At 74.9% G+C, this 227,739-nt stretch carries 182 protein-coding genes and 6 pseudogenes (2 of these 188 only partly in view); 82 read left to right on the forward strand and 106 right to left on the reverse strand.

Annotated features, from left to right (window positions below; genetic code table 11):
• The 3 genes from ACFY0X_RS14000 to ACFY0X_RS14010 form a co-directional block, all read left to right on the forward strand.
• On the forward strand, positions 1–1,876 hold the final stretch of the coding sequence (locus ACFY0X_RS14000) for a LodA/GoxA family CTQ-dependent oxidase (protein ID WP_387753498.1). Its footprint begins 2,411 nt before the window's first position; the window shows 1,876 of its 4,287 coding nt (coding positions 2,412–4,287); its start codon lies beyond the left edge, outside the window; its stop codon occupies positions 1,874–1,876.
• A 266-nt stretch (positions 1,877–2,142) separates the two neighbouring features.
• The gene (locus ACFY0X_RS14005; protein WP_387753501.1) at positions 2,143–2,775 is read left to right on the forward strand and encodes an HAD family hydrolase; all 633 of its coding nucleotides are present in this window, start codon (positions 2,143–2,145) and stop codon (positions 2,773–2,775) included.
• A gap of 275 nt (positions 2,776–3,050) precedes the next feature.
• On the forward strand, positions 3,051–4,787 hold the full coding sequence (locus ACFY0X_RS14010) for a hypothetical protein (protein WP_387753504.1): 1,737 nt from the start codon (positions 3,051–3,053) through the stop codon (positions 4,785–4,787).
• 9 nt (positions 4,788–4,796) lie between these two features.
• On the opposite strand, the gene ACFY0X_RS14015 is transcribed toward ACFY0X_RS14010, so the two are convergent.
• Positions 4,797–6,983 carry an SdrD B-like domain-containing protein gene (locus ACFY0X_RS14015; protein WP_387753506.1) on the reverse strand — a complete coding sequence of 729 codons (2,187 nt, stop codon included), beginning with the start codon at positions 6,981–6,983 and terminating at the stop codon, positions 4,797–4,799.
• Between the two features lie 453 nt (positions 6,984–7,436).
• Here ACFY0X_RS14015 and ACFY0X_RS14020 point away from each other — a divergent pair, with 453 nt between their 5' ends.
• Positions 7,437–8,426, forward strand: a complete 990-nt coding sequence (locus tag ACFY0X_RS14020) for a zinc metalloprotease (RefSeq protein ID WP_387753509.1) — start codon at positions 7,437–7,439, stop codon at positions 8,424–8,426.
• Between the two features lie 172 nt (positions 8,427–8,598).
• Here ACFY0X_RS14020 and ACFY0X_RS14025 read toward each other — a convergent pair whose 3' ends face one another.
• From ACFY0X_RS14025 to ACFY0X_RS14035, 3 genes are all read right to left on the reverse strand, one after another.
• Positions 8,599–9,465 (reverse strand): GNAT family N-acetyltransferase, encoded by an 867-nt coding sequence (locus tag ACFY0X_RS14025; RefSeq protein WP_387753512.1) that lies wholly within the window; start codon positions 9,463–9,465, stop codon positions 8,599–8,601.
• A gap of 128 nt (positions 9,466–9,593) precedes the next feature.
• Entirely contained in the window at positions 9,594–11,240 is a 1,647-nt protein-coding gene (locus ACFY0X_RS14030; protein WP_387753515.1) for an LCP family protein, read from the reverse strand.
• Positions 11,233–11,886, reverse strand: a complete 654-nt coding sequence (locus ACFY0X_RS14035; protein ID WP_387753517.1) for a DUF6542 domain-containing protein — start codon at positions 11,884–11,886, stop codon at positions 11,233–11,235. Before ACFY0X_RS14035 ends, ACFY0X_RS14030 begins: the two co-directional genes overlap by 8 nt.
• A gap of 190 nt (positions 11,887–12,076) precedes the next feature.
• On the opposite strand from ACFY0X_RS14035, the gene ACFY0X_RS14040 reads away from it, so the two are divergent.
• Complete coding sequence (locus ACFY0X_RS14040) at positions 12,077–12,283, forward strand: antitoxin (protein ID WP_387753520.1); 207 nt, start codon at positions 12,077–12,079, stop codon at positions 12,281–12,283.
• A 71-nt stretch (positions 12,284–12,354) separates the two neighbouring features.
• The gene (locus ACFY0X_RS14045; protein ID WP_387753522.1) at positions 12,355–13,062 is read left to right on the forward strand and encodes a lytic transglycosylase domain-containing protein; all 708 of its coding nucleotides are present in this window, start codon (positions 12,355–12,357) and stop codon (positions 13,060–13,062) included.
• Positions 13,063–13,075: 13 nt separating this feature from the next.
• On the opposite strand, the gene galE is transcribed toward ACFY0X_RS14045, so the two are convergent.
• The 5 genes from galE to ACFY0X_RS14070 form a co-directional block, all read right to left on the reverse strand.
• Positions 13,076–14,092: a UDP-glucose 4-epimerase GalE gene (galE, locus tag ACFY0X_RS14050; RefSeq protein WP_387753525.1), complete on the reverse strand. Its 1,017-nt coding sequence runs from the start codon at positions 14,090–14,092 to the stop codon at positions 13,076–13,078.
• A 129-nt stretch (positions 14,093–14,221) separates the two neighbouring features.
• Positions 14,222–14,908: a hypothetical protein gene (locus ACFY0X_RS14055; protein ID WP_387753527.1), complete on the reverse strand. Its 687-nt coding sequence runs from the start codon at positions 14,906–14,908 to the stop codon at positions 14,222–14,224.
• Positions 14,909–15,114: 206 nt separating this feature from the next.
• Positions 15,115–17,316, reverse strand: a complete 2,202-nt coding sequence (locus tag ACFY0X_RS14060) for an RICIN domain-containing protein (RefSeq protein WP_387753529.1) — start codon at positions 17,314–17,316, stop codon at positions 15,115–15,117.
• Positions 17,317–17,707: 391 nt separating this feature from the next.
• Positions 17,708–18,169 (reverse strand): hypothetical protein, encoded by a 462-nt coding sequence (locus ACFY0X_RS14065; protein ID WP_387753532.1) that lies wholly within the window; start codon positions 18,167–18,169, stop codon positions 17,708–17,710.
• A 52-nt stretch (positions 18,170–18,221) separates the two neighbouring features.
• The gene (locus tag ACFY0X_RS14070; protein ID WP_387753535.1) at positions 18,222–18,986 is read right to left on the reverse strand and encodes a sigma 54 modulation/S30EA ribosomal C-terminal domain-containing protein; all 765 of its coding nucleotides are present in this window, start codon (positions 18,984–18,986) and stop codon (positions 18,222–18,224) included.
• A gap of 342 nt (positions 18,987–19,328) precedes the next feature.
• On the opposite strand from ACFY0X_RS14070, the gene ACFY0X_RS14075 reads away from it, so the two are divergent.
• On the forward strand, positions 19,329–21,911 hold the full coding sequence (locus ACFY0X_RS14075) for a cytochrome P450 (RefSeq protein WP_387753538.1): 2,583 nt from the start codon (positions 19,329–19,331) through the stop codon (positions 21,909–21,911).
• Between the two features lie 31 nt (positions 21,912–21,942).
• Here ACFY0X_RS14075 and ACFY0X_RS14080 read toward each other — a convergent pair whose 3' ends face one another.
• The 5 genes from ACFY0X_RS14080 to ACFY0X_RS14100 all read right to left on the reverse strand — a co-directional run bounded on the left by ACFY0X_RS14080 (position 21,943) and on the right by ACFY0X_RS14100 (position 26,363).
• Entirely contained in the window at positions 21,943–22,089 is a 147-nt protein-coding gene (locus ACFY0X_RS14080) for a DUF6126 family protein (protein ID WP_387753541.1), read from the reverse strand.
• A gap of 43 nt (positions 22,090–22,132) precedes the next feature.
• A complete protein-coding gene (locus ACFY0X_RS14085) occupies positions 22,133–22,474 on the reverse strand; it encodes a helix-turn-helix transcriptional regulator (protein WP_049656769.1) in 342 nt (113 codons plus the stop codon).
• Between the two features lie 237 nt (positions 22,475–22,711).
• A complete protein-coding gene (locus ACFY0X_RS14090) occupies positions 22,712–23,170 on the reverse strand; it encodes a hypothetical protein (protein WP_387753544.1) in 459 nt (152 codons plus the stop codon).
• A gap of 299 nt (positions 23,171–23,469) precedes the next feature.
• Positions 23,470–24,690, reverse strand: coding sequence for a glycoside hydrolase family 3 N-terminal domain-containing protein (locus ACFY0X_RS14095; RefSeq protein ID WP_387753546.1), 1,221 nt, complete (start codon positions 24,688–24,690; stop codon positions 23,470–23,472).
• 104 nt (positions 24,691–24,794) lie between these two features.
• Positions 24,795–26,363, reverse strand: coding sequence for a PLP-dependent aminotransferase family protein (locus tag ACFY0X_RS14100; protein ID WP_387753548.1), 1,569 nt, complete (start codon positions 26,361–26,363; stop codon positions 24,795–24,797).
• Between the two features lie 29 nt (positions 26,364–26,392).
• Between ACFY0X_RS14100 and ACFY0X_RS14105 the strand changes: the two genes are divergently transcribed.
• On the forward strand, positions 26,393–27,247 hold the full coding sequence (locus ACFY0X_RS14105; RefSeq protein ID WP_387753551.1) for a methyltransferase domain-containing protein: 855 nt from the start codon (positions 26,393–26,395) through the stop codon (positions 27,245–27,247).
• Between the two features lie 138 nt (positions 27,248–27,385).
• On the opposite strand, the gene ACFY0X_RS14110 is transcribed toward ACFY0X_RS14105, so the two are convergent.
• Positions 27,386–27,883, reverse strand: coding sequence for a MarR family winged helix-turn-helix transcriptional regulator (locus ACFY0X_RS14110; protein WP_387753554.1), 498 nt, complete (start codon positions 27,881–27,883; stop codon positions 27,386–27,388).
• Between the two features lie 111 nt (positions 27,884–27,994).
• On the opposite strand from ACFY0X_RS14110, the gene ACFY0X_RS14115 reads away from it, so the two are divergent.
• The 3 genes from ACFY0X_RS14115 to ACFY0X_RS14125 all read left to right on the forward strand — a co-directional run bounded on the left by ACFY0X_RS14115 (position 27,995) and on the right by ACFY0X_RS14125 (position 31,325).
• Positions 27,995–28,954, forward strand: a complete 960-nt coding sequence (locus ACFY0X_RS14115; RefSeq protein ID WP_387753557.1) for an EamA family transporter — start codon at positions 27,995–27,997, stop codon at positions 28,952–28,954.
• A gap of 44 nt (positions 28,955–28,998) precedes the next feature.
• Positions 28,999–29,640 (forward strand): NAD(P)-dependent oxidoreductase, encoded by a 642-nt coding sequence (locus ACFY0X_RS14120; protein ID WP_387753560.1) that lies wholly within the window; start codon positions 28,999–29,001, stop codon positions 29,638–29,640.
• Positions 29,641–29,747: 107 nt separating this feature from the next.
• Entirely contained in the window at positions 29,748–31,325 is a 1,578-nt protein-coding gene (locus tag ACFY0X_RS14125; RefSeq protein ID WP_387753563.1) for an alpha/beta fold hydrolase, read from the forward strand.
• A 12-nt stretch (positions 31,326–31,337) separates the two neighbouring features.
• Here the strand turns inward: ACFY0X_RS14125 and ACFY0X_RS14130 are convergent, their stop codons facing one another.
• Entirely contained in the window at positions 31,338–31,643 is a 306-nt protein-coding gene (locus ACFY0X_RS14130; protein WP_387753566.1) for a hypothetical protein, read from the reverse strand.
• Positions 31,644–31,661: 18 nt separating this feature from the next.
• On the reverse strand, positions 31,662–32,072 hold the full coding sequence (locus ACFY0X_RS14135; RefSeq protein ID WP_387753569.1) for a hypothetical protein: 411 nt from the start codon (positions 32,070–32,072) through the stop codon (positions 31,662–31,664).
• 545 nt (positions 32,073–32,617) lie between these two features.
• On the opposite strand from ACFY0X_RS14135, the gene ACFY0X_RS14140 reads away from it, so the two are divergent.
• Complete coding sequence (locus ACFY0X_RS14140; protein WP_387753572.1) at positions 32,618–34,021, forward strand: lytic transglycosylase domain-containing protein; 1,404 nt, start codon at positions 32,618–32,620, stop codon at positions 34,019–34,021.
• 126 nt (positions 34,022–34,147) lie between these two features.
• On the opposite strand, the gene ACFY0X_RS14145 is transcribed toward ACFY0X_RS14140, so the two are convergent.
• Positions 34,148–34,600, reverse strand: coding sequence for a GbsR/MarR family transcriptional regulator (locus ACFY0X_RS14145; RefSeq protein ID WP_387754062.1), 453 nt, complete (start codon positions 34,598–34,600; stop codon positions 34,148–34,150).
• Positions 34,601–34,648: 48 nt separating this feature from the next.
• On the opposite strand from ACFY0X_RS14145, the pseudogene ACFY0X_RS14150 reads away from it, so the two are divergent.
• Both ACFY0X_RS14150 and ACFY0X_RS14155 read left to right on the forward strand, forming a co-directional pair.
• A pseudogene (locus ACFY0X_RS14150) lies at positions 34,649–35,314 on the forward strand (AAA family ATPase); the annotation flags it as partial.
• Positions 35,311–36,969: an ABC transporter permease gene (locus ACFY0X_RS14155; protein ID WP_387753575.1), complete on the forward strand. Its 1,659-nt coding sequence runs from the start codon at positions 35,311–35,313 to the stop codon at positions 36,967–36,969. The pseudogene ACFY0X_RS14150 and the gene ACFY0X_RS14155, both read left to right, overlap by 4 nt.
• A gap of 126 nt (positions 36,970–37,095) precedes the next feature.
• On the opposite strand, the gene ACFY0X_RS14160 is transcribed toward ACFY0X_RS14155, so the two are convergent.
• The gene (locus tag ACFY0X_RS14160; protein WP_387753578.1) at positions 37,096–37,683 is read right to left on the reverse strand and encodes a TerD family protein; all 588 of its coding nucleotides are present in this window, start codon (positions 37,681–37,683) and stop codon (positions 37,096–37,098) included.
• Between the two features lie 378 nt (positions 37,684–38,061).
• Here ACFY0X_RS14160 and ACFY0X_RS14165 point away from each other — a divergent pair, with 378 nt between their 5' ends.
• Positions 38,062–40,299 carry a hypothetical protein gene (locus tag ACFY0X_RS14165; protein WP_387753581.1) on the forward strand — a complete coding sequence of 746 codons (2,238 nt, stop codon included), beginning with the start codon at positions 38,062–38,064 and terminating at the stop codon, positions 40,297–40,299.
• Here ACFY0X_RS14165 and ACFY0X_RS14170 read toward each other — a convergent pair.
• Entirely contained in the window at positions 40,296–41,375 is a 1,080-nt protein-coding gene (locus ACFY0X_RS14170; protein ID WP_387753584.1) for a hypothetical protein, read from the reverse strand. The genes ACFY0X_RS14165 and ACFY0X_RS14170 overlap by 4 nt on opposite strands.
• A 102-nt stretch (positions 41,376–41,477) precedes the next feature.
• Entirely contained in the window at positions 41,478–42,143 is a 666-nt protein-coding gene (locus ACFY0X_RS14175) for a class I SAM-dependent methyltransferase (RefSeq protein WP_387753586.1), read from the reverse strand.
• Between the two features lie 284 nt (positions 42,144–42,427).
• Here ACFY0X_RS14175 and ACFY0X_RS14180 point away from each other — a divergent pair, with 284 nt between their 5' ends.
• Positions 42,428–44,752: a glycosyl hydrolase family 18 protein gene (locus tag ACFY0X_RS14180; RefSeq protein WP_387753589.1), complete on the forward strand. Its 2,325-nt coding sequence runs from the start codon at positions 42,428–42,430 to the stop codon at positions 44,750–44,752.
• A gap of 57 nt (positions 44,753–44,809) precedes the next feature.
• On the opposite strand, the gene yidD is transcribed toward ACFY0X_RS14180, so the two are convergent.
• Complete coding sequence (gene yidD, locus ACFY0X_RS14185) at positions 44,810–45,367, reverse strand: membrane protein insertion efficiency factor YidD (protein WP_387753592.1); 558 nt, start codon at positions 45,365–45,367, stop codon at positions 44,810–44,812.
• 170 nt (positions 45,368–45,537) lie between these two features.
• A complete protein-coding gene (locus tag ACFY0X_RS14190; protein WP_387753595.1) occupies positions 45,538–46,305 on the reverse strand; it encodes a hypothetical protein in 768 nt (255 codons plus the stop codon).
• A 213-nt stretch (positions 46,306–46,518) separates the two neighbouring features.
• Between ACFY0X_RS14190 and ACFY0X_RS14195 the strand changes: the two genes are divergently transcribed.
• A complete protein-coding gene (locus tag ACFY0X_RS14195) occupies positions 46,519–47,193 on the forward strand; it encodes a hypothetical protein (RefSeq protein ID WP_387753598.1) in 675 nt (224 codons plus the stop codon).
• Positions 47,194–48,220: 1,027 nt separating this feature from the next.
• Here the strand turns inward: ACFY0X_RS14195 and ACFY0X_RS14200 are convergent.
• The 4 genes from ACFY0X_RS14200 to ACFY0X_RS14215 form a co-directional block, all read right to left on the reverse strand.
• Complete coding sequence (locus tag ACFY0X_RS14200) at positions 48,221–49,627, reverse strand: family 2B encapsulin nanocompartment shell protein (protein ID WP_387753601.1); 1,407 nt, start codon at positions 49,625–49,627, stop codon at positions 48,221–48,223.
• A 545-nt stretch (positions 49,628–50,172) separates the two neighbouring features.
• On the reverse strand, positions 50,173–50,688 hold the full coding sequence (locus ACFY0X_RS14205) for a hypothetical protein (RefSeq protein WP_387753603.1): 516 nt from the start codon (positions 50,686–50,688) through the stop codon (positions 50,173–50,175).
• A 170-nt stretch (positions 50,689–50,858) separates the two neighbouring features.
• Positions 50,859–52,313 (reverse strand): PLP-dependent aminotransferase family protein, encoded by a 1,455-nt coding sequence (locus tag ACFY0X_RS14210; protein ID WP_387753606.1) that lies wholly within the window; start codon positions 52,311–52,313, stop codon positions 50,859–50,861.
• 134 nt (positions 52,314–52,447) lie between these two features.
• Positions 52,448–53,041 carry a universal stress protein gene (locus ACFY0X_RS14215; protein WP_387753608.1) on the reverse strand — a complete coding sequence of 198 codons (594 nt, stop codon included), beginning with the start codon at positions 53,039–53,041 and terminating at the stop codon, positions 52,448–52,450.
• A gap of 551 nt (positions 53,042–53,592) precedes the next feature.
• Here ACFY0X_RS14215 and ACFY0X_RS14220 point away from each other — a divergent pair.
• Positions 53,593–53,916, forward strand: a pseudogene (locus ACFY0X_RS14220) (transglycosylase family protein); the annotation flags it as partial.
• Positions 53,917–53,989: 73 nt separating this feature from the next.
• Here the strand turns inward: ACFY0X_RS14220 and ACFY0X_RS14225 are convergent.
• Positions 53,990–54,574 (reverse strand): pyridoxamine 5'-phosphate oxidase family protein, encoded by a 585-nt coding sequence (locus ACFY0X_RS14225; RefSeq protein ID WP_387753610.1) that lies wholly within the window; start codon positions 54,572–54,574, stop codon positions 53,990–53,992.
• A gap of 181 nt (positions 54,575–54,755) precedes the next feature.
• Positions 54,756–55,190, reverse strand: a complete 435-nt coding sequence (locus ACFY0X_RS14230; RefSeq protein WP_387753613.1) for a CBS domain-containing protein — start codon at positions 55,188–55,190, stop codon at positions 54,756–54,758.
• Positions 55,191–55,450: 260 nt separating this feature from the next.
• On the opposite strand from ACFY0X_RS14230, the pseudogene ligD reads away from it, so the two are divergent.
• Together ligD and ACFY0X_RS14240 are read left to right on the forward strand one after the other, a co-directional pair.
• Positions 55,451–56,320 (forward strand): annotated as a pseudogene (gene ligD / locus ACFY0X_RS14235) (non-homologous end-joining DNA ligase); the annotation flags it as partial.
• Positions 56,321–56,422: 102 nt separating this feature from the next.
• Positions 56,423–57,277 (forward strand): DNA ligase, encoded by an 855-nt coding sequence (locus tag ACFY0X_RS14240; protein WP_387754065.1) that lies wholly within the window; start codon positions 56,423–56,425, stop codon positions 57,275–57,277.
• A 35-nt stretch (positions 57,278–57,312) separates the two neighbouring features.
• On the opposite strand, the gene ACFY0X_RS14245 is transcribed toward ACFY0X_RS14240, so the two are convergent.
• From ACFY0X_RS14245 to ACFY0X_RS14275, 7 genes are all read right to left on the reverse strand, one after another.
• On the reverse strand, positions 57,313–57,897 hold the full coding sequence (locus ACFY0X_RS14245; protein ID WP_387753616.1) for a type 1 glutamine amidotransferase domain-containing protein: 585 nt from the start codon (positions 57,895–57,897) through the stop codon (positions 57,313–57,315).
• A gap of 11 nt (positions 57,898–57,908) precedes the next feature.
• The gene (locus tag ACFY0X_RS14250) at positions 57,909–58,205 is read right to left on the reverse strand and encodes a PRC-barrel domain containing protein (protein WP_387753618.1); all 297 of its coding nucleotides are present in this window, start codon (positions 58,203–58,205) and stop codon (positions 57,909–57,911) included.
• Between the two features lie 4 nt (positions 58,206–58,209).
• Positions 58,210–58,623, reverse strand: coding sequence for a DUF3040 domain-containing protein (locus ACFY0X_RS14255; protein WP_387754067.1), 414 nt, complete (start codon positions 58,621–58,623; stop codon positions 58,210–58,212).
• 65 nt (positions 58,624–58,688) lie between these two features.
• Complete coding sequence (locus ACFY0X_RS14260; RefSeq protein WP_387753621.1) at positions 58,689–59,135, reverse strand: HAD family hydrolase; 447 nt, start codon at positions 59,133–59,135, stop codon at positions 58,689–58,691.
• A 169-nt stretch (positions 59,136–59,304) separates the two neighbouring features.
• Positions 59,305–59,904, reverse strand: coding sequence for a GNAT family N-acetyltransferase (locus ACFY0X_RS14265; protein WP_387753624.1), 600 nt, complete (start codon positions 59,902–59,904; stop codon positions 59,305–59,307).
• A gap of 196 nt (positions 59,905–60,100) precedes the next feature.
• Positions 60,101–60,757 (reverse strand): TNT domain-containing protein, encoded by a 657-nt coding sequence (locus ACFY0X_RS14270; protein ID WP_387753627.1) that lies wholly within the window; start codon positions 60,755–60,757, stop codon positions 60,101–60,103.
• Between the two features lie 212 nt (positions 60,758–60,969).
• Complete coding sequence (locus tag ACFY0X_RS14275) at positions 60,970–62,313, reverse strand: geranylgeranyl reductase family protein (protein WP_387753629.1); 1,344 nt, start codon at positions 62,311–62,313, stop codon at positions 60,970–60,972.
• A gap of 433 nt (positions 62,314–62,746) precedes the next feature.
• Here ACFY0X_RS14275 and ACFY0X_RS14280 point away from each other — a divergent pair, with 433 nt between their 5' ends.
• The gene (locus ACFY0X_RS14280; protein WP_387753632.1) at positions 62,747–63,778 is read left to right on the forward strand and encodes an LPXTG cell wall anchor domain-containing protein; all 1,032 of its coding nucleotides are present in this window, start codon (positions 62,747–62,749) and stop codon (positions 63,776–63,778) included.
• Positions 63,779–64,136: 358 nt separating this feature from the next.
• On the opposite strand, the gene ACFY0X_RS14285 is transcribed toward ACFY0X_RS14280, so the two are convergent.
• The 3 genes from ACFY0X_RS14285 to ACFY0X_RS14295 all read right to left on the reverse strand — a co-directional run bounded on the left by ACFY0X_RS14285 (position 64,137) and on the right by ACFY0X_RS14295 (position 67,654).
• Positions 64,137–65,237 (reverse strand): calcium:proton antiporter, encoded by a 1,101-nt coding sequence (locus ACFY0X_RS14285; protein ID WP_387753634.1) that lies wholly within the window; start codon positions 65,235–65,237, stop codon positions 64,137–64,139.
• Positions 65,238–65,327: 90 nt separating this feature from the next.
• Positions 65,328–66,896 (reverse strand): serine/threonine-protein kinase, encoded by a 1,569-nt coding sequence (locus ACFY0X_RS14290; RefSeq protein WP_387753637.1) that lies wholly within the window; start codon positions 66,894–66,896, stop codon positions 65,328–65,330.
• Positions 66,893–67,654 (reverse strand): serine/threonine protein kinase, encoded by a 762-nt coding sequence (locus tag ACFY0X_RS14295; protein ID WP_387753640.1) that lies wholly within the window; start codon positions 67,652–67,654, stop codon positions 66,893–66,895. Before ACFY0X_RS14295 ends, ACFY0X_RS14290 begins: the two co-directional genes overlap by 4 nt.
• Before the next feature lie 375 nt (positions 67,655–68,029).
• On the opposite strand from ACFY0X_RS14295, the gene ACFY0X_RS14300 reads away from it, so the two are divergent.
• On the forward strand, positions 68,030–68,437 hold the full coding sequence (locus ACFY0X_RS14300) for a hypothetical protein (RefSeq protein ID WP_387753642.1): 408 nt from the start codon (positions 68,030–68,032) through the stop codon (positions 68,435–68,437).
• A 300-nt stretch (positions 68,438–68,737) separates the two neighbouring features.
• On the forward strand, positions 68,738–69,520 hold the full coding sequence (gene nagB / locus ACFY0X_RS14305) for a glucosamine-6-phosphate deaminase (RefSeq protein ID WP_387753645.1): 783 nt from the start codon (positions 68,738–68,740) through the stop codon (positions 69,518–69,520).
• A 169-nt stretch (positions 69,521–69,689) separates the two neighbouring features.
• On the opposite strand, the gene ACFY0X_RS14310 is transcribed toward nagB, so the two are convergent.
• Positions 69,690–71,339 carry a beta-propeller fold lactonase family protein gene (locus ACFY0X_RS14310; protein ID WP_387753647.1) on the reverse strand — a complete coding sequence of 550 codons (1,650 nt, stop codon included), beginning with the start codon at positions 71,337–71,339 and terminating at the stop codon, positions 69,690–69,692.
• Positions 71,340–71,647: 308 nt separating this feature from the next.
• Here ACFY0X_RS14310 and ACFY0X_RS14315 point away from each other — a divergent pair, with 308 nt between their 5' ends.
• The 5 genes from ACFY0X_RS14315 to ACFY0X_RS14335 all read left to right on the forward strand — a co-directional run bounded on the left by ACFY0X_RS14315 (position 71,648) and on the right by ACFY0X_RS14335 (position 76,539).
• On the forward strand, positions 71,648–72,145 hold the full coding sequence (locus ACFY0X_RS14315) for an RrF2 family transcriptional regulator (RefSeq protein ID WP_387753649.1): 498 nt from the start codon (positions 71,648–71,650) through the stop codon (positions 72,143–72,145).
• Between the two features lie 74 nt (positions 72,146–72,219).
• Positions 72,220–73,401, forward strand: a complete 1,182-nt coding sequence (locus ACFY0X_RS14320) for a globin domain-containing protein (RefSeq protein ID WP_387753651.1) — start codon at positions 72,220–72,222, stop codon at positions 73,399–73,401.
• A gap of 215 nt (positions 73,402–73,616) precedes the next feature.
• On the forward strand, positions 73,617–74,381 hold the full coding sequence (locus tag ACFY0X_RS14325; protein WP_387753654.1) for a (Fe-S)-binding protein: 765 nt from the start codon (positions 73,617–73,619) through the stop codon (positions 74,379–74,381).
• On the forward strand, positions 74,378–75,823 hold the full coding sequence (locus ACFY0X_RS14330; protein ID WP_387753657.1) for a lactate utilization protein B: 1,446 nt from the start codon (positions 74,378–74,380) through the stop codon (positions 75,821–75,823). The genes ACFY0X_RS14325 and ACFY0X_RS14330 overlap by 4 nt, the downstream gene beginning before the upstream one ends.
• Complete coding sequence (locus ACFY0X_RS14335; protein ID WP_387753660.1) at positions 75,820–76,539, forward strand: lactate utilization protein C; 720 nt, start codon at positions 75,820–75,822, stop codon at positions 76,537–76,539. The genes ACFY0X_RS14330 and ACFY0X_RS14335 overlap by 4 nt, the downstream gene beginning before the upstream one ends.
• Here the strand turns inward: ACFY0X_RS14335 and ddaH are convergent.
• On the reverse strand, positions 76,526–77,353 hold the full coding sequence (gene ddaH, locus ACFY0X_RS14340; protein WP_387753663.1) for a dimethylargininase: 828 nt from the start codon (positions 77,351–77,353) through the stop codon (positions 76,526–76,528). The genes ACFY0X_RS14335 and ddaH overlap by 14 nt on opposite strands.
• A 219-nt stretch (positions 77,354–77,572) precedes the next feature.
• Positions 77,573–78,466, reverse strand: a complete 894-nt coding sequence (locus ACFY0X_RS14345) for a 4Fe-4S domain-containing protein (protein ID WP_387753666.1) — start codon at positions 78,464–78,466, stop codon at positions 77,573–77,575.
• Positions 78,467–78,681: 215 nt separating this feature from the next.
• Here ACFY0X_RS14345 and ACFY0X_RS14350 point away from each other — a divergent pair, with 215 nt between their 5' ends.
• Entirely contained in the window at positions 78,682–79,464 is a 783-nt protein-coding gene (locus ACFY0X_RS14350; RefSeq protein WP_387753669.1) for an SGNH/GDSL hydrolase family protein, read from the forward strand.
• A gap of 7 nt (positions 79,465–79,471) precedes the next feature.
• On the opposite strand, the gene ACFY0X_RS14355 is transcribed toward ACFY0X_RS14350, so the two are convergent.
• Positions 79,472–79,915, reverse strand: a complete 444-nt coding sequence (locus ACFY0X_RS14355; protein ID WP_387753672.1) for a DUF2809 domain-containing protein — start codon at positions 79,913–79,915, stop codon at positions 79,472–79,474.
• Between the two features lie 137 nt (positions 79,916–80,052).
• Between ACFY0X_RS14355 and ACFY0X_RS14360 the strand changes: the two genes are divergently transcribed.
• A complete protein-coding gene (locus ACFY0X_RS14360) occupies positions 80,053–81,558 on the forward strand; it encodes a DUF2252 domain-containing protein (protein ID WP_387753674.1) in 1,506 nt (501 codons plus the stop codon).
• A 19-nt stretch (positions 81,559–81,577) separates the two neighbouring features.
• On the opposite strand, the gene ACFY0X_RS14365 is transcribed toward ACFY0X_RS14360, so the two are convergent.
• From ACFY0X_RS14365 to ACFY0X_RS14375, 3 genes are read right to left on the reverse strand one after another with little or no spacing between them, the layout of a single operon-like run.
• Entirely contained in the window at positions 81,578–82,273 is a 696-nt protein-coding gene (locus ACFY0X_RS14365) for an alpha/beta fold hydrolase (protein WP_387753677.1), read from the reverse strand.
• A gap of 28 nt (positions 82,274–82,301) precedes the next feature.
• Positions 82,302–83,837 carry an MFS transporter gene (locus tag ACFY0X_RS14370; RefSeq protein WP_387753680.1) on the reverse strand — a complete coding sequence of 512 codons (1,536 nt, stop codon included), beginning with the start codon at positions 83,835–83,837 and terminating at the stop codon, positions 82,302–82,304.
• Entirely contained in the window at positions 83,834–84,397 is a 564-nt protein-coding gene (locus ACFY0X_RS14375; RefSeq protein WP_387753682.1) for a helix-turn-helix domain-containing protein, read from the reverse strand. The genes ACFY0X_RS14370 and ACFY0X_RS14375 overlap by 4 nt, the downstream gene beginning before the upstream one ends.
• 250 nt (positions 84,398–84,647) lie before the next feature.
• Here ACFY0X_RS14375 and ACFY0X_RS14380 point away from each other — a divergent pair, with 250 nt between their 5' ends.
• On the forward strand, positions 84,648–85,913 hold the full coding sequence (locus ACFY0X_RS14380) for a DUF5685 family protein (protein ID WP_387753685.1): 1,266 nt from the start codon (positions 84,648–84,650) through the stop codon (positions 85,911–85,913).
• 4 nt (positions 85,914–85,917) lie between these two features.
• On the opposite strand, the gene ACFY0X_RS14385 is transcribed toward ACFY0X_RS14380, so the two are convergent.
• The 3 genes from ACFY0X_RS14385 to ACFY0X_RS14395 all read right to left on the reverse strand — a co-directional run bounded on the left by ACFY0X_RS14385 (position 85,918) and on the right by ACFY0X_RS14395 (position 87,130).
• Positions 85,918–86,133 (reverse strand): hypothetical protein, encoded by a 216-nt coding sequence (locus tag ACFY0X_RS14385; protein ID WP_387753687.1) that lies wholly within the window; start codon positions 86,131–86,133, stop codon positions 85,918–85,920.
• Positions 86,126–86,269 carry a hypothetical protein gene (locus ACFY0X_RS14390; protein WP_387753690.1) on the reverse strand — a complete coding sequence of 48 codons (144 nt, stop codon included), beginning with the start codon at positions 86,267–86,269 and terminating at the stop codon, positions 86,126–86,128. Before ACFY0X_RS14390 ends, ACFY0X_RS14385 begins: the two co-directional genes overlap by 8 nt.
• A gap of 297 nt (positions 86,270–86,566) precedes the next feature.
• Positions 86,567–87,130 carry a TetR/AcrR family transcriptional regulator gene (locus ACFY0X_RS14395; RefSeq protein WP_387753693.1) on the reverse strand — a complete coding sequence of 188 codons (564 nt, stop codon included), beginning with the start codon at positions 87,128–87,130 and terminating at the stop codon, positions 86,567–86,569.
• A gap of 100 nt (positions 87,131–87,230) precedes the next feature.
• Here ACFY0X_RS14395 and ACFY0X_RS14400 point away from each other — a divergent pair, with 100 nt between their 5' ends.
• Positions 87,231–87,713: a DUF1348 family protein gene (locus tag ACFY0X_RS14400; protein ID WP_387753696.1), complete on the forward strand. Its 483-nt coding sequence runs from the start codon at positions 87,231–87,233 to the stop codon at positions 87,711–87,713.
• Between the two features lie 145 nt (positions 87,714–87,858).
• Positions 87,859–89,082, forward strand: coding sequence for a trypsin-like serine peptidase (locus ACFY0X_RS14405; protein WP_387753698.1), 1,224 nt, complete (start codon positions 87,859–87,861; stop codon positions 89,080–89,082).
• A 518-nt stretch (positions 89,083–89,600) separates the two neighbouring features.
• On the opposite strand, the gene ACFY0X_RS14410 is transcribed toward ACFY0X_RS14405, so the two are convergent.
• Positions 89,601–90,212, reverse strand: coding sequence for a MarR family winged helix-turn-helix transcriptional regulator (locus ACFY0X_RS14410; RefSeq protein WP_387753701.1), 612 nt, complete (start codon positions 90,210–90,212; stop codon positions 89,601–89,603).
• Between the two features lie 85 nt (positions 90,213–90,297).
• On the opposite strand from ACFY0X_RS14410, the gene ACFY0X_RS14415 reads away from it, so the two are divergent.
• Entirely contained in the window at positions 90,298–91,671 is a 1,374-nt protein-coding gene (locus tag ACFY0X_RS14415) for an MFS transporter (protein WP_387753703.1), read from the forward strand.
• A gap of 10 nt (positions 91,672–91,681) precedes the next feature.
• Here ACFY0X_RS14415 and ACFY0X_RS14420 read toward each other — a convergent pair whose 3' ends face one another.
• On the reverse strand, positions 91,682–92,578 hold the full coding sequence (locus ACFY0X_RS14420; RefSeq protein WP_387753706.1) for an alkaline phosphatase family protein: 897 nt from the start codon (positions 92,576–92,578) through the stop codon (positions 91,682–91,684).
• Between the two features lie 352 nt (positions 92,579–92,930).
• On the opposite strand from ACFY0X_RS14420, the gene ACFY0X_RS14425 reads away from it, so the two are divergent.
• Positions 92,931–94,223 (forward strand): serine hydrolase domain-containing protein, encoded by a 1,293-nt coding sequence (locus ACFY0X_RS14425; protein WP_387753709.1) that lies wholly within the window; start codon positions 92,931–92,933, stop codon positions 94,221–94,223.
• 108 nt (positions 94,224–94,331) lie between these two features.
• Here the strand turns inward: ACFY0X_RS14425 and ACFY0X_RS14430 are convergent, their stop codons facing one another.
• Together ACFY0X_RS14430 and ACFY0X_RS14435 are read right to left on the reverse strand one after the other, a co-directional pair.
• Entirely contained in the window at positions 94,332–96,788 is a 2,457-nt protein-coding gene (locus tag ACFY0X_RS14430; RefSeq protein WP_387753712.1) for an ATP-binding protein, read from the reverse strand.
• A gap of 267 nt (positions 96,789–97,055) precedes the next feature.
• A complete protein-coding gene (locus tag ACFY0X_RS14435) occupies positions 97,056–99,695 on the reverse strand; it encodes a BTAD domain-containing putative transcriptional regulator (RefSeq protein WP_387753714.1) in 2,640 nt (879 codons plus the stop codon).
• 363 nt (positions 99,696–100,058) lie between these two features.
• On the opposite strand from ACFY0X_RS14435, the gene ACFY0X_RS14440 reads away from it, so the two are divergent.
• The gene (locus tag ACFY0X_RS14440) at positions 100,059–102,932 is read left to right on the forward strand and encodes a BTAD domain-containing putative transcriptional regulator (RefSeq protein WP_387753717.1); all 2,874 of its coding nucleotides are present in this window, start codon (positions 100,059–100,061) and stop codon (positions 102,930–102,932) included.
• Between the two features lie 145 nt (positions 102,933–103,077).
• On the opposite strand, the gene ACFY0X_RS14445 is transcribed toward ACFY0X_RS14440, so the two are convergent.
• Together ACFY0X_RS14445 and ACFY0X_RS14450 are read right to left on the reverse strand one after the other, a co-directional pair.
• Entirely contained in the window at positions 103,078–103,707 is a 630-nt protein-coding gene (locus ACFY0X_RS14445; protein WP_387754070.1) for a sigma-70 family RNA polymerase sigma factor, read from the reverse strand.
• Positions 103,708–104,000: 293 nt separating this feature from the next.
• Positions 104,001–104,378 (reverse strand): hypothetical protein, encoded by a 378-nt coding sequence (locus tag ACFY0X_RS14450; RefSeq protein ID WP_387753720.1) that lies wholly within the window; start codon positions 104,376–104,378, stop codon positions 104,001–104,003.
• A gap of 272 nt (positions 104,379–104,650) precedes the next feature.
• Here ACFY0X_RS14450 and ACFY0X_RS14455 point away from each other — a divergent pair, with 272 nt between their 5' ends.
• Positions 104,651–105,673: a hypothetical protein gene (locus ACFY0X_RS14455; protein ID WP_387753722.1), complete on the forward strand. Its 1,023-nt coding sequence runs from the start codon at positions 104,651–104,653 to the stop codon at positions 105,671–105,673.
• Positions 105,674–105,750: 77 nt separating this feature from the next.
• Here ACFY0X_RS14455 and ACFY0X_RS14460 read toward each other — a convergent pair whose 3' ends face one another.
• The gene (locus tag ACFY0X_RS14460) at positions 105,751–106,530 is read right to left on the reverse strand and encodes an NAD(P)H-dependent oxidoreductase (RefSeq protein ID WP_387753725.1); all 780 of its coding nucleotides are present in this window, start codon (positions 106,528–106,530) and stop codon (positions 105,751–105,753) included.
• A 167-nt stretch (positions 106,531–106,697) separates the two neighbouring features.
• Here ACFY0X_RS14460 and ACFY0X_RS14465 point away from each other — a divergent pair, with 167 nt between their 5' ends.
• Both ACFY0X_RS14465 and ACFY0X_RS14470 read left to right on the forward strand, forming a co-directional pair.
• Positions 106,698–107,588: a helix-turn-helix transcriptional regulator gene (locus ACFY0X_RS14465; RefSeq protein WP_387753727.1), complete on the forward strand. Its 891-nt coding sequence runs from the start codon at positions 106,698–106,700 to the stop codon at positions 107,586–107,588.
• Between the two features lie 135 nt (positions 107,589–107,723).
• Positions 107,724–109,250, forward strand: a complete 1,527-nt coding sequence (locus ACFY0X_RS14470; RefSeq protein WP_387753730.1) for a S8 family serine peptidase — start codon at positions 107,724–107,726, stop codon at positions 109,248–109,250.
• 387 nt (positions 109,251–109,637) lie between these two features.
• On the opposite strand, the gene ACFY0X_RS14475 is transcribed toward ACFY0X_RS14470, so the two are convergent.
• The 4 genes from ACFY0X_RS14475 to ACFY0X_RS14490 all read right to left on the reverse strand — a co-directional run bounded on the left by ACFY0X_RS14475 (position 109,638) and on the right by ACFY0X_RS14490 (position 112,440).
• Positions 109,638–110,120 (reverse strand): nitroreductase family deazaflavin-dependent oxidoreductase, encoded by a 483-nt coding sequence (locus ACFY0X_RS14475; RefSeq protein WP_387754073.1) that lies wholly within the window; start codon positions 110,118–110,120, stop codon positions 109,638–109,640.
• Between the two features lie 98 nt (positions 110,121–110,218).
• Positions 110,219–111,022 (reverse strand): GNAT family N-acetyltransferase, encoded by an 804-nt coding sequence (locus tag ACFY0X_RS14480; RefSeq protein WP_387753733.1) that lies wholly within the window; start codon positions 111,020–111,022, stop codon positions 110,219–110,221.
• Positions 111,023–111,172: 150 nt separating this feature from the next.
• Positions 111,173–111,700 (reverse strand): dihydrofolate reductase family protein, encoded by a 528-nt coding sequence (locus tag ACFY0X_RS14485; RefSeq protein WP_387753735.1) that lies wholly within the window; start codon positions 111,698–111,700, stop codon positions 111,173–111,175.
• 161 nt (positions 111,701–111,861) lie between these two features.
• On the reverse strand, positions 111,862–112,440 hold the full coding sequence (locus ACFY0X_RS14490; RefSeq protein ID WP_387753738.1) for a TetR/AcrR family transcriptional regulator: 579 nt from the start codon (positions 112,438–112,440) through the stop codon (positions 111,862–111,864).
• Between the two features lie 227 nt (positions 112,441–112,667).
• On the opposite strand from ACFY0X_RS14490, the gene ACFY0X_RS14495 reads away from it, so the two are divergent.
• On the forward strand, positions 112,668–113,759 hold the full coding sequence (locus ACFY0X_RS14495) for a vWA domain-containing protein (RefSeq protein ID WP_387753741.1): 1,092 nt from the start codon (positions 112,668–112,670) through the stop codon (positions 113,757–113,759).
• 39 nt (positions 113,760–113,798) lie between these two features.
• Here ACFY0X_RS14495 and ACFY0X_RS14500 read toward each other — a convergent pair whose 3' ends face one another.
• The gene (locus ACFY0X_RS14500; RefSeq protein WP_387753744.1) at positions 113,799–114,710 is read right to left on the reverse strand and encodes a S41 family peptidase; all 912 of its coding nucleotides are present in this window, start codon (positions 114,708–114,710) and stop codon (positions 113,799–113,801) included.
• A 57-nt stretch (positions 114,711–114,767) separates the two neighbouring features.
• Between ACFY0X_RS14500 and ACFY0X_RS14505 the strand changes: the two genes are divergently transcribed.
• Positions 114,768–115,274 carry an ArsR/SmtB family transcription factor gene (locus ACFY0X_RS14505; protein WP_387753747.1) on the forward strand — a complete coding sequence of 169 codons (507 nt, stop codon included), beginning with the start codon at positions 114,768–114,770 and terminating at the stop codon, positions 115,272–115,274.
• 112 nt (positions 115,275–115,386) lie between these two features.
• Here the strand turns inward: ACFY0X_RS14505 and ACFY0X_RS14510 are convergent, their stop codons facing one another.
• From ACFY0X_RS14510 to eccCa, 7 genes are all read right to left on the reverse strand, one after another.
• Complete coding sequence (locus ACFY0X_RS14510) at positions 115,387–116,733, reverse strand: S8 family serine peptidase (RefSeq protein ID WP_387753749.1); 1,347 nt, start codon at positions 116,731–116,733, stop codon at positions 115,387–115,389.
• Entirely contained in the window at positions 116,730–120,095 is a 3,366-nt protein-coding gene (locus ACFY0X_RS14515; protein ID WP_387753751.1) for a right-handed parallel beta-helix repeat-containing protein, read from the reverse strand. Before ACFY0X_RS14515 ends, ACFY0X_RS14510 begins: the two co-directional genes overlap by 4 nt.
• Positions 120,096–120,225: 130 nt before the next feature.
• Complete coding sequence (locus ACFY0X_RS14520; RefSeq protein ID WP_387753754.1) at positions 120,226–121,698, reverse strand: hypothetical protein; 1,473 nt, start codon at positions 121,696–121,698, stop codon at positions 120,226–120,228.
• A 79-nt stretch (positions 121,699–121,777) separates the two neighbouring features.
• Positions 121,778–122,215: a hypothetical protein gene (locus ACFY0X_RS14525; RefSeq protein ID WP_387753757.1), complete on the reverse strand. Its 438-nt coding sequence runs from the start codon at positions 122,213–122,215 to the stop codon at positions 121,778–121,780.
• Between the two features lie 172 nt (positions 122,216–122,387).
• A complete protein-coding gene (locus tag ACFY0X_RS14530) occupies positions 122,388–123,467 on the reverse strand; it encodes a hypothetical protein (RefSeq protein WP_387753760.1) in 1,080 nt (359 codons plus the stop codon).
• A 223-nt stretch (positions 123,468–123,690) separates the two neighbouring features.
• On the reverse strand, positions 123,691–126,099 hold the full coding sequence (locus ACFY0X_RS14535) for a hypothetical protein (RefSeq protein WP_387753762.1): 2,409 nt from the start codon (positions 126,097–126,099) through the stop codon (positions 123,691–123,693).
• Positions 126,099–130,061: a type VII secretion protein EccCa gene (gene eccCa / locus ACFY0X_RS14540; protein WP_387753764.1), complete on the reverse strand. Its 3,963-nt coding sequence runs from the start codon at positions 130,059–130,061 to the stop codon at positions 126,099–126,101. The genes ACFY0X_RS14535 and eccCa overlap by 1 nt, the downstream gene beginning before the upstream one ends.
• Positions 130,062–130,307: 246 nt before the next feature.
• On the opposite strand from eccCa, the gene eccD reads away from it, so the two are divergent.
• Positions 130,308–131,657: a type VII secretion integral membrane protein EccD gene (gene eccD / locus ACFY0X_RS14545; RefSeq protein ID WP_387753767.1), complete on the forward strand. Its 1,350-nt coding sequence runs from the start codon at positions 130,308–130,310 to the stop codon at positions 131,655–131,657.
• A 69-nt stretch (positions 131,658–131,726) separates the two neighbouring features.
• Here eccD and ACFY0X_RS14550 read toward each other — a convergent pair whose 3' ends face one another.
• The 8 genes from ACFY0X_RS14550 to eccB form a co-directional block, all read right to left on the reverse strand.
• Complete coding sequence (locus tag ACFY0X_RS14550; protein WP_387753770.1) at positions 131,727–148,958, reverse strand: hypothetical protein; 17,232 nt, start codon at positions 148,956–148,958, stop codon at positions 131,727–131,729.
• A 115-nt stretch (positions 148,959–149,073) separates the two neighbouring features.
• Positions 149,074–149,373: a hypothetical protein gene (locus ACFY0X_RS14555; protein ID WP_387753773.1), complete on the reverse strand. Its 300-nt coding sequence runs from the start codon at positions 149,371–149,373 to the stop codon at positions 149,074–149,076.
• Positions 149,366–149,815 (reverse strand): YbaB/EbfC family nucleoid-associated protein, encoded by a 450-nt coding sequence (locus tag ACFY0X_RS14560; RefSeq protein ID WP_387753776.1) that lies wholly within the window; start codon positions 149,813–149,815, stop codon positions 149,366–149,368. The genes ACFY0X_RS14555 and ACFY0X_RS14560 overlap by 8 nt, the downstream gene beginning before the upstream one ends.
• A gap of 177 nt (positions 149,816–149,992) precedes the next feature.
• Positions 149,993–152,365 (reverse strand): hypothetical protein, encoded by a 2,373-nt coding sequence (locus ACFY0X_RS14565; RefSeq protein WP_387753779.1) that lies wholly within the window; start codon positions 152,363–152,365, stop codon positions 149,993–149,995.
• Positions 152,366–152,465: 100 nt separating this feature from the next.
• Positions 152,466–152,831, reverse strand: coding sequence for a hypothetical protein (locus ACFY0X_RS14570; RefSeq protein WP_387753782.1), 366 nt, complete (start codon positions 152,829–152,831; stop codon positions 152,466–152,468).
• A 19-nt stretch (positions 152,832–152,850) separates the two neighbouring features.
• Positions 152,851–153,150 carry a WXG100 family type VII secretion target gene (locus tag ACFY0X_RS14575; protein WP_387753785.1) on the reverse strand — a complete coding sequence of 100 codons (300 nt, stop codon included), beginning with the start codon at positions 153,148–153,150 and terminating at the stop codon, positions 152,851–152,853.
• 32 nt (positions 153,151–153,182) lie between these two features.
• Positions 153,183–153,494 (reverse strand): hypothetical protein, encoded by a 312-nt coding sequence (locus ACFY0X_RS14580; protein ID WP_387753788.1) that lies wholly within the window; start codon positions 153,492–153,494, stop codon positions 153,183–153,185.
• A gap of 100 nt (positions 153,495–153,594) precedes the next feature.
• Positions 153,595–155,088: a type VII secretion protein EccB gene (gene eccB, locus ACFY0X_RS14585; RefSeq protein WP_387753791.1), complete on the reverse strand. Its 1,494-nt coding sequence runs from the start codon at positions 155,086–155,088 to the stop codon at positions 153,595–153,597.
• Here eccB and ACFY0X_RS14590 point away from each other — a divergent pair.
• The 6 genes from ACFY0X_RS14590 (at position 155,024) to ACFY0X_RS14615 (ending at position 161,095) form a co-directional block, all read left to right on the forward strand.
• Positions 155,024–155,491: a DUF6308 family protein gene (locus tag ACFY0X_RS14590; protein ID WP_387753794.1), complete on the forward strand. Its 468-nt coding sequence runs from the start codon at positions 155,024–155,026 to the stop codon at positions 155,489–155,491. The two genes, eccB and ACFY0X_RS14590, sit on opposite strands and share 65 nt — an antisense overlap.
• Positions 155,492–155,592: 101 nt before the next feature.
• Positions 155,593–157,125 carry a flavin monoamine oxidase family protein gene (locus ACFY0X_RS14595; RefSeq protein WP_387753796.1) on the forward strand — a complete coding sequence of 511 codons (1,533 nt, stop codon included), beginning with the start codon at positions 155,593–155,595 and terminating at the stop codon, positions 157,123–157,125.
• Positions 157,122–158,579, forward strand: coding sequence for a glutamate-cysteine ligase family protein (locus ACFY0X_RS14600; protein ID WP_387753798.1), 1,458 nt, complete (start codon positions 157,122–157,124; stop codon positions 158,577–158,579). Before ACFY0X_RS14595 ends, ACFY0X_RS14600 begins: the two co-directional genes overlap by 4 nt.
• A 151-nt stretch (positions 158,580–158,730) precedes the next feature.
• Positions 158,731–159,018: a hypothetical protein gene (locus ACFY0X_RS14605; protein WP_387753800.1), complete on the forward strand. Its 288-nt coding sequence runs from the start codon at positions 158,731–158,733 to the stop codon at positions 159,016–159,018.
• Positions 159,015–160,217: an MFS transporter gene (locus tag ACFY0X_RS14610; protein WP_387753802.1), complete on the forward strand. Its 1,203-nt coding sequence runs from the start codon at positions 159,015–159,017 to the stop codon at positions 160,215–160,217. The genes ACFY0X_RS14605 and ACFY0X_RS14610 overlap by 4 nt, the downstream gene beginning before the upstream one ends.
• 140 nt (positions 160,218–160,357) lie before the next feature.
• Positions 160,358–161,095: a methyltransferase domain-containing protein gene (locus ACFY0X_RS14615; protein ID WP_387753804.1), complete on the forward strand. Its 738-nt coding sequence runs from the start codon at positions 160,358–160,360 to the stop codon at positions 161,093–161,095.
• Positions 161,096–161,110: 15 nt separating this feature from the next.
• On the opposite strand, the gene ACFY0X_RS14620 is transcribed toward ACFY0X_RS14615, so the two are convergent.
• Entirely contained in the window at positions 161,111–162,505 is a 1,395-nt protein-coding gene (locus ACFY0X_RS14620; RefSeq protein WP_387753806.1) for an FAD-binding oxidoreductase, read from the reverse strand.
• 385 nt (positions 162,506–162,890) lie between these two features.
• On the opposite strand from ACFY0X_RS14620, the gene ACFY0X_RS14625 reads away from it, so the two are divergent.
• The 5 genes from ACFY0X_RS14625 to ACFY0X_RS14645 all read left to right on the forward strand — a co-directional run bounded on the left by ACFY0X_RS14625 (position 162,891) and on the right by ACFY0X_RS14645 (position 168,650).
• Positions 162,891–163,736: a ferritin-like domain-containing protein gene (locus ACFY0X_RS14625; RefSeq protein ID WP_387753808.1), complete on the forward strand. Its 846-nt coding sequence runs from the start codon at positions 162,891–162,893 to the stop codon at positions 163,734–163,736.
• Positions 163,737–163,900: 164 nt separating this feature from the next.
• Positions 163,901–165,808 carry a RiPP maturation radical SAM C-methyltransferase gene (locus tag ACFY0X_RS14630; RefSeq protein WP_387753810.1) on the forward strand — a complete coding sequence of 636 codons (1,908 nt, stop codon included), beginning with the start codon at positions 163,901–163,903 and terminating at the stop codon, positions 165,806–165,808.
• Entirely contained in the window at positions 165,808–166,443 is a 636-nt protein-coding gene (locus ACFY0X_RS14635) for a DUF5825 family protein (RefSeq protein WP_387753812.1), read from the forward strand. Before ACFY0X_RS14630 ends, ACFY0X_RS14635 begins: the two co-directional genes overlap by 1 nt.
• Positions 166,444–166,446: 3 nt before the next feature.
• The gene (locus tag ACFY0X_RS14640) at positions 166,447–167,772 is read left to right on the forward strand and encodes an MFS transporter (protein WP_387753815.1); all 1,326 of its coding nucleotides are present in this window, start codon (positions 166,447–166,449) and stop codon (positions 167,770–167,772) included.
• Between the two features lie 125 nt (positions 167,773–167,897).
• Positions 167,898–168,650, forward strand: a complete 753-nt coding sequence (locus tag ACFY0X_RS14645; RefSeq protein WP_387753817.1) for an SDR family oxidoreductase — start codon at positions 167,898–167,900, stop codon at positions 168,648–168,650.
• 43 nt (positions 168,651–168,693) lie between these two features.
• Here the strand turns inward: ACFY0X_RS14645 and ACFY0X_RS14650 are convergent, their stop codons facing one another.
• Genes ACFY0X_RS14650 through ACFY0X_RS14660 form a run of 3 tightly spaced genes read right to left on the reverse strand, consistent with a single transcriptional unit; the run spans position 168,694 to position 170,872 of the window.
• Entirely contained in the window at positions 168,694–169,095 is a 402-nt protein-coding gene (locus ACFY0X_RS14650; RefSeq protein WP_387753819.1) for a pyridoxamine 5'-phosphate oxidase family protein, read from the reverse strand.
• A 59-nt stretch (positions 169,096–169,154) separates the two neighbouring features.
• Entirely contained in the window at positions 169,155–169,790 is a 636-nt protein-coding gene (locus ACFY0X_RS14655; RefSeq protein WP_387753821.1) for an MBL fold metallo-hydrolase, read from the reverse strand.
• Complete coding sequence (locus ACFY0X_RS14660) at positions 169,787–170,872, reverse strand: S-(hydroxymethyl)mycothiol dehydrogenase (protein ID WP_387753823.1); 1,086 nt, start codon at positions 170,870–170,872, stop codon at positions 169,787–169,789. The genes ACFY0X_RS14655 and ACFY0X_RS14660 overlap by 4 nt, the downstream gene beginning before the upstream one ends.
• Before the next feature lie 518 nt (positions 170,873–171,390).
• Here ACFY0X_RS14660 and ACFY0X_RS14665 point away from each other — a divergent pair.
• The 3 genes from ACFY0X_RS14665 to ACFY0X_RS14675 all read left to right on the forward strand — a co-directional run bounded on the left by ACFY0X_RS14665 (position 171,391) and on the right by ACFY0X_RS14675 (position 174,259).
• Positions 171,391–172,605, forward strand: a complete 1,215-nt coding sequence (locus tag ACFY0X_RS14665) for a cytochrome P450 (RefSeq protein ID WP_387753825.1) — start codon at positions 171,391–171,393, stop codon at positions 172,603–172,605.
• Positions 172,602–172,859 carry a ferredoxin gene (locus ACFY0X_RS14670; RefSeq protein ID WP_387753827.1) on the forward strand — a complete coding sequence of 86 codons (258 nt, stop codon included), beginning with the start codon at positions 172,602–172,604 and terminating at the stop codon, positions 172,857–172,859. The genes ACFY0X_RS14665 and ACFY0X_RS14670 overlap by 4 nt, the downstream gene beginning before the upstream one ends.
• Positions 172,860–173,044: 185 nt before the next feature.
• Complete coding sequence (locus ACFY0X_RS14675) at positions 173,045–174,259, forward strand: MFS transporter (RefSeq protein WP_387753829.1); 1,215 nt, start codon at positions 173,045–173,047, stop codon at positions 174,257–174,259.
• 7 nt (positions 174,260–174,266) lie between these two features.
• On the opposite strand, the gene ACFY0X_RS14680 is transcribed toward ACFY0X_RS14675, so the two are convergent.
• The 3 genes from ACFY0X_RS14680 to ACFY0X_RS14690 form a co-directional block, all read right to left on the reverse strand.
• A complete protein-coding gene (locus ACFY0X_RS14680; protein WP_387753831.1) occupies positions 174,267–175,187 on the reverse strand; it encodes a LysR family transcriptional regulator in 921 nt (306 codons plus the stop codon).
• Positions 175,188–175,196: 9 nt separating this feature from the next.
• Positions 175,197–176,723: a phosphotransferase gene (locus tag ACFY0X_RS14685; RefSeq protein ID WP_387753833.1), complete on the reverse strand. Its 1,527-nt coding sequence runs from the start codon at positions 176,721–176,723 to the stop codon at positions 175,197–175,199.
• 66 nt (positions 176,724–176,789) lie between these two features.
• On the reverse strand, positions 176,790–177,647 hold the full coding sequence (locus tag ACFY0X_RS14690) for a PhzF family phenazine biosynthesis protein (RefSeq protein WP_387753835.1): 858 nt from the start codon (positions 177,645–177,647) through the stop codon (positions 176,790–176,792).
• A 164-nt stretch (positions 177,648–177,811) separates the two neighbouring features.
• Here ACFY0X_RS14690 and ACFY0X_RS14695 point away from each other — a divergent pair, with 164 nt between their 5' ends.
• The 5 genes and pseudogenes from ACFY0X_RS14695 to ACFY0X_RS14715 all read left to right on the forward strand — a co-directional run.
• Positions 177,812–178,399: a hypothetical protein gene (locus tag ACFY0X_RS14695; protein ID WP_387753837.1), complete on the forward strand. Its 588-nt coding sequence runs from the start codon at positions 177,812–177,814 to the stop codon at positions 178,397–178,399.
• 180 nt (positions 178,400–178,579) lie between these two features.
• Positions 178,580–179,383: an MBL fold metallo-hydrolase gene (locus ACFY0X_RS14700; protein ID WP_387753839.1), complete on the forward strand. Its 804-nt coding sequence runs from the start codon at positions 178,580–178,582 to the stop codon at positions 179,381–179,383.
• Between the two features lie 7 nt (positions 179,384–179,390).
• Positions 179,391–179,822 (forward strand): nuclear transport factor 2 family protein, encoded by a 432-nt coding sequence (locus ACFY0X_RS14705; protein WP_387753842.1) that lies wholly within the window; start codon positions 179,391–179,393, stop codon positions 179,820–179,822.
• Between the two features lie 187 nt (positions 179,823–180,009).
• Positions 180,010–181,275, forward strand: coding sequence for an NAD(P)/FAD-dependent oxidoreductase (locus ACFY0X_RS14710; protein WP_387753844.1), 1,266 nt, complete (start codon positions 180,010–180,012; stop codon positions 181,273–181,275).
• Between the two features lie 111 nt (positions 181,276–181,386).
• A pseudogene (locus tag ACFY0X_RS14715) lies at positions 181,387–182,229 on the forward strand (IS256 family transposase); the annotation flags it as partial.
• A 127-nt stretch (positions 182,230–182,356) separates the two neighbouring features.
• Here the strand turns inward: ACFY0X_RS14715 and ACFY0X_RS14720 are convergent.
• Entirely contained in the window at positions 182,357–183,718 is a 1,362-nt protein-coding gene (locus ACFY0X_RS14720) for a tetratricopeptide repeat protein (protein ID WP_387753847.1), read from the reverse strand.
• 127 nt (positions 183,719–183,845) lie between these two features.
• Between ACFY0X_RS14720 and ACFY0X_RS14725 the strand changes: the two genes are divergently transcribed.
• Genes ACFY0X_RS14725 through ACFY0X_RS14735 form a run of 3 tightly spaced genes read left to right on the forward strand, consistent with a single transcriptional unit; the run spans position 183,846 to position 187,153 of the window.
• The gene (locus tag ACFY0X_RS14725) at positions 183,846–184,919 is read left to right on the forward strand and encodes an NAD-dependent epimerase/dehydratase family protein (protein ID WP_387753849.1); all 1,074 of its coding nucleotides are present in this window, start codon (positions 183,846–183,848) and stop codon (positions 184,917–184,919) included.
• Between the two features lie 18 nt (positions 184,920–184,937).
• Complete coding sequence (locus ACFY0X_RS14730) at positions 184,938–185,993, forward strand: NAD-dependent epimerase/dehydratase family protein (RefSeq protein WP_387753851.1); 1,056 nt, start codon at positions 184,938–184,940, stop codon at positions 185,991–185,993.
• The gene (locus tag ACFY0X_RS14735) at positions 185,990–187,153 is read left to right on the forward strand and encodes a DegT/DnrJ/EryC1/StrS family aminotransferase (RefSeq protein ID WP_387753853.1); all 1,164 of its coding nucleotides are present in this window, start codon (positions 185,990–185,992) and stop codon (positions 187,151–187,153) included. Before ACFY0X_RS14730 ends, ACFY0X_RS14735 begins: the two co-directional genes overlap by 4 nt.
• Before the next feature lie 23 nt (positions 187,154–187,176).
• Here the strand turns inward: ACFY0X_RS14735 and ACFY0X_RS14740 are convergent, their stop codons facing one another.
• On the reverse strand, positions 187,177–188,055 hold the full coding sequence (locus tag ACFY0X_RS14740) for a glycosyltransferase family 2 protein (protein WP_387753855.1): 879 nt from the start codon (positions 188,053–188,055) through the stop codon (positions 187,177–187,179).
• 29 nt (positions 188,056–188,084) lie between these two features.
• Here ACFY0X_RS14740 and ACFY0X_RS14745 point away from each other — a divergent pair, with 29 nt between their 5' ends.
• Positions 188,085–188,855, forward strand: coding sequence for a hypothetical protein (locus ACFY0X_RS14745; protein WP_387753857.1), 771 nt, complete (start codon positions 188,085–188,087; stop codon positions 188,853–188,855).
• Positions 188,845–190,209 carry a hypothetical protein gene (locus ACFY0X_RS14750; RefSeq protein ID WP_387753859.1) on the forward strand — a complete coding sequence of 455 codons (1,365 nt, stop codon included), beginning with the start codon at positions 188,845–188,847 and terminating at the stop codon, positions 190,207–190,209. The genes ACFY0X_RS14745 and ACFY0X_RS14750 overlap by 11 nt, the downstream gene beginning before the upstream one ends.
• 159 nt (positions 190,210–190,368) lie before the next feature.
• Here the strand turns inward: ACFY0X_RS14750 and ACFY0X_RS14755 are convergent, their stop codons facing one another.
• Together ACFY0X_RS14755 and ACFY0X_RS14760 are read right to left on the reverse strand one after the other, a co-directional pair.
• Positions 190,369–190,536 (reverse strand): hypothetical protein, encoded by a 168-nt coding sequence (locus ACFY0X_RS14755; protein WP_387753861.1) that lies wholly within the window; start codon positions 190,534–190,536, stop codon positions 190,369–190,371.
• Positions 190,537–190,739: 203 nt separating this feature from the next.
• Positions 190,740–191,729, reverse strand: coding sequence for a right-handed parallel beta-helix repeat-containing protein (locus ACFY0X_RS14760; RefSeq protein ID WP_387753862.1), 990 nt, complete (start codon positions 191,727–191,729; stop codon positions 190,740–190,742).
• Between the two features lie 163 nt (positions 191,730–191,892).
• Here ACFY0X_RS14760 and ACFY0X_RS14765 point away from each other — a divergent pair, with 163 nt between their 5' ends.
• On the forward strand, positions 191,893–192,309 hold the full coding sequence (locus ACFY0X_RS14765; RefSeq protein WP_387753864.1) for a DUF3592 domain-containing protein: 417 nt from the start codon (positions 191,893–191,895) through the stop codon (positions 192,307–192,309).
• A gap of 84 nt (positions 192,310–192,393) precedes the next feature.
• On the opposite strand, the gene ACFY0X_RS14770 is transcribed toward ACFY0X_RS14765, so the two are convergent.
• Together ACFY0X_RS14770 and ACFY0X_RS14775 are read right to left on the reverse strand one after the other, a co-directional pair.
• Positions 192,394–193,314 carry a Clp protease N-terminal domain-containing protein gene (locus tag ACFY0X_RS14770; RefSeq protein WP_387753866.1) on the reverse strand — a complete coding sequence of 307 codons (921 nt, stop codon included), beginning with the start codon at positions 193,312–193,314 and terminating at the stop codon, positions 192,394–192,396.
• A gap of 207 nt (positions 193,315–193,521) precedes the next feature.
• Entirely contained in the window at positions 193,522–194,124 is a 603-nt protein-coding gene (locus ACFY0X_RS14775) for a GNAT family N-acetyltransferase (RefSeq protein WP_387753868.1), read from the reverse strand.
• 326 nt (positions 194,125–194,450) lie between these two features.
• On the opposite strand from ACFY0X_RS14775, the gene ACFY0X_RS14780 reads away from it, so the two are divergent.
• Both ACFY0X_RS14780 and ACFY0X_RS14785 read left to right on the forward strand, forming a co-directional pair.
• Entirely contained in the window at positions 194,451–194,819 is a 369-nt protein-coding gene (locus ACFY0X_RS14780; RefSeq protein WP_387753870.1) for an RNHCP domain-containing protein, read from the forward strand.
• A gap of 31 nt (positions 194,820–194,850) precedes the next feature.
• The gene (locus ACFY0X_RS14785; protein WP_387753872.1) at positions 194,851–195,279 is read left to right on the forward strand and encodes an RNHCP domain-containing protein; all 429 of its coding nucleotides are present in this window, start codon (positions 194,851–194,853) and stop codon (positions 195,277–195,279) included.
• A gap of 304 nt (positions 195,280–195,583) precedes the next feature.
• On the opposite strand, the gene ACFY0X_RS14790 is transcribed toward ACFY0X_RS14785, so the two are convergent.
• Positions 195,584–196,192 (reverse strand): universal stress protein, encoded by a 609-nt coding sequence (locus ACFY0X_RS14790; RefSeq protein ID WP_387753875.1) that lies wholly within the window; start codon positions 196,190–196,192, stop codon positions 195,584–195,586.
• A 272-nt stretch (positions 196,193–196,464) separates the two neighbouring features.
• On the opposite strand from ACFY0X_RS14790, the gene ACFY0X_RS14795 reads away from it, so the two are divergent.
• From ACFY0X_RS14795 to ACFY0X_RS14815, 5 genes are all read left to right on the forward strand, one after another.
• The gene (locus ACFY0X_RS14795; protein ID WP_387753878.1) at positions 196,465–198,255 is read left to right on the forward strand and encodes an oleate hydratase; all 1,791 of its coding nucleotides are present in this window, start codon (positions 196,465–196,467) and stop codon (positions 198,253–198,255) included.
• A 75-nt stretch (positions 198,256–198,330) separates the two neighbouring features.
• Positions 198,331–198,678 (forward strand): GntR family transcriptional regulator, encoded by a 348-nt coding sequence (locus ACFY0X_RS14800; RefSeq protein ID WP_387753880.1) that lies wholly within the window; start codon positions 198,331–198,333, stop codon positions 198,676–198,678.
• A complete protein-coding gene (locus tag ACFY0X_RS14805) occupies positions 198,675–199,685 on the forward strand; it encodes a DUF1648 domain-containing protein (protein ID WP_387753882.1) in 1,011 nt (336 codons plus the stop codon). The genes ACFY0X_RS14800 and ACFY0X_RS14805 overlap by 4 nt, the downstream gene beginning before the upstream one ends.
• A 373-nt stretch (positions 199,686–200,058) precedes the next feature.
• A complete protein-coding gene (locus ACFY0X_RS14810) occupies positions 200,059–200,808 on the forward strand; it encodes a hypothetical protein (RefSeq protein ID WP_387753884.1) in 750 nt (249 codons plus the stop codon).
• 114 nt (positions 200,809–200,922) lie between these two features.
• Positions 200,923–201,762 carry an SAM-dependent methyltransferase gene (locus ACFY0X_RS14815; RefSeq protein ID WP_387753886.1) on the forward strand — a complete coding sequence of 280 codons (840 nt, stop codon included), beginning with the start codon at positions 200,923–200,925 and terminating at the stop codon, positions 201,760–201,762.
• Positions 201,763–201,861: 99 nt separating this feature from the next.
• Here the strand turns inward: ACFY0X_RS14815 and ACFY0X_RS14820 are convergent.
• Positions 201,862–201,951, reverse strand: a pseudogene (locus ACFY0X_RS14820) (DNA-binding response regulator); the annotation flags it as partial.
• Between ACFY0X_RS14820 and ACFY0X_RS14825 the strand changes: the two are divergent.
• Positions 201,908–202,222, forward strand: a complete 315-nt coding sequence (locus ACFY0X_RS14825) for a hypothetical protein (RefSeq protein WP_387754089.1) — start codon at positions 201,908–201,910, stop codon at positions 202,220–202,222. The pseudogene ACFY0X_RS14820 and the gene ACFY0X_RS14825 sit on opposite strands and share 44 nt — an antisense overlap.
• A 13-nt stretch (positions 202,223–202,235) precedes the next feature.
• On the opposite strand, the gene ACFY0X_RS14830 is transcribed toward ACFY0X_RS14825, so the two are convergent.
• Together ACFY0X_RS14830 and ACFY0X_RS14835 are read right to left on the reverse strand one after the other, a co-directional pair.
• Positions 202,236–202,877, reverse strand: coding sequence for a maleylpyruvate isomerase N-terminal domain-containing protein (locus ACFY0X_RS14830; protein ID WP_387753888.1), 642 nt, complete (start codon positions 202,875–202,877; stop codon positions 202,236–202,238).
• Positions 202,874–204,379 carry an MFS transporter gene (locus ACFY0X_RS14835; protein ID WP_387753890.1) on the reverse strand — a complete coding sequence of 502 codons (1,506 nt, stop codon included), beginning with the start codon at positions 204,377–204,379 and terminating at the stop codon, positions 202,874–202,876. The genes ACFY0X_RS14830 and ACFY0X_RS14835 overlap by 4 nt, the downstream gene beginning before the upstream one ends.
• 185 nt (positions 204,380–204,564) lie before the next feature.
• On the opposite strand from ACFY0X_RS14835, the gene ACFY0X_RS14840 reads away from it, so the two are divergent.
• Positions 204,565–206,631 (forward strand): MDR family MFS transporter, encoded by a 2,067-nt coding sequence (locus tag ACFY0X_RS14840; RefSeq protein WP_387753892.1) that lies wholly within the window; start codon positions 204,565–204,567, stop codon positions 206,629–206,631.
• A gap of 364 nt (positions 206,632–206,995) precedes the next feature.
• On the opposite strand, the gene ACFY0X_RS14845 is transcribed toward ACFY0X_RS14840, so the two are convergent.
• Positions 206,996–208,243, reverse strand: coding sequence for an MFS transporter (locus ACFY0X_RS14845; protein WP_387753894.1), 1,248 nt, complete (start codon positions 208,241–208,243; stop codon positions 206,996–206,998).
• An 85-nt stretch (positions 208,244–208,328) separates the two neighbouring features.
• The gene (locus ACFY0X_RS14850; RefSeq protein WP_387753896.1) at positions 208,329–208,997 is read right to left on the reverse strand and encodes a GntR family transcriptional regulator; all 669 of its coding nucleotides are present in this window, start codon (positions 208,995–208,997) and stop codon (positions 208,329–208,331) included.
• Positions 208,998–209,101: 104 nt separating this feature from the next.
• Between ACFY0X_RS14850 and ACFY0X_RS14855 the strand changes: the two are divergent.
• From ACFY0X_RS14855 to ACFY0X_RS14865, 3 genes and pseudogenes are all read left to right on the forward strand, one after another.
• Positions 209,102–209,641 (forward strand): annotated as a pseudogene (locus tag ACFY0X_RS14855) (hypothetical protein); the annotation flags it as partial.
• Positions 209,642–209,738: 97 nt separating this feature from the next.
• Positions 209,739–210,590 (forward strand): diaminopimelate decarboxylase family protein, encoded by an 852-nt coding sequence (locus ACFY0X_RS14860; protein WP_387753898.1) that lies wholly within the window; start codon positions 209,739–209,741, stop codon positions 210,588–210,590.
• Between the two features lie 66 nt (positions 210,591–210,656).
• On the forward strand, positions 210,657–211,580 hold the full coding sequence (locus ACFY0X_RS14865; RefSeq protein WP_387753900.1) for a LysR family transcriptional regulator: 924 nt from the start codon (positions 210,657–210,659) through the stop codon (positions 211,578–211,580).
• A gap of 25 nt (positions 211,581–211,605) precedes the next feature.
• On the opposite strand, the gene ACFY0X_RS14870 is transcribed toward ACFY0X_RS14865, so the two are convergent.
• The 7 genes from ACFY0X_RS14870 to ACFY0X_RS14900 form a co-directional block, all read right to left on the reverse strand.
• Positions 211,606–212,547 (reverse strand): serine hydrolase, encoded by a 942-nt coding sequence (locus tag ACFY0X_RS14870; protein WP_387753902.1) that lies wholly within the window; start codon positions 212,545–212,547, stop codon positions 211,606–211,608.
• Entirely contained in the window at positions 212,544–214,190 is a 1,647-nt protein-coding gene (locus ACFY0X_RS14875; RefSeq protein ID WP_387753904.1) for an amidohydrolase family protein, read from the reverse strand. Before ACFY0X_RS14875 ends, ACFY0X_RS14870 begins: the two co-directional genes overlap by 4 nt.
• Positions 214,191–214,198: 8 nt before the next feature.
• Positions 214,199–214,999: an amino acid ABC transporter ATP-binding protein gene (locus ACFY0X_RS14880; protein ID WP_387753906.1), complete on the reverse strand. Its 801-nt coding sequence runs from the start codon at positions 214,997–214,999 to the stop codon at positions 214,199–214,201.
• Positions 214,996–216,003 carry an amino acid ABC transporter permease gene (locus ACFY0X_RS14885; protein ID WP_387753908.1) on the reverse strand — a complete coding sequence of 336 codons (1,008 nt, stop codon included), beginning with the start codon at positions 216,001–216,003 and terminating at the stop codon, positions 214,996–214,998. The genes ACFY0X_RS14880 and ACFY0X_RS14885 overlap by 4 nt, the downstream gene beginning before the upstream one ends.
• Before the next feature lie 31 nt (positions 216,004–216,034).
• Entirely contained in the window at positions 216,035–216,925 is an 891-nt protein-coding gene (locus ACFY0X_RS14890; protein ID WP_387753910.1) for an ABC transporter substrate-binding protein, read from the reverse strand.
• A 151-nt stretch (positions 216,926–217,076) separates the two neighbouring features.
• The gene (locus ACFY0X_RS14895) at positions 217,077–218,033 is read right to left on the reverse strand and encodes a hypothetical protein (protein WP_387753912.1); all 957 of its coding nucleotides are present in this window, start codon (positions 218,031–218,033) and stop codon (positions 217,077–217,079) included.
• A gap of 147 nt (positions 218,034–218,180) precedes the next feature.
• Positions 218,181–220,934: an SdrD B-like domain-containing protein gene (locus tag ACFY0X_RS14900; protein ID WP_387753915.1), complete on the reverse strand. Its 2,754-nt coding sequence runs from the start codon at positions 220,932–220,934 to the stop codon at positions 218,181–218,183.
• Between the two features lie 383 nt (positions 220,935–221,317).
• On the opposite strand from ACFY0X_RS14900, the gene ACFY0X_RS14905 reads away from it, so the two are divergent.
• On the forward strand, positions 221,318–222,286 hold the full coding sequence (locus ACFY0X_RS14905) for an NAD-dependent epimerase/dehydratase family protein (RefSeq protein WP_387753917.1): 969 nt from the start codon (positions 221,318–221,320) through the stop codon (positions 222,284–222,286).
• 141 nt (positions 222,287–222,427) lie between these two features.
• Here ACFY0X_RS14905 and ACFY0X_RS14910 read toward each other — a convergent pair whose 3' ends face one another.
• Positions 222,428–223,465: an aldo/keto reductase gene (locus tag ACFY0X_RS14910; RefSeq protein ID WP_387754075.1), complete on the reverse strand. Its 1,038-nt coding sequence runs from the start codon at positions 223,463–223,465 to the stop codon at positions 222,428–222,430.
• 135 nt (positions 223,466–223,600) lie between these two features.
• On the opposite strand from ACFY0X_RS14910, the gene ACFY0X_RS14915 reads away from it, so the two are divergent.
• The gene (locus tag ACFY0X_RS14915) at positions 223,601–224,320 is read left to right on the forward strand and encodes a TetR/AcrR family transcriptional regulator (protein ID WP_387753920.1); all 720 of its coding nucleotides are present in this window, start codon (positions 223,601–223,603) and stop codon (positions 224,318–224,320) included.
• Positions 224,321–224,391: 71 nt separating this feature from the next.
• Here the strand turns inward: ACFY0X_RS14915 and ACFY0X_RS14920 are convergent, their stop codons facing one another.
• From ACFY0X_RS14920 to ACFY0X_RS14930, 3 genes are all read right to left on the reverse strand, one after another.
• Positions 224,392–225,006 carry an SUKH-4 family immunity protein gene (locus ACFY0X_RS14920; RefSeq protein ID WP_387753923.1) on the reverse strand — a complete coding sequence of 205 codons (615 nt, stop codon included), beginning with the start codon at positions 225,004–225,006 and terminating at the stop codon, positions 224,392–224,394.
• Positions 225,007–225,135: 129 nt separating this feature from the next.
• Positions 225,136–226,242, reverse strand: a complete 1,107-nt coding sequence (locus ACFY0X_RS14925) for a TerD family protein (RefSeq protein WP_387753925.1) — start codon at positions 226,240–226,242, stop codon at positions 225,136–225,138.
• Between the two features lie 195 nt (positions 226,243–226,437).
• Complete coding sequence (locus ACFY0X_RS14930) at positions 226,438–227,631, reverse strand: cytochrome P450 (protein ID WP_387753927.1); 1,194 nt, start codon at positions 227,629–227,631, stop codon at positions 226,438–226,440.
• Positions 227,632–227,700: 69 nt separating this feature from the next.
• Here ACFY0X_RS14930 and ACFY0X_RS14935 point away from each other — a divergent pair, with 69 nt between their 5' ends.
• Positions 227,701–227,739, forward strand: the 5' portion of a protein-coding gene (locus ACFY0X_RS14935; RefSeq protein ID WP_387753930.1) for a pyroglutamyl peptidase. Its footprint extends 1,221 nt past the window's final position; the window shows 39 of its 1,260 coding nt (coding positions 1–39); it begins with the start codon at positions 227,701–227,703; the stop codon falls past the right edge of the window.

The following is a 227,739-nucleotide window of genomic DNA, read 5'->3' on the forward strand; positions in this document are numbered from 1 at the left end:
CCTGCGCGATCCGGCGCTGCCGCCCCCGCCCGCCTACGGCCCGACCCTCACCCCGCGGATCGCCCTCTCCTTCGACGGCCCGCTCTACGCCCAGCGGCCCGGCGACCTGACCAGGTGGATGGCCGTGCCCTGGCAGACCGACACCGCGAGCTGCCGGTCCGGCTACGAGTACCTCTCCCGGCTTCGGCACCTACGACCCGTACCTGCCCACCTTCTGGCCGGCCCGGGTGCCCAACCACGTGATCGCCGAGGAGGAGTACGCGATCGTCATGGACGCCTCCCGGCCGATCGGGGAACGCCTGGCCGCGTTCGGCAACCGGCGGGCCTGGCTCCGCTGGCTCCCCCCGGGCTACACCGACGCCATCAACGCCATGGTGACGGACTTCGGCCGGCTAGGCGTGGTCGAGCGCCGCCCCGGGCCCACCGACGACCCCCGCCTCCCGGCGGAGCTGCTCGTCGAGTCCGAGGTGACCTTCCCGCCGGAGCCCGCACCGCCGGCCCGGCGCAACCTGGTCACCCTGCACGTACCGCTCGGCGCCGACCCGGTGCTCGGCGGGGCCGCGACGGCCACCGCCGTCACCATGGCGGAGCTGCCCGACGAGGAGGTCTCGGCGGGCTACATCGACAAGGTCAAGCGTCTGCGGCGGGACCGGTGACGGACCGCCCGGGCCCGCCGGGGCCCGTCGACGCCGTCGTGGCGGGCGGCGGCCCGGCGGGCTCCGTCGCGGCCCTGGTCCTGGCCGCCGCCGGCCGGCGGGTCCTGCTCCTCGACCCCGGCGGGCGCCCCTCGCCGCCCGCCGGGCGCGGCGCGTTCAAGATCGGGGAGTCGCTGCCGCCCGCCGCCCGCCCGCTGCTGCGCGACCTCGGGCTGCTGGACGGCTTCCTGGCCGCCGGGCACCCCGCGTCCACGGGCACGTACGCCGCCTGGGGTTCGCCGGCGCTGCACGGCATCAGCCACGTGTTCGACCCGTACGGGCACGGCTGGCACCTCGACCGGCTCCGCTTCGACGCCTTCCTCCGGGACGCGGCCGTGGCGGCCGGCGCCGAGCTGCGGCGGGCCACCCTGCTCGCCTGGTCCGGCGGCCGACTGACCGTCCGTCAGTACGGCACCGGTGCGGACAGCCGTCGCGACGAGGGAAAGGACAGCGGGGCCGGCCGTGGGGCCGGCCCCGTGGCGGAGCTGCACACCCGCTGGACGGTCGACGCCACCGGGCGGAGCTGCGTCATCGGCCGCCGGCACGGCCGCCGCCACCGGCAGGACCGGCTCGTCGCCGTCTACGCCGTCCTCCCCGGCCGCCGCGCGGCCGGCGGCGCGGGCCCGGAGGACGCCGAGGCCCGCACGCTCGTCGAGGCGGCACCCGACGGCTGGTGGTACACCGCCCCGGTCCCGGCCGGACGCCTGGTCGCCCACCTGACCGACCCCGACCTCGCCGCCCCCGCCCTCCGCACCCCGCAGGGCTTCTGGCACGCCGCCACCCACACCGACCACGTCCGCCGGCGCCTGGACGGCTACGACCCCGCCGCAACCCCCTCGCCGCGCTGGGCACCCGCCCACGGCGTGCGGCTGGGCCCGGCCGCCGGCCCGGGCTGGGTGGCGGCCGGGGACGCCGCGCTCGCCTTCGACCCGCTCTCCTCACAGGGCATCCTCACCGCGCTGCACACCGGCGCCCGCGCCGGGCGGACCGTTGCCGCGTGCCTGGCCGCCCCGGCCCGCGCGGCGGCCGCCCTCGCCGACTACACGGCGTTCCTGGACGGCGTCGCGGACGCCTACCGGAGGAACCACGCGTACACGTACGACCAGGAGCGGCGCTGGCCGTCGAGCCCGTTCTGGCGACGCCGCCGAACGGGCGGGGCGCCTCTGCGCGGCGGTGCGTGACGCCCCCGGCGCGGCGCCCGCCTGACACCCGCGTGACGCCGTCCGGGCCGCGTCCGCCCGGCAGGGGCGGCCCGGACGGGGCACCGGCCGTCGGCGGCCGGGCGGGTGAACGGGGCCACGGTGCCCCCAGCTGGTTAAGTTCCCCCTTCGGTACGCGCCGGGGGCGACCCGGCTCCACCCGGTGACAGAGGGCACCCACCGGCGGCCCGGACCGCCTACGCTGCTGATGCCGGCCAACGGACGACCACCGCAAAGGAGTTCGCACTGTGACTGCCCTCCCCTACGACGCCGTGCTCTGTGACATCGATGGGGTGCTGCGGCATTGGCCCACTTCCGGACCCGGTGACCTTGACCATGTCCACGGACTCCCTGCGGGCACCTTCGCGGCAGCCGCCTTCGCACCGTCCCGCCTGCATCCCGCGATCACGGGGGAGGTCACCGACGAGGAATGGCGTTCGGCGGTGGCCACGGACCTCGCCGAGGCATGTGGATCGACGGACCGCGCCCGAAGCGTGGTCACCGCCTGGTCCGAACTCGTGCCGCGCGTCGATCAGGATGTCGTGTCGCTCCTCACCAGGGTCCGTGAAGTCGCCACGGTCGCCCTGGTCTCCAACGCGACCACACGGTTGGAGTCGGATCTCGCCCGGCAGGGCTTGGCCGACCTCGCCGATGCCGTGGTGAACAGTTCCCGCATCGGTGTGGCGAAGCCCGATCCGCGTGTCTACCTCATCGCCGCGGAGCGGGTGGGAGCCCCGGTCCACCGCTGCCTGTTCGTCGACGACACCGAGGCCAACGTCATCGCGGCCCGCGAGGTGGGGATGGCCGCCCTCCACTACCGCCGGATCGGAGATCTCCGGGATGCCCTGTCCGGGGTCGTGCCTCCGGGCCGTGCACGCTGACCACCGGGGAGCCCGGGCGATCGGGTGGCAGCGGCCCGCACCGTCAGTCCTTGTCCGGCAGTGCCGTTCCGTCCTGCGGGTACGGCCCCGTCCCGGTGCCCGGGGCGCAGATCGCGAAGGCCCTGAGGCCCTCGGGCCGGCTGCCCCGTCCCTCGTCCCGTGACCGGGGGGTCGACTCGCCGGTCGCGGTCGCCCATCCCGCTCCGGCGCACGTCTCCGCCTCCGCCGGATAGCGCGCCGGTACGGCTGTCACAGCGCGGACCTATGCTCTCGCCATGCCGGAATCCGCTGTCCCCGCGTCCCTGTCCCATGCCGATGCCGACGCCCGCCTGGGCGGCGCGTTGTCCGCCGTGTTCGAGGGTGCGGGAGCGTCGCCCGGCTACGGCGAGGTGCTGTTCATCGACGGCGACCTCACCCTCGACGGGGACTTCCTGACCGCCGTCGGCGAACTGCGCGGCGGGGACGCCGCGGGCGAGGTCGAGCTGGTCGTGGTCACCGGTGACCTGACGGTCAACGGGCCGATCGCGCTCTACGACGACCGGCCCGGGCTCTACGTCGGCGGTCGCACCGAGGCGGAGACCCTGGAGGGCGGCGAGGCGGAGATCCACATCCACGACGGCGCCTTCACCCACCTGGTCCACGGCTACTACAACCACGGCTCCCTGGTGGCCGGGACCGTCGAGACCCCCTGGGTGATCTACTCCGACCACCACATGGAGCTCTCCGCCCCCGGCGCACGCTGGGTGGACAACTACGGCGATGACGACGACGCCGACTTCGCCGTCGGGGACGGCATCGTGGAGGCGTTCGTGCCCGAGGTCGTCGACGCGGAGGACCACTGCCTGGACGTCGACGCGTTCCTGGACCGGCTGCGGGCCGGGCTCCCGGTCCTGCGGCCCGCAGCCCGGTCGGCGGCCGAGTCGGCCGGTGACGTCCTGTCCCGGGCCCTGGCCGACCGGGTGGAGCACCTCGACCTGACCGATCGCAAACTCCGGGCGTTCCCCGCCGAGGTGCTCCGGATGCCGTGGCTGCGCACCCTGATCCTGGACGGCAACCCGATCGGCGAGCTGCCCGAGGCGCTCGGGACGCTCACCCGGCTGGAGCACCTGTCGGTGCGCTTCTGCGGACTGACCGCCCTGCCGGAGTCGGTCGGCGACCTGGCCGCGCTCCGGGTGCTGTGCGTCGCCGGCAACCGGGACCCGGACGGGGTCACGGTCGAGTTCTCCCTGCCGGCCGCTGTCGGCCGGCTCACCGCCCTGGAGGAACTCGACATCTCCTACCTGTCCGTCACCACCGGTGACACGACGACCGAGTGGGACCTCCCCGAGATGACGCGGTTCGTCCTGCCGGACACCTTCGGCGGTCTGGTCGCGCTGCGGAAGCTGGTCGCCGACGTGACCGACGTCGTGTTCCCCGACTCCGCGCACGGCCTGACCGGCGTCGAGGAGGTGTCCATGACTCACGGCCGCCTGCGGACCTTCCCCGAGGTCGTCACCACCTTCCCGAACCTGCGGCGGCTCGACCTGGGCGACAACTTCTTCGACACCGTCCCCGACAGCCTGCTCCGGCTGACCCGGCTCGAAGAGCTCAACCTCGGCGGCAGCCTCGGCCTGGTGCGCGACCCGCTGCCGGACCTCGGCCGCCTGCCCGCCCTGCGGATCCTCGGCTTCAGCGGGCACACCAGCCGCTTCAGCACCCCCGAGCCGGGGCACGTCTTCCTGCGGGAGTTGTTCGCCATGGAGCTGACCGGGCTGGAGGAACTCCGGATCGACCGGTGGTGCAGGAACACCAAGCGCCACAAGCCCGGGCCCGAGCACTTCGCCGGGATCGGGACGTTCCGCCGGCTGCGGACCGTCGACCTGTCCTCCAACGAACTCAAGGACCTGCCGGCCGATTTCGACACGCTCCCCGACCTGGCGGTGGTCGACCTGCGGTACAACCGGCTTTCGCAGACGGTCCGCGACCGGATCACCGCCGCACACCCGGCCGCCCGGATCGACTTCCAGGGCTAGTGACCTGAGTCAGTGCCCGCACCCGCAGCGCCGGAACCCGAAGTCGAGGGTGTGGTCGTTCTCGCCCGGCCCGCCGGTGGTCAGTGCCCGCTCGGGGTACCGTCCGCCCGGCGGGGCGGCGCCGTCGGAGTCGATGAAGGGATCGTCACCGACGCCGCGCCTGGTGGGCACCCACCGGTGCAGCGGACCGCCCTCGGCGTAGTCGGACGGCTCGTCCAGCCGGATCGTGTACTCCGTGTGCGGCCTGAGGCCGCCGTCCACGTTCGAGTCGTCGAAGTAGTACTCGCCGCGCGCCGTCGTCCGCGCCGTCCCGACGAGCGTGCCCGCCCCGTCGTACAGGTGGACGGTCGCGCCCGGCACCGGTTGCCGGCCCGGCCGCTGGACGCCCGTGCGCCCGGGGTCGTACCAGACCCGGTTGCCGATCTGCAGCGGCGCCCGGTCGCAGAGCACCTCGAGGTCGCCCATCGAGGCGCCCTTGCCGAACGGCGCGGGGACGTCCGGCGGGTTGAGCCGCAGCCCGGACACCGGGTCCTGTCCGCCGTCCGCCCGCCGCAGGAACGACGTGCCGTAGCCGAACGCCGTGCTGTTCGGGTCGAAGCCGGAGATCCCGACGGTGGTCTCCACCTTGGACAGCGCCATCCCGGCGTAGGCCGCGTTGCGGTGGAAGCCCATCCGGCTGGTGTCGAAGAAGCGGTTCCCCCGGGGCGGGAGCCCGCAGCCGCCGTTGGTGTCCATCACGTAGCCGCCGTCCGCCGCCGGGCAGGCCTTGTTCAGGTCACCGCCCGACAGGACCTCGCCGACCGCGCCGCCCGCCGCCGCCTGGCCGGCCGCCCGGTCCGCGAGGCGGTCGCGGAAGGCCAGCAGCATCGAGCCGTCCGTCTCGAAGCCGACCTCGGCCAACTCCGGCTCCGGCTGGGCGCGGAAGCCGGCGCAGGCCTGCCCGTTCTGCACGACCGGGTAGGTGTCCGTCCACGGGAACCAGCCCGCGCCGTCGCACGGGCCCGCGCCGACCGTCGACCCGCGCGGGTAGTCCAGCGGCTGGTCCAGCACGGCCGGGCCGAACCGGCCGGTGGCCGGGTCGAAGGGCAGCACGACCGCCCGCAGGTCCGCCGCCCGGCCCGTCGACTCGCCCGAGCAGACACCGCCCAGGTAGCCGGTCCCGTCCTGGAGGCCCAGACCGAAGGGGCGCCAGTCCCCGGCCGAGGGGCAGCCCGGATCCGGGACGGGGTAGACGGCCTTCGGCGCCGGCGCGCTCGCCACCGTGGCGTCGTAGCGGTACAGCCGGCGGTCGTTGAGGTTGACGACGAACAGGTCCCGGCCGTCGTCCGTCACCTTCAGCCCGCCGAGGCTCTCCTTGCCCGGCACCGCCAGGAACGCCTCGTCCGCCCCCGGCCCGTGCGCCGTGCCTCCGGCGTCCGGGACGGTGGTGAAGAGCGTGGTCCTCCGCTGCGCCGGGTCGGTCAGGTAGATCCCGCCGGGGCCGCCCGGGCCGTAGGCCGTGGTGCGCTTGGCCGCCGCCGAGGAGAACACCCGCCGGTCGGTCCTGTTCCACGCGACGCCGAACAGCGTGCCGGTCTGCGCCGCGGTGGCGACGTCGGCGACGTCCACGTCCACGTCCGCCTGGCCGCGCGCACCGTACGGGAACGACACCAGCGTGCGCTGCCCACCACCCTGCCAGGCGGTGTTCTGACAGGTCGTCATCACGGGCGCGTTCTTCTGGCAGTAGTCGCCGGGGCTCCACAGCCCCGTGGTGTACGAGACGTCCGCGCCGTCGGAGAGGTCGACGAACTCCTCGTTCGAGCTCAACAGGCCGGGCCCGCCGGCCAGCCCCTGCCGCGAGGCGAAGGCGGGGAACAGCACGCCCGGCTTCGGGTTCACCACCCGCACCCGGTAGGCGCCGCCGTGCTCCCGGCTCCGCGGCGGCGGCGCGAGCGTCACCGTCCCGTCGGCCGCCGTGGTGCCCTCGACGCGGACCCGGCCCCCGCCGGTGAGCGTCACCTTCACCCCCGGCAGCCCCGGCTCCAGCCCGGGCGTCCACGCGCCCGAGGCGTCCACCGCCCGGACCACCCGCACCGTCACCGTCCCGTCCGCGCCCTGCGGGAACGCCTCCGGCGCCGACAGCAGCCCGCTGCCGGTCAGCACGACGCCGAGCACCGCGGCCCGCGCGACGCCCGTCCTTCGTCTTCTCGTCCCCACTGGGCCCCACTCTCGTGATCGACGGGCGGACGCCCGATCCGGACAGGACCCCCAGGAGAGCCGCAGCCGCTCGTCCACGCCCGCGCTTCCGGGCACGTTCACCGGTGTGTGTGACGGAGAACGGGCCGGTAATCGCAACAAGTTCGGATACGACCTCACAAGTGCGACCGCACCCGGGCGACCTCACGAGTCCACGGGCGGACCGGCCGGGCGGACGAGCCGGGCAGCGCGAGCGACGACTTTCGGACATTCCGAAGCCGGTACCGTGCGCAGGCATGACGGGAGATGCTCCATGTGCGGCCGGGTCGGGGCGCCAGAACTTCCGGATTATGTCCGATTTGCCGTCAGGACCTCCAGACCGGAACGAGTCTGACGCGTACACGCGCCTCTGCGTAGCCTTGGCCCGGCGGTCCCCCTCGGCCGCCGTCCCCCACGACTCCCCCAGGAGCGCAGATGCGTCGTTCCGTTCGCGTCCCCTCGCGTGCCGCCGGCAGACTCCTCAGTGCCGCGGCACTGGTCGCAACCCTCGGCCTCACCCAGTTCGCCGCCCCCTCCACGGCCACCACCGCCGCGGCCTCCACGGAGTGCGTCGAGGCGGCGGGCCACGACGACGCCGGGGCCCGCAAGCCCGCCGGCAGCCCCGGTGGCCAGGAGCCCAACGCCGTCACCGACGCGCAGGCCAAGGCGATGGACGCGGACCTCAAGGCCCGCGTCTCCCGGCTGGCGAACTCCGCCCAGGGCGGCAACCTCGCCCCCGGCACGCTGACGGCCACCACCATCCCGGTGTACGTGCACGTCGTCCACTCCGGGACCACCGGCAAGCTGACGGCCACCGACATCACCAAGCAGATAGCCGTCCTCAACGCGGCCTACAGCGGCCAGGGCGCGGGCAACACCCCCAGCCAGTTCCAGTTCCAGCTGGTCTCCACCGACTACACCGACAACGCGACCTGGTACAGCGGCGTCACGCCGGGCTCCACCGCCGAGAAGTCGATGAAGAGCACGCTGCGCAAGGGCGGTGCCAACGCCCTCAACCTCTACACCGCCAAGCTCGGGCAGTCGCTGCTCGGCTGGGCGACGTTCCCGAGCAGCTACCAGTCCAACCCCACCGACGACGGCGTGGTCATCCTCGACAGCTCGTTCCCCGGCGGCTCGTCCGCCAACTACAACGAGGGCGACACCGCCACCCACGAGGTCGGCCACTGGCTCGGCCTGTACCACACCTTCCAGGGCGGCTGCGGCGGCCAGGGCGACTACGTCTCCGACACCCCGGCCGAGAAGAGCGCCGCCTACCAGTGCCCGGCCGGCCGGGACACCTGCACCGCCACCGGAGTCGACCCGATCCACAACTTCATGGACTACACCTACGACTCCTGCATGACCCAGTTCACCCCGGGTCAGGTCGCCCGGATGTCCAGCGCCTGGGCCGCCTACCGGGCCTGACGACGGATCCGGTCCGGCGGTCCACACCGATCCGGCGACCGCCGCCCTGACACCGGCGGGTGCGTGGCGATGACGCCGCGCACCCGCCGGTCCTCCCGTTCCCGCCCAGGCCTCGACCGCGCCGGCGGCTCGCCCGGCACGAACGCACCGGGGTACCGCCGCCTGGACGTCGTCAGGCGGGTCGGCCGAGGTCCAGGCGCTCGGGCGACGGTTCGAACCCTGCCGCCCGGTAGGTGGCGACGGCGGCGGTGTTCGAACTCTGGGTGCAGACGAGCGCGCTCGACGCCCCCATGCCCCGAAGCGCGGCAGCGGCAGCGACGCAGATCGCGGCCCCGTGGCCGCGTCCGCGATGGTCGGCGTGGACGCCCACCGGCTCCAGCAGGCCCGGCCGACCGGGACCGGCCGACCAGACCGTCACTGCGGCCACCGCGTCGCCCCGGTCGTCGTAGCCGATCAGGCAGCGGGCGTCGGCGTAGACCGGTCCGGCGGCGAGGACGTGCCAGACCTCCTCGGTGAACCTCGGGCTGCCGAACGCCGAGCGGTGCACCGCGGTGCGCACCTCCGCCGTCTCGGGACCGGCCACCTCGATCCGCAGGCCGGAGCCCTCCACCGGCTCGGAGAGGTCGCGGCGCAACGGCGTCCACGGCTCGTCCGGCTGCCAGCCCGCCTCCGCGAGGACCTCACGGAGGCGTGCGCCGTCGGGGACCTCCAGGCCGACCTTCCCGGGCGGCAGGACCCCGCGCCCCGGATCATCGAGGTCCGCCGCCAACCGACGGGCCAGGTCCTCGTCCTGCCGCAGGTCCGGCGCGGTCGTCAGGCGCAGCACGTCGGGGCCGTCCAGGTATCCGACGGCGACGATCCGCCCGTCCGCGCTCCAGGTGCGGACGGCCGCGGCGAGCCTCTTCGCGCCCAGCGCCCAGGCCCAGCCGAGATCCCCCGGGTGGAGTTGCAGCGGCGTCCGGTCGTCCTGCCATGCGCGGAGCGCGTCCACGGCCCCGGTCAGCCCGTCGACGCCGGGTTCGTTCAAAACGATCGTCATGTCCCCGCATCCCATCCCATCGCGGCGACCGGCCGCATCCCGATTTCGCCCGGCCGCCGCGGTGACGGCTTCCGCCGGGGCTTGCGGCCGGCTCTCCGGTCCGGGGCCGACCGCCGCGCGCGGGCGGCTCAGTCCACGCAGGGGATCCCGCCGGCCTTCACGGCCGGCCCCTGCATCGGCAGTCCGGCCGCCGGGTCGGCGGACGGGTCGCCCACGGACGGCGCGGCCGACGACGCCGCCGACGACGCCGCCGACGGGACGGCCGTCGGGCTCGGGGGGCGGGAGACGGCCAGGGTGAGCCGGATGCGGCCGGCGGGTACGGCCGTCGAGAAGACGGCGTTCACCCCGTAGCGGGCGGCGAGCTGCTGCGCGTCCGCCCTGGCCCCGGATCCGTACGCCACCGTGGTGGCCCGGGTCCTGGCCGGGGCGTCGCCGATCCGGCCCGTCTGGTAGCCGAGTTCGGCCAGTGCCCTGGACTCGTCGGCCGCCGCCCCCGCGCCCGCGGCCGCGTTGACGTCGACCACCGCCGTCCTGGCCGCCGAGCTCGGGCCGGCGGTGGGCGACGGGGCCGGTTCGCCCGGCGCGTCCCCGGGCGTCGCGGCCGGTACGGGCGGCATCGGCTCGTGGTTGAAGAGCTGCCGGACGATCTTCCGGATCAGGTCCGGGTTGACGGTGTTGACCTCCTGCCCGCCGACGGTCTTGAAGCCGCTGATCGGCAGGGTGTTGAACTCCACGTTGCCGCCGGTCAGGTTGGGCGCCTGCTGGGCGAAGTCGAGGATGTTCCACTCGTTGTCGATGACCACGTCCTTCTTCACCACCGCGAACAGCTTCTGCATCTGCCCGAGGTCGTTCAGGATGCCCTGCTGCTTGAGCTTGTACTCGACGGAGGAGAGGAAGGCCTGCTGCCGGTGGGTGCGGTCGAGGTCGCCGTTGGCGAGGTGGTGGCGCTGGCGGACGAAGGAGAGCGCCTGCGCGGCGGTGAGGGAGCTGATCCCGGCCGGGAGCCTGAGGCCGGTGCCGCCGCCCTCGTGGGTGGCGGTCCGGGCGGTGATCGGGTCGTCCACCGGGTGGTTGAGGCAGACCTGGATCGGCTCGACGGCCTTGGCGATGTCGTAGAAGCCGATCAGGTTCACCTCCGCGAAGTGGTCGATCGGGACGTCCAGGAGGCTCTGCACGGTCTGGATGGTGGCCGAGCGGCCGGCCTCGCGGCTGTGCCGTTCCACCGCCGCCTTGGAGAGCCCCTTGCCCGCCAGCTTCTGTTCGGCGGCCTCCTTGGCGATGCCGTACGCCTCCTTGATCTTGTGCATCCTCCCGTCCGCGCCGACGGTCTGGACGTAGTCGTCGCGCGGGACGGAGAGCGCGGTGACCTTGCCGCCGTTGGCCGGGATGTGCAGCACGATCAGGGCGTTGGTGTTGTAGCCGCCGATCGCGCTGGAGCCGGCGTGGAGTTCGGCCTCCACGAACTGCTTGGGCAGGTCGTTGCCGTCCATGTCCTTGCGGCTGTCCAGGCCGATCAGCAGCAGGTTGACGGACTTGTCGAGGTGCGGCGGGGCGTTCTTCCTGGCCTCGCTCAGCGCGCTGGACTTGATCATGCCGTCGTCCAGGCTGCGGTACTCGTACCAGGTGAAGCCGCTGGCCCCGAGCACGGCGGCCGAGACGGTGCAGGCCAGGGTGCGCCCGGCGACGGTCAGCGGGTCGGTGCCGCGGCGCGGGGCACGGCCGCGTCGGCCGCGCTGACGGCGGCCGCGGGTACGGCCGCTGCCGCGCTCAGTCACGGCGGCCCCTCCCGGCCGGGGCCGCCGTCCTGCCGGTTCGTCGGCGCTCCGGCGCCGGTCGGCGGCGGGCCGGTACTGCGCGGACCGCGACCACCGCGAGCGCCACCGCCACGGCCGCGGCCATCACCGGGAACGCCCCGACCACCCAGCGCAGGGCGCCGGTGCCGAGGTTCTTCCCCTGGTAGTTCCCGGGGTGCGCCAGGTACTCGACGCCCGAGGCGGTGAGCAGCACCACGACCGGAGCGGCCGTCACCACCCACCACCGGCCGGCCCGGCCGCACAGCAGCGCCGCGGCCGCCGTCCCGAGCACCGAGCCCACCGTGAAGAGGAGTCCGACGCCCGGCCCGTCGAGTTCGTCCGCGACCGCCCCGAGCAGCGGCAGTCCGACCGCCGAGAGCGCGGTCGCCGCCCCGCCGCGCCGGCGCGCCTGCTGGCGACGGCGGGCGGCTCCGGGGCGCGGCGCCCGGGCCTGCCGGGGCGCGCCGGGGCCGACGGGAGCCCCGGGGGCACCGGCGAGGTTCACGGGGACACCGGCGGCCGGCCCGCGCACCACGCCGGCCGCCCACGGGAGCTGGACGGGCACGGCGCGGTCCTCGGTGCGCGGTCCCGCGTCCTGGTACGGAGTTCTCGCCCGCTGACCGGCCATGCGCACTTCCCTCGATCGGCCTCTACATCGCTGTAGAAGATGGGCTGGAGCATACAACCCATTTCAGCAAAGTCATCCGCTGTCACCCGGCAGCGACGAACCGCCCGGTGGGCCGTCGTTAGGATGGTTCGTGATCCCCCGCCCACGTCGGCACACCATCAGGAACGCATCAGAGGAGCAGAGCGTCACCATGTTTGAGAGTCTGAAGAACCTCGCGGACAAGGCCACCGACCTCGCCCGCGAGCACGGCGACGTGATCGGGCAGGGCCTGGACAAGGTCGGCGACGCGATCGACGGCCGCACGGACGGCAAGTACAGCGGGCAGATCGACACCGGCGTCGAGAAGGCGAAGGACTTCCTGCGCAACCTCGACGGCGACCGGAAGGCCGCCGAGTAACCTGCCGCAGGGCACGATCAGCCGCGCGGCGGTCGAACGAGCGCACGGGCGAACGGGGAGGGGCGGCAGCGGTGAGTGAGGACAAGAAGGGGTCCGGCCCGGGACGCTGGCTGGTGATCGGCGTCGTCGTGGTGGCCGGGCTGGGCCTGGTCCGCGGCAACGGCCACGACGACGCGGCCTCCGCCGGCCCCTCCCCGACCGCCACCGCCCCCTCCGGCCCCGGTTCGGGCGCCGCACCGTCGGCCGGCTCCTCCGCGACGCCGCCGAACGCGCCGAAGCCGTCGAAGCCCTCGGGCCGCTACGACCCGGCCGACTACGCGGCGCCGGTGCGCCAGTACGCCGCCGAGGCCGGGGTCAGCCCGCAACTGCTGATGGTGATCCTCTACAACGAGGCGTACAAGCCGCACGACCCCGAACTCGAACGCGCCTGGCAGCGCGGCAAGCCGGACGCCTCCTTCGGGATCGCCAACATGCACCGGGCGGCCTTCGAGGACACCAGGCCCGGCCGCCCCTTCGCCTCCCGGCAGTGGGAGGAGCTCCCGGACGACCGGAACCTGGCGATCCAGGCGGCCGCCTGGCACCTGCACGACCTCGCCGGGCAACTGCCCGCGCGCCCGGGCGTGCCGCTCAGCCGGGACGAACTGGTCGCCCTCGGCTACAACGCGGGCGCGGGCAACATGCTGGCCTTCGCCCGGGGCGTCAGGATCGGCTCCCAGGCGCAGTCCTACCTCGACCGGCTGCGCGACAACTGGTCGAAGTCCGGCGAGGCCGTCAAGTGACGCCGTCCGGCGGTCAGCTGACGCCGATCCGGGCGGACCAGACCCGCCGCCAGGCCAGCGCGTCGGCGACCCCCTCCGCGATGCCGCGCCGCGGCTGCCAGCCGAGCAGGTCCCGCGCGGTGTCCACGACGGCGTAGCAGCCGATCACGTCCCCGGGCCGCGGGCCGGCCTCCCGGACGTCCAGGCTGGTGCCGACGGCCTGTTCGAAGGCGGCGATCAGCTCCCGCACGGTGGTCCCGTCGCCGGTGCCGACGTTGATCACCCGGTAGCGGTCCGCCACGCCCGGGGCGATCACCTCGTCGAACCGCAGCAGCGCCGCGACGTGCGCCTCGGCGAGGTCCTGGACGTGGACGTAGTCGCGGATGCCGGAGCCGTCGCGGGTCGCCCAGTCGGTGCCGGTCACGGTGAACGGGGTGCGGGTGGTGTGCGCCTCGATCAGCTTGCCGAGCGCGTGGGTGGGGTGGAGGTCCTGGAGGCCGGTGCGCAGCTGCGGGTCGGCGCCGATCGGGTTGAAGTAGCGCAGGGCGATGACGCGCTGCCGCTCGGCGCCCTCGCCCCGGGTCCAGTCCTGGAGGACCTGCTCCATCATCTGCTTGGTGCGCGCGTACGGGCTGCCGGCATCGACCGGGCTGCTCTCGTCCACCCGGGCGTCGGGGGTGGGGGCGTAGATCGAGGCGGAGCTGCTGAAGACGACCCGGGTGCAGCCGTGGCGCTGGAGGGCGTCCAGGAGTTCGACGGTCTTGGCGACGTTCTCCCGGTAGTAGTACAGCGGCTTGGCCACCGACTCCGGTACGACGATCTTCGCGGCGCAGTGCACGGTGGCGTCGATGTCGGGGTGCTCGGCGAAGATCCGGGCGAGCAGGGCGGCGTCGGCGATGTCGCCCCGGTAGAAGATCCGGTCCGCGACGAACTCGGCGCGTCCCCGGGAGAGGTCGTCCAGCACGACCGGGGTGATCCCCCGGTCGAGCAGGGCGGAGGCCACGGTGCTGCCGATGAATCCCGCGCCACCGGTGATCAGGACCTTCTTCATGCGCGGATGCTCCCTCACGGTCGGCCGGGCGCCCGGTGGCGCCCGGTGACCGGAAGGGACGTCGGTTCGCACCCGGCCGGTTCCGCGCCAGGGGCGTGCGCGCGCACCCGGCGGGCGGTTCCGGGCGGCTCAGCCGCGGTGGCGGCGCAGCCAGAGGCCGGTGGCGACCAGGACGACGGCCGCCGCGGCGGTGCCGATGGCCGCCCAGGTGGTGGCGTCGGAGGTGGTCGCGCGGTCGCGGCCGGACGAGGCCGCCCGGGCGGCGACGGGGGCGGCGGTGGTCCCCGCCCCTCCGGCGGTATCCGTCCCTCCGGTCGTCCCCGCCCCGCCGGTGGTCGCCGCTCCGCCGGCGGGCTCCCGGAGCGGGGCGGGTGCCGCCTCGACGGGCCGCGGCGTCTCGGGCAGCGGCGAGGCCGCCGTCCCCTGGGGCACCGGGTCGTCGATCACGACGGTGTCGACGTCGAGCTCGCGCTCGCCGTGTCCGAGGGCGGGGAAGGCACAGTCCACGGTGACCCGCCAGTGCCCGACGGGCAGGATCTCCCGGGTGGTGTACGTCCCTGGCCGGCCGGGGACGGTGACCAGCCGCCAGGGGCCGACGGCGCGGCCGTCGGAGGCCGTCGCGGAGAGCGTGCCGGCGAACTCACCGGTCACCGGGTCGTGGTCGTTCTCCCAGGTGGCAACGGTGCTGACGCGGCCGTTCTGCTGCCCGGTGACGTCCAGGTGGACGCTGTCGCCGTGGGCGGCGGCGGGTGCGGCGGCGGCGAGCACGGCCGCGGCGGTGAGGGCGAGGGCGGTGAGGTGGGGGCGGGTTCGCATGCGGGAGGGTCCTCGGGGCAGGTGTGGGGGGCGGGGACGCCGGGAACGGCCGCCACCGGGTGGGCGGCGGCCGTTCCCGACGCGACGGACCTGGGGCCCACGGGGTCCTGGGGCCCGCGGGCGTCGGCGGCTCGGGTCGAAGGGTCGGCCGGCGTACGGGCCGACCGGTTTCACGGACTCACGGGAACAGCCTTACCCCGAACCGCTCACGAGGTCTTCGACAGCGACCAGTTCTGGTAAGGCGAGCCGTTCGGCTGCTGCAGCTCCAGCAGCCGGCCGCCGTAGTACCACCGCTCGCCGATCCCGAGCACCAGCGCTCCGCCGTCCGCGGTCAGGGTGAACCCGCCGCCCGCGGCGGTGAGTCGCCACTTCTGCGCGGCCGTGTCGGAGCACGGCTGCTGGGCGACGTACTGGCCCGGGACGGCCGCGCCGCCGGGCTGGAGGCACTTGTCGGAGCGCGCGGACCTGATCCGCACCGCGCCGTCGCCGGCGTCCTCGAAGCGCCACTTCTGGTTCGCGTAGCCGGTGCGCTGGTAGGCGATGGCCACCGTGCCGTCGTTCAGCGAGCTGCCCCACAGGTCGGCGGCCTGGCCGGTGAGGCCGTTGACCAGGGTGTAGCGCGCGTCCGGCTGCGGGCGCCCGGGGTCCGCGGCGGTGCGGAAGGTGGCGGGGGCGCCCGGACGGCCCACCGCCCCGGCGGCGTCGCGGACGGCGACGGCCACGGTGTACGAGGTGGCGGGCGCGAGGTGGACCAGGCGGACCACGGTGGCCCGGACGGTACCGATCACCTGGCCGTTCAGCAGGACGTCGTAGCCGGCGGCGGCGGGTGCGGCCGGCCAGCTCAGGACGACGGAATTCGGCGTGATCTGGCTGATGGCCACCTCGGGGCCGCCGTTCCCCCGGGTCGGGGTCGCGGTCGGCGACGGGGTGCCGGTCGGCGTGGCGGTCGGGGTGGCGGTGGGGCCGCCGGTGGGTGTCGGGGAGGCCGTCGGCGTGCGGGTCGGCGTGGCCGTTCCGCCCGGGGTGGGCGTCGGGCTCGGCCCGGTGCCGCCGCCGTTCCCGCCGCCGGCGATGAGGAAGCGATTGCTCGCGACGTTCCAGTGGGTCGCCAGGTAACTGCCGGGCGCGGGCGCGGTGTTGTAGTAGTCGTCGTGGCGGCAGTCCAGCCGTTCGTCCTGGGCGCGGTCCGGGCAGACGGTCCGCATCGACGGGTAGTTCGGGGCGTCCGAGTAGCACATGACGTCCCACTCGTCGGTGCAGTGCCCGGCCTTGCTGGAGTTGGGGGAGCTGTTGTTCACCGCGCCGAGGTTGTGCCCGAGCTCGTGCGCGGCGGTGCTGCCGCCCCAGCAGCCGGCGTCGGTCCGACCGTACGAGGGGCCGAAGTTGCTGAGGTTGTCCTGACCGGGGCGCTCGTCGCCGGCGAAGGTTCCGATGCCGCAGTACACCTTGGCGTCGGTGAACATCATGTACTTGCGGTCCTTGCGGTTGAACCCCTGCGCGGCCAGGGCGCGGTTGCCCGCGTTGAAGTCCTGGATCTCGGCGTCCGAGATCTGCACGTTCAACACCGAGGCGGTGCAGTCGGGTTCGGTGACGAAGCGGACGTGCCGCTCCCCGCCGGTCTCGGCGGCGCTGGCGTTGTAGATGACGTCGACGTCGGCGGCCCACTTCTTGAACGAGGACAGGTACCGGTCGTAGCGGTCGTTGCCGGGGCCGTGCACGTAGACCACCTGGACCCGGTTGCCGCCGCTGCCGTCCCCCTCGCAGACCAGCTTCGTCCCGGCGGGCGCGGCCGGTGCGGGGTCGGCGGCGGCACTGCCGGTGCCGTCCAGCAGGGCCCGCTGCGTGACGTCGAGGACGGGCGGGGCCCCCTTCAACAGGTCTGCGGCGGCGGGCGCCTGGGCACCGGCGGCGGGGGTGGGCGCGGGCGCCTGGCCGGCCGGGCCCGCGACCGGCGGGACGTCCTGGCGGATGTCCACGCCCTTGGGCGGCACGTCCGGCCCGTGGCTGCACTGGGTGCTGCCGGTGACCTCCAGGGTGCCGCCGCAGCGGTCGCTGCTCGGCAGGCTCAACCCCGCGTAGACCAGCCCGCGTTCGGGCTGGTCCTTGGGTATCGCCGTGAGCGGGGCGGCCTTCTCGTCCCGTTTCGGGGCGGGCGCCCGGGTGGCCCCCTCGGCGGTGCCGGTCTCCCCCGACCCGTCGTCCTCGACCAGCCCGGCCTGCGAGCCCGTACGGCCGGCGGCGGCGTCCGCGGCCGTGGCGGCGCCGTGCACGGCGGCCGGTTCCAGCGCGGTGCTGATGCCGAGCGTCCCCGCCACCAGCCCGGCCGCCACCGCCACGGCGACCAGGGCGCTCCTGCGGGTGAGCCTGCGGCTCCTGCGCCGCCGAAGCCCGCTGCTCCGGTGTCCCATCGCGTTCCTCTCCTCGTGCGACGGTCCGTGCCCCTGTGGTGCGGGGGGCTCGGACCTTCCGACACTCCGGAGAGCGGGAGGGGTGGCCGGGAATAACAGAAACCTCTTGCGGAATTCGCCGGACCGTTCGACCGGACAGGGGCGCGCCGAGGCCGGCGGAAGAGGGTTCCGGGCAGGGTGGAGCCGGGGAGCGCGATCGGGGGGTACGCGCTCCCCGGCAGGGGTGGTGGCGGCCACCCGGCCGGAGTCCCGGGGCAGGTGACTGCGTCGGCCGTGACGGAATGCTAGACCCGTCGACGGGCCCTGACCAGTGCCCTGACCAGGAGACTTTCCGCCCCGGACATGCCATACCCGACAGGCATATGACGGTCCGTCAGGTAACGCCCGAGGATCAGGCCGCGAGCTTCACCGGCTCCGCCGCGGCGGCCGCCGGGCGCTCCCCGGGCCTGATCACCGCCACCGCGCCCGCGCCACAGCCACCGTGCAACCGCGCCAGCCCGGCCGCCAGGGCGGCCCGGTCCCCGGCGAGCCAGAGCCGCAGGGCCGCCGAGAGCGCGGCACTGGCCGGCCCGGCCGCGGGACCGCCGGTCCGCACGAGCCGCTCACCGAGCAGCGGCAGCAGGTCCGCGACCGGAGCCGGCAGCCAGAGGGTGAGCGCGAATGGCGCCGGCCCGGCCAGCACCCGCAGCAGCGGCAGGACGCAGGCGTCGTCGTGCAGCGCGGGGATGACCTCCAGCAGCCCGTCCACCGCCACGTCGGAGACGTCGCCGCCGTGCCCGCGGGCGAGTTCGCGCAGCAGCGCGCGCTCGGCGGCGGTGATCCGGACGGTCAGCATGACCTCGTCGCAGTCCATGGTTCCGGCCCCTGTCGTGGAGAGTTCGTGGTGTGGTCGTCGCGCCGCGGTGTCAGTCCTGTGCCGAGGGGGTTCCTGCCCCGATCCGGCCGTCCGATACCGGCGCGATCAGGCCGTAGTGGCCGTCGAACCGGCGGTAGAGCACCCGCGCCCGGTGGTCGCCGGGGTCGGTCCAGCCGACGAACGGGCGGCCGGTGAGCCAGAGTCGGCGAGCCGCCTCGGCGAGGTCGAGCGGCGGCATCGCGCCGGTGCCCGCCGCGCACCGCTCCACCGTGCCGCCCGGGGAGCAGCGGTGGACCAGGCTGTCCCGCCCGGTCGCGGCGTCCGCGAAGAGGTGGAACCGCCGGTCGAGGGCGAACAGTTCGAACTCCGCCTGCTCGGGGGTGCGGCGGGCGGGCACCACCGCCTTGTGGCGGGCGATCCGCCGCTGGGCGAGCGGACGGTCGGCGAACTGCGGGCGGTAGGCGCTCTCGTACGAGGCGGCGAAGCCGATGTCGCCCTGCTCCCGCAGCCGGACGGCCCTCCCGGCCAGCGTGCCGAGGACCAGGTCGACGGACTCCCGGGCGGTGCCGGTGGCCAGCTGCACCCGGACCGGCCCGACCCCGGCCAGTTCGACGTCCGCCTGGGCCAGCGCGGGCCTGGCCACCGACCGGTTCCGCACGCGGGTCAGCCGCAGTCGCAGCGGGTGGGCGTCGGGGCCGAGCGCCGCGGCGGTGGCCAGCGCCCGGACCCGGGCGTACTCGGCGTCCTCCCGCGGCAGCTCGCCGCGGATCTCCACCCGGACGTCGAGGGCCGGCCGGTGGCGCAGACGGGTCATCAGGTTCCTCCTTCTCCGCCACCATGCTGTCCCTCGCACGCCCGTACGGCGAGGGTCCAAAGGCCCTGCCCCGCGGGCCGGTCGGGGACCACCCGGACGGACGCATCCACGCAGGTCAACACGGGGTTTCGAGCACGCACGAAAGGGTCGATCCACTCGGCCGTTGGAGTGATCCCCGCACGTTCGGCGCAACGCTCGGGGAACCGGCGCGTTTGCCAAACGTGCGCCCTCCCGCCGGGGGCGCGCGCGGGGCCCGCGCTGGGCGGTCCCCCCGTCTCCGGGCCGGGCCGCCGCTGCCACCCGGCATCGCCCGCGCCGGCCACTCTGGTGAGAGGTAGTGTCATGTCCCTGCTGACCGAAACCCGGAAGCTGATCGTCCCCCCGAGAACCGCACCCGGCCCGTCCCCGCTGGCCCGCGCCGCCGTCCCCCCGCTGGCCCCCGGAGCCCTGCCCGGCCTCGGGCACGCCGGTGCCCTGCTGCGCGACCCGCTCGGCTTCCTCGGTTCGCTCGGCCGTCACGGCGGGGTGGTCCGGATCCGGCTCGGACCGCGCACCGTCTGCGTGGTCACCGACGCCCGGCTGGTCCACACCCTGCTCGTCGCGCTGGCCCACGACTGCCCGCGCGGCGCCGTCCAGGACACGCTCCGGACGGCCTTCGGCGACGGCCTGCTGATGTCCGAGGGGCAGGCCCACCGCGACCGCCGCCGGATCATCCAGCCGGCCTTCGGCCCGGACCGGATGGGCGAGTACCTGGCCGTGATGCAGCAGGTCACCGAGGAGCGGGCCGCGCGGTGGCGTCCCGGCCAGGTCCTCGACGTGGCCAAGGAGATGAACCACCTGGCGCTGGAGATCGTGACCCGCTCGCTGTTCGACGCCCGGCTCAGCGAGGACGCCACCGTCGCCTTCCACCGGGCGCTGCCGGACCTGGTGAAGGGCCAGATCGTCCAGTCCCTCTACCCGAACCCGGCGCTCGCCCGGCTGCCGCTGCCCGTCAACCGGCGCTTCGACGACGCCGTGCGGGTGCTCAACCGGGTGGTCGACCAGGCCGTCAACGGCCGCGCCGCCACCGCGGGCGCCGGGGCCGGACGGCGCACCCTGCCCGCCCTGCTGCGCGCCGCCACCGACCCGGCCACCGGCTGCCCGCTCACCGAGGCCGACGTGCGGTCCGAGGCGATCACCATGTTCGGCGCGGGCACCGAGACCGTCTCCACCACGCTCACCTGGCTGCTGGACGAGCTGCTGCGCCACCCCGAGGCGGAGGCCCGGATCCTCGCCGAGCTGGACGAGCACCTGCCCGCGGGCAGCGTCCCCACCCCCGAGGCACTGGCCCGGCTCACCTACACCCGCAGCGTCACCCAGGAGGTGGTGCGGCTGCACGCGCCGAACGCCTTCCTGATGCGCACCGCCCAGGTGCCCGTCGAGCTCGGCCCGTACCGCGTCCCGGCCGGCACCGAGCTGCTGTACAGCCTCACCGCGCTGCACCGCGACCCGGTGCGCTACCCGGAGCCGATGAGCTTCCGGCCCGAGCGCTGGCAGGACGGCGGCGGAACCGGGCGGCCGTCCTTCCTGCCGTTCGGGGCGGGCAAGCACAAGTGCATCGGGGAGGCCTTCGCCTGGGCCGAGCTGACCGTCGCGGCCGCGGCGATCCTGCGCCGCTGGCGGCCGGTGGCGGTGCCGGGCGCCCGGGCCCGCGAGGTGGTGTGGACGACGGTCCAGGCGCAGGGCCTGCGGGTACGGCTCGCGCCGCGCGGCGCGCGCTCCCCGCGCGGGGGCTCCTCGGCCGCCTCCCCCGAGGGCGATTCCGCCTCCTCACCCGGGGGCGCGTCGCCCTCCTCTTCGCCCTCCCCGGCCGCCTCGCCCTCCCCGGCCGCCTCGCCCTCCCCGGCTTCTCCGCTCGCCTCGCCGTCCTCGTCCGGCACGCCGACACCGGGCCGGTGCCCGTTCACCGGCACCACCCCCGCGAGTGCTCCCGACGCCGCCACGGCCCCCACCGTGCCGGCGGGCCCCCGGCCGCACGACGAGCTGCGGCTCGCCGCCGACCGGCACGCCGACTGGGTGGTCCGCCGCGGCCTGCTCACCCCGTCGGAACTGCCCCGCTACCGCGCCTACGCGCTGCACGAGCTGATCGGCCACGCCTTCCCCCGCGCGCGGGGCGCCGAACTCGACCTCCTGGTGGACGTGCTGGGCTGGTTCACCATCCTGGACGACCGCTTCGACGGCCCGCCCGGCCGCCACCCCGGCGAGGCCCACGCCCTGGTCGACCCGCTGGTCGCGGTCCTCGACGGGTCCTCCGGCGGCAGCCGCTGCGAAAGTCGGCTCCTGCTCGCCTGGCGCGAGTTGTGGGACCGGCAGACCGCGTCGATGTCCGCCGAGTGGCGGGCCCGCGCGGCCCGGGAGTGGCGGGCCTGCCTGGCCACCTTCCCCGCCGAGGCCGACCACCGCGCCCGCGGCACCGTCCCCGCCCTCGGCCTCGACCTGACGGACACCATGCTGCTGCGCCGGCACGGCAGTTGTCTGTACCCGTTCATGAACATACTGGAACGGGTCCACGGCGCCGACGCCCCAGCCGCGCTGCACGCGGACCCCGCGCTGCACCGGCTGCGGGCCAACACCGCCGACGCCGCCACACTGATCAACGACCTCTACTCGCTGAAGCGCGAGGAACGGCAGGCCGGGGCCGCGTTCAACACCGTGCTCACCCTCCAGCGGGCCCACGGCTGCACCCGGCTGCGGGCGGTCCACGCGGTGCGCGCCCGGGTGGCGCGGCTGCGGCAGGAGAGCGAGGAACTGCGCCGCGAGCTGCTGCACCGCCACCCGGCCGGTCGCTGGTACCTGGACGGCACCCGGGAGCTGGTCGCCGGGGTGCAGGCCTGGACCAGCACCAGCGACCGCTACCTGGTGCCGGACGGCGAGCGGCGCCGGTGAGCGCGGCGGCGAGCGGCCCGCCCCCGGCCCGCTACTTCCGGCCGCCGAGCGCGAACAGCAGCAGCACGAAGCCGGCGAACAGGTGCGTGGCGAAGATGTAGATGCCCGCGCGGATCAGCATCGCCTTGCGGCGCCGCTTCTCCTCGTTCGTGCTGTCGTCGCCGGTGCTGTCGCTCATGGTGGTGCTTCTCCTCGGATCTGGCGGACGGGCCGGGCGCGGCTCAGCGGGGCCGACCGCCGGGGGCGCGCAGCTCGGTGAGCAGCGCGCCCTGGTCGGTGATCAGCTCGGTCAGGATCCGGCGGGCCGCGCGCAGCAGCTCGGCGACGTCCGGCGTGCTGAGCGCGTACACCACGGTGTTGCCCTCACGGGTCGCCGTGACCAGCTGGGTGCGGCGCAGCACCGCGAGCTGCTGGGAGAGGTTGGACGGCTCGACCTCGATCTCCGCCAGCAGCTCGCGCACCGGCCGGGGGCCGTCCTGGAGCAGCTCCAGGACGCGGATCCGGACGGGGTGGCCGAGAGTGCGGAAGAACTCCGCCTTGGCCTGGTACAGCGGTACCGGCATCGTCCGCGCTCTCCCTCGGTTCCGGCTCGGTGGTCGTCCGGCCGGGCGGGAATCGATGCCGCGACCGGTAGGCATCATCGCGACAGATGAAGATTTCTTCAAGTCGTCACAGTGCGTCGGCCCCCGGCCGGCTCCGGCCCGGCGGTCCGCCGTTCGGCCGCGGCCGCGCCGGGGCATGCGAACGCCGAGCCCGGGACGCTGCCAACTCCCGGGCTCGGCAGTCATGGTGACGAGACGTCAGCAGACTACAGGCACATTCACCGTGGCCGGCACCTGGCCGCTCCAGAAGCCCTCGACCTCGAAGGACACGTGCACGGTGGAGCCGCACGGCACGGCGGCCGAGATGCCGTCGACCCGCACGGTGGACACCTGGAACACGGTGCGGCCGTTCACGGTGCCGAGCGAAGCCCCGCCGGCCACGTCGGCCGACAGGTGGGTGACCAGCTCCTTCGGCGCCGGCGGCCACGGGCTGCCCGGGGACGGCGGGCCCGCCAGGCCGATCTTCCCGTAGATCGCGACGCTGTCACCGGTCACGTCGGCGCAGGCGTAGGTGGCCAGGCCGGCCTGGAGGCTGGAGCTGCCGCAGGTGGTGACGGTGGCGGTGGCGGCCGGAGCCGCGGCGAACGCGGGGACGGGGGCCGAGAGCAGGGCGGCGGCGCCGACGGTGCCGGCGGCGATCCGGGCGATCCGGTTCATGGGTTCCTCCTGGAGAGGGACGAGGACGGACTGTGACAGGTGGCGTGGCACATATGACATTTCATAGGTCCACGTCAGAAACTTTGCCATGCGATTCCTGTGCCATGGCCGCGATTACCCTTTAAATCGAACCCTCGGCCGAAATGCGACCTTCGATGGCGCAATCACCTTCCAGCAGTCGAACTGCCGTACCCGCTCAGGCGACGCCCGCCTTGAGCCCAGGTGAACCGCGTCCGAACCACCGCCGGGCGCGCTCCCCACTCAGCCGGTGACCGGCCCGAGCGGCACCGGGCCGCGGCTCAGCCCAGCGAGCCGCGCAGGGCGTCGACCCGGGCCACGGCCTCGGCGAACCCGTGCCGGTCCAGGCGGCCGTCGTCCAGGGCGTCGGCCAGCGCCTCGGTGGCCTCCTCGGCCTGCTGGGGGTCGCGGGCGGAGCAGAGCAGCAGGTCCATCCCGGCCCGGGCGGCGGCCAGCGCCCGGTCTCCGGTGCCGCCGTACGCGGCGAGCGCCTTGGCCTCCATGGCGTCGGTGACCGTCACGCCGCCGAAGCCGAGCCGGCCGCGCAGCTCACCCTGGATGATCGCGGGCGAGAACCCGGCCGGGCGGTCCGGGTCCAGCGCGGGGTAGACCGCCCACGAGGCCATCACCAGCCGCACGCCCGCCGCGATCGCCGCCCGGTACGGGCCCTCGCCCCGGGCACGCAGCTGCGACAGCGGGACGTCCAGGGTGACCGGGCGCTCGTCGGTGTTCCCGCCCCGGGGTGCGGCGCCGAGGCCCGGGAAGTGCTTGGCGGTCGCGGCCACGCCGAGACCCTGCTGGGTGGTGAGGAAGGCGGTGCCCAGCTCCGCCACCTCGGCCGGGTCCTGGCTGTAGGAGCGCTCGTAGTGGTCGATGAAGTTGTCCGGCTCGTCGTAGACGTCGAGCACCGGGGCGAGGTTGAGGTTCAGCCCGGCGTCGGCGAGCGTCCGGGCGGCGCCGGCCCCGGACGCGGCCGCCGTGCCGACCGGGTCCGCCGCCGAACCGGCGCGGCGGGCGGAGAGTTCGGGCGCGCCGGGCAGCCGGCGGATCCTGCCGCCCTCCTGGTCCGTCATCAGCAGCAGGGTGCGCGGGTGCGGCGCCTCGGCCGCGGCCTGCCTCAGGTCGGCGACCGCCTGGGCGAACTGCTCCGGACCGGTGACGTTCTCGCCGAAGAAGATCACCCCGGCGGCCCGCCCCTCCCGGAGCGTCCGGAGCACTCCGGCCGGCGGTGTCGGCCCGGAGTACGACAGCACGATCCGCCGCCCGGCGAGCTCCCGGGAGTCCTCCTGCTCCTGGCCGGCCATCGCCGCGCCCCTCCCGTTCGTCGCGCCCGGAACGTCCGGAGTGCCCGACGCACCCGGAGCCGCCGACGCACCCGGAGTGCCCGGGGCGCTCGAAGCGCCGTGCGGCGGGGCGGGCGAGCCGAGCGGAACCGGCCCGAGCGCGGCACCCATGACGGCCAGCAGCACCCCGAGCTGGGCGATACTTCGGAACGGGGCCATCACGCCTCCCGGCTCGGCATTTGACTTCGGCATGTCAACCTACCCGCGGGGGCGGCTCGGCACTCTCCCCCCACGCCGGTTTCATCCGATGTCCCGACGCCGCCTCACCGGGACGAGGACGCGCGGCGGACCAGCCGGCCCAGGACCGCCACCCCCTCGGTGATCTCGGCCACCGAGCCCGCCGCGTAGCCGAGCACCAGCCCGGGCGGGTACGGCAGCCGGGCGTGCCAGGACAGCGGCTGCACCTTCACCCCCTCCGCCAGTGCGGCGGCGGCCAGCCCGGTGTCGGTGCGGCCGGGTTCCTCCGGGAGCGTCAGCATCAGGTGGAGGCCCGCCGCCGCCCCGTGCACGGTGGCGTCCGGCAGGTGGGTGCGGATGGCGGCGATCATGGCGTCCCGGCGGCGGCGGTGGCGACGGCGCAGCAGCCGCAGGTGGCGGTCGAGGTCACCGGACTCCATCAGCCGGGCGAGGACCAGCTGGGGCAGCACCGGGTTGCCGAGGTCGGCGAAGCGCTTGGCGTCCAGGACGGCGTCCCGCAGCCGGGCCGGGACGAGCAGCCAGCCGGTGCGCAGCGCGGGGGCGAGCAGCTTGGAGACGCTGCCCGCGTAGCAGACCCGGTCCGGCAGGGCGGCGCGCAGGGCCGGGACGGGCGGACGGTCGTAGCGGTGCTCGGCGTCGTAGTCGTCCTCGACGACCAGGCCGCCCGCGCCCGCCCAGCGCAGCAGTTCGCGCCGCCGGTCGCCGCCGAGCACCACGCCGGTCGGGTACTGGTGGGCGGGGGTGAGCAGCACGGCCGGGGCGCCGGTGGCGCGCAGCGCGTCCACCCGGATGCCCTCGGCGTCGACCGGGACGGGCGGCGTGGCGGCGAGCCAGTGGGCGAGGTGCTGGCGGGCGCCGAGCGAGCCCGGGTCCTCGACCGCGACCTCGCGGATGCCCGCCCGTCCGAGGGCGCGGCCGAGCAGGGCGAGGGCCTGGGCCGTACCCGCGACGATCAGCACCTCGTCCGGATCGGCGCGGATGCCCCGGTTGCGGGCCAGCCAGTGGGCGACGGCCCGGCGCAGGGCCGGCGTGCCGCGCACGTCGCCGTAGCCGAGGTCGGACGCGGCGAGGCCGTCGAGGACGGCGCGTTCGGCGCGCAGCCAGGCGGCGCGGGGGAAGGCGGCGAGGTCGGGCACGCCGGGGGTGAGGTCGATCCGGGCGGGCGTGCCGCGCAGCAGGTCGAACACCTCGGGGTCGGGGTCGTCCCGGAACAGCGCGGGTGCCGGGCGAGGCGCTTCCCCGGCCGGCGCCTCCTCGGGGACGGCGGGGGCCGCGACCACGACCGTGCCGCCCCTCCCGCGGCCCGCCACCTGCCCCTCCTCGGCGAGGCGCTGGTAGGCGTCGGTCACCACCCCGCGGGAGACGCCGAGTTCGGCCGCCAGCACCCGACTGGCGGGCAGCCGGGCGCCGACCGGCAGCCGCCCGTCGACGACGGCCTCGCGCAGCCGGCGGGCGAGCCAGTCGGTGAGGCCGCCGGGCGGGGCGTCGGCGGTGTCGAGCTGGAGGAAGTCGGCGCCGCTCTCCGCGGGCCGCCCCTCGGGCCGTCCTTCGGACCGCGCTCCGGGCCGCTCCTCCGACTGCTCTTCGGACCGCTCTTTGGACCTGCCCGATGCCTCTGCTTTGGACCTGTTCACCGGACCATAGTGGCGGCGAGGGTGGGGTCATGACCACAGAGACGCCCACGAGCACCGAAGCGGCAGCGCCGATCCACCACGACGACTACGTCCACGGCTACTCGGACGCCGAGGCGCGACGCCTCGGCGACCAGGCCGACACCCTCGCCGAGCTGCTGCACGCGGGCACCGCGTACCCGGCGGGCAGCCGGGTGCTGGAGGCGGGCTGCGGGGTGGGGGCGCAGACCGTGCACCTGCTGGCCGCCAGCCCGGGCGTACGGCTGACGGCGGCGGACCTCTCGGCGGCGTCGCTGGACCAGGCCCGCGCCCGGGTGGCCGCGCAGGCGCCCGCCGCGGACGTCACCTGGCACCACGGCGACCTGCACCGACTGCCGTTCCCGGACGGCTCGTTCGACCACGTCTTCCTGTGCTTCGTCCTGGAGCACCTGCCCGACCCGGCGGCCGGGCTGGCGGCGCTGCGCCGGGTGCTGCGGCCTGGCGGGACGATCACGGTGATCGAGGGCGACCACGGCTCGGCGTTCTTCCACCCGGAGACCCCGGCGGCCCGCCGCGCCGTCGGCCACCTGGTCGGGCTGCAGGCCCGGGCGGGCGGGGACGGCCTGCTCGGCCGCCGCCTCCACCCGCTGCTCACGGAGGCCGGCTTCGCGCGGGTGGCGGTCCGCCCGCGCACGGTCTACGCCGACGACGCCCGCCCGGCCCTGGTGGAGGGCTTCACCCGGCGGACCTTCGTCGCGATGGTCGAGGCCGTCCGGGCGGACGCGCTGGCCGCCGGGCTGACCACCCCGGAGGACTTCGACCGGGGCATCGCGGAGCTGCGCCGGGCGGCCGAGCCGGGCGGGACGTTCCACTACACCTTCTTCAAGGCGGTGGCGGTCAGGCCCTGAGGCGCGGCCAGGACGGGCCGCGGTACCGGCGGGGCCCGTCCTGACCACGACGGGCCGCGGCAGCGGCGGGGCCCGCGGGCGGGGTGGTGGACGGGGGTCTCGACCGCGCCCGCGGGCCGCGCCGCCCGGCGGTCCGGACTACTCCGGGCCGTCCCCGAGGTCCGCCAGCAGGGTCCGCATCACCTCGACGAGCGCGGTCCGCTGCGCCTCGTCGAGGCCCGCCAGCATGCGGTGCTCGGTGGCGAGGTGGTCGGGCAGCGCCCGGTCGATCAGGGCGTGGCCCTCGGGGGTGAGGGCGACCTCGCGGCTGCGGCCGTCCTGGTCGCTGCGGGTGCGGGTGACCAGGCCGCGGGCCTCCAGCCGGTCCAGGCGCTGGGTGATGGCGCCGGAGGTGACCATCGCGGACCGCATCAGGCCGGTGGGGGTCAGCCGGTAGGGCGGGCCGCTGCGCCGGAGGGTGGCGAGGACGTCGAAGGAGGCGGCGTCCAGGCCGTGCTCGGCGAAGGTGCGGTTGAGCGCCGCGTCCACCAGCCGGTAGAGGCGTTTGAGCCGACCGAACACCTCCATCGGGTAGACGTCCAGGTCGGGGCGCTCGGCCCCCCACTGCGCGACGATGCGGTCCACGTGATCTGCCACGGGTTCAGGGTAGGCGATGCCGGACGAATCCCTTAGCGGTGAGGTAACTGTGGGCCACATCACTCGCTCGATCCGGTGAAGGATGCCTTAGCGCTGAGATACATTGCTTTAGTGCTAAGAAATCGCCTCGCCCTCGTCCTGCTGACGGCCCTCGCCCCGGCGGTCTGGGGCACGACCTACCTGGCCACCACCGAGCTGCTGCCGCCCGGCCGCCCGCTGCTCGCCGCCGTCATCCGCTGCCTGCCCGCCGGGCTGCTCCTGGTCGCGCTCACCCGCCGTCTGCCGCAGGGCAGTTGGTGGTGGCGTTCGCTGGTCCTCGGCGCGCTCAACATCGGGGTGTTCCAGGCGCTGCTCTTCATCGCCGCCTACCGTCTGCCCGGCGGCATCGCGGCCACCGTCGGCGCCGTCGGACCGCTGGTCACCGCCGGGCTCTCGGCCCTGGTGCTCGGCGACCGGCTCACCCTGCGCACCGTGCTGTCCGGCATCGCGGGCGTCGCGGGCGTCAGCCTGCTGGTGCTGCGGGCCAACGCCGAGCTGGACGCGGTCGGAGTGCTCGCCGCGCTCGGCGGCGCCGTGGTGATGGCCGCCGGCATCGTCCTCTCCAAGCGCTGGGTCTCCCCCGCGCCGATGCTCGCCACCACCGGCTGGCAGCTCACCGCCGGCGGACTGCTGCTGGTCCCGGTCACGCTGCTCGCCGAGGGCGCACCGCCGTCCCACTACACCCTCGCCAACGTGCTCGGCTACGCCTACCTCTGCCTGATCGGCGCGGCCGTCACCTACGCACTCTGGTTCCGGGGGCTGCGCGAGCTGCCGCCGACGTCGGTCTCCTTCCTCGCGCTGCTCAGCCCGGTGGTCGCCACCCTGCTCGGCTGGCTGGCGCTCGACCAGGACCTCAGCCCGCTCCAGGCGTTCGGCGCACTGGTCGTGCTCGGCTCGCTGGTCGCCGCCCAGACCCAGCGGCCGCGCACCGCAGCGGAGCCGGCGCCCGGAGCCACGCCGGCGCCGGAAGCCGGAGCGGCGCCCGAGGCCGATCCGGCGGCCACCCCGCGGTCCGTCCGCGAGAACGTCTGACCCCGTCCCACCCCACCGTTTCCACCACCTTCAGGGAGTACCCCATGCGCATCACCGTGTTCGGCGCCACCGGCAACGTCGGCAGCCGGGTCGTGGCCGAGGCCGTGGCCCGCGGACACCAGGTCACCGCCGTCGTCCGGGACCCGGCGAAGCCGCACGGCCTGCCGGCCACCGTCGCCCTGGTCGTCGGCGACGCCCGCGACCCCGAGGACGTCGCCCGGATCGCGGCCGGACAGGACGTGGTGGTCACCGCCACCCGTCCGGTGCCCGGCAGCGAGCACGAACTGGCCGTCGCGACCAAGGGCCTGCTCGCCGGGATCGCCGGCACCGGCGTGCGGCTGCTGGCCGTCGGCGGCGCGGGCAGCCTCCTCGTCCCGGGCGGCGACGGGACCGTCCTGGTCGACAGCCCCGGCTTCCCCGACGCGATCCGGCCGATCGCCCTGGCCTGCGGCGAGCAGCTCGACCACTACCGCGCCGCCGGCCCGGACGTCGACTGGACGTACCTGAGCCCGGCCGCGCTGCTGGAGCCGGGCGTGCGCACCGGCCGGTTCCGGACCGGCCGCGACGAGCTGCTGGTCGACGCCGAGGGCAACTCGGCGATCTCCATGGAGGACCTCGCCGTCGCGCTCCTCGACGAGATCGAGGAGCCCGCCCACCCCAGGGCCCGCTTCACCGTCGGTTACTGAGGGCGGGCCCTGGGGCCCCCGCCCCGGCGGGGGTGTACCCAGCACCACTCCGAAGACGGCAGTGGGCATGATCGATCACCGGGCCGGGCGCGGAGAGGATCGTCCCCGTGACCACGACCACGACCCCGGCGCGGGCCGCCGCGGCCCAGCCGGCCCCGGCCCACCGCACCTCGACCCGGCGCGCCGCCCTGGCCGTCGCCGCCGCCGTACTGGCCGGCCTGACCGCGCCCGCCGACGCCGCCACCGGCCGCGACCCGGGCGACGCCGAACCGGCGCCCGCCCGCTACACCCGCCAGATCCTGGACTGGCAGCCCTGCGCCCGGCGGCCTGCCCTGGACTGCGCCACCATGGCCGTCCCGCGCGACTGGCACCACCCGGGCGTCGGCGCGGACCTGACCATCGCCGTCTCCCGGCACCGCGCCACCGACCCGGCGCGGCGCAAGGGCATCCTGCTGATGGCGGCCGGCGGCCCCGGCGGCACCGGGCTGCTGCGCCCGGCCGATCTGGCCGCCGGCGCCCCGGCGGTCGCCGCCGCGTACGACATCGTCGGCTTCGACCAGCGCGGGGTCGGCGAGAGCACCAGGGCGGTCTGCCAGACCAAGGAGGAGTTCCGGGAGTTCCTGGCCGGCGACTACCGCGACCGGTCCCCCGCCGCGATCGACCGGGTGATCACCAACTCCAAGAAGCTGGCCGCGAGTTGCCGGGAGCGCACCGGCGACCTGCTGCCCCGCCTGACCACCGAGCAGACCGCCCACGACATCGACCTGTTCCGCGGCCTGCTCGGCGAGCGCAAACTCAGCTACTACGGCCCGTCCTACGCCTCGATGATCGGCGCCTACTACGGGACGCTCTTCCCCCACCGGGTCGAACGGATGGTGCTGGACAGCAACATCGGCTTCGACGGCACCTGGGAGAGGTACGAGCTGGGCCAGCCGATGAGCTTCCAGCGCCGCTTCGACGAGGACTTCGTGCCCTGGCTCGCGGCCCGGGACGCCACCTACCACTGGGGCGCCACGCCGGAGCAGGTGCGGGCGCACTGGGAGCGGCGGCGCGCCGCGCTGCACGACTCGCCCATCGTCGAGGGCGCGGTGACGATCGGCCCGAACCAGCTGGACAGCCTCGCCATGTCGGCGATCTACCGGGCGTCCAACTTCCCCGACCTGGCCCGGATCCTGGCCACCGTCGACGACTGGCAGGCCGCGGACCCGGCCACCCGCGCGGCGGCCGCGAAGGCCTTCGACGGCTACCTCAGCCCGGAGTTCCTCGCCGAGTACTTCGCGGTGACCTGCAACGACACCCCGTGGACCAGGGACCTGGACACCTGGATCGAGCGCGGCGCCGAGAACACCGCCCGCCGGCCGCTGGCCGGCGCCCGGACGCTCGCCTTCAGCGCGGTCTGCGCCGCCTGGCCGGCCGCCCCGGCGCCCAGGGTCGAGGTGACCGGCGCCCACCTGCCGACGACGCTGATGCTCAACTCGGTGCACGATCCGTCGACGTACTACGAGGCGGCGCTCGGCGCCCACCGCGCGCTGCGCGGCTCCCGGCTGGTCACCGTCACCGGCAACGGCGACCACGGCCAGTACCCGGGCCCCAACTCCTGCGTCACCGAGGTGGTCGAGCGCTACCTGCTGGCCGACCGGGCACCCGAGCGCGACCTCACCTGCCCCTCGCCGCAGGCGGATTGACCGCGGAGTCGGTCAACTCCGCCGCGCCCGCAGCCTGGCCCGGAGCCACGTTGCGGCGACGGCCAGCCCGGCGAAGCCGCCGACGGCGAGCTTGATCCCGGCCTTGGCGACGATCCAGCCGATCCACGGCACGGACCACCCCAGCCAGTGGAACACCGAGAGCAGCACCGCGGCGCCGAACGCCGCCGCGAGCACGGTGGCCAGGACGGCGGCGGCCCGCGGGAGCTCCCGCGGGCCGTCGGCCCGCTCCCCGCCGGCCGTGCCGTCCGGATCGGTGGTCGGACTGTTCACCATCTCGTTCGTACCCCCCTCAACCATGGGGGCGATGATACGACTTCAGCGCCAGGCGTGGTGGGTGTCGCCCAGGTGCTCGCCGGTGTCGCCGTCGGGGAAGCTGACGGCCATGGTGACGCGGTACTCGTGGACGTCCTCCCGGTGGCCCGGCACCCGTGCCCAGGCCAGCGAGTGCACCTCGGCCTCGGGGGCCTGCCGGCACCAGGCGGCGGCCTCCTCCAGGGCGCCGGCCGCCGACCGCGCGGTGCAGACCACGGCGGTGTACGCGGCGACCGCGACGTCCCCGCCGGAGCGGCAGGTGCGGGACACCGCCCGGACGGCCGCGGCGGCCTGGGTCAGGTCACGGGCCAGGTCGTCCACCACCCGAGGGGGAGCCGGCAGGACGACCGCTCCCTCGGCGACGGTCTCCGGCAGGTTCGCGCTCACGGTCCGGTCCTCCATCCGCATCGTCACGCGGCACAGCATGCCGGGCGGTGATTCCTGGCATGCCCATTTTCACCAGAACGTCACCCGTCCAGGGCGGACTCGGGGCGACCCCCTGGCGTCCGGACGCCCGTCCTGGTAGAGGGCGCCGGCCGGGCGCCCGGCGTTTCGGCAGGTCAGGAGGGTCGGCCACGGGCGGCGCCGGGGGCCCGGAACACCGCGCACGCACCACCCCCGCGCTCCGAACCGCCGGTCCGGCGCCGGGGAGCGCCCGTCCCACCGCAGTTGGCCTACCGGTCAACTTTCCGTACCGGAAAGGAAGTTGCGGCCGGGCACGGCCGACGAAGCGACAGACGGCCGAGGTCCCGGAACTCCGCGGACTCCGGCCGCACCCCCGCTGAAGTGCCGATTCAACCCCTCGGCGGGCTCCGGTCCACCTCCCGGTCACCCTGTCCCTGTCAGATCGTCGTGATACTAATCGTCCGGTGGTGGGCCCGGCCCTCGGTGGGACGGGCACGATGACGGCAGCTCAACCGTTCCGGGAGGGTCCGGGCGGCGACGGGGAGGGGTAGCGGATGACGGCGCGGATCGGCAAGGCCGGGGGCGGGCGCAGGCTCCGGATCGGCAAGCGGCTCACGGGAACCGCGGCGGCCTTCGCCGCGCTGGCCGCGCTGACCGGCTCTCAGGTGACGGGCATCGGGCTCGCCCCGGTCGCGGCCGCCGACGCCGGCCCGGCGAACGGCGCCGCGGGCCAGGGCGCCGGCCGCGCCCTGCCCACCGGCGGCCCCTCGACCGACCTCCCCGGCACCTTCGGCACCGGCGTCCCGGCCGACGGCGGCGGCACCGTCCACCTCCCGCAGCCGCCCGGCGCGCTGCCCGGCCTGCCCTCGGCCGGCCCGTTCGCGGCCACCGGGCCCGCGCTGCCCGCCACCGTGCTCGCCGCCTACCGGCAGGCGGAGGCCGCGCTGGCGCAGCGCTCGCCTGGCTGCCACCTGCCCTGGCAGCTGCTCGCCGCGATCGGCCAGGTCGAGTCCGGCCAGGCCAACGGCGGCCGGGTGGACGCGGCGGGCACGACGCTCACCCCGATCCTCGGCCCGGCCCTGGACGGCAACGGCTTCGCCGCGATATCCGACACCGACGGCGGCCGCTACGACGGCGACGCCCGCTGGGACCGCGCCGTCGGGCCGATGCAGTTCATCCCGTCCACCTGGGCCTCCTGGGGCGTGGACGCCAACGGCGACGGCAAGGCCGACCCGAACAACGTCTTCGACGCCACCGAGAGCGCCGGCCGCTACCTGTGCGCGGGCGGCCGCGACCTCGCCGACCCGGCCCAGCTCGACCGGGCGGTGCTCAGCTACAACAACTCGGGCGAGTACCTGCGGACGGTGCGCAACTGGATGGCGCACTTCGGCAGCGGCACGGTGACCACCGTCCCCAACCGTCCCGGCTCCCCGGTTCCGCCGGTCTCACCGGGCACGCCGTACCTCCCGGGCCCGTCGGCCGGCGGCTCGGGTGCGGGCACCGGTGGCACGCCCACCACGGAGCCGCAGCCGACCACCCCGGTCACCCCGGCTCCGGACCAGTCGCCGAGCGCCCGGCCGACGACGAGCCCGAGCCCCACCGCCACGCCCACGCCCGGCGGTTCGACCTCGCCGTCCGCGACGCCGACGACCACCCCGAGCGGCGGCACCTCCCCGACGGCGACCCCGACCGGCACGCCCACCGGCACGCCGACGGGCACCCCGACCGGTACGCCCACCGCCTGCCCGGACCCGACGGCCACGCCCACCGGCACGCCCACCCCGACGGGCACCCCGTCCCCGGCCGCCACGCCCACCGGCACCCCGACCGCGACGCCGCTCCCCGGCTGCCCCACCCCGACGGCCGGCGCCACCCCGACCGCCGCCACCACTCCGAGCGGCGCACCCGGGAGCACGCCAAGCGCCGCGTTCTCGCCGTCGGCCGCCCCGACGAAGTGAGCCCGGGGGCGCGGTTCCCGCTCCGGGAGCCGCGCCCCACCACCGTTCACGACTCCCGGCGCCGTCGGCCCGACCGCCCGGAGGCGTCGACGACGCGCGCGTTCCCGCCGCGCCGCCCGCGGGCGGCTACCGCGTCTGGGCCGCGCGGTGCTCGCGCCAGCGGCCCAGCATCCCGTGCAGCTCGTCGATCATGAACTCGAAGAAGTCGGCGCTCTCCGCCAGCCGCTCCCCCGCCACCGTCCCGGCGCCGACGGTGGCCTCGCCGTCCCGCAGCACCCGGATCCAGCGCAGCATGATCTCGTCGCGCCGGGTCAGCGACTCGAACCAGACGTCGTTGAGCACCCGGTAGCGGTCCCGCCGGGAGCCGGGCTCGCGCTCCTTGGCGACCAGACCGACCTGGATCAGGTACCGCATCGCACCGGAGACCGCGGCCGGGCTGATCCGCAGGCGCTCGGAGAGCTCGGCGGAGGTGAGCACCCCGCTCTCCTCCGCCATCAGGCAGGAGAAGATCCGGGACGGCATCCGCCCCATGCCCGCGACCACCAGCTCCGCCGCGAAGCGCTCGACGAAGTCCGACACCGCCTTGTCCTCGCGCTCCCGCTCCGGACCTTCCGCCGCCTTCGTCCCCTCTGGCCCAACCTCACCGGCGGCGAGGCCATCGACCTGCTCTCCCGGCTGCGCGGCCGGCTCGACCGCCGCCGCCGGGACGAGCTGATCGAGCGCTTCGACCTCGACCCGACCAAGAAGGGCCGCAGCTACTCCAAGGGCAACCGGCAGAAGGTCGCCATCGTCGCCGCGCTCGCCTCCGACGCCGAACTGCTGCTGCTCGACGAGCCGACCTCCGGCCTCGACCCGCTGATGGAGGTGGTCTTCCAGGACGTCGTGCGCCGGGCCAAGCACGAGGGCCGCACCGTCCTGCTCTCCAGCCACATCCTGGACGAGGTGGAGAAGCTGGGCGACCGCGTCAGCATCCTCCGGCACGGCCGGGTCGTGCAGAGCGGCACCCTCGGCGAGCTGCGCCACCTCACCCGCACCACCGTCGAGGCCCGGACCCTGCGCCCGGTCGCCGGACTGGACACGCTGCCCGGCGTGCACGGCCTGCACACCGAGGGCGACCTGGTCCGGTTCGCCGTGGACGGCGCCCAACTCGACGCCGCCGTCAGGGCGCTGAGCGCGGCCGGACTGCGCGGCCTGATCAGCCACCCGCCCACCCTGGAGGAGCTCATGCTGCGCCACTACGGCGACGGGTCGGCCGCCGACGGGCACCGCGCCGAGGACGAGGCCGCGCGATGACCGCCACCACCGCCGAGCCGGCCACCGGCCGCGCCGCCGCACCCCGCCGCCCGGCGGCCCGCACCACCCTGGCCGGCACCGCCGTGCTGCTCCGCTTCGCCCTGCGCCGCGACCGCCTCCGGCTGTCCGCCTGGGTGCTCGGCCTCTGGCTTGTCACCCTGGCCACCGCCGACAGCGTCCACACCGTGTACCCGACCGCCGCCGACCGCGCCTCGATCGCCCACGGCTCGGACAACCCGGCGATGCTCGCCATGAGCGGCCCGGCCCACTACCTGGCCGACTACACCTGGGGCGCCATGCTGGGCCACCGGCTGCTCGGCCTGCTGGCCGTGCTGACCGGGCTGCTGAGCGTCCTGACCGTCACCCGGCACACCCGGGGCGAGGAGGAGAGCGGACGCGCCGAACTGCTCCGGTCCGCCGCCGTCGGCCGGCACGCCCCGCTCGCCGCCGCCCTCGCCACCGCCGCCGTCGCCGACCTCGCACTCGGCCTGCTGCTCGCCGCCGGCCTGCCCGCACTCGGCATCCCCGGCCTCAGCGCCGCCGGATCGGCGCTGTACGGAGCCTCGGCCGCCCTCGCCGGGCTGCTGTTCGCCGCGGTGGCCGCCGTCACCGTCCAGCTCAGCGCGCACACCCGGGCCGCCTCCGGGCTGGCCCTCACCGTGCTCGGCGCCGCCTACGCGCTGCGCGCCGCCGGGGACGCCGGCTCCGGCGCCCTCTCCTGGGCCTCGCCGATCGGCTGGCTGCAGCGCGGCTACCCCTTCGTGGACGACCGCTGGTGGCCGCTGCTGCCCGCGCTCGCCCTGACCGCCGCGACCGGCGCCGCCGGGTTCGCGCTCAGCAACCGCCGGGACCACGGCGCCGGCCTGCGCGCCGCCCGCCCCGGCCCGGCCACCGGCGGCCCGGCCCTGGGCACCCCGTTCGGCCTCGCGCTGCGCCTGCACCGCGGCCTGCTCGGCGGTTTCGCGGCCGCCCTGCTGCTGGTCGGCGCCATGTACGGCTCACTGCTCGGCAGCGCCGACTCGATGCTCAAGGACGTCGACCGGATCCGGGAGGCGCTGGACCGGCTCGGCGGGCACACCCTCGCCGACTCCTACGCCGCGCTGACCATGCTGGTGGTCGCGGTGGTCGGCGGCGTCCACGCGGTGCTGGCCACGCTGCGCCCGCGCGCCGAGGAGAGCGCCGGACGGGCGGTGCCGGTACTGGCCACCGGCGTGTCGCGGTCCGCCTGGCTGGGCGGGCACCTGGCGGCGGCGCTGCTGGGATCCACCGCCGTGCTGCTCGCGGCGGGTGCGGGCTTCGGCCTGGCCGGCGCGCTGTCCAGCGGCGACGGGGGCGCGTTCCTCCGGCTGACCGGCGCGGCGCTGGCCTTCGCGCCCGCCCAGTGGGTGACGGTGGGTTTCGCCGCCGCGGTGTACGGCTGGCTGCCCCGGGCGGCGCCGCTGGCCTGGCTGGTGCCCGCGTACGCCTTCGTGATCGGCTACCTGGGCCCGCTGCTCGACCTCCCCGCGGGCCTGGAGCGACTCTCCCCGTACGGCCGGGTGCCCCGGCTCCCGGCGGCCGCGATGGACTGGACGCCGCTCGTGGTGCTCACCCTGGTCGCGGCCGCCCTGGTCGCCCTGGCCCTGGCCGGGTTCCGGCGCCGCGACATCGACTGACGGCGGTTCGCCGGGCGGCGTGCACCGGGCAGCGCGCACCGGGCGCCGGGCACCACGCGCCGGAACCCTCCGAAGCGCCTCGGCGGCGCCTCGGAGGGAAGGCCGGACGAAGGCCCGGACGGTGACTCAGAGGTGCTTGACCAGCTCCGGCATCAGGTCCTGGAAGGTCCGCCCACTGGCCGGCTGGCCGATCGCGGCCATCTGCCAACCGGTCGGCGTGCGCTGCACCTTGGCCATGATCTGGGCGGTGTACGGGCCGCCGCCGGTGAGCGTGTAGCGCGCCAGCTCGACGCCGGTGGTCTCGTCCACGAGCCGGCAGAAGGCCGCCTCGACCTCCTGGAAGGTCTGCCCGGTGAAGGAGTTGACGGTGAAGAGGATCTGGTCGACCTCGGCCGCGACGCTGGTCAGGTCGACCGTGATCGACTCGTCGTCGCTCGCGTCGCCCGAGCCCCCGACCAGGTTGTCCCCACTGTGCCGGACGGAACCGTCGTCGCTGTTGAGGTGCTGGAAGAAGACCACGTCCACCGGCCGCCCCTGGGCGAACAGCACCGCCGACGCGTCCAGGTCGATCTCCCGGCCGGCCGCGAGCAGCTTGGCCATGAAGCCCTTGCGCTCCACGGCCTTCCAGCCGAGACCCATCCGGACCAGGCTCAGCTGCCCACCTCCCGGCTTCTCCAGGCTGATCTTCTGTCCCTTGGCCAGTGAAACGCTCATCGCGTCCTCCTCGTTCTGCCACCGCCCGTGCCGCGAATCTACAGCACTGTAGAGAATTTATGATCATCGACGGCGTCCTGGGAGCACCTGTACCCCGAACTCCCCCGGCCCTCACCCCGACGACGGTCCGCACACTGAGGGAACCGGCGGTCCGGCGTCTGGCGTAGCCGTGGACCGCGACCGGACGACCGGGGCAGCGCACAGTCTAGGGTCGGCCCCAGGACGGCGCCCGGCGGAGCCGACGCGCCGCCCGCGCACCCGTCGCGGCGCTCAGGACCCGCCGCGTCCACGACCCGCAGTGCTCACGACTCGCAGTGCTCACGACCGTTCCCGGGCCACGCCGACCCGCGCCGGCCCGCTCACGCTGGGGGGACCACCATGCCCGAGCAGCACGAAGGAACCGAACGGCACGCAACACCGGAACGACCCGGGAGATCCCGCCTCGGCCGCCGCCGGCTGCTCCGGGCCGGCCTCGGCGCGGGCGGCGCCCTGGCCACCGTACGGCTGCTGCCCGGCGGCACCGCCCGGGCCGCCGCGACGCCGGACACCGACCACGGCACCGCGCAGTACGACGGCAGCCGGCCGGCCGCGCGGAACGCCGGCCTGCGCACCGGCACCGCCACCGCCGCGCAGGTCTGGCCGGACTGGGCCCGCTACGCCCGCATCGCCGACGGCACCTTCAACGAGCCCGCCGACATGCAGGGCTACATCGACGCCCTCAAGGCGCAGGAGGTGAGCGTCATCGAGCTGGACACCCTGCTCTCCGACTGGCTCACCGACGCCCAGTTCGCCGCCCACATGGCCGAGGTGAAGACGTTCACCGGCCTGGCCCACGCCGCCGGCCTCAAGGTCGTCATGTACTACCCGTCCCTGGAGCTGATCTCCCCCGGCGGCGAGAAGGGGCGTTCCTTCTACAAGAACGACCAGGGCAGGAACTGGGTCCAGCGCGACCTCGCCGGCAAGCCCAACGTGTTCTACGGCAGCGTGGTGGTCTGGGTCGACCCGGGGGACGAGAGCGTCTGGCTCAGCCCCAACTCGCCCTGGCGGGACTACTACCTCAAGCGGATCAAGGGCGTGGCCGCGACCGGCGTGGACGGCATCTGGCCGGACGTCCCGATCTACTTCGACGGTGTGCTCTCCTGGTGCGACGCCTCCACCTGGGGCGCGGCCGCGTTCAAGGCCGACACCGGCCTGGCCCTGCCCAAGGCCGCGGACTTCGCCGACCCGGTCTTCCGACGCTACGTGGAGTGGCGCCACCGCAACCTGCTCCGGTTCCAGTTGGACATCGCCGACGCGGGCCGCTCGGTCAACCCCGACCTGGTCACCTTCGTCGAGACCGTCTCGATGGACTACCGCTACGCCACCTCGATCGGCCTGGACGGCGGCTACCTGCGCCAGGCCCCCGGCGCCGTCGGCCAGGTCTGGGAGGTGGACATCCTCGGCAACTACGACGGCATGCGGCACGCCACCGCCTCCGACTGGGTCTGCCTGATCTCCATGTACAAGTACGCCCGCGCCGCCAGCGGCACCAAGCCGGCCTGGGCCTTCTCCTACGGCTGGCAGGCCGACGACGCCTCGCTGGTGATGTCCCAGCTGATCGCGGCCGGCTGCAACCCGTACGAGGTGAAGACCCCGTTCAAGAACGACACCGTGGACGCCGCGATGCGCACCCGGATGTACCGCTTCGTGCGCACCAACCAGGCGAAGCTCTACGACCCGGCCCCGATCGCGCAGGTCGGCGTCTACCACTCGGCGCCGTCCCGGGACTACGTGGCCCCGGGCGAGGGCAACGGGATGTACGTCAACGCCACGGCGCCGGCCGGGGTCACCGACTGGTGGGGCGGCGACGACCCGGAGATGAGCTGCGCCGCCCTCCCCTGGCTCGGCGAGTTCCGGGGCACCGTCAAGGCGCTGGTCTACGCCCACGTCCCGTTCGACACCGTGCCCAGTCCCGGCCTGACCGCCGAGGACCTGGCCCGCTTCAAGGTCCTGCTGCTGCCGAACCTCCAGGCGGTCTCGGACGCCGAGGCGGCGCTGCTGCGCGGCTTCGTCTCGGCCGGCGGGACGATCGTGATCACCGGCCCGGCACCCACCGCGCTGGACGAACTGGGCGGCCAGCGGGCCGAGTTCGCGCTCTCCGACGTGCTCGGCCTGCGCCGGGCCGACCCGCTGCCCGCCGGCAGGCAGAACTCCTACGGCAGCGGCAGCTGCTGGTACGTCAAGGGGCTGCCCGGGCTGAGCTACCTCACCAGGACCGACCAGGCCTCGGCGGACCAACTGCTCACCGCCGTCCGGCAGTCCGCCCCGCCCGCGGTCACCCTGACCGGGGACCGCCGGATCTTCCTGGACGCCCGGCGGCTCGGCGCCGACACCGTCGTCCACCTGGTGAACTTCACCAATTTCGGCGACACCCCGGCGGCGTTCCGCAGCACACCCGCCAACTGCACGCTCTCCTACGCCCTCCCGGCCGGCGCGGGTGTCACCGCCGTCACCGTCGCCGGCCCGGACGGCACCGACCCGGCGCCCAAGGCCGTCCCGTACACCGTCACCGCCGGGACGGTCAGCGTGCCGCTGACCGTCGCGCAGTACTCGGTGGTGACGATCACCGTCGGCTAACGGGTGCTCGGGGCCCGGACGAGCCAGAGGGCGGCGGGCCCGGCCTCGCCGCCCGGGGCGGACTCGAAGGCGATCCACCGCCCGTCCGGGGACCAGCTCGGTGCGCCGTCGTAGGCGGTGTCGTCCCGGGTCACCCGGACGGGAGTGCCGCCGACGGCGTCCACCGCGAAGACCTGGGCGTTCGGCAGGTCGCCCAGGGTGGAGGAGAACACCAGGAAGCGGCCGTCCGGGGACCAGCTGGGGTCGGTGTGCTCGCCCGGCGCGTCGACGACCCGGCGCAGCCCGCCGCCGTCCGCGTCCACCGTCCACAGCGACCAGTCCTCGCCGCCGGCGGTCCGCCGCTGGAAGACGATCCGGTCGCCCTTCGGGGACCAGTTCGGCTGCCGGTTGTCGCTGCCGGTGCCCCGGCCGTCCACCAGCAGGACGGGCGCGCCGCCCCCACGGCGGACCTTCCAGAGCGAGCCCTGCTCGCCCGCGTCGCCCCGCGCGGCGGGGTGCTCCGGCTCCCGGCTCCGCTGGAAGACGATCCACTCGCCGTCCGGGGAGAAGCTCGGCTCGCTGTAGCCGCTGCCGTCGGCGTGGCTGGTCACCCGCTCCGGGGCGCCGCCCGACCTCATCAGCCAGACCTCGTCGTGCCCGGACTCCCGGTCGGTGGCGAAGACGAAGGCGTCGGCGGCGGCGTTCCAGCTGGAGCCGGGGAGGTTGACGGCCGTCCGGTCGGGGTCCTCCAGCACCTTGCGCGGGGCACCGCCGTCCAGCGCCAGGACGCCGAGGGCGGCGGCGCCCTGGTTGTAGCCCCCGCCGAACTCGGTCAGCAGCACCGAGCGGCCGTCCGGGGCGAAGGCGGGGTTCTGCGCGCTGCGGCCACCGCCTGCGCGGTAGAGCAGCCGGGCGCCGTCGGCGCGGTGCTCGACACCGGCGGGGGCCTCGGTGACCGCTGGTGCGCCGGTGGTCGCCGGCGCACCGGTGGGGCCGGGCGCCGGCCCCTCCCGGCCGCCGGACCCGGAGTCCGAGCCGCCGCATCCGGCCAGCAGCACGACGGCGGCCACGACCGCCGCGAGTGCGCGAGTCCTCATGCCCACACGCTAGTTGACGCCACGTCAGCTGTCGTCCGCCGCCGGGCGGATCCGGCGCCGCCGTCCGGCAGGTGCCGCCGGACGGGCGGAGCGCCGGATCCGTCAGCCGGCGCTCCGCTCCAGCCGCACCAGCGCGTCCACCGCCACCCGGCCCCCCTGACCGCCCTGGTCGGCCTGGCCGCCCTCGTCGCGCCGGTGGCCGGGCTCGCCGCCGACCGTACGGTGCACCCGCTCGGCCCGGACGGTGCGCAGCCCGCGGTCGGCGAGGTCGGCCAGGACGTCGTCCGGGGTGAAGAGCACGGCCGGGTCCTGCGGGCCGCCGACGCCCTCGGTGAGGTTGCTCAGGTCGTGCCCGATGACCAGCAGGGTGCCGCCGGGGGCGAGCGCGTCGGCGGCGCGGCGCAGCGCCGCCCGGCGGTCCGCGGCGGGCAGGTGCAGGTAGGCGACCAGGACGAGGTCGTAGTCGCCGGCGGCGGCCTCCAGGGCGCGGGCGTCGCCGTGGCGCCAGGTGAGCCGGTCGGCGACCTCGTCGGGCAGTTCCGCGGTGAGCCGTTCGGCGCGTTCCAGGGCGACGGCGGAGAAGTCCAGTCCGGTGACCTCCCAGCCCTGGGCGGCCAGCCAGATGGCGTTGCGCCCCTCTCCGGCGGCCAGGTCGAGGGCGTGCCCGGGGGTGCGGCCGGTCAGTTCGCGGACCACCCACCGGTTGGGCGCGGAGCCCCACACCAGCTCGCTCGCGGCGTAGCGGTCGTCCCAGTCCTGGCTGTCCATCGCGCCTCCTCCGTTCGACGGCCTGCTCGTCCGGCCAACCTACCGGGCCGCCGCCGGCCCGGCCCGGAACGGTCCAGCGGGCGGACACCCTTGACGGCGAATATTGGTCCAGTCCAATCTGTTCAGTCGTGACGTGTCCGGGTCGACGGCCCGGCAGGTCCGCGCACCGTTCGTCAGCACGCGTCACCAGCCCGCGCGCCCCCACCGCGCCCGGGCCGGCTCCCCTCGGCCCGCCCCGGGCCACCGCACCGCCGGAACCCCCACACATCCGGAGGACCCACCGCATGCACGACCGTGTCCTGCCCGCACGGCCCGCTCACCCCTCCGGGGAGCGCGCCGGCCGCCGGGCCGCCCACCGCAGAAGGGCCACCGCCCTGGCCCTGGCCGCCACCCTGACCACCAGCGGCGCGGCCATCGCCCTGACCTTCGGCTCCGCCTCGGCCGCCCCGGTCGACCTGCTGGCCAACGGCGGCTTCGAGACCGGCACCCTGGCCGACTGGAGCTGCTCCAACGGCTCCGTCGTCACCACCCCGGTGCACGGCGGGAGCCGCGCCCTCAGCGGCGCCGCCTCGGCCGCCGACACCGCCCAGTGCCAGCAGACCGTCACCGTCCGGCCGAACACCACGTACACCCTGGCCGGCTGGGTCCAGGGCAGCTACGTCTACCTGGGCGCCACCGGCGGCGGGGTCAACTCCTCGGCCTGGACGCCGGGCGGGACCGGCTGGAACCAGCTGAGCACCACCTTCACCACGGGGGCCGCCACGACCTCCGTCACGGTCTTCACCCACGGCTGGTACGGCACCGGGACGTACTACGCGGACGACCTCACGCTGACCGGCCCGGGCGGCCCCACCTCGACCGCCAGCCCGACGGCCACCGCGAGCCCGACCGCCACGGCCAGCCCGACCGCGACCAGCAGCCCGACCGCCACCGGCAGCCCGACGGGCACCCCCACGACCACCACCCCGACCCCGACGGCCACCGCGACCGGCCCGGCCGGGGACGGCAAGGTCACCACCCCGACCGGCTTCGCGGTGACCAGGACGACGTCCGACGCGGTGGTGCTCACCTGGCAGCCGTCCACCCTCACCAGCGGTGACGGCCCGGTCGCCTACAAGGTGTGGTCCAACGGCCAGCTGGTCGCCACCTCGATGGGCACCTCGGTCGCGGTCAGCTCGCTGCTGCCGGGCAGGAGCTACACCTTCAGCGTCCAGGGCTACTCCGGCGGCCACGCCTCCGCCCAGTCCGCGCCGGTGAGCACCACCACCGCGGCCGCCCCCGCGCAACGGCCGATCCGCTCGGCGTACTTCGACCAGTGGGGCGTCTACGAGAACGCGTACCACGCGAAGAACGTCGACACCAGCGGTGCGGCGGGCAAGCTGGACGTCATCCACTACGCGTTCGCCAACATCGACCCCACCAGGTTCACCTGCTTCCAGGCGGTGAAGGCCTCCGACTCGTCCAACGAGTCCAACCCGAACGCCGGTGACGGCGCGGGCGACGCCTACGCCGACTACCAGGCCGACTACAACTCCGGCACCAGCGTGGACGGCACCGGCGACACCTGGGAGCAGCCGCTCAAGGGCAACTTCAACCAGCTGCGCCAGCTGAAGGCCAAGTACCCGAACCTGCGCTTCACCATCTCGATCGGCGGCTGGACGTACTCCAAGTACTTCTCCGACGCGGCGGCCACCGACAGCTCCCGGAAGGCCTTCGTCTCCTCCTGCGTCGACATGTTCCTCAAGGGGAACCTGCCGACCGGCGTGGCCGGTGACGCCTCCGGCGGTCCTGCCTCGGCGGCGGGCCTCTTCGACGGCATCGACCTCGACTGGGAGTACCCGGGCTCGGCCGGCGGCCACGCCGGCAACCACTACTCCGCGGCCGACAAGCAGAACTTCACCCTGCTGCTCAAGGAGTTCCGCACCCAGCTGGACGCCCTCGGCTCCGCCCAGGGCAAGCGCTACCTGCTGACCGCCGCGCTGCCCAGCGGCCAGGACAAGGTCGCCCAGCTGGAGACCGACAAGATCGGCGCCTACCTGGACTTCGCCGACGTGATGTCCTACGACATGCACGGCGCATGGGACGCCAAGGGCCCGACCAACCACCAGGACCCGCTGCACGACAGCCCGGCCGACCCGACCACGCCGATCACCCCGGGCACCCGCAAGTACAACGTGGACACCACGCTCGCCGCCTACACCACCGGCCTGCCCGAGTACGGCATCCCCGGCGGCTTCCCGGCGAACAAGATCGTGCTGGGCATCCCGTTCTACTGGCGCGGCTGGACCGGCGTCCCGGCCGGCTCCGACTACGGCCTGTACCAGAGCGCGACCGGCCCGACGGCAAAGAAGCCGCTGAGCCAGGAGGCCGGCCTGGCCGCCTGGAAGGAGCTCAACCCGACCGCGGCGCAGACCCACTGGGACCCGGTCACCGAGAGCAGCTGGGTCTACGACGGCACCAACTTCTGGACCGGTGACACCCCGCAGGCCGTCCAGGCGCGCGGCGCCTACGCCAAGAGCAAGGGCCTGGGCGGGCTGTTCGCCTTCTCCCTGGAGAACGACGACGCCTCCGGCACGATGCTCAACTCGATGGACAGCAGCCTGCGCTGACGCGCAGTCGAAGCGAGCGACGGCCCGCGCGGAACATCCGCGCGGGCCGACCTCGGCTCAGCGCGGCGGCACCGGGTCCGCCCCGCCCGCGCCCGGGCGGCAGCGCAGCAGCCGTCCGGCCGTCAGCCGCGCCCCGCGCAGCGCGCCGTGCCGGTGCAGCGCCTGCACCGCGTAGGTCGAGCAGGACGGCGTGTACGGGCAGCAGGCCGGACGGCGGGGGCTGACCTCGGTGCGGTAGTAGCGCACCGCGCCGTACAGCACCCCGGCCGCGAACCCGCGCGGGGCGGGGGCGGACGGGTCGGCCGTCCGGCCCCGGCGCGCGCCGGTGAGGGCGAAGCGGACGCCGGAGACCATCATCACGGGGATCAGGGCGATCATGCAGGGGTCGGCGATCTCGCAGCAGCCGTCGCCGCAGCAGTCGATCCCCTCGTTCCGAAGGCGCTTGCGCCGCTTGGCCTTGACGTGGTCCTCCTTGCGGTAGCGCTCCCGGTACTCCTCCCAGGCCCGGCGCTGCTTCTTCCGCCGGATCCGCTCCGAGGCGGGCAGCCACCACCAGGCGCGCTCAGGGCGGGCCGGCGGGAAGTGGGCGCCGAGATCCGGCGTCGGTTCGGACACTGCTGACGATCCCCTCGTTGGCTCCGCCGGGGACCGGCCCCCGACGATCCGGGCAAGATTATCCGAGGATCATCTGCCCGGACCGGTCCGGCGGGCCGGTGACTGAGCGGGCCAGCGGGCCGGCAGCACGGCGGGCCTGCAGCACCGCGGCCGCCGACCCGCCGACCCGCTCAGTCGCCGAGGTTGAGCGAGGGGAAGAGGTCCTCGAACGGCTGGGTGGTCACCGACACGCTCCGGGAGAACGGGTTGTCGAAGTCCCAGATCATGAACAACAGGAAGGCGATCAGCACGCTGAAGCAGAGCGCCAGGGTCAACTCCCGCGGCGTACGCCGGATCTGGAGCGCGAACAGCATGCCGACGGTCACCACCGCACCGCCGATCAGCCCGAGCCAGACCACCCCGGGCATCGTCGGCCCGGCGTTCTGTCCGCGCGAGTCGCGGGCCTCGGAGGTCTGGCCGATCCGGTCCATCACCGGCTGGTAGGACTGCGCCTCCAGGTCGGAGGCGGGCGGCCGGGTGGCGACGTCGTTCCGGAGCTTCTCGAGCAGCTGGTCGCCCTTCTCGGTGATCGCACCGTTCTTCTTCATGTAGTCCCACTCGGTGTTCACCACGTACGAGACGTAGGCGTCCACGTCGGCCCGGACCTGGTCCCGGAACTCCACCGGGTAGACCACCGCGCGGTCGCTCACCTCGCGCAGCGACTGCGCCTCGCGGAACAGGTCGTCCTGTGCGGCGCCGCGCGCCTCCCAGACACCCGCGATGGCGAGACCGAGGACGATCGCGTAGACCACCCCGATCATCATCGTGATGTACTCGATGACGTCCGGGGTCTCGTCGCTGCTCTCCTCGATCGGTCGGCGCTGCCTGAGCACCACCACCGCCACCACGACGGCACAGGCCGACGCCATGGCGATGATCAACGCCACCCACTCGGACATGGCAACTCCCTTCTCTGAATTGGCTCGTGACGGAACGTAAAGGGTCAAGGGGGCGAACCCCGGTCGGGTCGGTCCGGGCCGGCTCCGCCCGGCCCGCCGCCCGGGTCGGGCGGCGGGCCGTCAGGGGGCGGTCAGATCGGGCCCGAGCGGCCGCCGCGTCCCCGGCCACCACGGCCCGGTCGCAGAGCCGCCGCCGCGATCACGGCGGGGACCATGACCAGCAGCATCGTGGTGGTCATCGAGAGGCCCTGGTGGCGCCGGGCCATCGGCGCGGTCTTCGCCGCCGGGGCGTGGAACACCGGTCGCGCCGACGGGGTCGGCCACAGCGGGCTCGGACGCGCCGAACTGGGCAACGCCGCGGGGCTGGGGGCCGCCGGGCTGGGCGCGGCCGCACTCGGCGCGGCCGCACTCGGCGCCGCGGGGGCCGCGGGCGCGGGGACCGCCGGGGCCGGGACGGGTACAGCCGGTGCGGGGGCCGCCGGGGCCGCCGGTGCGGGCGCCGGAGCGGGCGCCGGCGGCGGTGCGGGGGCGGGCGACGCCGGGGGCGCGGGTGTCGCGGGCGCCGGGGTGGGGGCCGCGGTCGGGCTGGGGGACGGCACGGTCGGTGACGGCGTCGGGGTGGGCGTCGGAGTCGGGGTAGGGCTGGGCGTCGCAGGGAGGCTCGGCGTCGGCGTCAGTGTCGGTGTGGGGGTCGGAGTGGGCGTCGGCGTCGGCGTGGGCGTCGGCGTCGGCGTGGGAGTCGGGGTCGGCGTGGGAGTCGGGGTCGGCGTCGGCGTGGGAGTCGGAGTGGGCGTCAGTGTCGGCGTCGGGGTAGGCGTCGGCGTCGGGGTAGGCGTCGGCGTCGGTGTTGGCGTGGGAGTCGGGGTCGGCGTCGGTGTCGGCGTGTGAGTCGGAGTGGGCGTCGGCGTCGGGGTAGGCGACGGCGTGTGGGTGGGGGTGGGCTCCGGACTCGGACTCGGGCAGGGGTGGTGGTGATGATGATGGTGGTGCCAGCCGTGGCCGCCGTACCAGTCGTCGTCGTACCAGTCGTCGTCCTCGTCGCCCCCGCCGTGGCCCGGCCCGATCTGCCCGGGCCCGGTCTGCGCCGCGACCGGCTGCCCGGTCCCACCGCGCGGGCCCGCCGGACGCGACGGCCAGGAGAACGGCGGCGAGGGGACGGCGGGCGACGAGAAGGACGGCGAGTGGATCGGGGGCCCGGTGGGCTTCGGCGGCGGGGTCGGCTGCGAAGGCCCGGTCGGCTTCGGCGGCACAGTGGGCTTCGGAGGCCAGGTCGGCTTCGGGGTGGGCTTGGGCGTGGGGCAGGGGTGGTGCCCGTGCGGAGGCCGGGGCCCCGGGTGCCCCGGCCCGACGCTCGGCACCACGCCGACCCCGACCTGGACGTCCACGTCCACGTCCACGCCGACCGTCACCTGTCCGCCCGGCCGCACCGACATCGACATGTCGGTCTCGTTGCACACGCAGACGTCCACCACCGGGCCGTGCGGGCCGTGCGGGTACCCGCCGGCGTTCCCGGCGCCGGACGCGGTCGCCCCGCCGACCAGCGCGCAGAGAGCGACCACGCCGGCCGCCGCCCCGCCCAGCCGCGCCCGCCGCCCGGGCGCCGATCCCCCACCGCCGCCAGGCGGTATCCGGCGGATCTGCCGACGCTGGGGCATGGGCTCCACACACCTCTCGGGTCGTCCGGGGAGGACGGAACGGGCTCGGGCCGACCGGCCGCGAAGGAACGGATGGAAGGGGCGGAACAGGCAGAGCGGTCGAACTCGGTCGCAGCCGTGACAGAAGGCTCATCAGGCGCGACCAGAAGTGATCAGATACGGTCAGGCGGACGGCCCGCCCTCGGGGGCAGGCCGTCCGTCCTCAGGTCAAACGATCTTCGAGCCGACCGGTTACGGCTCGTGCTCGCCGTTCCGCGCGCTCAGTGGCGGGTGTGCGCGATCTCCACGTTCTCCAGCACGCCGACCGCGTCCGGCACCAGGATGGCGGCCGAGTAGTAGGCGCTGACCAGGTACGAGATGATCGCCTTCTCGTCGATGCCCATGAAGCGGACCGACAGCGACGGCTGGTACTCGTCCGGGATGCCGGTCTGGTGCAGGCCGATGACGCCCTGGTTGTCCTCGCCGGTACGGATCACCAGGATCGAGCTCGTGTTCTCCTTGGTGATCGGGATCTTGTTGCAGGGCAGGATCGGCACCCCGCGCCAGGCCGGCACCTGCTGCCCGCCGAGGTCGACGTGGGTGGGGTACAGTCCGCGGGCGTTCAGCTCCCGGCCGATCGCGGCGATGGTCCGCGGGTGGGCCAGCAGGTAGTCGGGGTCGCGGCGGCGGTTGAGCAGCTCGTCCAGGTCGTCCGGGGTGGGCGGGCCGGAGTGGGTCTGGATGCGCTGGTCGAAGTCGGCGTTGTTGAGCAGGCCGAACTCCGGGTTGTTGACCAGCTCGTGCTCCTGGCGCTCGCGCAGGGCCTCGATCGTCAGCCGCAGCTGGTGCTCGGTCTGGTTCATCGGCTGGTTGTACAGGTCCGCGACGCGGGTGTGGACCTTCAGGACGGTCTGCGCGACGCTCAGCTCGTACTCACGGGGCTTGAGCTCGTAGTCCACGAAGGCGCCGGGCAGCTCGTACTCGCCGTGGTGGCCGGCCGACATCGCGATCTCGGCCTCGCCGCGCTCGTTCTGCGCCTGGAGCGGCAGGGCCAGGAAGGCCTGGAGGTGCTCCTGGAGGCCGGGCGCGTTGTCCCGGATGGTGGCGAAGTCCGCCCGGCTCAGCGTCAGGGCGACACCGGCGGTGGCGGTCTTGGCCGTGAACTCCCAGACGGCGTCGGGGTTCAGCAGCGCGTCCTCGCCGAAGCGGTCGCCGTCGCCGGCCACGCCGACCACGGTCTCGTCGCCGTACTTGCCGGTGCCGATCTTGTTGACCTTGCCGTGGGCGATCAGGAAGATCCTGTCGGCGGCGTCGCCCTGGGTGGTGAGCACCTCGCCGGGGCCGAAGTCCCGCTGCTGGCAGCGGTCGGCCAGGGCGGCGAGGACGTCCTCGTCCTCGTAGCCCCGCAGCAGGGCCAGCTCGCCCAGCTCGGCCGGGATCACCCGCACCTGGGAGCCGGTCTTGATGAACTCCACCACCCCGTTGCCGACGGCGTAGGTGAGCCGGCGGTTGACGCGGTAGGCGCCACCGGCCGCCTGGACCCAGGGGAGCACCTTGAGCAGCCAGCGGGAGGTGATCTCCTGCATCTGCGGTGCGGACTTGGTCGTGGTGGCAAGGTTCCGGGCAGCAGCCGTCGCAAGGCTCTGCTGCTTGGCCTGCACTGCCTCCGGGCTCGTGTCCACGGTCATCGGCAGGGCTCTCCATTCCTGTGATCGGGTCACGCGTCCAGGGGCGTACCGGCCCGCCCTGGCGCATGGCATGGCGGACCGTCAGATCCGCGTGTCAGTGGGGGCGTTGGCGAATTTCGCGAAGTATCGGCCACCCTCTCGCGGCGGCCCATCCGGAACCCTAGATCACCAGGACCCGGCGGAGCCCGAACGAAGGCCCACTACCCCCCGATAGGGTGAATCTCGCCCGGTCCGCCCCCACGGCCCCGAGGACTCCGGGAACATCCGTTCGCCGCTGCGATCCCCGTACTGCCAACGGCCTTCCCGCCCCGACCGCCGCCCGGCCGGGCCGTTCCGGAGCCCGTCGCCCGGCGTCAACCCGGCACACCGCCCCGGCAGCGGCGCGGACCCCCGGGAAACGCGAACGGCCCGTCAGGTGCCGGCACGGGGGAAGCCGGCACCTGACGGGTGATCGGGGGGCGCGCAGTCGGGGCCCTGCGCCGGGGTGGTCCGCGCGCCCGCGGCGGTCCGGCGGTGGCACCGCCGGTGCCGCCGGTACCCAAGGGTCAGGCGCAGGCGACCTGGGTCCCGGGGATGTCGACGATGCCCGAGTCGTTGGACTCGCCGCCCTGGTACTCGTAGTACAGGTAGGAGTAGAAGTCGATCCGGACGTCCGGGCCGCAGGCCGAATCGGGGGCCACGGTGTACGTCACCGTGAAGGTGCTGCCGGCGCCCGGGGCGAGCGGCACGTTGTAGCGGGCGATGCCGCCGTGGACGTTGTCACTGCACCCGTTGGTCTGGGTGCCGCAGGCCGTCGCGGTGAACTTGAGACCGGCCTGCCGACCGGTGCCGTAGGTCTCCTGGACGCTCTGGTAGACGAACTGGATCGGGGTGTCGTGCGGGTTGGTGAGCGTCAGGGTGAGCGTGAACCCGCCGCCCCGGACGGTGGTCTGCCGGTCGGAGACGGCCGTGAGGGGCAGCCGGCCGTCGGCCCGGGCCGCGGGGGCGGCGGAGAGGAGCAGACCGGCCACGAGGGCCGGACACGCGGCGAGCGCGATGCGGCTCGGATGTGTTCTGCGCATGACCAAGGAGCGTAGGCCCCGCTTCCGCCAGGGTTCCGCTCCTCGGCTCCGGTCCGTACCGACGCAGGAGCGGCGAGCGGACACCGGGCACCACGCCGCCCGCGTTCCGCCCCCGCCGGTGCGCCCGGGGGCCTATGCTTCGCCGCCCTCCCGGAGCCCTGCCACCGACCTCACCCGCACGGCGGCAGGATGTCGCAGAGCGCGCCGATCGCCGCCGGGTAGGCATGGTCCGGCGGTGTGGCGTAGCCGACCACCAGGCCGTCGACGGCGGGCATCGCCTCCTCGCCCACCGCCGGGTGCCGGTAGTCCGCGAGCCCCTCGACGGCCAGGCCCCGGTAGGCGGCGGCCTTGAGCACCGAACGCTCGGTGCCCGGTTCCAGGCGCAGCACCGCGTGCAGCCCGGCCGCGATGCCGGACACCTCGACGTGCGGGGCGCGGGCGGCGAGCGCGGCCACCAGCTGGTCGCGGCGCTCCCGGTAGCGGCGGCGCATCCGGCGCACGTGGCGGTCGTAGCCGCCGGAGTCGATGAACTCGGCGAGGGTGAGCTGGTCCAGGGCGCTGGCCCAGCCCTCGCGTTCGCCCTTGGCGGCGAGCACCCGGTCCACCAGGTGGTCGGGCAGCACCATCCAGCCGAGCCGCAGCGCGGGGGTCAGGCTCTTGCTGACGCTGCCGAGGTAGACCACCCGTTCGGGGTCGAGCCCCTGGAGGGCGCCGACCGGCTGGCGGTCGTAGCGGAACTCCCCGTCGTAGTCGTCCTCCAGGACCAACCCGCCGCGCCCGCGCGCCCAGTCGACCACGGCGGCGCGGCGCCCCGGGTCGAGCGGGCCTCCGGTCGGGAACTGGTGGGCGGGGGTGAGCAGGGCCGTCCGGACGTCCGGGTGCCGCGCCAACTCGCCGGTGCGGGCGCCCCGTTCGTCGATCGGCAGCGGCACGGTGGTGACGCCCGCGGCGGCCAGCAGCCCGCGGTGGAACCCCAGCCCGTACGCCTCGACGGCCAGCGGGCCGTGCTCGGCGGACGGCAGGACGGGCGAGGCGCCGTCGAAGAGCAGCCGCAGCGCGTGGGCGAAGCCGGAGCAGACCACGATCCGGTCGGGGTCGGTGCGCACCCCGCGGGCGCGCGCGAGGTAGTCGGCGAGGACGGTGCGCAGTTCGCGCCGGCCCTGGGGGTCGCCCGGGCCGAAGGCCTCGTTGGGGGCGGCGGTGAGGGCCCGGCGGGCGGCGGCGAGCCAGCCGGTGCGCGGGAAGGAGGAGGCGTCGGGCTGGCCCTGGCGCAGGTCGTGGATGGGACCGGGGCGGCGGGAGGGCCGGCGGGCCCGGGCGCGCGGGACGGGTTCGGCGCGTTCGGCGACGGTGGTGCCGGAGCCCTGGCGGGCGGTGAGCCAGCCCTCGGCGACGAGTTCGGCGTAGGCCTCGGCGGCGGTGTTGCGGGCCAGGCCGAGGTCGGCGGCGAGGGCGCGGTAGGGGGGCAGCCGGGTGCCGGGGGCCAGTCTGCCGCTGCGGATCGCCTCGCGCAGCGCCGACATCAGCGCGGCGCGGCGGCCGCCGGTGGCGGGGAGGTCCAGGTGCAGGTCGTTGCCGGTCGGGTGGGCGGGCTCGGAGGGGTGCGTGCCCCGCGTGTCCGTCATGGTCACGCACCCTACCGGCCGCCGCCCCGGCCCCCTTCGGGTGGCCGCCCGAAGGGGGCCGCGGCCCACGGCTCACGGCTGCAGCGCCGCGGCCACCGCTACGGCTACGGCTACGGCTACGGCTACGGCTACGGCTACGGCACCACGGTGACCGGCCAGCGGCCGGCCTTCACCAGCCGGACCGCCACCGAACCGATCACCCGGTGCCCGGCCTGCTCGGAGGCGCCGACCACCACCGCGTCGGCGCGCAGCTCGTCCGCGAGCTTGGCGAGGCCGGTGTACGGGTCGCCGCGCCTGGTCAGGAAGCGCCACTCCACCTTCCACACCTCGCGCACCCGCTGCTCGGCCTCGCGCAGCGCGGCCAGCAGTTCCTCGGCGATCTCCTGGGTGGTCTCCTCCACCGCGGCCCCGGCCAGGGCGGTCGCCGCCCCGAGGATCGGCTGGATGTACGCCACGGCGAGGACGGCGCCCTGCCGGCGGGCCAGTCCGGCGGCGTAGGCGGTGGCGCGCCAGGAGGAGTCGGAGCCGTCCAGGCCGGCCAGGACCACGCTGGGGCCGTCGGTGCCCAGCTCGAAGCCGGCGGGCGCGGCCGCGGCCTCGTGGTCCTGGGCGCCGGTCGGCACCCCGGCCGCGGCCGCTCCTCCCCCACCGGTGCCCGCCGCCCCACCCGCACCGGCGGCCGCCTCTCCCGCGTCCGCCGTGTCCGCCGCATCGCTCTCGTTGCTCATGGGCCGAGGCTATGCCCGCCACCGGGAGTGACGGCAGGGGGCGCTCCGGGTGAGGGCTGTGGCGGGGGCCACCCGGGCCGACAGCCGGGGCGGCGGAATCGGCACCGGTGGCTGGCCGGTCGTCACGCACCGTCGACCGTGTGGGCGGCCTCACAGCGGTTTCCGGGCCCGTTCGGAGTGGCGCGGGCCACTTCCAGCGCCGATTTGATCTTGGAAAAGGTGGGAAATCGGGCTAAATCGCCCCATTTCCTTGATCTTTACGCCCGGTAACAGCCCTCTGACGTGGCTAAACCTTCGAATCCTTGAAACCGCCACGGCCACCCCCGTAACTTCGAACCCGTTGCACCGAGCGATCCGCTCCGGCCGGGCCAACCGCCCCCGGGCAGGACGGTGCAGGACCACGCGAGTGACGTGTCCCCGAAACCGACGGCCTTCCGAGGGCCTGGTTCCGCGCGCTCGTAAAGCCCTCCGAAAGGAAATCCATGACCTTCCGTAACGAGACCGCCGCTGCCACCACCACTGCCACCCCGAAGCGCCGCAACCGCGTCCGGATGGCTCTGATGGCCGGGGCGCTCACCGCCCTGCCGGTGGCCGGCCTCGTCACGGCCACCAGTGCCTCCGCCGCGCCGGCTTCGGTCTGGGACAAGGTCGCCGCCTGCGAGGCGACCGGCAACTGGGCCATCAACTCCGGCAACGGCTTCTACGGCGGCCTGCAGTTCACCTCCAGCACCTGGGCCGCCTTCGGTGGCACCGCGTACGCCCCGCAGGCCCACCAGGCCAGCAAGGCGCAGCAGATCGCCATCGGCGAGAAGGTGCTCGCCGCCCAGGGCCCCGGCGCCTGGCCGGTCTGCTCCGTCAAGGCCGGTCTGACCAAGTAGGACCGCGTGCCACGAGGCCGCCGCACCCCACCTCGGGGTGCGGCGGCCTCGTCGCGTTCCGCGCCCGGCCTCAGGACGGCCGGGGCGGCAGCGGCAGCGGGACGGCCGGCAGGCCGTCGAGGCTGGTGCCGACCAGCGGCTTGCGCTCGCAGTAGGCGCCGAACTCCTCCTCGTCCTTGCGGTCGAAGTACCGGGCGTGCAGGTCGCGGTCGCCGCGGTAGTCCATGAACGGCACCGCGTACCCGCAGGAGTCGCTCACCCGCTCGGCCCTGACCAGCACGATCGCCCGCAGGCCGGAGCCGTCCGCGGCCGGGTCGAAGCGGCCGAGCAGCCCGGCGAACCGCGGGTCGTCGCGGAACACCGGCTCGCCGCGCCCGTGCACCCGCACCACGGTCGGCGGGCCCTCGAAGGAGCACCACATCAGGGTGATCCGGCCGTTCTCCCGCAGGTGGGCGACGGTCTCGGCCTGCGAACCGCCGAAGTCCAGGTAGGCGAGGGTGAGTTCGTCGACCACCACGAGCGTCCCGGAGCGGCCCTTGGGGGAGAGGTTGACGTGTCCGTCGGCGGCCAGCGGAGCGGTGGCCACGAAGTAGACCGGCTGGCGCTCGATGAACCGGCGCAGCCGGCCGTCGATGCCCGCGTACTGCTGTCCCATGGGCCGAATTGTGCCCGCGTCCCGGCGGACGGGAAAGAAGGGTCCGAACCCTGGACGGCCCGGCCCGACCGCACGACTCCTGGACGGGCCGGGCCGCACGACGCACCCCCGGGCCCGGCCGGTACGGGGACCGGCCGGTCACGGGGGCGGGGCGGGGACGGCGCGCGCGGGCGCCGGCCGGTCACCGCATCATGTAGACGCTGTCCATGAACTCGATGATCTGCTGGTCGGTCAACCGCTGGCCGTCGCGGTGCCCCATCGCCAGGTCGGCCTCGCTGATCATGCCCACCAGCCGCTCCCCGTCGATCACCGGGATGCGCCGGATCTGGTGCTGCTCCATCTTGCGCAGCACGGTGTCCATGCTGTCCTCGGCGCGCACGCAGTGCAGGTGGCCGGAGAGCTCCATGGCCGTCATCCGGGCCGGGTCCTTGCCCTCCGCGATACATCGCAGCACGATGTCGCGGTCGGTGATGATGCCCTTCAGCTTCTGGTCGTCGCCGCAGATCGGCAGCGCGCCCACGTTCTTGTCGCGCATCATCTGCGCGGCCTCGGCCAGCGTCTGGTGGGCGCCGATGCACTGGGCGCCGGTGTGCATGATGTCTCGGGCAGTGGTCACGGGGACTCCTTCGTCGATGGTTCCCCCCGCCGGTCCCCCCGCGTCCCCCCGGCGGTGCTCCCGGGCTCCCGCCGTCCGAGCGGGAGCGCGGTGACCGCGCCATCACCATAAGCAACCCCGCCGCCGCACGCGACCCCTGGCCCGAGGCGGACGGGCCGGGGCGGCGAAGCCGGGGACATCCGGGGGCGGGGCGCGCAGGACGGCCGCAGAGTGGGAGGCAGGACGACCCGCGACGCACCCGGAGGCGGACCGTGCCGCAGATGACGGTGGACGGGCGCACCCTCGCGCTCTCCCACCTCGACAAGGTGTACTACCCGCGCACCGGCACCCCCAAGGGCGAGGTGCTGCGCTACTACGCCGCCGTGCACACCGCGCTGCTCCCGCACCTGCGCGACCGCCCGGTCTCCTTCCTGCGCTGCCCGGACGGGGTCGAGGCGGAGGTGTTCGTCGCCAAGAACCCGCCGCCCGGCACCCCGGACTGGGTGCGCACGGTCGACGTGCCGAGCAGCACCGGCGAGCTGCGCCAGGTGGTGCTGGAGGACGGCGCGGCCCTGCTGGCGGTCGCCAACCTGGGCTGCCTGGAGCTGCACGTCCCGCAGTGGCACGCGGCCGCGCCCGCCCTCGCCGACCGGCTGGTGCTGGACCTCGACCCCGGCGAGGGCGCCGACGTGCTGACCTGCCGTACGGTCGCGCTGCTGCTGCGCGAGCGGCTCGCCGCGGACGGCCTGGCGGCCTGGGTGAAGACGTCCGGCTCCAAGGGCCTGCACCTGCTGGTCCCGATCGAGCCCACGCCCAGCGCCCGGGTCTCCGCGTACGCGAAGGCGCTGGCCGCCGCCCTGGAGGCCGAGCACCCGGACCTGGTGGTGCACACCATGGCCAAGGCCCGCCGCCGGGGCCGGGTGCTGGTCGACTGGTCACAGAACAACGCCAAGAAGACAACCGCCGCCCCGTACACCCTGCGCGCCCGGCCGCTGCCGACCGTCTCCACCCCGCTGGAGTGGGCGGAGCTGGAACGGGCCGCCGCCGAGCGGGACCTGGTCTTCACCCTCGCCGAGGTGCCGGACCGGCTGGCCGCGCACGGCGACCTGCTCGCCCCGCTGCTGGAGCGGGAGCGGGCCCGGCCGCTGCCCGCCGCGCCCTCGGCGTCCGGACCGGCACCGGCACCGGAACAGCAGCCGCGGCCGCGCCGGGCGGAGTCGGCGCGCCAGGTGCTGCACCCGCCCGTCGAGGTGATGCGCCCGGCCGCCGTGACCGCCGTCCCGCCCGCCGACGGCCTGGGCGGCGGGGGCGTGCTGTACGAGCTGAAGCTGGACGGCTTCCGCTGCGTCGCCTTCGCCCGCGGCGAGGAGCCCGCCTACCTCCAGTCCCGCAGCGGCCGGGACCTCGCCCCCGAGTTCCCGGCGGTCGCCGCGGCCGTCGCCCGGCTGCCCGAGGGGCTGGTGCTGGACGCCGAGCTGGTCGCCTGGCGCGGCGGCCGGTTCGCCTTCGGCGAGCTGCTGCGCACCCGCCAGGTCCGCGCGGCCGCGCCCGAGGTGGCGCTCGGCCTGATCGCCTTCGACGTGCTGGCGCTGCCCGGCCGCGACGTGCGCCGGCTGCCGCTCACCGACCGGCGCCGGCTGCTGCTCGCCGCCCTCGCCGACGTCCCGCCGCCGGTCCAGCCGGTGATGGCCACCACGGACCGGGCGGAGGCGCTGGAGTGGATGGAGCGGCTCGCCGACACCGGTGTGGAGGGCCTGGTCTGCAAGGCCGCCGCCTCCCCCTACCGCCCCCGCGGCGCCGGCCGGGTCTGGGTCAAGTACCGCCGCAGCGACACCCTCGACGCCACCGTCCGCGCCGTCACCGGCCCGGCCGCCCACCCGCACGCGCTGGTCCTGCGGCTCGACGACGGCCGGGTGTTCCTGACCACCCCGCGGCTCACCCCGGTTCAGTCCCGCGAGGTCGCCGAGATCGTCCGCCCGCTGCTCGGCCCGCCCGCCACCGACCCCGACCACGGCCCGGTGCACCCGCTGACCTCTCCCGTGCGCGCCGAACTCACCCTCACGGGCCGGCCGCCCGCCGCCACCTTCGTCCGGCTCCGGGGGGACTGACAGAAGGACCGACGGGAGGGCCGACGCGCCCGCCGTCACCGCCGCCGCTTCGTCGCCGCGTGGGCGAACTCCGTCACGAAGGCGTCGTCGAACAGCGGCAGGTCGCCCGGCTTGCGACTGGTGACGAGCGGGCCGGGGCCGTCGTGGCAGACGTGCACCGGTTCGTCCACCCACTGCGCGCCGGCGTTGACCAGGTCGGTGCGCAGGCTGGGCCAGGAGGTGAGGGTGCGCCCGCGCACGGCGTCGGCCTCGATGAGCGTCCAGGCCGCGTGGCAGATCGCCGCGACCGGCCGGCCGGCGGCGCAGCAGGCGTGCACGAAGGCGACCGCCGGGCGGTCCAGCCGCAGCTGGTCGGGGTTGGCGACGCCGCCGGGCAGGACCAGCCCGTCGTAGTCGGCCGGGTCCGCCTCGGCGACCAGGACGTCCACGGCGAAGGTGTCGCCCGGGGCGAGGTGCCGGACGGCCCGGACCCGGCCCTCGGCGGTGGACAGCAGCCGCGGGGTGCCGCCGGACTCGGCGACCGCCTGCCAGGGGTCGGCCAGTTCGGCCTGCTCGACCCCGTACGGCGCGACCAGGAAGGCGATCGTCCGGCCGGTGAGCGTGGTGGCGGGCCAGCCCATGGTCCGGTCGCTCAGCGCGGGTGCGGGGCGGTCAGGTCGACGGCCGCGGGCGGAACGGAACTCAGCCTGGCGCGCGGGCAGTCGAGGTGGACGGCGTGGTCCAGGTGGTCGAGCCGGGCGATCAGCCCGGCCGGGACGGGCAGCCGGGTGCCCGGCACCCAGGGCCCGGCGTCGACGAGCAGGTGGTCCCCGGTGTCCTCCACGACCCGGCCGACCGGGCCGTCGGTGGCGTGCACCTCGTACCCGACCAACGCGAGGTCGGCGGCGGGGTGGGAGCCCGGGCGGTACTCCCACAGCTCGGTGGTCATCGCGTCACGCCTCCGGTCGGTCCCAGGGGCGCCGCTCGCGGCGCTCCCGGCGTTCCCGGGCCTGTGCCGGGTCCACGGGTCCGGGGCCGCCGTGGGCCGCCCTGCGGCGGCGCAGCAGCTCGGCGGTGGCGACCGCGGCCGCCACCGTGGCCACCCAGACCACGCCGAGCGCGACCAGCACGGAGGTGACCGGGGTCCGTACGCCCACGCCGAGACAGATCACCGTCATCACCAGGGCGGTGAGCACCACCCCCGCCGAGATCCTGCGGCCGACCGCGCGCAGCACGCCCCGGGCCCGGCTGGGCGGCTTGGCGCCCATCGTGCTCAACTTCCGGTCGAGCCGTGTGTCCTGGCGCAGATCGGACTCGATCTCCTCGAGGAGCCGCCGCTCCCATCCGCTCAACGCGGGGCCGTCCATCTCGGTCACCTCCGACACCTCCGGTGACGTGCTCGCACCCGGCGGTTGCCCGGTACGGGCGGGCGCTAACCGTTCGGGGCGCCGGCTGTTCCGGCGCCGACGGGCCCGAAGGCCCGGGGGCGGGCGAGCAGGCTGTCGTCCAGGACGCCCAACAGCGCGGCGGCGTCGCGGTGGACCTCGGCCGCGCCCGCCGCCCGCAGTTCCGGGCCGGTGTCCCGGCCCGCCGCCAGGGCGACGCAGGGCACTCCGGCCCGCCGCGCCGCCCGGACCTCGCGCACGCTCCCGGCGACGGCCACGGCATGCGAGGGCCTGCCGTCCACCAGGTCCAGCGCGGCCCGCACCGGATCGCCCCCGGGATCGGCCACGGTGAGGGCCGGCGCCCCCGCCGGCCCGGGGCCGGTCAGCACCACCGTCCACCCCCGGGCGGCGCACTCGCGCAGCAACTCGGTACCGCCGGGCAGTGCGGGCTGCCACCAGTCGGTACCGAAGAGGGCCGCCGAGATCACCGTCATGACCACCGATTCCGTTCGCGGGCGACACACCGGACGCTCCCTTCCAGGTTAGGTCGCTCCCCCGCCTCGCGCGCAGCCTGCGGCCCGCGGCCCCGTGGGTCCAGGAGCCCGCGCGTCCAGGAGCCCGCGCGTCCAGGGGCCCGTGCGTCCAGGGGCCGGGGGCGGGCCCTCAGTGCGGGAACGGGTCGGAGGCCAGCCGGGCGTGGAGGTGTTCGTCGACGTAGACGCCCCCGCCGTAGGTGTAGGAGCCGCGCAGGGTGCCCTCGTAGGGGAAGCCGGCCCGCTCGGCGACCCGGCAGGAGTCCTCGTTGGCGACGGCGTGGTAGAGCTCGACGCGGCGGACGTCGGCGTGCTCCACGGCCCAGCGGGTGACGGCGGTGGCGGCCCGGGAGGCCAGGCCCCGGCCGCGGGCGGCGGCGACCAGCCAGTAGCCGATCATGGCCACCCCGTCCTCCCGGTCGGTCCACCCCAGGTAGACGTTGCCGCACAGGCTGCCGTCGGCGGCGTCGAGGACGGCGAAGGAGGCCGCGGTGCCGGCGGCCCAGCGCTCCTCGCAGCGGTCCAGGTAGGTCTCGGGGATCACCGGGCCGGTGGCGCCGAGCGGGCTCCAGCGGGCGACGGCCGGGTCCTGCGAGGCGGCGACCAGGGCGGGCACGACGCCGCCGGGCACGTCGAGGCCACGGCCCCACGGGCGCAGCGTGGCATCGCCCAGGTCGAGGACGGTGGGGCGGAAGACGCGCCGGTCGGTGACGGGATCGCTGATGGTCATCCGGTCTTCCTATCCCCCGCCGCCCGGCGTCCGCCAGCGAATAATCCGTCGTCGGGGCGCCGCGGTTCGGCGTCCGGCGGTCCCGGCGCGACGTCCGGCGGTCCCGGCGCGACGTCCGGCGGTCCCGGCATGGCGGCGGCGCCCGGTGGCCGGTTCGCACCGCGCGCCGGACGCCGCCGTACGGGGGCGGAGCGGGTCAGATCCGGGCCAGGTAGCCGTTCTCCACCAGCCAGAGCACGTTCAGCCTGGCCGGGCCGCCGGGCAGCAGGGCGCCGTCGAGCTGGTACTGGAGGCCCCAGCCGGGTTGGTTGAACCACGGCGCGATCGGGCCGGCGTGCACCGTGAAGGCCTTGACCACCTTGTAGTCGTGGTAGTTGCAGGCGGCCGGCGGGTTGCCGTCCAGGCTCTGCGGCGGGATGGCGCGGTTGGCGTACGGCAGGCCCTCGGGGGCGAGGAAGGCGCCGTACTCGCTGCCGTAGCGGTCGATGTTCTGGTCGGGGTGGAGCGTGAGGTCGAACTCGATCGGGGTGCCGTCGGGCCGGATGACGTAGCCGTCGGCCGGCGGGTACGTCCAGCCGCCCTTGCCGCCGTTGCCGGCCGGGTCGTAGTACTCGGCGAGGAAGTCCTGGGCGCTCGCGCCGCCGGTGCGCTGGTAGCCGGCGAGCTGGCGGCCGACCGGTCCGGTGGTCGGGAGGTCGGCGGGGCCGAGGCGGGCGTCGTCGTCGCGGAAGGCGGCGGAGCACTGGTCGGAGGGGGTGGCCGCCGGGGCCGCTACGGCGGCGGGAGTGCTCACGGCGGTCAGGGCGGCGGCCGCGGCGAGCGGCGCTATGAGCAGGCGAAGGCGAAGGCGCACGGTGTCTCCGTCGAACGGGTCAGCGGTCGAGAAAGGAGCCGCGGAGGCGCGGTGTGCTCACCCTCCGTGGCTGGTTCGACACCAGGCAATCGGATCATCTGATCATTCGTCAACATGACCCGTACATCCGAGCGTTCGACCCCGCGGATTCGGCCGAACCCGGGACGCCGGGCCCGCCCACCCGCGAGGATGAGCGGTCCGGCGCCGCCGGGTCACCTCCCCGGGGCGACCCGCCCGAGCAGGTGGAGCAGCCGGTCGAGGGCGTCCTTGGAGTTCGGCTCGGTCAGGTTGACCATCAGCCGGAACGCCACCTTCAGCAGCGCCGGGTGGCCGAGCCCGGCGGCCCCGGCCGCGCCGAGCAGCTTCGGGCGGCCCAGCAGGTCGGCGGCCAGGCGGCCGAGGGCGAAGTAGCCCGCGTAGGCGGAGCGCAGCGCCTGCGGGTAGGCGCGCAGGGCGAGTTCGCGGCCGCGGTCGGTGCGGCGGGCGAGGGCCTGGACGATCGTCTCGGCGGCGTAGCGGCCGGACTCCATCGCGTAGGCGATGCCCTCGCCGGTGCCCGGGCTGACCGTGCCGCCCGCGTCGCCGACCAGCAGCAGGCCGTCGGCGTAGTGGGGTTGGCGGTTGAGGCCCATCGGCAGGGCGGCGCCGCGGATCGGCTCGGTGACCGCGTCGGGGCTGTAGCCGTACTCCGGCGGCAGGCCGTCGCACCAGTGGCGCAGCAGCTCGCGCCAGTCCACCTCGGTCTTGGCGGTGTCCAGGACCCCGAGTCCGACGTTGGCGGTGCCGTCGCCCATGCCGAACACCCAGGCGTAGCCGGGCAGCAGGCGCCGGGCCGGGTCCTTGGGGTCGCGCAGGTCGAGCCAGGCCTCCAGGTAGCGGTCGTCGTGCCGCGGGGTGGTGAAGTACGTCCGGTACGCGACGCCCATCGCGCGGTCGGTGCGGCGGTAGCGCTTCATCGCCACCGACAGCCGGGTGGAGTTGCCGTCGGCGGCGACCACGACCGGGGCCCGGTAGGCGACCGGCCGGCGTTCCTCGCCCAGCTTGGCGGTGACGCCGGTGATCCGGCCCGTCCGCTCGTCCAGCAACGGGCCCGTCACATTGGCGCGTTCGACGACCTTGGCACCGGAGGAGGCGGCCCTGCGGGCGAGCAGTTCGTCGAAGTCGGCGCGGCGCCGGACCAGTCCGTACCCGGGGTAGGCGGAGAGCTCGGGCCAGTCGAACTCGATCGAGCGGTGCCCGGAGATCAGCCGCAGGCCCCGGTTGTGCAGCCAGCCGGCCTCCTCGGAGACGTCGATGCCGAGGTCCGCGAGCTGTTTGACGACGCGCGGGGTGAGGCCGTCCCCGCAGACCTTCTCGCGCGGGAAGGCGGACTTCTCCAGCAGCAGCACGTCCAGTCCGGTCCGGGCCAGGTGGGCGGCGGCGGTGGAGCCGGCCGGGCCGGCGCCGACCACGATCACGTCGGCGCTCTCCGCGGCCCGGAGGGTCTCCCCGCCCCCGGCGGCCTCCTCGGGCCGGGCCGCCTGCTCGGGCCGGACGGTCTGCTCTGGACCGGGCATCGCACTCTCCCACGGGTCGGATCGGCTGTCCGCGCGACGGAAGCGTCGGACTGGGCGGTTCCGGACGGACGATAGAGAACCCCGGCACCCGCCCGCCGCCCCGACACGCAGGCCGCCGCCGCGAACCGGTCAATACCGGCCACCGCGGTGGTCCGGGTTCACCCGCCGGACCGCGTCCCGGAGTTGACCGGCCAACCGGCTCGAACGCACACGAAGCCCCGACAACCGGGTAATCAGATCGTTGTAATGAACTAGTCGGACCAATCGCCTGGAGCGATGCATTTCGGCCAAACCCACCTTGCGTCACGTTCCCGGCTGCGGGAACTTTTGTGCCCCTCCCGTCGCACGACACCGGCTCCCGCCGAACGGCCGACCAGAGGCTCCCTGCCGCCGCGCGGGCCCGTCCCGGCCTGCCGTACCCGATGGAAGTCAGATGCACCTCCGCTCCACCGCCGCGCGCTCCCTGGTGGCCGTCCCGACCGCCGCCGCGCTCATGCTGCTCGCCCCCGCCGCGCACGCCGCCGCGGGCGGCAAGGGCGGCGCCCCCGGCAACAACGGCACCGTCAAGATCCACGACGCCGGCACCGGCCAGGAGGACGTGCGCAACGAGCCCAAGGTCTGCACCTTCTACCTGGACTCCTTCGGCTTCGACGCCAACCAGGACGTCATCTGGGCGATCTCCACCGTCGGCCCCAAGGGCGAGACGCTCGCCGCCTTCGGCGACATCCCGGTCGACCCGCACGGCCACGTGCGCACCGAGGACATCCACCTACCGGACGGCCACTACAAGCTCTACTGGCAGTCGGTCGAGCTGGTGGACGGCAAGCTGCCGAAGGACGCCAAGCTCAACAACCCCAAGCACAAGGTCTTCAAGGTCGACTGCGGCGGCCAGAGCCCGACCCCGACCCCGACCGGCAAGCCCTCTCCGAGCGTGACGCCGACCCCGGTGAAGACGCCGCCGACCAGCCCGACCGCGGTGCCCTCGCACACCCCGTCGGTCCCGGCCACGACGCCCGCCACCACCCCGGCCACGACTCCGGCCTCGCCGAGCGGGAGCCCGAAGCCCACCGAGACGCCGAAGCCCCCGGTGACGCCGAGCGCCACCCCGACCACCCCGGCGGCGACCGCCCCGGTGACGCCTCCGGTCACCGAGAAGCCGACCGAGCAGCCCACCGGGAAGCCGACCACCACCGGCGCCCCGAGCCCGGCCCCGTCGGACGCGCCGACCGCCACCGTGCCGGTGCACGTCCCGACCACCGAGACCCCGGTCAACCCGGAGCAGCCGCTGGTCATGCCCGACAAGGTCAGCGTCCCCACCCCGATCCCGGGCGCCCCCTCGGACGGCAAGAAGCTGGCCACCACCGGTAGCGACGGCACCCTGCTCTACGCGGGCGCCGGCACCGTGCTGCTGCTGGGCGGCGCGGGCGCGGTGGTCTACGCCCGCCGTCGTCGCACCAGCTCCTGAGGTACCCGCCCGGGCGCGTCCCGGGCAGCGCGCCGCGACTGAGCCGCGACGCCACTGAGCCCCTGGTCCCGCGAGCAGCTGCGGGACCAGGGGCTCCCTGTCGTTCCACGGCGCGCACCCCCTCGGGGGTTCACCGGCGGTCGCGCCCGGCTCGACGAGGGGCCCTGGCCACGGGGGTGAGCCAGGGCCCTCATCCGGAACCACGGCCGCCGCCCCCTCCCGGGTTCACCGTCGGCCCCGTCGGACGCGTCGGCCCCACCGGCCCCGTCCGGCCCGGCCCCGGGTACGCCGGAAGCCCCTGGCCCGCACGGGGGGAACGGGCCAGGGGCTTCCACTCCCGACTACGGCCGGCGGGCCGTCACGGGTTCAGCGCCAGCACCACGTATCCCGCCAGCACCGCCAGGTGCACCGCCCCCTGCAGCGGGGTCGCCCGGCGCGGGATGACCGTGAGGGTGAGCAGCACGATCGTCAGGGTCAGCAGCACCATGTGCGCCGGGTCGAGGCCGAGGACGAGGGGGCCGGAGAGCCAGCTGGAGGCGATCGCGACCGCCGGGATGGTCAGGCCGATGCTGGCGAGCGCCGAGCCCAGGGCGAGGTTGAGGCTGGTCTGCACCCGGTTGCGGACGGCCGCGCGCAGCGCCGCGATGGTCTCCGGCAGCAGGACCATCATGGCGATCACCACGCCGACCACGGCGTGCGGGAGCCCGGCGTCGTCCACCGCCTTCTCGATGGTCGGCGACACGCCCTTGGCCAGGCCCACCACCGCCACCAGGGCGACGGCCAGCAGCAGCAGGCTGACCCCGGCGGCCCGGAGGGTGGGCGGGGAGGCGTGGTCCTCCTCGTCCAGCACCCGGCCCTCGGGGGTGACGGGCAGGAAGTAGTCCCGGTGCCGGACGGTCTGGGTGGCGACGAACAGCCCGTAGACCACCAGCGAGGCGGTGGCCGCGAAGGTGAGCTGGGTGGTCGAGAACTGCGGGCCGGGCGAGCTGGTGGTGAAGGTCGGCAGCACCAGGCTGAGGGTCGCCAGGGTGGCGATGCAGGCGAGCGCGGCGCCGGTGCCCTCGGCGTTGAAGACGGCGGTCCGGTACCTGACGGCGGCGACCAGGATGGACAGTCCGAGGATGCCGTTGCAGGTGATCATCACGGCGGCGAAGACGGTGTCCCGGGCCAGCGTGGAGGACTTGTCCCCGCCGTCGGCCATCAGCGTCACGATCAGCGCGACCTCGATCACGGTGACCGCCACCGCGAGGACCAGTGATCCGAAGGGCTCCCCCGACCAGTGCGCGATGACCTCGGCGTGGTGCACGGCGGACAGCACGGCGCCCACCAGGAAGCAGGCGACCACCGCCACCACCCAGCCGGGCAGGTTCTTGTGCCAGGTCAGGGCGAGGACGAGGAACGACACCACGGGGACGACGACGGTCCATCGCGCGGCAGCGGAGCGGAGCTTCGTGATCATGCCGCCGAGGATCCCAGACCGGAGGCCCGTCCTCCGGGTGCCCGCGCCGCGATTCGTGCCGTTGTGGCACAACTCATCCCGTTTCTCCGCTCACCCGCCGTAGTCGTGGAGGTACTGGAGCACCGTGTCGACATGTTTCCGAACGCGCTCCGGCACGCCTCCCTCGGCCGTCACGGTCTTGTCGCTGGTCCGGTACGCCGCCGCGACCAGGGCGGGCAGGTCGCGGGTGAAGCCGTGGCGCCTCAGCCGCTGGTCGAGCCAGCAGGCGTAGTTGCCCATCGCGGCGATCGCGTCGCCCGGGTCCCAGTACGACTTCGGGCCGGGGTGGGTCGCGGCCCTGCCCCAGGCCTCGAAGACGGACGGCGTCCACATGGCGATGCCGTACTCGCCGGTCTCCGGGCGGGCCGCGTTCGGGTCGAAGCCGCTCTCGGCCTTCAGCATGGCGGCCAGCAGCACCGGGGTGACCTCCGGCTCCGGGCAGCGCCGCGCCGCGGTCTCGATCATGCCCCGGTAGGCCGTAGGGACGTCCGAGCCGGCCGGGATCGCGCCGGGCGGCGGGGGCACCGCCCGGTGGGCGGCACCCGGCCCGCCGGGCTCCGGCCCGCCCGCCAGGGCGAGGACGGCCAGTCCGCAGGCGGCCAGGCCCGCCCCGGCCCGGACGGCGGCGCGGCGGCGGCGGGCGGGCCGGGCGACGGCCCGGGCCACCAGCACGGCCGGCTCGGTCCGGGACCGCTCCTCCCGTCCGGGCGCGAGGCAGGCGGCGACCACGGGCCGCCAGCGCACCGGCAGCGCCTCGTCCAGCCGCAGCGGCGCGGCGCCCCGGGCGTACGCCTGGGCGGCCAGCGAGCGGGCCCGGGCGGTGGCGCCGAGGAAGGGGTGCAGGCCGCCGGTGAGCAGCTGGTGGGCGATCACGCCGAAGGCCCAGACGTCGGCACTGGGGCGCACCGCGACTCCCCGGGCGCCGGTGCGCTCGGACCACCACTCGGGCGGGACGTGGTCGGGCGAGCCCAGCGGCGGCGCGTACGCGTGGGTGCCCTCCAGCTCGGCGGTGAGGCCGAAGTCGGCGATCTTGGCGGTGCCGTCGGGCATCAGCAGGACATTGGCCGGTTTCAGGTCCCCGTGCACCCAGCCGGCCCGGTGCATGTGGGTCAGCCCGGCGCAGACCTCGGTGAGGATGCGCTCGGCGCCCGGCACCGCCGTACCGGGACGGGCCCCGGCCAGCAGGTCCTGCAGGCTGCGGGCGGCGCGTTCCATCACCAGGGCCACGGCGCCGTCCAGCGCCGGGTGGTCCGGGTCCTCGACGGTGACCACGGCGAGGGTGCGGATCAGGTGGGGGTGGTCGGCGCGGCGGCTGAAGCGCTGCTCGCTGCGGGCCATCCGGGCCACCGTCCGGCGCTGGCCGGGGCTGAACCGGGCCGCGCCGAGGAGCTTGACGGCGACCCGGCTGCCGTCGGGGCCCTCGGCGGCGTGCACGCTGCCCCAGGCGCCCGCGCCGAGGAGGGCGCCGAGCCGGTAGCCGGCGATCGGGTACCCCTCCGGGACCGCGAAGGACGGACCGCCGGGCGGCTCCGGCCCGGGCGGCGTCGGCTCGGGCGACTCCGGCTCCGGCGCCGACCCGGCCGCCGTCGGCTCCGGCCCGGGCGGGGCGGCGGGCGTCACGGCCGGGCGGCCGCGCGCCGGGACGGGAGCAGCGAAAGGTGCTCCTCCCGGACGAGGTCGAACCTCAGCGCCAGCGCGACCAGTTCCTCGCGCTTGCCGCCGCCCGCCCCCTCCTCGTACGGCTCGCGCAGCCGCAGCTTGGTCTCCACCAGGTAGTCGATGTGGTAGTTCACCGCCGAGCGGCTCAGTCCCCGGCAGCCGGGCAGGGCGCGCAGCCGGGCGAGCACCTCGGTCACCCCGGGGACGGCCGCGGCGGAGGGCGAGCGCAGCCGGGGCTCGCAGAGCGCGAGCAGGACCAGGAAGTACTTGGCGGTCGGGTCCAGGGCGAACGGGCTGACGGTGCGCTCGCCGTCGGCGCGGCCGGGCGGGCCGTCGAGGTAGGCGTGCTGCGGGGCGAACACCTTGAAGGCGGCGGATTCGCCGAGCGCGGGCAGCAGCACCCGGGAGAGCTCGAACGGGACGGGCGCGCCGAGCCGGCCGGGCGCCACCTTGACGTGCTCGCCCGCGCCCTCCAGGTTCTCCACCACATAGGTGGCCGAGGTGCTGAAGTTGGACAGCCGCCAGTAGTCCTCGGCCGCGACCACCTCCCCCGCCCGGCGGGAGACGCCCTGGTCGGGCAGCGGGATGGGGACCGGACGGCCGGGCTCCCCGCGCCCGAACACCGCGGCCTCGCCCGGGCCCATCCGCAGCAGGCCGGGGGCGTCGGCGGGCGCCATCCCGGGCCCGGGGCAGGGAAGTTGGACGATGACCGTGTCCACGCGGCACCTCCGTGGGATCGGGTCGATGGTATCCGTCCGATCCGCTCCGCAGACGCATCGCCACCCGGACGAGTGAGGGCGCGGTTCGAGCAGGCCTACGAACCGCTGGACGTCGGGGAGTTGGAGCGGATGGCCGAGCCCTCGGTGCGGGTGGACGGCGGGGGGACGGCGGGGCGACGGATGGCACCACTCCGAGCAACTGATCATCCGTCAGGACGGGAGTTGTCCGTGCGCCGAACAGAGGGCGAATGGTTGCAGGATGTAGTTGAACGGTCACCATGAGTGTGACGCAACGCACACAGCACGACATCCACGATGTGTGCAAGACTCATCTCAAGGAGTGAGATTCCCTTAATTTCCAAGGAGGTTCGCATTATGCGCGCTCGGATCGCAGCTCTGGCACTGGCGGCGGCAGGGATCACCGGCCTGACGGCGGCTCCGGCCATAGCGGCCCCGGCGACGTCCGGCACCGACGCCGTGGCCTGCGCCGCGGTGCTCAACCAGCCCTGCGTATCGCACCAGGCCGACGGCGAGGGCATCGTGGGCGTCGCCCAGGTCAGCGCGGACCCGGGCCAGTTGACGATGGTTCGGGTCGAGATCCGGACCCAGGAGGCCTGGGGCAGTCCGTGGGAGACGGTCGCCTCCGCAACCACCGTGCGGTTCGGCTCCGCCACGGCGGTCACCCCGCGGGTGACCGCCACCGCGCCGCGCCTGATCTGCGCGACCGCCGGCCCGGCGCTGGACGTCTCCCAGCAGGTCACCACCTGCACCAGGCCGTTCTGACCGCGGCGCCGCCGAAGCGCCGCACCCGCCACCCCCACACCGTCCGTACGACCGGGCAGCCGTCCGGACGGCCGGGGAGCGGGAAGCCGTAGCGGGCACCCCCACCGGGGCCGGCCGCCGGGACGTCGCGTCCCGACGGCCGGCCTCGGCGCCCCACCAGGCGGAAGGGCGGCCGGCGGCGGTGGACGGAAGATCGTCCGGGCACCGGAGCCGGGTGGACCTGGGGCACCCCTTCACGGCAAACTGGTCTAGACCTCGGAGGTCTAGACCTCAGCCTCGCCTCAGAACGGTGGACCCAGTATGGAAATCGTGATCGTCCCTGACGCCCGTGCGGCCGGCGACCTCATCGCCGCGGCGATCACCGATCTGCTGACCGACAAGCCCGACGCCCTGCTCGGCGTCGCGACCGGCTCGACCCCGCTGCCGATCTACCAGGCCCTGGCCGAACGCGTCCGCGACGGCCGGCTGGACGCCACCAGGGCGCGGGTCTGCCAGCTGGACGAGTACGTCGGCCTGCCCGCCGGTCACCCGGAGTCCTACCGCTCGGTGGTGCTGCGCGAGGTCGTGGAGCCGCTCGGCCTGACCGAGGAGTCCTTCCTGGGCCCGGACGGCAACGCGTCCGACATCGCCGCGGCCGCCACCGCCTACGACCGTGCGCTGGCCGAGGCCGGCGGCGTCGACCTCCAGCTGCTCGGCATCGGCACGGACGGCCACATCGGCTTCAACGAGCCCTGCTCCTCGCTCTCCTCCCGGACCCGGATCAAGACCCTGACCCGGCAGACCCGGGTGGACAACGCCCGCTTCTTCGACAGCATCGACGAGGTCCCGCACCACGTCATCACCCAGGGCATCGGCACCATCCTGGAGGCCCGCCACCTGGTCCTGCTCGCGACCGGCGAGGCCAAGGCCGAGGCCGTCGCGCTCGCCGTCGAGGGCCCGCTGTCCGCGGTCGTCCCCGCCTCGGCGCTCCAGCTGCACCCGCACGCCACCGTGGTGGTGGACGAGGCGGCTGCCTCCCGCCTCAAGCTCGCCGACTACTTCCGCGACACCTACGCGGCGAAGCCGGTCTGGCAGAAGCTCTGAGCTGACGCCCGGCGGGCACCGGGCGGGCGTCGAGCACGCACTGAGCACGCGCTGAGTACGCGTTGAGCGAGCCCGCGCACCACCAGGCCGGGCCCCGCCGAAAGGTTTCGGCGGGGCCCGGTCGGCCGCCCGCCCGCGGCGGGGCCGGCGCCACGTGCAGGGCCGGGCGCTACTTGCAGGTGATCAGCACCCCGAGCACCGCCGTGCAGCTGCGGGTCGCCCGGCTGGTGGCGGGCGACGGGTCGACGGGCGCTCCGCCGGTGCGGGCCACCGTGACGTCCCAGCTGCGGAGCAGCGAGAACAGGCCGACCCCGATCGAGAAGTGCCGGGTGGTGCTCGCGCCCTTGGCCAGCGGCGCCGTCAGCGCGCAGCCGAGCTTCCCGGCGGAGACGGTGCAGTCGCCGGAGGTCGCGGTCAGCCCGGCGGGCAGGTCGGCGGCGACGGTGGCCGAGAGGACCGGGTCGGGGCCCTGCCCGGTGAGGGTGACGGTGTAGTCGACCCGGCTGGAGAACAGCCCGGCCACCGGGGTCGCGGTGAGCTCGACGCCCAGGTGGGCGGCGGGGGCGGTGTAGGTGAAGCGGTCGGCGGCGACGGCCGCGCTGGTGCCGCCGGGCGCGGTGACCCGTACGTCCACCGGCCCGGTGACGGTGGTGGCGGGGGCGGTCGCGGTGCAGCTGGTCCTGGTGCAGCTGAACGAGGGGGCGGCGCCGGCCGCGCCGAAGGTCACCGCGGTGGCGCCGGCCAGGTCGGTGCCGGTGACGGTCACCGTGGTGCCGCCCGCCCCGGAGCCGCCGTTCGGGCTGATCGCGGTGACGTCCGGCACCGGCGGCGGGAAGTGCACCACGTCGACGGCGCCGCCGGTGAAGTCGGCGAGGTAGCCGTGCCGCCCGTCGGCGGTCAGCGCCAGGCTGTACGGGCCGGTGCCCACGGGGACGGTCGCGGTGACTGTCCGGCTCGCGGTGTCCACCACGCTCAGGGTGTCGTCGGCGTAGTTGGAGACGTAGGCCGCCGCGCCGTCCGGGGAGAGCGCCACGGCGTAGGGGCCGGAGCCGACCGCGACGGTGCCGAGGACGGTGCCGGCCGCGGTGTCGATCACGGCGGCGGTGCCGTCGTCGCCGTCGGCGGCCCACAACCGGGTGCCGTCCGGGCTGAGCGCGAGGCCGAAGGCGCCGTGGCCGACCGCGACGGTGCCGCTCACCGTGCTGCTCACGGTGTCGACCACGGTGACCGCCTTGTCGCCGGAGGCGGCGACGTACAGCCGGGCGCCGTCCGCGGAGACGGCCAGCCCGTGCGGTTCGGCGCCGACCGGGACGGTGGCGGTCACGGTGGCGGACGAGGTGTCCAGCACGCTCACGGTGCCGGCCCCGGCGTTGGCCACGTAGGCGCGCGAGCCGTCCGGGGAGAGGGCCAGGCCCCAGGGCTGGGCGCCGACCGGGACGGTCGCGGTGACGGTGTCGGTGGCGGTGTCCACGACGCTGACGGTGCCGTCCAGGTGGTGCGTCAGGTAGGCCCGGCGCCCGTCGGGCGACACGGCCACGGCGTACGAGCCGCTCCCGGCGGTGAAGGTGCCGGACACGGTGGCGGCCGCGGTGTCCAGCACGCTGACCGCGCCGCTGCTCTGGCTGGTCACGTAGGCGTGGCCGCCGTCCGGGGTCAGCGCGACGCCCGCCGGGTACGGCGCCACCGCCAGGTGCGCGGCGACGGTCGGCGGCGGCGTGACGGCCCCGGCCGTCGCGGGCAGCGACAGCAGGGCGGCCGTGGTCGCGGCTATCGCGACCACGGCCGTCCGGGCACGACGGGGTGTACGGATTCTTCTCACGGGTCTCTCCAACTGCTCGGCAGGTCCGGACATGCGTGGTGCGTGGTGGGTTCGGAGCCGGGGGAAGCGTAGAAGCAGCCCTGACATGACGTCAGGTAGTGGTGGGTAATGTCGCCAACTGTTCGTTTCCGATCACGGGGCGAGCGACCGCCGGGGCCCGGCACGAGGGCGGCCCCCGGCCGGAGCCCACCACGGCGGGCGCCCGGACCCGGCCGGTCGAGGGCTCCCGGGACGACGTGACCAGCGTCTCGATCGAAGTCGTGCAGGAAATTGGAGTTGCAGAGTCGCATTCGGATAGCGTTCCGAACGTGAGGCTGACCAAGAGCACCGACATCGCCCTGCGGATCGCCATGCGACTGGCCGTCCTGGGCGAGGGCGACAACCCGACCACCCGCGAGGTGGCCGAGTCGGTCGGTGTGCCGTACACCCACGCGGCGAAGGTGGTCAGCCGGCTGCAGCACTTGGGGGTGGTGGAGGCCCGGCGAGGTCGCGGCGGCGGGCTGATGCTCACCTTCGCCGGGCGGACCGGTTCGCTCGGGCTGCTGCTGCGGGAGCTGGAGGGGGTCGGCGACGTGGTCGGCTGCGAGGACGACCCGCCGTGTCCGCTGCGGGCCGCGTGCCGGCTGCGCGGGGCGCTGCGGGGCGCCCAGGAGGCGTTCTTCGCCGCGCTCGACCACCTCTCCATCGCCGACCTGGTGGCCTCCCCCACCGGCCCGGTCCTGCTCAGCCTCACCGCGGGACCCGCCGGCACCGCCCGTACCGACGGCACCGCCCGCGCCACCGGTTCCACCGCACCCACCGGCTGACCAGCCCACCCGGGGCCGCGCTCCACCTCGCGGCCTTTAATACGAATCTCAGATACCAGTTAGGAGCCCGTCTGATGCTGTCCGCGAAGTCCGCCGAGGTCATCGAGGCCACCCTGCCCGTCGTGGGCGCCGCCATCGGGGACATCACCCCGCGCTTCTACGACCGGCTGTTCGCCGCGCACCCCGAGCTGCTGCGCGACCTCTTCAACCGGGGCAACCAGGCCAACGGCAGCCAGCGCGAGGCCCTGGCCGGCTCGATAGCCGCCTTCGCCACCGCCCTGGTCGCCGACCCGGACCAGCGGCCGGACGCGATGCTCGCCCGCATCGCCCACAAGCACGTCTCGGTCGGCATCGGCAACGACCAGTACAAGATCGTCCACGAGCACCTGTTCGCCGCCATCGTGGAGGTGCTCGGCGACGCCGTCACGCCCGAGGTCGCCGCCGCCTGGGACGAGGTCTACTGGCTGATGGCCAACGCGCTGATCGCCGTCGAGGACCGGCTGCGCGCCGAGGCGGCCGCCGGCGGCGACCCGGCCGACCTGTGGCGCACCTACACCGTCGTCGCCCGCGTCCAGGAGACCGAGACCGTCACCACCTACCTGGTCCGCCCGGCCGACGGCCGCCCGGTGCCCGCCTTCCGCCCCGGCCAGTACGTCTCGGTGCGCACCGAACTGCCCGACGGCGCCCACCAGATCCGCCAGTACAGCCTCTCCGGCGGCGCCGACGGCGCGCTGCGCTTCAGCGTCAAGCGCGAGGACGGCGGCGAGGTCTCCGGCCACCTGCACGACCACCTGAAGGCCGGCGACCCCGTCGAACTGGCGCCCCCGCTGGGCGACATCGCCCTCGCCGACGGCGACGGCCCGGTGCTGCTCGCCTCCGCCGGCATCGGCAACACCCCGATGACCGCCATGCTGGACCACCTGGCCGCCACCGGCTCCACCCGGCAGGTCGTCTCCGTGCACGGCGACCGCGACCAGCTCAGCCACGCCTTCCGGGCCGAGCTGGCGCGGCTCACCGCGACGCTGCCGAACGCCACCTCGCACGTCTTCTACGAGCAGCCGCTCGGCGAGTGGCCGGCCGAGCGCACCGGCCTGGTGGACCTCTCCACCGTCGAGGTCCCGGCCGGCACCACCGCCTACCTCTGCGGCCCGCTCCCCTTCCTGCGCGCCGTCCGCGAGCAGTTGCTGACCGCGGGCGTCGCGGCGGCCGACATCCACTACGAGGTGTTCGGCCCGGACCTCTGGCTCGGCGCCTGATCCCCGCGCCCCGGCCCCGGGGCCTGCGGTCCGAGGGCCTGAGGTCCAGGGGCCTGACGTTCCGCCGCCGAGGTCCCACCGCGGCGCCGGTCCGCTCGGTACGATCACGAGCGGACCGGCGCCGTTCGGCGGAAGTCCGGTTCGCCGGACTCCGGTGCGGGGGAGGCCGGTTCGAGAGAGTCCGGTTCGCGGAGGTTCGGCAGGAGGGAGCCCGGATGCGGGTCGCACTGTTCGCCACCTGTGTCAACGACGCGCTGTTCCCCGCCACCGCGGTGGCCACCGTCCGGCTGCTGGAACGGCTCGGCGTGACGGTGGACTTCCCCGCCGGGCAGACCTGTTGCGGGCAGCCCCAGTACAACACCGGCTACCGCAGGGCCTGCGAGCCGCTGGTCCGGCGGACGGCGAAGGCCTTCGCCGGGTACGACCACGTGGTGACGCCCTCGGGCTCCTGCGTGGCGATGGTCCGGAACGACTACCCCCGGATCGGCGCCCGGGCCGCCGCCGAGGGCCGGGGCACCGAACTCGCCGACCTGGCCGGCGCGCTGGTGCCCCGGGTGGTCGAGCTGACCGAGTTCCTGACCGACGTGCTCGGCGTCGAGGACGTCGGCGCGCACTTCCCGCACACCGTCACCTACCACCCGTCCTGCCACGGCCTGCGCCTGCTCGGCCTCGGTGGGCGCCCGCGCCGGCTGCTGGCCGCCGTCCGGGGCCTGGAACTGGTCGAGCTGCCCGGGGCCGAGGAGTGCTGCGGCTTCGGCGGCACCTTCGCGGTCAAGAACGCCGCGGTCTCGGCGGCCATGGCCGAGGACAAGATCGCCAACGCCCTCGGCACCGGCGCCCGGATCCTCTGCGGCACCGACAACTCCTGCCTGCTGCACCTCGGCGGGACCCTGCGCCGCAAGGGAGCGCCGCTGCGGCCGCTGCACCTGGCGGAGATCCTGGCCAGCACCGAGGAGCACCCCTGGAGGCCGTCCGCATGAGCGAGCGGAGCGAGCGCACCGCAGACCCGGCCGGCACCTTCCTCGGCATGCCCGCCTTCCCCCGGGCCGCCGCCGAGGCCGTACGGAACGAGCGGCTGCGCGCCAACCTGCGGCACGCCACCCACACCATCCGCGACAAGCGGGCCCGGGCCGTCGCCGAACTCGCCGACTGGGCGGAGCTGCGCGCCGCCGGGAAGGCGATCAAGGACCACACGCTGCGCCATCTCGACCGCTACCTGGTCCAGTTGGAGGAGGCCGTCACGGCGGCCGGCGGCGCGGTGCACTGGGCCGCCGACGCCGAGGAGGCCAACCGGATCGTCGCCGGCCTGGTCAGGGCCGCCGGAGCGACGGAGGTCATCAAGGTCAAGTCGATGGCCACTCAGGAGATCGAGCTCAACGAGGCGCTGGCCGCCGAGGGGATCGCCGCCTACGAGACCGATCTCGCCGAGCTGATCGTCCAGTTGGGCGACGACCGCCCCTCGCACATCCTGGTACCGGCGATCCACCGCAACCGGGCGGAGATCCGGGAGGTCTTCGCCGACCGGATGGCCGCCTGGGGCCGCCCGGCGCCCGAGGGCCTCACCGGCTCCCCCGCGGAACTCGCCGAGGCCGCCCGGCTGCACCTGCGGGAGAAGTTCCTGCGCGCCGAGGTCGCCGTCTCCGGCGCCAACTTCATGGTCGCCGAGACCGGCACCCTGGTGGTGGTCGAGTCCGAGGGCAACGGCCGGATGTGCCTCACCCTGCCGCGCACCCTGATCTCGGTGGTCGGGATCGAGAAGGTCGTGCCGACCTGGCGGGACCTGGAGGTCTTCCTCCAACTGCTGCCCCGCTCCTCCACCGCCGAGCGGATGAACCCGTACACCTCGTTCTGGACCGGGACGACGCGGGGCGACGGCCCGTCCGAGTTCCACCTGGTGCTGCTGGACAACGGCCGCACCGCCGCGCTCGCCGACCGGGTCGGCCGCCAGGCGCTGCGCTGCATCCGCTGCTCGGCCTGCCTCAACGTCTGCCCGGTGTACGAGCGGGCCGGCGGGCACGCCTACGGCTCGGTCTACCCGGGGCCGATCGGCGCCGTCCTGACGCCCCAACTGCGCGGCACCGCCGGTGCGGTGGACGCCTCGCTGCCGTACGCCTCCTCGCTCTGCGGGGCCTGCTACGAGGTCTGCCCGGTGGCGATCGACATCCCCGAGGTACTGGTGCACCTGCGCGAGCGGGTCGCCGAGCAGGGCGGACACCCGCTGGAGCGGGCCGCGATGGCGGCCGCCGGGTTCGTGCTGGACCACCCGGCGGCGCTCACCGCCGCCGAGCGGCTGGCCGGCCGCACCCGGTCGCTGCATCCGCGCCGGCTGCGAGGGCCCGGGCGGGCCTGGACCGACACCCGGGACCTGCCGGAGGTTCCGGCCGAACCGTTCCGCGACTGGTGGCGGAGGAACCGCACATGACCGCGTCCGACCGCCCCCGCCTCCCCCACCGGCCCGGCGGCTCCCGGGAGTTGGTCCTCGGACGGATCAGGGCCGCGCTCGGCGGCACCTCCGACGTGGCCGAACGGCCGCTGCCGCGCGACTACCTGACGGCGCACGTCCCGACCGACGACCGGGCGGCGGTGCTGGACCTGCTGCACCGCAACCTGGCCGACTACCGGGCCCTGGTGCACCGCTGCGCCGAGGGCGAACTGCCCCGGCGGATCGCCGGGTTGCTGGCCGAACGGGGCAGCCGGACGGTCGCGGTACCGGCCGGGCTGCCGGCCGCCTGGCTCACCGCTGCCGAGGCCGCGGGGGTCGAACTCCTCCAGGATGACGGGACGTTGACCGCCGCCCGGCTGGACGCCGTGGACAGTGTGGTGACCGGCTGCGCGCTGGCCGTCGCCGAGACCGGGACGATCGTGCTGGACGCCGGCCCCGGCCAGGGGCGGCGGCTGCTCTCGCTCGTGCCCGACCACCACGTCTGCGTGGTGCGGGCACCGGAGCAGGTCGTCGCCTCGGTGCCGCTCGCCCTGCCGCGGCTCGATCCGGTCCGGCCGCAGACCTGGATCTCGGGGCCGTCCGCCACCAGCGACATCGAGCTGGACCGGGTGGAGGGGGTGCACGGCCCGCGCACCCTGGAGGTGCTGCTGGTCACCGACCCGGAGGCCCGACCGGGGCCCGTCACTCCGGCCTGAGCTCCAGGGTGCAGCACTTCGCCCCGCCGCCGCCCTTCAGCAGCTCCGAGACGTCCACCGGGACCGGCTGGTAGCCCTGCTCGGCCAGGCGGCCGGCCAGGTTCTTGGCGGCCTCCGGCAGCAGGACCCGGCGGCCGTCCGAGACCGCGTTGAGCCCGAACACCTCGGCGTCGGCCCGGTCCGCGAGGATCGCGTCCGGGTGGAGCGCGCGCAGCACCGAGCGGCTGTCGGCGTCGAAGGCCTCCGGGTAGTACATGATGTGGTCGTCGGCGAGCACCGCCAGCGCGGTGTCCAGGTGGTAGAAGCGCGGGTCGACCAGGGTCAGGCTGACCACCGGGACGCCGAACATCTCCCCGACCTCGGCGTGCGCGGCGCGCGAGGTGCGGATGCCCGCCCCGGCGAGCACCCGGCCGCCCACCAGCAGGTGGTCCCCCTCCCCCTCGTTGACGTGCCCGGCCAGGCGCACCTCGCGGTAGCCGCGCTCGCGGAACCACCTCTGGTACGCCTGCGACTCGGCGGCCCGCTGCGGATGGCGGAAGGAGGCGACCAGGGCCCGGCCGCCCAGCACGGTGGCGCCGTTGGCGGTGTACACCATGTCGGGCAGGCCGGGCACCGGGTCGATCAGCTCGACGGTGTGGCCGAGCCGGCGGTACGTCCAGTAGAGCTGCTCCCACTGGCGCAGGGCTAGCGCGGTGTCGGTGGGCTGGGAGGGGTCCATCCACGGGTTGATCGCGTAGTCCACGGTGAAGTGCGTCGGCCGGCACATCAGGTAGCGCCGCGGCCGGGCGTGGCGCTCCGGAGTCTGCGTGAGCATGGCTCAACCATCCTTGGATCGCGGGGAGTTCGTCGCACGGAGCTTCGGGGTTCGCAGGGCCGAACACCTTCGTTCCCAAGGCGGTTGCCCCGGCGGGACCATGCGCACACCCGGGCGGCGGCTCTCAGCGGTCGCATGCCCCCGCGCACCCGGCGCAGGCACCGGCGCACCGCTCCTGCGCCGCCTCCTCCGCCACGGCCGGCGGACGGGCTCCGTCCGCTACCAGCGGACCGCGCCGAAGTCCACGGGCCTCGGCCGCAGCTCCCCGCACCGCTCGGCCAGCGCCCGCAGCCGGCGGTCCGCCTCCGCCGCGGACATCCGGTGCCGGCCGCCGTGTCCGGGCAGCAGCCACTCGAAGCGCAGCACGCCGACGCCGCGCCGCAGCGAGGCGGCGAGCTCCTCGATCGAGTACCAGGTCACCGACTCCGCCACCTCGATGTCCCCGGTGGCGCGGGACCAGTACAGGCTGTCGCCGCTGAAGCAGTACCGCTCGTCCGCGAGGTAGAGCACGCTGCCCCTGGTGTGGCCGGGGAACGGGTGGGCGACCAGGCCGGGCGAGATCTCCGTCGGCGCGGTGCCGCGCAGCACCCGGTCGGCGTCGGGCACGGCGTCCAGGTCGCCCTCGTGGATCCAGAGCCGGGCGCCGAACCGGTCGGCGTACGCCCGGCCGTGGGCGGCGTGGTCGCGGTGCGTGAGCAGGACGTCGGTGACCGGGCCCAGCTCGGCGTACCGGGCGGCGAGGGCCTCGCTGTAGCGCGGGGTGTCGACCATCACCCAGCCGGCCGGCCGGCGGCAGAGGTAGGAGTTGGCGCCCGCGGTGTGGCGGGAGTTCTGGCCGAGCAGCAGCAGGTCGTCGGCGAGGGCCAGCGGGAACGGGTCCTCGGCCGGGTCCAGCGGCCCGGTGCCGGGACGGATGGAGCGGGTCGGGCAGGCGTGGGCGGCGGCGAGCAGCTGCCCGCGCTCGGCCGCGTCGCGCGGCTGGCGGACCAGCTCGGAGCGGCCCTCGTGCTCGCGGACCAGGTCGGGCGCGAGCTGCCGGGCCACGTCGCAGTTGGTGCACCGGTCGTCGATGGACCAGTTCTCGGACACGTCGGCGCGCGGGTCGGTGGTCATGGATGTCCTCCCCAGACGGACGGCGGCCGGAGCGGCCGCTCCCTTCGAGCATCCGCCGGGCGGGCCGGAAAGCGGAAGGGGGTGGTGATCTTGTGCTTTCCGGGAGCCGTCCATCTGCGGGCGGAGCGGCCGACGGGGGTACGTGGCCCATCTCACGTGCCGCCGGAGCCACCTACGGTGGCGTAGGTCACTTGATTGGGTGAACTATCTCTTTCATGCCGAATCTCCAGGAGACCCTTGACCTCGATTCGTATGCCGCCCTCGGCGACAGCTTCACCGAGGGCCTGAACGACCCGGGCGTCGACGGCAGGTTCGCCGGGTGGGCCGACCGCCTCGCCGGACTCCTCGCCGACGGACGCCCGCCGGGCGCCTTCCGCTACGCCAACCTCGCGGTGCGCGGACGACTGCTGGACCAGATCTCCGCCGAGCAGGTGCCGGAGGTCCGGCGCCTCCAGCCCGACCTGGTCACCTTCTGCGCGGGCGGCAACGACATCCTCCGACCGGGCAGCGACCCGGACGAGGTGGCCGAGCGCTTCGAGGCCGCCGTCGTCCAACTCGCCGAGAACGCCGGGACGGTGCTGATCTGCACCGGCTTCGACACCAAGGACGTGCCGCTGCTGAAGCACCTGCGCGGCAAGATCGCCACCTACAACGGGCACATGCGCGCCGTCGCCGACCGCAACGGCTGCAAGGTGGCCGACCTGTGGTCGCTGCGCGCGGTGCAGGACCGCCGCGCGTGGAGCGAGGACCGCCTGCACCTGTCCGGCGAGGGCCACCAGCGGGTCGCCCTGCTGGCCGCCCGCTCGCTGGGCCTGCGCACCGAGCAGGACCCGGAGGCCCCCTGGCCGGACACCCGCGTGCTCACCCCTGCCGACCAGCGGCGGGAGAACATCCAGTGGGCCCGCGAGCACCTGCTGCCCTGGGTCGGCCGGCGCCTGCGCGGGGAGTCCTCGGGCGACCACGTCGAGCCCAAGCGGCCGGACCTGCTTCCGCTCTGACGCCGGGTCAGCCCGCGCCGTCCCGGACGGCTCCGCCGGTTGCTGCGACTCGGGAGGTCCGCAGCACCCGGTGGAGCACCCCGGCGCAGCCGGCGCCGACCAGGTACCAGAGCAGGTCCGGCGGGTTGAAGGTGGAGCCCAGCACCAGCCGGGCCAGGGTGCTCCGCCGCCCCCAGTCGTCCGGCAGGCCGGTCAGCTGGAACAGCTCCACGGCCCAGCTGAGCGCGGCGGCCACGGCGGCGGCGCGGCCGGGGCGGACCCTCGGCGCGGCCAGCACCAGCAGCGCGTACAGCAGGACGGTGTAGAGCGCGTCCCCGGCGTACTTGGCGAGCTCCCCGCCCAGCACCGCCCGCACCCCCAGTCCGGCCGCCACGGTCAGCACCGCCGCCACGGCGGCAGCCAGGCGCGTGCGCCGGCGTGCCCGAAGGCCGTTCCCCCCAAGATCGTTCATCCGGCCCACGGTACCCGGTCGCCCCGGTGGAGGGTGCGGGGCGCCGGGGCAGCGTCGGAGGGAGCGTTCCCGCGCCCCCGCAAGCGGACCCCCGGCCCCCGGAACCGCCGTACCACGCCGTATCGTCACTCCCCCCGATGAACGTCCGCGCAGGTCGCGGGCGGGGTGAGGACCGGAAGGGACGGGCGGGACGAGTGGCGCACGTGGGTGGGGCCGAAGTGGCCGGGGCGCGGCCGGAGTCGGCGGCGGGGCGGGACGGACGGACCCGGCGCGGGTTCGCGGTGGCCGGGTTCGCCCCGGCGCAGGACGGGCGGGCGCGGGAGCGCGGCAAGGAGCTGCGGACGCGGCTGCCCCGGGAGCGGCACGCGGAGTTCACGCCCGCGCCCGACCGGCCGACGGCCGTGACCGCGCTGGAGGCCTCCAACACCGGCCGAATAGACCGGCTGGTGCCGATCAGGGTCGGCCGGATGGCGGCCGGCCCGTTCGCGTTCCTGCGCGGTTCGGCCGGCCTGATGGCCGCCGACCTCGCCGGCACCCCGGTGACCGGGGTGGGCGCGCAGCTGTGCGGGGACGCCCACGCCGCGAACTTCGGCCTGTACGGCGACGCCCGCGGCCAGATCGTGCTGGACATCAACGACTTCGACGAGACCGTCCCCGGCCCCTGGGAGTGGGACCTCAAGCGGCTCGCCGCCAGCCTGGTGCTGGCCGCCCGGGAGGCGGGGGCGGGCGAGTCCATCGCGCGGGAGGCCGCCCAGCACGCGGCCGGCTCGTACCGCCGGACCGTGCGCACGCTCGCCAAGCTGCCCACGCTGGACGCCTGGAACGCCGTCGCGGACGAGCAGTTGGTCTCCTTCGCCGAGGCCCACGACCTCACCGAGGTGCTGCGCAAGGTCGGCGCGAAGGCCCTCGGCAACACCAGTGCGCGGTTCGCCGCGCGCAACACCGACCGTACCGCGGACGGCGGTTGGCGCTTCACTGCCGCGCCCCCGGTGCTCACCGAGGTGACCGACGCGACCGCCCGCGCCGTCGCCCACGCGCTCGGCCCGTACGTGGAGACGGTGCCGGCCGAGGTGCGCACCCTGCTGTCCCGCTACCGGGTGCAGGACGTGGCGTTCCGGGTGGTCGGCACCGGCAGCGTGGGCACCCGCTCGTACGTGGTGCTGCTCACCGACCACCGGGACCAGCCGCTGGTGCTGCAGGTGAAGGAGGCCCGTCCGTCCGCGCTGCTGCCGTACCTGCCGAGCGGGTCGCGGCCGGCGGCGGACGGGCACGAGGGCCGCCGGGTGGTACTCGGGCAGAAGCACATGCAGGTGGTCAGCGACACCCTGCTGGGCTGGACCACCGTCGACGGACTCCCCTACCAGGTGCGGCAGTTCCGCAACCGCAAGGGCAGCGTCGACCCGGCCGCGCTGCAGCCGTCCCAGCTGGACGACTACGCCCGGATCACCGGCGCCCTGCTGGCCCGGGCGCACTCGCACACCGCCGACCCGGGCCTGCTGGCCGGGTACTGCGGCAAGAGCGAGGCGCTGGACGAGGCGGTCGCCGCCTTCGCCGTGGCCTACGCGGACCGCACCGAGGCCGACCACGCCGACCTGCTGACGGCCGTGCGCAACGGGCGGCTGCCCGCCGAGCACGGCGTCTGACCCACCCGGCGGCCGCGGCTCAACGGGCCAGGAACGGCGCCACCGCGGCGACGAACTCGGCGGGCCGGGCACCGTGCACCAGGTGCCCGGCCTCGACGGTGACCAGGCGGCAGTCCGGGATCCGTCGGGCGAGTTCGGCGATCCGCTCCTGCGGGACGTGGCTGGTCGGCCCGCCGGCCACCGCCAGGGTGCGGGCGGTGATCCGGGCCAGCCCCTCCCGCCAGGCCGGGTCGGGGTCGTCGAACTGGGCCTTGACCGCCCGGACCATCGCCCAGTCGAAGTGCACCGCCGGGTCCGGCTCCTCGGGCAGCGGGCCGGCCGGGCGCGGGTACAGCGCGGCGATGTCCTCCAGGACCAGCCGGTCGATCCGCTCCGGCGCGGCCTGGGCGAGCAGGTAGGCGACCACGCCGCCCATCGAGTGGCCGACCAGGTCGACCCGGGCGAGCCCGAGGGCGTCGAGGAAGGCCAGCACGTCGTCCCGCATCGCCTCCACCGAGTAGGAGGCGGTGCGGGCGCTGTCGCCGTGGCCGCGCAGGTCGAGCGCGTACACGTGGTGGCCGGGGGCGAGGTCGGGCAGGACGGTGTCCCAGTCGGCGGCGCGTTCGCCGAGGGCGTGCAGCAGGACCAGCGGCGGGCCGCCGGTCCGGCCGCTCTCGCGGTAGGCGAGCGTCACCTCGGGCAGGTCCACGGTCAGGTTCCGTACGTCGTGGGTCATGCCCGCCACGGTACGCACCGGCCACCGGCTAGCGGACCGGCGTTCGCCCTCGGCTCATCGCGGCCGGTTCGCCCTCGCGCTGTTCCCGCGCCGTGGCCCGGCCGGCGAACACCGAGGCCAGGACGGCCAGCCCGGCCACCGCGGCGCACACCGCGCTCGCCGTCAGATAGGCCGAGCGGTGCCCGCCGCCCGCGGCGGTCTCCCGCAGGTAGACCCCGGACAGGGCCGAGATCGCGACGGCCGCCGCGATCCGCTGGGCCATCTGCAAGATCGCCCCGCCCACCCCGGCCGCCTCGGCGGGCGCGTGGCGCAGCACGTACGCCTGGTTGGTGGAGCCCATCAGGCCGACCGAGGCACCGGCGAGCAGTTGCAGCAGCGCCAGCAGCCAGGGCAGGACGGCGGCGGGCGCCCAGTGCGCGAGCAGTCCGCTGAGCAGCATGGCGAGCGCGGAGCCGACCATCCCGGCGGTGACGGTGCGTCGGCCGAAGCGCTGGACGACCCGCCAGGCGAGCGCGGAGGCCACGCCCATGGCCACGGCGGAGGGCAGCGCGACCAGGGCGGCGCCCATCGGGGAGAGGCCCAGGCCGTCCTGGAGGAACATGGTCAGGACCAGCGAGGCGGCGAGCGAGGAGCCGAACTGGGCCATCGCGGTGGCCGTCCCGAGCGCGTACGGCGCGGAGCGGGTGAGGGCCGGGTGGATCAGCGGGTGGCCGCCGCTGCGGGCGTAGCGGCGCTGCCACCAGGCGAGCGCGCCGAGCAGCAGCAGGGCGGCGGCCGCGAAGGCGAGCCAGCCCACCCAGCCGGGCGGCCGGACGAAGGGCAGCATCAGGGCCAGGGTGAGCGCCCCGACCAGCAGCAGGCCGAGGATGTCGAGGTCCGCGTGCCGGGCGCTGGGGCGGGGCCTCGGCAGGTGACGGACCGCCAGGGCGACGGTGGCCAGGCCGAAGGGGACGTTGAGCAGGAAGGTCAGCCGCCAGCCGTCCTCGGGGCCGGCCAGGGCCAGCACGGCGCCGCCGACCGGCGGGCCGAGGGCGAAGGCGAGGCCGCCGGTGACGGCGTACATGCCGAGGGCGCGGGCCCGCAGCTGCCCGTCGAAGACGTCCTGGAGGGTGCCGATCATCTGGGAGTTGACCAGGCCGGCGCCCGCGCCCTGGAGCAGCCGGGCGGCGATCAGCGCCCCGGGCTCGGTGGCGGTCGCCGAGACCAGGCTGACCAGGGTGAACAGGGCGAGGCCGGTGACGAAGAACCACTTGCGGCCCTTGACGTCGCCCAGCCGCCCGCCGGGGATCAGCGCGAGGCCGAAGGCGAGCGAGTAGCCGGCGACGATCCACTGGAGGTCGGCGGGGCCGGCGTGCAGGGTCTCGCGCAGGGCGGGGATGGAGGTGTTGAGGACGGACTGGTCGAGCAGGGTGGTGAAGCCGCCCGCGACGCAGACCAGCAGGACCCGGCGCCCGGCGGCGTCGAAGCGCTCCTTGGGCCCCTCGGCCTCCCCGGGCTTTCCGGGCTGCTGGAGCTCCTCGGCCTCGTCGGGCTCGCCGGCTATCGGCCCGGTGGCGGCGCTCACGGCTCGACCACCACCAGCGCGTAGCGGGCCTGCTCCGGGCCGAGGCTGCGGAAGCGGCTGGTGCCGCCGGTGTAGCGCAGGCAGTCGCCGGGGCCGAGCGGCTGCGGCTCGCCGTCCACGGTCAGCTCCAGGTTCCCCTCGAACAGCCAGAGGTGGTGCTCCCGGCCGGGCGTGCAGGCGCGGTCGTAGGCGATGTCCGCACCGGCCGGCAGCCGGCCCTCGATGATCTCCGCCCGCAGCGAGCCGTGCGGCGGCGAGACCGAGCGGCGGACGAACCCGGTCGTCCCGTCCCGCCAGACCTGCTGCTCCCCGGCCCGCACCAGCCGGGCCGGGCCGGACTCCACCTCGGCGAGCAGCCGCGACATGGTCCGCCCGTACACGGCGCACAGCCGGCCGAGCAGCGCGGCCGTCGGGCTGACCTCGGCCCGCTCCACCCGGGACAGCGTCGACCGGCTGACGTCCGCCAGCCGTGCCAACTCCTCCAGGGTCCATCCGCGTTCCAGCCTCAGCTCGGCGAGCCGCTGCGCCAGCCGCTCGTCGGCGGCCGTTTCGATTCCCATATCCGCGATGCTATCCCGGATATGAGATCCACTCATCGGGGTCGGGCGCGGGACTCCGACCACCGGAGGCCTCCCTCCGGCTGCCGCACCCCGGCGTACGCGGCGCCCGGGCCGGGGTGCGGGCCGCGGCCGGGCCGCCGTCGGCCGCCGGGTCACGGTTTGACGGGTGCTCGGCCCGAAACGGGCGCTGATCATATGATGTGCGGCGAATCGGGGCCGGTCGGCGGCCCGTGAGGCGAGGGGGACCAGCGTGTTCGGCATCATCAAACCGTGCAGGCACCGATTGTCCGAGCGCTTGCAGACCTCCTGGATGGCCCACCTGTGCGGGCTCTGCCTCGCACTGCGGGACGACCACGGACAGCTCGCCCGGACGGCGACGAACTACGACGGTCTGATCATCTCCGCGCTGGTCGAGGCCCAGGCCGCCCAGGAGGACGCCTCCTGGCGCCGCACCGCCGGGCCGTGCCCGCTGCGCGGCATGCGGACCGCCTCCGTCGCCAAGGGCGAGGGCGCCCGGCTCGCCGCCGCCGTCTCGCTGGCGCTCGCCTCGGTCAAGATCCGCGACCACGTCGAGGACCGCGACGGCGTCTTCGCCCGCCGCCCGGTCGCCGCCGGGGCCAGGGCCGTCACCCGGCGCTGGGACCGGCAGAGCGCGGGCAGTGCCTCGGCCATCGGCTTCGACACCGCCGTGCTGCTCGACGCGGCCTCCCGGCAGGGCGAGTTGGAGCGTTCGCTGCGGCCCGGCGGCTCCGTCCTGCTGGTCACCGAGCCCACCGAGACCGCCACCTCGGCCGCCTTCGCGCACACCGCCGTGATCGCCGGGCGCCCCGGCAACGCCGCCCCGCTGGCCGAGGCCGGGCGGCTGTTCGGCCGGCTCGCCCACCTCCTCGACGCCGCCGAGGACCAGGCGGCCGACGCGGCCTCGGGCGCCTGGAACCCGCTGACCGCCACCGGCACCGACCGCGCCGAGGCCGAGCGGCTCTGCCGCGACGCCGTCCACGGCATCCGGCTCGCGCTGCGCGAGGTCGAGCTGACCGACCGCGCCCTGGTGCACGTGCTGCTCGCGCACGAGACCGAGCGGGCCGTCGACCGGGTCTTCGGCCAGGCCCGGCACACCGCGAGCTGCCGCCGCCCGGACGCGCCGGGCACCGCCACCGGCGAACACCCGCACCAGGCGCCGCCGCACCACGCACCGCCCGGCCAGGACCCGAACCAGGCGCCCGTCCCGCCGTGGGTGCCGCAGGGCCCCGGCTTCAGCCCGCCCGGCCAGAAGCCGCCGAACCCGCGCAACCTGCTCGCCGGGTGCGCGATGTGGGCGCTGATGGCCTGCACCTGCCAGCTGCTCTGCTGCGACCACGAGGACCCGTTCTCCCGCGAGCGCCGCCAGGGCTTCTGCGAACGGCACGACTGCTGCGAGTGCGGCAACTGCCCCGACTGCAGCGGCTGCGGCGACTGCTGCAACTGCTGCGACGGGTGCGACTGCTGCGACGGCTGCTGCTGCGACTGCAGCTGCTGACCGGTCAGCCCGCCGGCTCCGCGCCGGCGCTCCCGTCCTGACCGGACCGGCCGACCTGGCCGACCTGGCCGACCCGACCGGCCACCACCGGCCCGGGGTGCCCCCGCAGCACCCCGGGCCGGTCCGCGTCCCGGGACCCCTCGGCCTCGGCGCGCCGCCACAGCGGCAGCACCGGCACCGGCAGCACCGCCGGCGGGCCCAGCTCGACGCACTCAGGCATCACGCCCCGCCGCCTTCCGGTCCACCGCCAGCGAGTCCTCCAGCCGCGCCAGCAACTGCCGGAACCGCTCGGTGTCCTGCTCCGTCATCCGCCCCTCGGGCAACGCCCCCGGCCGCTCGGCCGCTCTCTCGTCCATGCGTCCGAGGCTAGGCGCTGTCGATCAATGGGCGATAAACGCGCGTTCGGGCGAAAAGCACGTGCCGCCTGCGGTTCGGCCCGTGACGCTCGCGCTCCATGACGCTCCATCAGCACCGCCCGACACCGGAACTCCCCCGCCCGGTGGCCCCGGTGGCCCCGGTGACCCTGGCGGCCCTGGTGGCCCTGCTGACCGAGGCAGGCCGGACGGTCGGCATCGGCACCGGGACCGCCGGGCGGCTCGCGGCCTCCGGGGGCGTCGCCTTGCTGCCGCGCTCCGGACTGCCGGGCCACCGCGCTACCGGGCGGGCAGCGCCTCCAGCAGCACCCGGGCGGCCTCCCGGGCGTCGGCCGCGGCCGTCGGATCGCCGTGCACGGCGGCGCTGGTGATCGCGCCCTCGGCCAGCAGGGTCAGGTGGACGGCCGTGGCGGGCGGAGCTCCGGCGGCTTCGGCCAGGGCCGCGAGGTAGCCGCCGAACTCCGCCTTGTGGTGCCGGACGGCGGCCACCACCGCGGGGCTGACAGCGCCCAGTTCGCCGAGCGAGTTGACGAAGGCGCAGCCCCGGAAGCCGGGTTCGGCGAACCACCGGCCGAGCCAGTCGAAGACCGCGAGCAGCTGCTCCCGGGGGGAGCCCCCGGTGCGCGAGACGTACCCGGCGAGGCTCGCCCGCCAGCGGCCGTCGCGGCGCAGCAGGTAGGCCTCGACGAGCTCTCCCTTGGACGGGAAGTGCTGGTAGAGGCGGCGCATGGTCATGCCGGAGGCGGCCCGGACGGCGTCCATGCCGACGGCCTGGATGCCCTGGCCGTAGAACAGCTCCTCGGCCGCGTCGAGGATCCGGGTCCGGGGGTCTTCCTGCTCCATCTTCCGTGCCCTTTGCGTGAGAACGATGGTTCTCCTATCGTAGCCACAGCGATGAGAACGATCGTTCTCACCGGCGGAGCACCCATTCCGAGGAGCACCCATGCCCGAGACCGGCACCGCGCAGCGCCCGCCCCTGCCCCCGTTCACCGACGAGACCGCCCGCCTGAAGGTCCGGGCCGCCGAGGACGCCTGGAACACCCGCGACCCCCGGCGGGTCGCCCTCGCCTACACGCCGGACAGCCGCTGGCGCAACCGCTCCGAGTTCGTCACCGGCCGCGAGCGGATCGCCGACTTCCTCACCCGCAAGTGGCAGCGCGAGCTGGACTACCGCCTGGTCAAGGAGCTCTGGGCGTACGGCGGCGACCGCATCGCGGTCCGCTTCGCCTACGAGTGGCACGACGAGGCCGGCCGCTGGTTCCGCTCCTACGGCAACGAGAACTGGGAGTTCGACCGCGACGGCCTGATGGCCCACCGGCACGCCTCCATCAACGACCTGCCGATCACCCCCGACGAGCGGCTGTTCCACTGGCCGCTCGGCCGCCGCCCCGACGACCACCCCGGCCTCACCGAACTCGGCCTCTGATCCCGGACGCCGGTCCGGGGCCGCCGCCGGGGCGGCGGCGACCGATACCCGGCCGAGACGCCGTTACCGGAAGCTGATCCTCCCGACGGCCGGCCGAGACGCGGCCCACACACGATCCTGACGTCCCGCGCCTACCGTGCCGCACATGCCGAAGACACCTGGAACCCCAACCACCGGCCGCGCCCTGCCCCGCGGGATCGCCGCCGTGAGCGCCCTCCTGCTGAGTGCGACCACGGCGGCGGTGCTGCTGCCGAGCGCCGCCGTCGCCGCCGAGCGGGACACCGTCACGACGCACTCCGGCGCCACCACCGCGCAGGAGCGCGCCCGGATCGACGCCTACTGGACGCCCGGCCGGATGAAGCTAGCGGGCGCCATGGTCCCCGAGATCACCCCCGTGCCCGAGGACGACGACACGCCCGACGACCCCCGGCCGCTGCCCGCCGACACCCCGGACCCCGGGTCCGTCTGGACCCACGGCGGAGCGGTGGACCGGAGCGTCGGGCGGCTCTTCTTCACCTTCTCCGACGGCTACGACGGCAGCTGCACCGCGACGGTCGTCACCGGCGCGAACCGCAGCACCCTCGTCACGGCGGCGCACTGCCTGCGGGGCGTCGGGGCGCCCGCGACCGACGACACCTGGAACCACAACCTCTACTTCGTGCCCGGCTACCGCAACGGCACCAAGCCGCTCGGCGGCTTCACCATCAGGTCCATGGCCACCTCCTCCCGCTGGGACGCCGATCCGGGCGGCACCCGGTCGGACGACGTCGCCGTGGCCGGCTTCGACACCGGCGTGCTGGTGGCGAACCGGTCGGCCGACGGGCGGCGGGTCGCGGACGTCACCGGGAGCCAGCGGATCGCGTTCGCCCCGCCCGCCGAGGGCGAGTTCACCCACGCCTTCGGGTACCCCAAGGACCGGCTGAACGATCCCAGCGGCAGGTACACCGGCTCGCGCATGATCCACTGCGCCGGTCCGGCCCGGCCCGGGCCCAAGGCCCCGCTGCTGTGGGGCGGGCCCTGCGACATGTCGCACGGGGCCAGCGGCGGCCCCCACTTCGCCCGCTTCGACCCCGCCACCGGGACGGGCACCGTCGTCGGCGTCACCACCACCACCGACGAGCTCGCCGGCGGCCCGGCGGGCACCCTGTACGCCACCCGCCTCGGCGACAGCGCCCACCGGCTCCACGACTGGGCGCAGTCCCGGGCGGTCCGGCCCGGCCGGGACCACGGCGCCCACCGGGCCTACGAGGTCTTCGCCAACCGTGCGCGCAGCTCCGCCAGGTGCTCGTCGGCCGACTCGTGCGGCAGGAACCCGACCAGGTCCGGGAAACGGAACAGCACCCGGGTCTCGGTGGCCGCGTACTCGTAGTCGCCGAACCCGACCACCGCACCCGTACCGCCGCGCGCCGCACCCCGGACGGCGGCCGAGGCCCGCTCGTCGGCCGCTTCCCCGGCGCTCGCCCGCCGCCGGGCGTCGGGGCGCGCCAGGTACGGGCAGACCATGGCGGCGTAGAGCATGCAGGCCCGGTGGCCGGGGCCCGCCATGGCGGGCGCGAGGTTGCGGTACGGCTGCCCCGCCGCGAGCGCCCCGGCGGTCGCCGCGCTCTCGGCGGCGCCGACCACCCGCCACACCGGGCCGCGCTCCACGAACAGCCCGCACACCGAGCACCGGCGTTCCAGCGCGCAGGCGGCGCTGCGCCCGTGGTCGGTCGGCGCGAACCGCGGCACGTCGTCCTGCCACGGGGGATCGCCGGCACCGGGTAGCCCCGCCCGTCCCGGGCCGGGCCGCCACGCCGTCCGACACCGGCACGAGGCCGAATCGCCCGTCCCCGTGGACACCGGGGACGGGCACCGCGGGTCGACCCCGGCCGCCGGGGACGGGCGGGGCTACCCCACGTCGTCCTGAGCGAGCATCACCTTCCGCAGCAGGTCGGCCAGCGTGCGCCGCTCGTCCGCGGACAGCACGCCCAGCAGCCGCCGCTCCTCCCGGCCGACCACGTCCAGGGCCTCCCGCCAGGCGGCGCGCCCGGCCTCGGTCAGCACGATGTCGACCTTGCGGCGGTCCTCCGTGGACGGCGAGCGCAGGACGAAGCCGCGCCGCTCCAGGGTCTCCAGCCGGCCGGTGACCGAGGCCGGGGCGAGGTCGAGGTCGGCCCGGAGGTCGGAGGGGGCGGCGTGGCCGCCGCGGCCGGCGAGCACGTGCAGGGTGTCGAACTCGTGCTTGTGCAGGCCGTAGTCGGCGACGCCCTGTTCGCGGACCCGGCCGAGGTGGCGGGTGAGGCGGGACATCCGGGTGACGGCGGCCTCGATGTCGGGGTCCAGGCCGGGCAGCACCGGTTGCCAGCGCTCGACGTGGCCGTCCGTCCAGTCGCGGCGCTGCGCCTGACCACGGGGCCCCGTCCGGTCGCGAGGCTCCGTCCGCTCGCCGGGCTCCGTCCGATCGCGGCGCTCCGCCCGGTCGCGGGACGGAGTGCGCTGCTCGGAAGGGTGCTCGGCCATGGGAGGAGTGTACAAACCCGCGGCAGAACTGACGTCACCAAAATATTCGTTGCCGAAATTTCGTCACCGAAATAAGCTGCGGCCCGTGACACGACACCCCTTGAGCCTGAGCGGCTTCCGCCTGCTCTTCATCGGCCGAACGCTCTCCACCCTCGGCGACGCCGTCGTCCCCGCCGCCCTGGCCATCGCCATCACCCGCGCCACCGGCTCCGCCGGCGCGCTCGGCCTCGTCCTGGGCTGCGCGATGGTGCCGAGGCTGTTCCTGCTGCCGCTCGGCGGCGTGGTCGGGGACCGCTTCGACCCGCGCCTGGTCGCCCTCGTCACCGACCTGGTCCGGGCCGTCGCCCAGCTGCTGGTCGGCCTGGAGCTGCTCGGCGGCCACCCGAGCCTGCCGCACATCGCGATCGCCTCGGCGGTCGGCGGCATCGCCTCCGCCTTCGCCATGCCCACCGCCGCGCCGCTCGTCGCGGCCACCGTCCAGGGCGAGCTGCGGCTGCGCGCCAACGCCCTGCTCGGCTCCGCGGCCGCCGCCGCCCGGTTCGGCGGCCCGGCGCTCGCCGGACTGCTGGTGTACACCGCCGGCCCCGGCTGGGCGTTCGTGCTGGACGGCGCCACCTTCGTGCTGAGTGCCGCCCTGCTCACCCGGCTCCGGGTGGACCGCCTCCCCGTCGAACCGCGCTCGCTGCGCCGCAACCTCGCCGAGGGCTGGAGCGAGGTGCGCTCCCGGAACTGGTACTGGACGAGCCTGATCGCCCACGGGACGTGGAACGCCGCGAACGCGGTGCTGCTCACCCTCGGCCCGCTGATCGCCGCCACCCGGCTCGGCGGTGACGGTGTCTGGGTGGCGCTGACCCAGGCGGGCGCGGTGGGCCTGCTGGCCGGCTCGCTGGTCGCCGGACGGCTGCGGCCCCGCCGCCCGGTACTGGCCGGCAACCTCGCCCTCGCGCTGTACGGGTTGCCGCTGCTCGCGCTCGCCCTGCCGGCCCCGGCGCCGGTCGCGGTGGCCGCCCACGGGGTGGCGCTGGCCGGGCTGGGGTTCCTCAACCCGGTCTGGCAGACGGTGGTCCAGCAGGAGTTCGCGCCCGGGGTGCTGGCCCGGGTCACCTCGTACGACTGGCTGCTCTCGCTGGCCGGCGCCCCGCTCGGGTACGTCCTGGCGCCGCTGGCCGCCGACGCCTGGGGCAGCCGGGCGCCGCTGCTGGTGGCGGCGGGGCTGGTGACGCTGGTCTGCGCGGGCACGGCGGCGGTGCCGGGCGTCCGGCGGTACGGCGACCGCCCGGCGACCGCGACCGCGACCGGAGCCGAGGCCGGAGCCACGGCCGGGACGGCACCCGGGCCGGTGACCGAACGGCCACCGGCCCGGGCTCGCGCTCAGGCCCCGGATCGGGCCTCGGATCAGGCCCCGGGTCGGACGCCGGCCGAGGATCCGAACCAGGATCAGACCGGGGTCAGGGCCTGATCACCGCGGCTCAGTTCCAGATGCCGGTGATGTCGGCGGCGGAGGCCGCGTTGCCCGCGTGGCCGGTGGTGCCGGCCAGGTCCTCCAGGGTCCGCAGCACGTCGTAGTGGTTGTAGGTGGTGGCGCTGCTGCTGCCGGGCGTCACGTGGGCGCCGTAGACCACGGTCGGGATGCGGTTGCCGGACAGCTTGTTGTCCTCGTCGAAGGTGACGACCAGCAGGCTGTTGTGGGTCCGGGCCCAGGCGGCGTACCCGCCCAGGTTGTTCTTGATCCAGGTGTCGCCGGTGCCGACCGAGCAGTCGTGCATGTCGCTGCAGAGGTTCGGCACCACGAAGGAGACGTTCGGCAGGGTGGTGTAGTCGGTCGGGAACTGGGCGAAGGTCTTCGCCGAGCTGAGCGGGACGTTGCCGAAGCCGAACCACGGGTTGTGCTTCTGGGCGTAGCTGCCGCTGCTGCACACGGTGCTGCCCTCGCCGGGCAGGGACTCGTTGTAGCTGGCCCAGGTCTTGCCGGCGGCGATGACCTCGGAGGCGAGGTTGGCGCTCTGGAAGCCGCCGACCTTCACGCAGCTGTCGTCGACGCGGCCCTGGGTGGAGCCGGAGAACAGCGCGTAGTAGTTCGGCTCGCTCGGGTGGGTGATGCCGTAGGACTGGGTGAGGTTGGCGCCGCCCGCCTTCAGGGTGTTGTTGATGTACGGGGCGCTGCTGCTGCCGATGACCTGGGTGTAGGCGTGGTTCTCCATCACCACGACGACGATGTGGTCGGGCGTGGGCAGCGCGGCGGCCCGGGCGGTGGTGGCGGTGGCGGCCCAGAAGCCGGCGGAGGCGGCGACCAGGGCGACGGCGGAGCCGATCGCGGTCGCGGTCCGGCGGGAGCGGGGGTTCAGGGGCTTCGTGGTCGAAGTCATGACAATTCCTCGGGTAGGAGACGGCCCGGCGAGCCGGGGTGCGGGAGCGGAGGTGCCTGCCGTCGGGAGGGGAGGCTCCGTGGTCGGTGAGGGGGAAGCCGGTGGGGCGAGCGCACCGGAGTGCGCGGCGGCGCCCGAACAGCATGGGGCGTGCCGCCTGACGTCGGTAGCCGTCGGAAGGTGAAACCTTGGCCCCGGAGCGGAAAACGGACGGTGAGACCGTCGAAACCACCACCGACAACGGGAAATGCGGGCGAACCGGTTCACATTGCCATCCCCGCCCCGGCCGGTGATAGTGATCTTCGAACGGCGCGGTCCGACGCCGCGTCAGCTGACGAGAGAACCGAGGAACATGGCGAAGACCAGCCTTCTGCGCCCGCTCGCGGTGGCCGCCGCCGGCGCCGTCCTGGTGGCGACCGGTGCACTGCCCGCCGCGGCCGCCGGCCAGGACACCACCGACGCGGCCGCCCCCGACCTCGCCGGTGTGCGCACCGCCCTGCAGGCCACCACCACGGCCGGCGCCCCGGGCGCCTTCGCGGTGATCCGCGACCACGGTGCCGTCGAGCGGACCCGCTCGGTCAGCGTCGGCCTGGCCGACCTGGACGGGACCCCGATGAACTCCTCGTGGAGGTTCCGGGTCGGCAGCAACAGCAAGATGTTCGCCGCCGTTCTCGTGATGCAGCTGGTGCAGGAGGGCCGGATCGACCTCGACCGGCCGCTGCGGGAGTACCTGCCCGAGGGCACCCTGCCGGAGGGCTGGACGATGACCGGCCGCCAGGTGCTGGAGCACCGGGCCGGGATCTTCGACCACACCAACGACCTGCTGGAGCAGGCCGGCGAGGAGACCACCAGCGCGTTCGAGGCGCGCATCCGCAACACGGTGTACGACCCGCGCGAGCTGGTGGCGATGTCGGTCAGGCACGGCGTGCAGTACACCCCCGGCAGCCGCTACTCCTACTCCAACACCGACTACGTGCTGATGGGCCTGGCGGTCGAGCACCTCACCGGCCAGCCGTTCCCGGAGGTGCTGAACGAGCGGATCATCCAGCCGCTCGGCCTGCGCGGGACCTCCTTCGTCGTGCCCGACCGGGAGATCCGCGGCGCCCACGTCACCGGCTACCTCACCAACGACGACCGCGCCAAGCCGCTGCTGGACTCCACCGAGCAGACCGGCTCCTGGGTGTGGAGCGCCGGAGCCGTCATCTCCACCGCCGAGGACATGGACCGCTTCCTCTCCGCGCTGATGGCCGGCGGCAACGGCGGGCTGGTCTCGGACGCCTCGCTGCAGCAGATGACCGCCGCCCTGCCCACGCCCACCGCGAAGATCTCCTACGGCCTGGGCCTGCGCCGCATCTCGCTCTCCTGCGGGGACGTCTACGGCCACGGCGGCATCGTCCAGGGCTTCAACAGCCAGTCCTTCACCACCCCGGACGGGCGGCGCAGCGTGGTGGTCTTCGCCAACGCCTCCAACAACGGCGCGGTGACGCAGGGGCTGATGAACACCCTGGAGCCGGCCTTCTGCGGCAAGCAGCCCGCCGTCGCCCCGAAGACGGCCTTCGCGCCGTCCTCGGCCCCGGTCGACGCGCCGCCGGCCGACGCGCTGCCGGTGAACTCGCTGCCCGTGGTGGAGGACACCCGGATCTGACCGGCCGTACGGCCTTCCACGCCGCGCCCGTTCCCGGTCCCGACCGGGGGCGGGCGCGGTCCCCGTGCGGGGCACTCCCCCTGCGGAGCGGCCCCCGTGCGACGCCGGTCAGTGCCGGGCGCCCGCCGAGCGGGGGCCCTCCGCGCTCAGGTCGGTGAGCGCCTCGGTGAGCAGCTCGCGGGCCTCCTCGGCGCGGCCCTGCTCGATCAGCGCGGTGCCCAGCTCGGTCAGCGTCTTGGTCATGCTGTCCGGGCGGCCCACCGCCTCGAAGTGCACCAGGGCCTGCCGGTAGGCCTTCTCGGCGGCCGGCCAGCGCTTCAGCGCCGCGCGGTCCAGGCCGAGTTCGTGCGCGGTCATGGCCGCCAGCATGTGGATCAGCGGCGAGGACCAGCGCTCCACCAGCTCCAGCGTCCCGGCCAGGGCCCGGCGGCGCGACTCCACCGCCTCCTCGGCCCGGCCGGACTCCCGCAGGCAGTTGGCGGCGCCCCGCAGGGTGACCAGCCGGCCGATCATCGCCGAGCGGTTGGCGACCTCGGCGAAGGCGTCCGCCGCCCGGTGGAAGGCGTCGGTGGCCTCGCGGTGCCGCTGCAGGTAGCGCAGGCCCGAGGCGAGGTAGGTGAGCGCCCAGCCCTGCTGCTCCCGGTCGCCGACCGCGCGGGCCAGCTCCAGCCCCTCGGTGGCCAGTTCGATGCCGCGCTGGTAGCGGTGCAGGCAGGTGACGTACGTCCAGGCCAGGTAGTTGACGTGCACCGCCTCGACCCGGGTGTCCCCGATCGCGCGGGCGGCGTCCACCGAGAGGTGGAACACCTCGGCCCAGATGCCCCAGCTCAGCAGCCGGTCGGAGAACCAGTGCATCGCCTCGGCGGTGTCCACCACCTCCCGGTACCGGCCGGCCTGCTGCGCCTGGTGCAGGGCGGCCAGCCACTCCGGGTGCTCGTACTCCAGCCAGGCGGCGGCCTCGGTGAGGTACGCGGGCGCGGAGCCGCCGGTGCCGGTGTCGTCCGCGGCGTGGTCGGGGTCGAACCGCAGCCCGAACTCGGCCGCCCGGCCGAGGATCCAGCGGCCGGCCCTGGTGCGGGCCTCGGCCAGTTCCTCGGCGGTCTCGTCGGCGGCCAGCCGCTCGCCCGCGTAGAGCCGCACCAGGTCGTGCAGCCGGTAGCGGTCCGGGGTGGCCGCCTGCATCAGCCCGGCGTCGACGAGCTGCTCCAGCACCAGCTCGGTGCGGGCCGCCGACCGGCCGGCGTAGGCCGCGGCGATCTCCGCGGTGAAGTCCTTCCCCGCGGTCAACGCGCAGCGCCGGAGGACCAGTTGGGACTCGGCGGGCAGGCGCCGGTAGGACAGCTCGAAGGCCGGGCGGACGGCCAGGTCGCCGGTCTCCAGCAGGTCCAGCCGGTTCTCCTCGGCGGCGAGCTGGCGCACCAGGTGGGCGACCGGCTGCTGCGGGCGGGCGACCAGCCGCTGCCCGGCGATCCGCAGCGCGAGCGGCAGGTAGCCGCAGAGCCCGGCCAGCTCGGCGGTGGCGTCGGGCGCGGCCTCGATCCGCTCCCGGCCGGCGATCCGGGCCAGCAGGGCGGCCGCCTCGGCCGGGGAGAGCACGTCCAGGTTCAGCCGGTGCACCGATTCCAGGCCGGGCAGCAGGTTGCGGCTGGTCACGATGGTCACGGCCGGGCCGGAGCCGGGCAGCAGCGGCCGCACCTGGCTCTCGTCGGCGGCGTTGTCCAGCACCAGCACGAGCCGCCGTTCGCGGACCAGTGCCCGGTAGAGCCCGGCCCGCTCCTCCGTCCCGGCGGGAACCGCGGCGTCGGCGACGCCCAGGGCGCGCAGCACCTGGCCGAGCGCGTCGCGGGCGGGCAGCGGCTGCGGGGACATGCCGCCGAGGTCCAGGGAGAGCTGACCGTCCGGGAAGCGCTCGGCCAGGGCGTGGGCGGCGTGCAGGGCGAAGGAGGTCTTGCCGAGGCCGGGCTGACCGCTGACCAGCACCACGCGCGGGTGGCTCGGACGCTCGTCCTCGGCCATCCGGGCGAGCAGGGCGAGGGCCTCCTCGCGGGCGGTGAAGTCGGCGATGTCGCGGGGCAGCGCGAGGGCGCTCTGGCCGGTCTCGGCGGGGACCGCCGACGGGGCGTCGGCGCGCGGCGCGTCCGGGTCCGCGTCCCGGCCGGCGGCGTCCTGCCCCACGGGCTCCTGGCCGGCGGTGTTCCCGACGACGGCGTTCCCGAGGAGGGTGTCCTCGCCGACGACGCTCTCGCGCGGGGCGGAGCCGCGGGGCCGGGCGGGGCTCCCGGCGGGCACCGGGCCGGGCCGCACCCCGCGCGGGCGGCCGGACTGGGCGGCCCGGTCCAGCGCCTCGGCCTGCGGATCGTCCAGCCCGAGCGCCTCGGCCAGGGCCCGTACGGTGCGCCGCTGCGGCCCGCGGGTGCGGCCGCGCTCCATGTCCCCGAGGGCGCGCAGGCTGACCCCGGCGGACGCGGCGAGCTCCTCCTGGGTCAGGCCCGCCGCCACCCGGTGCCCGGCCAGCAGGCGGCTGAACCCGTTGGTGTCCGTGTCCGTGCCGCCCCCGGCCGTCATGCCCCGCCCCCCACTCGTTCGGTCCTGCGCAGTTCCGCACTTCTGCCTGGAGCCGCCTGCGGCGGTTCGTCCCAGGCAGAAGTATGCCCGGCCGGACAGCGTCCTCGTACCCGGCCCTCCTCCAGGGTATCCGCCCAGGTCAGGAGAGCCGCACCCGGGCGGGGCGGCCGGCCGGGGGCGGTTCCGCGGGAGTCGAACCGCCGATAGTTCCGCCTGTGGTTCCGCTGGTCGAACAGCGGTTTTCCGCCACCGGCGGCCGTCGGGCGCTCATGCCAGCCGTCTCGCTTCCGCTCCCTCCGCCGTGCGCCCGAGGGCGTCCAGCAGGTCGGCGAGCAGGCCGTGGGAGCGGGCTTCGAGGGCCGGGTCGCCGACGGTGCGGCCGAGGGCGACGGCGAGCCGGGCCGAGGAGAGCGCGGCGTCCCGGTTGCCGAGGGCGTGCAGCGCGCGGGCCCGGCTGTGGGTGGCGAGGACGGCCTCGGCGCCGCCGGAGCGGGTGGTGGCCGCGCGCACCGCCTCGTCGGCGTGGCGCAGGGCGGGCTCGGGCTCGCCGGCCAGGACCAGCGCATCGGCGAGGTCGGTGAGCGAGCGGACCAGCAGGTGGTCGGTGGCCGGGGTACGGGCGGCGGCCACCAGGTCGCCGAGCATGGGCAGCGCCCGCTCGTACCGGCCGGCCCGCAGCAGGGCGGCGGCCACCCGGCTGCGGCAGTGGTGGCGCAGCACCGCGTCGCCGGCCCGGTCGGCGGCCTCGACCGCCCGCTCCAGGGTGTCGGCGGCGGTGCGGTGGGCCGCGCGGTCGACGTGCAGGACGGCGAGGTCGGTGGCGAGGCGGGCGACCGCCGCCTCGTCCCGTTCCGCGTACGCGGCGCTCAGACCGGCCTCCACCACGGCCCGCCAGTGTGCCCGGTCGTGGCCGGTGGCCTCGTACAACAGGCTGGTCCGGTGGGCGAGTTGCCAGGCCGCGGCGGCCCGGCCCTTCTGCTCGGCGCAGAGCACCACGGCCCGCAGGGCGCTCTCCTCGCGGCGGAACCAGGCCGCCGCCCGCGCCTCGCCGTCGGCCGCCGCGCCGCCCCCGGCCGTCCAGTCGGCGGTGACGTCGAGGTAGTGGGCGATCAGCCGGTCGAGGGCCAGGTACCGGTCGTCGCAGGGGAGTTCGGCTGCCTGCGCGGCGGCGTGGCGGCGGACCAGCTCGCGCCGGGCGTACCGGCCGGGGCTGGTCTCCTCCAGCAGGTGGACGGCGTCGAGGCGGGTCAGCAGGGTGCGGGTGGCGGCGGGCGGGAGGTCGGCGAGGGCGGCGGCGGTGTCGGCGGCGATCTCCGCGCCGGGGTGCAGGCCGAGCAGGGTGAACAGCCGGGCGGCGTCCGGCTCCAGCGTGCGGTGGGTCCGGTCCAGCGCGGTGGTGAGGCCGAGCGGGCCGTGGGCGGTTCCGGTGCCGGAGAGGGCGGTCAGGCCGGTCTGCTCGTCGGCGAGTTCGGCCGCGAGGTCGGCCGCGGACCAGTCGGGCCGGGCGGCCAGCCGGGCGGCGGCCAGCCGCAGCGCGAGCGGCAGGCGGTCGCAGCGCTCGGCGAGTTCGGCGACGGCCTCCGGCTCACCGGCCGTGCGCTCCGCACCGAGGGTGCGGGCGAGCAGGGCGGCGGCCTCGTCGGGGCCGAGCACGCCCAGCGGCAGCGGGATGCCGCCGGTGCGGACCAGCACGTGGCGCAGCCGGCTGCGGCTGGTGACGACGGTGACCGGGGCGGGCTCGCTGTCGGTGGCCGGCGGGTCGGGCAGCAGCGGGGCGAGCTGCTCGTAGCAGGCGGCGTCGTCCAGGACGACCAGCATCCGGCGGCCGCCGACCAGTTCGCGGTAGCGGCGGGCGCGGTCCTCGGGTTCGGCGGGCAGCGCGTCCGGGGCGTCGCCGAGGGCGGTGAGGAACTCGCCCAGCACCTCGGCGGGTTCGCGCGGCCCGTCCGGGCCGAAGCCGGTCAGCTCGGCGCGGAGGACGCCGTCCGGGAAGTAGGCGTCCCCGCGCAGGGCCGTCCACTGCCGGACCAGGCTGGTCTTGCCGACCCCGGCGGGCCCGGTGACCAGGATCGGGCGGCCGTCCCGCGCCGCGGGCAACACCTGGTCCAGGCGGGCGAGCTCGGCGCTCCGGCCGACGAACCGGCGGTCGGCGGCGTGCCGGGCGCCGGACTGCTCGCCGGCCCGGCGCAGCTCCGGACCGGGCGGCCGGCCGAGCCGGGCCACCGCGCGCTCGTAGCGCTCCCGTGCCTCGGCGCCGCGCCCGTCCTGCTCCAGGCAGCGCACCAGCCGGGCGGCCAGCGACTGCCGGGCCGGGTGGTCGTCGGCCGCCCCGGCGAGCTCGGCGGCCAGCTCGCCGCCCCGGCCGGCCAGGAGCAGGCCGTCGGCCAGCCGTTCCAGGGCGCGCAGTCGCAGGTCGGTCAGGTACGGGAGGGTCCGCTCGCGCAGCAGGGCGGAGCCGCAGTCGGCGAGCGCCGGGCCGCGCCAGAGGTCCAGCGCGGCGCGCAGCAGCGGCAGTGCCGGGTCCGGCGAGGCGCCGTCCGGCACGCCGGACGGGGCGGCGGGGTCGGGGTGCAGCACGCCCGCCTGCTCGCAGAGCCGGCCGAAGCGCAGCACGTCGATCCGGTCGGGCTCGCCGGCCAGCAGGTAGCCGGACCCTCGGGTGTCCAGCTCCAGCCCGGGGCCGTCCAGCAGCTGGCGCAGCGCCGCGACGTGGCCCTGCAGGGCGGCCCGCGCGGTGGGCGGCGCGCAGCCCTCCCAGACCAGCTCGATCAGCTCCTCGGTGGTCACCGTCCGGTTCAGCTGGACGGCGAGCGCGCTCAGCAGCGCCCGGCGCTTGGGCGCCGAGGGCGTCACCGCCGTCCCGTCCTCCCGCCGCACCACCACCGGTCCGAGCAGATCGATGTGCACGCGCCCGTTCCCCTCCCCCACCCTCGACTGCCCGGCCTGATCGAGGATAGGTCCGACCAGGCGCTCCTCGCCCGGCCGGGGCCTGCCCACCGGGCCGGGCGCTTCCTCGGGCACCGTACCGAGGCGGTCCGACACGGCCTTCCGGTCCACCCGCCGGCCCGCACGCCCGCACGCCCGCACAACCTGCACGCCCACCGGTCGCCCGTCCGCCGGTGCAACCTCCGGCCGCCCCGCGCACGTCCATCGAGGGCAGGAGCGGCCGATCCGCGCGGACCGGACATGTTCTCGCACTACACTGCTCCACCCCGAGGCCCGAGGCCGCTTCGGGTGCGATGCGCGGTTTGCGGTGAGGTGGGGGTACTGGTGCGGATTCGGCTGCTCGGGCCGGTGGAGCTGCGGGTCGGGGCGGCGGGCTTCGCGGGTGTGGCGGGCGCGCAGCGGCGGGCGGTGCTGGCGCTGCTGGCGCTGCGGCTGGGGCACCTCGTCACCGTGGACCAGCTGTGCGAGCTGCTGTGGGACGAGCAGCCGCCGCCGAGCGCGCGGGCGGCCGTGCAGGGGCACGTCGCCGCGCTGCGCAAGGTGCTCGCCGGCACCCCGTTCGAGCTGCACACCCGGGACTCCGGCTACCTGCTGGCCGGGCCGGCCGGCGCGGTGGACGCGCTGCGCTTCGAGGAGCTCACCGGCACGGCCGACCGGCAGGCCGGGCTCGGCAACCGCCCCGCGGCGGTCGCGCTGCTGGAGGAGGCCCTGCGGCTGTGGCGCGGCGAGGCGCTGGCCGACCTGCCCGACACCCCGCTCCGCACCGCCGCGGTGGACCGGCTGGAGCAGTCCCGCACCGCCGCCCTGCTCCGCTGGGCCGAGCTGCGGCTCAGCCAGGGCACCGGGGCGGCGGCCGTGCCGGTGCTGGAGCAGGGCGTCCGGGCGGACGGGCTGCGCGAGGAACTGGTGGCGCTGCTGATGCGCTGCCTGCACCAGGCCGGCCGGCCCGCCGAGGCGCTGACCGCCTACCACCAGGCCCGGGTGCGGCTGGACGAGGAGCTGGGCATCCACCCCGGCCCGGCGCTGCGGGCGGCGCTCGCCGAGGTGCTGGCCGACGACCGTACGGCGGAGCCCCTGCCGCTTGCCTCCCCGGCCCCCGGACCGGCGCTGCCGCCTCCATCGGTGCCGCGCCAACTGCCCCGCCGCCACCCGGACTTCGTCGGCCGCACCATCGACCTCGCCCGCCTGGACCGGGCCTGCGGGACCGGCCGCGCCGGGGACGGGCCGGTGCTGGTGGTGGGCCCGGCCGGGGTCGGTAAGAGCGCCCTGGTCACCGCCTGGGCGCACCGGGCCGCCGACCGCTTCCCGGACGGCCTGCTCCACGCCTCGTTGCACGGCCTCGCCCTGGAGCGACCGGACGGACCGGACGGACCCACCGGATCCGGCGGCCCCGGCGGCCCGGCCCGGCCCGGGGCCGTGCTGGCCGGCTTCCTGCGCGCGCTCGGCGTCCCGGAGGACGGCATCCCCGCCGGACGCGCCGACCGGGCCGAGCTCTACCGCGAGCGCACCCGGGGCCGGCGGCTGCTGGTCCTGCTGGACGACGCCGACGACGCCGACCAGGTCGCCGACCTGCTGCCGGCCGGCCCGGCCGGCACCGCCGTGGTCACCGGCCGGGGCCCCCTGGAGGGCCTGGTCGCGCTGGAGGGCGCCACCCTGCTGCGCCTGGCCGCACTGCCCGAGGACGACGCCCTGCACCTGCTGGAACGCGCCCTGACGCCCGAGCGGGTGCGCGCGGAGCCCGAGGCCGCCGCCCGGCTCGCGGGGCTCTGCGACCACCTGCCGCTCGCCCTGCGGATCGCCGCCGCCCGGCTGGCCGCCCGGCCGGACTGGACGATCGCCGAGTTGGTCGCCGAACTCGCCGACGAGCGGACCAGACTGGCCGTCCTGGACGCCGACGGCACGCTCTCCGTCACGGCCCGGCTCCGGCTGACCCACCGCCGGCTCTCCGCACCCGCCGCCGAACTTCTCACCGCGCTGGCCGCCCACCCCGGCCGCGAGGTGGACACCCCGGCGAGCGCCGCGCTGCTGGGCGGTGGCGCCGCCACCGCCCACCGGGCGCTCGGCGAACTGGCCTCCCACCACCTGCTCACCGGCACCGCCCCCGGCCGCCACGCCCGCACCGAGCTGGTCCGGCTGTACGGCGCCGGACTGCTCGCCGAGCGGCCCGAACGGCACCGGCGGCTGCTCCACGAACGGCTGGCCGACCACTACCTCGCCGCCCTGCGGCACTGCGGCGCCTTCCTCGACCCCGGCCAGGAGGACACCGCCCCGCCCGCCGGTCCGGACCAGGCGGTACCGGCCGCCGTCGACATCCGCACCGCGCTCGACTGGTTCGACGCCGAGGAACCGGCGGTCTCCGCGCTGATCGCGTCCCCCGACACCGACCCGGACCGCGCCTGGCGGCTCGCGCTGACCTGCGGCTCGCTCTACTACGGCGCCAGCCGCTTCACCGACTGGCTCGCCTGCGCCCGGCTGGGGCAGGCGGCGGCCGAACGGTGCGGCGACCCGGTCGCGGTGGCGCTGCTGCTCAACTGCCGGGCGCAGGCGCTGGTCGCGCTGGAACGCCGGCAGGAGTCCGCGGAGGCGGCCCGCAGGGCGGTGGCCGCCGCCGAGTCCGCGGCCGGGCCCGCGGCCGCGTCCGCCCGCGTCCGGGCGCTCGCCACGCTGGCGCTGGTCACCGCGATGCTCGGCCACTCCGCCGAGGCCGAGCGGCTGGCGGCCTCCGCCACCGCGCTCGCGCTGGAGTCCGGCGACCGCCGCCGGCTGGTCGACGCCAAGGTGCACCAGGGCTGGGTGAGCCTGGCCGTCGGGGACCGGGAGGGCGCCCAGCGGCGGTCCCGCGAGGCCCGGGAGCTGCTGCCGCCCAGCCCCGTCACCCAGGTCCACCTGTGGTCGCTGCTGACCGAGGCGCAGGCCCTCCCGCCGGCCGTCCGCGACGAGGCCGCCGACCTCGTCTGGCACCGGCTGCTCGCCGCGTGCGAGGAGGCCGGCCTGCTGTACCTGCACGCGTTGGCCGAACAGTCCTACGCCGCCCACCTGTTGGCGCGGGGGCGGGAGACGGAGGTGCGCGGCAGGCTGCGCACGGCGCTCGACCGCTTCCGCTCGCACGACCGCCAGGCGGGGTACGTCAGCGGGTACACCACCAGCCTGGAGGAGTCGCTCGACCTGCGCACCGGTCAGCGGCCGGAGGACGGCTGAGCCCGCGCGGGCCCGGACGGGCGGGCGGCCGGGGCGGCCCGGAGCGGACCTGGCCGCCGGCGGACGGACAGCCGGAGCCGGCCGTGCCGCGGTACCGCCGAGCCTCCGTCCGCCGTACCGCCGTAGCCGCCGGGCCGCCGTACCGTCAGCCGGCGGCCGAAGCGGCCCCGCGCTCCGCCGGGCCGTACCCGTGCTCCGCCGCCAGCACCGGGCGCAGCGCCCGGATCGCGTAGAAGTTGCGGGACTTGACCGTCCCCGGCGGCACCCCCAGCCGGGCCGAGGCCTCCAGCACCGAGCGGTCCTTGAGGTGCAGCTCGACCAGCACCTCGCGGTGGTGCTTCTGCACCCGGCGCAGCGCCAGCGCGATGTCCCGGGCCACCACCACCCGCTCGTACGGGTCGTCGGCGACCGGCTTGTCCTCCACCGGCTCGCCGATCACCTCCTTGGCGCGGGCGGCGGCCATCCGGTAGTGGTCGATCGCGATCCGCCGGGCGACCGTGAACAGCCACGGCCGGCTCGCCTCCGGCCCCGCGGCCAGCGCCTCCGGGTGCTGCCAGGCGCGCAGCAGAGTCTCCTGGAGGATGTCCTCGGCCTTGCCGCGGTCCCCGCCGGTGGCCCGCAGCAGCGCGCGCAGCAGGTAGCCGCCGTGCAGCCGGTGGATCTCGGCGAGCGTGTCCGGGTCCAGGGTCGGACGGGCCGGGGCGGCGGCCTCCGGCGCGGCCGCCGGACCCTCGGACGGCGGAGTGACGGACGTGGGCTGGGCGACGGACGGCATCGACACGCGCTACCTCTCAGGTCGGGCAGGGGGCGCAGCACGGGCACGAACATGCTGGGCACCGACCGGACACCCCGGCGGTGGCTGCGGAAAACACCCTGCCGGAGGCCGCCAAGTCCGCACCAAGGATCCGCCAACGCCCCCGTCCGGAGCACGCGGCCCGGCTCCGGGTGCCACCGTTGGCGGGCGCCGACGACTGTTGGCCGGCCGTTAGCGGCCGTGAGCCGCGGCCCCTTCCGGCACCGCCACGACGGCGCCCGGCCCCCCGCCGGGCGCCGTACGGCCCGCCGGCGTCAGTCCCCGGCGAGCGCCCGGAGCAGCTCCCGCACCCCGTCCTCGCCGCGGTGCTCGATCAGCATCGCGACCCAGGTCGCCAGCCGTTGCCGCTCCGCCGCCGACCAGCGCGGCGCGGACGGGTGCTCGTCCACCACCAGCGCCGTCGCCATGCCCAGCAGCCCCGGCGCGGGCCGAGGCCACAACCGCCCCTCCGGCACGGCGCGCAGCGCCAGCCGCCGGGCGAGCGCGATCACCTCGTCCGCCGCCGCCTCGGGCACCGCCAGCCCGGCCGGCCCGGCGACGCTCGGCGCCCCGGACCGCACCAGGGCCGCGATGAACTCCCGCGCCTCCGGCTCGTCCGCGGCCGTGCCGCGTCCCTCCCCCGTCCCGTTCACGGGACTCACGCTCCTTCCGACTCGGTGGCACTCGACGGGCGCCGGGTGCCACCGAACGACGGTACCGATCGGTAGCCGCTCGGGCGGAGGGTTTTTCGATGCGGCCCCTCCCGATCTCAGGGGGCGCCCGGTGCGCCCTGCCCCGCTCAACGGGCCCTCCGCCGCGAGCGGTTCAGTGAACCGGAGGGACTCCTTCAGCCGTAGTCCCGGCTGTACGGGCCGGCCGAACCGGAGGCACCGGTCCGACGCACCCTGGACCGGGAGGTCATCCGATGGCTTTCTCCGACGGCACCGCGGGCACGGGCTGCACCGCCCCGGCCGCACCCGACTACTCGCCGGCCGCCTGGCCCGAGCCGGTCGCCCTCCTGCCCCGACGCCCGCTCGATCCGCTGGGCACCGTGCTGATCCCGGCCGCCGAACGGCAGCTGTTCACCAGGGTGTCGACCGCCGAAGCGCTGTCGACGGCACCGCGACCGGCCGCCCCCGCGACGGAGCCGCCCGCCGGCCTCGGCGGCACCCGGACGGCCCCCGGCCCGCCGCCCCTGCCACCCGTACCGCCTGCGCCGCCCGCACCGCTCGCTCCACCCGTACAGCACCCCGGCCCGGACCGCCCGCGCGCCCGGCGGCTCGCCCTCCCCGGCGGCGGGGAGAGCCGGCGGCAACGCCTGCTCGAACGCATCCGGGTGCCGCTACGGGACCACCACCGGACCGCCGTCCTCGGCGGCACCGCCGAAGGGGTCGCCGCCGTCCTCGGCGCCCTGCTCGCGGAACACCGCGCCGACCCGGTCCTCGTGCTCTCCACCACCGGGCCCGCCGGCAGCGAGTGCCGCACCGGCGGCCGGCTCGTCCTGCGGTCCGTACGGCCGGACCCGACGGCCCTGCGGGAGGCCCTCGGCGAGGCCGCCTGCCACTACCCGGTCGTCCTCACCGACACCACCGGGGCCCCGGCCGAGGTCCAGCTCGCGGCCGCGGACCAGGCCGACCACCTGGTCCTCTGCGCCCAGGCCTCCGCCACCGGGGCCCGCACCGCCGACACCCTCCTCGACCACCTCACCGCCCTCGGCCACGACGGCCTGGTCCGCGGGGCCGCCGCGGCCTTCGTCCCCGCCCCGCCCACCGACCGCCCGATCGCCGACCGCGACCTCCTCCCGCACTTCCGCACCCGCTGCCGCGGCGCCCTCACCCTCCCCGCCCACCCCCGGGCGACCCCCGCCGGCCTGCGCCCCCGCGCCCTCCTCGACTACCTCGAACTCGCCGCCCTGGTCGGCGACGCCATGGCCGACCGCCAGGGCTGAGCTGCCCGGCACGACGACAGCGGCCACCCGGCGGCCGGGGCCGGGGCCTGCCGACCCGTGGGACGGGCCGGCTGCGGTCAGCCCCGCACGTGCAGCCCGAACCCCGTGCGGCCCGCGGGCTCCAGTCCCTCCTTCAGGTGCAGCGAGGGGATCTCGTAGTCGCCGAAGTTCTGCCGCCGGAAGGCGATCGGCTCGGTCGTCTCCAGGGTGAGCAGGCGCCGCTCCCAGGCCCTGGCGATCTCCGGGTAGTCCTCCTCGGTCAGCCGGTCGGTGCCGTAGAGCACGAACGGCGGCAGCACCTCGACGCCCGGGTAGTAGAGGATGCCGTGCTGGAACGGGAACAGCAGGTCGTCGATGGGGCCGTTGATCCCGCGAGCGGCGTAGTGCGACCGCGGACCGCCGACGGTCACCGACAGCAGGGCCCTCCTGCCCGCGAGGGTGCCCTCGCCGAAGCGCTCGCCGTACTTGGTGTCGCTGTGCTCGCCGACGCCGTACGCGAAGCGGTAGGTGAACACCCGGTCCACCCAGCCCTTGAGGATGGCGGGCATGGTGTACCACCACAGCGGGAACTGGAAGACGACCGTGTCGGCCCACACCAGCTTCTCCTGCTCGGCGAGGACGTCCGGGGAGAGCGTGCCGGCCTCGAAGGCCCGGCCCGAGTCCCGGGCGACCTTCAGCGGGTCCGAGGCCTGGGGGCCGTAGTCCGCGGCGTCCACGACCGCCTTCCAGTTCATCGCGTACAGGTCGCTCACCCGCACCTCGTGTCCGGCGCCCTCCAGGGTGGAGACCGCGAGGTCCCTCAGCGAGCCGTTGAGCGACTTCGGCTCCGGGTGGGCGTGGACGATCAGGGTCTTCACGGGGACTCCTCGGGATCGGATGCTTCGGATCGGATGCTTCGGATCGGATGCCTTCGATCCTGGAGGCCGCGGCGCCCGGCGTTCAGGGGCGCCGCTTCCGTCGGACCGGACTTCCTGGTACCGGCAGGGCCACCCTCGCGGGCGCGGCCGAGGCCATACTGGAGGGCATGGACGATCTTGCGGGCTTCCTGCGCACCCGGCGTTCCCGGGTCGATCCGGCGGCCGTCGGCATCCCCACCGACAGCCGCCGACGGGTCGACGGGCTGCGCCGCGAGGAGGTCGCGCACCTCTCCGGCGTCAGCGTCGACTACTACGTACGGCTGGAGCAGGGCCGCGCGACCCAGCCCTCCGAGCAGGTGCTCGACGCGCTCGCCCGCGTCCTCGACCTCGACGAGACCGAACGCGGGCACCTCTACCGCCTCACGCGGCAGCGCCGCCGGCGCGCGAAGACCCCGGGCGGCCGGGTCCGGCCGGAGCTGCTGCGCGTCCTCGACCTGGTCGCCGACGCCCCCGCGCTGATCATGAACCACCGTCTGGACGTCCTCGCCGCGAACCGCCTCGCCGGACTCCTCCTCGGCCGCCAGGCACCGGGCCTGAACACCGCCCGGCACATCTTCCTCGAGGAAGCCGAACGCGGCCTCTACGCGGACTGGGAGGCCTGCACCCTCGACGTGGTCGGCCACCTGCGCCTGGCCGCCGGGCAGTACCCCGACGACCCCCGACTGGCCTCCCTCATCGGGGAGTTGGCGATGGGCAGCGAACGCTTCCGGCGCCTCTGGGCCCGCGCGGACGTGCGCGCCCGCACCCACGGGCGCAAGGCCTACCGGCACCCGATGGTCGGGCTGCTGGAGCTGCACCAGGAGAACTTCGCGCTGCCGGACGAATCGGGCATCGAACTCCTGGTGCTGTCCGCCGCCCCCGGCAGCCCCGCCGAGGAAGGGCTCCGCCTGCTCGCGGGCCTGGACACGGGCGCGGGTGTGGACGCGGGCGCAGGTGTGGGCGTGGGCGCAGGTGCGGGCGCCCGCGGTCCGCGCGCCGCCACCAACCGCGTCAGGTAGGGATCAAGTCCCACCGGGTCATTGATGGTTGGCGAGGCGGCGGGATAGCTTCACTCCTGCACCACCCGTCCTCTCCCTGCCCGGCAGCCACTCTGTCCTCGGGCGGGTCCCGCACACGGATGATGTGGAGACCACATGGCTCGACGACGTTCCTTACTCCGACTCGGCCTGGCCGTACCGATCGCGCTGTCGCTGACCGCCTCGCTCGGACTCCTCCCCGCGTCGGCCTCGGCGACGCCCCGAATACCGTCCGCCGCACAGGTCGAGGGCCCGAACTCGCTGGCGTACGTCATCAACACCGAGACCGACCGTCACACGATCGCGGCGGTGCAGCGGGCCGTCACCGCGGCCGGCGGCACCGTCGTCGTCACCTACGACAGGATCGGCGTCATCGTCGCCCACTCGGCCGCCCCCGGCTTCGGCGAGCGGCTGCGCGCGGTGCGCGGAGTGCGGTCGGCGGGTGCCACCCGGACCGCGCCGCTCAGCGCGGCGGGGACGACCGACGACGGTGCGGTGCGGTACCTCTCCGAGGCCGGGGCCGCGAGGATCGAGCAGGCGTCCGGCGCCGGCACCGAGCCCCTCGAAGCCGACCAGTGGGACCTGCGGACGATCGGCGCGGACAAGGCCGCGGAGGTCAACGCCGGCAGCAGGGACGTCACGGTCGCGGTGATAGACACCGGCGTCGACGACACCCACCCGGACCTCGCCGCGAACTTCTCCCCGTCGCAGTCCGCGAGTTGCGTCAGCGGCAAGGCCGACACCGGCTACGGATCCTGGCGGCCGGCGAGCCCGGACTACTTCCACGGCACGCACGTGGCGGGCACGATAGCCGCGGCCCGCAACGGCATCGGCGTCGCGGGCGTGGCGCCCGGCGTGCGGGTCTCCGGCATCACGGTCTCCCAGCCCACCCCGCGCCAGCTGATCTACGCCGAGAGCGTCGTCTGCGCCTTCGTGTTCGCCGCCGACCACGGCGTGCAGATCACCAACAACAGCTACTACGTGGACCCGTGGCAGTACAACTGCCTGGACGACCCCGACCAGAAGGCCGTCGTCGACGCGGTCGACCGCGCCCAGCTCTACGCGCAGCGCCAGGGCACCCTCAACGTCGCCGGGGCCGGCAACTCCAACCACGACCTGGACTCCGACGCCGTCACCGACCGCCGCAGCCCCAACGACTCCACCCCGACGAGCCGGACGATCGACCCGCACACCTGCCGGCAACTGCCCGCACAACTGCCCGGCGTCGTCACGGTCAGCGCGACCAGCGCCAGGAACACGAAGTCGTACTACTCCAGCTACGGCCTCGGCGTGATCGACGTCGCGGCGCCGGGCGGCGACATGTACCAGGCCGCGGACACCCCGTCCAAGGAGGGCGGCATCCTGTCGACGCTGCCGAACAACCAGTACGGCTACCAGCAGGGCACGTCCATGGCCACGCCCCACGTCTCCGGTGTGGCCGCACTGCTGAAGTCCGCCCACCCGCGGGCGACCCCGGCCCAGTTGCGGGCCCTGCTCAAGGCCCAGGCGGACAACCCGGGATGTCCGGCCACCCCGTACGACGGGAACGGCGACGGCGTCGTGGACGCCACCTGCGCGGGCGGCGAGCGCGTCAACGGCTTCTACGGCTTCGGCATCGTCAACGCCCTGCGCGCCGTCGAGTAGCCGACACCGCACGGGCCCGGCGGCCGCGTCCCGGCCCCGCTGCTCCGCCCCTGGACGAAGCGCCCCCGTATTCCGGGACGATCCCGGCGGATCCGCCCGGGTCGGGCCGGAGGTCGGCTTCCACGCCGTGGAGCTGGTGGGCTGCGCCGCGTCCTCGGTGGAGTCGCTGGAGCCCGTCGGCGAAGTGGCCGGCCTGGGGGCCGACGGGGTCGCCGTGGGCTGAACAGGCCGGGCCCGCCGCCGGGTCCACGGCGCGGCGGCCGGCGCTCGAAACGCCACCGGGCACCGCCGCGGAGGGTCCGCGGCGGTGCCCGGTGGCGTTTGTGGCGCGCCGCCCGGGAGGCCCGAAGGCCGTGGATTGACCGGAGGCCGGGCGGGCTCCGAGGTTCAGTCCCCCGTCGGCGCCGGGGCCTTCGCCGGCCCGGCCGGATGCCCGGGTTCGAGCACGAAGACCGGGATCACCCGGTGGGCCTTCTCCTGGTACTCGGCGTACGGCGGATACGCGGCGACCGCGCGCCGCCACCACCGCTCCCTCTCCTCGCCGGTGAGCTCACGGGCCGTCATGGCCCGTCGCTCCGGGCCGTCCTGGAGAACCACCCGCGGATCGGCCTTGAGGTTGAAGTACCAGGCCGGATGGCGCGGAAAGCCGCCCTTCGACGCCACCGCCGCGTACCGCCCCTCGTGCTCCACGCGCATCAGCGGGACCTTGCGGGTCCTGCCGCTCCTCGCGCCGCGCATCGTGACGACGACGACCGGCAGGCCCGTCTCCCAGAGCGTCGTGCCCTGCGTGCCACCCGACCTCTCGTACAGCTCGACCTGTTCGCGCACCCACCGCGCCGGGCTCGGCTCGTACTCGCCCTCGACCGGCATCGCGTTCACCCCGCTTCCGTGGACGGCCCTGTCGGGACCAAGTGTGACAACAGGCTCCCGACGTCGCACCCGCCTGTACGTCTCCGTAGGTCAGGAGCTCAGGAGTCCTTCAGGGCATAGAAGTGGATCGGCGAGTTCGGCTCGAACCCGATGCGCGGGTACACGGGCGCTCCGGCGACGGTCGCGTGCAGGGTGGCGCGGGTCAGTCCGGTGGCGCGGGCGCCCTCGTGGAGGGCCTTGCGGGTGACCGCCTCGCCGTAGCCCCGGCGCTGCCACCGCGGGTCGGTGGCGACCAGGACGACGAAGAGGCGGCCGTCCGTCTCCACGGTGCCGGCGCAGGCGACCGGGACGCCGTCGCGCAGGGCCAGGTAGGCGTGGACGTCCTTCTTCCACAGGGCGGATCCGAGGAGTCCGTCGCGGCCGTCCTCCAGGGGGAAGCCGTAGCCGAGGGAGTTGATGTCCGCGTAGGCCCGCAGGTGTTCGTCGGTCGTCACCCGGACGAAGGTCAGCTCGGGGTGGGCGGGCTCCGGGACGGGCAGGATGTCCCCCGCCATGCCCGTCCCGGGGAAGGCGAACTGCAGGCCCGCCTCGTCGGCGGCCGTGGGCAGCGCCGCGCGGGCCTCCTCGGTGAGCAGGTCCTCGAACAGCCAGAGGAAGCCCGGGTGTTCCTTGCCGCGCATGATGTCCGCGGCCTGCCGCAGCCGCTCCCCGACGAGCTCCGCATCCGCGCCGACGTCGGTCAGCGTGACGCAGTTCCAGAACGCGAACCGGCAGTCGGCCCAGCGCACGGCTATGCCGGGGAGGTCCCGCACGTCCGCCGCGGCGTCGCGGTCGAGCACCATGGCGCGCCAGCCCACGGCGAGCTGCCGGGCCGATTCGATGGAATCCGGAAGGTGGGTCACCGTAGCCCCAAACGTCAAGATGGTTGTGGAGGAGGGACTTGCCGAGATCGGCAGGAACGTACCCTACCCGTTCGCCACCCGGACCGGGCCCCGGCGCGATCCGTCGGTCGGCACTCGCGCGGCATCGCCGAGGGGCGGCCGGATGATCCGTCACCTCTCCACGGTGTAGCGCAGTTGGGCGAAGCCTCCGACGGCGGCAATCGAGTCGAGGCGAAGCGGGACGTCCTGGGTCAGCTCGCCGAAGAGCCGGTGACCGGCCCCGATCAGGACCGGGGCGACGCTGATGACGAACGCATCGACGCGACCGGCGCGGATGAAGCTCTGGACGAGGCGCCCGCCGTCGGGGTAGACGTGCCTGGTCCCGCGCCGGTCGAGGTCGGCGAAGAGGGTGTCCAGGTCCCGGTAGACGGTGACGCGCGGGTCGGCGTCCTCGGGAAGGGTGGTGCTCAGGACACCCACGTGGCGGTCGCCGTAGTGCCAGTTCTCCTCGCCGAAGCCGATCACCTTCTCGTAGGTGTTGCGGCCCATGACCACGGCGTCGACCGAGTCGAGGAACTCGAAGAAGCCCAGGTCGCCGGCCTTCTCGCCGCGCGAGGTCAGCCATTCGATGTCGTCATCGGGGCGGGCGATGTAGCCGTCGAGGCTGGTGCCGATGAAGACGGTGGCGGTGAAGGTCATGAGGTCCTCCTTAGGGCGTGTCTGACAATTCGCGTCGGATCAGGGCGCGGCGTTGGGGTGCGTGCATCGCAAGGCGGAGGAGGGAGCCACTGCGGAGCATTGGCGACCGACGACAACGCGGCGAGGTGCGTGCCCCGGCGTCGCGCACCCGGCGGGAATTGTCAGACACGCCCGAGCAGGTGGTCGAGGTCGTCGCGGAGCAGCGCGGCGGGATCGCCGTCGCCGGTGAGGGCCCACCGCAGCAGGGAGCCGTCCGTGGTGATCTTGACGGCGCGGGCGAGGCGCGGCACGTCGGTGCCGGACGGGAGCTCGCCCTTGGCGACGGCTTCGGCGAGCAGCTCCCGCAGCGCCGTTTCCACCGCGCGGGTGTGCGCGGCGGCATGGACGCGGAACTCCGGGTCGAACAGGTCGAGTTGGAGCATGCCGAGGTGATTGGCCAGCTCCTCGGGGGTGGACATCAGACCGGCGAGCTCCGCGGCGACCGCGTGCAGCGCCGCCAGGGGCGAGCCGTGCTCGGCCCGCGCCCTCCGGTACGGCGCGGCGGCGTCCGCGGCGGCGTTCGCGGCGAACGCCAGCAACAGGCCCCGCTTGGACCCGAAGCGCTGCGACAGGGTCGCCGGGGAGACGCCCGCCTCGGCGCCGACCTGCGCCAGGGTGAGCCTGCCGGGGCCGTGGGCGCCGATGGCGCGCCCGGTGGCGGCAAGGATGTCGGCGTCGCTGGTGACGCGGGGTCGTGGCATCGATCCCTCCTCTCAGGACCGACCGTAGCACGTTAGTAAATGATGGCTCATTTATTAAAGGTCCACCGCCGCCGGCCCCAGGCGGTCGGTGGTCGGTGGTCGGTGTCCGCAGGTCCCGGGCCGGGACGGGGTGTCAGTGCCTCCTCGTAGTGTGGGATCAACGTTGGAGGGGGCGCCGGGGAGGCGCCGGGGACGTCGTACGGGCGTCGGAGAAGGGGTGTAAGGCAATGTCTGCGAACAGGATCAAGCACAAGGTCAACCACGTCTCGCTGGTGGTCGACAAGTCCGGCTCGATGCGCCAGCACGAGGCGCAACTCGTCCGGGTGGTGGACGAGTTCGTGAAGGGCCTGCAGGAGGAGTCCGACCGGCTCGGCCACGAGACCCGCATCAGCCTCTACGCCTTCGACCACGAGGTGCAGAACCTGGTCTGGGACATGGACGTCAAGCACCTGCCGTCCCTGCGGGGCCTCTACAAGGTCGACAACGGTGCGACGGCGCTGATCGAGGCGGCCGTGAAGTCCGTCGACGACCTGAAGAACATCTGGGAGGGGTACGGGGAGCACTCGTTCCTCCAGGTCGTCGTCACCGACGGCGAGGAGAACGCCTCCGGCTGCTCGGAGAGCGGCCAGATGCACACCCGCATGGGTGCCGGCCGGGGCGCCGCCGTCCTGCGCGGCTGGATGGAGCGCATCCAGGGCGCCATGGACGACCTCCCCGACCACTGGACCTCGGCGATCCTGGTCCCGAACTCCCTGGCCAAGCGCACCGCCCAGGAGTACGGCTTCCCGGCGGGCAACATCGCGATCTGGGACGCGGACTCCACCAAGGGCGTCGAGGAGGCCATCGGCACCGTCAAGTCGGCCGCCACGAGCTTCCTGCGGGGCCGCGAGCAGGGCGTGCGCGGCACCAGGAACCTGTTCGCCATGGGCCAGGACCTCAGCACCGCGGACGTGAAGGCGAACCTCGACGCCCTGGACACCGGCAAGTACATCCTGATCCCGGTCGACCAGCCGATGCCGATCCGCGACTTCGTCACCACCGCCGGGCACGCGTACAAGACCGGCTGCGCCTTCTACGAGCTGTCCAAGCGCGAGAAGATCCAGGGCGGCAAGCAGCTCGCCGTGGCGGAGAAGGACCCGGCCACCGGCCGGATGACGGGCAGGGTGTTCTCGGGCCCCGCGGCCCGGCAGCTGCTCGGCCTGCCCGCGTCGGAGGCCACGGTGAAGCCGGGCGACAACCCGTCGTACACCGTGTTCGTCCAGTCGACCTCCGTCAACCGGAAGTTGGTGCCGGGGACGAAGCTGCTCGTCGTCCTGTAGGCACCCGGCCCGAGGGGAGCGACGACGGGTGGCCGGGGCTCAGGCCAGGCGCGCCACGGCCAGGGACAGCGCGCGGTCGAGCGCCGCGCCGGCGTCGCACCGCACGTCGGGCTGGACGCCGGCGCCCTCCCAGTTGGCGTCGGAGACCGGGTTGACCGCGCGGGCGACGGGCACGCTGAGCTCCAGGTGCGGGTGCACCGTCCAGCCCTCGCGCGGGTGCGCACCGCCCCGGGTGGCCTCCCCCACGATCTCGGCGCGCCCGAGCTGCTGCAGGTCGTAGGCCAGTTCCTCGGCCGCGGAGAAGGTGTTCCCGCTCGTCAGCACGTAGAGCGGCTTGCTGCCGCCGAAGCGGGCGCCCGGCACGAACGGGGGCGTCCAGGACTGCTCGGCCACCTTGCCCTGCCGGGAGAGCAGGGTGTTGAGGTGGGTGCGGCCGTCGAGCAGGTAGCCGCAGACGAAGGCGACCGTGCCCGGATCGCCACCGGTGTTGCGGCGCAGGTCCAGGATGAGGGCGCGGGCGGGGGCCACCAGGGAGAGCGCCGCGGCCAGCGGCTGCGCCGCCCAGTCCAGCGGGAACATCTTGGGTGCGATCTCCAGCACCGCGACGCCGCCGTCGAGGAGTTCCACGCGCGGCACACCGCTCAGGGAGGCCTCGAAGTCCCTGCGCATCGCGGCGAGTACCGCCGCGCCCCGCTCGCTCGGCACCGGTGCCTCGTGGTGCTTGAGGGCCAGGTGCAGGTCGCCGTTGACGGACCGCAGGTCCGCGGTGACCGCTTCGGCCAACTCCTCGGCGGATCCGGCCCGGTAGGCGCCCTCGGCGCTGCGGCTCCGCAGCAGCGCCGCCAGCTCCCCGGCGACATCGGGGAAGACGTAGTTCTCGGCGACCAGGTCGGCGATCGACTCGACGACGGCGACGGTGTCCAGCGCGGACGGCGATGTGGTGGAGGTCATGGGAGGGAGTAGACCAGCGGCTTGCCAAAGCGTCAAACGTACTTAACGCTTGATCGGGTGAGCCACCGACCAGACGAGACCGTCCAGCGGATCGACACGTCCCCGCAGCACACCGCACTCGCCCACCCCCTGCGCCAGCGCCTGCTGTTCGCCCTGGGCGGCCGTCCGTCGACGATCAGTCGGCTCGCCGCCCAGCTGGGGGTGAACAAGGGCAGCGTCTCCCACCACCTGAGGGTGCTGTGCGAGGCGGGACTGGTCCAGGACGCGGGAACACGACGGGTGCGCGGCGGCACCGAGAAGTACTACCGGCGGACCACCGAGCGGCTCCTCGTCGCCGAACCGCAGGCCGAGGGCACCGCCGCGCTGCTCGGCGCCGTCGCCCAGGAGTTGGACCGCTCACCCGTCGACCACCTCCTGTCGCTGCGCCACCTCCGGCTCAGCCCGGCCAAGGCGGCGCGGCTCGCCGAGGCGCTGGCCGCACTGGTCGACGAGACGGAGGAGGATCCGGACGGCGAGCCGGTGCACGGCGTCCTGGTGACGCTCTACCGGCAGGCAGGGGCGTAGGCGGCCTGCCGAACTCCGCCCTGCGGCACGGCCGGTGAGCCCCTGAGCCCCGGAGCCGACCTGCGGGCGGGCCACCGCGCCGGACGGGGCCGGGCGTGGGAGCGGCGCCCCGTCAGCTCTCCTCCGCCCGGCCCGGGCGCCAGCCGCGGGCGCGGGCCCGGGGGGCGACGGCGCCGGCCGCCGCGACGAGGGCGACGACGGCGACGGAGGAGAGGGCGATGAGGCTCGCCTGGGTGCCGGTGTCGCTCGGGGGCGGGGCGGCCGGCATGGTGGGGGCGGCCGCCGGGGTGGGCGGGGCCGGGGCCGCGGGGGCGGCGAGGCGGCTGACGGCGGCGACCGGGTCGACGGTGCCGTGGCCGTACTGGGGGCCGGGGCTGCGGTAGGCGGTGGTCTCCAGGCGCTGGGCCAGCTGGTCGGCGGTCAGGTCGGGGCGGTAGCCGAGGACGAGGGCGGCGGTGCCGGCCACGAAGGCGGTGGCGAAGCTGGGGCCGGCGCCGGTGTAGTAGCCGCCGGGGGCCGGGCCGGGGCCGGTGACGGCGTCGCCGGGGGCGGCGAGGTCGATCCGGCCGCCGACCGGGACGGCCGAGGGGCCGTCCGGGAGCGCGCCGCCGGGCGCGAGGTCTCGGACGGCGAGCACCTCGGGGTAGGCGGCGGGGTAGGCCGGGCCGGGCTTGACCGTTCCGGAGGCGTCGGTCGGGGCGGTGTCGGGGGCGGCCGGCGCGACGACCAGCGCCCCCTTGGCGCGCGCCGTACGGACCGCGGCGGCGAGGGCGTCGGTGCCGGTGGGCAGCGCCACGGCGACCGCGATGACCCGCGCGCCCCGGTCGGCGGCGGTGGTGATGCCCTGGGCCAGCAGGTCCGCCGAGGCGGTCCCGGCGTCGTTGGTGACGGAGACGGCGAGGATCCGGGCGCGCGGCGCCAGGCCGGCGAAGCCCGCTCCCTCGCGCTGGTCGGCGGCGATCAGGCCGGCCAGGAAGGTGCCGTGGCCGACGCAGTCCTGGGCGGGGTCGGGGCCGCCGGGCAGCGGGGCCAGGTCGAGCCGGCCGGCCAGCAGGCCGCTGCCGTCCTTGACTCCGGAGCCGAGGACGGCGACGGTGACGCCCTCGCCGCGGCTGAGCGGCCAGACCCGCTCGGGCCGCAGGAAGGTCTGCGGCCAGGGGGTGAGCTGGGTGCCCTTGGTGGAGGGCGGCAGGCAGCCGGCCGGCCGGCCGCTCGCGTCGCGCCGCTGCTGGCTGACGCCGGGCAGGGCGTCGGGGGCGTCGGCCGCGGCGGTGCCCGCCGGGACCAGCCCGGAGGCCAGCGTCCCGGCGGTCAGCAGCCCGACGGCCGTGAGCCGGAGGGCCGAACGGCCGACGGACGGGAGCCGGAGGGCCGAACGGCCGACGGACGGGAGCCGACCAGCCGACAGCCGACCGGTCGGCAGCCCGGCCACCGCCCGGGCCCGGGCCGCCGTCCTCATGCGAAGCTGCCGATCCGCTCGACCGGGATGTCCTGCGGCAGCAGCAGGCTGAGCTCGTCGAGGTCCGCCACGTCGAGCCGGGACAGCCGGCCCGCCTGCCGGGTGATCATCGCTTCCAGCACCTGCCGGGCGAACCGCCCGTTGCCGAAGGAGCGGTCGCGCGGGACGGCGCCGAACAGGGTGCCGAGTGCGGCCAGGGTCTCCGGAGCGCAGGTGTAGCCGGCGGTCTCGGCCTGCACCCGGACGATGGTGACGAGTTCCTCGTCCGCGTAGTGGTCGAAGGTGATCTCCCGGGAGAACCGGGAGGCCAGGCCGGGGTTGGAGGCGAGGAAGCCGCGCATCTCCTCCTGGTAGCCGGCCACGATCACCACGACCTCGTCGCGGTGGTCCTCCATCAGCTTCATCAGGGTGTCGACGGCCTCCTGGCCGAAGTCCCCGCCGGAGCCGTTGCGGGGCGTCAGGGTGTACGCCTCGTCGATGAACAGCACGCCGCCGCGGGCGCGTTCGAAGGCGTCCCGGGTGAGCTGGGCGGTGTGGCCGATGTAGCGGCCGACCAGGTCGGCCCGGGCGGTCTCGATCAGCTGGCCGGAGGGCAGCACGTCGAGTTCGGCGAGGAGTTCGCCGTAGAGCCGGGCGACGGTGGTCTTGCCGGTGCCGGGCGGGCCGGAGAACACCAGGTGGTGGCTGATGGTGGCGGCGGGCAGTCCGGCCTCGATCCGGCGCCTGGTCTGCTTGGTCAGGTTGACCAGGTCCTCGACCTGCTCCTTGGCGGCGGCGAGGCCGACCATGGCGCGCAGCCGGTCGAGCAGGCCGGGCTCCTCGGCCCGTTCCTCGCCGGCGGCGGCCGCGGCGGCCTCCTCGCCGACGTCGGCGGGCAGCAGCCGGGTGAGCGCCTCGTTGTCGAAGTGCTCCAGCTCGGCGAGCCGGGAGGCCTGCCGGTCGACCATCTCCTCGAACACCTTGCGGGCGGCCCGGCCGTTGCCGAAGTCGGCGCCCTTGGGCATCCGCTCGAAGTGCGCGGCGAGTGCCTCGCGGGTGCCCTCGGCGAGTTCGTAGCCGTGGCCGCCGGCGGCGTGCTCGACGATCGTGGTGAGCTCGTCGTCGCTGTAGTTGGCGAACTCGACAGTGCGGCTGAACCGGGAGGCCAGGCCCGGGTTGGAGGCCAGGAACTCGCGGATCTCGGCCTCGTACCCGGCGACGATCACGACCAGGTCGTCGCGATGGTCCTCCATCAGCTTGACCAGGGTGTCGATGGCCTCCCGGCCGAAGTCCGGCCCGGTGCCGCCGGAGCCCGCCGACAGGGTGTACGCCTCGTCGATGAACAGCACCCCGCCGAGCGCCTCCTTGACCACCTCGGTGGTCTTCAGGGCCGTCCCGCCGATGATCGAGGCGACCAGGTCGGCCCGGGCGACCTCGACCAGGTGGCCGCTGCGCAGCACGCCGAGTTCGGCGAGGATCGCGCCGTAGAGCCGGGCGACGGTGGTCTTGCCGGTGCCGGGCGGGCCGGCGAAGACGAGGTGCCGGCTCATCGGCAGGGCGGGCAGCCCGGCCTGTTCCCGGCGGCGGGCCAGCTTGTTGAGGTTGACCAGGGTGGCGACCTGCTCCTTGACGCCCTTCAGGCCGACCAGGGTCTGCAGGACGGCCTGCGGGCCCTGCGGTTCGGCGGGGACCGAGCCGGGCCCGGCGGCCCCCTCGGCCGCGGCGTCCGCGCCGTCGACGGCGGGGACGGCACCGGGCTCGGTGGTGGCGACGGCCGCGGTGCCGTGGGCGTCCGGCGAGCGGTTGTCGCGGCTGTCGAGGTTCTCCAGCGCGAGGCGCTCGGTCGGCTCGGTCTGCCGCAGCCCGGCGCCCTGGTTCTCGGCGGCCACGCAGTCGGTGAGCCGGACCGGCTCGGTGGACTCGGAGCGCAGCCCGTCCACGGTGTTGTCGACGAGCTGGCAGGAGGTCAGGGTGGCGCGGGCGCCGGGCAGCAGGTGCAGCCCGTGCCGCCGGTTGGTCCGCAGCCGGGTGCGGGTGGCGGTCAGTTCGCCGCCGTCCTCGACGCTCGCCCCGTCGAGGGCGTTGTCGGTGGACTCGACGTCGCGCAGGGTGGCGATACCCTCGGGGCCGACCGAGATCCCGCAGGATCCGCTGCCGCGCACCAGGCTGCCGCCGAGGTAGGTGTTGGCGCCGTCGGCGATCCGCACGCCGTGCCGGCCGGCGTCGATGACGGTGACGTCCTCCAGCCGGCCGCGCCCGTCGTGCAGCGCCTCGATCCCGTGGCCGCCGGCGGCGGTGACGGTGCTGCGGCGCAGCAGCGGGTTGGCGCCCTCGCGCACCACGATGCCGACGCCGGCCGCGTCGCGGACCTCCAGCCGGTCGAACTCGGCGGCGCTCTCCCCGGTGAGTTCGACACCGTCGGTCCCGGCGTCGCGCACCACCGCCCGCACCAGGCTGGGCCCGGCCGACTCGCCGACGTGGATGCCGGCCTGGGCGGGGGCGGTGACCTCGCAGTCCTCCAGGGTGCCCCGGGCCCGGCCGGCGATGTGCAGGCCGTGGCCCTGCGGGCGGACGGCCCGGCAGCGGCGCAGCAGCGGGTCGGTGCCGTTGGTGAGGACGTAGCCGTGGCCGCGCACGGCGGTGACGGTGCAGTCCTCCAGGACGACCCGGGCGGTGGAGCCGACGAAGACGCCGAGCGCGCTGTCCCGGACCTCGGTGCGCAGCAGGCGGGTGGTGCTCTGCTCCTCCAGGGCGACGGCGGGCTTGTCGGTGGCGGAGATCTCGCAGTCCTCGACCAGGCCGCGGGACTCGCCGTTGGCGCACAGGCCGTTGCCGCGCGCGTCGCGCAGCACGCAGCGCCGTACGGTCGGGTTGGCCCGCTCGCCGATCACCACCGCCGAAGTGCCGAGGTGTTCGATGACGCTGTCCTCGATCACGCTGGCACCGGTGGAGGTCTCGACCAGCCCGGCGCCGGCCGGGTTGGTCACCCGGCTGCCGCGCATGGCGAGTTCGCCCTGCTGGCGGGTGAGCACGGCGGTCCACGCGTTGCCGATCACCTCGCAGTCCTGCATGGCGAGTTGGCCGCGCGGGACGTCCACGGCGGGCAGGTCGTCGTCCTGCCCCTGGAGCACCAGGCCGGTGAGCTGGACGGCCTCGGTGAGCACCTGGACCACCGAACCGCGCCGCGGACTGATCCGCACGCTGCCCCGGACGTCCTCGGCGGTGATGCTCACCACCTTGGTGAGCACCAGGTTCTCGTCGTACCGGCCGGGGCGGACCGAGATCACCGCGCCGCTGCGGGCCGCCTGGAGGGCTTCGCCGATCGTGCGGTAGGAGCCAGGCTCCCGCTGCTCCGCGCAGACCGTCAGCACCGGGCGCGACATTGCCTGGGGTTCCCTTCGTCGTGGGGCGTTGTGGTTCGGTGGTTCGGTGGGGTTCGGTGGTTCGGGTCGGTCTGTTCGGTCGGTTCGGTCGGTTCGGTTGGCCCGGCGGGTCCGGGCGCCGGGGCCGGGGTCAGGCCGTGCAGGTGGCGCGGACCGCGGCGGCGGCGTGGTGGGCGTAGGTCTTGGTGCTGCCCGACCAGTCCAGGCCGCGGCTGTGCAGCGTCAGGGAGATCGGGCCGCGGTAGGTGAACGGCCCCTGGTTCACCCAACTGCCCCTGCTGCCGGTCTGGTTGATGGAGAACGCGCCGACCTGGCCGCCGCCGCTCTGCACCGTGTAGGTGCTCGGGCTGCCGCCGACCTGCTTCACGTCGCCGCTGGCCGGGATGTAGACGGACAGGGTGCAGCTGGTGACCTTGTCCACGGTGAAGGTCCAGACCACCGAGTTGCCGCTGTCGTCCTTGTTGGCGTCCCCGGACATCGGCATCGAGACGTAGTTGCCGGTGCAGCCGTCACCGCCGTAGCCGCCGGAGTTGGTGTTCCAGCCGCTGCTGCCCTGGTCGTACCAGCCGTTGGCCTTGTACTGGCCGCCGGACTTGCAGTACGGACCCGCGATCACGGTGACCGGTGCGGGCGGCTTGGCGGCGGGGGGCGCGGGCTGCTGGGGCGCCGGCTGGTTCGGCGCGGGTTGCTGGGGCGCCGGCTGGTTCGGGGCCGGTTGGTTCGGGGCCGGGTTCGCGGCGGAGCCGCCCGAACCGCCCGAGGCGGAGCCCGATCCGCCCTGGGAGCGGTCCGTCCCGCCGGCGGAACCGCCGCCACCGGGGTTGGCCGCGCCGCCGGGGGCGGCCACGCCACCGGGCCGGACGACGGCGCCCGCGCCGCCGGTCCCGTTCGGGGCCGCGGCCGGCTGGTCGCCCGGAGGCGGTGAACTGGAACCGTCGACCGGCGGGACCACCGCGCCCGGCTGACCGTCGGGCGTGGGGTTCACCGGATCGATGCTGCCGCCGTGCGCGTCGAATCCGGGGACGTAGCCGCTGCCGCCGTCGCCGCCCTGCCCGTAACCGGGCGGGACGTCGGCCTGCGCGGGCCCGTGCTTGGGGTCGTTGCCGCCCAGCTGGGTCACCACCACGGAGGCGCCGACCAGCACCAGGCCGACGGCGACGGCCGCGGCGATCATCGGACGGGAGACCTTGCCCGGACGCGGCCCCGGGTCCGCGGCGCCCTCACCGCCGGGCTCGGCGGCCGCGGCGGCGGCGAGCGCCACCGCCTCGGGCCCAGCGGGGGCCGAGGCGGCCCGGTTCGCGGCGGGGGACGGCACGGTCGCCGGGCCGATCCCGGCCCCGGCCTCCGGCTTCGCCCCGGACTCGGACTCGGACTCGGTCTCCGGCCCGGCCTCGGGCCGCGGCGCGGTCCGCGAACCCGTCGTCGCGCCGCCCGTGGCCCCGGAGCCCGCCCCGGCGGCCGGCGGCGCGGGCAGCACCGCGGTCGCGGCGCTCGCGGACTCCTCCTCGGACGCCGCCTCGGCCGCCAACGCCCAGTTCACCGCCGGGAGCCGGAAGCCGCCCGACCTCCGCTCCGGCTCGCCGCGCTGCTCCTCGCCCACCATGCATCCCCTGCGTTCGACGACACTCCTGTGGGGAGGTACGGACGGCGTGCCCGAACCGGTTCAGCCGCATCGGCGCGGTTCAGGACCCGACCGTCCAGACCGGCTCCTCGGCCGCCTCCGGCGGGGTCAGCACGAAGGACACGGCCTGCTCCAGCAGCTCCGCCGACGGCTCCGCCCACGGCCCGTCCCCCTGCTCGCGCACGTGCGCGAGCAGCTCCGGGTCGGGCGCCAGCCCGTACTCCTCCAGGTAGTACGTGACGGTGTCGGTCCAGACCCACCGGCCGTCGGTGCGGAAACCCATCGGCACGACACCGCGCCGGCCCGGGTCGACCACGTCGTCCATCAGCATCGGCGTCAGCAACACCGCCGCCCCGGCCCGCAGGTACCGAGCGACGGACTCGCGCTCCGGACCGACCGCCAGTCGCGGCCGATCCGGCGCGAACCCGGGCCCGGTCACCGGATCCACCGCGTCGAACACCGCCGCGAGCCGGAACCCGCCCCGCACCGTCTCGCCCATCCCCGTACTCCTCCCGCCGGCCACATCCCTACGCTCCCTCCGACGGACGACCACCTCCCCGCGGTTCACCGGAACACCCGGGTGCCACCCGTCGGCGGTCGCCGGGAGGATCCACCGCACGGCGCGAAGCACGGGACTTCCGGCCGTGCTTCGCGCGGGACTTCCGGCAGAGCTACCAGATGCGCTTCGAGACCGCCGCGTTGTCGGGGAACAGGCTGCTCCTGGCGCCGTTCCACCTGATCGTGATCGTCCACGAGAGGTACCCCAGGGGCGTCGGGAACACCGCCGGTGTCGAGTTCGACGGGGCGAGCGCACCGGCCGGGCGGCGCCAGCCGTCGAAGGTGTTGCCGCCGTCGTTCGAGGTGCTCTCCCACACGTACCCGTCGTTCCCGATGCAGGAGATCATGACGCGCTGCTGCTCGGCGTAGCCCGGCTGACCGGGGCCGACCACGGTGGTCTGGTTCCCGAGCCGCGCCGCCCCCACGCCGCTGGCGCACTCGGCACCACCGTTCACCTCGGACAGGTCCCGGACCGCGCCGGTCGTGGGATTCGTCGTCTCGCGCCACACCCGGTGGTCGGTTCCCGTGAAGAAGCTGCGCAGCACCGATTCGTAGTAATGGGTGCCGTAGACGGCGATCTGGCTGTCACCCTCGATGTCCGTGGCGTTGGTGCCGAGGAGCGCGTGCGAGTCCACCCGCCAGCCGCTGGACGTCAGCGTTCCGTTGTAGTTCCGCAGGAACGTGGTGTTGATGCGCCGGTAGGAGTTCGGTGCCTCGATCATGAGGTCCCGGGTGGCCGAGCTGATGGTGAGGATCGGGCTGCCGATCGCGTTGGCACCGGCCGGGAGCCGCACCCAGTCCGTCCAGGAGTTCAGGGACCCGCTGTTCGCCTGGCTGTACCAGATCTCCCCGTCCGTGCCCCGGATGACGACCATCGCGCGCCCCGGCGGGTACTCGACGATGCGCGGCGGCGACGTGGTCCGGGACGCGTTGTTCCCGCCGAGCGGGTGCCAGCTCCCGCCGTTGTAGCGGAACCAGATGTTGTTGTCCGTGCCCCGGGCGACGTCGTACGTGGCACCGCTGATCGTCACCGAGTACACCGCCGACAGCACCCGTGACTGGTTTCCGTCGAGACTGATCCACTCCGTCTCCGCGGCCTGCGCCGGACCGGGCGTGCCGGCCAGTACCAGCACCACCCCGGCGAACGCGGCCAGCACCGCGCGCCAACCGCTGACCATACGCTGACGAACCAAGGACACAACGACCTCCCTGCCGTTTACCTATGACGTCCGACGTTCCGTACGTGGCGTTCGACGTTCCGTACGGAGCGTTCGCGTGAGGAGTCTCGTCCGTCGTGGTCACGGTGGTTGCCAGTGCGCGCACTGGCGGATGCCCCCCAGCGCACCGGGCCGCGCCGCCTCCTCGCCGCGGCGCGCGCACCGACCGACGAGGCGTCGGGATCCGTCGTCCCGACGGTCACCCGGTGCCGGAGTCGGCGCCGAGGGCGAGGGCGTAGCGGGAGGGGTCGGCGGGGCGGACGCGGTCGGCGGGGGCGACGGCGTCGCGGCGGGCGAGCCAGGTGCGCAGCCGGTCGGGGCCCGGGCGGACGCCGCCGATCTCATGGAGCAGCACCCGGGGCGGGCGGCCGTCGTCCGGGTCCGCCGGCTCGACCTCGACCACCTCGAACGCCGTGCCCGGGGCGAAGATCACCGTCGGCTGGTCGCCCGGCTCGCCGAAGGCCGAGCTGCGGCGGCCGCCGACGGACCAGATGGCGAACTCGATCCCGACGTCCTCCCCCAGGTCCACCCCGGGCGCCGCCAGGCCGGTCACCGGGGCCGGCTCGGTCAGCACCGTGCCCGGGGCGTACGCGGCGAGGTCGCAGGCCCGCGCCGGGCCGGCGACCAGCACGCCGCCGTAGTGGCTGGGCAGCCGCCGCAGCCCGGCGGCCAGGCAGCGCAGGTACGGACCGTAGGGGCCGGGCGCGCCGGACCGGGCCGCCGCGAGCAGCTCGGCCCGCGGGGCCAGCGGGCCGGGATCACCGTGCTGCAGCAGGACGGCGACCAGTTCGGCGCCCTGCTCACCGTCCTCCGCCCGGGCGCGCAGGGCGGGCAGCCGGGTGGCGACGTCCTCGGCCCGCCGCGCCAGGCGCTGGTAGGCGGGGCCGAGCTGGGCGGCCAGGGCCGCGCCGTCCGCGGCGGGGGTGGAGGGCGTGGAGGGCACCGGCGGTGCCGGGGACGGGGACGGGGACGGCGGCGGCGGCGGGGGCGTGACGGCGGGCACCATGGGCTCGGGGACCGGCGCAGGCTCGGGCTCGGCCGCGGGTACCGGCTCGGGCTCGGGCTCAGGTTCAGGAACCGGGTCGGGCTCGTTGACCGGCTCCTCAGCCGCGGGCTCCTCCGGAACGGCATCAGGGGCCAACATTGGCCCTTCGTCGACCTCCCGTGGAGTCTCCGCCACGAACGCACCGCCCGACGTCGCCACCATCGCGGCGGGCTCCGGAACCGTCACGGGTTCGGGCTCGGGCTCGGCCTCCGGAGCCGCCACCGGCTCAGCCTCGGGCTCGCGTACGGGCTCGGGTACGACCATCGGCTCGGGCTCGGACTCGGAAACCACCACCGCCTCCGGCCCCACCACAGCCTCGGCCACCGACGCAACCTCGCCCACCGCCTCCTCCCCGACCCAGTCCAGCCCGTACAGCCGCGCGCAGAACCGCCCCACCGCCGCCGACCCCACGTCCAGCGCCCCCGCCACCGAGAGCGCGAGCCGTACCGGCCCGGGCGGCAGCGAGCCCAGCACCGCACCGAGGTGGTCCCAGACCGTCTCCGGAACCGGCCGCCCCGGCGTGCCCACGACCAGCACCGGCTGCGCCGGGTCCGGTCGGCGCAGCCGGGGCCCGCGGTCCGGGGTGGCGGCCGGGCGCAGCCACAGGCCGGCCGCCACCGCCTCCAACTCCCAGCCGGGGAAAGCCGGGTAGCGCGCCGCCCCGGGGGCGGCGGGCAGGTCGGGGCGAGTGCGCCAGCCGACGGCGGTGACGGTGCGCTCGCGCGGGCGGGCGGCCAGCTCGGTGAGGTACGGCTCCCAGCCCTCGCCGCCGTCCGCCGTCGGGTGGACGTGCCGCGCGCCGAACCCGGACGCCCCCGCCGTGCCGACCGGCACGCCGACCGCGGCCCGCACCTCCTGGCCGAGCGAGGCCGCCAGCACCGCCGCCAGTTCGATGAGTTCGACCGGAGCGGCCCACGGCGCGCTCAGCACGAGGCGCTCCCCCCGCCCGGCCTTCTCCTGCAACAGCGAAGCCGCGTCGGCAAGTTGGGCTCCACTGGGCAGCGGCCCGGCCGGCTCGCCGATAACCAGCAGCAGTCCGTCCGCCGGCGCGACGGCCCGGTCCAGCACGGCGGGCCGGACCGGCCCGACCGCCGCCTCGGTCACCCAGTACGCCCCGTCGGCCAGCGGGGTGACGGTCGCGGCGGCGGGCCAGCGGCCGCCGAGCGGCTCCGCTCCCCCGCCGGGACGGCAGCGCCACCACGTCCCGTCCACGGCGGGCAGGGTGCCGTCCGCCTCGACGCTGACCACGGTGTCCGGCGCGACGACCGTCAACCCGGCGCGCCGGGCGAGCAGTTCGGCGGGCCGCCGGCCGTCCGGGCCGACCGCCGCCAGCCCGGAGGCGGCCAGCACCAGCACCTCGGCGTCCCGCTCACGCGCCGCTCGGGCGAGTTCGTCCAGCGAGCCGAGCAGGACGGGCGCCGCGTCCGCGGCGGCGGCGAGCAGCAGCAGCGCCCGCGGCTCCGCCCGCACCGGCGCCAGCGCCTCGGCCAGTCCGTCCGCCTCCGCGCCGGGCGGGGCGATCACGTAGTGCGGGCCGAGCGCCCGCAGGGTCGTGGTGCCCATCACTCCTCCTCCGCCAGCTGCCCGGTCTGCACCAGCACGGACCGCCGCCGCGTGATGTACAGGCCGCGGCCGGCCGGGTACTGGCGGGGCTTGAGGTTGCCGAACAGGTAGCCCTCGGACGGCGGGCAGGACATCAGCAGGGTGGGCGAGTTGACCTCCTGGAGCTTGCGGATCAGCGGGTCGCCGAGCGACCGGCCGATGCCGTTGGCGCCGCGGGCGACGACCAGGTGGAGGCCGATCTCGGCGCCCTGGGAGAGGTCCTCCAGCAGGGCTGCGAAGGGGTGGGCACCGCTGCTGGAGCCGACCAGGTCGTAGTCGTCGACGAGGACGAAGAGCTCGGGGCCGGTCCACCAGTCGCGCAGCCGGAGCCGGGCGGGGGTGATATCGGCGGGCGGGATGCGGTTCTTCATCGCCCGGGACGCGCCGTCCACGATCTGGCGGAGCTTGTCGACGGCCACCGCGTAGCCGAGCCGGTACTCCTCCGGAACCGCGTCGTACAGGCCGCGCCGGTAGTCGACGAGCATGATCCTCGCCTCGGCCGGGGTGTAGGCGGTGGTGATGGCCTTGATCATCAGCCGCAGCAGGTTGGTCTTGCCGGCTTCGCTGTCGCCGACGACCAGCAGGTGCGGGTTCTCCTCGAAGTCGTGCCAGAGCGGCGAGACCTCGGTCTCCTCCAGGCCGATCGGCACCCGCAGCCGGCCCTCGGGGGCGGGCAGCCGGGCCGCGTCCAGGGTGAGCGGGAGCATCCGGACCTCGGGGGCGCGCGGCCCGGTCCAGTGCGCGGCGACCGCGTCGACCAGGTCGGCGACACCCTCGCCGAGGTCGTCGGTGCGCCCGGAGCCGTCGATCCGGGGCAGTGCGGTGAGGAAGTGCAGCTGCTCGTCGGTGAGGCCGCGGCCGGGCAGCTTGGGCACCTTGGCGGCGGCCCGCATGTTGATCACGGAGTCGACGGAGTCGCCGAGGCGCAGCTCGAAGCGGGTCTGGAGCTGGTCGCGCAGACCGCTGCTGACCTCGCCCCAGCGGGTGGTGGCGATGACCAGGTGGACGCCGTAGTTGAGGCCGCGCTGGGAGATCAGGGTGAGCAACTGGACGAGGTCGTTGAACTCCTGGCGCAGGGTGTTCCAGCCGTCGATCACCAGGAAGACGTCGCCGTGCGCCTCGTCGGGCAGTCCGCCCGCGGCCCGGCGGCGGCGGAAGGCCGCGACGGAGTCGATGCCCAGCTCGGCGAAGTACTGCTCCCGGCGGGAGATGATCCCGTTGACCTCGGCCACCGTGCGCAGCACCCGCTCGCCGTCGTGCCGGCCGGTGACCCCGCCGACGTGCGGCAGGCCGCGCAGCGCGGACAGCGTGCCGCCGCCGAAGTCCAGGCAGTAGAACTGGACTTCGCGCGGGGTGTGGGTGAGCGCCAGGCCGGTGATCAGGGTGCGCAGCAGGGTGCTCTTGCCGCTCTGCGGGGCGCCGGCGATGCCGATGTGGCCGCCGGCGCCGGAGAGGTCGGCGGTGAGCAGGTCGCGCAGCTGGTGGAAGGGGCGGTCGACCACGCCGACCGGCAGGCCGAGGGCGCCGTGGCGGGCCTCGTCCTCGGTGGTGAGGCCGCGCTCGGGGTGCGGGACGAGCGGCGGCAGCAGCTCGTCGAGGGTGGGCGGGACGTCCAGCGGCGGCAGCCAGACCCGGTGGGCGGGCGGTCCTGCGTCGCGCAGCCGGCCGGCCGCGACCTCCAGCAGCGAGCCGGCCGAGGTCGGCTCCTCCTCCGTCTCGGTCTCCGCCACCGGCCGCTGCCGGGGCATCACGTAGTCGGTGCCGTACGCGACGACCTGCCCGGCGATGGCGGCCTGCTGGGCGGCGCGCCGCTTGGGGCGGTACGGGCCGGAGACGTAGGCGGCCTTGAACCGGGTGAGGGTGGAGATGTCGCTGCGCAGGAAGCCGTTGCCGGGTTGGGAGGGCAGCTGGTAGGCGTCCGGGACGCCGAGCACGCCGCGGCTCTCCATGGCGGAGAAGGTCCGCAGGCCGATCCGGTAGGACAGGTGGGACTCCAGTGCGCTCATCCGGCCCTCGTCGAGGCGCTGCGAGGCGAGCAGCAGGTGCACCCCGAGGGAGCGGCCGAGCCGGCCGATCATCACGAAGAGCTCCATGAAGTCCCGGTGCGCGGACAGCAGTTCGGAGAACTCGTCGACCACCACGAAGAGCGTGGGCAGCGGGCGCAGCGCGGTGCCGGCGGCGCGCGCGGTCTCGTAGTCCAGCAGCGAGGCGTAGCCGGCCTCGCGCAGCACCTCCTGGCGGCGGACGAGTTCGCCGTGCAGGGCGTCGCGCATCCGGTCGACCAGGGCGGCCTCGTCGGCCAGGTTGGTGATCACGGCGGAGGTGTGCGGCAGGGTGTCCAGGCCGAGGAAGGTCGCGCCGCCCTTGAAGTCGACCAGGACGAAGTTGAGCACCTCGGAGGAGTGGGTGACGGCGAGCGCCAGCACCAGGGTGCGCAGCAGCTCGGACTTGCCAGAGCCGGTGGCGCCGATCAGCATGCCGTGCGGGCCCATGCCGCCCTGGGCGGACTCCTTGAGGTCCAGATCGACGGGCCGGCCGTCCGGGCCGAGGCCGAGCGGCACGCGCAGCCGCTGGGGGATGCCGCGCTGGGCCCAGAGCGCCTCGACGTCGTGGGCGTGCAGGTCGGGGATGCCGAGCAGGGCGGTGAGGTCGAAGTCGGTGGCGAGCGGCTCGGCGGCGTCGACGCCGTCGGCGATCCGGTAGCGGGCGAGCCGGGCGGCCAGCCGGGTCGTCGCGGGCAGCGGGAGCGCGTCGGGCCGGCCGAGCTCGGTGACGACGTCCTTGCGGTTGCGGTCGGAGCCGACCATGGCGAGCCGGCCCTCCTCGATCCGCAGCCGCAGGGTGGTGCGGGCCGCGCGCCACTCCAGGGAGTCGGAGAGGTCGATCAGGACGGCGTTGCGGTAGCCGGTCAGTGCGGCGCGGCTGCCGGTGTGCGCGCCGGGGCCGTCCAGGACCAGGACGGTGAACGGCTCGTCCCGGTCGGGTACGGCGTCCGGTTCGAAGCCGGGGCGGCCGGTGAACTCCTCGCCGAGCAGCTGCTCGACCTCGCCGAGGCTTCCGGCGACCAGCCGGACCGGGCCCGCGCCGTCGGTGTCGGTGGGGTGCAGGGCGTGCGGCAGCCACTTGGCCCACTCCCACGCGGCCCGCCGCTCGGTGTCGGTGACCACGGCGACCCGCAGCTCGTCCGGGCCGTGCACCACGGCGAGCTGGGCCAGCACCGCCCGCACCAGCGCGCGGGCGGCCTCGGGGTCGTCGGAGCGCAGCAGCAGGTGGGCGAAGCCGCGCAGGTGGATCGCCATCGGCTGGTCGGCGAGGGTGCCGTAGGCGTGGATGAAGCGGCGCAGCGCGTGGGCGCAGAGCGGCTCCAGGTCCTCCACCGGCTTGGTGGCCAGCGGTGCGAGCGGGGTGGCCAGGCGCTGGGCGCCGAGCGCGATCCGGACGTCGCTGAAGTCGGGGTGGGCGGCCCGCCGCTCCCACAGCCGGGTGGTGCCGACCAGTGCGCCCAGTTCGGTCGGCTCCGGGTGCCGCCAGGCCAGGGCCTTGCGCTGGGCGTCGATCGAGCGGCGCACCTGGCGGCGCATCTGGGAGAGGTAGCGCAGGTAGTCGCGGCGCTCGGCGCGCAGCTGCTGCTTGCGGTCGCTGGAGCCGCGGATCAGCTGGGTGACCAGCATGCCTACGGCGGAGAGCGCCATCATGCCCATCGCGACGTAGCTGAGCATCCCGCTGCGGCCGTCACCCCCGCCGGGGTGCAGGAACATGAACACCATCGACAGCGAGCCGAGTGCCATCGGGGCCATGGCGATCATGCTGGCCATGCCGCTCTGCTTCTCCGGCAGGCCCGGCGGCTCCTGGAGCTGGATCTCGCCGTCCGGCATCTCGGGCCCCGGACGCCGGGGCGTCCGGTTGATCAGCTCCACGCTCACACAGGGCTCCTCACTGGGACGGGCTGCTCACCGTCCCGGGCTGCTCGGGGAGGACGGGCGCCGCACCTGCGGCTCCCCACCGCGGCGCCCGTCCCGTTCACACCCACGGACGGCGCCGGTCCCCGGGTTCACGTCGGCGGTTGAACGCGGCGCGCCGGGCAGGCCGTTCATCCGGGCGGAGAAAGCACCACCCCACCGAACCGGAGGACCGGCGTGAGCAGCAGTGTCGTGGCAGGACTGTGCCGATTGAGGTTCCACGCGCCGGGGACGGCCTTCGAACTGGCCGTCCCCGCCGACGTGCCGCTGGCCGACCTGCTGCCCGCCGTCCTCGGGCACGCCGGCCCCGAGCTGGCCGAGGAGGGCCTGGAGCACGGCGGCTGGGTGCTCCAGCGGCTCGGCGAGGAGCCGCTGGACGAGGAGCGCACCCCCGAGGCGCTCGGCCTGCACGACGGCGACGCGCTGTACCTGCGGGCCCGTCACGAGGCACTGCCGACCGTGCACTTCGACGACCTGGTGGACGGCGTCGCCACCGGCATGGAGGAGCGCGGCGATACCTGGCGCCCCGCACTCACCCGCGTCCTCGCGGTGGCCCTGGCGCTGGCCGCGCTGGCAGCCGGCTGGGTGCTGCTGGCGCTGCCCGGCGCGGCCGCCCCGCGCCAGGCCGCCGCCGCGGCGGTCGCCGTCCTGCTGCTGCTCGGCGCGGCCAGCGCCTCCCGGGCGATGTCCGACGCGGGCGCGGGGGCCGCGCTGGGCGCCGCCGCCGTGCCGTACCTGGCGCTCGCCGCCCTGCTGCTGCCGAACGGGCCGGACGACGGCGAGCTGCTCGGCGCCCGGATCCTGTCGGCCTCCTCGGCCGGGGCCGGGGCGGCGGTGCTGGCCCTGGCGGCGGTCGGCGCGGCGGCGCCGCTGTTCCTCGGGGTGGCGCTGGTGGCGGTGCTCGGGGTGCTGTCGGGGGTGCTGGTGCTCGCCGGGCTGACGCTCGCCCAGCTGGTCGCGGTCGTCGCGGTGGCGGCCGTCCTGGTCGGCGCCTTCGTGCCCTCGCTGGCCTTCCGGCTGTCCGGACTGCGGCTGCCGATGCTGCCGCGCAACGCGGAGGAGCTCCAGGAGAACATCGACCCGGTCCCGGCCGCCACCGTGCTCCCCCGCGCCCTGGTCGCCGACGACTACCTGATGGCCCTGCACACCGCGATCGGCGCCGTCAGCGCCGTCTGCCTGGTGGCCCTGCCGTTCGCCGACGGCTGGGCCGGCCCCGCCGAGGCCGGCGCGCTGAGCCTGCTGCTCCTGCTGCACGGACGGGCCGTCGGCAGCATCCGCCAGCGCCTGGCCGTCCTGCTGCCCGGCGTCCTCGGCGGCCTGGTGCTGCTCGCCCGCGCCGCCACCGGCGCCACCACCGCGGACCGGCTGCTGCTCGTGGCCGTCCTGCTGACCCTCACCGCCGCCCTCCTCGTCGCCGCCTGGACCGTCCCCGGCCGCCGCCTGCTCCCCTACTGGGGCCGCGCCGCCGACATCCTGCACACCCTCAGCGCGCTGTCCCTGCTGCCGCTCGCCCTCCAGGCCTGCGGCGTCTACCACCGCCTGCGCGGCCTGGCCGGCTGAGCCGCCCCGCACCGCCCCGACGGGCCCCGGCCGGAGTCCTTCCGGCCGGGGCCGACTTGTGCTCCCCGCTCAGTTGGTCCCGGCCAGGGCGGGCAGGAGGTAGTAGAACTTCCTGCCGTCGGCGAGGGTGATCACGGTCTCGCGGTCCTTGCCGTAGCCGTACCAGATGCTGACCGGCACCGAGCGCCATCCCATGGACAGGTCACGGCCCACCAGCTGCCGACCGTTGTCCGAGTACTTGCTCTCCTCGGGCTTGGCGTAGACGACCACGACCTCGACGTGCGGCAGGTGCGTGTTGAAGGACTCCACCACGAACTTGCAGCTGTCACAGGTCCCCTTCGAGGAGGCGACGATCAGCGTCCCGCGTGCGTGGACGCCGAGCTTGCGGTCGAATCCCCAGGACAGCAGCTTGTCGTAGACGCCCTCCATCAGGATGACCTCGGCGTCGTTCAGCTGGTGGCCCATCGTGCTCTGCCGGGACGACTGGTCGATCACGGACTGGATCAGCCTCGCCATCGACCTCTGGTTCGTCCCGAGCTTGTTCACCGCCTCCATGACCTTCTTGGCCGTCAGGGCCACCTCGCCGGTGGCCGTGCCGACCGCCTCGGGTGCCGCGTCGGATCCGGCGAGCCGCATCAGACTCCGACTCGCCCCGGCCAGGTTCGCCATGGCCGTACGAACCGCCTCCGCGTTCTCCACGGCCTCCTCGAACGGCTTCGGATCGACCTTCTGGCCGTAGCTTCCGGTCTTGCTGGCCACCGTCCCGGCGTTGGCCCGTTCGGCCGCCTCGACGGCCGCCGTCACCGTCCGCCCGACGAGGTCGAGCTTCTCGCCCCAGGACGGGAGCTCGTCCTTGCCGACCGCTCCCCATCCCAGCCCGGTGTCCACCTCCTCGCACAGGGCCGCGGCCTCCCTCAGCAGCCTCCCGGCCTCGCCGTAGCCCGTGACCACCGGGGTGAGCACCTTCGCCGTCATGTCCGTCCGCCACTTGTTCGCCGCGTCCCCGGACGCCGATTTCAGCGGGTTGGCCCCGTCATTCGACCGCACGACGGCGGACCCGTTCATGACGGGAGCGAAGATGTGCGACCGATCCTGCAGGGTGGTCTTCCCCTGCTCCGTGAACGGTGACTTCACCTTCAGCCCGGCCATGGCGAAGGTCACGCCCTGCTGCGAGGTGTCGAGGTTCGCGACCAGCTCCCTGATCCTCTCCTTGAGGCGGACCTCCCCCACGAGGGCGTCGCCGTAGCTGTCGTAGGTGGTCGCCCGGACCAGGGTGTCGGCACGGAATCCGTCGGGCCGCCCGTCACCGGGGACCCACAGCTCCCGCCGGTACGCATCGGCCCAGTGGAGGCCACCGCTCTTGTCGTGGAGCAGGGCGACGACCCGGTCGTTCCCGAGCACGACGAACCCGAAGCTCCCCGGCCCCGCGACCCGGAGCTGCCGTTCCAGCGTCCCCAGGGCCTCATCCCCCGTGCCGTACGTCCGGAGGTGGTCGGAGATCTGCGCGGGCAGGGCCGTGAACTTCGCCAGATCCGCCACCGCCGCGTTGCCGCGGAACGACTGGTAGAGCGCGAACGTCGCCGAGACGCTCTGCCCGAGGGTCGGAGCGGCCCCGCCCGGGTCGGCGGGGTTGACCAGGCGTAGCAGTTGCCCGGTCGGGGCGGCGTGTTTGGTTACGCCCTGGAGGTGGGCCGCCGGCTGGGCCTGCGCCGGGGACGGCGCGGCGTTCGGCCCGCCGACCAGCTTCACCGGGCCGGGCCGGTCCGGGTCGATCGGGTCGTCCCCGGTGGTGCGGGGGACGGGCTCCTGGCCCTCGTGGAGGAGTTCCTGGCCCAGCGGGGTGGTGCGGACCTCGTCGTTCTCGACGCGCAGGCGCAGCCAGTCGCCGGGGCCGTCCACCAGGGGGCGGCCGTCGGCCGTGAAGCCGACGTTGCGGGCCACCACGGCCCGGGGGTCGCTGCCACCGGTGAGGTAGACGGAGCCGTTGCCGGCGTAGGCCGTCAGCTCGGTGAGCCGGGCCAGGTTCCCGCTGAGCGGCTGCCCGGTGAGGGCGGCCTCGGTGCGACGGGCGTCCAGCTGCTCGTGCAGGGCCTGCACGGTCCGGCCCGCGAAGGAGCCCGCCCCGCCGACCGCGCTGTTGCAGGACAGGAAGCGCAGCGGCTCGCCCTGCCACTGGCCCCCCTCGGCGAGCCGCAGCAGCGCCCCCGCGAACTGCTCCGGAGTCAGCTCCCCGCCGCGCCAGGTCGGGGCGCCGTCCTCCGGCCGCCCGTGGAAGACCACGGTGAAGTACGGGTCGTCGTGCGGCAGGCCGGCCAGCGCCGCCCGCAGGTCCGCCGAGGCCTCGCGCTCGGCCGGGTCCGCCAGCCAGTGCACCCCGTTCCCCGCCCCGTCCAGCGGGGTGGCGAGCACGTCGGCGACGGCGTCGGGGACGGAGCCCCGGGTGATCGCCTCGCCCTCGGGGTGCAGCGCCGTGAAGAGCACCCGCCGGCTGCTGTCCGAGGCCAGCTCGCCGGTCCGGTCGAGCGGGACCTCCATCTCGATCGGCACCAGACCCTTCTCGGTGAGGGTCCGGTCCCCGTCGCGGAAGGTGAGCTGGACCTCGGCGTAGCCGGTGTACCGGGCCGTCGGCGTGGGGAACTTGGCCCCGGCGACGGTCTTGCCCGAGGCGCCCGTGGACGGCCCCTCGCGCCACCGCATGCCCCCGCCGAGGATCCCGCTGCCGGTGAGGTCGGCACCGCCCGTGCCCGCCTTCGCCCCGGCCTGGCCCTGGACGTTCCACAGCGACCAGTCCAGCCGGGTGCGGCGCCCGCCGCCGCCCGCGTCGTTGGCGGGGCTGAGCGCGGCGGCCGTGTTGTCGCGCTGGTACTCCAGCTGGACGATCGAGACGGTGGCCGTGACGTCGGCGTCGTCGACGAACAGGCGCTTGCCGGCCGACGGGGTGACGATGCTCCCGCCGTCCTGCGCCACCACGTCGCGGCGCTCTCCGTCGGCGTCGGGGAGCACCGGGACCTCCCGTCCCCGGGCGACCGAGCCGAAGAGCGCGGACAGCTGGGCGTGGCTGTGGGTGTTGCGGGCGACGGACTCCAGCCAGGACCAGGTGCTCCCCTTGAAGAAGCTCGACCCGAACACGGACAGCAGGTCCCGCATCCCGGAGGTGTCGTCGACCCAGCGCAGCACCCCGATGTCGCGCGGCCCCTGGGTGAACAGGTCCGCGGGCGGCCGCCGCAGCACCTGGGCGGTGACCGGCTCGGCCGCGCGCAGCGGCGGGAACCCCTCCTTGGGGGCCCCGTAGCGCGACGGCACGACGGCCTGGTCCCGGCCGGTCTCCATCAGCACGTCGGCGTGGACGGTGGCCTCGACGAGGGTGCGCCGGTAGCGGCCCAGCCCGGTGATCCGGTCGCCGAAGCGGCTCAGGCTCCGCTGGACCGTCCCGAGCACCGAACGGGCGGGCCCGGAGGGCGGCGGAGTGCCGCCGGGACGGATCGCGTCCGCCGGGTGCAGCAGGACGAACGGCTTGTGCTCGAAGCGGACCTTCAGCACCACCGCGGCCTGGTGGGCCACCGCGGCGACCTTGCTCTTGACGGCCGTCCCGCTCGCCGAGGAGTCGCTGCCGTGCTGCAGCCGGTCCACGCCCTTCGCGCCCGTGCCGCTGAGACCGACGACCGCCACGGCCCCGCCCGGCAGCACGCTGGTGGTGCCGAGTGCGCTGAGGGTGAACGCGGTGCCGCGGCCGCCGCCGGTGTTGGTCCCGCCGTCCGCGCTGGTGAGCGAGGTCTGGTGGCCGCTCCCGATGTTGAACTCGACCACCGGCGGCCGCCCGGTGGGGGTGAGGGCGCTCACCTCCGCGGTGATCAGCGCCCTGCTCCTGCCGTGCTCCACCACGAGGGGGTGGCCGGCCATCACCGGCTTGAGGTCGATCTGCAGCCGGTCGAAGTCCAGCGCGGAGGCCAGCTTCTTCGCCATGCCCGACCAGTCCTTGCCCAGGAAGGCCGCGGCGGTGCGCCCGTCGCCGACGGGACGCTCGCCCAGGGCGTCCACCAACTGCCGCACCGTCCCGCTGCGGTCCGCGTTCAGGTGGACGGCGGTGACCACGTCGGAGGAGCCGAAGCGGTGGCTCGGCAGCATCCGCGGCACCTGCTCGGCGGCGCGGTGGGGCGCCGCCACCACGGCCGGCACCGTGACCGGGTCCGGCGCGGTGATCGCGTCCGACCACCTGGACGGCTCGAAGGTGATCCTGAACACGGCGTCCGCGTCGGTGAGTCGCGCCGGTTCGGTGCTCTTGCTCCGGCTGTTGGTGCCGCCCATCCGGTCGATCGAGACGCCCTTGACGAAGTCGCGGGAGTGCGAGACCTCCACGGCGAGGTCCGCGTGCGGAACGGCGGCCGTGAGCCGGCCGCGCACCCGCACCCGGGTGCGCGAGTCCGTGGTGATGCCGGTGGAGGTGCGCTGCTGGCTGCCCGACTCGAACTCGAACCCGTTGACCAGGTCCTCCCGCGCCCGGGGGCGCAGCAGGTCGCCCTCGACCACGATGGTGCCCTTCCAGCCCTTGACGTCGACCGGCACCCGGATCTCGCCGCCGCGGCTGAGCCCGGACAGCGCGGACTTGAGGCCGTCCGCGTCGATGGAGCGGGCCAGCAGCGCCTCGACGTTCGCGGGCACCGGCCGGCCGGTGTGCTCCCGCAGCGCGTCCAGGACGGTCCGCAGCACCGCGGTGTCGCCCCGGCCGAGGCTGAGCACCACGTCCGACTGGCCGAGGCGCAGCGGCGGTGTCCGGCCGTCGCCCTGGTGCGTGAGGTGCTGCTGCCCCTCCGGGACCGGCAGGACCTCCGGCGCCGTGAAGCTCCGCAGCCGGTTGCCGTCCAGCTCGCGCGGCAGGGTGTGCGCCTGCTCCAGGCTCAGCTCGGCGACCAGCGGGACCGGCCCGTAGTCCCTGCCGTTGACCTTCAGCAGCACCTCGAACTCGGCCCGGAACAGCTCCTGCGGGCTGCCGTACTTGCCGTTGGCGTAGCTCTTGCCCGACTCCCCGCCGCGCCAGCCGTCGCGGACCCGGGACTCCACGGAGGGCGTGACGCCGCCCTGCAGGGTGTAGTCGAAGGGCTTGCCCGAGGAGGTCAGCAGATTCTCGTCGGTGTGCAGCACTCCCTTGCCGGCGCCCTGGAGCTGGCCGTTGACGGTGTCGGAGCGCAGGTGGCGGGACGAGTCGAAGGTGCTGTTCTCGCGGATCGGGTTGAGCTCGGCGCCCGCCTGCCCGCGCAGGTGGGTCATCCGGCGCAGCCGAACGGTGGTGGCCAGGTGCAGGTCCTTCAGCGGGCCCGCGGTGACCTCGGGACCGCGCAGCGCGGAGCCGCGCGACATGCCGACGAGGTGGGCGCTGACGGCGGCGTGCGAGTGGGACTGCAGGACGTCCTCGCGCACCTGCCGCCAGGTCTTGGCGCCGAGCAGCACCGCACCGACGCGGTCGAGTTCGGCGTGCAGCGGGGCGACGTCGCGCAGGTCCCGCACGACGGTGGTGTCGGGCAGGCCCGACCAGACCTCGTCCGTCGGGGCCCGCAGCGGTCCCTGCGGCAGCTGGACGGGGCCGGTGGGCGGGGCGAGCGGGCCCTCGGCGACGAACTCGGGCGGCCGGGTGCCGGCCACGGTCTGGTCGGCCGCCGTGACCAGGACGGCCTCGTCCTGGTCGATCACGGTGCGGAAGCCCAGCTGGACGTGGGCTTCCCGGTCCGCCGTCGCGGAGGACCCGCCGCGCCAGCCGAAGGTGACGGTCAGGTCGGCCGTCCCCTCGAACAGGACCGCGGGCCGCTTCGTCTTGGTGCCGTTCCCCAGGTCGGAGCCGGAGCCCTGCAGCCCGACGCCGTCCCCTCCGGTCTTGACGCCCAGCCCGGCACCGCCGCCGCCGTCCTTGGCCGTCCCGTTGCCGGCCATGGACGGCAGCACCTGCCGCTCGCTGCTCGTGGTCGTCTGCTCGACGTGCGAACGGGTGGTGGCGGTGGCGATGTTGAACTCGGTGGACGGCAGGGTGTGGACCTGCCGCATCCTGGCGACCGCCCCGCCACCGATGGTGATCACCGCGGCCGCCCCGGTCAGGCTCTCGTCCACGATGGTCAGCTTCTGGCCGGACATCGTCCCCTTGAGCTCCTGGTGCAGCGTTCCGAGGTCGAGTTCGGACAGCAGCCTGTTCCGCAACTCCGGCCAGCGGCCGCCGAAGTAGCGCTCGGCCGCACCCTCGAAGGCGGCCACGAACTTCTCCATGGCCCGGGCGTTCGTCCGCGCGTTCAGGTCCTGCAGCGGCACCTGGCCCTGTTCGTCCACCTGGGGGGTGCGCCGGGGCGGGTCGAGGGGCCAGACGTCGGTGACGATGTGCGAGCCGGCCAGCCGCCGGTGCCTGGACACCTCCACCGGCACCGCGAAGTGGGCCTCGACCGCCTGCTCGGCGTCGGCCGTCTCGCGCTTCGGCACGGCGACGTGGCCGGTCAGCGGGAAGTCGATCGGCTCCGGTGCCCGCCAGGTCCCCGGCGCGCCCTCCAGACGGGCGTCCAGGAACTCCACCCTCAGCGTGAAGGGAGTCTCGAAGAGCTCCGCCGCCTCGGTGGTCTTGCCCCGGGCCAGCGTCCGGCTGGCGTCGGTGGTGGTGGTGCCGTCCATCCAGCCGCGCTGGTAGCCGAAGGTCGCGGTGACGTCCCCCGAGCTGCCGAACTTCGCCTTGAACTGCGCGCCCAGGTTCGCCTGCTTGAGCCGGTCCGCGACGGTGCCGACCGTGCTCTGCTGCTCCGAACCGTACTCGAACTCGAAGCTGTTCAACGCCTTGAGGTGCCGGCCCCGGCCGACCTCGGCGGTGATCCTGACCTCCCCGGACCACCGGCCCGCCTGGAACGACACCTCCCGCACGTCCCCCCGGGACAGCGCGGACACCGCCGAGCGCAGCGTCTCGCCGCCGAGCAGGCTCCGGGCCAGCGTGCGCGCGGCCTCCCGGTCGCCGTGCAGCGCCTCGGTGAACCGGCCCACGAGGGCGTCGAAGTCCGCCGGCCGGGGGCTCTCCAGGTGCACCAGCACGTCGTACGCGGCCAGCCCGCGGTCACCGAAGCGGGCGGGCGGGGCGGGCACGGGCGGCGGCGCCGGTTGCGTGACGACGGTCGCGGGGGCGACCACGAGGGGCGGCTGCTCGGCCACCGGCGGGTGCACGGGGGCGGTCGGGTTGAGGATCTGCTGGATCTCGTCCACCAGGTGGACGGGGACGGTGTCGTGCTCGGTGACGACGGGCTCGGTCACCACGTGCTCGGTGACGACGTTCTCCGTCACCACGTGCTCGGTGACGACGTTCTCCGTCACGGACTCCATGAACTCCCGGAAGCCTCCGAACAGTTCCTCCTCCGCTTCCGTCCGGCCGATCTGGTTGGCCGGCTCCGGACGGTCCGCCCGCGGGTCGGCCCCGAAGAGGTGCTCCAGCAGCGGCACCAGCTCGGGCGCGTGCTCGCGCACCCACGCGGCGCCGTTGTTGCGGGCCTGCCCGGTGGCCGGGTCGTTGCCGTGGTTGTGCCCGAAGTACGCGGTGACCAGCTGGGCGAAGAACTCGTGCTCGTCGCGCGCCGAGTAGTTGCCGGCCACGTCGCCGTCCGGCCAGGCCGTGAGGGGCTGCTCACCGAACAGCTCCGCGAGGGCGTCCGAGACGCTCCGCTCCCGGTACGCCTTCCCGATCAGCTCCTTCTGCCCGTCCGTCAGCCCGTACTCGTGGATCGCGTGGGCGAGTTCGTGGGCGGAGACGGAGTACCCCTCGGCGTGCTCCAGGTGCGGCCCGATCGTCGTCCGCGCGCCCAGCAGGTTCTCCTCGGTGATCAGCACCAGCCCGTCACCGCTCGATCCCCGGACCAGCGACCAGTCACGGCCGTCGGCGGTGCCGTGCTCGGACGCCGTGAAGCCGGGCATCTCCGTGATCGGAACGTCGCGCGGCACCACACCGATCCGCACGCCCGACGCCACCAGCCGCTCCGCGACCTCCTTGTCCGCCAGCATCCGCGCGACCAGTTCCTCGGCCGTCCGGCGTGCGGCGACCGGCTGCTGGGTCCGGGGATCGACGTCGACGAGCAGCCTCGCCGCCGCCTGCGCGTAGTCCTCCGGTGCGAGCTCGCGCAGGCTCTCCAGGAAGGCGCCGTCCTCCGCCAAGAGACGCCGTTCCTCCGACGACAGGTGCTCCAGCGCCTGCACCCGCTCGTGCAGCGGCCCGGGCACCGGCATCTCCCCGCCGCCCAGCCCCACCGGCGGGTGCGCCGCGACGACCAGCCCGTCCTGCCCGGTCGGGGGAGCCGACTTGACCCTCCGCGCGTCCGGGCGCTCGTCGTCCGAACCGCTCTCGTGGCCGCGCTTCCGGTCGAGGTCCATGGCCGAGTGGTCGCCGGTGCCCTCCGGCTCCGCGGTGATCCGCTCCATGACCGAGTAGTGGTTCTCGCCCAGGAAGAGCTCGACCACGGGCATCGTCTCCGGACCCCCCGCGGGCACATGGCCGTCGAGCGGATCCAGGTTGTGCCACTGGTACCCGTCGAAGATCCTCAGGCGTACGCCCAGGGCCGAGGCGACGACCCGGGGGACCAGGTCGCCGGCCGCCCCCGCCCACGCCCCGGGGGTCCGGACCGTCCACCTGAGGTCTCCGAGGGTTGATCCGAAGGGCCCCGCGAACGACCGGACGAGTTCCTGGTTGGCGTCGACCCACCCGGTGACCCGCTGACGGAGCTGCCTCGGGTCGTCCGGCAGGTTCAGCGCCCGGCCGACCGCGTGGTACAGGCAGTCGCCGTCACGCTCCACGTCGACGATCCGGTAGCCCTCCTCGGCCACGGCCCAGGTGTTGGCCTGGTCCCGGGCGAGTCGCCAGAGGTCCGGCAGGCGGGGCAGTGCGTGCTCGACGAGGTGGTCGTACTGCTCCTGGTGGCTCCCTGCCCCCTCAGCGTGGAAGAGACCGTCCAGTTCGCCCAGCAGACCCTCCGCCTCGGAACGGTACGGCTGGAGTTCTGCCGCGTGCCGCTCCGCTTCCGCTCCGTGGAACGAGGTGACCCACGCGCGCAGCTTCGCGTACCGCCCGGTCAGGTGGGCGACACGGTAGTAGGCGTGCCACTCCCGCGCCTCCGCCGTGTCATGGCTCCAGAGGCCCAGCGACCCCCGGATGGACTCGAGCGCGGTGAAGTCGAAGCCCCGCTCCTCCGCGTAGACGTCGGCGGGCTTGCGCGACCAGGCGTTCCGGCCCGGCGACGCGTAGCGGTCGACCTTCATGCCCTCGAATTGCGGGCGCTTCTGGTCGAACGGGATGCTGTACCGGCCGGACGCCGTCGGGGGATCGGGGATCAGCGCACGCTCGTAGCCCGGTGCCAACCCGCCCAACCTGTTGCTGCTCCCGGGCGTCCGCGGGTACAGCGCGTGCCAGTTCTCCATGCGAACGGACCCGCTGGCGCCCTCCTCCTCCAGGTAGGTGACGCGATGGCCGATCAGGGCCGCGGCCTCCAGGTTCCCGGAGCGGGCCCCGAGGTGTTCGAGGTCGTAGTTGCGGTTCAGGTAGTCGTACAGCCTCAGCTGTGCCGCCCGGTTCGCCCCCATCCAGCCGGTGTGCTCACCCCTCTCGTTCCAGAAGCCGGTGACCTGGTGGAGGGCCGTGTTCGGGAGTTCCGTCCGCATCTGCTCGACGAGTTCGTCCCACTTCCCACTGCGGGTGGGATGGGGGTCCCCCGTGATGATCACCGTCGCGAAGTCGTGGCCGAGGGAGCGCAGGAGCTGCCGCGTGCCCTGGAAGCTGGTGTCGTGCTCCATCCGGCCCTGCACGTCCGCCCACTGGCTCTTCTTGCCGGTGAAACGGGACCAGAGCACCAGCACGCGTCCGCCCGTGCCGGGCTCGGGAAGCCGGATCTGCCGGTGGTCCAGCCACCTGACGATCTCCCCGTCGTGGGCGGTGTCCATCCCCCACGCCGTACGGAGGTCGTCCCGGGCCTCCACCGAGAACGACTCGGCGACGCGGTGGGTGCCGTGGGTGATGTTCCTGACCACCTCGTCGACGTGGTGGGGCTGGAAGTTCCACTCCTCCGTCACGAGCTGGTAGGCGTGGGCCTCCAGGACCGGGTAGAGGTCCCGCGTGATCATGTTCGGCACGCGCACGATGTGGATCTGTTCCGGGAGGACGCCGCTGTCGCGGTAGAGCGCTTCGATCTCCCGGGACTTGTCCTTGCTGTCGTGCCCCGGCTCCCCCGGCTCCGGTCCGCGCGCGATCATCACGTGCAGGTTCCGGTCCTGACGCAGCGCCACCACCAGGGCGAACTGGTCGCCGGAGGCGTACCCGGGCTGCTTGATGAGCCTGCGCTGGTCCAACTGGAGGCGGCTGTCGAGCACCTGCGGGGAGACGGCGGCCGCGTCGGTCGCCCTCGGAAGCGACACCGGGTCCACCCAGACGTGGCTGCGCTCCTGCGGCGCCGCCGCGTCGCGGGCCTGCTGCCAGGTCAGGTCCTTCGGGCCGGAGGTCGGGGGCCGCTCCACCTCGCCGACGATCCTGGAGATCAGCGACAGGTGGCGCTCGCGCAGGCCGCCCTGGCTCAGGCCGTCGGGGGCCGGGGCGTGGTGGTTGCCGAGGAGGCTTCCCTTGACGTCGGGGCGGTGGGTGAGGCCGGGCGCGCGGTACTCGTCGCGCAGTCCGAGCTGGTGGCCGACCTCGTGGGCGTAGTCGATCGGGGCGGCGTCCGGCCACCACGACTTCTGGTCCATCGGCCGCCCGCGCCCGATCAGGTCCACGGTCAGGTGCGCCTTCTGCCCCTGCTCGGCCGGCAGCACCGTGACGTGCATCCGGTCGCCGTTGGACAGCGTGTAGCCGGGCTTGTTGAGGTACTCCTCCACACCCTGGACGAGCTTGTTCCACACCCCGGCCGAATCGTGCCCGCCGTCGCGGAAGGCGATCCGCACCGTCAGGTCGGTGACCGGGCCGCCGTCGTGCTCGAACCGCCGCACGTCGAAGGACGACTCCACGACGAAGCGCGGCGCCCTGCGGCCCTCCCCCGGCCGGGGCACCGGGGGCTCCGGGTCCGGGGTGCTGTGGCCGACCGTGCGGACCGGGGTGGGCGGCTGCGGGGGCGGCACGGAGGCCGCCGGCTCCCTGTTCTCCAGGAACCACGGGCCGGGTCCGAAGTCGGCCCGGCTCAGGCCGACCGCGTCGACGGCGACGAGCACGACGTCGTCCGCGCCGAACGCCCCGGCAGGCTCGCTGGCCACGCCGAAGCTCCACACCAGGGGACTGCCCTGGTCATCGACGCGACCGGTGGCGAGCGCCACGTGATCGAGGTCCTCGCTGATGGCGGAGACCACGATGTCGCCTGCGCGCGGAACCGGGCTCGTGCGGTCGTCGCCGTTCTCGGTGACGGGCTCCTGGTACCGGACGCGGCCGCGCGGGAACAGCGCGTCGCGCAGACGGCTGTGCCAGTCCGGCGCGTCGTGGTCGGCGTAGGCGGCCCGGATCCACTCCTCGGACAGCAGTCCGGCGTGGTGGGCCGTCAGCAGGATCGACTCCCAGCAGTTGAGCGTGGTGTCCTCGGTGAGCAGCGGCACCTTCCCGCCGTTGGTCGCCCACTTCTGGAAGTCGCTGCCCGTACCGTCGACCTGCCAGGTCATCCGCTGGCCCGGTCGGCCCATCGCGGCCACCAGCCGGTGGCCGCTCTCCGGGGCCGGCAGATCGAGGCGCCCGGCCAGGTGGTCGGCGACCAGCCTCGACGTCTCCCCGTGCAGTCGGGTGAGGGCCTCCGCGTCGGTCGGGGTCTCCGTCAGCCGCTCGTACGTGGCCCGGTCGAGTCGGCCCCGGCCGTGCAGGCTCGTGGCGAGGGCGGTGATGTCCTCCGGCCGGTTGGCCGCCCCGGGACCGACCTCGTCTCCGATCCGCAGGCCCAGCCGGTCCGCGTGGAAGGGGCGGAGCGGGCCACCGAGAAGGTCGGCCGCCGCGTCCACGACGGGACCCACCAGCGCCAGGTCGTCCCTCAGCAACCTCGTGCCGTGACCGACCGGTTGGACGGACTGCCCGGGCGCGTTCCGGCGCCGCGATGCCGAAACCTCCGCCTTCTGGTACCGCTGGTCCACCAGGCCCTTCGCCTCCGCGCCGAGGGCGCCGAGGTCGAACAGCCGGTCCGCCAGGGCCTTGACGTCGGCCAGCATGTTGTGGCCGGCCTCGTCGAAGCCGACCTGCCGGCCCGAGGACATGTACAGGCCCGGGCGACCGTCGACCCCGCCCATCAGCCGGTTGGCCCGGGCGAGGACCTCGGTCCGCGCCTCGGGGCCGAGGGGTGTCGGCGGGAGGGCCACCGGCGGGGCCGGCGGGGCCTGGGCGGGCACCAGGAGGTCGGTCGGCTCGGGCGTGGTGTTCCGGGAGGTCAGCGCGTCGGCGATCAGGTCGGCGGCCCCGTGGTCGTCCCGCTCGACCGGCCGGTCCCCGGCCCGGTCCCCCGAGCTGCTCCCCTGCTCCTCCCCCGGGCGGTTCACCACGGTGAGGGCGCCGGCCTCCACCGGCTGGTCGTCGCTCCTCCCGGTCTCCGACTCCGTCGTCCGGCGGCCGAAGGCGTCCTCGTGGGCGCGCTGGTGGGCGTTCCACCCGGCCGCGTCGAAGTGGTCGAGGGTCCAGAGTTCGCGGTAGCGGGCGACGAAGTCGTCACCGTACTCGCGCTTGAGGTGGTCGGTCAGGGCCTCGTTGAGGGTGTGGCGCGCCGCGAGCCCGTCGAAGCCCCTAGCGGCCTCACGCAGGGCGGGGGCGGCCTCCCGCTCGAAGGCCGCGTGCTCCCGCAGTTCCCTGACGAGTTCGTCGCGGGTGTTCTGCCAGTGCTCCTGGCGGCCGGCGAGGTCCTCGTGCGAGCGGAAGGACTCGTCGAAGGCGCGCGCGATCCGGTCGCCGTGGCCCTCGGTCAGGCGGTCGGCGGCGTGCGGGGTCAGGCCGTGCTCGCGGGCGGCCGCCTGGGCCTCGGCCGTGGCCTGCCGGCGGACGGCGAGGCGGGCGGCCTGGTGGGTGAGCCGGTCGTGCAGGGCGGCGGGGTCGACGAGCCGGTCGAGGGCGGCGCGGAGCGCGGCGGGCTCGCCGACGCGCTCGGTGGCGGCCCGGTCCATCTCCCCGGCGAGTTCGCGGAGCACCGTGTCCTTGGCCCGCAGCACGTCGGACTCGTCGGCGCCGAACTTCTCGGCGAACTCCTTGCGCGCGAGGTCCTCGGCCCAGCTGTCGGCCGCCCTCTCCGCCTCCGCGACGGCCCGGTTGATCGCGGCCTCGCGGACCGCCTGCACGGCGAACTCGTGCGGCAGGGCGGACGGATTCTCGGCCTGCGATCGGGCGTACAGCTCCCTGACCTCGTCGTGGCCCCGGCGCCTGCCGGTCGCCTCGTCACGCGGGCCCGCCGCCTGCTCGAAGTCGGCGACGACGCGTTCGTGCAGCCGCTCCCGGATCGCCTGCACGCTGCTCGGCGACAGGTCGACGCGTTCCGTCACGCCGACGGCGGCGAGCATCTCCCGGTCGGTCGGCGAGAGTCGCTCGTACCAGTCGCCGGCGGCCCGCCCGACCCGAGCCTCGACCTCGGCCAGCGCCTTCGCCCGGTCGGTCTCCAGGAGGAGTTCGGCGCGCGCGTGCTCGGTGAGCCGTCGCAGGGCCTGGCCGGCCAGGGTGTTGGCCTCGGTGGTGAGGCTGTCCGCGTCCGCGTAGATCCGGGCGGCCTCCGCGTCCGCGCGCGCCCGGAAGTCCTGCCGGACGAGCTCCACGACGGACGCGGGGGCGTGGTCGGGGGTGTGGGCGACGCCGGTCCCGCCGTCGGTGATCCGCGGGGCGTTCCGGGCGGCCAGCGCCCGGTCGAAGTGCTGCACCGCCACCCGGACGGCGGCCTCGCGGACGGCGGCGACCCGCACCAGGCCGTCGAGGTCGCCGAGGATCCGCTGCCGGTCCTCCGGCCGGGCGGCCAGGGACTCGTACATCATCGTGCGGGCCCGCTCGTGGACCGCTCCGCGCAGGTCGGCCGGCGCGTCCTCCGGGAACCGGCCCGGGGCGTCCAGGGCCTCCTCCAGCAGCCGCTCGGCCTCGTCCTCGCGCCGGTGGCCGCTGCCGTCCGGGTCCGTCCGCAGCTCCTCGGCCGCCTCGGAGAGCTTGGCCTCGTACTGGTCCTGGAGGTCCCGTTGGGTCCGGCGCCACTGTTCGGCCCGCACCCCGTCCGCCTCGGCCCGGATGTGCTCGGGGGCGTCCGTGTAGTGGTACGCGGCCGGTTCCGGGTCCGTACCGAAGCGCACGGCGGTGTCCATCGGGCTCACGTCGCCCGCGGGCTGGTGCTCGTACTCCGCGGGCCGCTGCGATGCGGTCCTGGTCACGGTCGGCTCGCCGCCGTCGGGCCCCTTGGAGTACGTGTGCCACTCACCGCCGCCGACGACGGTCGGGCGGCCGTCCGTGTTGAAGCCGACCTTGTCCGCGACGATCACGTGGCCGGTACCGGGTCCCGTCACAGCGGTCTTGCCCTGGAAGCCGGGCGCCACCCAGACCGGGCCGTCGGCCGCGACCGCCTTCAGGTCGGCGAGCTTCGGGTTCGACCAGACCTGCTCCATCACCTGCCTGACGTAGCCGGGGTTGGGGCCGCTGTCGAGGTTGCAGGCGACGAACTCGATCGTGCGGCGGCCGCCCGACAGGTGTCCGAGATCGGCCAGTCCCCGGATGACGGAGGCGAGTTCCCCGGCCGGCATCGGCTCGCCGCTGCCGTCGGTGTGGATCACGACGGTGTAGCGGGCGGGGTCGACCGGCAGCTTCTCCAGCGTCTCCAGCAGGTGGGGGCTCGGCTCGGCGTCGCCCGCGACCCATCCGGGCTGCCGCTCCGGTCCGGTGCGGGGCAGGAAGTGGCCGACGGTCGGCGGGATGTGGGAGTCGTCGCCGACGTCGAGGTACTGCAGGCGTTCGGTGCCGCCCGTCCCGGCCGGTTCCTGGTGCCCGGTCGGCTTCGGCTCCGGCCGGAGGTCCGGCTGCGGCTGCGGCTCGGTCGGCCGGGGGTCCGGCCTCCGCGGCTCGTGGACGGTCCGGTCTCCTCCGTCGACGTGCTGCTGCTGCGGCTGCTCCTCGTGCCTGCCGGTGGTCGGCACGTGCGCCGGCGGCGGGACGTCCGTCGAGGACGTGTCGGTCGGCACGTGGGCGGGCCGCGGGACGTCGGTCGAGGACGCCGTGGCGTGCGCCGGGGCCGGCACCGTCGCGGTGTGCTCCTCCTGCGGCGTGCGCCCCGGCTCCTCCTTCGGGCCGCCGACCGTGGTGCTCCGCTTCGGCGGCTCCGGCGTGGAGGTGTCGGTGGTCCTGGACGAGCCGGCGGGCGCCTTCGCCGCGTCGTCCCCGCCGGTCGTCCTCGTCGGGGTGGTCGCCGGGGACTTCGCCGCGCTCTCCCGGGACGGCTGCGAGGAGCCGTCGGAGTCGGTCTTCAGGTTCTCCGGCCGCGAGCCGTCCAGCGGACCGTTCACATGCGGCTCGTCGCCGACGAAGATCCCCTTCGGCGGCCCGCCCGCGCTCGCCGGCGCCCCCGGGTGGGAGGTCCACAGCGAGGTCGGGTGGCCCATCAGGGTGGACACCACGGCGAGCGGGAAGCGCGCGTAGTTGGGCAGGTGCAGGTCGGCGAGCTTCAGCCGCAGCGGGCCGCCGGCGATGTGCCCGAGGTGGCCGAGCGCCCCCATGGCGACGCCGCCGTAGAAGCTCTCGACGCTGACGGTGAACTCGTGGTTCTCCCCGAAGGTCAGGTTGTAGGCGCCCTCGGAGACGACGTTCTGGACGCCGCCCTTGAGGTAGTTGCCGACGCCCTCGCCGAGCTTGTACAGGAACTGCCCGGCGGTCTGCGGGTGCAGGCCGTCCATCAGGCCCACCGCCCGCCCGGCGAGGTCCCGGGCGGCCTGGACGGTCTCCGTGAGGTGCTGCTGCTCCGCCCGGAGGAAGCCCAGGTCCCTCATCCCGCTGTCCAGCGAGCTGCCGCTGAGGTGCTTCAACTCGTTCTGCAGCTGGCCGATCTGCTGGGTGACGCCCCGCAGCTCGGTCCTGAGCGTGCCGGACTCCAGCTTCCCGCTGGCCTCGACCAGCGTCGTCGTCAGCTTGGTGAAGGCGCCGAGGTCGATTGCGTGCCGGGCACCCTCGCTGGCGAGCCGCGATCCGACCAACCTCCCTGCGGCGTTGGCGAGTTCGGCGTCGACGCCCTGCTTGACGAGGTGCTGCTCGAAGGCGTCCCCCATCTGCTGGGTGAGCTTCTCGACCTTGCTGAGCTTCTGCGCGACGTTCTCGACGGCGTCCTTGCCGGCGCCCTTGAAGGCGCTCTCCCCGCCTTCCCGGACAACGTCCTTCCGGACACCGTCCGCGAGTTCCTTGAGGGCGTTGTTCTGCACCTTCTTCTCGCCGGCCTTCGCGGCGCTCTTCCCGAGGTCCTTCGCGACGTTCTGCTTGACCTGGGCGATGGCCTCCTTGATGGTGAGGTTCGTCTCGTTCTTCCGCAGGAGGGCGACGACCTCCCTCAGCTCGGATCCGCTCAGCGACTTGAGCTCGTTCTCGGACAGCTTCTTGAACTCGGAGCCGGCCAGCGCCTTGAGGTCGGCCTGGAGGTCCTTGCTGAGGCCGCGCCCGAAGATCCGTCCGAACATCTTGCCGAGACCGAAGGTGAGCAGCTCCAGCGGGCCGGTGAGCAGCCCGTTGATCGCTCCCATCTCGACGGCCTGGATGAAGGACTCCTTCTCCCACTCGTCCTTGTGGCCCTTGCCGATCTGGATGCCCTGGATGATCCCGTCCATCACCATGGCGGTGGTGATGGAGAGGAACTCGTGCAGGAGGAGCTGCTTGAACAGCCAGATGAAGACCTGCTTGATCACCGCCCCCGCGGTCTCGTAGGCGACGAAGATCTCCGCGAGCGAGCCGCCGAAGGTGATCGGCGACATGGCGATCGCCCAGGCGATCTGGGCCACCAGCTGGATGAGCTGGGCGATGATCATCCACTTGGCGTACTCGACCTGGTTGGCGACCTTGTGGGCGAAGTCCCCCAACTGCTTGGCCATCAGGCCCGCCGCGGTCACGTAGTCGGTACCGCCGGTGCCACCGATGAGCGGCAGCACCCGCTGGTAGAAGCGGTCGGCCGCCTCGCCCGCGAAGTCGTCGTTGTCGTGGACGGTGGCCAGCAACCGCCGCAGCCACTCCCGGAGTTCGGGGATCTCCGCGTGGATGGCCAGGTAGTCGTCCCCGGCCGCGCGCAGCCGGTCCTCGTCCGCCTCCGGCCACTTCATACCGGTCACGATGCTGAAGAACTTCGCCAAGCCCGGCGGCAGCATGATCGACACGGGGGCGCACTCCTGGCGTTCGGGAAGCTCGGGCGGCGCAACGGCCGCGGGCGGGAGCCGGTGGGGACGGGAAGCGGGGCGGAAGGGGGTCGGGCGGGGAGGCCGGGCGGGCCCGTCAGGCGTGGCGCCTGGCGTCCTCGTCCGCGTTGTGGAGCATCACGGAGGTCCGCCGGCCCTTGAGGCCGAGCTTCTCCACCTCGGTGCTCACCGTCTTGAACAGCTTGACCAGGTCGGCGGTCGCCCCGTCCACGTTCTCGTGGTACGTCTTGCCGATCTCGTCGTTCCCGGCCGACTCCTTGTTGAAGAGGTTGATCTCGTCGCACCGGGCGCCGATGTCGCCGAGGATCTCCGATAGCGGCTCGAACTTCTTGAACTTGGCGTCCAGGTCCGCGCCCACGTTCAGCCGGTCACCCACGGAACTCCTCCTGCCGGTCGCGCTTGCGCCGCTCCTCCGCGGCTTCCGCCTCGGCGTACCCAGGGCGCATCTCCCGCAGCGGGGCGAAGAGTTCGTCCAGTTCGCTGCCGCCGGTCATCGAGGCCCGCAGGGTCTCGCCCAGGCCGCTGAACGACCCCATGGCCTCGGCCAGCCGCTCGCCGAGGTCGGCCCGGGCGGTGTTCAGCACGTCGGCGATCGCCGTCCCGAGCTGGGCCGGAGCCATCGTCCGGTACGCGGTGGTGTGGAAGACCAGCGACACCACCTGGCCCTGCGCGCCGACCGTGGCGGTCACCATCCGGTCCTTGCTGGTCGCCGAGGCGGTGGCCGCCTGCAACTCCTTGACCGTATCGGCCATCTTGGCCTGCTGTTCCGCCAGGGCGGCCATCGCCTGGTCGATCTGTTCGGCGTACGAGAACGTCATCCGCCCGCGTCTCCCGTCTCTTCCCGGTGGTGCGTCCCGGGTCCAGGAGGTCTGGCCCGGGACGCACCGGCTGTGGGTCGTACGGTTCTCTCTACGGACAGGGCACGGCCGGAGGTTCGACGCCGGGCCGGATCGGGCCGGCCGGGGTGGCGGGGCCAGGGCGGAACGGTCGGTCCGTCAGCGGCCGATGACGCCGGTGACCGCGCCCGAGTCGGTGCCCCAGACCTCCTCGTCCTCGGACAGCCAGGTGGTGCGCTGCCGCTCCTTCTCGCCCTGGCCGGGCGCGCCGGCTCCGGCGCCGGCGCCCATCGGCGGCATCATCGGGCCGCCCATGCCGCCCATCGTGGGCATGCCCCGGCCCATCAGCTGGGCCTCCTCGGCGGCGGTGGCGGCCACGGTCCGGCCGGCCGCCGTGGCGCGGTTCAGGGCGGCCTCCTCGGCGGCCAGCTCGGCCGTCGGCCTGACGCCCATGGTCTCGGCCAGCCGGCCGCCGACACCGAGGCCCGCCGGGCCGGAGGAGACGCCGCCGACGGTCTTCGGGGCCGCACCGCCGCGCGGCTCGCCGAACAGATCGGAGCCGGCCCCGCCGGAACCGCCCGAGCCGAAGGAGATGCCACCACCGCCGATCGAGCCCGGCAGCCCGCTCCAGCTGCCGCCCCCGCCGGTGCGGACGTCCCCGACGCGCCCGGCGAGGGCATGCTCCTCGTCGGTGAGCAGCTGCTCGAACTGCGAGACCGGCCGTCCGTTGGCGTCCCGGACGGTGCCGTCCTCGGCGATGGTCCGGTCCTTGCCGAGCACCACCGGGTTGCCGTTGGAGTCCCTCACCAGCGTGCCGTCGGGGGCGGTGACCGTCCCGTCGTCGTTCTTCTTCGAGCCCGGCGGCACCTTGAACGGCGTGCCCGAGCCGGTGCCCGTACTGCCCGACCCGGTGGTGGAGTTGCCCGACCCGGGCTGGCCCACGACGGTGCCCGGCGGCACGGTCCGGGGCTTGCCGTCCTTGTCGAGCAGCGGCTTGCCGTCCTTGTCGACCAGCTGGCCCTTGTCGTTGACCCGGGTGCCGGGCGGGACCATCTGCGGCTTGCCGTCCTTGCCGAGCAGCGGCTTGCCGTCCTTGTCCAGCAGCGGCACCAGGCCGGTGGGTCCGCCGCCACCGGTTCCGCCGATGCCCCCGATGCCGCCGGTCTTCCCGCCGCCCTTGCCGCCGGTCCCGCCGCCGATGCCCCCGATCCCGCCGGTGCCACCGCCGCCGGCGCCGCCCCCGCCCGTGCCGCCGATGTTCGGCGGCCCCTTGACGTCGGTCTTCGACCCGTCGCCGCCCGTGCCGTCCTTGCCATCAGGAGTGTTCGGGGGGTCGACCTTGTCCTTGGGCAGGTCGAGAGTCACCGGCCTGATCGGTATCAACAGCCTGCTGGCGGCGTCGTAGGCGGCGGCCAGGGCCTTCCCGGCATCGGCCGCGGCCTTGTCGAGCTTCTCGGCGGCCCAGCTGTTCCACTTCTCCTTCGCCTTGGCCTCCAGCTTCGTGACGAAGGCGTCCAGGGCGCCCTTGTCCACGCCGTCCTTGGTGGTCGCCAGGACGGTCCCGCCGCCCGAGACCGTGGCGTCGGCCGAGACGCTCCCGTCCTCGTAGTTGAGCGTGGTGAGGGTGAGGACGGCGGTGAGGTCCTTGACCAGCTCCGTGAACGCGAAGTGCACGCACGTGTACGGCGAGGCGAAGCTGCCGCCCGCCGAGCCGTCGGTGTACTGCCAGTGCTCGCCGTGCTCGTTGCTCGCGCCGGAGCTCTCCAGCGTGGAGTTCCCTATCCAGGCCTCGTAGCCCTTGTAGTACATGTCCGACTGCTGTTGCTTCAGGGCGTCCCCGGCCTCCTTCAGCTTGGTGACGATGGGGTTGCCACCGGCGTCGGCCTTGGGCGGGTTCGTGGGCGGCTCCTTGGGCAGGTCCTTGTACGCACCGAGATCGCCGCTGAGCCCGTAGTGCATGGCGATGAACTCGTTCTCCAGGCCGTACAGCACTTCCTTGAACCGGCCCGCCGCGCTGCCCTGGAAGTCGCTGTCCGAGCCGCCCACGTCGTTGAACCAGGTGTTCACCTGCTTCCGCTGGTCCACGAAGAAGGTGTCGATCTCGCCGATGATCCGGCTGGCGTCCCACAACGTCGGGGGCGCCGTGGCCTCGTTGCCGGTGCAGCTGCCCCAGATCGACGGACCGAGGATGTCCCCGGGGGCGGCCTTGAACTTGGTCCACTGGCTCGGCTCCCCGCTCTTGCCGTCCCAGGAGGGCCAGTTGCAGGTCACGCCCAGGATCGTGCTGTAGGTGCCGCCGCCCTCGACCTGGTACACCCACTCGGCCCACATGTCGTACCCGGCGTCGCCCTTGGCGATGCCGTTCTGGACCTTGCGCTTGTCGTTGTTGCCCTTGGTGTCCGTGATCAGGTAGCGGGCCTGGATCCACTGGGGGCTGGTCACGTCGGTGCGCTGCACGACGCCGTCCATGTGGTCCGTCGCGGCGAACACCTTCAGCATGTATTCCCAGGTGTAGCTCGTCTGGTCGGCCATGGTCATCCTCCGGGCGGGGTGGAACGGTTGTCGGGCAGCGGTGTGCCGCCGGCGCCGGAAGGCCGGGTGGCCCTGCGGCGCCGACGGCGGGCTCCTGGCGTCAGGGGACCTTGGTGGTCGGGGCGACGCCGGTGAGCACGTCGTGGAGGACCTCCAGCAGCTGGGCCTCCGTGAGGGCCTCGTCGTTTCCCTCGTGCAGCGTCCGTCCGGCCTTCAGCAGGTCGTTGACGATGTCGCCGATCGTCTTCTCGACGGCCGCGATGCCGTCTCCCACGCTCTTCGCGTAGGCGAGGTAGGCCTGCTTCAGCGCCTTGGCGGACGGGAACGCGTCCTGGCCCGCCTTCAGCGCCGCCGGCGCCTTCAGCCAGGCCACCGTCTGGTCGTTCACGGACGTCTGGAAGTTCCGCAGCTCGGCGAGGCGGCCCTCCAGGTAGGCGATCGTGATCTTGGTGGTGTCGCCGCTCATGCGCGGACCCCCCTCCTCGTCAGGCGAACTGCTTCCCCGCCTGGGTGTCCGACTCGCGCATGATGTCGTGCATCGTGCTGAGGGTGTTCGCGGCCGCCGTGATGTCGTCGTCCATGGCGGACTCGTTGGCCGCGACCACCCGCGAGAGCTCCTCGAAGGCGCCGGCCGCGACACCCTGGAAGTGCCCGCCGTCGATCACGCCCCGCAGCTTGCTCATGAGTTCGTCCAGGTTGCTGCGCATCATGTTGCCGGCCTGGCGCAGCTCACCCGCCGCCTGCGACACGGTCTCGTGGTGGAGCTGGATGTTGCCGAAGTCCATGGGGGTACCCGTCCTCTACTGGTGGTGGTCCGTCAGGCGCCTTGCAGGCCGTTGTAGATGCCGTCGGCGGCGTGGGCGCGCGCGTCGTCCTCGGCCTGGGTGAGGATCGCGTTGGCACCCTGGGTGGACTGCACGAAGCGCTCGAAGGCCCCGATGACCTGCTGGTAACGCGTCATCCAGTCCGCGACCTTCTCCTGGAAGACGGTGCTCGCGCCGGAGATGTAGCCGCCGGCGATCTCCTCCTTGATCCGCTCGACCGTGCGGCCGGCGGTCACCATGTGCTCGATCTGCTGCTCCAGGCTCGCCAGGACCTGGCGGATCGCTTCGTCTTCCTTGGTCAACATGCCCGGTGTGGTCATGTTCTGCTCCCTTCCCTGCGCTCGCCGGACGGACTGCCCGGCCGAGACGTCTGATCGGACCAACGGCCCTGCTGCGGACGGTGGTTCAGCCGCACGCCGACGGACCCGCCGCCGGGGCCGCGCTGCTCGGGGCCGCCGGGGCCGGCGCGGCGGTTCCGCCCGCGGTCGGCGCCGCGGTGTCGGCCAGCGCCGCCGGGTCCAGGCTCGGCCCGGACGGCAGCAGGGCGACCACCGCGGCCGGGACGGAGACCGGTGTGGCCCCGCCGTACCCGAGCTGCTTGGCGGCCGCCGCCGAGGGCAGCGGGTAGCGCACCCCGCCCTCGGTCACCAGGTACTCCGTGCCTCCCGCCCCGGCGCCCGACAGCGCCCGCACCAGGGCGCCGCGCCCCGGCCGCACGGCGATCCGGTCGGCGACCGCGCAGGCCCCGCCCGGCGCTCCGGCCGGCACCGCCGGGGGGCCGCCCGCCTCCGCCTGGGCGGCGGGCAGCACGGTGACGGCGGTGGTCGGGGCGGCGCCCGCGGTGTGCAGGTCGGCGCAGACGCCCTCGCCGGGCAGCGGGGCGACCAGCGCCGGCGGCGCCTCGGGCAGCCCCGCGGAGGGCGGGCCGCCGGGCGCGGTGTGCCCCGCGAGGTCCATCGCGCCGATCGACGCGGGCACCGGGGCGGCGCCGCCGTACGCGTCCTTCTGGGTGCGCGGGTCGCCGAGCAGCAACTTGTACAGCGTCGGGGTGAGCGGCGCGAGACCGCCCTTGGTGAGCAGGTAGTGGGCGCCGCCCGGGGCCTCGAAGAGCTGGCCGATCCGGGTCGGCTTCCCGCCCAGCGCCGGGCCGGCCTCGCCGCGCCCGGGGACGGCGGGCGAGGCGAGGTCGGGCCCGGCGGGCAGCGCGTTCAGCACGCCGGCCGGCACCGGGAAGGGGGCCGTACCGCCGTAACCGAGCGCCTGGAGCGCCTGGTTGGCGGTGTCGACGCGCAGCCGCTGGCCCTGCCAGAGCAGGTGCGTCGAGCCGTCCGGGACGGTGACCAGCAGGCCCTGGCCCGGTGTCAGCGCCCGTCCCTCGGCCGCCGGGTCCACCAGCAGTCCGAGCCGGGGCGCCGGGGCGCCGGTCGGGCCCGGCCGGACGGTGCCGCAGACCAGCCAGGTGCCGCCGGCCAGGTCCGCGGCGGGCGGCAGCCCGTCCGGGGCGCCGACGATCCCGACCGGCGTGCCGCGCGGCGCGTCCGCGATCGACGCCCGGCTCACCTGGCGCACCGTCATCTGCTCACCGGCCAGCAGCCTGGCGCTGGTGTCGTTCAGCACCGGGTGCAGCTGCCCGCCGACGGACAGGTACCTGGCGCCGGTCTCCTCGACCACCACCAGCGTGCCGGGCTTGGCCCAGCCGTCGCCGCCGCCGGGCCGGATCACCCCGTACACCGTGACGCCCAGCCCGATCAGCACCCCCACCGCGAGGCCCGTCAAGGTGCCCCGGGTGGTCCGCCCGGTCGGGGTGTCCGGCGCGTCGGGCTCCGCCCGCAGCATGCCCGAGGCCACCCTGCTCATCACGAACAGGTGCGCCTGCACCTGGTCGCGTCGGGACTGCATCCAGTTCCTCCCCGGTTCCTCGCGGACCCACCCGCTGCCACGCGGCCGCACCGCGGCGCGCCCACTACGGACCTACGGCCCCCACCACCGGCCCGGTTCACCGCCCCGGCCCGCCCGCGGCGCCGGCCCCGTGGTCGCGGGCAAGCTGCTGGCCCGCAAGCGGCCGCACCTGGTGCCCGTCTACGACGTCCGGGTGAAGGCCGTGTTCCGGCGGCCGAAGGTCGACACCACCTTCTGGTCCGCGCCGGCCGACGCGCTGCGCGCCGACGGCGGGGCGTTCCGCGCCCGGCTGGCGCGGCTGCGTGCCGAGGCCGGGATCGGCGAGGACATCGGCGTGCTGCGGGTGCTGGACGTCATCGCCTGGATGCACCAGGGCGAGGCCGGGCGGACCGCGGCGGGCTGAGGCCCCGCGCCCGTCACCCGCATCGGTGCGGCGAAGTGGCAGGCGCGGGGTGTCTGGCCGAGGCTGGGGCGGGGGTCCCGCCTCAGAGGGGTACGGTGCCGATGTTCGAGACGAGCTTTGCGTTCCCGCGTTCGCTGGAGGAGCCGGTGGCCGGTGCCCGCGGCCGGGTGGCGGTGGTCGGGGCGGGCGTGGCCGGCCTGGTGTGCGCCTACGAGCTGCAGCGCCGCGGGTTCGACGTCGTCGTGTACGAGCGGGCGAACCGGCCCGGCGGCCGGGTGCGCACCCACCGGTTCTGGGACGGCACCCACGTGGACCTCGGCGCCATGCGCATCCCCGGCAACCACCACTGCGTGCTGCACTACGTCTCCCGCTTCCGGCTGGCCACCCGCCCGTTCGTCAACGCCAACCCGCGCGCCTACTACCACCTGCGCGGCCGCCGGGTCCGGGTGCAGGACGTGGCGGCGCTGTTCCCCGCGTACGAGCTGCGCCCGACCGAACGGCGGGCCCCGGCCCCACTGCTGGACCACCTGCTCGGCTCGGTGTGGCGCACCCTGACCGTGGAGCAGCAGCGCCGCACCCTGGAGGGCCACTGGGACGACCCGGCGCTGGAGCGGGCGGCCTCGGTGTCGCTGTGGCAGTTCGTCCACGAGCACCTGTCGCAGGACGCCTGGGACCTGGTCGGCCACGCCACCGGCCTCGCCCACTACGAGCAGTCCTCGCTGCTGGAGGTGCTGGTCGACTACTTCGGCCTGTTCCACCGCGGGCAGGTCGAGCTGGTCGACGGGCTGGACGCGCTGATCCACGCCTTCGTCGCCGCGCTGCGCCCCGGAACCCTCCAACTCTCCACCCAGATCGACGAACTCGCGCTGACCACGGACGGCGTCCGGCTCCGCGGCCGGCGGATCGGCGCCCCGCTGCGCGAGGACGTCGACTACGTGGTGTGCTGCGTCCCGGCGCCCGCGCTCGACCGGATCACCGTCACCCCGGGCCTGCCGCACGCCCAGCGGCACGCCATCCGCGGCATCAGCTACGCGAGCAGCATCAAGACCGTCCTGCACCTCACCCGCCGCCGCTGGGAGCTGGAGGACGGCATCCACGGCGGCGGCAGCTTCACCGACCTGCCGATCCAGCAGTGCTGGTACCCCTCGGACAACGCGGTGCGGGTGAAGGACGGCGTCAACGGCAGCTCCCGCCCGCGCTGGGCGGTGCGCGACCCGCTGCGCTCGGCCGAGCCGACGGCGCTGCTCGGCGCCTACCTGTGGGGCGCCAACGCCCGCCGCTTCGCCGCACTGGAGCAGGCCGACCGGGACGCCCTGGTGCTGGACTGCCTGGAACGGCTCCACCCGGGTATCACCGGGGACGTGGACGACATCGTGCACTGCAACTGGGACGTGCAGACCGGCATGGGCGGCGGCGCCTTCGCCCATCTGACGCCCGGCGAGCACACCCGCTACCTGACCGTGCTCGGCTCCCCGTTCCCGGCGGAGCGGCCGCGGGTGTTCTTCGCCGGCGAGCACCTGTCCGGCGCCCACGCCTGGTGCCAGGGCGCGGCGCAGTCCGCCTTGGGCGCGGTGGGCGCGCTGCTCGACCGGGCCGGGCACCCCCGGGTCAGCACCCGGGTGGGGGCGGTGTGACGGTCGCCGATCCCAACCGTGCGCCCGGCCCGGCGCCCGCCCCTGAGCCCGACCCCGCGCCGGCGCCCGCCGCTGACCCCCCACCCGACTCCGCCCCGGCGACCGACCCCGCGCCCGCACTCGACCGGGCCGCGCTGCTGGCCCCGTTCCGCCCCGGCCGCAGCGAACTGGTCGGCATCGAGGTCGAGTGCGGCCTGGTGGACCCGGTCACCGGGCTGGCCGCCCGCTACTTCGGCGAGCGCGGCGTGCTGGCCGTGCTGGAGGCGGTGCTGGCCCGGTGGGGCGGCGAACGCCTGGAGGACGCCGGTCGGCTGACCGGGATCCTGCTCCCGGACGGCAGCCAGATCACCCTGGAGCACGGCGGCCAGCTGGAGTACTCCTCGACGCCCGTCCCGTCCGTCGCCAAGGCGGTGGACGACATGCGCGCCGCACTGGAGCGACTCGCGGAGCTGGTCGGGCGGTTCGGCCTGGCCCTGCTGCCCGGCGCGTACCTGCCGTTCGACCGGCTCGCCGACATGCAGTGGGTGCCGATGACCCGGGGCGCCATCATGCGGGACTACTTCGCCGGGCTGGGCGAGCCGGGCGGCCGCGCCCGGTACGTGATGGCGCTGTCGCTCTCCACCCAGGTCACCCTGGACTACCTCTCCCCCGACGACTTCACCCGGAAGCTGCGGATGCAGATGGCCGCCGCCCCGGTGGTCTCCGCCATGCTCGTCAACTCGCCTCTTCAGGCGGGGAGTTCAGACAGCGGCCTGCTGTCCCACCGGTGCTGGGCCTGGCTGCGGATGGACCCGCGCCGGGGCGGGGTGCTGCCGCCCGCGCTGCGCCCCGGCGTCACCGTCGAGGAGGTCGTCGACTGGGCGCTCGGCATCCCGCTGATCCACTACCGCACCCCGGACGGCCGCTACCACCCGGCACCCCCCGACCGCACCTTCGCCGACCTGCTCCGGCACGGCTACCCGGACGGCTCGCGGCCGACCCCGGCGCACTGGGCCGCCCACCTCAACCAGCTCTGGACCAACACCAGGGTCCGCAACACCCTGGAGCTACGCGCCTCGGACGGCCCGCCGTACCCGCACATCCCGGCCGTCCCGGCGCTCTGGGCCGGGCTCAGCTACCACCCCGAATCCCTCTCCGCCGCCTGGGAGTTGCTCGGCCGCTACACCCTGCGCGACCACCGGGCCGCACTCGCCGAACTGCCCGCCCTCGGCCTGGCCACCCGCCTCGGCGGCGACCCGGTCCGCCCGCTCGCCGCCGAACTGCTGCGGCTGGCCCGGGCCGGGCTCGCCGCCCGGATCGCGGCCGGCCTCGAACCGCCGCACGTCCTCGGATACCTGGACCCGCTGGACGAGGTCCTCGCCACCGGCCGGACCTTCGCCGAGCAGTGCCGGGAACGCTGGCACGGCGACCTGCGCGGCGACCCGGCCCGCTACGTCGCCGCGCACCGGGTCTGAGGCCGGCCGGGGGGGCACGCACCACCCCGCGTCAGCAGTTCGTCAGCGGGGTGTCAGCAGCCCGTCAATCCGGGCCCCGGCACCGGCGGGCGGGTGGAAGCTGAACGGACCGCACCTGCAAGACCGGCAGGTCGCCCCGGAGGTGAGCCGCATGTCCGTCCTCGCTGCGTTCCGTTCCGTCGTCCCCGACGTGCGCCGCCACGGCCACGGACTGCGCACCGCCTGCGCGCGGGTCCTGGACCGCCTCGCCGCCGGCCCGCTCGACAACACCGTGCTCGGCGCCCTGGGCACGCCCCGCCCGGACACCCGGACACCCGGACACCCCGACGCCCGGACGCGGCCCGACCGCCAACGGGCCGCCCGCGGACGGCCATTCGGCGCAGCGCTCCCCCGGACGCGCGGGCCGGCCCCCGGCCGCGCGCCTATGGTGGGCGAATGACCGATCGTCGGACTGCCCGGCCTGGTGTCGCCCGGGTGGGCCACCTCGTCGCCGCCGCCGCTTTCGCCGTCTGCATGGCGGGCACCACGCTGCCCACCCCGCTCTACGGGCTGTACCAGGAGGAGCTCGGCTTCTCCGAGCTGACGGTGACGGTCGTGTTCGCCGTGTACGCCGTCGGCGTCATCGGCGTCCTGCTGCTGGTCGGCAACGTCTCGGACACCGTCGGGCGCCGGCCCGTGCTGCTCTGCGGGCTGGCCTGCTCGGCCGCCAGCGCGGTGGTCTTCCTGGCCGCGGACAGCGTCGCCCTGCTCTGCCTGGGCCGGCTGCTGTCCGGCTTCTCGGCGGGCCTGTTCACCGGCACCGGGACGGCGTACGTGCTGGAGCTCGCCCCGCCCGGGCACCGGGCCCGCGCGAGCTTCGTCGCGACCGCCGCCAACATGGGCGGGCTCGGCTGCGGACCGCTGCTGTCGGGCCTGCTCTCGCAGTACGCGCCGCACCCGCTGGTGCTGCCGTTCGCCGTGCACCTGGGGCTGCTCGCCGTCTCGTTCGCGCTCACCCTGCTGCTGCCGGAGACGGTCTCCGGGGCCCGCCCGCTGCGCACCGCCCGGGCCGCCCGGCCGACCCTGCCGCCGGAGGTCCGCCGGGTGTTGGTGCCGGCCGGGGTCGCCGCCTTCGCCGGCTTCTCCCTGCTGGGCCTGTTCACCTCGGTCAGCCCCGCCTTCCTCGGCTCCGGCCTGGGCGTCCACAACCGCGCGCTGGTCGGCCTGGTGGTCTTCACGGCCTTCCTCGCCTCCACCGTCGGCCAGCTCCTGGTGCCCCGGCTCGGCACCGCCCGGGCGATCCCGCTGGGCTGCCTGGTGCTGATCGCCGGAATGGCCCTGCTGGCCGCCTCGCTCGCCTGGAAGAGCCTGCCGCCGCTGGTGCTCAGCGCCCTGGTGGGCGGCGCCGGGCAGGGCATGGGCCTGCGCGGGGCGGTCGGCGAGGTGGCCGCCGCCGCTCCCGCCGCGCACCGCGGCGGCGCGCTCTCGGCCCTGTTCGTGGTCGCCTACTTCGGCATCTCGATCCCGGTCATCGGGGTGGGCCTGCTCACCGGGCCGCTCGGCCTGGCGCACGCGGGCCTGGTCTTCGCCGCCTGCATGGCCGCGCTCGCCGCCGCCTCCGGCCTCTACCTGCTGCGCCTGCCGCGCCCGGAGGCCTGACCCCCGCGCGCCGCCGTGCGCGCCCGCCGCGCGCCGCCCCGCGCGCGCCGACCACCGGCCGCCCGGCCGCGCTTGCCGCCCCGGCCGGGTACCGATAGACACGAGCCAGACACCCTGAGTGAAACCCGGAGGTCTCCGCCATGAGCGTGACGAGTCGGTACCTGGACGCCTGGGAGGGCTTCTGGCGCGACGCGCCCGAGGAACCCGGCTCGGTGATCTGGGACGCCGACCCGGCCCTCAGCGCCGAACGCCACCTCACGCTGTTCCGCCCCCACCTGGCGGACCCGGCGCTGCCCGTCGTCGACCTGGGCTGCGGCAACGGCACCCAGACCCGCTTCCTCGCCGAACGCTTCCCGCTCGCCCTCGGCGTCGACCTGTCCGGGGCGGCGCTGGACCGCGCCCGACGCGGGGACCCGGCCGGGCGGGCCGAGTTCACCCGGCTGGACGCCACCGACGCCGAGGCCGTCCGGGCGCTCCACCGCCGCCTCGGCGACGCCAACGTGTACGTGCGCGGGGTGATCCACCAGAGCGAGCCGGCCGACCGCCCACGGGTGGTCGAGGCCATCGGCGTCCTGCTCGGGGCACGCGGCCGGGCCTTCGTGTTCGAGCTCGCCGAGGCGGCCAAGGGCGTGCTGGGCGAGCTCGCCCGCGGCCCGGCCGGCCCTCCCCCGAAGCTGCGCCCGGTGTTCGCCCACGGGCTCACCCCCGCCGAGGTCGCCGACTCGGTGTTCCCCGAGTTGTTCCGCGCGGCCGGCCTCGACGTCCTGGCCACCGGCGAACTGCCGCTGGCCACCACGGAGTCCACGCCCGACGGCGCCCGGATCGAGCTGCCCGCGCACTGGCTGGTCGCCGGGCCGGGCGGCTGCGCGCCGCGCTGAGCGAGGGGCCGCCGGCTACTCCGCCGCGCCCTCGGGGCGGATGTTCAGGTTGCCGCGCAGGACGTTCGCCGGGTCGTACGCCTTCTTCACGGCCGCGAGCCGGGCGTAGCGCTCCGGGCCGTAGATCTCCCGCGCCCTGCGGTCGCCCTCGCCCTGCACGTAGTTGGCGTACGCCCCGCCGGTGCCGAAGGGCCGCAGGGCCTCCACCGTCGCGCGCGACCAGGCGATGTGCTCCGGGTCCTGCTCCGGGTCGGTCCAGTGCGCCTCCGCCGTCACCTGGAAGGGCGCGGCGCGGCCGGGGAAGGCGGAGTCCTCCTCGGGGACGTCGGCGATGGCCCCGCGCAGGAACTCGAAGTCGATCGAGCAGAGCGCGGACGGGTTGGCCCTGGTCGCCTCGACGAGCCGGGCGACGGCCTCGGGCGAGAGGTCCTCGACGTAGCAGGACTTGACGAAGTAGCGGTCGCCCCTGGGCTCGCTGCTGTCGCCGAGCGCCTGCAGCTGCGGGTACGACATCGGGATGCTGATCCGGGCCGCGGGCGCGACCTCCCGGTAGAGCTCCTCGGTCCGCGCCCGGCCCTCCTCCTCGTCCCCGGTCCACACCGCCAGGAGCAGCAGCGCGGGCCGCCCGCGCAGGTGCTCCGGTATCCACTCCTGCTCGCCCGCGCGCTTCAGCCCGCCGACGGTGTGCAGGCCCACGGGCTGCCGCCCGGTGTACTCGCGGTAGGCGGCCAGGGCGTCCGGGACGTCGTCCAGGGCGTAGACGCCCATGCTGAACAGGGCCGGCCCGACCGGGCGCAGCCGCAGGGTGAAGCGGGTGACCACGCCGAAGTTCCCGCCTCCGCCGCGCAGCGCCCACAGCAGTTCGGGGTGGCTCTCCTCGGTGGCCTCGACGACCGAGCCGTCGGCGAGGACGACCTCGGCGGCGAGGATGTGGTCACAGGTCAGGCCCCAGCGCCGGGCGAGCCAGCCGTACCCGCCGCCGAGGGCGAGCCCGCCCAGACCGGTGTGGGAGATCACGCCCGCGGGGCAGGCCAGTCCGTACGGCGCCGTGGCCTGGTCGAGGTCGCGCAGCAGGCAGCCGCCCTGGGCCTCGGCGGTGCGGGCCCGCGGGTCGACGGTGACGGCGCGCATCGGCGACAGGTCGATCATCAGGGCGCCGTCGGCGACGGCGCTGCCGCCGACGTTGTGGCCGCCGCCGCGGACGGTGACGTCGAGGCCGTGGGCCGCCGCGAAGCGCAGCGCCTCGCCGACGTCCGCCGCGCTGCGGCAGCGGGCGATGTGGGCGGGGCGGCGGTCGTGCATGCCGTTCCACACGGCGCGGGCCTCGTCGTACCCGGCGTCGCCGGGGCTCAGCCAGTGCCCGGGCGGTGCCGCCTGCGGCGCGACGTCCTCCGGAGTGTCCTGCGGCATGGTGGCGGCCCCTCTCCCTCACGGCGTCACGGCCGGGCGAGGGGCTCCGTCAGCCGGTGCGCCGCCCACCGTGACCGATGCATGGCGCACACACGATAGGTGGACCACCGGCCGCATGGGGGTGAATTCCTGGCCACAGGTCGGGTTTCGGCCATCCTCCGGGCCGACCTGAACCCGCCGGGACCGACCGTTCCGTCGGTCCGCCCGCCGGTGATCTCCGCTGGTCATCCGTGGATCTCCCGGCGCGCCGCGCAAGGAGCGTCCGCCCGCTGGATCTTGGCGCGTTTGCGGGGACGGAGCGACGAAAGCGTTCGAACAATCGGGGTCGCCGTGTTTTGCTTCCCCGGACATGACATCGGTCGGCGCGGCGGCGACGGGGTGAGGGATGGCAGGGACCGAAGGTGCTCCGGGCGGGCCGCGTCCGTCGGGCGTGGCCCGTTACCGCACCCGCGGCGTCCCCGACCTGCACCACCGCTTCATCCGTGACGCCCGCTCGCACGACTGGGAGCCGGCCGAGGTGGTCCACCGGGCCCTGCGGGACCGCACCGACCCGGCCCCGCCCTCCGAGCTCTCCTGGCTGATCGCCAGCGGCAGCACCTACGCCGAGCAGGTCGGCATGGACGTGGCGGCCGGTCTGCTGCACGCCTGCCCGGAGGGCGACATGAAGCTGGTGCTCGCCACCGCGGTCGCCGACGAGGCCAAGCACTCGGCCGTCTTCCACCGCTACGCGCACGCCGTCGCCGGGTCGGTCAAGGACCCGGGGGACGCCGTCGAGGAGCTGTCGCACGACCTGTGGTCGCTGGACGACTACACCGCCCGCTTCCTGGCCCACACCCTGGCCGAGGGCTTCGCCGCCGACGAGTTCCGCTGGTTCGACGAGGGCCTGCGCGGGGACGGCCTGGGCGAGGTGTACCGGCTGGTGCGCCGGGACGAGTCCCGCCACGTCGCGCTCGGCATGGCCTACCTCACCCACGGACCCGGTGCGGACCGACTGCGCCGCCTGCCCGCCGAGTTGCTGCTCGCCGCCGAACAGGTGGTGCTGAGGCACAACGACGTGGACAAGCTGTCCGAGCTGGTGCACCGGCTGCTGCCCGGTACGCCGGCACCCCGTGTCGCCGCCTGGCTCCGGGCGCGGCACGCCACCCGCATGCGGGTGCTCCTGAACGTCCGGGACGACCGGCAAGAACTGTCCCGGCGCCGCAAATCCCCGCGAGAACACATGGAGGTGTGATGGAGATCAAGAAGGTTGCCGTCCGCGCTGAGACCAAGGCGGCCAACAAGTACAGCGTGAGCACACGCCGCGCCGCCAAGTAAGCGCGCATCTGTACCGAGGCGGCCGTACCCCCGGTGGTACGGCCGCCTCTCCACTGTTCCGCGAGTCCGAAAGGCCAGGGAATGCGTATCGCGCTCGTCTCCATGCCGTGGCAGGCCCTGGAGATGCCGTCGCTCCAGGTCGGTCTCCTGCACGCGCTCGTCACCCGGGAACGGCCGGCGGACGAGGTCACCGAGTACCACGGGTGGCTGCGCTGGGCCGAGTTCCTGCTGGAGCACAGCGACGGCGAACTGACCCCGATGGAGTACATGACCGTCGCCGACGACCAGGTGTTCGACGGCTTCGGCGACTGGGTCTTCTCGGGCTGCCTGTACGACGACGAGCACTGGGGCACCGAGCAGCTGACCGCCTACGCGGAGCGCACCGGGTCGTCGATCGACAGCCTGCTGCGGATGCGGCCGCACGCCGCCCGGTTCATCGCGGAGGCCGCCCGTGAGGTGCTCGCCGGCGACCCCGACGTGGTCGGCATGACCACCACCTTCCTGCAGAACGTGCCCTCGCTGGCCCTCGCCCGGGAGATCAAGCGGCTGCGGCCCGAGGTCGTCACCGTGCTGGGCGGCAGCAACTGCGACAGCGTCATGGGCCACGCCCTGCACCGCAACCACCGCTTCCTGGACCACGTCGTGCGCGGCGAGGCCGAGAGGGCGTTCCCGGCGCTGCTCGCCCACCTGGAGCGCGGCACCGCCCCCGCGGACGTCCCCGGGGTCTGCTGGTGGGACGGCGACACCTCGCGCGCCAACCGGGAGGCCAAGGGCACCGTGCCCGTCGGGCTGCTGCCCAGCCCCGACTTCGACGCCTGGCAGGAGTCCTTCGACGCCTCCCCGGTGGCCGAGTTCGTCGAACCCAAGCTCGTGGTGGAGGGCGCCCGGGGCTGCTGGTGGGGCGAGAAGCACCACTGCACCTTCTGCGGGCTCAACGGCAGCCTGATGGAGTTCCGCTCCAAGAGCGGCGAGCAGCTCTGGTCCGAGATCGAACGGCTCGTCCACCGGCACAAGTTGCTCGACGTCATCACGGTCGACAACATCATCAGCATGGACTACTTCCGTGACTTCCTGCCACGGGCCGCCGAGAGCGAGTGGGACCTGCGCATCCACTACGAGGTGAAGTCGAACCTCAGCCAGGAGCAGATCGCCCTGCTGGGCCGCGCCCGGGTCACCCACGTCCAGCCCGGCATCGAGAGCCTGAACAGCCGGGTGCTCGGCCTGATGGACAAGGGGGTCACCGGCGCCCGCAACGTCCGTACCATGCGGGAGTGCGAGAACCACGCGCTCACCTGCGTCTGGAACTACCTCTACGGGTTCCCGGGCGAGCACGACGAGGACTACACGGAGATCATCGACCAGATGCCGGCGCTGCGTCACCTCCAGCCGCCGGGCGGTGCCACCCGCATCGCCCTGGAGCGGTTCAGCCCGCACTTCACCAACCCCGCGCTGGGCTTCACCGAGCGCCGCCCGGCCGACATCTACCAGCACGTCTACCAGCTGCCGCGGGAGGAACTGGAGGACCTGGTCTACCTGTTCGACGCCCCGGCCACCGGCATCCAGGGCGAGCTGGAACGACGGCTGGTGGAGGAGATCGACCGCTGGACGGAGGCCTACCCGTCCTCCCGGCTCCTGCTCGAACCGGCCGCGGACGGCGACGGCGGCGAGGACGGCGACCTGCTCGTCCACGACGAACGCGAGGGCTGGCCGCGGCGCACCCACCGGCTGACCCACTGGCGGGCCGCCGCGTTCCGCGAACTGGACCACGGCCGGACGATCCCCGCCCTGCACCGCCGCCTGGCCGAGGCCGGGCACCACGTCCCACTGGCCGAGCTCACCTCCTGGGGTCGTGAACTCCTCGCGCACGGGCTGGTGTTCAAGGACGGCGACACCCTGCTCGCGCTGCCCACCCGGGCGGTTCCGGTCCGCGCCCCCGGCCAGGACGCCCCGCTCCTCGCCGCCGTACCGACCCCCGAGGAGGTGGCGTGATGCCGATCGCCAAGCCCTCCCTGGCCGCGCCCGACCGGCCGGAGCTGCCGGACGCGCTGCCGTACCGGATGGACGGCCGGCTGGTCGTCCTCACCGAGCCGGTCCCGCTCGGCGCGGGCGGGCGGCCCGCCGCCGAGGCCGTCCGGCTGCTGCGCGAGTGCCAGAGCCACGTCCTCCCGGTGCACTGGTCCCTGGCGCCGGGGGACCCGGTGCTGCGCGAGCCGGCGGCCGCCGACTTCGCCCTCCACCACCTGCACCACCTGCCGCCGCCCGCCGACGCGTCCGGGGGTACCGGGGACGCGGCCCCGGCGGGCCCGGCGGCCGGACGGGCGCTGGCCGACTGGCGCGCCACGTACGGGTACGGGCGGTTCTACTACCGGCAGGGCCCGGGCTTCCTCCAGGTCAGGGACCGCCGGGACCCGGACGCCTCGGCCCGCTTCGCCCTGGACCACCCCGACCTGGTGGCCACCTTCCGGACCTGCCTGACCCCCACCGCCCTGGACGACCTCAGCGGTACGGGCCGTGAGGCGGTGTCCGTACTGGCGTCCGAGGGCCTGGTGCTCGTCACCCGGGGCTGGGCGGTGACACTGCCTCCGCGCATCCGCCACTGGACCGTGCCCGACACAGGAGTCTGATACATGGGATCTTCCACGGCCGAGGAGTCGTCCGTACCCGCGGAGTCCGGCCCGCCCGCGACGCCGCCCCCGGCCCCGGAATCCGTACCGCTGCGCCGGCACCGGCCGCTGCTGCTGCTGGTCACCGAGCAGATGACCAGCTCGGTGGGGCGGCAGGTCACCGCGCTGGCGCTGCCGCTGCTGGCCATCGCCCACCTGCACGCCGGCCCGCTGGGCTCCTCGGCGCTGATGGCGATGACCTACCTGCCCGGCGTCCTGCTCAGCCCGCTGATCGGCGTCGCCGTCGACCGGGCCCGGCTGCGGCGGATGCTGGTCGCGGTCTCCTGGCTGCAGGTCCCCGCCATCGGCAGCGTGCCGCTCGCGGCCGCGCTGGACGGCCTGACCTGGCCGCACCTGTTCGCCGCGGCCGCCGCCTCCGGGGCGCTGAGCTCCGCCCAGAGCGTCGCGCTGCAGTCCTGTCTGCCCCGCGTGGTGCCCACGGAACGCCTGCTGCCGGCCAACTCCTCGCTCACCGGGGCCCGGACCATCGGCCTGATCGGCGGGCCGGCGCTCGGCGGCATCCTGATCGGCGTGATCGACCCGGCCCCGGCGCTGCTGGTGGAGTGCGCCGCCTACCTCGTCGGCGGGGCCCTGTTCCTCGCGCTGCCCGCCTCGCTGAACCGGTCCGCGCAGGAGGCGGGCAGCGGTGCGCGCTCCCGCGTCGAGGCGCTGAAGGAGGGCCTCGCGGTCATCCGGCGCGAGACCCTGCTGCGCCGCCAGGCGCTGGCCGCGGCCGGGCTCAACCTCGGCGGCGGGGCCGGCGGCGGGCTGTTCATCCTGTACGCCGACCGGGAGCTGCAGCTGCCCCCGTGGCAGCTCGGCACGGTCTACGCCGCGTACGCCGTCGGCATGGGCACCGGGGTGCTGGCCGCGACCTCCGTCACCCGGGCGCTGGGCATGGCCCGGGCCATCCGGCTGTGCGCCGTCGGCGCCGGGGCGGCCCTCTTCCTCATCCCGGCGGCCTCCCTCGGGCTGCCGTTCCCGGTGCTGGTCCTGTACCAGTTGCTGTTCGGGCTGCTGGCCACCGTCTGGTCGATCGCCATGACCACCGGACGCCAACTCGTCACCCCCGCGCACCTGTTGGGCCGGGTCAACGCCTTCCTGGGGGCCGTGCTGACCGCCACCCTGCCGGTCGGCGCCTTCGTCGGCGGGTGGCTCGCCTCCCGGGTCGGCATCGTGCCGGTGCTGGTCGGCGCCGCGGCCGTCGCCCTGGCGGGCGCGAGCAGCCTCTGGTTCCCGCGCGACATGCTCGCCGGGATCGAGCGGGCGGCCGAGGCGAAGAAGTCCTGAGTCCTGAGGCCTGAGGCGTGAGGCGTGAGGCCTGACGCGAGTCCTGAGGTGCGAGGCCCCGGGCCCGAGTCCCGGGGCCTGCGCCGAAGCCCCCCGAGTCCGTCACCGAAGAAGCAGGAGGACGCATGCCCGGCACAACGGGAACCGTGCTCGTCACCGGAGCGAGCAGCGGCATCGGAGCGGCCACCGCGCGCCGGCTCGCCGCCCGCGGACACGACCTGGTGCTGATCGCCCGGCGCGAGGACCGCCTGAAGGCGCTGGCCACGGAGCTGTCCGCCGGGCACGGCACCGCCGCCGTGGCGGTGCCCCTCGACCTGGAGCGCACCGACGAGCTGTCCGACGCGCTGACGGACGTCCTCGCGGCCCTGCCGAGTCCGCTGGCCGGCGCGGTGCTGGCGGCCGGGCACGGCCGCGGCTACGGCCCGGTGCGGGAGGCCGACTGCGCGCCCTGGGAGTCCCAGCTGCGCGTCAACCTGCTGGCCCCGATGGTCGTCACGCGCCGGCTGCTGCCCGAACTGGACGCCACCGGCGGGGACCTGGTCCTGATCGGCTCCCTGTTCGGCACCCGGCCCTCGCCCGGCTACGCGGCCTACGCCGCGACCAAGCACGGCCTGGCCGGCTTCGTCCGCTCGCTCGCCGAGGAGGAACGGCCGGCCGGCGGCTGCCGGATCTGCCTGGTCTCCCCCGGCGCCACCAACACCGAGTTCGCCTCGGTGCTCTCCGGGGCCGCGGCCCCGCGCGTCCACGACGTCACCGACTGGCCGTACCACCCGCTGCTCGCCGAGGACGTGGCGGCCGCCGTCGAGTGGGCGATGAGCCGACCCGGACACGCCCGGGTCACCGAGCTCACCATCGACCCCACCGACGCCCGGTACTGAGCGGCCCGGCGGCCGCGGGCGATCCCGTCCCGCCCAGGCGCTCTCAGGCCCGGCCGAGGACGCGGTCGACGGTGATCTCGATGACCACCCGGTCGGGGTTGACCCGCGGCTCGCGGTAGCGCTCGGCGTAGCGGCGCTCCGCCTCGGCGACCTGCTCGGGCTCGTCGCGGACGACGGCCACGCCCTCCAGGGTCGACCAGCGGGCCCGGTCCACCTGGCAGACCGCGACCCGCAGGCCCTCGGGCCCGGCCTCCGCCACGTTGCGGGCCTTGCGGCTGGTGCGGCTGGTGATCACCCGGGCGGTCCCCGTCTCCGGCTGGTACGTCACCCCGACCGGCACCACGTGCGGCGTGCCGTCCGGGCGGGTGGTGGTCAGCGTGGAGATGTGCCGCTCCCGCCAGAAGGCGAGGAACGGTTCGTCGAGGTCGCGCGGGTCATGGGCCATGATCGGATGGTACGGCCCCCGGGGAACGGTCGTTCCCCGGGGGCCGTACCGGTGGAGCGTCAGTGCCCGCGGGCGATCCACTCCGGCAGGGCCGGGGCCTCGGCGCCGATGGTCGTCGGGTCGCCGTGGCCGGTGCGCACCACGGTCTCGGCCGGGAGCGTCAGCAGCCGCCCGCGGATCGAGTCGACGATCGTCGGGAAGTGCGAGAACGACCGGCCGGTGGCGCCCGGGCCGCCCTGGAACAGGGTGTCGCCGGTGAAGACGGTGCCCAGCGCGGGCGCGTACAGGCAGACCGCGCCCGGCGCGTGGCCCGGGGTGTGCAGCACCGTCAGCTCGGTGCCGGCCACCTCGATCCGCTGGCCGTCGGCCAGTTCGCCGTCCGGCAGCCGCTCGGGGTGGGTGAGCTTCCACAGCGGCAGGTCGTCCGGGTGCAGCAGGATCGGCGCACCGGTGCGGGCGGCGAGCGCCGGGGCCGCGTCGATGTGGTCGTTGTGCGCGTGGGTGGAGACGATCGCCAGCAGCCGGCGCCCGCCGAGCGCGGCCTCGATGGCCTCGGCGTCGTGCGCGGCGTCGATCACCACCGCCTCCTCGTCGTTGCCGACGATCCAGACGTTGTTCTCCACCTCCCAGCTGCCGCCGTCGAGTTCGAAGGTGCCGGCCGTCACCAGCCGGTCGATGCGCGTCCCCTCGCTCACAGGACCACCACCGAACGCAGGACGTCGCCCTGGTGCATCCGCTCGAAGGCCTGCTCCACCTGGTCGAGCTCGATGGTCTCGGTGACGAAGGCGCCGAGGTCCAGGCGGCCCTGGAGGTGGAGGTCGATCAGCATCGGGAAGTCCCGCGAGGGCAGGCAGTCGCCGTACCAGGAGGACTTCAGCGCACCGCCGCGCCCGAAGACGTCGAGCAGCGGCAGCTCCAGCGTCATCTCCGGGGTCGGCACGCCGACCAGGACGACGGTGCCGGCCAGGTCGCGGGCGTAGAAGGCCTGCTTGTAGGTCTCCGGCCGGCCGACCGCCTCGACCACGACGTCCGCGCCGTGGCCGCCGGTCAGCTCGCGGATCGCCTCGACCGGGTCGGTGGTGCGGGAGTTGACGGTGTGGGTGGCGCCCAGTCGGCGGGCGGTCTCCAGTTTGCGGTCGTCGATGTCCACCGCGATGATCTTCGCGGCGCCCGCCAGCCGGGAGCCCATCACGGCCGCGCCGCCGACGCCGCCGCAGCCGATCACCGCGACCGAGTCGCCCCGGCCGACGTTGCCGGTGTTGATCGCCGCACCGAGGCCCGCCATCACGCCGCAGCCCAGCAGGCCGGCGACGGCCGGCTCGGCGGCCGGGTCCACCTTGGTGCACTGGCCGGCCGCGACCAGGGTCTTCTCGGCGAACGCGCCGATGCCCAGCGCCGGGGACAGCTCGGTGCCGTCCAGCAGCGTCATCCGCTGCTCGGCGTTGTGGGTGTTGAAGCAGTACTGCGGGCGGCCCCGCTCGCACGCGCGGCACTGGCCGCACACCGCGCGCCAGTTGAGGACCACGAAGTCGCCGGGCTCGACCTCGGTGACGCCCTCGCCGACCGACTCCACGATGCCCGCGGCCTCGTGGCCGAGCAGGAACGGGAACTCGTCGTTGATGCCGCCCTCCCGGTAGTGGAGGTCGGTGTGGCAGACGCCGCACGCCTGGATCCGGACCACCGCCTCGCCCGGGCCAGGGTCCGGCACCACGATCGTGGTCACCTCCACGGGCGCGCCCTTGGCGCGCGCGATGACTGCCTTGACCTGCTGGGGCATCCGATTCCACCTCCGTCGGCCGGTGCGGCTCTGCACCGGCGTGACCTGCGACAAAAGACTGCGAGACCTACTGCCCACGAAGCGTATCGCCCGCCCGGGCCGGGCTCCGGCGGGGCGTACCCGCCGAAGGTGCGGCGCGGCCGTACGAGTGGGGGCGCGCGGGTGGCGATGAGCGCCTGTCAGTGCGCCTCGAAGTGCCCGGAAAGCACCGGCGTTGGCTGGAAGTGCCGCAGACGGGCGGCCCGCCGCCCACGTACGGTCGTAGCTGAGACGGTCCACGCGACCACGCTCAGCACACCCGCCCCACCCGTCGGCGCGCGACCGCGCGCCGACCGCGCCGCGGGCGTTCCGACCGTACGCCCCCGCACATTTCGCGCCACCCCCCGTAGGAGCCCGACCGCACCCGGCCCGTGTCGAGCCGCCAGCCGGCCGCACCACCCGTCCCCCTGCACCATCCCCGGATCCACCCCCCGTCGGGCCGCACCCCGCGGCCCACCGCTCTGGAGTCTGGAGTACGGATGTCCACCGAGAACAGTGCGACCAGCGCCGGTACCGCCCCGCTCCCCCCGTTGCACTGCATGCGCCGGCTCGAACCCGGTCCGCCCCGCCTCGCCGCGCTGCCCACCGGCACGCCGGTCTGGCTGGTCAGCCGGCACGCCGACGTGCGCCAGGTGCTGACCGACCCGCGGCTGGGCCGCGCCCCGCTCTACGCGCCGGACGCCCCGCCGATCACGGTCACGCCCAACATCCTGGACGACCCGCAGGGAATGCTGAACATCGACGGCACCGAGCACCAGCGGCTGCGCCGCACCGTGCAGCGGGCCTTCACCCCGCGCGCGATCGAACGCTGGCGGCCCTGGGTGGCCTCGGTGGTCGAGTCGCTGATCGACGAGCTGATCGACCACGGCTCCCCCGCCGACATCATCGCCGGCTACTCCCGCCCACTGCCGGTGGCGGTGATCAGCCGGCTGATGGGCCTGGACAACCTGGACGGCAACCGGCTCGCGCACTGGAGCGACCACGCGCTCTCCATCACCGCCCACAGCGCCGACGAGATCGTCACCGCGATGACCGAGTTCGCCGCCTTCGGCGCCGAGGTGATCGCCGAACGCCGCGCCGCCCCCGGCGAGGACCTGGTGAGCAGTCTGCTCGCGGCCGCCGCCGAGGACGGCTCGATCACCGAGGGCCAGCTGGTCGCGCTGGTCATCGGCCTGGTCGTGGCCGGGCACGAGACCACCATGACCAGCCTCGGCAACGCCCTGGTCTACCTGCTCCAGGACGGCCGCGAGGCCTGGCAGCGGCTCGCGGCCGACGAGGCCGGCGCCGCCGCCGCGACCGAGCAGCTGCTGCGCGCCGTCCCGCTCGGCGACGCCCAGGAGCACATGCCCGGACTGATGCGCCGCACCGTCGAGGACGTCGAGATCGGCGGCGTGGTCATCCCGGCCGGCAGCGTGGTCGCCGCCGACGCCGCCGCCGCCAACCACGACCCGTCGGTCTTCACCCAGGACCTGCGCACCGAGCTGTTCTCCCCGCTGGCCGCGCCCACGCTCACCTTCGGCGCCGGGCCGCACCACTGCCTGGGCGCCTGGCTGGCCCGGATGGAGCTGGAGCTCGCCCTGCACCGGCTGGCCCGCCGGCTGCCCGCCCTGCGGCTGGCCGACCCGGTCGAGCTGATCGACTGGCGGCGCGGTCTGCTCACCCGCAGCCCGAACGCCCTGCGGGTGGTCTGGTGACGGGCCGCGCCGACACCGAGCCGGTGCTCGTCCGGGTCGACCGGGACCGCTGCATCGGCTCCGGGATGTGCGCCCGCAGCGCCCCCGACTCGCTGGCCCTGGGCGCCGACGGGCTGGCCGCACCGCTGGCCGAGTACGCGGACGGCGGCGCGGAGTTGACGGACGGGCTGAGCGAGGCGGTGGACTTCTGCCCGGTGGAGGCGCTCAGCCTCCACTCGGCCCGCGGCGGCTACCGGATCGACCCCGCGGAGTGAGTCCGCCCCGGTGGCGCCCGCCCGCTCCGCCGACGACGGCGACGACGGCGACGGCGGCGACGGCGGCGACGGCGACGGGCGCCACCGGGAACCTCCGGCACGCCGACTGATCGATGAGCCCGGCTAATGGGTCGATGAGCTCATCGATCTTGTCCGGCCCCTTCGCCGGCTGGTGAGCTGGCCGCATGACGAACGCCGAAACCCTTGCCCCACCGGCCGGTTCATCCACCGGCCTGCGCTGGTCCCCGGTCCTCGCCGTCGCGCTCGCCACCTTCACCGTGGTGTCCTCCGAGATGATGCCGGTCGGCCTGCTCACCCCGATGTCCCGCAGCCTCGGGGTCACCGACGGGGTCACCGGCCTGTCCCTCACCATCACCGGCCTGATCGCCGCCGTCCTCTCCCCGTTCGCCCCGCTGCTCGTCGGCCGGCGCGACCGCCGGACCGTCCTGGTCGCCTTCATGCTGCTCCTCGCCCTGGCCGACGCGGTGACCGCGCTGGCACCGGACTTCGCCGTCCTGGCCGCCGGACGCGTCCTGCTCGGCGTCGCCATGGGCATCGTCTGGGGCCTCGCCGCCGGCATCGGTCCGCGCCTCGCCGACGGTCCGCGGATCGCGCTCGCCATGACACTGGTCTTCTCCGGCATCTCCATCGCCTCCGTCCTCGGCGTCCCGCTGGGCACCTACCTGGCGGCCCTGCTCGACTGGCGCGCCGCGTTCTGGGCGCTCGCCCTGCTCGGCGCCGGGTCCGCCGCCGTGCTCGCCGCCACGCTGCCCGCGCTGCCCGCGCACGAGCGCGGACGGCTCGGCGGACTGGCCGGCGCGCTGCGCCACCGGGGCGTCGCCGCCGGGATCGCGATCACCGGCCTCGTCGTGCTCGGCCACTTCGCCGGCTACACCTACGTCCGGCCGGTCCTGGAAGCCGAGGCGGGCCTCGGCAGCGGCGTGCTCGCCGCCTGCCTGCTGGTGTACGGACTCGCGGGCGTCGCCGGGAACTTCACCCTCGGCCCGCTGTCCGGGCGCCGCCCGAAGACGGCCGTCGCCCTCGCCCTCAGCGGCGTCGCCCTGGCCGCCGCCCTGCTCGCGTACGCCACCGGCGTCGTCGCCGTGCTGCTCGTCCTGGTCGTCTGGGGCGCCTCGTACGGCGGGGTGTCGGTCTCCACCCAGACCTGGGTCCGCACCGCCGCCCCGGCCCGGTTCGAGGCCTCGGCGGCGGTCTGGGCGGGCGTGTTCAACGCGAGCATCGCGCTCGGCTCCTTCGCCGGCGGCCTGGTCGTCGACCGGGCCGGGAACCGCGCGGTCCTGTTCACCGCGGCCGGACTGGCGGCCGTCGGGCTGCTGCTCGCCCTGCTCACCCGGCCGCGCGAGCGGCGGCCCGGCCGGCAGGGCAGCCAGCCGGTGTAGTCCCGGCTCAGTCGACGTGCGCGGCCAGCAGTTCGACGAACTCCGCCGCCAGCCGGTGCGGCCGCCGCTCGTTCCGGACCACCTCCAGCGCGGTCGGCTCCAGCTCGGGCACCGGCAGGAAGCGGATGTCCGGCCGCTGGACGTACGTCGTGCTGCGCTCGCACAGCAGCAGCCCCTGGCCGGTGCTGGCCACCATCGACAGTCCCTCCTGGATGGTGGCCGCACCCGCCGGGTAGCACAGCTCCCGTCCGTCCGGCGTCCGCCGGGGCGCGTTCACCCGCCGCCAGTACTCGGGCGCCGGGCCGCGCGGCTCGACCAGCGGCAGCGCGGCCAGCTCCTCGGCGCTCACCCCGTCCGCCCCGCCGAGGCGCCGCGCCGCGGAGAACGCCACGTACACCGGCTGCCGGGAGAACTCCAGCAGCACCTCCAGCCCCGGCTCCCGGCACGGGGCGAGCACGATGGCCAGGTCGATCTCACCTCGGGCGAGCTGCGAGAACGGGTCCGCCCACGGCAGTTCGACCAGCCGCGCCGTACCCTCCGGCAGGCTCGCGATCACCCGGGCCACCGGCTCGTACACCGCGCACTGGAAGCCCAGCCGCAGCGGCCGGGCGGTGGCCGCTCCGGCCCGGGCGGCCTCGTACCCCTCCCGCAGCCGCTCGAAGGCGGGCACCACCTGCTCGGCCAGCGCCCGTCCCAGCGCGGTCAACTCCACGCGGCGGCTGGTCCGTCGGAACACCGGGGCGCCGACCCGGCTCTCCAGCCGCTTGATCAGCTGGGACACCCGCCCCTGCGAGACGCCGAGGCGCTCCGCCGTCCGCCCGAAGTGCAACTGGTGGACGAGGACGGAGAAGCACTCCAGCTCCTGCAACGGCAGCTCGGGCAGGACGGCTGTCCCGGAGGCTCCGGGGGCCGGCGTCGGTCGTTCCACCCCGGCAGTCTACGCCCGGCCGGCCTGCCGGTCCGCGGGCCGGCAGGCCAGCAGGGCGCGGAGCTCGGCGGCCGGGTCGCCCTCGTGGTACGGGCGTTCGCTCGGCTCGATGTGGTCCAGGAACTCCTGGTACCGCAGGGCGTAGGACAGGTGGTAGAGCGGCTCGGCGAGTTCGAGGGCGCGCCCCGGGTCGGAGCCGGGGGCGTGCCGCCGCCAGGCCTCCGTCCACACCCGGGCGTGGTGCTGCCAGGCCTCCTCGCCGAGGTAGGCGCGCGGGCGCAAACCGTCCAGGGCCGGGTGGCCGAGGCAGGAGTCGCTGTAGTCGACGACCACCGTGCCCGTGCCGTCGGAGCGCCAGTTGCCGGGGTGGAAGTCGCCGTGCAGCAGCGTCTCGGGCAGGCCGCAGCCGGCGAGCCGGTCCAACAGCCCGGGCAGTTCGGCGGCGAAGCCGGCCAGGCGCTCCAACTCTTCGGGCGTCAGGTCGGTCTCCTCGGCGAGCCGGTCCAGCCGCGCCGTCAGCTGGGCCGCCAGGGCGCGGGGGGTGCGGTCGCGCAGGCCGGCCAGGTCGGCCGGGCGGTCGGCGAGCGCCGCCTGGGCGGCGACGAGCCGGGGGACGACCTCGGCGACGGTCCCGGCGGACGGGCTCCAGCAGTCCTCGCCGGGGACGTGGTCGAGCAGCAACCGCCCCGTCGGGGCGTCGGCGGCGAGGACGGTGGGGACGAGCCGGGGGTCGACGCTGCCGAACAGCGCGATGACCTCGCCCTCCCGGGCGTTGAACGCGGGCGTCGTGGTCTTCAGCCAGGCGTCGGCCCCGGTGGAGGTGGGCAGGCGGAAGAGGCCGGAGAGGTTCCACGTCCGGACCTGCCGCGCGGGCGCGGCCAACGGGCGGCCGACGGCGGCGAGTTCCGCCTCCGCCCAGGCCAGCGCCTCCCGCAGCCCGGCGGGCGTGGCCCAGGCGGCCCGGTGCTCCGCGGGGCCGAGCAGCGCGGCCGTGCCGCCGTCCGGGGCCCCGGACTCGATCCCGGTCGGCCGGAGCAGCGCCTCGGCGTGGTAGCGCACCCGCCCGCCGTGGCCGGGCTCCCCGCTCCGGCCCTCGACCAGCCGCGCCACCAGCACCGGCACCCCGGCCGCTTCCGTCGCCCGGGCGACCACCTCGTCCACGGAGGACCACCAGCCGAGTTCCACCTCGAAGGGGCCCAGCTGCCCGAAGTACTCGTCGCCGTACGTCAGATCGACCGTCACGGTCCGGTTGCTCGCTCGCTGCATCGGAGCAGCTTCGCCCACCAGGGCGGACGGGCGCGACCGATTTTCCGCGCCCGCCGACCGGAGGGCCGCGGCCCGCGCCCGTTCGCGCTCCGCCTCCGCCGCGGCCCGCGCCCGGTCGGACGCGAAGACGAGCCGGAGGGCCAACTCGTCCAGGGCCTCCGCCGTCTCCTCCCGCCAACCGGCGAGGCGGGCCGGGTCGCTCCCGTCGGGTCTGCGCGCCCGCACCGAACGCAGTTGCCGGAGCGATCGCTTGAGCGCGGAGTCGAGCACGGGAGCTTCTTCCGGAGGCGGCCTGCACCGAGGGGTTCGGCCCCGCTCAGAGGGCCGGAGGCGGCGCTAGCCGATGGCCACCGCCGTGCCGGAGACCCGCACCCGGGTGTCCCCGGCCCGCAGTTCGACCCGCAGCAGGCCCGGACGGCCCAGGTCGTCGCCCTGATGGAGCGTCAGCACCGCCGGAGCCGTCACCGCGCCGAGGTCCCGCAGGTACGCGCCGAAGGCGGCCGCGGCGGCGCCGGTGGCCGGGTCCTCGACCACGCCGCCGACCGGAAACGGGTCGCGGACGTGGAAGACCTCGGGGGCCTCCCGCCAGGCGAGCTGCAGGGTGGTCAGGTCGCGGGCGCGCATGTGGTCGGCGAGGCCGTCGAAGTCGTAGTCGAGCCGGGCCAGCCGCTCGCGGGTGGCGACCGCCAGGACGAGGTGCCGGGCGCCGGCGTAGGCGAGCCGGGGCGGCAGGGCCGGGTCGAGGTCCGCGGCGGACCAGCCGAGCAGGGCGAGCGCCTCCGCCACGTCGGCCGCCGGCACCTCCTCGACCTTCGGCTCGACGCTGGTGAGGGTGGCGCGCAGCAGTCCGTCGGCGCCGCGCTCGACCTCGACCGGGACGTCCCCGGCCGCGGTCGCGAAGACGTACTGCCCGGGGCCGGTGCGCTCGGCCAGGGCGACGGCGGAGCCGACCGTCGCGTGGCCGCAGAACGGCACCTCGGCGAGCGGGCTGAAGTACCGTACGCGGTAGGTCCCTTCGGCCGGTCCGGGGGTGAGGAAGGCGGTCTCGGAGTACCCGACCTCGGCGGCGACGGCGAGCATCCGCTCGTCGGTCAGCCCGGTGGCGTCGAGTACCACGCCGGCCGGGTTGCCGCCCTCGGGGCGGGTGGCGAAGGCGGCGTAGCGGAGGATCTCGGGAGCGGCGTCGTCGGTCATGACCGGAGGAACGCGCGCGCGGCGATCACTGTTCCCCGCTCACCGCGGCACCGTCCCGGGGGAGTCCGAGCCGGGCGCCGCCCGCCGGGTCGAGCCCGTGGAGGGTGTACCGCCCGCGCCCGGTCCGCCGCCGGGGCGGGCCGCCGGATGGGATGATCGTCCGCATGGCCCTGACCCCTTACCAGCAGCAGCTCCGCGACCGGATCACGGCCGCCGGGGTGACCTCCCCGCCGGAGCCGTGGCGGCCGGTCGGCGGGGGGCCGATCGCCGTCGGCGGGCTGCTCGGCATCGGTTTCGCCGTCCACCCGGAGAGCGGCCACGACCTGGTGCTGACGGTCTCGCACAGCGGCCACGGCCTGTTCGACGCGGTGACCGGCCTCAAGCTGGCCCGCGACCACGAGCCCGCCGAGGACCCGGACGGCCCGGACCTCGCCTGCCCCGGCCTCGGCCAGGTCGCCGACGTGCGCGTCCCGGTGGCGGGGATGTGGGGCGGCGGACTGCACACCTCCGCCGAGGGCGGCTGGCACGTCGAGGTGGCCGCCCCGGAGTGGCCGCACCACCGGGTGCTGCTCGCCACCGGCCGGGGGCCGTGGCAGGGCGAGCCCGGCGAGAGCTGGTGGCCGGTCCTCGACTCCGACTGGTCCGCCTTCCGCGCGGCCGGCTTCTCCCCGACCGGCCGCACCCTCGCGGTGGCCACCAGCAGCGACCTCGCGCTCTGGACCCGCAGTGAGGGCCCGTCGCTCGTGCCCTAGCCCTTCCGGGTCACCGGTGCCCTAGCCCTTCCGGATGCGGACGGGCCGCCGACCCCCGATCCTGGCGGCGAGGCGTGCCCGGCCCCTAGGAAGGACACCGAACGTGAGCGAACGAAGTGAGCGGACGACCAGCAGGCGCGTATCGCGCGAAGCGCCTGCCGAGCGAAGCGGGGCGGGCGCATGAGTGCACTCGACTTCGAGATCATCGACAGCCCGGACAGCTCGCTCAACAAGACCTCGGTCCTGGTAACCGGTCCGCACGACGCGCTGCTGGTGGACGCCGGGTTCACCCGCTCCGACGGGCGCCGCCTGGTGGACCGGATCGCGGCCGCCGGCAAGCGGCTGACCACCGTCTTCGTCAGCCACGGCGACCCGGACTTCTACTTCGGCGCCCAGGAGGTCCAGGACGCCTTCCCGCAGGCCCGCTTCCTGGCCACCGCCTCGACCGTCGAGCACATCCAGGAGACCTACGAGCCCAAGCTGCGGGCCTGGGCGCACCTGGGGCCGGAGCTGCCCACCCGGCTGGTGCGGCCCGAGGTGATGCACGGGGACGAGCTGGTCTTCGAGGGCCACCGCTTCGAGCTGCGCGGCGCCGACTTCCACCTGCCGGACCGGCACTACCTCTGGCAGCACCACCACCGGGCCGTGCTGGGCGGGGTGCTGCTCTTCGAGGGCCTGCACGTGTGGACCGCCGACACCCCCACCTCCACCCAACGGGCCGCCTGGATCGACCTGCTGGACGGCATCGAGGCGCTCCAGCCGACCTGGGTGGCGGCCGGCCACCGGGTCGCCGGCGCACCCACCGACCACACCGCCATCGACCACACCCGCGCCTACCTGCGCGCCTTCGAGACGGAGATCGGCCGGGCCCCGGACGCGGCGGCCGCCAAGGAGGCGCTGGAGCGGCGCTTCCCGCAGCTGGGGCTGCGGATCGCGGCGGACATCGGCACCAAGGTCGTCATGGGCGAGATGGCGTGGGGGTGAGCGGACGGTGATCGAGATCCCCCGGGACACCGCGTCCTTCGCCGAGTCGCCCGCCCCCGCCGACGTGGTGCGCCGCCAGTACCTGGCCTCCGCCCGGGGCGACCTGGCCGCGCTGCGCAGCACCCTGGCCGAGGACGTGGAGTGGACCGAGATGGCCGGGTTCCCGCTGGCCGGCACCTACCGCACCCCGAAGGGCGTCACCGCCAACGTGATGGAGCGGCTGGCCGCCGAGTGGCACGACTGGACGGCGCACGACGACACCTACGTGGTGGACGGCGAGACCGTCGTGGTGCTGGGCCGCTACACCGCCGTGCACCGGGCCACCGGGAAGCCGCTCGCGGTCCGGGTCGCCCACCGCTTCACCGTGCGCGGCGGCCGGATCGTGCGCTTCGAACAGTTCACCGACACCGCACTGGTCAGGGACGCGATGACCGCGTGAGACCGCCGCCGGGCCGGGCGCGCGGCGCCGCGTGAGGAGCGCGGCAGACCTGCCCGAGGCCGGGCGCCGAGGCGCCGCGTTCACTCGTACGGGCGAGCGCGGCGCGGCGCGCCCGGCGCGGTCTCGACAGACCACCCGGACGGCGGCAGGCTGACCCCGACCACGGCCGCAGAGCGAGGAGTCGAGCATGGCGGGCACGGACACCGGGACCACCGCGGCGGACGGCGGGCGGGAGCGCCCGATCGTCGTCGTCGGGGCGTCCCTGGGCGGCGCGAAGGCCGCCGAGGCGCTGCGCGAGGCCGGGTACCGGGGCGGCATCGTCCTGATCGGCGAGGAGCACGAGCGCCCGTACGAGCGGCCGCCGCTGTCCAAGGGATACCTGCAGGGCAAGACGTCCCGGGAGAAGATCTACGTCCACCCGCCGCAGTGGTACGCGGAGCACGACGTCACGCTGCGGCTGGGCACGGCGGTGGCCGCGATCGACCCGGCCGGGCACACCGTGACGCTCGCCGACGACGGCCAGGTGGAGTACGCCAAGCTGCTGCTGACCACCGGCTCGGTGCCGCGCCGGCTGCCGGTGCCCGGCGCCGACCAGGACGGGGTGCTCTACCTGCGCCGGGTCGAGGACAGCGACCGGATCAGGGCGGCGCTGCGGCCGGGGGCCCGGATCGCGGTGATCGGCGCCGGCTGGATCGGGCTGGAGGTGGCGGCCGCGGCCCGGGAGGCGGGCGCCGAGGTGACGGTGCTGGAGGCCCTCGAACTGCCGCTGCTGCGGGTGCTCGGCCGGGAGGTCGCCCAGGTCTTCGCCGACCTGCACCGGGAGCACGGCGTGGACCTGCGCCTCGGCGTCAAGGTGGCCGAACTGACCGGTGGGAGCGGCACGGTGAGCGGCGTGCGGCTCGCCGACGGCACGACGGTGGCGGCCGACGCGGTGGTGGTCGGCATCGGCATCGCCCCCGCCACCGGCCTCGCCGAGGCGGCCGGGCTGGAGGTCGACGACGGCGTGAAGACCGACCAGCACCTGCGCACCTCGGACCCGGACGTCTACGCGGCCGGCGACGTCGCCAACGCCTTCCACCCGCTGTTCGGCACCCATGTGCGGGTCGAGCACTGGGCCAACGCGCTCAACCAGCCGCAGACCGCCGCGCGCGCCCTGCTCGGGCAGCCGGACGCGGTGTACGACCGGATCCCGTACTTCTTCACCGACCAGTACGACCTCGGGATGGAGTACGTCGGCTACGTCGAGCCGGACGGCTACGACCGGGTGGTGTTCCGCGGCGACCCGGCCACCCGCGAGTTCATCGCGTTCTGGCTGTCCGGCGGCCGGGTGCTCGCGGGGATGAACGTCAACGTCTGGGACGTCACCGACCCGATCCGCGAACTGATCGTCTCCAAGCGCACGGTGGACGCCGACCGCCTGGCGAACCCGAGCATCCCCCTCGGCGAGGTCTGAGACACGGCACGAGCCCTGGTCGACGAGCAGCCAACCAAGACCCCGTCCGTTCACCGCTGAGGGAGGGTCTGTAAAAGAACGGTGTAACTCCCGATCAAGGAGAAGCACCTGATGAAGGAAGTCAACGTCTCGGCCGAGGCCGTCGAGGCTGTGCGGCCGGTGGAGTTGCAGTCGGACGCGCTGGACGAGCAGTTGATCGGTCAGCTGGTGGACCGGGTCCGCGCGAGCGGGCTGCAGCTCACCGGTGCCGGCGGCCTGCTGCAGCAGCTGACGAAGAAGACCCTGGAGTCCGCCCTCGAGGGCGAGATGACGGACCACCTCGGGTACGAGAAACACGACCCGGCTGGCGCGGGCAGCGGGAACTCGCGCAACGGCACCCGTTCCAAGACCGTGCTGACCGAGGTCGGACCGGTCGCCATCGAGGTACCCCGCGACCGCGAGGGTTCCTTCAAGCCGCGACTGGTCCGCAAGCGCCGGCGGCGCCTGTCCGGGGTGGGCGAGATGGTGCTCTCGCTGTCCGCCCGTGGCCTGACGCACGGGGAGATCTCCGCGCACCTGGCCGAGGTCTACGGCGCGGACGTGTCCAGGCAGACGATCTCCACCATCACCGACCAGGTGATCGAGGGCATGGCCGAGTGGCAGAACCGGCCGCTCGACCCGGTCTATCCGGTGGTGTTCATCGACTGCGTGCATGTGAAGCTTCGCGACGGCCAGGTCGCCAACCGGCCGATCTACGTCGCGCTCGCGGTCACGGTCGAGGGCACCCGCGAGATCCTCGGGTTGTGGGCCGGCGACGGCGGCGAGGGCGCCAAGTACCGGCTGCACGTGCTGCCCGAGATCAATGACCGCGGCGTCGCAGACGTCTGCATGATCGTCTGCGACGGCCTCAAAGGCCTGCCGGACGCCATCACCGCGGTCTGGCCGCAGGCCGTCACGCAGACCTGCACCGTTCATTGGACAGACCCCTCGCCAGCGCAATGCGTCGGCGAGACAAACCTCCCTCCAATTCGTAACCCGTGACCACCCATGTCAAGAAAATTCATAAACGTGCTCATTGGCCTCCTGCTGGTCAATGCGTAGGTCAGTCCGCGCGGAGCAGTTGGGCTCGGCGGGCGAGCTCGGCGGCGCCGTGGACTCCTCGCCTGGCGTAGAGACCGAGGGCGGAGTGCATGGTGTCCAGCTCTGTGCGGTTGCGGCGGGAGGCGACGCCGTCCATCAGGTCGAGGCTCTGGCTCCACAGTCCGACGGCTTCCTCATAGCGTCCTTGGGCTGCGACGGCCTTGGCGATGTTCGCGAGGGTGGTGCCGCGGAGGCGGTGGTAGGTCTCTGGTCGGCGGCTGTCCAGGGCGGCGCGGTAGTGACGCTCGGCGGCCTTGTTGTCCTTCATCGCGGTCAGGGTCCGGCCGGTGTGGGAGGCCACGGTGGCCACGGCGGGGCCGGCGGCCGCGGCGTAGGCGGGGATGGTGTCGGCGCCGCCTGCGAGCATGGCGTCCTCGGCGGCGAGGACGAGCTTGGCGGCGGTCGCGCTGTCGCCGTCCGCCCCGTGGGCGCGGGCCGCCGTGATCAGCAGCAGTGCCTCGGTCTGAGGGTCGACCTTTCCGCGCGCCCGCTCCAGGGCAGCGTGAGCCAGGTCGACGCAGCCGGTGGGCTGTTTCAGGTCGAGGGCCTGGTGGACGAGGGCGCGCATCGTCCATGCCGCGTGTCCAGCGGGGTCGCCCTCGCAGGCGAGCTGGTGGGCGAGCAGGTAGAACTTCTGCGCGGCGCCCTCCCGGCCGGCATCGTGGCATTTCCAGCCGATCAGGGTGGCCAGCTCGGCGGCCGCGCCGAAGGTACCGCAGCGGATCTCATCGTTCGGGAAGGCGCCCGCGTGGAGCATGGGGGTGACGACGTCGTCGAGGTAGGTGGTGATGGCGGCCAGGCCGTGGCCGCCGCCGTGCCGTTCGTCGGCGGTGCGGAACATCTCGGTGAACTGTCGTACGGTCTCCAGTTCGCCGGCCCCGATCCGCCCGCCGTTGGCGACGGCACGGAGCATGGCGGCGGCGGCTTGGTGGTCGTAGGTGAGCGGGAGCGCGACGGCGGCGGTGGAGAACGCGAGCGCGAGGAAGTCCCGGCGGCGGTGCACGATGAGCCTCCTGAGATCGGCGGCGGCGGCCAACGGATCGGGGTGCATGGCGTCCTCGACCGGTTCGCAGCCTAGGCCGAGTTCGGCAGGCGTCACCTTGCGCCGGAGCTTCCGGCTGAGGGCTTCGGCGAGGTAGCCCGGCGTCCGGCCGGTCGGCGTGCCGCCGGCCACCCAGTAGTGGACGGCCGAGCGGGAGGTGCGCAGCGGCTCTCCCGCTTCGGCTGCGACCGTGCGGATCGCCTTGGCGAGGGCTTCGTACGTGTACCCGGATTCTTCGATGACTGCGGCGAGCTGCTGGTTGCGCTGCTGTCGTTCAGTCAACTCAACCTCCCTGGAACGATCTTGAACAGATTGAACGGGGTCGGTGGGCCGCCACCGTACCGCTGCCGGGTGATCCGGCGTTTCACTGGCGGAACCCAACCACACCCCCTCAGGAGGTTCATTCCTCATGGCTGACGTGTCCTCCGATCCGCGGTTGCGGCAGCTGGACGGCGCCACGGTGCTGGTCACCGGTGGCGGCGGCCTGGTCGGCAGCCGCATCGTCGCGCAGCTCGCCGCCGCCGGGGCCAGCTCGCTTGTGCTCGACCGCTTCGACGCCTACCCGCACCCGGTTCGTGACCGTTTCGAGGTGGACCGGCATGCGGCGGAAGTCGTCCTCGGCGACGTGCGGGAGAAGGCCACCGTGAACTGGATGGCCCGGCGGGCGGACTTCGTGGTTCACGCGGCGGCGTACGCGGACGTCGCGGCGTGCACCCGCAGGCCCGACATCGCGTTCGCCTCCAACGTGCACGGCACGCAGGTCCTGCTGGACGCCGTCGCCGGGGCCGCGGTGAAGCGTCTGGTCTTCGTCTCCTCCGCCTCCGTGTACGGCAACGGCATCCCGGTCAGGGACGTCCCGTCCCGGTTCGCCGAGGACCAGCCGCTCGACCCGATCTCCGTCTACGCCAACACCAAGGTCTGGGCGGAGCACCAGGTGCGGCTGATGCTCTCCGGCACCGGGACGGAACACGCGATCGTGCGGTACTTCTCCGTCTACGGCGAGCCGCAGGCGCCCAAGCCCGGGTCGCACTCGTGGATGGTGCCGTGGATGGCCATGTCCGCCCACACCGGGCAGCCGATCCGACTCAACGGCGGCGGCCGGCAGGTGCGGGACATGGTGCACGTCGAGGACATCGCCCGCGCCACCGTCCTCGCCCTGGTCACCGACCGGATGGCCGGGCGGACCGTCAACGTCGGCACCGGCGTGGCCACGACGGTCCGGCAGATCGGCGAGCTGATCGCCGGCCACTACCCGGGCGCGGAGTTCATCACGACGCCCATGCCCGCGGGCGACCCGCGCGGCGGCTGCGCCGACACCCGCCTGGCCACCGATCTCCTCGGCTGGCAGCCCGGCATCACCCTGGCCGACGGCATCAGCCGCTACGTCGCCTGGCTGAAGGCCTCCCCCGGAGCAATCCCGGACTGGTTCACCACTCCTCGCACCCCCACCCCCGCCCCGACCTCGGCCGCGCTGGCCGCCTGAACGAAGGGATCACCCCTGATGCGTGTCGTACTGCTCGGCGGTGCCGGCTACCTGGGCACCGTCGCCTCCCACCACCTGGCCGCCCTCGGCCACGAGGTCATCGTGGTGGACGGGCTGATCTACCACCGCGAGGACGACCCCACCGCGCTGCTTCCCCGTACCGCCCGCTTCGTGCACGGGGACCTGCGCGACGCCGCTCTGCTGGCCCGCGTGAGCGCGGACGCGGACGCCGTGGTGCACCTGGGCGGGATCGTCGGCGAGCCGGCCAGTCAGCTGGACGAGCAGCTGGCGGTCGAGCTCAATTACGCCTGCCCGATGATCGCCGCCGAGGCCGCCACCGCGGCCGGGGTCGGGCACTACGTCTTCTTCTCCTCGTGCAGCGTCTACGGGCTGCACGAGGGCACCGTGGACGAGGACACCGAGCCCAACCCGCTGGGCGTCTACGCCCGCACCAAGGTGCTGGCCGAACGGCGGCTCCCGGACGTCCTCGGCTCGCAGAGCGCGCCGGCGTGCCTTCGCCTGGCCACCGTGCACGGCGCCTCGCCCCGCCAGCGGCTGGACTCGGTGGTGAACAAGATGGCGTCCCACGCGGCTTCCAGCGGCCGCATCCCCCTCAACGGCGGGTCCCAGCGCCGGCCGCTCGTACACGTCGGCGACGTGGCGCGGGTCCTGGCCGGGGTACTGGAGCAGCGGCTGACCGGTGCCTGGAACGTGGGCAGCGACCCGGAGAACCACACCATCGGAGACATCGCCGCCACGGTGGCCGAGGTCGTGCCGGGCGCGGTGATCGACCGGGGACCGGAGCGGGACGAGGCCGACGCCCGCGACTACCGGGTGAGCTTCGCCCGGATCGAGCAGGCGCTGCCCGGCGCGTGCGCCACGGCGCTCAAAGACGGTGTGCGGGAGATCGCCGACCTGGTGCTGACCGGCGCCGTCACCGACCCCGGGCAGGCGCAGTACGACAACCACCGCGGGCTGCTCGGCGCCGTCACCTCCGGGAAGGTCGGCCGTCTGGAGAGCGCCGCCTGCCGCCGGTACGGCGCCGAGTACACCAGCGCGTGGGAGGCGTCATGACCGTTGACGTGCCGGCCACGCCCGCCACCACCGCGCCGTTTCTGCCGTGGAACCGGCCCTTGATCGGACCGGAAGAGGAGACGGAGGTCCTGGACACCCTGCGCTCGGGCTGGTTGACCCACGGACCGAAGGCAGCCCGGTTCGAGGAGGCCGTGCGGGACGCGCTCGGTGTGCAGGACGCGTTCGCGGTGTCGTCCTGCACCGCGGCCGTGCACCTGGCGCTGCTCGCGGCCGGGATCGGGCCCGGGGACGAGGTGATCACGCCGAGCCTGACGTTCTGCGCGGTGCCGAACACCGTCGTCCAGTGTGGTGCACGCCCGGTGTTCGCCGACATCGACCCGGTGACCTTCAACCTCGCCCCTGCGGCGGCCGAGGCGGCGATCACCCCGCGGACGAAGGCGATCGCCGTCATGCACTACGGCGGCCAGCCCTGCGACCTCGCCGCGTTCCGCAAGCTGGCCGACGACCACGCGCTGCTGCTGATCGAGGACGCCGCCCACGCGCTGCACGCCTGGCGCGACGGCGCGCGGGTCGGCTCCGTCGGAGACCTGGCCGTCCTCTCCTTCTACGCCAACAAGGTCATCACCACCGGCGAAGGCGGCGTGCTCGCCGGGCACGGCGACCTCGTCCGGAAGGCGCGGCTGCTGGGCCGGCACGGCATCGACTCCTCAGCCTGGCGGCGGCACGGCGAGCGGCGCACGGCCGACTACGAGGTCACCGTACCCGGCCTCAAGAGTGTGATGCCGGACATCACGGCGGCGGTCGGCATCAGGCAGTGGGAGAAGTTGGAGGACTTCACCGCCGCCCGGGGCCGGATCGCCGCTTCCTACGACCGGTCCCTGGCAGGCCTTCCGGGGCTGCGTCTGCCGGCCGTCCTCGACGGGGTCCGGCACGGCTGGTTCCTGTACCCGGTGCTGATCGACCCGGTCGGTGGCCGGTCCCGGGACACGGTGGCCGACGCACTGCGTGAGGTGCACGGGATCGGCACCAGTGTGCACTTCACGCCGGTGCACCGGCTCGCGGCGTACCGGCAGCTGGAGTGCCACCTGCCGGTCACCGAACAGGTCGCTGCCCGGCAGCTGTCCCTGCCGTGCTACCCACCCATGACCGCGGCCGACGTGCAACGGGTCATCAACGCGATGCACGCCATCTGGGCCTGACCCGACCCTGGCCGGGGCGCCCGTCAGAAGATCGGCGGCCGCCCCAGCTGGGCCATCCGGCGCACCGTGCTCCACCGCATCGGCCGTCGCGGCGGGCATGCCACACGCACACCCTCGAAGAAGCCGCCCCACCACGCCTTCAAGCCCTCCATCGGCGGGCGGCGCAGCAGGGTGTAGCCGATCCAGGAAGCCAGGTAGACGGGCACCAGCGGGGCGGGAAGATGGCGCTTGGCGAGCCAGACACGGTTACGGGCGGTCATGCGGTAGTAGGCGGCGTGGCGGGCCGGGTCGGTGCGGGGGTGCTGGAGCACCATGTCGGCGCGGTAGTCGATGCCCCAGCCGGCGTCCAGGGCCCGCCAGGCGAAGTCGGTCTCCTCGTGGGCGTAGAAGAACGGTGCGGGGAACGGGCCGACCTGGTCGATCACGGTCATGCGGATGGCGTGGCCGCCGCCGAGGAAGGTCGTGACCGGGCCGGACTGCATCGGGTCCGAGGCGCCGAGGCGGGGGACGTGGCGGCGCTGGGTGAACCCGGTCTCGTCCGCGATCCGGAAGGAGACGATGCCCAGCTTCGAGTCCTGCTCGAACGCCTCCCGGATCAGCCGGAAGGTGTCCGTGCGCGGCAGCAGTCCGTCGTCGTCCAGCACCACCAGCACATCCGTGCCGCCGAGCTCGCGAAGCCGCTCCACGCCGGCGTTGCGGCCTCCAGGGATGCCCAGGTTCTCCGGCAGCTCCACCGCGTCCACCCACTGGGGCAGCTCGGGCAGCTTGACGCCCTGCCCGAGGACCACCGCGCGCACTCCGGTGTCGGCGCCGTCCTGGGCCTGCACCGACTCCAGCAGCGCCGCCAGCTCGGCGGGCCGGTTGCCCATCGTCAGCACCACCACGCCCAGCGTGACGCCCATGCGAACCGACCTGACCCTTCGAGGACTCGATGAACTCTCCGACACCCAGCACCGACGCCCGTCGGCCGCTGCACGAGCTGGCGGCCGCGGGCCGCTTGCCCGACCACCAGGTGATGGACCGGCCGACGCTGGCGTGGATCGCCGACCAGCGGCCGGTCCGTCCGGGTGCGCGGCCCAGACTGCCATACCCCGCGGCGGTCCTGGTACCCGATCGGTCCTGGTTCGCCCGCATGGAGACCACCACCTCCATCCACGGCGTCCTGCACGGTGCCCGGGTCACCGTCCTTGTCCAGCTGCTCGCCGTCGGCCACCACCTCGCACCCGGCCGAGTGCTCGCGCTCGCCGCGGCGGCAGCCTGCCACGACTGCCGCCGCCTCAACGACCGCACCGACCCCGGCCACGGCCGGCGCGCCGCCAACTGGCTCACCCAGCACCCCGCCAGCCTCCACACCGCGTTCGGCCACACCCCCAGCGCCGAGGCAATCACCGCCGTCGCCCTCCACGACGTCCCCCCTCACGCCTTCACCCCCGAGCAGCAGGCCGCCTACCGGCGCCACCGGCTGGCCGTCGACCTACTCAAGGCCGCCGACGCCCTCGACCGCTACCGCCTCCCCGCCACCCGCTGGTGGCCCGCCCTCCACCAGTTGCGCCTCCAGGTCCCCGCCTGGGCACCCGTCCTCGCCCACGAGCTGGTGGTGCTCACCGAACAGGCCCGCCTCGACGGTGCCACCGACACCCACGCCGTCCACCTGGCGCTCCGCGCCCTGTCGACCGAAAAGGAGACGCCCCGTGCCATCTGACTGGGACCTCGCCCACACCGACCTCGACTCCCCCACCGGCACGCACCTGCCCGCCGGCCTCGCCGCCACCCCGGACCACTGGCGCCACTACCTCCAGCACACCCCCAACGGGCACCTGCTACGGCCCGATGGCAACGCCATGCTCACCGCCCTCGCCTCCGGCCGCCCCCTGCACCTGCTGCACCTGACCCGTTCCCTGGACGCCGTCCGCACCAGCGGCCACCTGCTCGCCTCCACCGGCTGCCTCGTCGGCGCGATCTACGGCTCCCCCCTCACCCCGCTGCCCGGCGGCGCGCTGCGCCCGCACAACCTCGGCGCCCACCTCCTCGACACCCTCCCCGCGCTGGACAGCAGGCGCGACAGCACCCCCCTGGTCATCGAGATCACCCCCGACCGCACGGCCGAGGCGGCGGGTCTGGACTACCTGCGCCTGGGTTCCGTACACCTGCGCGCCTTCGACCGCCACCGCCGTGCCCTGACGCCCACCGAGGACGAGAAGGTGGCCCGGTCGGTGGCCGACCGGGTGCGCGCCGCCGCACCGCTGCTCGACCTGATGCTCGGCCTCGCCGCCGGCCGCACGCACCCGGAAGCCGGTCACTTCCTCGACCAGGTGGCCGCCACCGTGCCGGTGATGCCCTACCTCGGCTACCTCTACTTCGAGACCGTCGCCGAGTACCTGATGCTCCACTCCACGAGCACCGCGACGAAGTCCTACGCCGAGCTGGGCGAGATGAACAACCACCTCTACAGGCAGCTCGTCCTCACCGCCGTCGACGGCATGGGCACCCTCTTCGACCTCAGCCGCTTCCACCCCTGCCACCGTCGACTGCTCCAGCTCGTCGACACCATCGAGCCCGGGCTGTCCGAGACGGCCGCCGGCTTCGTTCGCGACCGCCTTTCCCACCGCTTCACGGCCACCGCCCTCACACCAGCCGCCGACGCCTCCACGTTCACCTTCGCCGCGGCGACCACCGACGACCTGCGGACGTCGGCCACCCCGCTGCTCGGCCAGCTCCTGTTCCGCGAGGTCCGTCTCCTGGACCGGTACCCGCAGCTCTACCACCTCTTCGAGCAGGAGAAGGCCGCGGAGGCGTGGACGTACTGGAACCGCCAGAACGTCACCGCTCCCTTCAACAGCACCTGCGGCCCGAAGGGAGAGCTCGGCGTGAACCCGGCCGCCCCGCTGACCCGGGTGACCGTCTGGACAGCCGAGCAGTGCTCCCTCGGCCTCCTGCACCCGACCGAACGGGTGGCGGCCGTGGCGGCCCCGCGGCTGGTGCCCTGGCTCGTCGCGCACCTGCGCGACAGGACGGAGGAGGAGCGATGGAACAACCGGTCATCAGCTCAGGCGTGAGCCGGCCAGCCCTGATCGTCCTTCGGGGCAACTCTGTGTCGGGGAAGACGAGTACAACCAGAGCCTGCGGTCCCTTGTCGGTGAAGGCCTGGCGATCATCTCGCAGGACACCGTGCACATCTCGCCATGAGCATCCCGGCGCCGTCGTGGGGCTGATCGCTACTTGTGCCGCTTCCACCATTCCCGCCACCAAGTGAGGCGGTGCGCTGACTGCTTGGGTAGTACAGCGCCGGCCAGGAGGCGGATGGCCACGGCGAGCGCGACGACGACGGCAACCACCCCGGCGAGCCATGGCGGCGTGCCGTCGGGCAGGTTGATCTGAGGCATGAAGGTTCCCCGAAGAAGAAGGGGGCACCTAGGCTAGGCGGCCAGGATCCAGCGACGTCACCGACCCGATCCGCGAACTGGTCCGCTCGGGACGGGTGGTGGACGCCGGGGCGCTTGCCGACCCGGACGTACCGCTCGACGCGCTGTAGCCGGCGGGCCGCGGTCCGCGGTCCGCCGGAGGTGCTCGGCGCGCCGTCGCGGGCTCAGCCCACCGGGACGCCGGGGTTCACCAGGCCCCGGCCCCCGGTGACGGTGTTGCCCGCACCGATGGTGACCTTGCACCTCGCCGCGTCGTAGTCGGTCACGTCGATCGCGTACCGGTCCGGGCCGGTGGCGCCCGTGAGGTCGGAGCGGTTGCCCCGGAAGACGGTGCCGCAGCCCCAGCCGGGCTGGACGCTGTGGGTCTGGTAGCCGTCATCGGTGGTGCGGCGGCCGGTGTTGTTCTCGATGACGTAGTCGTTGCCCTTCACGTCGACCCAGGAGTCGTCGTAGTTGCGCCCGGTGAGGCCGTCGCCGTCGAAGGTGTTGCCGGAGACCAGGCCGCCGGTGGTGCCCTCCTTGAGGTCGACGTTCTCGCCGCCGATGTTCGGGCCGAAGGTGTTGCCGGTGATCCGCACGTGGTCGCTGTGGTCGGAGAGGGTGTTGGCGGTGCCGACGTAGACGCCCTCGCCCTTGCCGTCCCGGCTCAGGCCGGTGTCGTGGACGCGCGAGTCGCGCAGCGTGCCGTACGCGCTGGAGTTGCGGAAGTGCACGCCCTCCATGGTGGTGTGGTGGACCGTCACGCCGTCCAGCACCACGTGGTTCGCGGCGTCGGCCATGATGCCCTTCTGGGCGCCGGTGACGGTCAGCCCCTGGACGGTCCAGTAGCTCGCGCCGTCGAGGTGCAGGCCGTAGCCGCCGCCGGTGGGGGTGGTGAGGACGGCGTTCGCGGAGCCGACGAGGGTGATCCGGGCGGTGGCGGTACCGGCGACGGTGGCCTTGAAGTTGCCGGAGTAGGTGCCGTCGGCGAGTTGGATGGTCCGGCCGGGCACGGCGGCCGCGAGGGCGCTCCGGAGCTGTTCGGCGGTGCTGACCCTGACCACCGCCGCCGGCGTGGCGGCGTCGGCGGCCACGGCCGCGGGGGCGGCGCCGCCGAGGGCGAGGACGGCGAGCGCGGCGAGGACGGCGGGGGCGGCGGCGGGGCGCTTGGTCACGGACGGTGCTCCTTGCGGTGGTCGGGGCCGGCCGGGGCGACGGGGCCGGTGGTGACAGGAACATGCCGTCGCCCAGGGTGGACTGGACCACTCCGGGGCGTCAAGAGCGCCTCGTCCGCGTGATACTGGAGCCCGGGGCGGGTTCGCGGACAGGGAGGCGGCGATGGGCGGTACGGCCGGGTTCGCCGTGGTGGTGTTCGGCGCGCTGGGCGGCGTGGTCGCCTACCTCGCCGGGGCGGTCGGCCTGCGCGACCTGCGGCGGCTGCGCCGGGTCGGCGTCCCGGTCCGGGCGCTGGTGCGCGAGCGCGCCCTCGCCCCGGAGGACCGCACCCTGCCGCCGCGGCCGCTGCTCCAGTTCGAGACCGCGGACGGCCGGGTGGTCGAGGTCTTCTCCCCCGTCCCCTCCACCACCCGCCACCCGCTGCCGGACGGCGGCTTCGTCCCGGTCCGCTACGACCCGGCGGACCCTCGGCAGGTGCTGGTGGACGGGCGGGAGCGCGCGGGGCTGGAGTACGGGTTCCTCGCGCTCGGGGTGCTGGCGGTGCTCGGCGCGATCGCGCTCGGCGCCGCGGTGCTCTGAGCGGCCGCGCCGGTCGCCACGGCGAGCGGGCCGTCGGCGACGGTGACGTGGATCGCCCCTGCGGTCCGCCCCCGCGGCAGCTCCTCAGCCCCGCAGTGCTTCGACCAGGCGCCGGGCCCGGGTGTCCTCCTCCAGCAGCGCCCGGACCAACCGATCACCGCCCGCGCCCTCGGCCTCGGCCAGGTAGGCCTCGACCGCGCGCGGGTCGGCGGGCAGCGTCACAACGCCGGAGCCGAGCGCGGCGTGCGCCCGGGCGTAGTCGAGGCCGAGCCCGGCGAGCAGCTCGCCGGCGTCCAGCTCCTCCGCCAACCCCGGTTCGTGGCGGGCCACTTCGCGCACCGCCAGCAGGGCCAGCAGGACGTGCTCGGTGCCGGGCGTACGGCGCCCGAGGCGCTCGGCCTGGGCGTCGGCCTCCAGCCGGATCCAGGCCGCCGGACCGGACGGGCCCGACCGCAGCAGGCGCTTCCAGCGCGGGGCCCGCCGGGTGCGGCGGGCCAGCAGCGCCTCCCGGGTGGGTCGCAGCAGCGGGTCCAGTCCGCCGCCCGGCTGCCGGGCGGCGTCCAGCCGGTCCAGGACGGCCTGCGGGGCGACACCGGCCGCGTGCAGCAGTTCGGCGGCGCGGGTCGGCCGGTCGTCCTCGTCGGTGAGCAGGGCGCGCAGCAGCTCGGCGGCGGTACAGGCCGGACGGCCGTCCCGGCCGGCGTGCCCGGTCGCGGCGGCGAGCGCCCGGGCGGCGGCCGCGCTCAGCAGCCGCCCGTCCTCGTCGGTGGTGCCGAGCACCTCCCGGGCGGGGACGGCGGCGGGACCGTCGTCGGCCGTCCAGCGCCCCTCGCGCTCCCGGAGCAGGGCGCGCAGGGTGTCCACGCCCGCCCCGGCGGCGGCGAGGGCGTGGCCGGCGGGGCCCGTCCCCCCGGCCACGGCGAGCAACAGGTGTTCCGTCCCGAGCCGCCCCGCCCCCGGCTCGCCGAGCGCGTGCCAGTCCGGCTCCAGCATGGTCGTCTCCATCGGCCCTCCCACGACTGCGGCTTTACTGGAACCATATGCCCGCTTTTCCTTCTCTTTAGAGTTTCCCGCACACCGGGACCGCGTCCGGGCGGCTCGGACGCGGAACCCGACCGGACCCGGCGGACGGACGCGGAGGAACAGACGCGCTCGGCTCGGCGGTGGTCTTCACCGAGGACGGGTTGCCCGGGGCCGGCGCCGGGGCGCGTCCTACCCTCGGGCCCCGGCCCCGCGCCGCATCACCCAGAGCGCCGGCCCGTCCTCCGGCAGCCGGACCTCCTCCAGCACCTCGAACCCGAAGTGCCGGTAGACCGCGAGGTTCGTCTCCTTGGAGGACTCCAGGTAGACCGGCAGGCCCTCCGCGTCGGCCTTGGCCAGCCCGGAGCGCAGCAGTGCGGCGCCCTGCCCCCGGCCCTGGGCCGCCGGGTCGGTGCCGATGACCGCCAGGTACCAGTGCGGCTCCTGCGGCACGTTGGCGGCGGCCGCGTCGATGGAGCGCCGGAACGGCTCGGCCCGGTCACCGACGAGCGCCGTCAGCTCCCCGAGCGTCTGCGCGTCCGGGACGGCCTTGTCCTGCGCCTGCGGCGGCATCCATAAGGCGGCGGCGTCCGCGGTCCGCTCGCACACCCCGTGCCGGACGTACTGCCGGGTGAACAGTGTGGTGAAGTAACCGTCCAGCCCCGCCGGCCGGGTGGCCGGGTCGGGGAAGAGCCAGCACATCGCCGGGTCGTCGGCGAAGGCGAGGGCCAGGGACCGGCTGACTGACGACGCGTCATCGAGCGTGGCGGCCTGCGGCACGTTGGTCATCTGCATACGGACATCCTGCGTGCCCTTTATCTCCGGCGCGGCGGCGAGGGCCGGTTGACGAGCGGGGCGGACGGGCAGGCTGACGGGCAGGCTGACGAACGGGCCGACGGATAAGTCGTTGGCGCCGGCGCGACCGCCGTGGTTACGCTGACGCCGTTCCGTACCGGTCGACGACCCGGGCCGCGTGCCCGACGAGAGGGTGTCTTGATGTCCCGCCTTGCGCCGAGTGCGCCTCGCCACGCCGCCTGACGGCCCCTGCCTGACGAACCGTCGAGGCCACTCGGCCTGCTCTTGCTGCCATCGCACGAACCCCCCAGCAAGGAGCACCCCGGGTGTCCAGCACCTCCAGCACTCCCCCCGTCCTGAAGACCTCCACCTTCGCCTGCGCCTGGTGCGGTCTGACCGTCTCCACCTACGCCGCCGACGGCACGCGGCGCAACCACTGCCCGTCCTGCCTGCACTCCCGGCACGTCGTCGACCAGGTCGAGGGCGGTCCGAGCGACTGCCACGGCCGGATGTCGCCGATCGCCATCGCCGTGCTGCGCACCGGCGACTGGACGGTCGTCCACCGGTGCGTGCGGTGCGACGAGCTGACGTCCACTCCGGTCTGCACGGACGACAACCAGCTCGTCCTGATGCGGATGGCCGTCCGGCCGCTCGCCCAACCGCCGTTCCCGCTCGAAGCGTTCGGCACCCTCTGAACCGCGCAGGGAGAGGAGGGAGCGGCGAACCATGCCACGACGCAAGAACACCGACGGCGGGGGCCGGCGGGAACGCCGCCCGCAGCGGCACAAGGACGTCCTGCACGAGCAGGGCGGCCACCGGGCGAACGCCTTCCGCTGCGTGGACTGCCGGCTGGACGTCCCGCTGGACGCCCCCGGCACGGCCCATCGCAACCACTGCCCGAACTGCCTGGCCAGCCGTCATGTCGACGGCCGGATACCGGGTGACCGGGCGGCCGGCTGCGGCGGCCGGATGGCGGTGCTGAGCCTGTCGGTCCGTGCCGACGGCGAGTGGATGATCATCCACCAGTGCCTGTCCTGCGGCGAGTTGAGCGCCAACCGGATCGCCGGGGACGACAACGCCCTGGCCCTGGTCCGCCTGGCCCTCAAACCGCTGCGGGACACCACCCTGGCCCACCGCACGCTGCTCACGCTGTAACCGCTCGATCCGACCGGAGCGCGTGGGGTGGTCGCGGCGGCCCCGTCCGAACGGGCGGGGCCGCCATCCGAACCGGCGACCGCCCCGCGCGTCCGGCCACCTGTCCCCACCCGTTCGCCGGGGCTCCGGATACCGGCCGGAGCCCCGGGTGCTCGGTCAGGTCCGTCCGTACGGGCGGACCGTCCACCGGCGGACCGTCCACGGGGGCGTCGCCGCAGCGCGGAGTGCGGCTCAGCGCGGGCTGTCGAAGCGCAGCGGCGACACCCCGGGCCGGCCGAGTGCGTCCGCACCGCGGACCACCGCTCTACCGCTCCGCTGCGAGGAGCCCTGGCAGCGGACCGGCCGGCAGGTGCCGGCGGGCGCGCCGCCGCGCCGACTCCAGCCGGTGCAGGTCGTGCAGCAGCTCGGGCACCGGGACGGTCAGCACCGGGCAGCCCGCCCGCCGGGAGCAGTAGCCGGGCACCGAGCGCCGCAGCCGGCGGTGCAGCGGGCCGCCGCTCCGGCCGAGGACCAGCAGGTCGTCCGGCCGGTCGGCGACGTGCAGCAGGGCCGGGCCGGCCTCGCCGCGGATCACCACCGGGCGCAGCGGGACGCCGGGGTCGGCGCCGCCGAAGGCCGCGTCGAGGGCGTCCCGCAGGCGCTGTTCGGCGGCCTCCCGGACGGCGGCGAGCAGCGGCGGGCAGGGCGAGCGCCGGTAGCCGTGTTCGCCGCCGGGCGGCTCCCAGGCGAGGACCGGCACCAGGTCCGCGCCGCGGCCGCGGGCCTCGGCGAGGCCGCGGTGCAGGGCCGCCAGGCTTCCCAGCGACCCACCGACCCCGACCACCACCCGGGGCGCCGCGCCGTCCGCGTGCCGCTCGCTGCCGCGCCCCCCGTCCCCGCGCCGCCCGTCCGCGTGCCGCCCGTTGCCGTGCATGATCCGTCCTCGTGTGGTCGTGTTCCGCGTCGCTCCCCAGCCAACCGCCGCAGTCGGGCTGACCTGCGCTCCTTGACGACTTCCTGACGTTCCGGGCGGTGTTCCCAACGCCCTCCATACGCGGCCCGCCGGGTGTCCGGCCCGTCCGCGCGTCCCCCGTTCGGCCTACTCAGCAGGCGAAGATCACCAACGGATGGGTGGATGGAGAGGCCCGCCGGGATGCGGCATGCCCGACGGGCGGTTCGATGCCGAACTTTCTAGGGAGCACGGGCTTGTACTACAGCAGCGGCAACTACGAGGCGTTCGCCCGGCCGAGGAAGCCGGAGGGGGCCGACCGCAAGCGGGCGTGGTTCGTCGGGTCGGGGATCGCGGCCCTGGCCGGCGCGGCCTTCCTGGTCCGGGACGGCCAGGTGCCCGGCGAGCGGATCACCGTCCTGGAGCGGCTGAAGCTGGCCGGCGGCGCGCTGGACGGGATCGAGGTGCCCGAGAAGGGCTTTGTGGTCCGCGGCGGGCGCGAGCTGGAGGACCACATGGAGTGCCTGTGGGACCTCTTCCGTTCGGTGCCCTCGCTGGAGGTCGACGGCGCGTCCGTGCTGGACGAGTTCTACTGGCTGAACAAGGACGACCCGAACTTCTCGCTCCAGCGGGTCACCGAGCGCCGCGGCCAGGACGCCCGTACCGACGGCCGGTTCGCGCTCGACGACAAGGCGCAGAAGGACCTGGTCCGGGTCTTCCTCGCCACCCGCGAGGAGCTGGAGGGCAAGCGGATCGACGAGGTCTTCTCGCGGAACTTCCTGGACAGCGGCTTCTGGCTGTACTGGCGCACCATGTTCGCCTTCGAGGAGTGGCACGGCGCGCTGGAGATGAAGCTCTACCTGCACCGCTTCGTCCACCACATCGGCGGCCTGCCGGACCTGTCCGCGCTGAAGTTCACCAAGTACAACCAGTACGAGTCCCTGGTCCTGCCGCTCACCCACTGGCTGATGGACCAGGGCGTGCGGTTCCGCTACGGGGTCGAGGTCACCGACATCGACTTCGACCTCACCCCGGCCACCGCCGGCTCCCCCGCCCGCAAGCAGGCCACCCGGATCCACTGGCGGGAGTCCGGCCGGGAGGGCGGGGTGGACCTCGGCCCGGACGACCTGGTGTTCACCACCATCGGCTCGCTCACCGAGAACTCCGACGACGGCGACCAGCACACCCCGGCCCGGCTGGACGAGGGCCCGGCCCCGGCCTGGGACCTGTGGCGCCGGATCGCCGCCAAGGACCCGGCGTTCGGCCGCCCCGAGGTGTTCTGCGGCAACATCGCCGAGAGCAAGTGGGAGTCGGCGACCGTCACCACCCTGGACGCGCGCATCCCGCACTACATCCGGAAGGTCGCCGGGCGCGACCCGTTCGGCGGCGGCGTGGTCACCGGCGGCATCGTCACCGCCCGGGACTCCTCCTGGCTGCTGAGCTGGACGGTCAACCGCCAGCCGCACTTCAAGAAGCAGCCCGCCGACCAGGTCGTGGCCTGGGTCTACTCGCTGTTCGTCGACCGCCCGGGCGACTTCGTGAAGAAGCCGATGCAGGAGTGCACCGGCGAGGAGATCACCCAGGAGTGGCTGTACCACCTGGGCGTGCCGGTCGAGGAGATCCCCGAGCTGGCCGCGCGGGCCGCCCGCTGCGTGCCGGTGATGATGCCGTACGTGACGTCCTTCTTCCTGCCCCGGCACGCGGGCGACCGGCCGGACGTGGTGCCCGAGGGCGCCGTCAACTTCGCCTTCATCGGCCAGTTCGCGGAGACCACTCGGGACTGCGTCTTCACCACCGAGTACTCGGTGCGCACCGGCATGGAGGCCGTCTACCGGCTGCTCGACGTCGAGCGCGGCGTGCCCGAGGTGTTCAACTCCACCTACGACGTGCGCAAGCTGCTCGCCGCCACCACCCGGCTCCGGGACGGCGCCGAACTCGACCTGCCCGGGCCGGAGTTCCTGCGCAAGCGGCTGCTGCACCGGCTGGAGGCCACCGAGATCGGCGAGCTGATGCAGGAGTTCGGCCTGATCGGGGACGAGCGGGGGTAGCCGCCGCGCGCGGCGGAACGGGCGGGCGCGGGGAGGATGGCTTCAGCGATGAATGGTGCTATCGTCACTAGCACCATGTTGCTGAAGCTGGACATCGGGGACACCCGACCACTGCACGAACAGGTCGCCGGAGCGATCAGACGCGCCGTCGCCGAGGGCGAATGCGCCCCCGGCGACAAACTGCCCCCGGCCCGGGAGCTCTCCCGGGCCCTGGGGGTGAACACCAACACCGTCCTGCGCGGGCTGCGCACGCTGCGCGACGAGGGGGTGCTGGAGTTCCGCCGGGGCCGCGGCATCACGATCGCGACCGGCGCCGACACCCGCTCCGAACTGGTCGAGCGGGTACGGCGGTTGGTCGAGGACGCGGCCCGGGACGGCTATAGCAGGAACGATCTCGTGGACATGATCAGGGGGATGTCGTGACGGACGAGGGAACGACGGAGCCGACGGCGGCGCAGCGGCGGGCACCACGCGGTGCCGTCTGGGCCGCGGCGGCCTGGTCGGTCGGCGTGCTGGCGCTGCTGATCGCCCTGCCGCTGGTGGCACGCCACCGGCTGCCGGACCAGCTGGCCACCCACTGGGACGGGCGCAAGCCGAACGACTCGATGTCGCTGACGGCGGCCACGCTCGTCCCGGCGCTGTTCTGGGCGGTGCTGGTGCTGACCGCGGTGGCCCTGCAGCGCTACCGGGCCGGTCGGCTGCCGGGGGCGGCGGCGGCCACGCTGGCGACCGGCGGGGTGCTGCTGACGGGGGCGCAGGCCTCCATCGTGCACGCCAACCTGGACCGCACCCGCTGGCAGGACGCCGCACCGATGGGCGTCGAGGTGCTCCTCGTCCTGCTGGCCACCGGCCTCGCCGGGCTGCTGGTCTGGCTGGCGAGCCGCCGCTACGGCGGCCGGCCCGATCCGCGCCCGGCGGCCGGGGCGCCGGCGCTGGAGGTGCCGGCGGGCGAGCGGTTCGTCTGGCTGTCCCGGGCGGCCAACCCGTGGCTGCAGCTGGCCGCGGCGGTGTTCGGACTGGCCGCGGCGGCGGGGCTGCTGGCCGTCGTGAGCGGGGTCTCCGAGCTGGACTGGCCGCTGGTGCTGCCGTTCACCGTCGCCTCCCTCGCGTGCCTGGCCTGCTGCTCGGTGCGGGTACGGGTGACCGCCCGCGGCCTGACCGTCGGCTTCGGCCCGTTCGGCTGGCCGGCCCGCCACTGGTCCCCGGCCGACCTCGACTCCGCCCGCGCCGAGGAGCGCACCGCCGCGCAGACGGGCGGCTGGGGCTACCGGATCAACGGGCTCGGCACCACCGTGATGCTGCGCCGGGGTGTCTGCCTGGTGGTCCGCACCCGCCGGGGCACGGACTTCGCGGTCAGCGTGGACGACGCCGAGCGCGGGGCGGCCCTGCTCAACGCGCTGATCGCGCACACCCGGCAGCCCACCGGCTGAGCCGTTTCGGCCGCAAGTGGCGGAGGCGGTCCGGCCGTGGTGGCCGGACCGCCTCCGCCGTCGTCAGGACTCCCCCGCTTCGCGCCGCCGGTCCGCTGGTCCGACCCCCGTTCCCGGAGCGCCGACCCGACCCGCCCGGGGCCGTCGGACCGGTACGGCCCGGGCAGCCGTGGTCGATGGTGACCCTGGTTCTCCGGACGGTCACCGAGGACGTAAACCGCCCGGATCGGTGGTGCTTCGAACGCCGATCCGGGTACACAAGTCGACGGTCGCTCAGGTGTGTGGTGGCGCCCGTCCGCCCCGCCCCGCGCCGTCCCCTCGCGACCGGAGGACCAGCGGGCCCCGCGCCCGTGCGAAAGGCAAGGAGGCGTCCGTGCCCAACGACTCGCGCACGCAGCACTCCCCCGACGTCCGGCACAGCGCCCAGGACGTTCGGACCATCGCGATCCTGCGCCTCGGCGTCGGCCTGATCGGCATCCTGCTGCCGCCGGCCCTGCCGTTCGGCAACTGGCTGGCCGCCCAGGTGATGGGGCGCAGCACCGACGGCTTCTGGCCGGACTCGATGAGCGGCTCGTACTACACCGACACCCGGGACCTCTTCGTCGGCGGGCTGTGCGCCCTCGGGGTGTTCCTGATCTGCTACCGCTTCGACCGCCGGGACGACCGCTGGAGCACGGCCGCCGGGTTCTTCGCGCTCGGGGTCGCGCTGTGCCCGACGACCCCGGACGGCGCGTCCGGCGTCCAGCGCACCATCGGGGTGCTCCACCTGGTCTTCGCCGGCCTGCTGTTCGTCATGCTGGCGCTGTTCTGCCTCTACTCCTTCCGCAATCCCCGCTCCGCCCAGTCGGCCCGGGTGGGCAGGGCCTACCTGGTGGCCGGGGTGGTGATCCTGGCCGCCCTGGCGCTCTCCGTCCTGGCCGGGGCGGCGGGCGTCGGCTCCGACTGGTCGGTGCGGCCGCTCTACCTGTCCGAGTGGCTGGCGACCTGGGCCTTCGGCACCGCCTGGATCGGCGCCGCGCTCGAACTCGCGGCGCACGGCCGGCGCGACGCCGACACCGCCGCGGTGCCCCGCCAGCCGGGCGCCGTCGTGCTCGAACCGAGTTCCCCGGAGGCACCGGCCTGAGACCCCGTCACCCCGCCGTATCCGGCGACCGTTACCATGCGCACCGTGGACCGCCACCACGGCGGCCGGTGACGGGTCGTCCGGGAACGGATGTCCAGGAGCGGGAGAACGAGCATGGCGAACGAGATCCGGACGGAGCACGGTCCGCGCGAGGACTACCCGTCGGTGGACCTGCGGATGGACGTTCCGCACTCCGCCCGGGTCTACGACTACCTCATCGGCGGCAAGACCAACTTCGAGGCGGACCGCACCGCCGCGCACGCCTCGGTGCAGGCCTGGCCGTCGCTGCCGATCTCGATGCGCACCACCCGAGAGTTCATGCAGCGCTCGGTGCGCCGGCTCGCCGAGGAGTTCGGCGTGCGGCAGTTCCTCGACATCGGCACCGGCATCCCGACCTCGCCGAACGTGCACGAGATCGCCCAGGCGGTCGCCCCCGGGGCCCGGGTCGCGTACGTGGACAACGACCCGATCGTGCTGACCCACGCGCGGGCCCTGATGGACAGCTCGCCCGAGGGCCGCACCTGTTACGTGGACGCCGACTTCCGCGACCCGGAGTCGATCATCGCCGACCCCCGGCTGCGCGAGGTGCTCGACCTCTCGCAGCCGGTGGCGCTGTCGCTGATCGCGATCGTCCACTTCGTGCTGGACGAGGACGACCCGCAGGGCATCGTGCGCCGCTTCATGGACGCACTGGCGCCCGGCAGCTTCCTCGCCCTGACGGTCTTCACCGGCGACACCGACCCGGTGGGCGTGGGCGGCGTCGGCCGCGAGTACAACGCGCGCGGCATCCCGCTCCAGATCCGGAACAAGGCCGAGACGGAGGCGTTCTTCGACGGCTACGAGCTGCTCGACCCGGGCGTCACGCTGGTGCACCACTGGCGCCCGGACGCCGACGCCGCGCCCGTCCGCGACCAGGACATCGCGATGTACGCGGGCGTGGCGATCAAGCGCTGAGCGCCGGCGCTTCGCGCTCGACCGCCGAATCGTTTCCGCGGCGGGGTCGTTCCTTCGGCGGAATCGCTCCGCGGCGGGTCGTTTCCGCGGCGGTCCCGGTCAGCCGGACGCCGAGACCGAGACCAGGCCCGCCTCGTACGCCAGGATGACCAGCTGCACCCGGTCCCGGGCGTCGAGCTCGGCCGGCAGCAGGGCGACCCGCTCCGGCCGACGGCCGATCACCCGGCGGGCCGCGCCGGCCCGGAGGGCGACGCTGATCACCGAGCGCTACCGCTGGAGCGCCGACCTGCTGCACGCCCTGCCGCTGCCCGCCTGGCAGCGGCTGGCCCGGACCACCCTGGCGGGTTCGCGCCCGTCCGAGTACCCGGCCACCGTCACCGGCGCCTGGATCACCTTCGCGGTGTGGTCGCCGGCCTCGGTGGCCGTCGCGGCGGTCGCCGTCCACCGCCGGGACCACTGACCCGACCGCGGGCTCAGAACGCCGCGATGCTCCCCGGCGCCCGCTCGGCCCGGCTGAGCGCCCGCAGCACCGCCGCCCGGCCGTGCCGCCGGGCGGCCAGCCGGGTCAACAGGCCGAACACCGACTCGGCGGCGTCCCAGGGGAGTTCCGGGCTCGGCAGCCCGACACTGACCGCCAGGTCGTCGCCGTGGACGGCCAGCTCCATCGTCCGGGTGGCCAGCAGGTCGTCGAGGGTGAGCGACCACGGGCCCCAGAAGGGCAGCCGGACCGGGCGGGTGCCGTCCGCCGCCGCCAGGTCGGCCGCGAGCTCCGGCAGCACGGCGGCGAGCCGGCGGTGCAGGGCGGCCGGGCCGTCCGCCGCGAGGGCCTCGCCGCCCTGCCGGATCCGCACGTTGAGGTCCGCGTCGGGCGGCGCGCCGACCCAGGCCGACCGGGCGTAGTGGTCCAGCAGACCGACCACCGGCTCCGTCGGCACGGCGGCGGCCAGCAGCTCCGGCACGCAGAAGACCTGGTAGGCCAGGTGCCCGGCCAGGCCGCCGACGCTCCACCGCTCCAGCGCGCTCGGCCGCTGCCAGGCCTGCGCCACCTCGGGGCGGCGCAGCAGGTCCTCGGCCGCGCCGGCGGCGGCCAGGAAGTCCGTTCGGGGGTCCGTCACGGCCCGTCCCCTACCCGCGGCCCGGCGGCCCGGAAACTCCCCCGGCCCGACGCCATGTCGGCGACCGCCACCAGCAGCGCCGTCAGCACCAGGCCGGCCGCCACCGTCACCCCCAGCTGGAAGGCCAGCGCCCAGTCCGGCCGGGGGCCGGCGGCGTGGGCGAAGAACACCGAGCCGACGACGGCGATGCCCGCCGCCGAGCCGACCCGCTGCGCGGTCTGCAGCACCCCGCCCGCGCTGCCCGCCCGGGCCACCGGCACCTGCTGGAGGGTCAGCGTCTGGTTCGGGGCGATCACCAGCCCGCTGCCCGCCCCGGCGACCAGCAGCGGCAGCGCCGTCGTCCAGCCCACCCGGGGCCCCGACCACAGCTGCACCGCGAGCGCCGCGGCCAGCAGTCCGGTCAGCACCATCACCAGCCCGGTCACCACCAGCCGCCGCCCCAGCCGGCTGACCAGGCGACCGCCCACCGCCGCGGACACCCCCGATCCCACCGCGAACGGCGTGATCGCCAGGCCCGCCGTCAGCGCCGAGTAGTGCAGGCCCGCCTGGAGGTAGAGCGTGAAGATGAAGAAGATCGCGGTGAACCCGGCGAAGTACACCAGCGACAGCAGCACCCCCGCCGCGTACGGGCGCACCGTGAACAGCGCCATGCTCACCAGCGGTTCGCGCCGCCGCCCGTAGTGCAGTTCCCAGCCGACGAAGGCGGCGAGCAGCACCGCCGCCAGCGGCAGCAGCAGCCAGCGCGTCGCGCCGTGCCACTGCTGCGCCTGGACGAACGGCAGCAGCAGCGCGACCGTCCCGGCGCCGAGCAGCAGCACGCCGACCGGGTCGAAGTCCCGGTGCCCGGCCCGCTGGGCGGCGGGCGGCGGTGCCGGGAGCAGCCGGTAGGCGATCGGCAGGGCCGCGACGCCGATCGGCAGGTTGACCAGGAACACCCAGCGCCAGCCGTCCTGCGGGCCCACCAGGTGGATCAGCAGCCCGCCGAGCAGCGGCCCGACGGCGGTGGACAGCCCGATGGTCGCGCCCAGGGCGCCGAAGGCCCGGCCGCGGTCGGGGCCCTGGAACAGCACCTGGATGAAGCCGGACACCTGCGGCACCAGCACCCCGCCGGCCGCGCCCTGGAACAGCCGGGCCAGCACCAGCCACTCCTGGCTGCGGGCCGCGCCGGCGAGCGCGCTGGCCGCGGTGAACAGGGCGAGCCCGGCGAGGAAGACGGCCCGCCGGCTGCGCGCGTCGCCGAGCCGCCCGGCGGGCACCAGCACCAGGCCGAAGGCCAGCGAGTACCCGGTGATCACCCACTGCAGGCCGCTGTCGGACATGTGCAGCCCGTCCCGCACGGTCGGCAGGGCGACGTTGACGATGCTGACGTCCAGCAGGGTCATGAAGCCGGCGACCAGGCAGACCGCGAGCGCCCGCCAGCGCCGGGCGGCGGCCCGGCCGCCCACGGCGGTGGCGCCGGGGTGCGTCGGGTGCGCGGTGCCGCGCGGGGGGTCGGCGTTCATGGGGGCCTCTTCCCGGGGGCCGGGGCGTCCTGGCCCAGGGGGACCGTAGGCCGGCGTCGTCCGGCCATCGTCGCCCGGCCCACCCGGGGCCGCCACCCGGGCCGCCGACCGGGCCGCGACGGCCCGCTTCACCCGAACGGCCGAACCGGATCGCGACCGCCGTCCGCACCCCGGAGGCTGACGGCATGACCGTCGCCACCGAGACCGCGCCCTCCGCCCCGCCGGTGCTGGACGTCCGGCAGCGGAACGTCGTCTTCGCCACCATCGTGCTCGGCATGCTGCTGGCCGCCCTCGACCAGACCATCGTCGGCACCGCTCTGCCCACCATCGTCTCCGACCTCGGCGGGGCCGCCCACATGTCCTGGGTGGTGACCTCCTACCTGCTGGCCGAGACGGTGGCCACCGTGCTGGCCGGCAAGTTCGGCGACCTGTACGGGCGCAAGCTGCTGTTCCAGGTCTCGGCGATCGTCTTCGTCGGCGGCTCGTTCCTGTGCGGTCTGGCCACCGACATGACCCTGCTGATCGCCTGGCGGGCCGTGCAGGGCCTCGGCGCGGGCGGCCTGATGGTCACCTCCATGGCGCTGATCGCGGACGTCATCCCGCTGCGCGAGCGCGGCAAGTACCAGGGCGCGATCGGCGCGGTGTTCGGCGTGGCCACGGTGGTCGGGCCGCTGCTCGGCGGGCTGTTCACCGACCACCTGTCCTGGCGCTGGGCGTTCTACGTCAACGTGCCGATCGCGGTCGTGGTGGTCGCCGCGGCCGCCCGGACCATCCCCGCGGTCCGCTCGGCGACCCGCCCGGTCGTCGACTACCTGGGCATCGTGCTGGTCGCGGCCGGCGCGGGCGCGCTGATCCTGGCGACCAGTTGGGGCGGCAACCAGTACGCCTGGGGCTCCGGGGTGATCATCGGCCTGTTCACCGGCGGGGCGCTGGCGCTCGGCCTGTTCTGCCGGGTGGAGGCCCGGGCGGCCGAACCGATGCTGCCGATGCGGCTGTTCCGCAACCCGGTGTTCACGGTCTGCTCGGTGCTCAGCTTCATCGTCGGCTTCGCCATGCTCGGCGCGCTGACCTTCCTGCCGACCTTCCTCCAGTACGTGGACGGCGACTCCGCGACCGTCTCCGGCGTCCGGACGCTGCCCATGGTGATCGGTCTGCTGATCGCCTCGATCGGCAGCGGGAACGCCGTCAGCAAGACCGGACGGTACCGGCTGTTCCCGATCGTCGGCACCGCCGTGATGGCCCTCGGCCTCTACCTGCTCTCCCGGCTCGAACCCGGCACCGGAACCGCACTGGCCTCGCTCTACATGTTCGTGCTCGGCGCCGGCATCGGGCTGAGCATGCAGGTGCTCACCATCGCCGTGCAGAACACCGTCGACTACGCCGACCTCGGCACCGCCACCTCCGGCGTGACCTTCTTCCGCACCATCGGCAGCTCCTTCGGCACCGCGGTGTTCGGCACCATCTACGCCAACAGCCTGAAGACCGAGCTCACCGACGGGGTCGGCACCGCCGCCCGGCTCACCGGCGCCGACCCGGCCGTGCTCAGCCGCGCCGCACAGAGCCCCCAGGGCCTGCACCAGCTGCCCGCCGACCAGGCCGCGCCGATCGTCCAGGCCTACTCCGACGCGCTGCACACCGTGTACCTGTGGACCATCCCGGTCGCCGTGGTCGGCTTCGTGGTGGCGCTCTTCCTCAAACAGGTGCAGCTGCGCGACACCGCCCGGGCGGGCTCCACCGACATGGGCGAGGGCTTCGCCCAGCCGACCACCGCCGACTCCGACCCGCACCTGGAGTACTCGGTCTGCAGGATCGTGCGCGGCGTCGATCTCGACACCGTCCGGTCGATCGTCTCCACCGCCGACACCCGGGTGGACCTCGCCGGGGCCTGGGCGCTGATGGAGGTGGCCGGCCACACCAAGGCCGTCGGCCACGCCTCGCTCGACCTCATCGCCGCCCGCAAGCGGGTGCCGCCCGAGGTCCTGGAGCCGGTCTTCACCCGGCTGACCACCGAGGGCTACCTGCTCCGCGACGGCGACCGCCTCTCCCCCACCGAGGCCGGCACCCACGAGGTCCGCGCCCTCGCCCGGGCCTGGTCCGACTGGCTCAACGCCCGCCTCGACGCCGACGCCGGCCGCCCCCGCAGCCCCCGCCTCCGCGCCGCCGCCGACGCCATCGCCTGGCGCCTCCTCGTCGAGGACCTCACCAACGGCCTCCCCGCCCACGCCCGCCCGACGGAGGTGGCGAAGGTCTAGCCGGGTGGTGTCGAGGTCGAGATCGAGGTCGAAGGGCGCCGGGAGGCGGACGGGGGTGCCGAAGGGATGCGGGCCGCTCTCGGCGACGGACTCGTGCGCCCATGACGGCGACATGGGGGTGATGACGCCCTCGATGATCTCGGTGCGGTCGCCCGCCGTTTGCCGGATCGCGTACTTCAGAGCCCTTTCGGGATCGCTGACGATGCTGTAGTCGCCAGGGACCCGGGGCGCTGTACTCACAACGCGTCTCCTTCCCTTCCCGATTGTCTCCCAGACCGTACGGACGGCCGGCCGACCGACCGGGATTGGACGTGTCCCGACCGTCTGTTCTCCGGGCCTGCCCCGCTCGTGCCGGAGTCCGTCGTCAACGGGTGGCTTCGGCCGGGGTGGGGCGGCGGGAGGAGACGGTTATCACGGTGAGGCTGGCGAGGGCGAGGGCCGTCAGCACGCCGAGCATCACGGTGTAGGAGGCCAGCGGGGAGAGCGCCGCGAGCACGGCGGGCAGCAGGAAGCCCGAGTAGCAGAACGCGTAGTAGACGCCGGTGATGCCGGCCAGGTCGTCGGGGGTGACGATGCGCTGGATCTCCAGCAGCCCGGAGACCACCCCGATGCCGTAGGCGGCGCCGAGGAGGACGGCGCCGGCCAGGCCGAGCAGCGGGGAGCGGACCGCGGCGTCGGCGGCGCAGACGGCCATGCCGCAGGCCATCAGCGCCATGGAGACGATGACGCCGCGCGCCGAGGAGAGCGAGTCCAGGCGTTTGGCGAAGGGCTGGACGAGGGCGCCGGTGCCGAGGGTGAGGACGGTCAGCAGGGTCGCGTAGGCGAGCGACCAGTCGCCGAGCCGGTCGCCGACCAGCTGCGGGGTCACCGCGTACGCGACGCCGGCCGAGCCGAACACCCAGGGGGCCATCGGCAGGACCACCCGTACGAAGCGCCGGTGCCCGGCCGCCGGGACCTTGAGGTCGGCCACGAGGCTGCGGACGGCGGCGGAGCGGGCCCGGGTCTCGACGGCCCTCGGGAGCAGGAACAGCGCGGGCAGGGTGACCAGCAGGTGGGCGAGGTACGGGCTGACCATCGGCCAGGGGCCCCACTGGGCGAGCGCCCCGGCCGCCCCCGCACCGAGGCCGAAGCCGACGGTCAGGGCGAGGGAGGCGCGGCGGGCACCGGCGCCGGCGTCGGCGGCCGGGTCGTGCGGAGCCTGGGAGAGCTCCTTGACCCAGCTGGTGCCGACCGCCATCGCGATGCCGACGGCTGTGCCGGTGAGGAACCGCCCGGCGTAGATGGGGAGTTGACCGGCCGTGCCGGCGCACAGCACCCCGCTGGCGGCGAGCGAGGCGGCCACCGCGCCGATCATCAGCGGGCGGCGCCCGTAGCGGTCCGAGGCGGCGCCGCCGACCAGCAGTCCGGGGACCAGCCCGAGGACGTACGCCCCCAGGAAGGCGTCCACGGTGACCTCCGAGTAGCCGCCGAGGTGGCGGTACATCAGCAGCAGCGGGGTGAACTGGTTGCCGCCCCACCCGCAGCAGAGCATGGCCAGGGCCGCGACCAGCCACGGCCGTCCCCGGCCGGACGGTGCGACGGGACCGGCGGACGGTGGCCGGGTGGTGCTCATGGCGGTGCTGCTCCTTGTCGGATGGTCGGTCCCGGCGGTCGGTCGGGGCGTGCGCCCCGCGCGTCCGGCGCGCGAGGAGGCGGGCTCAGCGGTCGGTGACGGCGCGGTGGGCGTCCAGGTGGGTGCGCAGGGCGGCGGTGAAGCCCTCGGCGTCGCGGGCCGCGATCCGCTCGACGAGCACGGTGTGCTCCTCGACCAGCGAGGCCAGCCGCTGCGGCTGCCGCTCCGGCCGCACCTGGAGCAGTTGGACGGCCATCCGGCGCTGGCGGTCGCGCAGCGTCCCGTAGAACCGCTCGGCGAGCTGGTTGCCGGAGGCCGCCACGATGCCCCGGTGGAAGGCCTCGTCGGCGTCGGCGAAGGCGCCGAGGTCGGCCCGGCGGGCGGGCTCGCGCTGCTGGTCGATCAGTTCGGACAGCTGCCGGACCAGCGCGTCGAGGCCGTCGGGGCGGCGGGTGATCCGGCGGACGGCGGTGCTCTCCAGCGCCTCGCGCAGCTCCAGCACGTCCTCGGCCTCGCCGGGGCCGACCGGCACCACGACGGCTCCGCGCTTGGGGAACAGCTGGAGCAGCCCCTCGGCCTGCAGCCGCAGGAAGGCCTCCCGGACCGGCGTGCGGCTGATCGCGGCGCGCTCGGCGATCTCGCCCTCGCTGATCAGCGTGCCGCCGGGGAGGCCGCCGCCGAGGATGAGGTCCTTGGTCAGTTCGTACGCGCGGTCCGCGGCCGGGACGCGGGCGGGGGGCGGGGTGTCGGCCATGGAGCACACCGTAGCACCATAGATGCAAGCTTAGATGCAACGCTCCGCCCCGGCCGCCCAGCAGGGCCGGAGCAACGGTTTCGGTACTGCTCAGCGCCGGAAGAATGCGCTTTCTCAGTCCCTCCGGCAGGGCCGAGGATGGGCCGGGCCACCAGCTCTGTCGGGAGGAAGCCTTGTCCCCTGTGTCGCCGTACCCCGGCCCGCCGTACCCCGGGCCGCTGCACCCCGAGCCACCGGCCCCCGAGTCGCCGCAGTCCGAGTCACCGGCCCTGCCGCCCGTCGATCCGGGCCTGCTGCCGCTCACCGCCGAGTCCCGCCCCGAGGGCCTGTCCGTCGGCGGCGTGCTGCTGGACGAGCTGGCCCGCCGGTACGGCACCCCGCTGTTCGTCTACGACGAGGAGCACCTGCGCCGGCGCTGCCGCGAGGCGGTGGCCGCCTTCGGCCGGGGCAACGTCGCCTACGCCTCCAAGGCCTTCCTTTGCACCGCGATGGCCCGCCTCGCCGCCGAGGAGGGCCTGCTGCTGGACGTCGCCTCCGGCGGCGAGCTGCGCACCGCGCTGTACGCCGGGGTCGACCCGGACCGGATCGTGCTGCACGGCAACAACAAGGACGAGGCCGAGCTGCGCACCGCGCTGACCGTCGGCCTGCGCCACATCGTGGTGGACAGCTTCGACGAGCTGGACCGGATCGAGCGGCTGCACCGGGCCGTAGGGCCTGCCCCCGGCCCGGGTCCGGCTGCGGGTGGCGCCGGGCGTCGCGGCCGGCGCCCACCAGGCCATCCGGACCGGCGGCCACGACTCCAAGTTCGGCTTCGGCCTGGCCGACGGCGCCGCCGCGGCCGCGGTGCGCCGGGCCGAGGCCTCCGCCGCCGTACGGCTGGAGGGCGTCCACGCCCACGTCGGCTCCCAGGTACTGGACCCGGCCGAGCTGGCCGACGGCGCCGCCGCGGTGGCCCGGTTCGCCGTCGAGCACGGACTGCGCCGGCTGACCGTCGGCGGCGGCCTGGGCGTCGCCTACCTGGGCGGGCAGAGCGCCCCCTCCTTCGCCGTCTGGGCCGAGCGGGTCGGCGCGGCGGTGCGCGGCGCCGGCTGGAACGACGCGGTGGGCGTCGAGCCCGGCCGCTCGATCGCCGCCCGGGCCGGGCTGACCCTCTACCGGGTCGGCACCGTCAAGCGGATCGAGGGCGTGCGTACGTATGTCAGCGTCGACGGCGGGATGAGCGACAACCTGCGCCCCGCGCTGTACGGCGCCCGCTACGAGGCCTTCCTGCCGCGCTGCCCCGAGGCTCCCCGGCCGCGGCGCGCCCGGCTGGTCGGCAAGCACTGCGAGAGCGGCGACGTGATCATCGACGACGCCGCGCTCCCCGCCGACCTGCGGGTGGGCGACCTGCTGGCCACCCCGGTGACCGGCGCCTACGGCTACGCCATGGCGTCCAACTACAACAAGCTGCCGCGGCCCGCCGTGGTCTTCGTCCGGGACGGCGAGGCCCGCCCGGTCGTGCGCCGGGAGACCGAGCACGACCTGCTCAGGCTGGACGTGGCCGCCGCCGGCGCCGGGGAGCCGGCGGCCGCGCAGCGGGCGTACGCGTCCTGAGGCCCGCGCGGTGGAGCGGCGTCGCGAACCCCGCCCGGGCCACGACACGGGCCGTAACCTGGGCCGATGCTGAACAGCGCCCGACTGCTCGTCCTCCTGGAGATCGCCCGCCGGGGCACCATCGTGGCCGCGGCGCAGGCGCTGCACCTGAGCCCGTCCGCCATCTCGCACCAACTCGCCCGTCTGGAGCAGGAGCTGGGTGTCGCGCTGGTGGAACGGGCGCCGCAGTCCCTGCGCCTGACGCCCGCCGGGATCCGGCTGGCCGAGCACGCCCAGGCGATCGCCGACCTGATGGCCGTCGCCCAGGACGACCTGCGGGCGCACGCCCAGGGTGCGGCCGGTGTGCTGCGGATCGGCTTCTTCGCCTCCGCGGGGCTGGACCTGCTGCCCCGGGCGCTGGCCTCGTTCGCCGCCGGGAACCCGCGGGTGGAGCTGGAGCTCATCATGGGCCAGCCGCACGAACTGGTCCCGGACCTGGAGGCGGGCCGGCTGGACGCGGCCGTGGTCTTCGAGCACCCGCTGGACCCGTGGTGCCGCCGGGCGGCGGTGGACGTGCGGATGTACTTCGAGGAGCCGCAGCTGGTCGTGGTGCCGCTGCGGCACCGGCTCGGGCGGCGCTCGGTGGTGCGGCTGGCCGAGCTGGAGGGCGAGAGCTGGATCGGCACCCACGGCGGCAGCACCGGCGAGCCGGTGCTCGAACGCGCCTGCGCGGCCGAGGGGTTCCGCCCCCGGGTGCGCTGCCGCAGCGACCACTACCAGGTGACCATCAACCTCGCGCGGGCCGGCATGGGCGTCGCGCTGATCCCGGCGCTCGGCCTGGCCGACAGCGCCGGGGTGCACGTGTGCCGGCTGGACCACCCGCAGCTGCACCGCCGGATCGGGGTGGCCACCCGGGCCACCAACCGCAACCCGGTGCTGCGCGCCTTCCTCGCCGAACTCGGCGCCGCCGCCGGGGAGATCAGGTCGCTGCTCGACATGCGGTGGGCCTGATCCCCCCGGCTCGGCTCCTCCCCGCTCACGGCCCGCCCGACCCGGAACCGGCCGGTCCGAGGGCCCGGTCCGGACCGGCTCCCCGGCGGCGACCGGTCAGGTCCGGGGCGGGCCGCTGCGCCCAGGCCGCGAGGGCCAGGCCGACGTCCCGGATGTCGTGCACGGCGGCCCGTTCGGTGCTCGGCCCGAGCGCCACGTCCCAGTGCGCGACGACGGCGTAGGCCACCCGCCGGGCGCCCACGATGACGCCCGCGTCGGCCCGCACCCCGGTGTCCGTCCCGGTCTTGTTGGCCACCAGCAGGCGGCCGGGCAGCGGCTCGGGGAAGCCGGGCGCGTACGGGTCGTGGTCGATCAGGGCGGGCACCAGGCCGTGGTCGGTGTTGGCGCGCATCCAGCCGAGCAGCCGGGCCGAGGCCGCCGGGGACGCCATGGTGCCCCGGACCGCGAGGGCCACCAGGCGGGCCAGGTCGCGGGCGGTGCCGGTGGCGAAGACCGGCGGGACGTCGGGCCCGCGCTCGTCGCGTACCCGGTCGTGCAGGGTGAGCCGGTCCAGGCCGAGCCCGGCCGCCAGCCGCGCGGTGGCCGGCAGGCCGACCAGCCGCAGCAGCGCGTTGGTGGCGGTGTTGTCGCTGACCGCGGCGGTCAGCCAGGCCAGGTCCTCCACCGTCCAGCCGGGGCGGCTCAGCCGGCCGAGCAGGCCGGTGCCGCCGGTGACGTCCTCGGGGAGGATCTCCACCGGCTGCCCGGCCGTCAGTTCTCCGGTGTCCAGCCGTCGGGCGACCTCGGCCAGCAGCAGCAGCTTGGAGGCGCTGGCGACGGGCAGCACGACGGTGTCGTCCACCCCCACCGCCGCGCCGCCGACCGCTTCGTCCTCCGCAGGGGCGTCCACGTCGACGGCGGCCACCGCGAGGGTCAGCGGGAGCGCCGCCGAGCTGCGCGCGGCGGCGGCGACCTGGGCGAGGCTCATCGGACCCGCACCACCTCTCCGGCCCGGTCGGCGGTCGGCCGGCCGTCGCGCACCGCGACCCGCCCGGCCACCACCACGGTCTCCACGCCCACCGGCGGCAGCAGCGGCTGCTCGAAGGTCGCGCCGTCCAGGACGGCCGCCGGGTCCAGCACCACCAGGTCCGCGACGGCGCCGTCCCGGACCACGCCCCGCCCGGCCAGCCGGAAGCGCTCGGCGGGCAGACCGGTCATCTTGTGCACCGCCGACTCCAGCGACAGCAGCCCGTGCCCGCGCCCGTAGTGGCCGAGCACCCGGGCGAAGCTGCCCGCCCAACGGGGGTGCGGGCGGCCGGGTTTGGGCACCCCGTCCGAGCCGATCATCGACAGCGGGCTGGCCAGCACCCGGCGGACGTCGTCCTCGCGCATCGAGTGGCTGATGATGGTGACCTCGCCCCGCGCCTCCAGCAGCAGGTCGCAGACGTAGTCCACCGGGTCGGTGCCGGCCTCGGCGGCCAGGTCGGCGATCCGGCGGCCCTCGGCCGTGCGGCGGGCCGGGGCGGCGGCCACCGAGATCAGGTCCCAGCCGCCGTTGCCGACGGTGTTCTCCCAGCCCTCGACGCCGTGGGCGATGTCCGCCCGGATCCGGTCCCGCACCTCCCCGCCGCGCAGCCGCTCCAGCAGGGCGGCCGGCCCGCCCTCGCTGGTCCACGGCGGCAGCATCGCGTGCAGCACGGTGCTGCCGGCGGTGTACGGGTAGACGTCGCAGAGCACGTCCACGCCCTCCGCGCGGGCCCGTTCCAGACGCGGCAGGGTGCGCAGGGTGGCGCCCCAGGCGTGCCGCCCGGCGGTCTTGTGGTGGGAGACCTGGAGCGCGGCGCCGGAGCGTGCCGCGATCTCCAGCGCCTCCTCCAGGGCCTTCTCCACCTGGGACATCTCGTCGCGCAGGTGCGTCACGTACGGCTTGCCGTGCCGCGCGGCGACCTTCGCCAGGGCCACGATCTCCTCGGTGCCGGCGTAGACGCCGGGCGGGTAGATCAAACCGGTGGAGAGTCCGGCCGCGCCCTGAGCCAGCGCCCGGTCGAGCAGCCCGCACATGGCGGCCAGCTCCTCGGCGGTGGGCGGGCGGTCCTCGAAGCCCATCACCCCGGCGCGCAGCGTGCCGTGGCCGACCAGCGAGGCGATGTGGTTGCGGCGCAGTTCGGGCCGCTGGCCGGCGGCGAAGGCGTCGAAGTCCTCGGCGGGCAGCACCGGCCCGAGGCCGAAGGAGACCCGCAGGTGCCCGGCCAGTTCGGGCAGCCGCCCGGGCAGCGCGGGGAACAGGCTGATCCCGCAGTTGCCGCTGATCTCGGTGGTGACGCCCTGGAGCAGCGGGGCCAGCCGCAGCTCGTCCAGGGCGCCGTCGTCGAGGTGGCCGCCGCCGAAGCGGGCGGCGAGCGCGTCCGAGTGGGTGTGGACGTCGATGAAGCCGGGGGTGACGACCCGTCCGGTGACGTCCAGGGTCTCGGTCGCGGCCACCGCGGTGCCCGGTGGCAGGACGGTGACCCGGCCCGCGGTGACGGCGAGGTCGGCCGGGCGGGCGGGCGCCCCGGTGCCGTCCACCAGGGCGGCGCCGCGCAGCAGCAGGTCGGCCGGGGTCGTGGCCACGTCCGCTCCCATCAGTCCCATGGCTCCCATCAGAGCACCGTCGAGAGGAAGGCCCGGGTGCGGTCGTGCCGCGGGGCGGTGAAGAACTCGGCCGGGCGGCCCGCCTCCACGACGGCGCCCCGGTCCATGAGGACGACCCGGTCGGCGACCTCGCGGGCGAACCCCATCTCGTGGGTGACGACGATCATCGTCATGCCGCTGCGGGCGAGGTCGCGCATCACCCCGAGCACCTCGCCGACCAGCTCCGGGTCGAGCGCGGAGGTGGGCTCGTCGAAGAGCATCAGGGTCGGTTCCATGGCCAGCGCCCGGGCGATCGCCACCCGCTGCTGCTGGCCGCCGGAGAGCCGGCCCGGGTAGTGGTCGGCGCGGTCGGCCAGGCCGACCCGGGCGAGCAGTTCGCGGGCCTGCCGCTCGGCCTCCGCGCGCGGGCGGCCCTTGACCGCGACCGGGCCCTCCATCACGTTCTGCAGCGCGGTGCGGTGCGGGAAGAGGTGGAAGCGCTGGAAGACCATGCCGATCCGCTCGCGCTGGCGGCGGATGTCGCGCGGCCGGCGCTCGCGCAGCCCGCTGCCGGAGGCGCCGTGGGGCTCGTAGCCGACGAGTTCGCCGTCCACCTCGATCCGCCCGGCGTCGATCTTCTCCAGGTGGTTGAAGCAGCGCAGCAGGGTGGACTTTCCGGAGCCGGAGGGGCCGATCACGCAGAGCACCTCCCCCGCCCGGACCTCCAGGTCGATGCCGCGCAGCACCTCCAGGTCCCCGAAGTGCTTGCGCACCCTCCGGGCCGACAGGACCACCTCGGCGGCCGGCTTCTCCAGGTCCGCGCTCTTCACTCGCCTTCCCCCTTCCGTACGCGCTTGCGCGCTCCGCCGCGCCCCGGGCGCAGGTTGGCCAGTACCCGGCGGTGCAGCGCCGGCGGGGCGCCGGCCGGGTTGAACTTCCGTTCCACCGCGTGCTGGGCGACGCTCGCGACGGTGGTGAGCACCAGGTACCAGACGGACGCGACGATCAGCAGCGCGATCACCTCGAAGTTGGCGAGGTAGAGGTGCTGCGAGACGGTCATCAGGTCGGCGCCGGCGATGACCGAGACCAGCGAGGTGGTCTTCAGCATCGAGATGAACTGGTTGCCGAACGGCGGGATGATCACCCGCATCGCCTGCGGCAGCACCACCCGGGTGAGGATCTGCCGGTTGGACATGCCCAGCGAGGCGCCCGCCTCGCGCTGCCCGGGGTCGACGCTCTGGATGCCGGCCCGGACGATCTCGGACATGTAGGCGCCCTCGTTGATCGACAGGCCCAGCAGCGCCGCCACGAAGCCGGTGATCAGGGTGTTGGACTGCCAGCTGACCAGCTTGGGCCCGTCGAACGGGATGCCGATGCTGATCTCCGGGAAGAGCAGCGCCAGGTTGAACCAGAAGATCAGCTGGACCAGCAGCGGGGTGCCGCGGAAGAACCAGGTGTACGCCCCGGCGGTGGTCCGCAGCACCGGGCTGTCGGACAGCTGCATCACCGCGGCCACCACGCCGATGACGATGCCCACCGCCTGGGAGATCAGGGTGAGTTGGACCGTCACCCAGAGTCCTTCCAGGACCACGCCGTCGAACTGGTACCTGGCGACGACGTCCCAGTGCAGGTTGGGGTTGACGATGACGGTCCAGGCCAGCCAGACGGCGGTGAAGGCGGCCGCCAGCACGGCGAACCAGCGCGCCGGGCGGGGCCGGCCGGTCACCTCGAAGGCCAGGTCGTCCTCGGCGGCCGCGGCGGGCTCCGGCGGGTCGGCGGGCTTCAGGGAGTCGGCGGGCTTCGCGGGGTCGGCGGGCTTCGCGGGGTCTCTCATGTCGGTGCTCATCTCGTCGGTGCCGCCGTTCTCACTGCGCCGCGTTGACGGTGGCGCGCTCCACCGCGCTGCCGCCGACCTGGTAGGTGTCCAGGACCTTGCGGTACTCGCCGCTCTCGATCAGCTCCTGGAGCGCCTTCCGCACCGCGTCGCGCAGCCCGGAGTCCTTCTTCGCCACCGCGATGCCCCACGGCGCCGTCCCGTACTGCTCCGGCAGCACCTCGTAGGAGCCGCTGTTCCGCACGAACATCTGCGCCACCGGGTAGTCCACGATCGTGGCCACCGCCCGGTCGCTGTCCAGCTGGAGCAGGCCGGTCGGGGCGTCCTCGCTCTGCGAGATCGCCATCTTGGTGGCGCACTCGGCGTTCTGCTGCTCGCCGATCTCCAGGTTGGAGCTGCCCTTGGCGAGGACGACCTTCCTGCCGCAGAGGTCGTCGAGGGACTTGATGCCCTCCGGGTTGCCCTTCTTCGTCATGATCACCCCGCCGGTGCGGAAGTAGTCGACGAAGTCGACCGCCTGGCGGCGCTGCGCGCTGTCCGTCATGGAGGACATCACCAGGTCGTAGCGGCCGGCCTGGAGGCCGGGGATCAGGCCGTCGAAGGAGGAGTTGGAGAGCTCCAGCCTCAGGCCGAGCCTTCCGGCGAGGGCGGCGGCGAGGTCCGGGTCGACCCCGGTCAGCTCGGTGGTCCCGGTCCTGTACATCTCCATCGGCGGGTAGCCGACGGAGGTGGCCACCCTGAGCACACCGCTCTGCCTGTTCTTCGCCGGGAGAAGCTCGGCGGCGCTCTTCCCGGAGTCCTGCCCGGCCTGCGCCGCGCCGGCGGCCGTGGCGCCGCCCTGGTCGGAGCGCCCGCAGGCGGTGGCGGCCAGGACGACCAGGGACAGTGCGGCCAGACAGCGCAGGGAACGGGGGCGGTTCATCGGCTACTCCCTCGGGCGGTGACGGTGCGCCGATGCTGGCAGCCGAGTCCGGGTGAACGGAAGATGATGAAGCTATTGCTGCCTCACCAACGGTTTTTGTACGGCTGACCGCGCTGTCCTGCGGGCTTGCGGCAGGGGCTGGTCAACCGGCTCAGCCGGTGAGCCACGGAGCCTCGGGCAGCTTGGCGTCCGGCTGCCGTCCGGTGAACTCGACGGTGGTCGGGGTGCCCAGCCCGGGCATCCGCATCGTCACCCGGCGCAGTCCGCCGTCGCCGTCGACCCAGTAGGTGAGCGGCGAGCGGGCCCCGTCGGGTGCGGCGCCCTGGGCGCGCGGCCCGGCGATGCGGTCGTAGCTCCGGCCGTCGATCCGGTCCCGGCCCAGCCAGCGGGCCCCGGACTGGCCGACCAGCAGCGGGTTGTCGGGACGGTCCGCACCGAGTTGGACCAGCAGGTTCAGCCCGGCGTCCAGCGGGTCCGCCGTGTAGCCGCGCGGTGACCAGCCCTGGCGCGGGATGTGCTCGGCCTGCTGCCAGGCCGGGGTGTCGGGGGCGGCACTGGTGGGGCTGCCGGTACCGGGGCCGCCAGTACCGGAGGCGGCGGTGCCGGCGGACGGCTCGGGAGCCAGCCCCAGGCCGCCGGTGTCCCAGACGATCAGGCCGTGGTCCAGCGGTCCGCTCGCGCCCGTGGTCCGGTAGCGGCCCACCCCCCGGTGGTTGCGGTAGTCGACGACCCCCTCGACCCGGATGCTCACGCCGCCGCCCTCGTCGGCCGTGACCGCCACCGCCACCGGGCTGGCCTGGTAGAGGTTCAGGCGGGACAGCGCGAGCCGCCCCGCCTCGTCGGTGGTCACCGGGCGTTCGGCGGCCTCGTCGGAGACCGTCCGGTAGACGGCCAGGCCGCCCGCCGCGGTGCCGCACACCACGACCGCGACCAGCGCCTTGAGCCAGCCGGACCGCCGGGGCCCGCGCCCGCCCCCGCCGGCCTCCGCCTTTCGGGACCCACCGCCGGCCTTCGCCTTGCGCGGGACGTCCGCGGCCTGCGCCTTGCGCGGGACGTCCGCGGCCTGCGCCTCGCGGGGCACACTGTCGGCCTTCGTCTTGCGGGGCATACGGCCCGCTCCCTCTCCTCGGTCGGACACGACAGTCGGGCGGGCCCGGGGACCAGAGGTCCCACGAACCCGCCCGATCGGGCCCGGGACGGGTCTCCCCGCACCGGGCCCCACGACGGGCGCCCCGCTTCCGGGCGCCCGTCAGGGTCAGCCGCGCTGGGCGGCCTTGCGCCTACGGACCACCAGCACCATGGCGGTGCCGAGGACGATCAGCGCCGCCGCGCTGGTCAGCGCGATCGGCATCCCCTCGCCCGCACCGGTGTTGGGCAGGTGCCCGGGTGCGGGGGGCTGCGGTGCGGGCGGCACCGGAGCCGCCGACGTCGGCGCCGGGGTCGGCGTCACGGTCGGGGTCGGGGTGGGCGTCGGCGTCGGGGTGGGGATCAGCTTGTTGACGGCCGTCACCTCCACACCGGCGTCGAGGTTCGCCGAGGTCAGCTTCAGCGGGCCGAAGACGGTGACCTCCGGCGCCGCGTAGCCGTCCGGCGGGCTCAGCTCCTGCCAGTAGTACGAGCCGGGTACGCCCGTGCCCCGGCAGATGCCGTCGGCCCCGGTCGTGCAGGGGGCACCGACCTTGGCGTCCGGCTTGTCGCCGGTCGACTGGAGCCCGTCGGTCCCGTTGGTCTCGTGCCACAACTGGAACTTGGCGCCGGCCAGCGGCTTGCCGTCCTGGTCGTGCTTGACCAGGCGCAGCGCGCCCTCCTGCTGGCGGAAGCCGAAGTCGTAGGTGTGGTCGTTCTCGCCGGGGCCGCCGGTGGTCAGCGCCCGCTCCGGGTACCTGCCGTCCTTCGGGACGACGCCCTTGGAGTCGATGAAGTGGTTGTCACCGACGTCGTTGGCGGTCGGCACCCACTGGAAGAGGGGGCCGTCCTTGGCGTAGTCCGCCGGGTTGTCCAGCTTGATCGTGTACTTGGTCCGCGGCTTGAGGCCGCCCTCGACGTTGCTGTCGTCGAAGTAGTACTCGCCGCGCTTGGTCGTCCTGGTCGTCCCGACGAGCTTCCCCGCCGCGTCGTACAGGTGGACGGTGGCACCCGGCACCGGGCGCTGGCCCGGCAGCTGGAGGCCGCTGCGCTCGGGGTCGTACCAGACCCGGTTGCCGATCTGGAGCGGTGCCTGGTCGCAGAGGACCTCCAGGTCGCCCATCGCGGCGCCCTTGCCGAACGGCGGGATGCCCGCGCCCGCGTTGAGCCGTACGCCGCCGTCCGCCTTGCCGTTGCGCTTCTGGAAGGCGCTGCCGTACCCGTAGGCGCGGCTGTCGCTGTCGTAGCCCGAGGCCACGATGGAGTCCTCGACCTTCGAGAACGCCATCCCGGCGTTGGCGGGGTTGTTGTGGCCGATCCGGGCGTTGTCGAAGAACCGCTGGCCCCGGGCCGTGGAACCGCAGCCCAGGTTGGTGTCCAGCACGTAGGTGCCGTTCGACAGGCAGGCCTTGAGGAGGTCACCGCCGGGCAGCACCTTGGCCATCACGTTGCCCGTCGGGTTGGCCGCCGACTGGTCTCCGAAGCGGTCCCGGAAGGCGAGCAGCATCGAGCCGTCCGTCTCGAACGCGATCTCGGCCACCGCCGGCTCGGGGTTGGCGAGGTAGTTGTCCCCGCAGGCCTGGCCGTTCTGGGTGGTCGGGAAGGTGTCCTGCCACGGGAACCAGCCGGTGCCCGGGCACGGCCCGCCCACCGTGGTGCCGCGCGGGTAGTCGAGCGGCTGGTTCAGCACCGCCGGCTTGAAGGCGCCGGTGGCCAGGTCGAACGGCAGCACCACGGCCCGCAGGTCGGCGGCCTTGCCGGTGGACTCGCCGGAGCAGACACCGCCGAGGAAGCCGGTGCCGTCCTGGATGCCGAGGCCGTACGGACGCCAGTCCCGCGGGGCCGGGCAGCCCGGGTCCGGGATGGCGTAGGCGGCCTTGGGCGCGGCCGCCGTCGCCGCGGTGGCGTCGTACCGGTAGAGCTTGCGGTCGTGGAGGTTGACGACGAACAGGTCCTTGCCGTCGTCGGTGATCTTGATGCCGCCGAGGCTCTCCTTTCCGACCGCGGCCAGGAAGCCGTCGTCGTTGCCCGGGCCGTGCGGGGTGGTGCCCGCGTCCGGGACGGTGGTGAACAGCGTGGTCTTCTTCGTGTCCCAGTCGGTGACGTAGACGCCGCCGGGGCCGCCGGGTCCGTAGGCGGTCGTCCGCTTGGCCTGGGCCGAGGAGAACACCCGCCGGTCGGCCTTGTTCCAGGCGATGCCGTAGAGGTTCCCGGTCTGCCCGGCCGTGGCCACGTCGGTCAGGGTGAAGCCCGTGCCGGCCGTCCCCCGGGACTGGTACGGGAAGGACACCAGCGTGTGCTGCGCGTCGCCCTCCCCGGGCGGGTTCTGACAGGTCGACACCAGCGGCGCGTTCTTCTGGCAGTAGTCACCCGGGCTCCACAGCCCCGTGGTGAGTTCGACCTTCTTGCCGCCGGAGAGGTCGACGAACTCCTCGTTGGAGCTCAGCTGGTTGGGCGCGCCGTCCAGGCCCTGGCGCGAGGCGAAGGCCGGGTGGAGCACGCCCGGCTTCGGGTTCACCACCTGCACCCGGTACTTGCCGCCGGTCAGCTTGCTCGTGGCCGGCGACAGCGTCAGCGTGCCGTCGGCCGCCGTGGTGCCCTCGACGGCCACCCCGGCGTCGTCGGTGAGCGTCACCCGCACGCCCGCCATGGTCGATTCCAGCCCGGGCGACCACACCCCGTCGGTGTCCACGGCCCGGATCACCCGGACCGTCACCGTCCCGTCGCCGGCCGCCGGGAAGGCCGCGGGGGCCGCCGCCAACGCGCCGGCGCCGATCACCACGGCCAGGGCCGCCGCACCGGCCACGGTGCGACCGGCCCCGCCGTGTCGCCGACGGTCCGGGCCGCGCGCGCCACCGGCCGTTCGTTCAGTCGTCGTCGTCATCCCTGCTCTCATTGTTCAGTTGGGCCTTCCGCCCGACCTCGTGAGGGAGTTCGTGAGCGGCGAAAAACCGCCATTGTTAACGGGAGCTTAAAGGGCCTTCACACAAGTTCGCCGGGAAACAAGGAACTTTGACGGCGCATCAGGAGTTACGAGGCCGTCACGGTTCCGCTTTCCCGCCCCGCCGCCGGGCGGCCGACCAGCGACGATCGGGCCCACCGCGCTCCACCAGGGCCGACGGCCGCCGTTCGATGTCGTCGGCCGTCGAACACGGTTCCCCCCGGAACCGTACACACCGCCCACGGACTCACGCACCCCACCCACAACTCGGGCACCAATCCGGCGCCGGTTGGCACCGCCACCGGGAGGGCTGGCACGATGTTCTGATGCGCATTCTGGTCATGGGCGGCACCCGCTTCATCGGTCTCCACTTCGCCGAGGCGGCACTGTCCGCCGGGCACGACGTCACGGTGCTGCACCGGGGCCGGTCCGGCACCGGACTTCTCCCGGACGCCACCCACCTGATCGCCGACCGCGACGCCGACCTGTCCGTGCTGCGCGGCCGCAGCTGGGACGCCACCGTCGACCTCTGCGCCTACTTCCCGCGCCAGGTACGGGAGTTGGCGGCCGCCCTCGACCCCGGCAGCGCCGGGCGCTACCTGCTGGTCTCGTCGCTCGCGGTGTACGACGTCCCGGCCGCCCCCGGCTACGCCGAGGACTCCCCGCTGCTGCCCGCCGACGGACCGGAGGCCGAGGAGGTCACCGCCGGGAGCTACGGCGTCCTCAAGGTCCAGTGCGAGCGCGCCGCCCGGGAGGCCTTCGGCCCGGGGGCGCTGCTGATCCGCCCGACGTACGTGATCGGCCCCCACGACTACACCCACCGCTTCGACTACTGGGTGGAACGCCTCGCCCGCGGCGGCGAGGTGCTCGCCCCCGGCCGGCCGGACGCACCGGTGCAGGTGGTCGACGCCCGCGACCTCGCCGCCTGGATGCTCGCCCTGCTGGAGCGCGGCGCCTCCGGCGCGTACCACGCCGCCACTCCCCCGCCGTTCGGTCTGGGCGACCTGCTCGACGCCGTCGCCTCGGCGGTCGCCCCGCCCGGCACCGCTCTCACCTGGGTGGACGAGGAGTTCCTCCGCGCGGCCGGGGTCACGGAACAGGCGCTCCCGCTCTGGCCGGCCACCCCGGAGACCCGCGCCACCAGCACCGCCGATCCGGCCGCCGCCCTCGCCACCGGCCTGGCCCTGCGCCCGGTGGCCGACACCGCCCGGGACATCCAGCCGTTCCCGCCCGTACCGGGCACCCTCGACCCCGCCCGGGAGGCCGCGCTCCTCGCCGCCTGGCACCGCCGCTAGGGCCCGCCGCCACCCTCGCTCCTGCGGGGCCATCAGCCTTACGACACCTCCCCACCCCGGCAACACGCGCCGATCCGGTCTCACCGCGCGTGGCCGGGAACGCTGCGAGGTGACGGTGCGTAGTGTCCCCCGACCGGGACCTCAGCCGGCCAGCGGCGGGTTCAGCCGGGCGAAGGCCTCCTGCCGGCGGTAGGGGAAGTACGGGTACGGCGCGGTGCGGGTGCTGGCCGCGTCCAGCCGGGCCACCTGCTCCTCCGTCAGGGACCAGCCGACCGCGCCGAGGTTCTGGCGCAGCTGCTCCTCGTTGCGGGCGCCGATGATGACCGAGGAGACGGTCGGGCGGCGCAGCAGCCAGTTGATCGCCACCTGGGGGACGGTGCGGCCGGTCTCGGCGGCGATCCCGTCCAGCGCGTCGACCACCCGGTACAGCAGCTCGTCCTCCACCGGCGGGCCGTAGTCCGCGGTGTCGTGCAGCCGACTGCCGGCCGGGAGCGGCTGCCCCCGGCGGATCCTCCCGGTGAGCCGGCCCCAGCCGAGCGGGCTCCAGACCAGGGCGCCGACGCCCTCCTCCCGGGCGAGCGGCATCAGCTCCCACTCGTAGTCGCGGCCGACGAGGGAGTAGTAGACCTGGTGCGCGGCGTACCGGGGGCGGCCGTGCCGGTCGGCGAGGGCGAGGGACTTCATCAGCTGCCAGCCGGAGAAGTTGGAGACGCCGGTGTAGCGGATCTTGCCGGCCCGGACCAGGTCCTCCAGGGTGGCGAGCACCTCCTCGATCGGGGTGCCGGCGTCGTAGGCGTGCAGCTGGAAGAGGTCCAGGTAGTCGGTGCCGAGGCGGCGCAGCGCGTCGTCCACGCTCCGGACGAGCCGGGCGCGGGAGGTGCCGGCGTCCTGCGGGCCGTCGCCGGTGGGCAGTCCGGCCTTGGTGGAGATCAGCACCTGGTCGCGGCGGCCGCGGACGGCCTGGCCGAGCACCTCCTCGGAGGCGCCGTCGGAGTAGACGTCGGCGGTGTCGAAGAGGGTGACCCCGGCGTCGATGGCGATGTCGAGCAGCCGGCGGGCCTCCTGGACGTCGGTGGTGCCCCAGGCGCCGAACAGCGGGCCGCGGCCGCCGAAGGTGCCGGTGCCGAGGCTGAGTGCGGGCACCTTGAGGCCGGACGCGCCGAGGCGGCGGTACTCCATGGCGGTGGTGCCTGCGGTGCCGGTGGTGTCGGTCATGACGGTTCTCCCCTCGAAGCCCCTAATGGGACTACCGTTCCGTTAGGATGCCTCGAACCTAGCAGAGTCCAGCCGCCTAATGAAACAGGAATCCCGTTAATGGTCGAGCCCTCCCCGCCGGCGCCGTCGTCCGAGCCGTCCCCGCCCGACTCGTCCCGGTCCGAATCGTCCCCGTCCGAGCCGACGACGCCCGAGCCTTCGACGCCCGAGCCGACGACGCCCGGCACGGTCCGCCCCGGCGGCCGGACCGCCCGGGTGCGCGCCGCCGTCCTGCGCGCCGCCGAGGACGCCCTGGTCGAGCACGGCTTCAGCGGCCTCGACCTCGGCGACATCGCCCAGCGGGCCGAGGTCGGCCGCACCACCGTCTACCGCCGCTGGGGCGGCACCACCGCACTGGTCGCGGACCTCCTCGCGGACATGGCCGAACAGTCGCTGCCGCGCACCGACAGCGGCTCCCTCGCCGGGGACCTGCGGGCCAACGCCCGGCTCGTCCAGCAGACCCTGGCCGACCCCCGGCAGGGCGCGCTGTTCCGCGCCGTCATCGTGGCGGCGACCTGCGACCCGGACGCGGCCGAGGCGCTGCGGCACTTCTACCGGCGCCGGGTCGAGGAGTGGGCGCCGTGCGTCACCGCGGCCGTCGAACGCGGCGAACTCCCGGCGGACACAGATGAGTTCGAGGTCGTCCGGGCGGTCTCGGCGCCGCTCTACTACCGGATGCTCACCACCGCCGAACCGCTGCACGAGGCGGCCGCCGACCGCGCGGCGGAGGCCGCCGTGGCGGCGGCCCGGGCCGGGGCGTACCGGCGCCGGGGAGCCTGACCGCACGGCCGGCGAGAACGCCGACGGCCGCACAGCGCAGAAGCGTTGTGCGGCCGCCCGGCACGGGACGGTCAGTCCTCGTCCGGCTCCGCGTACTCCTCGCGCAGGTCCTCCAGCAGCCGCACCCAGAGGTCCGAGTCGTCCGGCCCCTGCCCCAACTCGGCCACCAGCGCGGCGAACCCGTCCAGCGCGGCCCCGGCGTCACCCTCGCGGATCCGCTCCTCCAGCCGGGCCAGCACCGCCAGCGCGCCGACCAGCGCGGGCAGCGAGTCGGCCGCCCAGCCGCCGTAGCCGCGCCCGTGGTCCCAGCCGTCCGCGTTGTAGATCCGTACGGCGCCGGTATCGCCGGCCACCATCAGGTGCCACGCGTCGAAGGTGCCGACGCAGTAACCCCAGTTGCTCGGCGGAGTGTCGTCGTCCGGCGTGCGCTCGCCGAACAGGTCGTCCAGATCCGCCTCCCACATCCCGCGCTCGGGCAGGTCGGTGGCGTCGAAGCCGAGGAAGCCGAGCTCGACGGCCGGCAGGCCGACCTCGGTCAGGAACGCCCGGGCGCCCTGCGACGTCAGCCGCCCGGGCAGTTCCCCCGGCTCGGGCCGCCACAGCGTGCCCGGCCCGAAGCAGGACTCCAGCCAGGCCGCGGTGGGGTTCGCGGCGGCGGCCGCCAGTTCGGCGTCGGACGTGGTCATCGGTACATCTCCCCCGGTCGGAACGGTGCTCCCGGGCATTCAAGCGCACCGCACCGACGGCGCGGGCCGCCGGGGGCGTCCCCGGCGGCCCCTCCGGGGACCACGGCCTGACGGCCTGGAGGAAGCCTCCTAGAAGAAGCCGTCGTCCTCGTAGTAGTTGTTGACGACCACCTGCGGGTCGTCGTCGAAGGCCTCGTTCAGCAGCGCGCCACCGACCAGGCCGGCCGCGCCCGCCCCGATCAGCGCGCCGGCCCCGAAGCGCCGCCCGCCCTGGGCCTGCTGGCCGGGGGACTGCGGCTGGCCCTGCGGGACCGGCTGCGGGTAGCCGCCCTGCGCCGGGGTGTAGAACGGCGGCGCGGTGGTCTGCACCCGCTGGGCGCAGGCCGCGCAGGCCTCGATCTGGCGCGGCGCGCCCCACTGCGGGGACCAGAGCACCGCCGCGGTGCCGGCGCCGTGCGAGGGGTCGAAGAAACACGTCACGGGGGAACTCCCTGATCCGGGCCAGGCCGTCGGAACGGCGGGTGCGGCGGCGGGCGCCACGGCGGGCACCGGCGCCGCCACCGCCGCGACCGGGACGACGGGCGGCGCGACCGGCGGCTTCGCCGGAGCGAGCGGGGCTGGCGGTGCGATCGGGGCGGGCGGGGCGGGTGGCACGGCCGGGGCGGCGGCGGGCGCCGGCTGCAGGACGTCCACCCCGAAGTCGGCGGCGATGCCCGCCAGCCCCGCGGCGTACCCCTGCCCGACCGCCCGGAACTTCCAGTCCGCGCCGTGCCGGTACAGCTCGCCGAACACCATCGCCGTCTCGCTGCCGGCCTCCGGCGCCACGTCGTACCGGGCCACCTCGGCGCCGCCGTCCGGGTCGACGACCCGGATGTGGGCGCCGCGGACCTGCCCGAAGGACTGCCGCCGCTGCGCCGCGTCGTAGATCGCCACCGCGAAGACGATCCGCTCCACCGCGGCGGAGACCTCCGCGAGCCGGACCTCGATCTGCTCCCGGTCCGCGCCGCCGCCGGTCGCGCCCTGGTGGCGTACCGAGCCGTCCGGGCTCCGCAGGTTGTTGAAGAAGACGAAGTGCTGGTCCGAGGCGACCTTCCCGTCCGCCCCGCAGAGCAGCGCGCTGGCGTCCAGGTCGTACCCGGCCCCGGCCGTCCAGCCGAGGCCCACTCGCACCACCTGCAGCCCGGGGGCCTGCCTGCCCAGGGAGACGTTGCCGCCCTTCGTCAGGGCCACGCTCATGGAAACTTCCTCCACCACCGTACGAGTACCGCTGTTTCAACCTCGACAACGCTGTAGAACTCGCATCGGTTCCCGGGCGAACCGTCGGTTTTCCGTCAACGCCGGAACACCGCCCCACCAGCGGCGGAACCCCGCCCGACCGGCGCCGGGAGGGCCGCCGAGGGGCCCTCCCGGCACCGGTCTTCCGTACCGGTCTCAGTACCGGACGGGCAGCTCCAACAGCCCCCGGGCGCGCAGCGTGGGCCGGTGGCGCAGCCGCTCGACCGGCACGTCCAGGGCGAGTCCGGGGAAGCGGCGCAGCAGCGCGGTGAGCGCGAGGGCGGTCTCCATCCGGGCGAGCGGCGCGCCCAGGCAGTAGTGGATGCCGTGCCCGAGGGCGAGGTGGCCGGTCTCCCGGCGGTGCAGGTCGAGCCGGTCGGGGTCGGTGAACTGCTCCGGGTCGCGGTTGGCGGAGCCGAGCGCGAGCAGCACGGTCTCCCCCGCCGGGACGGTGACGCCGCCGATGGCGAGGTCCTCGCGCGGGAAGCGCCGGATGGCCAGCGGGGCGGGGCCGTCGAAGCGGGCGAACTCCTCGACCGCTCCGCCGATCAGCTCCGGTTCGGCGCGCAGGGCGGCCAGCTGCCCGGGGTGGGTGAGCAGGGCCAGGACGGCGTTGGCGATCAGGTGGACGGTGTTCTCGTAGCCGGCGAAGAGGATCAGGAAGGCGAGCGAGGTCAGCTCGTCCTCACTGAGCCGTCCGCCGCCCTCCTGGTCGTCCCGGGCGGCGATCAGGTCGGAGAGCAGGTCGTCGCCGGGTTCGGTGCGCTTGCGCTCGATCAGGCCGGTGAAGAAGCCGAGCATCGCCTTGACGGCGGCCCTGGCCGCCTCGGGGCGGTCGGGGTCGGGGGTGATCAGGGAGTCGGTCCAGGCGCGGAAGTCGTGCCGGTCGTCCTCGGGGACGCCGAGCAGGTCGCAGATGACGGTGATCGGCAGCGGCGCGGCGTAGGTCGCGAGCAGGTCGGCGCGGCCGAGCGGCTCGATGGCGTCGAGCAGTTGCTCGGCGACCTTCTCGATCGGCGCGCGCAGGGCCGCGACCCGGCGCGGGGTGAAGGCCTGGGAGACCAGCCGCCGGATCCGGGTGTGGTCCGGCGGGTCCATGTTGAGCAGGTTGGCGTCCAGCGCGGGCGGCAGCGCGAAGCCCCGGTAGTTGCCGGGCGCGGCGTGCGCCTTGTCGAGGGCGAGCCGGGGGTCGGCGAGCGCCTGGCGGACGTCGGCGTAGCGGGTCACCAGCCAGAACGGCAGGCCGTCCGGGCCGATGACCCGGTGGACCGGGGCGTCGGCGCGCAGCCGGGTGTAGCCGCCGTACGGATCGGCGATCAGGGTCTTCAGGGAGAGGTCGGGCGAGGTCACCGGCCCAGCCTACGGGCAGCGCGGCGGCACCCTGGCGGGCCGTCAGGCCCGGACCTATTGTCAGCGGACATGACATGTCTACGCCGCGCCGCCGGACTGGCCGCCGCA

This window comes from Kitasatospora sp. NPDC001547 (assembly GCF_042894165.1).
Taxonomy (GTDB): domain Bacteria; phylum Actinomycetota; class Actinomycetes; order Streptomycetales; family Streptomycetaceae; genus Kitasatospora.

Bases quoted from the DNA above. Each gene is read 5' to 3' on its own strand.
- ACFY0X_RS14915 (WP_387753920.1), top strand. From the start codon at position 223,601: ATGGTCGAGCCCTCCCCGCCGGCGCCGTCGTCCGAGCCGTCCCCGCCC.
- ACFY0X_RS14035 (WP_387753517.1), bottom strand. From the start codon at position 11,886: ATGGCCGGTCAGCGGGCGAGAACTCCGTACCAGGACGCGGGACCGCGC.
- ACFY0X_RS14765 (WP_387753864.1), top strand. From the start codon at position 191,893: ATGGGCGGTACGGCCGGGTTCGCCGTGGTGGTGTTCGGCGCGCTGGGC.
- ACFY0X_RS14695 (WP_387753837.1), top strand. From the start codon at position 177,812: ATGGCCCTGACCCCTTACCAGCAGCAGCTCCGCGACCGGATCACGGCC.
- ACFY0X_RS14255 (WP_387754067.1), bottom strand. From the start codon at position 58,623: ATGGACGGCCCCGCGTTGAGCGGATGGGAGCGGCGGCTCCTCGAGGAG.
- ACFY0X_RS14180 (WP_387753589.1), top strand. From the start codon at position 42,428: ATGCACGACCGTGTCCTGCCCGCACGGCCCGCTCACCCCTCCGGGGAG.
- ACFY0X_RS14240 (WP_387754065.1), top strand. From the start codon at position 56,423: ATGCGCCCGGCCGCCGTGACCGCCGTCCCGCCCGCCGACGGCCTGGGC.
- ACFY0X_RS14250 (WP_387753618.1), bottom strand. From the start codon at position 58,205: ATGACCACCGAGCTGTGGGAGTACCGCCCGGGCTCCCACCCCGCCGCC.
- ACFY0X_RS14445 (WP_387754070.1), bottom strand. From the start codon at position 103,707: ATGCCGTCCGTCGCCCAGCCCACGTCCGTCACTCCGCCGTCCGAGGGT.
- ACFY0X_RS14330 (WP_387753657.1), top strand. From the start codon at position 74,378: ATGAGCGAGCGGAGCGAGCGCACCGCAGACCCGGCCGGCACCTTCCTC.
- ACFY0X_RS14885 (WP_387753908.1), bottom strand. From the start codon at position 216,003: ATGAGAGACCCCGCGAAGCCCGCCGACCCCGCGAAGCCCGCCGACTCC.
- ACFY0X_RS14890 (WP_387753910.1), bottom strand. From the start codon at position 216,925: ATGAACCGCCCCCGTTCCCTGCGCTGTCTGGCCGCACTGTCCCTGGTC.
- ACFY0X_RS14825 (WP_387754089.1), top strand. From the start codon at position 201,908: ATGACCAGCTGCACCCGGTCCCGGGCGTCGAGCTCGGCCGGCAGCAGG.
- ACFY0X_RS14745 (WP_387753857.1), top strand. From the start codon at position 188,085: ATGAACTCTCCGACACCCAGCACCGACGCCCGTCGGCCGCTGCACGAG.
- ACFY0X_RS14085 (WP_049656769.1), bottom strand. From the start codon at position 22,474: ATGCCGGTACCGCTGTACCAGGCCAAGGCGGAGTTCTTCCGCACTCTC.
- ACFY0X_RS14285 (WP_387753634.1), bottom strand. From the start codon at position 65,237: ATGATCACGAAGCTCCGCTCCGCTGCCGCGCGATGGACCGTCGTCGTC.
- ACFY0X_RS14645 (WP_387753817.1), top strand. From the start codon at position 167,898: ATGCCCGGCACAACGGGAACCGTGCTCGTCACCGGAGCGAGCAGCGGC.
- ACFY0X_RS14010 (WP_387753504.1), top strand. From the start codon at position 3,051: ATGCCGGAATCCGCTGTCCCCGCGTCCCTGTCCCATGCCGATGCCGAC.
- ACFY0X_RS14090 (WP_387753544.1), bottom strand. From the start codon at position 23,170: ATGAACCGGATCGCCCGGATCGCCGCCGGCACCGTCGGCGCCGCCGCC.
- ACFY0X_RS14195 (WP_387753598.1), top strand. From the start codon at position 46,519: ATGACCAGCAGCATCGTGGTGGTCATCGAGAGGCCCTGGTGGCGCCGG.
- ACFY0X_RS14610 (WP_387753802.1), top strand. From the start codon at position 159,015: ATGACCGATCGTCGGACTGCCCGGCCTGGTGTCGCCCGGGTGGGCCAC.
- ACFY0X_RS14055 (WP_387753527.1), bottom strand. From the start codon at position 14,908: ATGCGAACCCGCCCCCACCTCACCGCCCTCGCCCTCACCGCCGCGGCC.
- ACFY0X_RS14260 (WP_387753621.1), bottom strand. From the start codon at position 59,135: ATGACGGTGATCTCGGCGGCCCTCTTCGGTACCGACTGGTGGCAGCCC.
- ACFY0X_RS14560 (WP_387753776.1), bottom strand. From the start codon at position 149,815: ATGACGTTCTCGTACGCCGAACAGATCGACCAGGCGATGGCCGCCCTG.
- ACFY0X_RS14845 (WP_387753894.1), bottom strand. From the start codon at position 208,243: ATGAGCACCACCCGGCCACCGTCCGCCGGTCCCGTCGCACCGTCCGGC.
- ACFY0X_RS14455 (WP_387753722.1), top strand. From the start codon at position 104,651: ATGGCTTTCTCCGACGGCACCGCGGGCACGGGCTGCACCGCCCCGGCC.
- ACFY0X_RS14665 (WP_387753825.1), top strand. From the start codon at position 171,391: ATGTCCACCGAGAACAGTGCGACCAGCGCCGGTACCGCCCCGCTCCCC.
- ACFY0X_RS14490 (WP_387753738.1), bottom strand. From the start codon at position 112,440: ATGCCACGACCCCGCGTCACCAGCGACGCCGACATCCTTGCCGCCACC.
- ACFY0X_RS14170 (WP_387753584.1), bottom strand. From the start codon at position 41,375: ATGAGGACTCGCGCACTCGCGGCGGTCGTGGCCGCCGTCGTGCTGCTG.
- ACFY0X_RS14565 (WP_387753779.1), bottom strand. From the start codon at position 152,365: ATGGCCGACCAGACGAGCTACACCTGGGAATACATGCTGAAGGTGTTC.
- ACFY0X_RS14190 (WP_387753595.1), bottom strand. From the start codon at position 46,305: ATGTCCGAGTGGGTGGCGTTGATCATCGCCATGGCGTCGGCCTGTGCC.
- ACFY0X_RS14740 (WP_387753855.1), bottom strand. From the start codon at position 188,055: ATGGGCGTCACGCTGGGCGTGGTGGTGCTGACGATGGGCAACCGGCCC.
- ACFY0X_RS14065 (WP_387753532.1), bottom strand. From the start codon at position 18,169: ATGGACTGCGACGAGGTCATGCTGACCGTCCGGATCACCGCCGCCGAG.
- ACFY0X_RS14875 (WP_387753904.1), bottom strand. From the start codon at position 214,190: ATGGGACTGATGGGAGCGGACGTGGCCACGACCCCGGCCGACCTGCTG.
- ACFY0X_RS14360 (WP_387753674.1), top strand. From the start codon at position 80,053: ATGAACGTCCGCGCAGGTCGCGGGCGGGGTGAGGACCGGAAGGGACGG.
- ACFY0X_RS14095 (WP_387753546.1), bottom strand. From the start codon at position 24,690: ATGGCCCCGTTCCGAAGTATCGCCCAGCTCGGGGTGCTGCTGGCCGTC.
- ACFY0X_RS14080 (WP_387753541.1), bottom strand. From the start codon at position 22,089: ATGAGCGACAGCACCGGCGACGACAGCACGAACGAGGAGAAGCGGCGC.
- ACFY0X_RS14165 (WP_387753581.1), top strand. From the start codon at position 38,062: ATGCCCGAGCAGCACGAAGGAACCGAACGGCACGCAACACCGGAACGA.
- ACFY0X_RS14410 (WP_387753701.1), bottom strand. From the start codon at position 90,212: ATGGCCGAGCACCCTTCCGAGCAGCGCACTCCGTCCCGCGACCGGGCG.
- ACFY0X_RS14520 (WP_387753754.1), bottom strand. From the start codon at position 121,698: ATGGTGGGCGAGGAGCAGCGCGGCGAGCCGGAGCGGAGGTCGGGCGGC.
- ACFY0X_RS14730 (WP_387753851.1), top strand. From the start codon at position 184,938: ATGCGTGTCGTACTGCTCGGCGGTGCCGGCTACCTGGGCACCGTCGCC.
- ACFY0X_RS14075 (WP_387753538.1), top strand. From the start codon at position 19,329: ATGTCCCTGCTGACCGAAACCCGGAAGCTGATCGTCCCCCCGAGAACC.
- ACFY0X_RS14525 (WP_387753757.1), bottom strand. From the start codon at position 122,215: ATGGGCGAGACGGTGCGGGGCGGGTTCCGGCTCGCGGCGGTGTTCGAC.
- ACFY0X_RS14420 (WP_387753706.1), bottom strand. From the start codon at position 92,578: ATGACTTCGACCACGAAGCCCCTGAACCCCCGCTCCCGCCGGACCGCG.
- nagB (WP_387753645.1), top strand. From the start codon at position 68,738: ATGGAAATCGTGATCGTCCCTGACGCCCGTGCGGCCGGCGACCTCATC.
- ACFY0X_RS14895 (WP_387753912.1), bottom strand. From the start codon at position 218,033: ATGCCCCGCAAGACGAAGGCCGACAGTGTGCCCCGCGAGGCGCAGGCC.
- ACFY0X_RS14205 (WP_387753603.1), bottom strand. From the start codon at position 50,688: ATGCGCAGAACACATCCGAGCCGCATCGCGCTCGCCGCGTGTCCGGCC.
- ACFY0X_RS14925 (WP_387753925.1), bottom strand. From the start codon at position 226,242: ATGAGCGTGGCCCTGACGAAGGGCGGCAACGTCTCCCTGGGCAGGCAG.
- ACFY0X_RS14320 (WP_387753651.1), top strand. From the start codon at position 72,220: ATGCTGTCCGCGAAGTCCGCCGAGGTCATCGAGGCCACCCTGCCCGTC.
- eccB (WP_387753791.1), bottom strand. From the start codon at position 155,088: ATGCAGTCCCGACGCGACCAGGTGCAGGCGCACCTGTTCGTGATGAGC.
- ACFY0X_RS14630 (WP_387753810.1), top strand. From the start codon at position 163,901: ATGCGTATCGCGCTCGTCTCCATGCCGTGGCAGGCCCTGGAGATGCCG.
- ACFY0X_RS14215 (WP_387753608.1), bottom strand. From the start codon at position 53,041: ATGAGCAACGAGAGCGATGCGGCGGACACGGCGGACGCGGGAGAGGCG.
- ACFY0X_RS14395 (WP_387753693.1), bottom strand. From the start codon at position 87,130: ATGGAGCAGGAAGACCCCCGGACCCGGATCCTCGACGCGGCCGAGGAG.
- ACFY0X_RS14025 (WP_387753512.1), bottom strand. From the start codon at position 9,465: ATGACGATCGTTTTGAACGAACCCGGCGTCGACGGGCTGACCGGGGCC.
- ACFY0X_RS14725 (WP_387753849.1), top strand. From the start codon at position 183,846: ATGGCTGACGTGTCCTCCGATCCGCGGTTGCGGCAGCTGGACGGCGCC.
- ACFY0X_RS14225 (WP_387753610.1), bottom strand. From the start codon at position 54,574: ATGGGACAGCAGTACGCGGGCATCGACGGCCGGCTGCGCCGGTTCATC.
- ACFY0X_RS14495 (WP_387753741.1), top strand. From the start codon at position 112,668: ATGTCTGCGAACAGGATCAAGCACAAGGTCAACCACGTCTCGCTGGTG.
- ACFY0X_RS14400 (WP_387753696.1), top strand. From the start codon at position 87,231: ATGCCCGAGACCGGCACCGCGCAGCGCCCGCCCCTGCCCCCGTTCACC.
- ACFY0X_RS14575 (WP_387753785.1), bottom strand. From the start codon at position 153,150: ATGGACTTCGGCAACATCCAGCTCCACCACGAGACCGTGTCGCAGGCG.
- ACFY0X_RS14635 (WP_387753812.1), top strand. From the start codon at position 165,808: ATGCCGATCGCCAAGCCCTCCCTGGCCGCGCCCGACCGGCCGGAGCTG.
- ACFY0X_RS14640 (WP_387753815.1), top strand. From the start codon at position 166,447: ATGGGATCTTCCACGGCCGAGGAGTCGTCCGTACCCGCGGAGTCCGGC.
- ACFY0X_RS14160 (WP_387753578.1), bottom strand. From the start codon at position 37,683: ATGAGCGTTTCACTGGCCAAGGGACAGAAGATCAGCCTGGAGAAGCCG.
- galE (WP_387753525.1), bottom strand. From the start codon at position 14,092: ATGAAGAAGGTCCTGATCACCGGTGGCGCGGGATTCATCGGCAGCACC.
- ACFY0X_RS14870 (WP_387753902.1), bottom strand. From the start codon at position 212,547: ATGAGCCTCGCCCAGGTCGCCGCCGCCGCGCGCAGCTCGGCGGCGCTC.
- ACFY0X_RS14210 (WP_387753606.1), bottom strand. From the start codon at position 52,313: ATGACGGACACGCGGGGCACGCACCCCTCCGAGCCCGCCCACCCGACC.
- ACFY0X_RS14800 (WP_387753880.1), top strand. From the start codon at position 198,331: ATGTTGCTGAAGCTGGACATCGGGGACACCCGACCACTGCACGAACAG.
- ACFY0X_RS14200 (WP_387753601.1), bottom strand. From the start codon at position 49,627: ATGACCGTGGACACGAGCCCGGAGGCAGTGCAGGCCAAGCAGCAGAGC.
- ACFY0X_RS14120 (WP_387753560.1), top strand. From the start codon at position 28,999: ATGCGCATCACCGTGTTCGGCGCCACCGGCAACGTCGGCAGCCGGGTC.
- ACFY0X_RS14850 (WP_387753896.1), bottom strand. From the start codon at position 208,997: ATGGCCGACACCCCGCCCCCCGCCCGCGTCCCGGCCGCGGACCGCGCG.
- ACFY0X_RS14865 (WP_387753900.1), top strand. From the start codon at position 210,657: ATGCTGAACAGCGCCCGACTGCTCGTCCTCCTGGAGATCGCCCGCCGG.
- ACFY0X_RS14465 (WP_387753727.1), top strand. From the start codon at position 106,698: ATGGACGATCTTGCGGGCTTCCTGCGCACCCGGCGTTCCCGGGTCGAT.
- ACFY0X_RS14595 (WP_387753796.1), top strand. From the start codon at position 155,593: ATGTTCGAGACGAGCTTTGCGTTCCCGCGTTCGCTGGAGGAGCCGGTG.
- ACFY0X_RS14690 (WP_387753835.1), bottom strand. From the start codon at position 177,647: ATGACCGACGACGCCGCTCCCGAGATCCTCCGCTACGCCGCCTTCGCC.
- ACFY0X_RS14105 (WP_387753551.1), top strand. From the start codon at position 26,393: ATGACCACAGAGACGCCCACGAGCACCGAAGCGGCAGCGCCGATCCAC.
- ACFY0X_RS14130 (WP_387753566.1), bottom strand. From the start codon at position 31,643: ATGGTTGAGGGGGGTACGAACGAGATGGTGAACAGTCCGACCACCGAT.
- ACFY0X_RS14535 (WP_387753762.1), bottom strand. From the start codon at position 126,099: ATGGGCACCACGACCCTGCGGGCGCTCGGCCCGCACTACGTGATCGCC.
- ACFY0X_RS14390 (WP_387753690.1), bottom strand. From the start codon at position 86,269: ATGGACGAGAGAGCGGCCGAGCGGCCGGGGGCGTTGCCCGAGGGGCGG.
- ACFY0X_RS14265 (WP_387753624.1), bottom strand. From the start codon at position 59,904: ATGACCATCAGCGATCCCGTCACCGACCGGCGCGTCTTCCGCCCCACC.
- ACFY0X_RS14365 (WP_387753677.1), bottom strand. From the start codon at position 82,273: ATGACCCACGACGTACGGAACCTGACCGTGGACCTGCCCGAGGTGACG.
- ACFY0X_RS14475 (WP_387754073.1), bottom strand. From the start codon at position 110,120: ATGCCGGTCGAGGGCGAGTACGAGCCGAGCCCGGCGCGGTGGGTGCGC.
- ACFY0X_RS14175 (WP_387753586.1), bottom strand. From the start codon at position 42,143: ATGGACAGCCAGGACTGGGACGACCGCTACGCCGCGAGCGAGCTGGTG.
- ACFY0X_RS14650 (WP_387753819.1), bottom strand. From the start codon at position 169,095: ATGGCCCATGACCCGCGCGACCTCGACGAACCGTTCCTCGCCTTCTGG.
- ACFY0X_RS14375 (WP_387753682.1), bottom strand. From the start codon at position 84,397: ATGGGAATCGAAACGGCCGCCGACGAGCGGCTGGCGCAGCGGCTCGCC.
- ACFY0X_RS14700 (WP_387753839.1), top strand. From the start codon at position 178,580: ATGAGTGCACTCGACTTCGAGATCATCGACAGCCCGGACAGCTCGCTC.
- ACFY0X_RS14020 (WP_387753509.1), top strand. From the start codon at position 7,437: ATGCGTCGTTCCGTTCGCGTCCCCTCGCGTGCCGCCGGCAGACTCCTC.
- ACFY0X_RS14280 (WP_387753632.1), top strand. From the start codon at position 62,747: ATGCACCTCCGCTCCACCGCCGCGCGCTCCCTGGTGGCCGTCCCGACC.
- ACFY0X_RS14350 (WP_387753669.1), top strand. From the start codon at position 78,682: ATGCCGAATCTCCAGGAGACCCTTGACCTCGATTCGTATGCCGCCCTC.
- ACFY0X_RS14500 (WP_387753744.1), bottom strand. From the start codon at position 114,710: ATGACCTCCACCACATCGCCGTCCGCGCTGGACACCGTCGCCGTCGTC.
- ACFY0X_RS14775 (WP_387753868.1), bottom strand. From the start codon at position 194,124: ATGCAGATGACCAACGTGCCGCAGGCCGCCACGCTCGATGACGCGTCG.
- ACFY0X_RS14335 (WP_387753660.1), top strand. From the start codon at position 75,820: ATGACCGCGTCCGACCGCCCCCGCCTCCCCCACCGGCCCGGCGGCTCC.
- ACFY0X_RS14840 (WP_387753892.1), top strand. From the start codon at position 204,565: ATGACCGTCGCCACCGAGACCGCGCCCTCCGCCCCGCCGGTGCTGGAC.
- ACFY0X_RS14570 (WP_387753782.1), bottom strand. From the start codon at position 152,831: ATGAGCGGCGACACCACCAAGATCACGATCGCCTACCTGGAGGGCCGC.
- ACFY0X_RS14920 (WP_387753923.1), bottom strand. From the start codon at position 225,006: ATGACCACGTCCGACGCCGAACTGGCGGCCGCCGCCGCGAACCCCACC.
- ACFY0X_RS14660 (WP_387753823.1), bottom strand. From the start codon at position 170,872: ATGCCCCAGCAGGTCAAGGCAGTCATCGCGCGCGCCAAGGGCGCGCCC.
- ACFY0X_RS14425 (WP_387753709.1), top strand. From the start codon at position 92,931: ATGGCGAAGACCAGCCTTCTGCGCCCGCTCGCGGTGGCCGCCGCCGGC.
- ACFY0X_RS14485 (WP_387753735.1), bottom strand. From the start codon at position 111,700: ATGACCTTCACCGCCACCGTCTTCATCGGCACCAGCCTCGACGGCTAC.
- ACFY0X_RS14470 (WP_387753730.1), top strand. From the start codon at position 107,724: ATGGCTCGACGACGTTCCTTACTCCGACTCGGCCTGGCCGTACCGATC.
- ACFY0X_RS14710 (WP_387753844.1), top strand. From the start codon at position 180,010: ATGGCGGGCACGGACACCGGGACCACCGCGGCGGACGGCGGGCGGGAG.
- ACFY0X_RS14735 (WP_387753853.1), top strand. From the start codon at position 185,990: ATGACCGTTGACGTGCCGGCCACGCCCGCCACCACCGCGCCGTTTCTG.
- ACFY0X_RS14605 (WP_387753800.1), top strand. From the start codon at position 158,731: ATGTCCGTCCTCGCTGCGTTCCGTTCCGTCGTCCCCGACGTGCGCCGC.
- ACFY0X_RS14770 (WP_387753866.1), bottom strand. From the start codon at position 193,314: ATGGAGACGACCATGCTGGAGCCGGACTGGCACGCGCTCGGCGAGCCG.
- ACFY0X_RS14385 (WP_387753687.1), bottom strand. From the start codon at position 86,133: ATGCCTGAGTGCGTCGAGCTGGGCCCGCCGGCGGTGCTGCCGGTGCCG.
- ACFY0X_RS14815 (WP_387753886.1), top strand. From the start codon at position 200,923: ATGGCGAACGAGATCCGGACGGAGCACGGTCCGCGCGAGGACTACCCG.
- ACFY0X_RS14615 (WP_387753804.1), top strand. From the start codon at position 160,358: ATGAGCGTGACGAGTCGGTACCTGGACGCCTGGGAGGGCTTCTGGCGC.
- ACFY0X_RS14625 (WP_387753808.1), top strand. From the start codon at position 162,891: ATGGCAGGGACCGAAGGTGCTCCGGGCGGGCCGCGTCCGTCGGGCGTG.
- ACFY0X_RS14155 (WP_387753575.1), top strand. From the start codon at position 35,311: ATGACCGCCACCACCGCCGAGCCGGCCACCGGCCGCGCCGCCGCACCC.
- ACFY0X_RS14430 (WP_387753712.1), bottom strand. From the start codon at position 96,788: ATGACGGCCGGGGGCGGCACGGACACGGACACCAACGGGTTCAGCCGC.
- ACFY0X_RS14755 (WP_387753861.1), bottom strand. From the start codon at position 190,536: ATGCCTCAGATCAACCTGCCCGACGGCACGCCGCCATGGCTCGCCGGG.
- ACFY0X_RS14785 (WP_387753872.1), top strand. From the start codon at position 194,851: ATGCCACGACGCAAGAACACCGACGGCGGGGGCCGGCGGGAACGCCGC.
- ACFY0X_RS14300 (WP_387753642.1), top strand. From the start codon at position 68,030: ATGCGCGCTCGGATCGCAGCTCTGGCACTGGCGGCGGCAGGGATCACC.
- ACFY0X_RS14345 (WP_387753666.1), bottom strand. From the start codon at position 78,466: ATGACCACCGACCCGCGCGCCGACGTGTCCGAGAACTGGTCCATCGAC.
- ACFY0X_RS14905 (WP_387753917.1), top strand. From the start codon at position 221,318: ATGCGCATTCTGGTCATGGGCGGCACCCGCTTCATCGGTCTCCACTTC.
- ACFY0X_RS14070 (WP_387753535.1), bottom strand. From the start codon at position 18,986: ATGACCCGTCTGCGCCACCGGCCGGCCCTCGACGTCCGGGTGGAGATC.
- ACFY0X_RS14900 (WP_387753915.1), bottom strand. From the start codon at position 220,934: ATGACGACGACGACTGAACGAACGGCCGGTGGCGCGCGCGGCCCGGAC.
- ACFY0X_RS14510 (WP_387753749.1), bottom strand. From the start codon at position 116,733: ATGAGGACGGCGGCCCGGGCCCGGGCGGTGGCCGGGCTGCCGACCGGT.
- ACFY0X_RS14910 (WP_387754075.1), bottom strand. From the start codon at position 223,465: ATGGAGTACCGCCGCCTCGGCGCGTCCGGCCTCAAGGTGCCCGCACTC.
- ACFY0X_RS14580 (WP_387753788.1), bottom strand. From the start codon at position 153,494: ATGTTGACCAAGGAAGACGAAGCGATCCGCCAGGTCCTGGCGAGCCTG.
- ddaH (WP_387753663.1), bottom strand. From the start codon at position 77,353: ATGCTCACGCAGACTCCGGAGCGCCACGCCCGGCCGCGGCGCTACCTG.
- ACFY0X_RS14620 (WP_387753806.1), bottom strand. From the start codon at position 162,505: ATGCCGCAGGACACTCCGGAGGACGTCGCGCCGCAGGCGGCACCGCCC.
- ACFY0X_RS14515 (WP_387753751.1), bottom strand. From the start codon at position 120,095: ATGTCGCGCCCGGTGCTGACGGTCTGCGCGGAGCAGCGGGAGCCTGGC.
- ACFY0X_RS14355 (WP_387753672.1), bottom strand. From the start codon at position 79,915: ATGAACGATCTTGGGGGGAACGGCCTTCGGGCACGCCGGCGCACGCGC.
- ACFY0X_RS14275 (WP_387753629.1), bottom strand. From the start codon at position 62,313: ATGCCCGGTCCAGAGCAGACCGTCCGGCCCGAGCAGGCGGCCCGGCCC.
- ACFY0X_RS14405 (WP_387753698.1), top strand. From the start codon at position 87,859: ATGCCGAAGACACCTGGAACCCCAACCACCGGCCGCGCCCTGCCCCGC.
- ACFY0X_RS14245 (WP_387753616.1), bottom strand. From the start codon at position 57,897: ATGGGCTGGCCCGCCACCACGCTCACCGGCCGGACGATCGCCTTCCTG.
- ACFY0X_RS14835 (WP_387753890.1), bottom strand. From the start codon at position 204,379: ATGAACGCCGACCCCCCGCGCGGCACCGCGCACCCGACGCACCCCGGC.
- ACFY0X_RS14325 (WP_387753654.1), top strand. From the start codon at position 73,617: ATGCGGGTCGCACTGTTCGCCACCTGTGTCAACGACGCGCTGTTCCCC.
- ACFY0X_RS14140 (WP_387753572.1), top strand. From the start codon at position 32,618: ATGACGGCGCGGATCGGCAAGGCCGGGGGCGGGCGCAGGCTCCGGATC.
- ACFY0X_RS14675 (WP_387753829.1), top strand. From the start codon at position 173,045: ATGACGAACGCCGAAACCCTTGCCCCACCGGCCGGTTCATCCACCGGC.
- ACFY0X_RS14060 (WP_387753529.1), bottom strand. From the start codon at position 17,316: ATGGGACACCGGAGCAGCGGGCTTCGGCGGCGCAGGAGCCGCAGGCTC.
- ACFY0X_RS14590 (WP_387753794.1), top strand. From the start codon at position 155,024: ATGCCCGAGGCCACCCTGCTCATCACGAACAGGTGCGCCTGCACCTGG.
- ACFY0X_RS14790 (WP_387753875.1), bottom strand. From the start codon at position 196,192: ATGCACGGCAACGGGCGGCACGCGGACGGGCGGCGCGGGGACGGGGGG.
- ACFY0X_RS14040 (WP_387753520.1), top strand. From the start codon at position 12,077: ATGTTTGAGAGTCTGAAGAACCTCGCGGACAAGGCCACCGACCTCGCC.